Below are 226,437 nucleotides of genomic sequence, written 5' to 3' on the forward strand. Positions count from 1 at the left end.
GAGCGGGGCGGCTTTGGTTACTTTGGCCAAGACCAAAGTAACCCGCCGTAAGGGCGGAAAGGTGAATAAGCGTCGACATCACAAATGAATGCGCATACAACTTCCAAAACCACCCAACAACAACAACAACAACAACAACAACAACAACAACAACAACAACAACAAGGGGCGAACCAGAAGTCAGAACAACCAACCCCAACCCGCCCCCAGTCAAACCCCTGAAATCAATTCAAAGCATCAAGCAAAGCCTGGTTCATCTCCGGCGTCCCAATGGTAATCCGCAGGAACTGCGCAATCCGCTCCTGCTTGAAGTGCCGAACAATCACCCCCTGCTCACGCAACCGCGCCGCGATCCCCGCAGCATCCTCCCCGGGATGCCGGGCAAAGATGAAGTTCGCCGCCGAAGGCAACACCTCGAACCCACGCGCCACCAATTCGGCAACCAGGACCTCTCGGCTGTCGATAACCTTGCGACAGGTCTCATCAAAATACGCACGGTCCTCGAACGCCGCCGCCGCCCCGACAATCGCCATGCGATCCAACGGATACGAGTTGAAGCTGTTCTTGATCCGCTCCAACGCCTCGATCAGATCAGGATGACCAACCGCCAACCCAACCCGAAGCCCCGCCAGCGAACGCGACTTGGACAAGGTCTGGGTCACCAGCAGGTTGTCATAGCGATCGACCAGGCTGATGGCCGTCTCGCCACCGAAATCGATGTAGGCCTCATCGACCACCACCACCGAATCCCGGTTGGCCTGCAGCAGCTGCTCGACTGCCTTGAGCGGCAACAGGCAGCCAGTCGGCGCGTTGGGGTTGGGGAAGATGACCCCGGCATTGGGCTTACTGTAGTCCGAAACCCGGATCTGGAACTGCTCATCCAGCGCCACCTGCTCGAACGCGATACCGTAAAGGCCGCAATACACCGGGTAGAAGCTGTAGCTCACGTCCGGGAACAGCAGCGGCCCACGGTCATGCTGGAACAGGCCGTGGAAGATGTGCGCCAGCACCTCGTCCGAGCCGTTGCCGACGAACACCTGCGCCGGCGTCACGCCGTAATACTCGGCCACCGCCTGCTTGAGCCGGTCACCGTTCGGGTCCGGATACAGCCGCAGGTTATCGTTGAGCTCGCCACGCATGGCTTCCAGCGCCTTGGGCGACGGGCCATAGGGGTTCTCGTTGGTATTCAGCTTGACCAGCCGCGCAAGCTTGGGCTGCTCGCCCGGCACGTAAGGCACCAGGTCCTTGACGAAGGGACTCCAGAATCGACTCATGCTCAGTTCCCCTTCTCGTTGAGGATGCGGTATTCGGCGCTGCGCGCGTGGGCGGTCAGCGATTCGCCCCGGGCCAGCACGGAAGCGGTGTGACCCAGCTCGGACGCGCCCTGCTCGGAGCAGAAGATGATCGACGAACGCTTCTGGAAGTCATACACGCCCAAGGGCGAAGAGAAGCGCGCGGTGCCGGAAGTCGGCAGCACGTGGTTAGGACCGGCGCAGTAGTCGCCCAGCGCCTCGCTGGTGTGGCGGCCCATGAAGATCGCGCCGGCGTGGCGAATCTGCGGCAACCAGGCCTGCGGGTCGGCCACCGACAGTTCCAGGTGCTCGGGAGCGATGCGGTTGGCCACCTCGATGGCCTGCTGCATGTCACGCACCTGGATCAGCGCGCCACGGCCGTTGATCGACTTCTCGATGATCTCGGCACGCTCCATGGTCGGCAGCAGCTTGTCGATGCTGGCGGCCACGCGATCGAGGAACTCGGCGTCCGGACTGACCAGGATGGCCTGGGCGTCTTCGTCGTGCTCGGCCTGGGAGAACAGGTCCATGGCGATCCAGTCCGGATCGGTCTGGCCGTCGCACACCACCAGGATCTCCGAAGGGCCGGCGATCATGTCGATGCCGACCTGGCCGAACACATGGCGCTTGGCAGTGGCCACGTAGATGTTGCCCGGGCCGACGATCTTGTCCACCTGCGGCACGCTTTCGGTGCCGTAGGCCAGGGCCGCGACTGCCTGGGCGCCACCGATGGTGAACACCCGGTCGACACCGGCGATGCAGGCCGCGGCCAGCACCAGCTCGTTGACCTCGCCACGCGGGGTCGGCACGACCATCACCACTTCGGTCACACCGGCTACCTTGGCGGGAATCGCGTTCATCAGCACCGACGACGGGTACGACGCCTTGCCGCCCGGCACGTACAGGCCGGCGCGGTCCAGCGGGGTGACCTTCTGGCCGAGCACGGTGCCGTCAGCCTCGGTGTACTGCCAGGAGTCCTGCTTCTGCCGCTCGTGATAGATACGCACACGGTTGGCGGCTTTCTCCAGGGCTTCGCGCTGCACCGGGGTGATGCGGGTCAGGGCCAGCTCCAGGCGCGCGCGATCGAGGATCAGGTCGTTGATGCCCTTGGCATCGACACCGTCGAAACGCTGGGTGAACTCCACCAACGCCGCATCGCCACGCTCGCGCACGGCCTTGATGATGTCGAGCACGCGCTGGTTGACCGCGTCATCGGACACGCTTTCCCAGCTCAGCAGATGATCCAGATGTCGGGCGAAATCCTGGTCAGCGGCGTTGAGACGGGCAATTGCAGTGGACACGGTCATGGCGAGGGCCTCGTTATTAGCGGATGTTCAGGCGCCCTAAAGCTACCACTCCATCCGCGCGGGCACCTGAGAAAGAAGGCTATGACGCGGATAGACGGGCGCGACAGCAGAGGTCGCGCGCAGAAGTCAGCCGCGGTGTCGCGATTCGACGGCGTTGCGCAGGGTGTCGATCAGACTCTGGATACGGGCGTGCTGCATCTTCATGGAGGCCTTGTTGACCACCAGGCGCGAGCTGATCGTGGCGATCAGTTCCTGGGGCTCGAGGCCATTGGCGCGCAGGGTGTTGCCGGTGTCGACCACGTCGATGATCTTGTCGGCGAGGTTGATCAAAGGCGCCAGCTCCATGGAGCCGTACAGCTTGATGATGTCGACCTGGCGGCCCTGCTCGGCGTAATAGCGCTTGGCTACGTTGACGAACTTGGTGGCCACGCGCAGGCGGCCCTTGGGCTCGGGCGCACCGGTTACGCCGGCGGTCATCAGCTTGCACTGGGCGATCTGCAGGTCCAGGGGCTCGTACAGGCCCTGGCCGCCGTATTCCATCAGCACGTCCTTGCCGGCCACACCGAGGTCGGCGGCACCATGCTCGACATAGGTCGGCACGTCGGTGGCACGCACGATGAGCAGGCGGACATCATCCTGGGTGGTCGGGATGATCAGCTTGCGGCTCTTGTCCGGATTCTCGGTCGGCACGATGCCGGCTTCGGCCAGCAGTGGCAGGGTATCGTCGAGAATACGGCCTTTGGATAGCGCGATGGTCAACATTGGAACGTCGGTCCTTAAGCGTCTACTGCCGGCCGGGCCGTAAAGCCCGACCGCATACGATTCGGCTGGCGCGTCCCTGCGCCGTGATGACTGCTAGCCCGGTACGCGACGGATCTTCGCGCCCAGCATCTGCAGTTTTTCCTCGATGCACTCGTAGCCACGGTCGATGTGGTAGATGCGGTCGATCAGGGTGTCGCCTTCGGCGACCAGCGCCGACAGCACCAGGCTGGCGGAAGCGCGCAGGTCGGTGGCCATTACCGGAGCACCTTTGAGCGCCTTGACCCCGGTGACGATGGCAGTGTTGCCCTCGACCTGGATCTGCGCGCCCATGCGGTGCATCTCGTAGACGTGCATGAAGCGGTTTTCGAAGATGGTCTCGATCACCGCGCCAGTACCTTCGGCGATGGCGTTGAGCGAGATGAACTGCGCCTGCATGTCGGTCGGGAACGCCGGGTACGGGGCGGTACGCAGGTTCACGGCCTTCGGACGCTTGCCGTGCATGTCCAGCTCGATCCAGTCGTCACCGGTGGTGATGTCGGCGCCGGCTTCCTTGAGCTTCTCGAGGACGGCTTCGAGGATGGTCGGATCGGTGTCCTTGACCTTGACGCGGCCACCGGTCACGGCAGCGGCGACCAGATAGGTGCCGGTCTCGATACGGTCGGGCATGACGCGATAGGTGGTCGGCTGCAGACGCTCGACGCCATCGATGGTGATGGTGTCGGTGCCGGCACCCTGGATCTTCGCACCCATGGCGATCAGGAAGTTGGCCAGGTCGACCACCTCCGGCTCGCGGGCAGCGTTTTGCAGCACGCTGCGGCCCTTGGCCAGGGCGGCGGCCATCATGATGTTCTCGGTACCGGTCACGCTGACGGTATCGAAGAAGAAGTGCGCGCCGCGCAGGCCGCCTTCGGGCGCCTTGGCCTTGATGTAACCGCCTTCGACGTCGATCTTCGCACCCATGGCCTCGAGGCCGCGGATGTGCAGGTCGACCGGACGCGAACCGATGGCGCAACCGCCAGGCAGGGCCACTTCGGCCTCACCGAAACGGGCGACCATCGGGCCGAGCACCAGGATCGAGGCGCGCATGGTCTTGACCAGCTCGTAGGGGGCGACCAGGGTCTTGATGGTGCGCGGATCGATTTCCACCGAGAGCTTCTCGTCGATCACCGGCTCAATGCCCATGCGGCCGAACAGCTCGATCATGGTGGTGATGTCGTGCAGGTGCGGCAGGTTGCCGACCGTGACCGGACCATCGCACAGCAGGGTGGCCGAGAGAATCGGCAGCGCCGAGTTCTTCGCGCCGGAAATGCGGATCTCGCCGTCGAGGCGCGGGCCGCCAGTAATAATCAGTTTGTCCATACGTATCTCGCCGCCAAGTTGGCTCAGGTGCGCTCAGCCCAGGCTGCGCTGCTGAAGAATTTCATGGTTACCGCGTGAATGCTGCCGTTGGCGATCCACGGATTGAGGTGAGCATAGATCGCCTGCTGACGCTTGACCGGGCTCTGGCCGGCCAGCTCGTCGCTGATCACGTTCAACTGGAAGTTGCAGCCTTCGCCTTCAACTTCGACCCGGGTTCCCGGCAATTTCTCTTCCAGAAAGCTTTTGACTTCTACGGCCTGCATGCTCAACCTCGATCGGCGCCCAACGCGCGCGGGTCGGCCATCATACAAAAAAGCCCCTCGCCTGCGAAGCCCATGAGAGGGCGCGCTGACCGAGGGGCCTTTCCCGAACGGCAGGGCATCAGCCTGCCAGCACTTCATCAAGGTCATAGACCCCGGCAATTTCCCGCATATCCTCAGGGATACCGCGCAGTTCCCAGGTCTTGCCGGCCGCCTGGGCATCGCGCATGAAGCCCAGCAACAACGACAGGCCGACACTGCTCGACTTCACCACCGCGGTGCAGTCGAGCACCAGGCGCGGCTCGCGGCACGCCGCGACCAGCGCCTTGCCCTGCTTGCGCAGGGCCGGGCCGCTGCGGTAGTCCAGCACGCCGGCCAGGGCGAGAACGCCCGGCTCGGCCATGCTCACGGCGGCGTCGCTCATTTGACTTCCTTATCCGGCGAAGTATCGGCGGTTGCCTTGGCCTTGGCGACTTCGCCGGCCCAGCCGTCGATGGTCTTGTCCAGGTTGTTGCCGTTGCGCTGCATGGCGTCCTGGAACTGGTCGCGGAACAGCTTGCCGATGTTGATGCCATTGACAATGACGTTACGCACCTTCCACTCGCCATCGAGCTTCTGCATGGTGTACTGCACCGGATAGACCGCGCCGTTGGTGCCGGTGATCTTCATGCCGACACTGGTGCGATCGCCGTCCTCGGCCTTGGCCGCGTCGACGGTGATGCCCTGGTTGTTGTACTCCAGCAGGGCGTTGCCATAGAACTGCATCAGGCTGCGCTTGAAGTTCTCCTGGAAGCGCTGCATCTGCTCGGGCGTTGCCTTGCGCGAATACTTGACGGTCATGATGCTCTTGGAGATGCCGTCGGCATCGACCACCGGGCCAAGGTTGCTGTTAAGCGCGTTGTAGAACGCCTCGGGGTTGGCCTTGTACTGCTCCTTGTTGGCCTTCAGGTCGCTGAGCAGTTGCGTGGTGGTGCCCTGGATCACGTCACGGGCGGATTGCCCCGGCGCCGCCAGGGCCAGCAGAGGGAAGGCCGCCAGCAGAACCAGCAGGCCACGTCGCAGGATCGAAATCATGGAAACTCCTTAATTAGCCGGTTGCGCTTCTTTCGGTTCCTTGCCCACCGAGTTGAGCAGGAACTTGCCGATCAGGTCTTCCAGCACCAGCGCCGACTGGGTGTCGTGGATGGTGCTGCCGTCCTTGAGTACCGCGTCCTCGCCGCCCACGCTGATGCCGATGTACTTCTCGCCCAAGAGGCCTGCGGTCAGGATCGAGGCAGTGGAGTCGGTCGGCAGGTTGTCGACATGCTTGTCCAGCTGCAACGTGACCCGACCGGTGTAGGAATCGCGGTCCAGATCGATGGCCGTGACCTTGCCGATGGTCACACCGGCCATAGTCACTTTAGCTCTGACCGTCAAACCGGCGATATTGTCGAAGTACGCATAAACTTTGTACGTGTCGCTGCTCGGGCTGGCCGACAGCCCGCTGACACGCAGGGCCAGCAGCAGCAGCGCCAGGATCCCGGCCAGGAGGAACAGGCCGACACCGATTTCCAGGGTGCGGTTTTGCATCAGAAATCTCCAAACATCAAGGCGGTCAGAATAAAGTCCAGACCCAGGACTGCCAACGAGGCATAGACCACGGTCTTGGTGGTGGCACGGCTGATCCCTTCTGAAGTGGGCTCACAGTCATACCCCTGGAATACGGCGATCCAGGTGACGACGAAGGCGAACACCAGGCTCTTGATCAGCCCGTTGATCACGTCGTCGCTGAACGAAACGCTGTTCTGCATGTTGGCCCAGAACGAACCCTCATAGACGCCCAGCCAATCCACGGCGACCCAAGAGCCACCCCAGATGCCGACCACGCTGAAGATCAGCGCCAGCAGCGGCAGCGAGATGAAGCCGGCCCACAGGCGCGGAGCGACGATGTACTTGAGCGGGTCGACGCCGATCATCTCCAGGCTCGACAGCTGCTCGGTGGACTTCATGTTGCCGATCTCGGCGGTCAGCGCGGAGCCCGCGCGGCCGGCGAACAGCAAGCCGGTGACCACCGGCCCCAGCTCGCGCAGCAGGGTCAGGGCGACCATCTGCCCCACGGCCTGCTCCGAGCCGTACCTGGCGAGGATGCTGTAGCCCTGCAGGGCCAGCACCATGCCGATGAACACACCGGACACGACGATGATCGCCAGCGACAGCACGCCCACCGAATACAGTTGCTTGACCAGCAACTGGAAGCCACCAATGCCGCTGCGCCCGCCGAGCGAATGGCCGAGGAACAGGCACGAGCGTCCCAGTACGGCCAGCACATCGATGGCCGAACGGCCGAACAGACGGATACGTTCGAGTAAGGATTTTCTGCGCATCAACGCGTCCCCAGCAGATCGGCGCGGTAGTCAGGCGCAGGGAAGTGGAAGGGTACCGGGCCGTCAGGGTCGCCTTTCATGAACTGGCGGATGCGCGGATTGTCCGAGCCCATCAGTTCATCCGGCGTGCCCTGCCCCAGCACCTGGCCGTCGCCGACCACATAGATGTAGTCGGCGATGCTCGCGGTTTCAGCAAGGTCGTGGGAGACCACGATGCTGGTGATGCCCAGGGCATCATTGAGCAGGCGGATCAAGCGGACCAGCACGCCCATGGCGATCGGGTCCTGGCCGACGAACGGTTCGTCGTACATGAGGATCTGCGGGTCGAGGGCGATCGCCCGGGCCAGTGCCACGCGGCGCTTCATGCCGCCGGACAGCTCGTCGGGCATCAGGTCGATGGCACCGCGCAGGCCCACGGCCTGCAGTTTCATCAGCACGATGTCACGGATCATCTCGTCCGACAGCTGCGTATGCACCCGCAGCGGGAAGGCCACGTTCTCGAACACATCCAGGTCGGTGAACAGCGCGCCGCTCTGGAACAGCACGCCCATCTGCTTGCGCGCGTCGAACAGGTCGCTGCGCGACAACGCGGGCAGGTTCTGCCCGTTGACCCAGACCTCGCCACCGGACGGGCGCAACTGCGCGCCCATCAGGCGCAGCAAGGTGGTCTTGCCGCACCCCGAAGGCCCCATGATGCCGGTGACCTTGCCGCGGGGAATGCGTATGTCCACATTGCTGAAAATGCTGCGCGAACCGCGCTTGAAGGTGACGCCCTTCAACTCGACCGCGTAGGCGCTATCCACACTCATCTAGACTCCTTGCTAGTGCAGCCTCGTCATGTGGACGCCTGCCTTCATCTTGAAGGCACACAGGTCCCCTGCGGGCCGAATAGCGGCGAACTATAGCACCGCTGATAGGCCCGCCCCAAGGGCGTCCCCGCACTCGTTCAGGGCACAGACAGGCAGGCTCGGCATCCATATGACATTCGAAGGATGAGCCTTTCACACATTACGGCTATAATCGCCGCCTTTTCATCAGGCATTGCGTTTCGACATGACCCAATCCAGCGAGCTGATCCAATCCGCCCAGCGCACCCTGCGCCTCGAACTCGAGGCCGTGGAAGCCCTGCTGGCCCGCATCGACGGTGACTTCGTCAAGGCCTGCGAGCTGATCCTGGCCAGCAAGGGACGGGTCGTGGTGGTGGGCATGGGCAAGTCGGGGCACATCGGCAACAAGATCGCCGCCACCCTGGCCAGCACCGGCACCCCGGCGTTCTTCGTGCACCCGGCCGAGGCCAGTCACGGCGACATGGGCATGATCACCCGGGACGATGTCATTCTTGCCCTGTCCAACTCCGGCAGCACTGCCGAGATCGTCACCCTGCTGCCGCTGATCAAGCGCCTGGGCATCCAGCTGATCAGCCTCACCGGCAAGCCCGACTCGCCCCTGGCCCAGGCCGCCGAGGTCAACCTCGACGCCAGCGTCGCCCAGGAAGCCTGTCCGCTCAACCTGGCGCCGACCTCCTCCACCACTGCCGCCCTGGCGTTGGGCGACGCCCTGGCTATCGCCCTGCTGGAGGCCCGCGGCTTCACCGCCGAGGATTTCGCCTTCTCCCACCCCGGTGGCGCACTGGGCCGCCGCCTGTTGCTCAAGGTCGAGAACGTCATGCATGCCGGCGAAGAACTTCCGGTGGTCAAGAGCGGCACCCTGCTCAAGGACGCGCTGCTTGAAATGTCTCGCAAAGGTCTGGGCATGACCGTGGTCCTGGGTGACGACGGCAAGCTTGCCGGCGTATTCACCGACGGCGACCTGCGCCGCAGCCTGGACCGCAACATCGACGTGCACAAGACCCTCATCGACGAGGTCATGACCGTGCACGGCAAGACCGCCCGCGCCGAGATGCTCGCCGCCGAGGCACTGAAGATCATGGAAGACCACAAGATCAGCGCACTGGTGGTCGTCGATCAGGAAGACCGCCCGACCGGCGCCCTGAACATGCACGACCTGCTGCGCGCCGGAGTGATGTAAATGAACCAGGACCTGATGCAACGCGCCAAGGCCATCAAGCTGGCGGTATTCGACGTCGATGGCGTGCTCACCGACGGCCGCCTGTATTTCCTCGAGGATGGCAGCGAGTTCAAGACCTTCAACACCCTCGACGGCCACGGCATCAAGATGCTCATGGCCTCGGGCGTGACCACCGCGATCATCAGCGGGCGCAAGACGCCGGTGGTCGAGCGCCGGGCGAAGAACCTCGGTATCCCGCACCTGTTCCAGGGCCGCGAGGACAAACTGGTGGTGCTGGACGGCCTGCTCGCCGAACTCAATCTAAGCTATGAACAGGTCGCCTACCTCGGCGACGACCTGCCCGACCTGCCAGTGATCCGCCGCGTCGGCCTGGGCATGGCGGTGCACAGCGCCGCGGCATTCGTTCGCCAGCACGCCCACGGCGTCACCCAGGCACGCGGCGGCGAAGGCGCCGCCCGCGAGTTCTGCGAACTGATCATGCAGGCCCAGGGCACCCTGGACGCTGCCAACGCCCATTACCTGTAAGGCTGCCCATGCTCAGCAAGAAGATCAGAAATGTCGCGCTGCTAGGCGGGATCGCCGCCGTACTGGTTGCGGTAGGCTACTGGAACATCAGCCCGGAGAGTTTCCTCGACCAGCCGCAGGCCCAGGTCGACCAGAGCGCCATCGACTACTACGCGATCAACGCCCACAGCGTGCAGTTCCTGCCCGACGGCAAGCTGCAGTATGAAATGACCGCCGCCAAGGTCGAGCACCTCAAGACCAGCGAAGTCACCCTGGTGACCACGCCCGACCTGCACATGTACCGCGGCACCGCCTACCCTTGGCACGTGCAGAGCAAGCGCGCCGAGGTCAATCCGGACGGCACAGAGGTCGAACTGATCGACGATGTGCGCGTGGCGCGCACCGACGAGAAGCAACGTGAAACCATCATCACCAGCACACGCATGACCGTGTTCCCGCAGAAGCAATATGCGCAGACCGAGCAAGCCGTTAGAATCGACGGCGCCGGTGGCACGACTACGGGCAAAGGAATGAAAGCGTATTTGAAAGAAGGCAGGATGGACCTGCTCTCTAACGTAAGAGGACAGTATGAGGCTCGTTAAAACCATCCCCCTTCTGCTCAGCCTGGGCGTAGCACTGGGAAGCGCGAGCGCCTTCGCCCTGCCGAACGACCGTGACCAGCCGATCCGCATCCAGGCGGACAACGCCCACCTGGACGACAAGCAGGGCGTTGCCACCTACACCGGCGATGTGATCATCACCCAGGGCTCGATGATGATCAAAGGCAACACCGTGACCATGACCCGCGCCGCCTCCGGCGACATCGACGTGGTCACCTCGGTGGGCAACCTGGCCTACTTCGAGCAGCAGCAGAGCGCCGCCAAGCCCGACAAGATGAAAGGCTGGGCCGTGACCATCCAGTACCAGGCGCAGAAAGACATGGTGATCCTCACCGACCGCGCCAAGGTCGAGAACGAAGGCAACACCACCGAAGGCGAGAAGATCGTCTACAACACCAAGACCCAGGTGGCTACCGCCGGTCGCGGTGGCAACGTGACTGCACCACGTCAGCGCATCGACATGGTCATTCAACCGAAGAAAAAGGCCGAGTAAATGGCAACCCTCAAAGCCCAGCACCTGGCCAAGAGCTACAAGGGCAGGCAGGTCGTTCGCGACGTCAGCCTGTCCATCGACAGCGGCCAGATCGTCGGCCTGCTCGGCCCCAACGGCGCCGGCAAGACCACCTGTTTCTACATGATCGTCGGCCTGGTCCAGGCCGACCAGGGTCGCGTGCTGATCGACAGCCTCGACGTCAGCCACCAGCCCATGCATGGGCGCGCCCAGGCCGGTATTGGCTACCTGCCGCAGGAAGCCTCGATCTTCCGCAAGCTGTCGGTGGCCGACAACATCATGGCCATCCTCGAGACCCGCAAGGACCTCGACCGCGATGGCCGGCGCAAGGAACTGGAAAGCCTGCTTCAGGAGTTCCACATCAGCCACATCCGCGACAACCTCGGCATGAGCCTCTCCGGTGGCGAACGCCGCCGCGTCGAGATCGCCCGCGCCCTGGCCACCGCGCCCAAGTTCATCCTGCTGGACGAACCCTTTGCCGGTGTCGACCCGATCTCCGTCGGCGACATCAAGCAGATCATCCACCACCTCAAGAACAAGGGCATCGGCGTACTGATCACCGATCACAACGTTCGCGAGACCCTGGACATCTGCGAGACCGCCTACATCGTCAACGATGGCCAACTGATCGCCGAAGGCGACGCAGAGACCATCCTGGCAAACCAGCTGGTCAAGGAAGTGTACCTGGGGCACGAGTTCCGACTCTGACCCCGGCCTGCCCGGAGCACTGGCGCAGGCGCCTGTTCGAGGCTTTAGTTGTTACAGTGCTCTAGGCAAACGCTGCAATTTCAGGCATACAACTTGCTTAAAATCGGCGCCCAGGCGCCCTCCGTGTAGTGGATGGCGCATGCGCGCCGGCAACAAGGTATCAAGCCCCAGCCATGAAACCATCGCTCGTCCTAAAAATGGGCCAGCAACTGACGATGACCCCGCAGTTGCAACAGGCCATCCGTCTGCTTCAGCTCTCCACCCTGGACCTCCAGCAGGAAATCCAGGAAGCGCTGGAGTCCAATCCGATGCTCGAACGTCAGGAAGACGGCGAGGACTTCGACAACAGCGACCCGATGGCGGACAACGCCGAGAACAAGCCGGCCGCCGAAGCCCAGGACAACAGCTTCCAGGAAACCAGCACCAGCAGCACCGCGGAAAACCTCGAAGACGGCGAATGGGCCGAGCGCATCCCCAACGAGTTGCCGGTCGACACCGCCTGGGAAGACATCTACCAGACCAGCGCCAGCAGCCTGCCGAGCAACGATGACGACGAGTGGGACTTCACCACGCGCACGTCGGTTGGCGAGAGCCTGCAAAGCCACCTGCTGTGGCAGCTCAACCTGGCGCCGATGTCAGACACCGACCGCCTGATCGCCGTCACCCTGATCGACAGCATCAACGGCCAGGGCTACCTGGAAGACACCCTCGAGGAGATCTGCGCGGGCTTCGACCCGGAGCTCGACATCGAACTGGACGAAGTCGAGGCCGTGCTGCACCGCATCCAGCAGTTCGAGCCCGCCGGCATCGGCGCCCGTTCCCTGGGCGAATGCCTGCTGCTGCAACTACGCCAGCTGCCGGCCTCGACACCATGGATGAGCGAGGCCCAGCGCCTGGTCACCGATTTCATCGACCTGCTCGGCAGCCGCGACTACAGCCAGCTGATGCGCCGCATGAAACTCAAGGAAGACGAACTGCGCCAGGTCATCGAACTGGTGCAGACGCTAAACCCACGTCCCGGCTCGCAGATCGAGTCCAGCGAGCCCGAGTACGTCGTGCCCGACGTCATCGTGCGCAAGGACAGCGAGCGCTGGCTGGTCGAGCTCAACCAGGAAGCGGTTCCGCGCCTGCGGGTCAACCCGCAGTACGCAGGCTTCGTCCGCCGCGCCGACACCAGCGCCGACAACACCTTCATGCGCAACCAGCTGCAGGAAGCGCGCTGGTTCATCAAGAGCCTGCAGAGCCGCAACGAGACGCTGATGAAGGTGGCGACGCAGATCGTCGAGCACCAGCGCGGCTTCCTCGACCACGGCGACGAGGCCATGAAGCCACTGGTACTGCACGACATTGCCGAAGCGGTGGGCATGCACGAGTCGACCATTTCCCGGGTGACCACGCAGAAATACATGCACACCCCGCGCGGCATCTACGAACTGAAATACTTTTTCTCCAGCCACGTGAGCACCGCCGAAGGCGGCGAATGCTCGTCCACGGCGATCCGCGCGATCATCAAGAAACTGGTGGCGGCGGAAAATCAGAAAAAGCCATTGAGTGACAGCAAGATCGCTGGTTTACTGGAGGCACAAGGCATCCAGGTAGCCCGTCGCACCGTCGCCAAGTACCGCGAATCGTTGGGCATCGCCCCGTCGAGTGAGCGCAAGCGACTGATGTAGCCCCCGGATGTGCCACAGCGTTTCAGTGGCAGGTGCAATACCTGCCTCTTTATGCACGGGCAACAAAGGAGAAGCTGTATGCAAGTCAACATCAGTGGACAGCATGTAGAAGTCACCCAACCACTGCGCGATTACGTGCTCGAGAAGCTCGCCCGCGTGGAGGGTCATTTCGACAAGATCACCAATGCGACGGTGATCATGAAGGTCGAGAAGCTGCAGCAGAAGGTGGAAGCCACACTCCAGATTCCCGGTGGTGAAGTCGTCGCCAACGCCGAACATCAAGACATGTACGCGGCGATCGACGCCCTGGCAGACAAACTTGATCGCCAACTGAAAAAACACAAGGAAAAACAGCAAAGCCTGCTGCAAGGCGCAGCCGCCCGCTGATCCCCATCATCCATGATCCGACTTGAAACCATCCTGACCCCCGGCCGTTCCCTCGTGAACGTGCCGGGCGGCAGCAAGAAGCGCGCCCTGGAAAAGGTCGCCAACCTGATCGCCGAGCAAGTACCCGAGCTGGAGATGCAAGACGTCTTCGACAAGCTCATAGCTCGCGAAAAACTGGGCTCCACCGGATTTGGCAATGGCATCGCCATTCCCCACTGCCGGCTTGTGGGCTGCACCGCGCCAGTGAGCGCCCTGCTGCACCTGGATGCCCCCATCGATTACGATGCCATCGATGGCGCCCCGGTCGACCTGCTGTTCGTCCTGCTGGTCCCGGAAGCCGCCACCGATGCCCACCTTGAACTGCTGCGCCAGATCGCCAGCATGCTCGATCGCAAGGAGGTCCGCGATCGCCTGCGTGCCGCCGACAGCAGCGATGCCCTTTACCAGGTCGTCCTGGACGTACAGAACGAGCACTGAACATGCGCCTGATCATCGTCAGCGGCCGCTCCGGCTCCGGTAAGAGCACCGCCCTCGACGTGCTGGAAGACAACGGCTACTACTGCATCGACAACCTGCCCGCCGGGTTGTTGCCGCAGTTGGCGGAAAACGCGCTGATCAACACAGAGCTGCTGCAACCGAAGGTGGCGGTCTCCATCGATGCGCGCAACCTGCCCAGCCACCTGTCGCGCTTCCCCGAGCTACTGGAGGAAGCCCGTTCACGGCATATCCAGTGCGACGTGCTGTATCTGGACGCCGACGAAGACACCCTGCTCAAGCGCTTTTCGGAAACCCGCCGGCGCCACCCGCTGACCAACGACAGCCGCTCGCTGGCCGAGGCAATCCGCGTGGAAAGCGAGCTGCTCGGACCGATCGCCGACCTCGCCGACCTGAAGATCGACACCACCAACCTTAACCTCTACCAACTGCGCGATTCGATCAAGCTGCGCCTGCTAAACCAGCCCGAGCCAGGCACCGCCTTCCTGGTCGAGTCGTTCGGTTTCAAGCGTGGCATGCCGGTTGACGCTGACGTGGTGTTCGATGTGCGCTGCCTGCCCAACCCGTACTGGAAGCCGGAACTTCGCGAGCATTCTGGCCTCGAACAGCCGGTGATCGACTACCTGGCCGCCCAGCCGGACGTCGAGGAAATGTTCCAGGACATCTCCGGCTATCTGCTCAAGTGGCTGCCGCGCTTCGCCGCCAGCAACCGCGCCTATGTCACCATCGCCATCGGCTGTACCGGCGGCCACCACCGCTCGGTGTACATCACCGAACGGCTTGGCCAACTGCTCCAGCAATCCCTGAAAAACGTCCAGGTCCGCCACCGCGACCTCTAGCCCACAGGATCCGCCCCACGATGCCCGCCCGCGAAATCACCATCATCAACAAGCTGGGCCTGCATGCGCGGGCGGCCGCCAAGTTCGTCGGCGTGGCCGGTCGCTTTCCCTGCCAGGTACGGGTCGGCCGCGCGCCGGACAAGCTGGTGGACGGCAAGAGCATCATGGCGGTGATGATGCTCGCCGCCGGCAAGGGCACGCCGGTGCACCTGCACACCGAGGGCGAGCAGGACGATGAAGCAATGAAGGCGCTGGTCGCGTTGATCGAGAACTTCTTCGACGAAGGCGAGTAGCGCTTCCCCCTTCCGCAACATCCTCTTCCAATTGACCGGATGCAGCTTCGCCAGATTGCATTTATACCTATATAGGTATAAATTCAGCAGGTGATTTCATGGAATCGGACAGGCAACCCAAGCCGCTTTACTGGGTCGCAAGCAGCAAAAAGGATCTGCTGTGCCTCCCCGAAGACGTCCAGCAAACCGTCGGCTTTGCTCTGCATCTGGCTCAGACGGGAGGCAGGCACCTACAGACGAAAGTCCTCAGAGGATTTTCAGGCACTGGCGTGCTCGAGGTCGTGGAGGACCATGACGGCAACACCTATCGCGCGGTCTATACCGTACGTCTTGGCGCTGCGGTGTATGTCTTGCATTGCTTCCAGAAGAAGTCCAAGGCGGGCATCAGGACGCCCGAAACGGACATTGCCCTGGTGCGCAAGCGATTGAGGCTTGCACAGGCCCACTCAGAAGGAATCCAGACATGAGCGAAATCGAACAAGGCAGCGGCAATGTCTACGCAGACCTCAACTACCCGGATGCGGACGAGATGCTGGTCAAGGCACGCCTGGCGGGCAAGATCTGCAGCATCATCAAGGCCCGTCACCTGACCCAGATGCAAGCCGCGCAGATCCTTGGCCTGCCTCAACCAAAAGTCTCGGAAATGATTCGCGGCAAATTCCGTGGCATCAGTGAAAGCAAGATGATCGACTGCCTGGCACGCCTTGGCCGAGACGTGCAGATCGTGGTCAAGGCCGCGCCGCGCTCACGGCCTCAAGGGCGGGTAGAAGTCATCTTCGCCTGAGCAACGCTCAAAGCAAGCTTAACGAGAAGGTCGACCCACCCTCCTGCCCTTTTCACGACATCGCCGTGTCCATCACCATCATCAGGCAGAACCCGACACACAGCCCCAGGCTCGCCAGGCGGTGATGCCCGTTGCTGCGCGATTCGGGAATGATCTCCTGGGTCACCACCAGCAGCATCGCACCCGCCGCACAGGCCAAGCCCAGCGGTAGCAACAGTTCGGCGATGTTCACCAGCCAGGCGCAGATCACCGCGGCCAGCGGTTCGACCAGCCCGGACGCCGCGCCGATCAGGAACGCCTTGAACCGCGGCATGCCCGCCCCAGCCAGCACCAGGGCGATCACCAGGCCCTCCGGCACATCCTGCAGCGCGATGCCCATGGCCAGGCTGTCTGCATCGGGCATACCACCGCCGGCGGACACGCCGATGGCCATCCCTTCGGGTATGTTGTGGGCTATGATGGCGATGACAAACAACCAGATCCTCGCCGCAATCACCGGTTGCTGATCGCTGCCGACCAGAGCCTCCGGCGAAGCGCCGGAGACCTTGAGGTCGACCAGGAACAGGCACAGCGCGCCGAACAGCAGTCCGATGCTGATCAAACCACCGGCGCCCCATGGACTGAAACCGATGGATTGGGCCGCGTCCAGCCCGGGAATGATCAGTGAGAACGCAGTGGCCGCCAGCATCACACCGGCGCCGAAGCCGAGCAAGGTGTCGGCCACGGCAACTGGCATGTTGCGGATGACCAGCACCGGTACCGCGCCCAACGCTGTCCCCAGCGCGCACAATGCACCGCCCTCCAGGGCACGCAACATGCGCGGTTCCAGATCCAGCCAGGCGATGCCCCGCGCCACCAGCAACGCGGTGCCGACCAGCAACAGCAAGGTCCCAAGCGCCAGGCGGAACAGGCGCACACTGCTGACAGACATCACCTCGGAGCGCATACCGGTCAGACTCGTTTCAGGGCTTCAAGGTAGCGACGCTCCACTTCGGCCCAGTCGACCACGTTGTAGAAGGCGCCAATGTATTCCGGACGACGGTTCTGGTACTTCAGGTAGTAGGCGTGCTCCCACACGTCCAGACCAAGGATCGGCGTGTTGCCGTGCATCAGCGGGCTGTCCTGGTTGCCGCTGCTCTCCACCACCAGGGTGTTCTGCGGGGTCACGCTCAACCAGGCCCAGCCGCTGCCGAAGCGGGTCAGCGCGGCCTTGGTGAAGGCCTCCTTGAACGCCTCGAAGCCACCGAGCTGCGCATCGATGGCCTTGGCCACCTGCCCCGCCGGCTGGCCACCGCCCTGGGGCGACATGACGGTCCAGAACAGGGTGTGGTTGGCATGCCCGCCACCCTGGTTGATTACTGCGCCCTGCAGCTTCTCGGGCAGTTGCTTGACCGCGCCCACCAGTTGTTCCACCGGCCATTCGGCCCACTCGGTGCCCTCGATGGCAGCGTTGAGGTTGTTGATGTAGGTCTGGTGATGCTTGCTGTGGTGGATCTCCATGGTCTGGGTGTCGATGTGCGGCTCCAGCGCATCGTAGGCATAGGGCAACGCAGGCAAGGTATGCGGCATGTCAGTGGATTCCGTAGGCAGGTATGCGATCAGTGATATCCGTATGCGCGACCAGCTCGCTGGCCACCGGGGCCTGGCGGCTGAGCAGGCGCTCGGTACGCGGGTATTGGCCGTATTCGGCGATGAAACTCAGCAACTCGGTGTAGGTGCGCCCGCTGTGGCGCAACGCGGCGTCGCGCAAGGCCTGAGGCAGGCGCGGATCCTGGCTGGCCTGGAGCAGCCGCTGGTGCGCCGCGCACAGGTAGTCGGCGCTTTCGTGCGGCTGGTTCAGGCGCAGGTGCAGGTCGGCCAGGTTGTGATGGGCGATGACCAGTGCAGCCACCGCCTCGTCGACGTCATGCCAGCGCTCGAACAGCACCTGGGCCAGGGCCAGGGCTTGCAGGTAGCGTTCCCGGGCATCGACCAGCTCACCCTGCTCGAACAGGCGGTTGGCGTCTTGCGTGGTGCGTTTCCAGTGCTGCATGAGGTGTCTCCTGGACGGCCCGGGCTCAGATGCCGCCGGCAGTGAGTTTTTCCGGATCCAGCAGCGCCTCGAGCTGGTCACGCGACAGGTCGGTGTGCTCCAGCGCCACGTCAATGATCGGGCGGCCCTGCTTGTAGGCGGTCTTGGCGATCTCGGCGGCCTTGAGGTAGCCGATGATCGGGTTCAACGCGGTGACCAGGATCGGGTTGCGCGACAGCGCTTCCTTGAGCTTGGTTTCGTTGACCTTGAAGCTGGCGATGGCCTTGTCGGCCAGCAGGCGGCTGACGTTGGCCATCAGCTCGATGCTTTCCAGCAAGTTGCGGGCAATCACCGGCAACATCACGTTGAGCTCGAAGTTGCCCGACTGCCCGGCCACGGCGATGGTGGCGTCGTTGCCGATCACCTGGGCGGCCACCATGGCGGTAGCTTCCGGGATCACCGGGTTGACCTTGCCCGGCATGATCGACGAGCCCGGCTGCAGGCCCTGCAGCTCGATTTCACCGAGGCCGGCGAGCGGGCCGGAGTTCATCCAGCGCAGGTCGTTGGCTATTTTCATCAGCGCCACGGCGGCAGTCTTGAGTTGCCCGGACAGGGCCACGGCGGTGTCCTGGGAGCCGATCAGGGCGAACAGGTTCTCGCCGGGGGTGAACTTGACCTGGGTCAGGCCGCTCAACTGGCGGGCAAAACCTGCGGCGAACTGAGGGTGGGCGTTGATGCCGGTGCCCACGGCGGTGCCGCCCTGGGCCAGCGCCTGCAGGCTCGGCAGCGTGGCTTCGATATGCGCCTGGGCGCCCTTGACCTGCGCGGCCCAGCCGCCGAGCACCTGGCTCATGCGCACCGGCATGGCATCCATCAGGTGGGTGCGGCCGGTCTTCACGTGCTTGTGCACTTCGACCGCCTTGGCCTCGATCACCTGGGTAAGGTGGCGCAGGGCCGGCAACAGTTGCTCGTGCAGGGCCAAGGCGGCGCTGACATGGATGGTGGTGGGGATGATGTCGTTGCTGCTCTGGCCACAGTTGACGTGGTCGTTGGCATTGACCGGCTCGCCCAGCACGCGGCTGGCCAGGGTGGCGATAACCTCGTTGGCGTTCATGTTCGAGCTGGTGCCGGAACCGGTCTGGAACACATCCACCGGAAAGTGCTGGATGAAGTCCCCGGCCAGCAGTTGCTCCACCGCCTCGACGATGGCCCCGCCCTGCCCCGCGTTCAGCTGGGACAGCTCGACGTTGGCCTTGGCCGCCGCCGCCTTGGCCAGCAACAGGGCGCGGATGAACTGGACCGGCATCGGCTTGCCGCTGACCGGGAAGTTGTCGACCGCGCGCTGGGTCTGGGCACCGTACAGGGCCTGGGCCGGCACCTGCAGTTCGCCCATGCTGTCACGCTCGATACGGGTATCACTCATCTTCAAGTCCTTGCATCAGTTCTTCGGGAGAAATCGACGGCAGCAGCACGCTGTTGGCGAGCTGCATCGCGTAGGGCTGCCAGCGCAGGTTTTGTTCGCGGCGATCGAGGTTGCGCAGGTCCAGCAGGGGCCGCCAGGCCTGGTCCAGGCACAGGCAGCGCCAATGCCACGGCAGCATGCGATCGTTGGCGGTATCCAGCAGCAGGCGCAAGGCGGTCAGCGCCACGGTCCAGGGCGAGGTTTCGGTGCAGCACACCAGGTAGCGGCCTTCGGCCAGGTAATGCTCGATAAGGCGCGGTTCGTCGGGCTCGAGCGCGCAGCGGATGCGCCGACTGAGCCAGCGCCAGTTTTCCAGGTAGGGCAGTTCGTGGAGGACGGGTTTCATGAACATCATCGCCAAGTTACTGGATAATGATATTCATTATTAATTGATAAATAGAATCAGTTCAAGTCGGGCAATGGGCAAAAGAAACCCGGCGCGATGGCCGGGTCCTTTACGAGGCATGAGCGGGGCAGCCCGCTACCACGCCCTCTCTCCCCACAGAGCGTCGATCAGCTGCCAGCCAGCGTCATCCGCTCGATCAGCACCGAGCCACTGTGGATGTTGCTGCGAGTCTCGATATCGCTGCCGATCGCCACGATCTGCTGGAACATGTCTTTCATATTGCCGGCGATGGTCACTTCCTGGACCGGGAACTGGATCTCGCCGTTTTCGACCCAGAAGCCTGCCGCGCCACGGGAATAGTCACCGGTCACCATGTTCAGGCCATGGCCCATCAGCTCGGTCACCAGCAGGCCGCGGCCCATGCGGCGAATCAGGGCCGCCTGGTCCTCCACGCCATGGGTGACGTACAGGTTGTGCACGCCCCCGGCGTTGGCGGTGCTCGGCAGGCTCAGCTTGCGCCCGGAATAGGTGCCCAGGATGTAGGACACCAGCTCGCCCTTGTCGACGAACGGCTTGGCGTAGGTGGCCAGGCCATCGCCGTCGAACGCCGCGCTGCCCAGCGCGCGCGGGATGTGCGGCCGCTCGTCGAGGGTCAGCCAGGTGGGGAACAGGCGCTGGCCGATGGTGCCTTCGAGGAACGACGACTTGCGGTACAGGTTGCCGCCGGAAATCGCCGACAGGAAGCTGCCGAACAGGCCGCCGGCGAGCTCCGCCGAGAACAGCACCGGCACCTCGCAGGTCGGTACCGGGCGCGCCCCGAGGCGGCTGGCGGCGCGTTGCGCGGCGCGCTGGCCGATGCTCCGCGGGTCGGCCAGCAACTGGCCCTGGCGATTGACGTCGTACCAGTAGTCGCGCTGCATCTGCCCTTCGGCCTCGGCGATCATCACGCAGCTCAGGCTGTGTCGAGTGGACGCGTAACCGCCGATGAAGCCGTGGCTGTTGCCATAGACCCGCACGCCCTGGTGAGTGTTGAGGGTGGTGCCGTCGGCATTGAGGATGCGCTTGTCGGCGTCGAACGCGGCGGCCTCGCAGGCCAGCGCCATCTCGATGGCCTTCTCCGGCTCGATATCCCAGTCGTGATACAGGTCCAGGTCGGGGATCTCACGGGCCATCAGGGCGGCATCAGCCAGCCCCGAGCATTCGTCCTCGGAGGTGTGCTTTGCGATTGCCAGGGCTGCGGCGACGGTTTCGCGGATCGCCTCAGGGCCACTGGCCGAGGTGCTGGCCGAACCCTTGCGCTGGCCAACGTAGAGGGTGATGCCGAAGCCCTGGTCGCGGTTGAACTCGACCGTCTCGACTTCGCGCTGACGCACCGTGGTGGAAAGGCCCTGCTCCAGCGACACCGCCACTTCGCAGGCGCTGGCGCCCTGGCGGCGCGCCTCGGCGACGATCGCCTCGACCTGTTCCTGCAACGCCGGCAGGTCCTTGGGGCCTACGCTCTGGACTGCACTCATGGTTCTCTCCACTGAAAATTCTGCGTACGGCTTGGGTCATTCTACGACCGGGCCGGACAAGCGGCCCCCGACTGGTTATCATGGCGGCGATTTCCTGCGGACTGCCCCCATGGTTGATTCTTACGACGACGCCTTCGACGGCGAAAAAAGCAAAACCCAGATCAAGCGCGAGCTGCATGCGCTGGTCGAACTCGGTGAGCGCCTCACCACCCTCAAGGCCGATACCCTGGCCCGCCTGCCGCTGACTGACGAACTGCGCAAGGCGCTGGCCGAGGCCTGCAAGCACGTTGCACACGGTGCCCGCAAACGCCACATGTCGTTCGTCGGCAAGCTGATGCGCGACCAGGACCTGGACGCCATTCATGCCGTGCTCGATCAGATCGACAGCTCCAGCCGCCAGTACAACGAGCGTTTCCACGGCCTTGAACGCTGGCGCGACCGCCTGATCGACGGCAACGACGAGGACCTCGAACGCTTCGTCAACGAGTTCCCCGACACCGATCGCCAGCACCTGCGCTCGCTGATCCGTCATGCCCAGCACGAGAAGGCGCGGAACAAGCCACCTGCGGCTGCGCGTAAAGTGTTCAAGTACATCCGCGACCTCGACGAGGTACAGCGCGGCCTGCGTTAAACACGACATCCTGGGGCTGCTACGCAGCCCATCGGGACACAAGGCCGCTCCTACAGGGAACGCGCACACCTGTAGGAGCGGCCTTGCGCCGCGAAAGGACCGCAAAGCGGTCCCTGCCGGCATCACGCCCCTGTACCACCCACGGTGATCGCATCCAGCTTCAGGGTCGGCTGGCCGACGCCTACCGGCACCGACTGCCCATCCTTCCCGCACGTGCCCACACCGCTGTCCAGTGCCAGGTCATTGCCGACCATCGACACACCCCGCATCGCCTCCGGACCATTGCCGATCAGGGTCGCGCCCTTCACTGGCGCGGTGATCCTGCCGTCCTCGATCAGGTAGGCCTCGCTGGTGGAGAACACGAACTTGCCGCTGGTGATGTCCACCTGGCCACCGCCCAGGTTGGCGCAGTAGATACCCTTCTTCACCGACTTGATGATTTCCTCGGGGTCGCTGTCGCCGGCACGCATGTAGGTGTTGGTCATGCGCGGCATCGGCAGGTGGGCGTAGGATTCACGCCGGCCGTTGCCGGTCACCGCCATGCCCATCAGGCGGGCGTTGAGCTTGTCCTGCATGTAGCCCTTGAGGATGCCGTTCTCGATCAGCGTGGTGCACTCGGTCGGCGTGCCTTCGTCGTCGATGCTGAGCGAGCCGCGACGACCCTCCAGGGTACCGTCGTCGACGATGGTGCACAGCTTCGAGGCCACTTGCTCGCCGATTCGCCCACTGAACGCCGAACTGCCCTTGCGGTTGAAATCGCCTTCCAGGCCATGGCCGACTGCCTCGTGCAGCAGCACGCCGGACCAGCCCGGGCCCAGCACCACCGGCAATGTGCCAGCCGGCGCCGGAATGGCCTCGAGGTTGACCAGCGCCTGGCGCAGCGCCTCGCGTGCATAGCCCATCACCCGCTCCTCGGTGAAGAAGCGGTAGTCGGTACGCCCACCACCGCCCTGCCCGCCACGCTCGCGGCGGCCATTGTGCTCAACGATCACGCTGACATTGAAACGCACCAGCGGACGCACATCGGCGGCCAGGCTGCCATCGGCGGCGGCGACCAGGATCCGCTCCCAGACCCCGGCCATGCTCACGCTGACCTGCTGGATGCGCGGATCGAGGGCGCGGGTGGCGGTATCGACGCGCTTGAGCAGGTCGACCTTTTCGGCACGGCTCAGCACATCCAGGGGGTTATCAGACGCGTACAGGGCGGTCACATCCTGGCTACGGAACGCCTGCACCTTGCCGTCCTGCCCGGCGCGGGAAATCGAACGGGCAGCGCGAGCCGCCGAGGTCAGGGCTTCAAGGTTGATCGCATTGCTGTAGGCGAAGCCGGTCTTCTCGCCGGACTGGGCGCGCACGCCCACGCCCTGGTCGAGGTTGAAGCTGCCCTCTTTGACGATGCCGTCCTCCAGCGCCCAGGTTTCCGAGATCTGGCCCTGGAAATACAGGTCGGCGGCATCGATGCCAGGGCCGGCCAGCTCGCCCAGCACCGTCTGCAGGCTGTCGAGGGTCAGACCGCCCGGGGCCAGGAGCTGCTCGCTGACGGTGGATAAAATCTCGCTCATAGTCACTCCGAGGTGTGCGCAGGCCGCAAGGCGTCCTGCGAGAAAAAGCGCCGGTGCGTGACCACCGGCATGCGCGCCCGGATGGACGCCTGTTCTTCAATGTCGCGCGTGGCAAGCAATACCGCTTCGCCCCGCGCCTGTTGCGCGACGATCCGCCCCCAGGGGTCGACGATCGCCGCCTGGCCGTGGGTTTCCCGTGGCCCCGGATGCAGGCCGCCCTGGGCGGCCGCCAGCACATAGCACTGGGTCTCGATGGCCCGTGCGCGAATCAGCACTTCCCAATGCGCCGCGCCGGTCACCGCGGTGAACGCCGCCGGCGCGCTGATCAGCTCGGCCCCGGCGGCGCGCAAGGCGCTGTACAGCTCGGGGAAGCGCAGGTCGTAGCACACCGACAACCCCAAACGCCCCACGGGCGTGTCGGCCACCACCACCCTGCTGCCGTGGGCGTAGTCGTCCGACTCGCGGTAGCGACCACGGTTGTCGGCCACGTCCACATCGAACAGGTGCAACTTGTCGTAGCGGGCGGCAATCTCGCCGTGTTCATCCACCAGCAACGAGCAGGCGTGGGCCTTGGCCTGGGGCTGGCCGACCGGCGGCAGCGGCAAGGTGCCGGCGACTATCCATAACCTGAGGTCACGGGCGGTACGTTTCAACCATGGCAGGATCGGCCCTTCGCCCAGCGCCTCCGCCCGACCAATGGCCGCCGCATCGCGTCGGCCCATGGCGGCGAAGTTCTCCGGCAACACCGCCAGGCGCGCGCCACCAGCAGCGGCCTGTTCTAGCAGTGCCGTGGCACGTTGCAGGTTGGCCGGCACATCGTCCTGGCTGACCATCTGGATCACAGCTGACGTCATGACCACCCCGGGCTATTTGTCGAAAGGTTTCACAAAGGTGATTTTAGGCTCTTTGACCGGACCTTCGACGCGATAGTGCACGCTGGCGAAGCGTGCCACCCGATCACCGATCAAGCGATCGACCAGGAACAACGCGCCGCCGATCGCCGGCGCGCCAACGATCAGCGCGGCCAGCGGCAGGTTGTTGGTCACCGGCAGCGTTACCAACAGCTTGGCATCGATCCGGTCACGGACGAAGTCCATGGTGCCGTCGAGCTCGAAGTTACTCGACGGACCGGTGACAGTGATCGGCTCACGGGTCACGTAGACCCCTTCGCTGGCCACCAGCAGGCCCTTGACCCGGTCGTAGGCCAGGCCCTTGCTGAACAGGTCGGAGAAGTCCAGGCGCAGGCGCCGGCCGATGGAGTTGAAGTTGAGCAGCCCGAACACCCGCAAGGCCTGGGCGCTGCCCTCGACCTCGACGAACTGGCCGCTACGCAGGGCCGCGTCGAGGCTGCCGGAATAACGGTTGAGGCTGACCCAGGCCGGCGAGCCCCGCCAGCGGCCGTCCACGTCCATGCGGAAGTCGCGGCTGGTAACGGTGGGCGCGAAGCCCCAGGCCTTGAGGACATCCCCCAGGTTCTTGCCGTCCAGCCGGCCCTTGTACCAGCTCGCACTGCTGCCCGGCTCGCCTTCCCAGCCACCGCTGCCATCGATGTGCAGCCCCTTGAGGTCCAGGTCGACATCGCTCATGGCCATGCCTTTGGCGGTCTGGCGCAGCTTCAGGTTGGCGCTGCCGAACAGGTCGTCGCCGCGGTACAGCTTGTCGATGGTCAGGTCCAGCGGCGGCACCTTGCGCGGGTCGACCCCGGCCAATGGATCCGGCGCGTTCTCGTCCTGGGCTTCATTCGGGTCGGCCGGCGGCAGGCGCAGGCTCTGCAGACGGATGGTCATGGGCGTGGCCTTGGCATCGGGAATACGGGCGTTGCCGATGACTTCCCTGCTGTCCAGGCGCAGGTCCCAGGCCGGGCCGCCGCGCACCAGGCGGATCACCGCCTGGTTGAGGTCCATGCCGAAGGCCTTGAGCTGGCCGATGCTCAAGTCCACGCTCTGCAGGTTCTGTCGGGCGCTGCCGCCCGGATCTTTGCCGGCCAGGCGCTCCATCTGTTGCTGCCAGGGTGCCAGGTCCAGGGTCTCGAGGCGGCCACGCACGCGCAGGCCCTGGCCGCTTGGGAGGCTGGCATCGCCCGTGCCCAGCAACAGCTCGCCACGCCCCTGGGCCAGCTTGTCGGCGGGCGCGGCGTAGGCGAAGCGGGCAAAGTCGGCGTAGCTGGCATCGATGCGCCGCTCGGGGCCTTGCAGGGTCAGGCCGAAGCGGCTGTCGCGGACTTCCCCGGCGGCCTTGCCAAACGGCGCTGGCAAGTCGATGGCCAGCCCCTTGAGCGAGGAGCTGACGCTCAAGCGGTTGTCGCGGCTGCCAAGCGTCACCTGTAGTTGATAGGGCAGCTCGCCCGAGACGGGCAGCGGCTGCTGGTACTGCAACCAGTCGGTCAGGGCCTTGAGGCCGACCTGGCCGTTGGCGTTGATGCGGGTCTGGATCTGCCCGCCCTGCCCTTCGGCGACGATCTGCGCGGTCACCGGCTTGCCGAAGGCGTGCAGGCTGATGTCCTTGCCGCTCAGGCCCTTGTCGAAATCGAAGGTGAAATTGCCTTTGAGTTGGGTCAGTTCCAGGCTTGGCGGCGCCACTTTCAGGGTCGCGTCGCGGGTCGCGAAGTCCACCAGCACCTTGGGCCGCTGCCCATGGGCCAGGGGTATATCGAGCTTGACCTTGCCTTTAAGCGGGCCCTCGCCTTCCCAACCGGCGAAGATCTCGCCCGTGCCGATGGGCGCTTCCTTGAGGATCTTCAGGCCATCGCCGAGGCTGCCGTCGAAGTCGCCATCGAGGAACAGGTGGCTGTGCTGGTCGCCCTCGACATGGGGAATGTTGACGCTGACATCGCTGACCTGGGTGTCCAATAGCAGCCCTTTGCGGGCCAGGATGCGCACGCCGGTGTCCTCGATGTAGACATTGCCGTCGACCTGCTGCACCTGCGGCCAGCCCGGCTGGAAATCCAGCGCGGCGTCGTGGACCTTGAAGAACAGGCTGATATCGCGGGCATGGGGCGGCGCGTTGTGATGCAGCGAGCCTTGGTACTGGAAGTAGCCCTCGTCGACATTGCCCTTGACGATGGCGCTGCGCAGCCATTCGTCCAGGGCCGGGCTGAGCACCTCGGGCAGATACTTGGCGGTGTAGCGACCGTCGCCCTCGGTAAGGCCGACGCGCAGGTCCATGTAGTCTTCATGGCCCGGTTGCAGGTGGATGCGAATGAGGAAGTCCGCGGCGATCTTGCCCTCGTCGCCCAGCACCTTGATGTAGGGAGCAACCAGGGTGAAGGCTTCCTTGTCCAGGGTCCAGGTCAGCCGTGCGTTGGCTTTCGGGTAATGCCAGGGTTTGCCGAAGATCGGGTACAGATGCAGCATGAAGGCCTGGGTATCCAGGCGCAGCTCGCCGTGTCCGAGGTCACCGCTGATGGCGCCGCTGACGTTGCCAGCGGCCGGCGCGCCGTGATAGGCGTCGAAGCCGACTTTCTCCAGGTTGGCGGCGAACTGCAGACGCTGGTCACCCTCGGCCTTGGGGCGGATGTCCAGGCGTACGTTGCGCAGGGCGCCGGTCACCTTGAGCGCGTCGACCACCGTCATCAGTTTGTCCGGCAACGGCGCCAGGGCGTCGATCACCGGGGTCAGCGGGGTCAGGTCGAGGCGGTCGGCCTGCACCTGCCAGCTTTCCTCGGCCGGACTCTGGCCAGGGCGCTGCGCCAGTTGCAGATGGGACTCCCAACGGGTCTTGCCAAGGCTCATGCCCAGGGAGTCGACAACGACGTCGAAACCTTGGTCCTGGCGCTGGAACCAAGCCGAAAGGGCCAGGTTGTCCAGGACGATGGCCTTGCGCCCGGTGTAGGCGCCCTTGAGCTGCGGGGCGTTGAGGCGAACCATCGCCTGCTGCAACTGCCCCTTGTTCCAGTCGATCCAGAACTCGCCACCCGCACGCAGGGTGTCGGCCTGCCACTGACCCAGCACCTTTGGCGGTAACCAGCGCGCCCAGTCGCTTTGCGGCAGGCTCAGGTAGGCCTGCACACGGCCGTCGCGCCAGGCCTTGGCGGTGGCGCGGCTGTTCAGGCTAAGGGCCAGGGGTTGGCCATCGGGCAGCGTGGCGCGCAGGTCGACGCTCTGGCGCGACGCTCCGGCCTGCAATCCCAGGCTGACATAGGTGAGGGTCAGGGGATCGCGCTGCCAGGGATGCAGGGTGACCTGGCTGTCGAACACATCGATCCGCCCCAGTTGGCGCAGGCGCTTGAGCGCATCGGCCGGGTCGAGCGGCGTATCATCCTTCTGCGGCAGGCCTTCGAGCGTCCAGGCGCCCTGCTCGCTTTCGCGCAGGATCAGCTGCAGCCCACTGAGCTGGATGCGCGCCAGCCGTACTTCACGGGCCTTGAGGCTGGCCCACAGGTCGGGCACCAGCTTGACGTCGTCCAGGCGCAAGGCCGCCTTGCCTTCGCCCAGCTGCAGGTCGCGAACGCGCAACACCGGCGCCAAACCACTCCAGCGCCCTTCCAAGGCACCGACGTGCACGGGCATGCCCAAGGCCTGTTCAGCCTTGAGTTCGGCATCGGCACGGTATTCGGCGACCAGGGGTACCAGTTGCCGACCGAGGCTGACATACAGCGCCACCAGCACCGCCAGCAGGGCGCAGATCCCCAGCCCCCAGCGGGTCAAGGCGCCCAGAACGCGGGTCAGACGTTCCATGGCCATGGCCCTCCAAGTCGTCCCTTAACTATGGCCGGTGAATAGCGTTTTGCCAGCCCGTCCATGGGGCGACCGCCATTAGCGAAGGTCAGAGCAGCACCACATCGTATTGTTCCTGGGAATACATGGACTCCACCTGGAAGCGAATGGTTCGCCCGATGAACGCCTCCAGTTCGGCGACGTTGCCCGACTCTTCATCGAGCAGGCGGTCAACTACCTTCTGGTTGGCCAAAACCCGATAGCCCTCGGCCTGGTAGGCGCGAGCCTCGCGCAGGATCTCGCGGAAAATTTCGTAACAGATCGTCTCGGGGGTCTTCAGCTTGCCACGCCCCTGGCACGCCGCGCAGGGTTCGCACAGCACCTGCTCGAGGCTTTCGCGGGTGCGCTTGCGGGTCATCTGCACCAGGCCCAGCTCGGTGATGCCTATGATGTTGGTCTTGGCATGGTCGCGTTCGAGCTGCTTCTCCAGAGTCCGCAGGACCTGACGCTGGTGCTCTTCATCTTCCATGTCGATGAAATCGATGATGATGATCCCGCCGATGTTGCGCAGGCGCAGTTGCCGGGCAATGGCGGTAGCGGCCTCGAGGTTCGTCTTGAAGATAGTCTCCTCGAGATTGCGGTGGCCGACGAACGCCCCGGTGTTGACGTCGATGGTGGTCATCGCCTCGGCCGGATCGACCACCAGGTAGCCGCCGGACTTGAGCGGCACCTTGCGCTCGAGGGCGCGCTGGATCTCGTCTTCCACGCCATACAGGTCGAAGATCGGTCGCTCGCCAGGGTAATGCTCCAGGCGATCGGCGATCTCCGGCATCAGCTCGGCGACGAACTGCGTGGTTTTCTGGAAGGTTTCCCGCGAGTCGATGCGGATCTTCTCGATCTTGGGGTTGACCAGGTCGCGCAGGGTGCGCAAGGCCAGGCCAAGGTCCTCGTAGATGACCACGGGCGCCCCGCAGGTCTTGATCTGCGAGCCAATCTGCTCCCACAGGCGGCGCAGGTAGCGGATGTCCTGGAGGATGTCCTCGGCACGGGCACCCTCGGCGGCGGTACGCAGGATGAACCCGCCGGCATCCTTCATGTCTTCCTGGGCCATGCAGTCGGTGACCACCTGCTTGAGGCGTTCGCGCTCGGCTTCTTCCTCGATCTTCAGGGAAATGCCGACATGGCTGCTGCGCGGCATGTACACCAGGTAGCGCGACGGAATCGACAGCTGGGTGGTCAGACGCGCGCCCTTGCTGCCAATGGGGTCCTTGGTGACCTGCACCACCAGCGCCTGGCCTTCGTGCACCAGCGCGGTGATGTTCTCCACCGCCGACCCTTCGCGCTGGGAGATCTCCGAGGCGTGGATGAACGCCGCCCGCTCCAGGCCGATGTCGACGAACGCCGCCTGCATGCCCGGCAGGACCCGCACCACCTTGCCCTTGTAGATGTTGCCGACGATGCCACGGCGTTGGGTGCGCTCCACGTGCACCTCCTGCAGGACGCCGTTCTCCACCACCGCCACGCGTGACTCCATCGGGGTGATGTTGATCAGGATCTCTTCACTCATGGCAGGCTCTCGTCAAAGGTCTCGGGTAATCATGGATCGCTGCGGGATGGCTGGCTAGGGTCTGTACGATATGTATCTGCACTCGCCCATACTGCGTTGAAACGGGGCTCGGAATGCTCATGTACTCCAGTACACTCCGCTTCCTCCCCCCGTTTCGCCTTGTCTGGCCTTCGCGCAGACACATTTCGTACAGACCCTAGCGCGGTGTCGTGCCCTCTTGCTGCTGCCAACAGGGGATGGCGAACTGTTCGAGCAGCTCGGCGGTCTCGCTCAGGGGCAGGCCGACCACGGCCGAGTAGCTGCCCTCGATAGCGCTCACGAACACCGCTCCCAAGCCCTGGATGGCATAGCCGCCGGCCTTGTCGGCAGGTTCGCCGCTGTCCCAGTAGCGCAGCGCTTCCTCGAAGGAGATGGTGCGAAAACGCACGGTGGTGCTGACGCAGCGGCTGATGCTGCGCTGGCCGTCGGTCAGCGCGACGGCGGTGAGCACCTGGTGCTCGCGCTTGGACAGGTCGCCGAGCATGGCCAGCGCCTGCTCGCGGTTCTCAGGCTTGCCGAGGATCTGACCATCGAGCACCACGGTGGTGTCGGCGCCCAGTACCACCCCGGCGCCGTCAGTGTGGGCGAAGCCCGCCACGGCCTTGGCCTGGGCCAGGCGTTCGACATAGGCCGCCGGGGCCTCGCCCGGCAGTGGGGTCTCATCGACGGGCGCGCTGACGACGGTAAACGGCACGCCGATCTGGGTCAGCAGCTCACGCCGGCGCGGCGAGCCGGAGGCCAGGTACAACTGAGTCATATGGACATCTCCCTGTCAGTGGCGGCGTGTCGTCAGTGAATGTGCAGGCGAACGCGCAGGCCGCGCAGGGCGAAACTCACCCAGGGCCAGAGCAAGGCGCTGATCACCGCCGACCAGACCAGGGCCAGGGTCGGCAGGCGATTGCCGGTGAGCGCGCTGAGCCACAGCTGGATCAGTTGGGCGATACCGAAGATCACCAGGATCACCAAGCTCTGCTGCCACATGGGGAACATGCGCAGGCGCTGCTGCAACGACAGTACCAGGAAGGTGATCAGGGTGAGGATCAGGGCATTCTGGCCAAGCAGGGTGCCGTACAGCACGTCCTCGGCCAGGCCGAGCAGGAATGCCGTGGTCATGCCGACCTTGCCAGGTACGGCGAGGGTCCAGAAGGCCAGCAGCAGGGCCAGCCACATGGGCCGGAACACTTCCATGAACTGCGGCATGGGCGAGACGCTGAGCAACAGGCCGATGGCGAAGGTCAGCCAGATGGCCCAGCCGTTTCTGCTACGGGTGCTGGCCATTATTGTCTCCGGGATTGAGCGGGCGCGGCGGCCGGTTGGGCCGGCGCCGGGCTGGCCGTCGTTGGCGCAGCCGCAGGGGCAGTACCCGGCGTGGGCTGCGCGGCATGGGCCGGCGCGGGTGTCGCGGGCGTGGCCGCTGGCGAAGTGTGGCTGGCGCCCTGGCGGTCGGCCTCTTCCTGGGCGATCGCCGCCTCGGTGGCGCGCTCTTCCGGGGTGCGCCGGTCGCTGAATACCAGCAGCATGTAGCGGCTGCGGTTGAGCGCGGCGGTCGGAATGGCGCGAACGATGGCGAACGGCTGGCCGGAGTCGTGGATCACTTCGTTGACCGTGGCCACCGGGTAACCGGCCGGGAAGCGCTGGCCCATGCCGGAACTGACCAGCAGGTCACCTTCCTTGATGTCGGCAGTGTCGGCCACATGGCGCAGTTCGAGGCGCTCCGGGTTGCCAGTGCCGCTGGCGATGGCGCGCAGGCCGTTGCGGTTGACCTGCACCGGAATGCTGTGGGTGGTGTCGGTGAGCAGCAACACCCGCGAGGTGTACGGCATCAGCTCGACTACCTGGCCCATCAGGCCACGGGCATCAAGCACCGGCTGGCCGAGGAACACGCCGTCGCGCTCGCCCTTGTTGATCAGGATGCGGTGGGTGAAGGGATTGGGGTCGACACCGATCAGCTCGGCGACCTCGACCTTCTCGTTGACCAGCGCCGAGGAGTTGAGCAACTCGCGCAGGCGCACGTTCTGCTCGGTCAGGGCCGCCAGTTTCTGCAGGCGCCCCTGCAGCAGCAGGGCCTCGGTCTTGAGTTTCTCGTTCTCGGCGATCAGCTCGGTGCGGCTGCCGAACTGGCCGGCCACGCCCTGCCACATGCGCTGCGGCAGGTCTGTGATCCAGTAGGATTCCATCAGCACCAGGCCCATCTGGCTGCGCACCGGCTTGAGCAGATCGAAACGCGAGTCGACCACCATCAGCGCGACCGACATCACTACCAGCACGAGCAGGCGAACGCCCAGCGAGGGGCCCTTGGAGAAAAGCGGTTTAATGGGCCGTTCCTCGTGGACGACTCAGAAAGTCATGGGACATGGGGCAATGCACCGGCCTGCTGCGGGTTGACGGAAACGGCGCCCGGGCGGGCGCCAGCACAGCGCATACAGGTAGCACTGTGCGTGCCACCTGTAAACCTGAGGATGCTACTGCGCAGCGATCACTCGCTGGAGAGCAGGTCCATGGCGTGCTTGTCCATCATTTCCAGGGCACGGCCACCGCCGCGGGCGACGCAGGTCAGCGGGTCTTCGGCGACGATCACCGGCAAGCCGGTTTCCTGGGCCAGCAGCTTGTCGAGGTCGCGCAGCAGCGCGCCACCGCCGGTCAGCACCAGGCCGCGCTCGGCGATGTCCGAGGCCAGCTCGGGCGGCGACTGCTCCAGGGCGCTCTTGACCGCCTGGACGATGGTTGCCAGCGACTCTTGCAGAGCCTCGAGCACTTCGTTGGAGTTCAGGGTGAAGGCACGCGGCACGCCTTCGGCCAGGTTGCGGCCACGGACGTCGACTTCGCGCACTTCGCCGCCCGGGTAGGCGGTACCGATTTCCTGCTTGATGCGCTCGGCGGTGGATTCGCCGATCAGGCTGCCGTAGTTACGGCGCACGTAGGTGACGATGGCTTCGTCGAAGCGGTCGCCGCCGACGCGCACGGATTCGGCGTAGACCACGCCGTTAAGCGAGATCAGGGCGATTTCGGTGGTACCGCCACCGATGTCTACGACCATCGAGCCGCGGGCCTCTTCAACCGGCAGGCCGGCACCGATGGCGGCTGCCATCGGTTCTTCGATCAGGAACACTTCGCGGGCACCGGCACCAAGGGCCGACTCACGGATGGCACGGCGCTCGACCTGGGTCGACTTGCACGGCACGCAGATCAGCACACGAGGGCTGGGCTGCAGGAAGCTGTTTTCGTGCACCTTGTTGATGAAGTACTGCAACATTTTTTCACAAACGCTGAAGTCGGCGATCACGCCATCTTTCATCGGGCGAATGGCCGCGATGTTGCCAGGCGTACGGCCCAGCATGCGCTTGGCTTCGGTCCCGACTGCGACGACGCTTTTCTGGTTGCCGTGGGTACGGATGGCAACCACCGAGGGCTCATTCAGGACGATACCGCGCTCACGCACGTAAATAAGGGTGTTGGCAGTACCCAGGTCGATGGACAGATCGCTGGAAAACATGCCACGCAGTTTCTTGAACATGGGAAAGTGACCCTGGGGAAAGCGTGGGTAAAAAAGTGCGGCAAACTCTAACAATGGCAGGGATTTTGGGCAAGGAGCCAATATGTTAAATTGGCTGTTTTTCCGAGCATGCCTGCCGATGATCGCGGCCCTTTGACCGCCAGAATCCCAGCATGTTCCTCATTTGCGGACTCATTCCGTCTGTCGTTTTCCTGGAGATCCCCATGGCGCTTCAACGCTCCGACGTGGAAAAGATCGCCCATCTGGCCCGCCTGGGCCTGAATGAAGGCGAATTGCCACGCACCACCGATGCCTTGAACAGTATTCTCGGGCTGGTCGACCAGATGCAAGCCGTCGACACCACCGGCGTGGAACCCCTCGCCCACCCGCTGGAGACCACCCAGCGCCTGCGTCCCGACCAGGTCACCGAAAGCAACCAGCGCGACCGCTACCAGGCCGTCGCTCCGTCGACCGAGAACGGTCTGTACCTGGTTCCGAAAGTCATCGATTAAGGGATAGCGCCTGCCATGCATCAACTCACTCTGGCCGAGATCGCCCGTGGCCTCGCCGACAAGTCGTTCTCATCGGAAGAACTGACCGGCGCCCTGCTGTCGCGCATCAAGCAGCTCGACCCGCAGCTCAACAGCTTCATCACCGTCACCGAAACCCAGGCCCTGGAGCAGGCGCGCGCCGCCGACGCCCGTCGCGCCGCCGGTGAGACCGGCGCGCTGCTCGGCGCGCCGATTGCCCATAAAGACCTGTTCTGCACCAACGGCGTACGCACCAGCTGCGGCTCGAAGATGCTCGACAACTTCACCGCCCCGTACGACGCCACCGTGGTCGCCAAGCTGGCCGAGGCCGGCATGGTCAGCCTGGGCAAGACCAACATGGACGAGTTCGCCATGGGCTCGGCCAACGAGTCCAGCCACTACGGCGCGGTGAAGAACCCGTGGAACCTCGAGCACGTGCCGGGCGGCTCGTCCGGCGGCTCGGCCGCCGCCGTGGCCGCGCGCCTGCTGCCGGCCACCACCGGCACCGACACCGGCGGCTCGATCCGCCAGCCGGCGGCGCTGACCAACCTCACCGGCCTGAAGCCAACCTACGGCCGCGTGTCGCGCTGGGGCATGATCGCCTACGCCTCGAGCCTCGACCAGGGCGGCCCGCTGGCCCGCACCGCCGAGGACTGCGCCCTGCTGCTGCAAGGCATGGCCGGCTTCGACGCCAAGGACTCGACCTCGGTCGACGAGCCGGTGCCGGATTTCAGCGCCAACCTGAACGCCTCGCTGCAAGGTCTGCGCATCGGCCTGCCGAAGGAATACTTCGGCGCCGGTCTCGACCCGCGCATCGCCGGCCTGGTCCAGGCCAGCGTCAAGGAGCTGGAGAAGCTCGGCGCGGTGGTCAAGGAAATCAGCCTGCCGAACATGCAGCACGCCATTCCGGCGTACTACGTGATCGCCCCGGCTGAAGCCTCCTCCAACCTGTCGCGTTTCGACGGCGTGCGCTTCGGCTACCGCTGCGAGGATCCCAAAGACCTCACCGACCTGTACAAGCGTTCCCGTGGCGAAGGCTTCGGCGCCGAAGTGCAGCGCCGCATCATGGTCGGCACCTATGCCCTGTCGGCCGGCTACTACGACGCCTACTACGTCAAGGCGCAGCAGATCCGCCGCCTGATCAAGAACGACTTCGTGGCTGCGTTCAACGACGTCGACGTGATTCTCGGCCCGACCACGCCGAACCCGGCCTGGAAGCTCGGCGCCAAGAGCGCCGACCCGGTCGCCGCCTACCTTGAGGACGTCTACACCATTACCGCCAACCTGGCGGGCCTGCCCGGCCTGTCGATGCCGGCCGGCTTCGTCGACGGCCTGCCGGTGGGCGTGCAACTGCTGGCCCCGTACTTCCAGGAAGGCCGCCTGCTCAACATCGCGCACCGTTACCAGCAAGTCACCGACTGGCACACCCGCGCCCCCAACGGCTTCTGAGGAGTTCACACATGCAATGGGAAGTTGTGATCGGGCTGGAGATTCATACCCAGCTCGCCACCCAGTCGAAGATCTTCTCCGGCAGCGCCACCACCTTCGGCTCCGAGCCGAACACCCAGGCCAGCCTGGTCGATCTGGGCATGCCCGGCGTGCTGCCGGTGCTCAACCAGGAAGCCGTGCGCATGGCGTGCATGTTCGGCCTGGCGATCGATGCCGAGATCGGCCCGCGCAACGTGTTCGCGCGCAAGAACTACTTCTACCCCGACCTGCCCAAGGGCTACCAGATCAGCCAGATGGACCTGCCGATCGTCGGCAAGGGCCACCTGGACATCGCCCTGGAAGACGGCACCATCAAGCGCATCGGCGTGACCCGCGCGCACCTTGAAGAGGATGCCGGCAAGAGCCTGCACGAAGACTTCAACGGCGCCACCGGCATCGACCTGAACCGCGCCGGCACGCCCCTGCTGGAGATCGTCTCCGAGCCGGACATGCGCAGCGCCAAAGAGGCGGTGGCCTACGTCAAGGCCATCCACGCCCTGGTGCGCTACCTGGGCATCTGCGACGGCAACATGGCCGAAGGCTCGCTGCGCTGCGACTGCAACGTCTCGATCCGCCCGAAAGGCCAGACCGAGTTCGGCACCCGCTGCGAGATCAAGAACGTCAACTCGTTCCGCTTCATCGAGCGGGCGATCAACAGCGAGATCCAGCGCCAGATCGACCTGATCGAGGACGGCGGCAAGGTGGTGCAGGAAACCCGCCTGTACGACCCGAACAAGGACGAGACCCGCTCCATGCGCAGCAAGGAGGAAGCCAACGACTACCGTTACTTCCCCGACCCGGACCTGCTGCCGGTGGTCATCGAGCCGAGCTTCCTCGACAGCGTGCGCGCCGCCCTGCCGGAGCTGCCGCCGCAGAAGGTCGAGCGCTTCCAGAGCCAGTACGGTCTGTCGGCCTACGACGCCAACGTGCTGGCCTCCAGCCGCGAACAGGCCGACTACTTCGAGCAGGTGGTGAAGATCGGCGGCGACGCCAAGCTGGCCGCCAACTGGGTCATGGTCGAGCTGGGCAGCCTGCTGAACAAGCTGGGCGTCGAGATCGACCAGTCGCCGGTCAGCGCCGAGCACCTCGGCGGCATGCTGCTGCGCATCCGCGACAACACCATCAGCGGCAAGATCGCCAAGACCGTGTTCGAGGCCATGGCCGCCGGTGAAGGCGATGCCGACGGCATCATCTCCAGCCGCGGCCTCAAGCAGGTCACCGACACCGGCGCGATCGACAAGATGCTCGACGAGATGCTCGCCGCCAACGCCGAACAGGTCGAACAGTACCGCGCCGCCGATGAGGCCAAGCGCGGCAAGATGTTCGGCTTCTTCGTCGGCCAGGCGATGAAGGCGTCCAAAGGCAAGGCCAACCCGGGGCAAGTGAACCAATTGCTCAAGGCCAAGCTCGAAGGGTGATCCCGATCGCGGGGCAAGCCCGCTCCCACGCCTGTGGGAGCGGGCTTGCCCCGCGATGATCAGCGGCAACAGCGGAGCATCCGACTTGCTAAGACGCGCCATCACCTCCCTCACCCTCTTCTCGCTCCTGGCCGGCTGCGCCAGCCATGACATCGACCCGCGCGGCTACGACCAGACCGGCACCGCCTCCTACTACGGCGCCCGCCACCACGGCAAACGCACCGCCAGCGGCGAACCGTTCAACCAGCACGGCCTCACCGCCGCCCATCGCAGCCTGCCCTTCGGCAGCCGGGTGCTGGTCACCAACCTCGCCAACCAGCGCAGCGTTGTGGTACGCATCAACGACCGTGGCCCGCATACCCGTGGCCGACTGATCGACCTGTCACGCGCCGCCGCAGAAAAAATCGGCATGCTCCGTAGCGGAACCGCGCGAGTCCGGGTACAAGGTCTGAGCGATTGACCTGACTGGAGCCCTCGCCATTTTCGACCTGGCCACCCTCCCCGCCTTCAGCCTGCTGCAACTGGGCCTGGGCCTCGTGCTGCTGATCATCGGCGCCGAACTGCTGGTGCGCGCCGCCCTGCGCCTGGCCGGCCGCCTGCATGTGCGCCCGCTGATCATCGGCCTGAGCCTGGTGGCCTTCGGCAGCACCGCGCCACAGCTGACCGTGAGTCTGCAGGCCGCCTACCAGGGCGCGCCGGATGTGGCGGTGGGCAGTGTCGTAGGCAGCAATATCTTCAACGTACTGGTGATCCTCGGGCTGGCGGCACTGATCATTCCGCTGCGCGTGTCGCGCCAGCTGGTGCGCCTGGATATCCCACTGATGATCCTGGCCAGCGCGCTGGTGTACCTGCTCGCACTCAACGGCCAACTCGGGCGCCTGGAAGGCGGCCTGCTGCTACTTGGCCTGCTGGGCTACCTGGCCATGCTCTGGCATCAGTCGCGCCACTACGCCCGCACCTACCCCGCGCCGAGCACCACGCATACCAGCCCGCTGCGGTTCTGGAGCAGGACAGTGCTGCAGGTTGTCGTGGGCCTGGGCCTCTTGAGCCTGGCCGGCCACCTGCTGCTCGAGGCTGTGGTCGAGGTGGCCACCGACCTGGGCCTGTCCGAGCGCATCATCGGCCTGACCGTTGTTGCCGTGTGCACCTCACTGCCGGAACTGGCCGCCGCGCTGATCGCGGCCCTGCGCGGCGAACGGGAGATCGCCGTGGGCACGGTGATCGGCAGCAACCTGTTCAACCTGCTGGCGGTGCTGGGGCTCACCGCGGTGATCACCCCCGAACCCTTGTCGATCTCACCCAACGCCCTGGACTTCGACCTGCCGGTGATGCTCGGCGTCGCCGCCCTGTGCCTGCCGGTGTTCTATTCCGGCTACCGGGTCACCCGTGCCGAAGGCCTGGTGTTCCTGTGCCTGTACCTGGCCTACGGCCTGCACGTGGTGGCCTTCACCACCGGGATGCCGCTGGCCGGACGCCTTGAACGACTGATGCTGTTCTATGTGATGCCCGTGCTCGGGGTCGTGCTGCTGTACACCACGGCCCGCGCCTGGCGCCGCCAACACTAAGGAAAACAACATGGCTGACACGAAACAGACCGGCGAGAGCATTCGTCGGCAGGTGATGGGCGATGCCTTCGTCGATCGCGCCCTGGGCAACGCGACCGCGTTCACCCAACCGCTGCAGGACTTCGTCAACGAACATGCGTGGGGGAGTGTCTGGGCCCGTGACGGGCTGCCACTGAAGACCCGCAGCCTGATCACCCTGGCCACCCTGACCGCGCTCAAATGCCCGCAGGAACTCAAGGGGCACGTACGCGGGGCGCTTAACAACGGTTGCACCGTTGAGGAGATCCGCGAGGCGCTGCTGCATTGCGCGGTGTATGCCGGGGTGCCGGCGGCGATCGATGCGTTTCGGGCGGCGCAGGAAGTGATTGATAGTTATCAGGCAAACGCTACGGATTAAGTCAGGGTTGTCACCTATGTGAGTGAACTCCTGTGTAACCCATGTAGGTGATTCATACAGCTTGGTGGCCGGAAGATTAGCCAGACCGTCAGATAGCGACAGCTGCGCCAGCCCAGGCGCCGCCCGTACCTTCGCGACTTCAGGAGGCCGAACGCAGGCCTTGCGGAGGGAGGTGACGGGCATGGATGCCCGTCAAGCGCTGCGCCCCAGGATGGGGCGTTCAGCGCGGCCCTCCCGGGAGCAAGGCCGGAGTGAGGGGACCCGGAGCGAAGCGGAGGGCCGGATGAATGGAGCGCAGCGTTTTTTGGTTACTTTTTGTCGCGTGTAGAGACCGGACACGTGTCCACCATGTGTCCGGTCTCTACAGTCGCGTTTGACAAAAAGTGACTCGCCGTAAGGGCGAAAAGGTGACTATGTGTCGATATCGTAAATGAATGCGCTTACAACTGTAGAAACCCACGCCGATCGCATTTGACTTTGACTTTGACTTTTAAATAGTCTGTTTTGAAAGTTATAGGCGCATTCATTTGCGATGGTGACGCATAGTCACCTTTTCGCCCTTACGGCGAGTTCCTTTTTGAAGGATCAAAAAGGAACCAAAAAATCCTCGCTCCATTCATCCGGCCCCTACGCTTCGCTCCGGGGTTCCCTCGCTCCGTTCTTGCTCCCGGGAGGACCGCGCTGAACGCCCCATCCTGGGGCGCAGCGCTTGACGGGCATCCATGCCCGTCACCTCCCTCCGCAAGAACTCCGCTCGGCCTCCTGAAGTCGCAATTGGCGTCGCCTGAACTATTGCGCACTTAGAAGCAAGATCAAGATCAAGATCAAGAGATGCGAAGTTGGAGGTTAGATAACTGGGAATATGTTGACTGCCTGCGATGGCAACCGAGAGATTGGAAACAGACTTGAATGACCATAATATGCCATCCAAGCCTGCTCGGTTTCAGGACACCATGAACATCCCGAAACCGAACTAGATCAAATCAAGCCTGCCGCGCCTTCTTCATCCGGAACGCCACCCACAACACAGCAATCCACGCCGGAATCAACATCACCGAAATGCGAATCGGCGGGGTCAGGTACATCACCACCAGGATCAACACGATGAACGCCAGGCACAGGTAGTTGGTCAGCGGATGCCCCAGGCTACGGTAGAACGGCTGAATCCCCGCCGCCAGCTTGGCCTTGCGGAACTTCAGGTGGGTAATGCTGATGCTCGCCCAGTTGATCACCAGCGCCGACACCGCCAAAGCCATGAGCAGACCGAAGGCCTCGCCCGGCATCAGGTAGTTGATCAGCACGCACAGGCCGGTGGCGAAGGCCGACACGCCCAGTGCGGTGAGCGGCACGCCACGACGGCTGACCTTGAGCAGCTGGCGCGGAGCGTCACCCTGCGTGGCCAGGCCGAACAGCATGCGGCTGTTGGCGTACACACAGCTGTTGTAGACCGACAACGCGGCGGTCAGCACCACGATGTTGAGGATGGTGGCCACCAGGTCGCTGTCCAGCTCGTGGAAGATCATCACGAACGGGCTGCCACCCTGCACCACCTTCTGCCACGGGTACAGCGACAGCAGCACGGCCAGCGCGCCGATGTAGAAGATCAGGATGCGATAGACCACCTGGTTGGTGGCCTTCGGGATGCTCTCACGGGGGTTGGCCGCTTCGGCGGCGGTGATGCCCACCAGCTCCAGGCCGCCGAAGGAGAACATGATCACCGCCAGCGCCATGATCAGCCCGGTGACGCCATTGGGGAAGAAGCCACCGTACTGCCACAGGTTGGCGACGCTGGCATCGGGTCCGCCATGGCCACTGGTGAGCAGCCAGGCGCCGAAACCGATCATGCTGACGATCGCCACCACCTTGACCAGGGCGAACCAGAACTCCATTTCGCCGTACACCTTCACCTGGGTCAGGTTGATGGCGTTGATCGCCACGAAGAAGATCGCCGCCGTGGCCCAGGTGGGGAAGTCCGGCCACCAGTACTGCACATAGATGCCCACCGCGGTGAGCTCGGCCATGCCGACCAGCACGTACACCACCCAGTAGTTCCAGCCCGAGACGAAACCGGCGAACTCGCTCCAGTACTGGTGCGCGAAGTGGCTGAAGCTGCCGGCGACCGGCTCTTCGACCACCATCTCGCCCAGCTGGCGCATGATCAGGAAGGCCATCAGGCCGGCGACGGCGTAGCCCAGCAGCACCGACGGGCCGGCCAGTTGGATGGTCTGGGCGATGCCCAGGAACAGCCCGGTGCCGATGGCCCCGCCCAGCGCGATCAGCTGGATATGGCGATTCTTCAGCCCGCGCTGCAAGCGCTCGGGCGTGCTCTGGTCTTGCATGAAGTGTCCTTTAGGTGAGGCAGTGTTATTGGTTTTGCTTGCAACTGGACTAGATCCATCCACCCCATTGCAAGAAGAAAATCCCGATGTTCGTGGTGACGGCCGCCATCAGTGTGGTGATCACGATGATCGACGCCGCCAACTCATGGTTGCCGTTGGCCTCCCGCGCCATCACATAACTGGCCGCCGCGGTGGGGCTGCCGATGTAGAGGAACAGGATGCCAAGCTCGGCACCGCGAAAACCGCACAACCAGGCGCCAAGCGTTCCCAGCACCGGCAGCCAGACCATCTTCACCAGACTGACGTCGATGGCCAACCGGCCACTGTCGCGCAGCGCCGCCAGTGACAGAGTGCCGCCGATGCAGATCAGCGCCAGCGGCAGGGTCATCTGCGCCAGGTAGTCCCCCGATGTCAGCAGCCAGTTGGGCAACGGCACCTGGCCATAGGCCATGGGCGTGGCCACCAGCACGCTGATGATCAACGGGTTGCTGAGGATGCTCTTGCAGATGCTCCACGGGTCGGACTTCAGGTCCGGGCTGTACACCGCCAGGACCACCGCCGACAGCGAGTTGTACATGAGGATCACCAACCCGGCCAGCACTGCGCCGAGGGATATACCGTAGTCGCCATACAGGCTGGCCGCCAGTGCCAGGCCGATCACGCCGTTATTGCCGCGAAACGCGCCCTGCGTGTAGACGCCCCGGTCCGCCCGCGGGCAGCGCCAGATCGCCAAGCCCCAGGCCAGGGCGAAACACGCCAGCGTCGCGACCACGAAGTAGAGGATCACCCCGGGCTTCACCGCAGACGCCAGGTCGGCGTGGTAGATGCCGAGGAACAGCAGCGCCGGCATGCACACGTTGAACACCAGCTTCGAGGCAACCCGGTTGAAGTTGTCGTCGATCAAGCGGATGCGCTTGAGCAGCACGCCCATGAACAGCATGGCGAACACAGGAGCCGTGATGTTCAGTGTCTGGATGAGAAGGGCAAGCATGCAACGTGTTCCCGGAAAATACCGTCAGGGGCGCAATCATACGTGAGTGCCGGGTGACTTGCGCCCGTCACAGCAGACAGAGACCCGCACAAAGAGGTCTTGACGTAGGAAATTTCCTGAATATAGTACGAATTACTGTATATACATACAGTATAAAAATGGATGATCCAGACATTGCAAGGAGCAAATCATGTCAGGAATGCACACAATGCCTGTGGCCGCGAAGGCCCAGGCAACACTGGTGGTCGCCGACCTCGAGCAACTGTTCGAGGAGCAAGGCGTCGCACTGCCCGGCACCGACAGCCATCTGGTGCTGGTCATGCACGGCCATCACACCGTCAAGTACCATCGCCTTGCGCCACCGCCGTCTCGTGGCCCATCCGCACGACGCGGGCCGGAACTGTTCTTCGAAGGCGGCGAGCACACCGCCATCGGCGATAACACCCTGCTGCGTTTTGAAGCGGGTCAACCGGGTATCCCCGCCCACCAGTCGCCGCTGCCCTTGCCCAACGGCCTGAGCCTGACCTATGGCCAGGTGATCGCCCTAGGCGGCGACTTCTACGGCTTGCCCGATCGCCCGATCGCCGATGGCAACAATGACGCCGAGCGGATTGCGCGCTTCACCCAGGCCTTCGATTCCCTGGCGCGCCTGCCGGCGGCCAAGGCCGAAGCCGAACAGATCCTCGCGGTCATGCAGGAAGAAATCGGCGCCGCCAACCAGGCCATCAAGGATGGCCGCCAGCCCCACGAGGCCTACGACGCGCTGGGTGACAGCCTGTCGGCGCGCTGGAACCGCATTACCGGAGGCGGCAGCTTCGCCTCTGACCTGTTCCCCCTGGGCCGCTACCTGAAACTGGCCGCCAGCAACTGGGACCACTTTGGCCCCTGGGCGTTGGCGGCCTACCAGGCCGGCCACGCCGCCGCCCTGCAGCAGGCGCTCAAAGCCCGCGCCAGCGGCGAGGAGCGCGACCTGCAACTGGCCTACGCGATGAACGCCTTCGCCGACCACTTCCTCACCGACCTGTTCTCCGCCGGCCACCTGCGGGTGCCGCGCAAGGCCCTGGCCGACACCGTCACGCCGAGTGACGTCGGCTCGCTGATCTCGCGCTTCATGCATGACGAGGACAGCAAGTACGGCCTGGCCGTGCGCAATGCCGAAGGCGAACAATGGCGCGCCTACGGCGACAAGCGCTACTTCGACAGCGTCGATGTGGCCAACCGTCGCCAGGTGGGCCGCGCCGTGCAACGTTCGGCCGACGAGGTGTTCCAGGCTTTTGCCGAAGGTCAGGCGCCTGCGGCGAAGGACTACGCGGCGCTGCGCCTTGCGCCCGACCTGCGGGCCGCCGAGCAGGATCTGGTGCCCGGAAACTTCGCCCCGCTGTACTTCCAGGACGGCAAGACCGTGCTGCGGCGCAAGGACGTCAACGACCTCAACGACCGCAACCGAATCGGCGACTGGTGGGGCTGGAGCACCTACCTGCTGCTCAAGGACTACAAGCCGAACAAGCCCACCGGTTTCATCGAGACCCCGGCCGCCTCGCCGGCGATCAGCGGCTGGGAGCGCCGTGAGCCCGATGGCCTGAACTGGCAGCGGGGCAACGCGGTGCGCTACGCCTTCAGCGTCACCGACCAGCTCAACGAGTCGTACATCGGCCCATGGAGCGCCTATGTCGAGTTGACCGACCAGTTCCACCCGAGCGTGCAGGTGCCAGCGGACGGCAAGCAGCGCGGGCGCAACCTGTTCCGCCAGTTCCGCGGCGGTTCACCGGAACTGATTGCCAGCCTGGACGGCAAGACCATGCTCTATATCGATCGCAACGCGTGACAAGGAGGTCACCGATGAATATCAAGGTCAAACTGGAACTGGCTTCGGGCCAGTCGATGGAAGGCATGCCGCTGGAGTTGCTGCGTGCCGGCAAAGTGATTGACCAGGCGAAAGTGCCGGCAGGGGGACAGGTGGCGTTCGAGGCGCCATCGGGGGCAGGACAGCTGGCGGTGCGGGTTGATCGCTCGGGGGTGAAAGCCTCATAGAAGACAAGGGCCGCTTCGCGGCCCTTTTGCAGCACATGCCATGCCTCTCATCAGGCCATGCGCCCCCCTGTAGGAGCGGCCTTGTGCCGCGAAAGGGCCGCAAGGCGGCCCCGGCGGTTTCAGCGTTCCACCGAGATAGGGGCTGCTGCGCAGCCCTTTCGCGGCACAAGGCCGCTCCTACAGGAATGTGCGTCAGCGCCGCACCGGGCGCTTCTGCAACTTGCGCTGCAGCGTGCGCCGGTGCATGCCCAGCGCCCGCGCCGTGGCGGAGATGTTGCCTTCATGCTCGCTCAGCACTCGCTGGATATGCTCCCACTGCAGGCGATCCACCGACATCGGGTTTTCCGGCACCAGGGTGTCCAGGTCGGTGTGCTCCGAGAGCAGCGCCGCCAGCACATCGTCGGCGTCCGCCGGCTTGCACAGGTAATTGCAGGCCCCGCGCTTGACCGCCTCGACCGCCGTGGCGATGCTCGAGTAACCGGTCAGGATCACCACGCGCATCTCTGGATCCAGCTCGAGCAGCTTTGGCAGCAGCACCAGGCCCGAGTCGCCTTCCATCTTCAGATCCAGCGTGGCGTAGTCGGGCAGGTCCTGCTCGGCCAGCTTCAAGCCTTCCTCGGCGGAACCCGCGGTGCTCACACGGAACCCACGACGCGACATAGCCCGAGCCATCACCCGGGTGAAGGTGGCGTCGTCATCCACCAGCAGCAGGTGCGGCAGCTCTTCGCCTTCGACCTGGTTTTCTTCGCTCATCATGCATCTCCTCGCTTGCCATGGGGCAGGCGCAATTCGGTCAGGGTGCCACCCTGCTCATGACTATAGAGTTTCACCGAACCGCCCGCACGCGTCACGCTGGCCTTGCTCAAGAACAGGCCCAGGCCGAAGCCTTTGCCCTTGGTGGTAATGAAGGGTTTGCCAATCGCCTCGGCGATGGCCGGCGGCACGCCGGGGCCGTGGTCGCGGATGCTGATGACGATGTCGTGGGCATCCCAGTCCAGGCGCACCTCCAGGTCATCCGGGCAGGCATCGGCGGCATTGTTCAACAGGTTCAGCAGGGCCTGGGTCAGGTCCGGCGGCGGTGTCAGCCGCGGCACCACGCCGTCACGCAGGCGCTGGAAGCGGTAGCTGGCCTCGGGGCGCATCAGGTGCCAGCGGTTGAGCGCCTCGTCGAGCCAGGCGGTGACGTCCTGCTCGACGATCGCCAGCCGTCGGTTGGCCTCGGCGGCGCGCACCAGTTGCTGCAAGGTTTCCTTGCACAGTTTGACCTGGTCCTGGAGGATCTGCAGGTCCTCCTGCAACAGGGGGTCGGCGTGGTCCTGGCGCATCTCGTTGAGCAGCACGCTCATGGTCGCCAGCGGTGTGCCCAGTTCGTGGGCGGCGCCGGCTGCCTGGGTGGCCACGGCCAGCAACTGCTCGTCGCGCAGGCTCTCTTCGCGACGCTCGGCGCGCAGGTTTTCCTGCCGACGCAGTTCCTCGGCCATGCGCGCGGCGAAGAAGGTGATCACCCCGGCGGCCAGGGCGATACTCAGCCACATGCCGTAGACCTGCATGGTGTCACGCGCCAGCGGCAGCGTTTCCAGCGGATAGTACTGCACCAGCAGCAGGCTGTAGGCCACCAGCGCAATGCCCGAGAGCACCAGCGAGTAGAGCCACGGCAGCGTGACCGCGGCGATCGCCAGCGGCACCAGGTAATAGGAAACGAAGGGATTGGTCGAACCGCCCGAGTAATAAAGCAGGGCACTGTGGATCAGCAGGTCGCAGGCCAGCTGCAGGGCGTACTCGAGCTCGGTGACCGGCAGCGACAGGCGCAGGCGCAGGGCGGTGAACGCACACAGCAGCGACGAGAGGGCCAACGTCACCGCCAGCGAGAACCAAGGCAATGGCAGCAGCTCGGTCCAGTAGGCAACGCCCACGGAGCCGGCCTGGGCCGCCAGCACGAGAATGCGGATAAAGGTCAGGCGCCAGAGGTTCTGGCGTGTAGCGGACAACGGTTGTGCGACGGCGAGCATGAGCTCTCCCAATGAGTGCTCCAGGAAAATCGGCTGGAGTATACCGAAGCCGGGCGCTTCGCTGCAGCGATGCGGCAAAGCGCCACACTTTGTCACAGAATCATGATGGCATTTTTGAACCCACTACACTGTTGCCGGTCTGATCGGCCATGCGTGGAACGGATGTCCTCATCCACGCCTTACCTTGCCAAGGAGCTCCACATGCACATTTCCCGTCGCGGCGCCGCCGCCGTTGCCCTGTCCTGCGGCATGCTCGCCAGCCTGCCGGCCCTGGCGGCCGACGAGCCCCGCTACAACCAGGTGTCGCTGCGCGCCGAAGTCAGCAAGGAAGTGGCGCGCGACCTGATGGTCGTGACGCTGTACAGCGAAGCCCAGAACAGCGACCCGGGCAAGCTCGCCAAGGAGATCACCGAGACCATGAACAAGGCCGTGCAGCAGGCCCGCCAGGTCAAGGACGTGAAGATCAGCCAAGGCAGCCGCAACAGCTACCCGATCTACGACACCAAGGGGCAGAAGATCACCGGCTGGCGCGAGCGCGCCGAGCTGCGCCTGGAAAGCGCCGACTTCCCGGCCTTGTCCAAGCTCACCGGCGAGCTGTTGCAGGACCTGAAAATGGGCGGCATGGACTTCTCCATCGCCCCGGCCACACGCAAAAACAACGAGGACGAACTGCTCAAGGACGCCGTCGCCGCCTTCAAGGCCCGCGCCCAGCTGGCCACCGAGGCCCTCGGCGGTAAAGGCTATAAGGTGGTCAGCCTGAACCTCAACAGCAGCGGCTACCCGCGTCCATACCTGCGCAGCGCTCCGATGGCGATGATGGCCAAAGGTGCCGCCGACGAAGCCGCGCCGGCACCGGATATCGAAGCCGGCACCAGCGAAGTCAGCATGAGCGCCGATGGCCTGATCGAAGTGCAGGTCCCCTGATCCACCCAACCGGATGTCCGAGGCGCGCAAAACGTCTCGGACAACTGTTTCAGACCTTTCCTACGCACCAAACGGGTGCATCCGCTTGCCACATAAAGTGCGAAACATCCTGAAATTTTCGCCCTTTTCTCCCCCGCAAACGATCAACATTCGCCAAAGTTATATGGATGCGACATCCATGTACGTCCGTACCACAATTTTGGCGCCAACCATCCCGCTGAGTGTTGCATTGGGAACACCCCCTGCATAAGTATCCGCAGGTCGGCTCACGAGGCCGCCTCAATTCGAAAAATGACAACAATGAGGCCACCATGCTCAAACACGCAGTCATTCCGTTCCTGGTTGGCGCAGGCTTGCTAGCCGGCGCACCTTTCGCCCACGCCGCGACCAATCTGGTGTTCTGCTCCGAAGGCAGCCCGGCCGGTTTCGACCCTGGCCAGTACACCACCGGGACCGACTTTGACGCCTCCGCCGAAACCATCTTCAACCGCCTGACGCAATTCGAACGTGGCGACACCAAGGTCATCCCGGGCCTGGCGACCAGCTGGGACGTCTCCGAAGACGGCAAGACCTACACCTTCCACCTTCGTGAAGGCGTCAAGTTCCACACCACCGACTATTTCAAGCCCACCCGCGAATTCAACGCCGACGACGTGCTGTTCACCTTCAACCGCATGCTCGACAAGGACCAGCCCTTCCGCAAGGCATACCCCACCGAGTTCCCGTACTTCACCGACATGGGCATGGACAAGAACATCGCCAAGGTGGAGAAGCTCGACGATCACACCGTGAAGTTCACCCTCAACGAGGTTGACGCCGCGTTCATCCAGAACATGGCCATGCACTTCGCCTCGATCCAGTCGGCCGAATACGCCGACCAGTTGCTCAAACAGGGCAAGCCCGCCGACATCAACCAAAAGCCGATCGGCACCGGGCCGTTCGTGTTCAAGAGTTACCAGAAAGACTCGAACATCCGCTTCACCGGCAACAAGAGCTACTGGAACCCTGCTGACGTGAAGATCGACAACCTGATCTTCGCCATCAGCACCGACGCCTCGGTGCGCATGCAAAAGCTCAAGAAGAACGAGTGCCAAGTAACGCTGTTCCCGCGTCCGGCCGACATCGAGCCGCTGAAGGCGGACAAGAAGCTGCAGATGCCCGACCAGGCCGGCTTCAACCTCGGCTACATCGCCTACAACGTGATGGACAAGGTCAAGGGCAGCAACGAACCCAACCCGCTCGCGCAACTGAAAGTGCGCGAAGCGCTGGACATGGCGGTGAACAAGCAGCAGATCATCGACTCGGTGTACCAGGGCGCCGGCCAGCTGGCAACCAACGCCATGCCGCCAACGCAGTGGTCCTATGACACCACCATCAAGGATGCCAAGTACGATCCCGAGAAGGCCAGGCAATTGCTCAAGGAAGCCGGCATCAAGGAAGGCACCGAGATCACCCTGTGGGCCATGCCGGTGCAACGCCCCTACAACCCCAATGCCAAGCTGATGGCCGAGATGCTCCAGTCCGACTGGAAGAAGATCGGTATCAACGCCAAGATCGTCAGCTACGAGTGGGGCGAATACATCAAACGCTCCAAGGCTGGCGAGCAGGGCGCCATGCTGATCGGCTGGAGCGGCGACAATGGTGACCCGGACAACTGGCTGGGCACCCTGTTCGGCTGCGACGCCATGGACGGCAACAACTTCTCCAAGTGGTGCTACAAACCCTACGACGACCTGATCAAGCAAGCCAAGGCGACCTCCGACCAGGCCAAGCGCACCGAGCTGTACAAGCAGGCGCAACACATCCTCAAGGAGCAGGTGCCGATGACCCCCATCGCCCACTCCACCGTGTATCAGCCCATGAGCGCGAAAGTGAAGGACTTCAAGATCAGCCCCTTCGGCCTGAACTCCTTCTACGGGGTCAGCGTGGACAAGTAGCGGTCGTGACCGCCCCGCCAGCATTTTGCGGCGGGGCGGTGACATGATCGGGCGATACGTAGGGCAATTCCCTAGCGCTCGCCGGAACGCTCCCGCACCCAAATCAGTAGCGAACCCTGGTTCCCGCATTCTGACGCCCCTATCGTCAGGACCGGGATGTTGCAGCCGCGTTTTGCCTGTCGCGGCCTGAAGAAAACGGACAAAGGATCTGCCATGCGCCTGACCGCACTGTGTTCCACCCTGCTTGCCCTTGGCCTGCTGAGCCAGGCCCCGGCGAGTTTCGCCAACAACCTGGTGTTCTGCTCCGAGGGCAGCCCGGCGGGTTTCGACACCGCCCAGTACACCGCAGCCACCGACAACGACGCCGCCGAGCCGATCTACAACCGCCTGGTCGAGTTCGAGCGCGGCGGCACCGCCGTGCAGCCGGGCCTGGCCACCGACTGGCAGGTGTCCGAGGACGGCCTGAAATACACCTTCCACCTGCGTCCCGGGGTGAAGTTCCACGCCAACAAGGACTTCAAGCCCACCCGCGACTTCAACGCCGACGACGTGCTGTTCACCTTCAACCGCATGCTCGACAAGAACCACCCCTTCCGCCAGGCCTACCCCACCGAGTTCCCGTACTTCATCAGCATGGGCCTGGACAAGAACATCGCCAGCGTCGAGAAGACCGCCCCGCTCACCGTGGTCTTCACCCTCAACAAGGTCGACGCCGCGTTCCTGCAGAACATCGCCATGGCCTTCGCCTCGATCCTCTCCGCCGAGTACGCCGAGCACCTGCTGGCCGACGGCAAGGCCAGCGACATCAACCAGAAGCCGATCGGCACCGGCCCATTCGTGTTCCAGCGCTACCAGAAGGATTCGCAGATCCGCTTCAAGGGCAACAAGGACTACTGGGCGCCTGACCGGGTGAAGATCGACAACCTGATCTTCTCCATCAACGTCGATCCCTCGGTACGTATCCAGAAGCTGCGCAAGAACGAATGCCAGGTAACCCTGCACCCACGCCCCGCCGATCTGCCCGCGCTCTCGACCGACAAGCAGCTGCAGGTGATGACCCAGCCCGGCTTCAACCTCGGCTACATCGCCTACAACACCCAGCACCCGCCCTTCGACCGGCTGGAGGTGCGCCAGGCCATGGACATGGCGGTGAACAAGAAAGCGATCATCGGCGCGGTCTACCAGAGCGCCGGCCAGGCCGCGTCGAACGCCATGCCGCCAACCCAATGGTCCTACGACAAGTCGATCAAGGACGCGCCCTACGATCCGGAAAAAGCCAAGCAACTGCTCAAGCAGGCCGGGGTCAAGGAGGGTACCGAGATCACCCTGTGGGCCATGCCGGTACAGCGCCCCTACAACCCCAACGCCAAGCTGATGGCCGAAATGCTCCAGGCCGACTGGAGCAAGCTCGGCTTCAAGGTGCGTATCGTCAGCTACGAATGGGGTGAATACCTCAAGCGCATGAAGAACGGCGAGCACGACATCGCCCTGATCGGCTGGACTGGCGACAACGGTGACCCGGACAACTGGCTGGGCACGCTGTTCAGCTGCGACGCCATCGGCAGCAACAACTATTCACTGTGGTGCGACGCGCAGTACGACGCCCTGGTGAAAAAAGCCAAGCAGGTCACCGACCGCGACCAGCGCACCAGCCTCTACGAACAAGCTCAGCAACGTCTCAAGCAACAGGTGCCGATCACCCCGGTCGCGCACTCCACGGTCAACCAGCCGCTGAGCATCAGCGTGAAAGACTTCAAGGTCAGCCCCTTCGGACGCAACGTTTTCTCCGGCGTCAGCATCGATTGACCCTGCATCGCCCGGCCGGGAGTGCGACCCACTCCCGCGCCCGCGTGCAGCCCGGATTTGCCTGGCAACCCCAAGGCAGACAGTGCAGTACCGCGTCACCGTGACAAGCCCGGCCCACAAGGTCGGGTGATAACTAAAAAAAGAATATCAGGGAGCTTTCATGTTGATTCGTACCACCACCACCGCACTGGCCTTGTCCGTCGGCGCCTTCTGCGCCCTCGCCCAGGCCGAACCGATGAGCCAGGACTTCGTGCCGATCGCGCTCAAGTCCAGCAGCGAGCAGGCCGAGGCCAAGGGCTTCATCGATGGCCAGAGCCTGTCCGGCAGCACCCGCAACTGGTACGCCCGCGAACGCGCCACCCGCGCGCCGCTGTGGAAGTACACCAAGAGCGACGGTACCCGCCGCGACACCCACAGCCGTGACAACTGGGTGCAGGGCACCATCCTCAACTACAGCTCGGGCTTCACCGAGGGCACCGTGGGCTTCGCCGTCGAGGCCGCGGCCTACAACGCCATCGCCCTTGAGCAGGGCCGCGCCGCCGTGGCCGGCCCGAACAACCGCACGCTGACCCACAGCGACGGTGATCCGATCGGCCAGTGGAGCAAGATGGGCCTGGGCAACGTCAAGGCCCGCATCTCCAACACCACGCTGACCGTGGGCCGCCAATCGGTGGACACACCGATGATCGCCTATATCGGCAACCGTGCACTGCCTTCGAGCTTCCAGGGCGCGTTCCTGCACAGCGCCGAGTTCGAGAACCTGTCGTTCGACGTGGGTACCTTCGACCGCGTCTCGCCGCGTACCGAGCAGAGCCTGAGCAAGTTCCGCAGCGAATACGGCAACGGCCGGGAAACCGACCGCGCCAGCACCGTCGGCATCAACTACCAGCCGCTCAAGAGCCTGACCACCAGCCTCTACGCCACCAAGGTCGAGGACTTCTGGAACCAGTACTACTTCGGCGCCAACCACGTGCTGGGCGACAGCGCGGTGCTGAGCCTGACCACCGGTCTGAACTACTACAAGACCGTAGACGAAGGCAGCAAGAAGATGGGCGAGATCGACAACGACACCTATAGCCTGTCGCTCGGCCTGACCCACCAGGCCCACACCCTCACCGCCTCCTGGCAGCAGGTCAACGGCAACGAGTACTTCGACTACCTGCACGAAACCAACGGCATCTACCTGGCCAACTCCCTGCTGTCGGACTTCAACGGCCCGAACGAGAAATCCCTGCAGATCAGCTATGTGCTGAACATGGCGCCGTATGGCGTGCCGGGCCTGAAATTCAACGTCTACAACGCCCGCGGCTGGGACATCGACGGTACCCACTACAAGGGCACCGCCTATGACGTCCGTGGCCAGAACGGCGAAAACCACTACGAGTGGGGCATCGGCACCAGCTACGCGGTACAGAGCGGCATGCTGAAGGACACCACCATCCGCGCCACCTATACCGCCCACCGTGCCAGCAAGGCACAGAGCGACGGCAGCCTCGACGAGTTCCGCGTCGTGACCACCATTCCGTTCAACATCCTCTGACCGTTGGCGCCACGGCCCGACTCCCCACGGGCCGTGGCGGCTACGCTGGAACTAGCACTGCAGGGAGGTTCCATGAAAATGCTACCGCTACGCGCTGCCTTGGCAGCCGTCATCCTGGGCGCCGCATCGAATCTGGCGGCCAAGCCGCTGGTGGTGTGCACCGAAGCCAGCCCGGAAGGCTTCGACATCGTCCAGTACACCACCGCCGTCACCGCCGACGCCACGGCCGAGGCCATCTTCAACCGCCTGGTCGACTTCAAGCCCGGCACCACCGAGATCCAGCCGGCCCTGGCCAAGAGCTGGGACGTCAGCTCCGACGGGCTGGTCTACACCTTCCACCTGCGCGAAGGTGTCAAGTTCCACACCACCGACTACTTCAAGCCCACCCGCGACTTCAACGCCGATGACGTGCTGTGGAGCCTGAACCGCCAGTTGAAGAAAGACCACCCGTGGCACGACAAGACCAGCGTCGGCTACCCCTATTTCGAGAGCATGGCCTTCAAGGACCTGCTCAAGTCGGTCGAAAAGACCGACGACCACACCGTGGTGATCACCCTGACCCGCCCGGAAGCGCCCTTCCTGCGCGACCTGGCCATGGCCTTCACCTCGATCTACTCCGCCGAGTACGGCGACCAGTTGCTCAAGGCCGGCAAGACCGGCGACCTCAACAGCAAGCCGGTCGGTACCGGCCCGTTCGTGTTCCAGCGCTACAACAAGGACGCAAACGTCCGCTACAAGGCCAACCCGGACTACTTCCGCGGCAAGCCGCCGGCCGACGCGCTGATCTTCGCCATCGCCACCGACAGCAACGTGCGCCTGCAAAAGCTGCGCGCCAACGAGTGCCAGATCGCCCTGTATCCCAAGCCTGATGACGTGCCAGGCATCAAGACCGATCCGAAACTCAAGGTTGCCGAGATCGAGGCGCTGGTCACCGGCTACATCTCGATGAACACCCAGCACAAGTACCTGAGCGACGTGCGCGTGCGCAAGGCGATCGACATGGCCTTCGACCGCCAGACCCACGTCGACCAGCTGTTCGGCAAGGGCAACGCGCTGGTCGGGGTCAACCCGTACCCGCCGACCATGATCGGCTACAACACCGACAACAAGAACCCGCCCCACGACCTCGACAAGGCCCGTGCCCTGCTCAAGGAAGCCGGCGTGCCGGAAGGCACGGTGATCACCCTGTTCACCCGCAACGGCGGCGGCCCGACCAACCCCAACCCACGCCTGTCGGCCGAAATGCTCCAATCCGACCTGGCCAAGATCGGTATCAAGCTCGACATCCGCGTGATGGAATGGGCCGAGATGCTGCGCCGCGCCAAGAAGGGCGAAGCCGACCTGGTGTCGGCGGGCTGGGCCGGCGACAACGGCGACCCGGACAACTTCCTCACGCCGATGCTCAGCTGCGACGCGGTCAAGAGCGGCGAGAACTATGCGCGCTGGTGCAACCAGAAATTCCAGGACCTGATCACCCGCGCCCGCGAAGTGATCGACAACGACGAACGCGCCAGGCTCTATAACGAGGCTTTGGCGGTGTACGATGAAGACCAGCCGTGGATCAGCATGGCCCACCCGAAGATGTTCACCGCCATGCGCGAGAACGTCGAAGGCTATGTGATCAACCCACTGACCAACAACAACTTCGCCACCACCCAGGTGAAGTAGAACAACAACAGCCGCCGGACCTTGTGCAAGAGGCCCCGGCGGCACGCCGTTACCGGCTGATGAGGTACCCCTGACAATGTTGAGTTTTATTGCCCGACGCCTGGGTCTGCTGATCCCGACCTTCTTCGGTATCACCCTGCTGACCTTCGCGCTCATACGCCTGATCCCCGGCGACCCGGTCGAAGTGATGATGGGTGAGCGCCGTGTCGACCCCGAAATGCACGCCCAGGCCATGGAGCGCCTGGGCCTGAACAAACCGCTGCCGGCCCAGTACCTGGACTATGTCGGCAAGCTCGCCCAGGGCGACCTGGGCGAATCCCTGCGCACCCGTGAAAGCGTATGGAACGAGTTCCTCACCCTGTTCCCGGCAACACTGGAGCTGGCCATGGCCGCCCTGCTGTTCGCCGGGGTCATCGGCCTGCTGGCCGGGGTGATCGCCGCGCTCAAGCGCGGCTCGCTGTTCGACCACGGGGTGATGGGCATCTCGCTGGCCGGCTACTCGATGCCGATCTTCTGGTGGGGCCTGATCCTGATCATGTTCTTCTCGGTGAGCCTGGGCTGGACCCCGGTCTCCGGACGCATCGACCTGCTCTACGACATCGAGCCGAAAACCGGCTTCATGCTCATCGACACCCTGCTCAGCGATGAGGAAGGCGCGTTCAAGGACGCGGTGATGCACCTGATCCTGCCGGCCATCGTGCTGGGCACCATCCCGCTGGCGGTGATCGCCCGCATGACCCGTTCGTCGATGCTCGAGGTGCTGCGCGAGGATTACATCCGTACCGCCCGCGCCAAGGGCCTGTCGCCGTCCCGCGTGGTGTTCATCCACGGCCTGCGCAACGCGCTGATCCCGGTGCTGACCGTGTTCGGCCTGCAGGTCGGCACGCTGCTGGCCGGCGCCGTGCTCACCGAAACCATCTTCTCCTGGCCGGGCATCGGCAAATGGCTGATCGAAGCCATCGGTGCCCGTGACTACCCCGTGGTCCAGAACGGCATCCTGTTGATCGCCTGCCTGGTGATCCTGGTCAACTTCGTCGTGGACATCCTCTACGGCCTGGCCAACCCACGCATCCGTCATCAGCGCTGAGGACTACGCCATGACCAGCCCGATTCCGAAATCCGTCACCCCGCCCAGCGCGGTTGACCAAAGCTTGCTCTACCCCTCGCCGTACAAAGAGTTCTGGCAGGCCTTCTCGCGCAACAAGGGCGCGGTGGCCGGCCTGGCCTTCATGACCCTGGTGGTGTTCTGCGCCCTGTTCGCCCCCTGGGTAGCGCCGCACAACCCCAGCGAGCAGTACCGCGACTTCCTGCTCACCCCGCCGGTGTGGCTCGAAGGTGGCACCTGGCAGTTCATCCTCGGCACCGACGAACTGGGCCGCGACCTGCTCTCGCGACTGATCCAGGGCGCCCGCCTGTCGCTGCTGATCGGCCTGTCGTCGGTGGTGATGTCGCTAATCCCGGGTATCCTGCTGGGCCTGCTGGCCGGATTCTTCCCGCAGATCCTCGGCCCCTCGATCATGCGCCTGATGGACGTGATGCTGGCCTTGCCGTCGCTGCTGCTGGCCGTGGCCATCGTCGCCATCCTCGGCCCTGGCCTGATCAACACGGTGATCGCCATCGCCATCGTCTCGCTGCCCTCTTACGTGCGCCTGACCCGCGCCGCGGTGATGGGCGAGCTGAACCGCGACTATGTCACCGCCGCGCGCCTGGCCGGCGCCGGCCTGCCACGCCTGATGTTCGTCACCGTGCTGCCCAACTGCATGGCGCCGCTGATCGTCCAGGCCACCCTGAGCTTCTCCTCGGCGATCCTCGACGCCGCCGCCCTGGGCTTCCTCGGCCTCGGCGTCCAGCCGCCGACCCCCGAGTGGGGCACCATGCTGGCCTCGGCCCGCGACTACATCGAGCGCGCCTGGTGGGTGGTGAGCCTGCCCGGCCTGACCATCCTGCTCAGTGTGCTGGCAATCAACCTGATGGGCGACGGCCTGCGCGATGCGCTGGACCCGAAACTCAAGAACGCCGCCTGAGGAGAACGCCATGTCACTGTTGCAGATCAACAACCTGAACGTGCGCTTCGGCGACGCCAATGCCATCCCTGTCGTGGACGGGCTCGACCTGGCTGTGGACGCCGGCGAGATCCTCGCCATCGTCGGCGAGTCCGGCTCGGGCAAGTCCGTCACCATGATGGCCCTGATGGGCCTGATCGACGCCCCTGGGCGCATCACCGCCGATACCCTGACGTTCGACGGCATCGACATGCTCAAGCTCAGCGCACGCCAGCGCCGCAAGGTGGTGGGCAAGGACATCGCCATGGTCTTCCAGGACCCGATGACCGCGCTCAACCCCAGCTATACCGTGGGCTACCAGATCGAGGAAGTGCTGCGCCAGCACCTCGGCCTGAAGGGCAAGGCCGCGCGCCAGCGTGCCCTGGAGCTGCTGAAGAAGGTCGAAATCCCGGCCGCCGAAAGCCGCCTGGACGCCTACCCGCACCAGCTGTCCGGCGGCATGAGCCAGCGCGTGGCAATCGCCATGGCCATCGCCGGCGAGCCGAAGCTGCTGATCGCCGACGAACCGACCACTGCCCTGGACGTGACCATCCAGGCGCAGATCATGGAACTGCTGGTCAACCTGCAGAAAGAACGCAACATGGCGCTCATTCTCATCACCCACGACCTGGCCGTGGTTGCCGAGACCGCCAAGCGCGTATGCGTGATGTACGCAGGCCAGGCCGTCGAGGTTGGCCAGGTACCGGAACTGTTCGACATCCCCGCCCACCCGTACAGCGAAGCGCTGCTGGCGGCCATCCCCGAGCACAGCATCGGCGCCGAGCGCCTGGCGACCCTGCCCGGCATCGTCCCCGGTCGCTACGACCGCCCACAAGGCTGCCTGCTGTCGCCGCGCTGTCCTTATGTGCAGGAAAGCTGCCGCCGGCAGCGCCCGGCCCTCGACCCCCAGGCCCATAGCCTGGTGCGTTGCTTCTATCCGCTGAACCAGGAGGTGGCGTGATGGCCGTCGTTCTTTCCGCTCGTGAGCTGACCCGTCACTACGAAGTCTCTCGCGGTATGTTCAAGGGCCATGCGCTGGTCCGCGCGCTCAATGGCGTGTCGTTCGAACTGGAGGCCGGCAAGACCCTGGCCGTGGTCGGCGAGTCCGGCTGCGGCAAGTCGACCCTGGCCCGCGCCCTGACCCTGATCGAGGAGCCCTCCTCCGGCTCACTGCAGATCGCCGGCCACGAGGTCAAGGGCGCCAGCAAGGATCAGCGCAAGCAACTGCGGCGCGACGTGCAGATGGTGTTCCAGAGCCCCTACGCCTCGCTCAACCCACGGCAGAAGATCGGCGACCAGCTCGCCGAACCGCTGCTGATCAACACCTCGCTGAGCAAGACCGAGCGCCGCGAAAAAGTGCAGAAGATGATGGAGCAGGTGGGCCTGCGCCCTGAGCACTACCAGCGCTATCCGCACATGTTCTCTGGCGGCCAGCGCCAGCGTATCGCCCTGGCCCGGGCAATGATGCTGCAACCCAAGGTGCTGGTGGCCGACGAGCCGACCTCGGCGCTGGACGTGTCGATCCAGGCGCAGGTGCTGAACCTGTTCATGGACCTGCAGAAGGAATTCAACACCGCCTACGTGTTCATCTCCCACAACCTGGCGGTGGTGCGCCATGTGGCGGACCAGGTGCTGGTGATGTACCTCGGGCGGCCGGCGGAGATGGGGCCGAAGGAGGACATCTACGAGAAGCCGCTGCACCCGTACACCCAGGCGCTGTTGTCGGCGACCCCGGCGATCCATCCGGATCCGCTGAAGCCGAAGATCCGCATTGCCGGTGAGTTGCCCAACCCGTTGAATCCGCCAGATGGTTGCGCGTTCCACAAGCGTTGCCCATATGCCACCGAGCGTTGTGCCAAGGAAGTGCCGGCGTTGCGGCAGGTGAGTACGCGGCAGGTGGCTTGCCACTATGCCGAGCAGTTTCTTTAGCCTTTAGAATGCTGGGGCCGCCTTGCGGCCCTTTCGCGACACAAGGCCGCTCCTACAGAGGATCGCGTAACCCTGTAGGAGCGGCCTTGTGTCGCGAAAGGGCTGCGAAGCAGCCCCGGGGATCTCAATGCATAAAGAACCAGATCAGGATGATCACCGGAATCGGCACCCCAATCATCCACAGCAGTATCGAGCGCATGGCCGTTCTCCTCGTTCGGTGTTGAACAAAAGAGGTGCACCCTGCATGCCAGCTGTATCAAAAAATTACATACATACAAATCAAAACCTTAGCCGGTAACCGCTCGGGAAAACCGTGCAAAATGCCGGATCCGCAGCCTTGCGCCTGGGTTTTCTGCAATGCACTATCAAGCCCATGACCGCCACTCCCCTCCCCGACGGCCCCGGGCAGACCCCGCTCACCGCCGACACCGTCATGCGCTACCACCTGTGCTGGAAGCATCGCGACCTGGACGGGGTAATGGCCCTTTACCACCCGCATGTCCAGTACCACGATTTCTTCCAGAACCGCGTGCTCGGCTTCGACGAATTGCGCGATTACGTGAGCGCCTGCCTGCCCCATGAGGCCGGCGAGGACATCGTGCACAGTGACCGTATCCGCGTCGACGGCTGCACCGCGTTCATCCAGTATCAGGTCACGGTCCAGGGTGGCGAGGGATTGGTGGCGTTCCAGTCCAGCGAGGCGATCACGGTCAGGGAAGGGCTGATCTGGCGGGTCAACGAATACGCCACCCTGGTACGCCAGGGCGGCACCGCCAGCCTGCCGGGCGGCCCGCGCCCGGCCACCAGCCGCCTGGGCCTGTCACCGCGCCAGTTGTCGACCATGGCTCAGGACCTGGAGCACTACTTCCAGGGTCAGCGTCCCTACCTCGACCCGGAACTCGACCTGCAGCAGGTCGCCGACGCAAGCGGCTACAGCCGCAACCAGATCTCCTACCTGCTCAACCAGGTGCTCGGCCAGAGTTTCTACCGGTACGTGAACCAGGCCCGCCTGCAACACCTGATGGCCAGCCTCGCCGACGCCAGTGCGCGCACGCCCATCGACGAACTGGCGTTCAATGCCGGCTTCAACTCGCTGTCGGCCTTCTACAAGTGCTTCCGCGCGCATACCGGGCTGTCGCCCAAGGCGTATCTGAAGCAAATTTCCCTGCGTGCACGCACGTAAGACAGCCCCGCCCGCGCTTCACTAGGATCGCCCACAGACCCCAGCGAATGTGGAGCCCGACCCGATGCAACCCCTGCGCACGATCAGCCTGTGGATGGACCAGCTCGACGAGCCGCTGTGCGCGCGTCCGGCACTGCGCCAGGACCTTGACCTCGATGTATGCATCATCGGCGCCGGCTACACCGGCCTGTGGACCGCCTACTACCTCAAGCGCCAGGCGCCGCAGCTGAACATCGCCGTGATCGAGGCCAATATCGCCGGCTTCGGCGCCTCCGGGCGCAACGGCGGCTGGCTGATGGGCAACCTGCTGGGCGAGGACCGCCTGCTTGCCACGCTCTCGCCGCAACAGCGGCGTGAAAGCATCGACCTGCTGCACGGCATCCCCGACGAAGTCCACGACGTGCTGCTGCGCGAAGGTATCGCCTGCGACTACCGCAAGGGCGGCGTGCTCTACTGCGCCGCACGTTACCCGGAACAGGAGCGCAGCCTGCGCGCCTGGCTCGACGACCTCTACCGCCAGGGCATGAACGAAGACGACTACCGCTGGTTGCGACCCGAGCAACTGGATGCCCAGTTGAAGGTGAGCAACCCCTACGGCGCCCTCTACAGCCCGCATGTCGCCACGATCCAACCGGCCAAGTTGGTGCGAGGCCTGGCGCGGACGGTCGAGGCCATGGGCGTGCCGATCTACGAGAACACCCCGGCCATCGACTGGCAGACCGGCGAGGTGCGCACGCCGCTGGCGCGTATCCGCAGCCACTGGGTGGTGCCGGCCGTCGAAGGCTACGCCGCCAGCCTGCCACCGCTCGGGCGGCACCAGTTGCCGGTGCAGAGCCTGCTGGTGGCCACCGAGCCACTGCCGGAATCGACCTGGGAACAGATCGGCCTGAGCCAGGGCCAGGCCTTCAGCGAAAGCAGCCGCCAGGTCACCTACGGCCAGCGCAGCGCCGACAACCGACTGGTGTTCGGCGCCCGCGGCGGCTACCGCTTCGGCGGTCGCCTGCGCGAAGACTTCACCCTCACCGGCAACGAGGTCGAGCTGCGCCGCTACCTGTTCGGCGAACTGTTCCCGCAGCTCAAGCATGTACGCATCACCCACTCCTGGGGCGGCAACCTGGGCATGGCCCGGCGCTTCCGCCCGCACATGCTCTGCGACCGCCAGCGCGGCATCGCCTTGTCCGGTGGCTACGGCGGCGAAGGCGTCGGCGCCACCAACCTGGGCGGACGCACCCTGGCCGCGCTGATCCTCGGCCAGCACAACGCACTCACCGCCCAACCCTGGGTGCACGACAACCGCCCCTTGTCGAGCCTGGCCAGCTGGCCACCGGAGCCCTGCCGCTGGCTGGGCTACAACGCGATCATCCAGAGTTTCGTCCACGAGGACCGGACCCTCGCCAACCCGGCCAGCGCCCCCTGGCGGCGGCGCCTGGCCAGCGGTTTGGCCGACTTCATGGAAGGCTTCATGCACTGACTTCCCTTCATCACCACACAGGATCCACCGGTCATGAGCATCACCCAGTTCAAGCACACCGACAACGCCATCCTGGACAGTTCCAACCCGGTCGCCGTGCCCCTCGGCGAGCCGGTCGCGGTCACCTCGGTCACTTGCGTCGAACGCAGTGACGGCGTCGAGACCGGGATCTGGGAGTGCACGCCGGGACGCTGGCGGCGACAGATCGTGCAGCAGGAGTTTTGCCATTTCATCAAGGGCCGCTGCACCTTCACGCCAGACGGCGGCGAGCCACTACTCATAGAAGCCGGAGACGCCCTGATGCTACCGGCCAACAGCCTCGGCACCTGGGATATCCAGGAGACCGTGCGCAAGACCTACGTACTGATCTTCTGATCCGCTGATCGCCTGCCTTCGATAACAACAGACAAAGCAAGGTAACCCCGACATGCGCACCTTCCTTCTCGCTCCCCTGATGCTGGCCGCAAGCGTTGCCAGCGCCGCCGACTCGGTGAAGATCTACAACTGGTCGAGCTACATCGCCCCCGACACCCTGAAGCAGTTCCAGCAAGCCAGCGGCATCGTGCCCACCTACGACGTGTTCGACAGCAACGAGACCCTCGACGGCAAGCTGATGACCGGCAACTCCGGCTACGACGTGGTGTTCCCCTCAAACCACTTCATGGCCCGGCAGATCCAGGGCAAGGCCCTGAAGAAGCTGGACAAGTCGCAGCTACCGAACTGGAAGAATCTCAACCCGGTGCTGCTCAAGGCCCTGGAGGTGAACGACCCGGGCAACCAGTACGGCTTCCCGTACCTGTGGGGCAGCACCGGGATCGGCTACAACATCGACAAGGTCAAGGCGGTGCTCGGCGACAACGCGCCCCTCGATTCGTGGGACCTGTTCTTCAAGCCCGAATATCTTTCCAAGCTCAAGAGCTGCGGCGTGGCGGTGCTGGACAACGGCCCCGAGCTGCTGCCAATCGCCCTGCACTACCTGGGCCTGCCGCACCACAGCCAGAACCCGGCCGACTACGACAAGGCCAAGGAACTGTTGATGAAGGTGCGCCCGTACATCAGTTACTTCCACTCCTCGAAGTACACCGGCGACCTGGCCAATGGCGACGTGTGCCTGGTGGTGGGCTTCTCGGGTGACGTGCTGCAGGCGAAGAACCGTGCCGAGGAGGCGAAGAATGGGGTGAAGGTGGGCTACTCGATCCCGAAGGAAGGCGCGCCGATGTGGTTCGACATGGTCGCCATGCCGGCCGATGCGCCCAACGAGAAGGCTGGCTACGCCTACATGAACTATCTGTTGCAGCCGCAGGTGATGGCGAACATCAGCAACTTCGTGCAGTACGCCAATGGCAACCAGCAGGCTGACGGGCTGGTGGACCCGGCGATGAAGGGCAACACGATGATCTATCCGAGCGCGGATGTGATGGGCAAGCTGTATGCCCTGGAGGCAATGCCGGCGAAGATCGACCGCATTCGCACACGCATCTGGACCAGTATCAAGGCCGGCAATTAATTTCGGATGCTGTGCAGCCACTGTGGGAGCGGGTTTACCCGCGAATGCGATGTTGAATGTACCGACGCATTCGCGGGTGAACCCGCTCCCACAGGTTAGGTGCAAGCCAGAAAAATCAGCTCACGGCCTGTACGATCAGTGATGCTCGCGAGTCGCGCGGAACTTGATATCCGGCCAGCGCTCTTCCATCAGCGAAAGGTTGACCCGGGTCGGGGCCAGGTAGGTCAGGTGACCGCCACCGTCGACGGCCAGGTTCTCCACGGCCTTGTTCTGGAATTCCTCGAGCTTCTTCTTGTCATCGCAGCTGATCCAGCGCGCCGACCAGACGGTGATTGGCTCGTAGGCGCACTCGACCTTGTATTCTTCCTTCAGGCGGCTGGCGACCACGTCGAACTGCAGCACACCGACCGCGCCGAGGATGATGTCGTTGCTGCGCTCGGGGAAGAACACCTGGGTCGCGCCCTCCTCGGCCAGCTGCTGCAGACCCTGGCGCAGTTGCTTGGATTTCAGCGGGTCCTTCAGGCGCACGCGGCGGAACAGCTCCGGGGCGAAGTGCGGGATACCGGTGAAGCCCAGTGCCTCGCCTTCGGTGAAGGTGTCGCCGATCTGGATGGTGCCGTGGTTGTGCAGGCCGATGATGTCGCCGGCGAAGGCCTCTTCCAGCTGCTCGCGCTCGGAGGAGAAGAACGTCAGCGCATCGCCGATACGCAGGTCCTTGCCGGTACGCACATGACGCATCTTCATGCCCTTCTCGTACTTGCCCGAGCAGATGCGCATGAAGGCGATACGGTCGCGGTGTTTCGGGTCCATGTTCGCCTGGATCTTGAACACGAAGCCTGAGAACTTCTCCTCCACCGGCTCCACGGTACGCTCGTGGGCGACACGGGCCAGCGGGCGCGGCGCCCAGTCGACAACAGCGTCGAGCACATGGTCGACACCGAAGTTGCCCAGTGCGGTACCAAAGAACACCGGCGTCAGCTGGCCATTGATGAACTCGTCCTGATCGAACTCATGGCAGGCACCCTGTACCAGCTCGAGCTGCTCGAGGAAACGATCGTACTCGTCACCGAGGTGCGCACGGGCTTCATCGGAGTCGAGCTTCTCGATGATCTTCACCTCGGTACGCTCATGGCCGTGGCCCGGGGTGTAGACGATGATGTAGTCGCCGGCCAGGTGGTACACGCCCTTGAAGTCGCGGTAGCAACCGATCGGCCAGGTGATCGGCGCGGCCTTGATCTTCAGCACCGCCTCGATTTCGTCGAGCAGTTCGATCGGGTCGCGGATGTCACGGTCGAGTTTGTTGATAAAGCTGACGATCGGCGTGTCGCGCAGGCGGCAGACGTCCATCAGGGCGATGGTACGCGGCTCTACACCTTTACCGCCGTCGAGCACCATCAGCGCCGAGTCCACCGCGGTCAGGGTGCGGTAGGTGTCTTCCGAGAAGTCCTCGTGGCCGGGGGTGTCGAGCAGGTTGATCATGTGCTCGCGGTAGGGGAACTGCATCACCGAGGTGGTGATGGAGATGCCGCGCTGCTTCTCCATTTCCATCCAGTCGGAGGTGGCGTGGCGGTCGGACTTGCGCGACTTCACGGTGCCCGCGACAGCGATCGCCTTGCCCATCAGCAGGAGCTTCTCGGTAATGGTGGTCTTACCGGCGTCGGGGTGGGAAATGATTGCGAAAGTGCGGCGCTTCGCGACTTCGGCGGCCTGGTTGGTCATGGGAAATCGCCTGACTGGGGATTCAAAAAGGGGCGATATCATACCTGAAGTCGGGGCATGGACCAAAATCTGCTGAACCCAATGCACCTGTTCCGGCCTCTTCGCGGGTAAACCCGCTCCCACAGGTGCTGCACAAGACTCAAAGACTGTGGGAATCCTGTGGGAGCGGGTTTACCCGCGAAAGGGCCAGTCATCGCTCAAGCGTCAGCCTGGTCACGACAAATGGCTACAAAGCAGTGTTTTCAACGCCTAGAGCGCATTAATCCGAAGTTTTCTCTCGACGCATTTCCATCTTTCCAGTGATTAGCACTGGCCAAATGCCGCCCCAGATGGGAACCTTTCCCTCCACGGAGACGTCCACTCCCCTGCAACCCGCTTCGGTTCAGGGCTGGTTTCACCTGCTTCACGAGCCCGACGGGGTTCGGCTCATGGCCTGATGCCGCGCATCGGGCTGCTGCTCGCGACCACGCTGCCCGCCGCCAGGAATGGCCGGCCGCACGGGGGTGTGATCGCCGACTATAAAAAAGGAGTCCGCCTGTGGCTGCACGCTACGGAAAAGGGCTGTTGGGATGGGCCGCCGCGCTCGTCATCCTGGCCCTGCTGGTCCACTGGATCGGCATCGATACGATCACGCGCTACCGCGACGATCTTGGGTTCTACCTGCAAGCGCACCTGGTACTGGTGCTGGCTTCGATGGCGGCGGCGTTGGCCGTGGGCATCCCTGCCGGCATTGCCTTGAGTCGACCGCACAGGGTCGACAAAGCCGAACGCTTCATGCAGTTTTTCAACGTAGGCAACACCATCCCTCCCCTGGCCGTCCTGGCCATCGCCCTGAGTATCCTGGGCATCGGCGCAGGTCCTGCGATCTTCGCGCTGTTCCTCGCCTCATTGCTGCCCATCGTGCGCAACACCTACGAGGGCCTGAAGAACGTCCCCACTTCGCTCAAGGAAGCCGCCACCGGCATCGGCATGACCCCGCGCCAGCAACTGTGGCAGGTGGAGTTGCCCAATGCCGTGCCGATCATCGTCGGCGGGGTGCGCGTGGCCCTGGCGCTGAACGTGGGTACTGCACCGCTGGCGTTCCTGATCGGCGCCAACAGCCTGGGCAGCCTGATCTTCCCCGGCATCGCCCTGAACAACCAGCCGCAGCTGTTGCTGGGTGCCGCGTGTACCGCGCTGCTGGCCCTGGCGCTCGACGCGCTGGTGAGTTTCTCCAGCAAACGCTGGCTGGAACGCGGCCTGGCCCGATAACAAGAGGGAAACCATGAAGAAGACAATCGCCCTGTTGCTGGGCGCGGCCCTGCTATGCGCAGGCTTTGCCCAGGCGGCGGAAAAACCGCTGATCCGCATCGGCGCCCGGGTGTTCACCGAACAGTCCGTGCTTGCCGAAATCACCGCCCAGTACCTGCGCGCCAACGGCTTCGACGTGCGGGTGACCGCAGGCCTTGGCAGCAACATCGCCCGCCAGGCCCAGGAAACCGGTCAGCTCGACCTGATGTGGGAATACACCGGGGTCTCGCTGGTGTCCTACAACCATATCGACGAACGCATGCCCAGCGCCGCAGCCACCTATGCCCGGGTCAAGGCACTCGATGCGAAGAAAGGACTGGTCTGGCTGGCCCCGTCGAAATTCAGCAACACCTACGCCCTGGGGCTGCCCAGGCAGGTCGCTGCGGCCTACCCGCAAGTCAACACCATCAGCGATCTCAACCAGGTGCTGCGTGACGAGCCCGACCGCAACCACCTGGTTGCCCTGGACACCGAGTTCGCCAACCGCCCCGATGGCCTGGTCGGCCTGCGCGAGATGTACGGGCTGCCCCTGGACCGGCGCAACATCCGCCAGATGGATGGCGGCCTGGTCTACACCGCGATGCGCAACAACCAGGTGTTCGCCGGCCTGGTCTACACCACCGACGGGCGCCTGGACGCCTTCGACCTCAAGCTGCTGGAAGACGACAAGCACTATTTCCCCGACTACACCGCAGCGCCCGTGCTGCGCAAGGCGGTGCTCGACGCCCACCCGCAACTGGCCACCCTGCTCGAACCGCTGGCCAATCAGCTCGACGACCAGACCATGCGCAAGCTCAACGCCCAGGTCGATGTCGAGCACCAGAGCCCGACCGTGGTCGCCGCAGCGTTCCTGCGTGAGCATTCACTCGGCGAGGTACAACCATGAACCTGATCGACACCTTCGCCCACCTCGACTGGGCCCAGGTCCTCGAACTGACCTGGCAGCACATCATGCTGGTCGGCATTGCGGTGAGCCTGGCGATCCTCGTCGGCGTGCCGCTGGGTATCCTGATGACGCGGTTTCCGGTGTTCGCCGGCCCGCTCCAGGCCAGCGCCACGGTGTTGCTGACCATCCCCTCGATCGCCCTGTTCGGCCTGCTGCTGCCGTTCTACTCGAAGTTCGGCCAGGGCCTGGGGCCGCTGCCGGCGATCACCGCCGTGTTCCTTTATTCACTGCTGCCGATCCTGCGCAACACCTACCTGGCCCTGACCAACGTCGAGCCGGGCATCCGCGAAGCCGCCCGCGGCATCGGCATGACCTTCGGCCAGCGCCTGCGCATGGTCGAGCTGCCAATCGCCGTGCCGGTAATCCTGGCCGGCGTGCGCACCGCCGTGGTGATGAACATCGGCGTGATGACCATCGCCGCGACCATCGGCGCCGGCGGCCTGGGCGTGCTCATCCTCACCGCCATCAGCCGCAGCGACATGTCGATGCTGCTGGTCGGCGCCGTGCTGGTCAGCCTGCTGGCAATCATCGCCGACCTGTTCCTGCAAACCCTGCAACGTGCCCTGACTCCGGAAGGACTGCGCCCATGATCGAACTGAAGAACCTCAGCAAGACCTTCAACGTCAACGGCAAGGACGTCAAAGCCGTCGACTCGGTAAGCCTCACTGTCAACGAAGGCGAGATCTGCGTATTCCTCGGCCCCTCGGGCTGCGGCAAGAGCACCACGCTGAAGATGATCAACCGCCTGATCACCCCGACCTCCGGCCAGGTGTTCATCAATGGCGAGGACACCAGTGCGCTGGACGAAGTGACCCTGCGCCGGCATATCGGCTACGTGATCCAGCAGATCGGCCTGTTCCCGAACATGACCATCGAGGAGAACATCACCGTGGTGCCACGCCTGCTCGGCTGGGACAAGCAGCGCTGCCACGACCGCGCCCGCGAGCTAATGCACATGATCAAGCTCGAGCCCAAGCAGTACCTGCAGCGCTACCCACGCGAGCTCTCCGGCGGCCAGCAGCAGCGCATCGGCGTGATCCGCGCCCTGGCCGCCGAGGCGCCGGTGCTGCTGATGGACGAGCCGTTCGGCGCGGTCGACCCGATCAACCGCGAGATGATCCAGAACGAGTTCTTCGAGATGCAGCGGGCACTGAACAAGACCGTGATCATGGTCAGCCACGACATCGACGAGGCCATCAAGCTGGGCGACAAGATCGCCATCTTCCGTGCCGGCAAGCTGCTGCAGCTGGATCACCCGGACACCTTGCTGGCCCATCCGGTGGACGATTTCGTCAGCAACTTCGTCGGCCAGGACAGCACGTTGAAACGCCTGCTGCTGGTGCGTGCCGAGGATGCCGCGGACAACGCGCCGTCGGTGAGCCCGGGAACAGCGGTGAACGATGCGCTGGAGCTGCTGGATGAGCATGACCGGCGCTACGTGGTGGTCACCGATGGGCAGAACAAGGCGCTGGGCTATGTACGCAGGCGCGACATGCACCGCCAGCAAGGGACGTGCGGGGATTTCCTGCGGACGTTCAATGCCACCGCGGCCCATGACGAGCACTTGCGCATCCTGCTGTCGCGGATGTACGAGTTCAACCGGGCATGGTTGCCGGTGCTGGATGCCGAAGGGATGTTCTTGGGGGAGGTGACGCAGGAGTCGATTGCGGCGTACCTGAGTTCCGGGCGCTCGCGGGGGGCGAAGACCAGTATCGTGTCGCCTGCCGAGGCAGTGGCCTCCTGATAGAACGCCGGGGCCGCTGTGCGGCCCATCGCGACACAAGGCCGCTCCCACAGGTACTGCGCCGGCCTGGAGGCTGATGCTGTACCTGTGGGAGCGGCCTTGCCGAGGCGTCGGACCGGTCGGAAAGGGGCGCAAAGCGCCCCGGCAATCTCGAATCAGAACCCGACACTGGCCTGCACATAGAACGTGCGCGGCTCACCCACATAGATCCCGGCATTGTTATCGCTGGAGCGGGTGAAGTACTGCTTGTCGAAGAGGTTCTTCACCCCCGCCGCCAGCTTCAGGTTCGACAGCTGCGGCCCGAAGTCATACCCGCCACGGGCATGCCAGGTCACGTACCCCGGAATATCGCCATACTGTCCGTCGGCGCTCGGCTCGGTAATGTAGTTGCCGTTGAAGCTGCCGTTGGCGTTCATCCCGGTGCCCGGTGCGCGTTGCTTGGATTGGGCGTAGGCGTCCAGGTTCCAGGTCCAGCGGTTGACCGCGTAACGCAGCCCGGCAGTGGCCACCTGGCGCGAGTAGAACGGCAGGTCACGGCCCTTGAAGCCGGGAATCTCGCCTTCATAGGTAGCGCGGGTATAGGTGTAGCCACCATTGACCGACAGGCCTTCCAGGCGCGGGTCAAGCCCGGCCAGGTCGTAGCGCACCGAGGCCTCGATGCCTTGGTGCTTGGTCGCCCCCAGGTTGGTCCAGCCGATGTCGTTGCTGATGTATTGCAGCTCGTCGTCGAAGTCGATGTAGAACGCGGTCAGCTCACCGGCAAAACCACCGTCGTCATAGCGCGTACCCACCTCATAGGTCTTGGCTTTCTCCGGCTCCAGGCCATTGGCCGTGTTGTTGCCGGTGCCGCCCTGGCCCAGCTGGAAGTACTGCAGGCTGCCGAACGAGGTCTCGTAGTTGGCGAACAGCTTCCAGGCGTCGGACATGTGGTACATCACGCTCAGCGCCGGCAGCGGTTCGTTGCTGGTGATGCTGCGGTTCTTCTCCGGCACCGGACGGTAGTTGGCGTCCATCACCGGGCGGTCGCGCCAGTCGGTGTTGATGTGCTCGAAGCGGATGCCCGGGGTGATGGTCCAGTTGCCGACGTCGATCTTGTCGTCAATGTAGTAAGCGCTGGCCTCGGTGCCGCCGCTGCGGTCCTGGAACACATGGCCGTCGGAGGTCGGGGTCACGGTGGGCACATTGTCGACCAGGGCCAGGCGTGTGGACTGCTCGCGCATGGCTTCCTTCAGGTAGCGATAGCCGACGCTGACTTCCTGGGTGGTCGGGCCGACGAAGAAGATCCGCGACAGGCGTGGCTCGATGGCGAAAGTGTGGTAGTTGCGCGGGTACGAGGACAGGGTCTTCATGTCGCGCGCGGCAATGGCGCTGCCGCGGAAGCTGTCGGTGTAGTAGGTCAGCACCTCGAACTGGGTGGCGTCGTCGATCTGGCGCAGCCACTTGAACGACACATCCTTGCGTCGACCACTGAAGTAGTCGTAGTCGCGCACCGACTGGTAGGGGTCGTGGTCGTACTGGGCCTGGGTCAGGCCACCAGGCATGTCGGCACGGCCGTCGTAGTAGTGGAAGTTGAGCCAGAACTCGTCGACATCGGTCGGCGCCCAGTGGGTCTTGAGCATCACGTCGTCGATATCGTTGTCGTTGTTGCTGCTGCGGTAACCGTCACCGTTCACGCCGGTGTACAGCAGCGCCACGCCCATGCCGTTGTCGGCGGTGCCACCAACGAAGGCCGACTCGGTGTGCTTCCAGCCGCCATGGCGGGAAGTCTCCAGGGTGGTGGACAACTCGCCGGTGGCCTTCTCGGGAATGGCCCGGGTCACGAAGTTGATCACCCCGCCGACGTTCTGCGGGCCGTAGCGCACGGAACCGGCGCCGCGCACCACATCGATGCTGTCGAGGTTGCCCGAGGAGATCGGCGCCATCGACAGCTGCGGCTGGCCGTAAGGGGCGAAGGCCGCCGGGATGCCGTCGATCAGCACGGTCGAGCGCGGCGACAGGCGCGAGGTAAGACCGCGCACGCCGACGTTCAGCGACAGGTCGCTGCCACCGGTGCCGTTGGAGTCCTGCACCTGCACGCCGGGGATGCCGCGCAGGGCGTCGCGCACGTTCATCGTGCCCTTCTCCACCATCGCTTCGCGGCGCACCACGGTACGGGCGCCGGGATGGTTCTGCACCACGCTCTGCTGGGCGTCGCCCAGCCAGTCACCGACCACTTTCACATCGGTGGGCGCCAGCTCCAGGCTGCCGGTGGTCAGGCTGCCGGCGGCCTGGACCGGCTTGACCACCACGGTGTCCGCGGACTGCTCGAAAGTCAGCCCGCTGCCTTGCAGCAGTTGCTGCAGGGCCTGCTCCGGCGCCAGGTCGCCGGACACCGCCGGTGCCTGCTTGCCGTCCACCAGTTCGGGGCTGAAGAACAGTTGCAGGTTGGTCTGCTGGCCCAGCTGCTTGAGTGCGCCCGCCAATGGCTGGGCCTGGATCTGGATGCTGTCGGCGTAGCTGTTGCCGGCGGCGGCGCTGACCGCCAGGGCCAGCGCCAGGCGGCGCAGCTGGAGAAGGGGCTTATTGTTGTTCACGTCTTCGAGAGGTCCTGAGAGTCGGGATAAACGCCAACCGCATGCAAATGGAAATGCTTGGCAGTTGCAGCTGGCGGGGAAGACGAACGAACGGAAAAAAACCTGAATTTATTTCAGAACAATTTCGCTGGAGCCGTCCGGGCGGGTCTTCACCTGCACCGGCAGGATGCTCGGCAGCGCCCGCAGCAGCGCGTCCGGGTCGTCGGTGCTGAAGGTGCTCGACAGGCGCAGCGCGGCAGCCTTGCCGGGTGTCACATGCAGCGGCTGGGCGCGGTAGCGCGAAACCTGCGCCACCACCTCGCTCAGCGGCGCGTTGTCGAACACCAGCTTGCCCTGGCGCCAGGCGGTCACGGCGTTGACATCGATGGCATAGGGCGCGGCGACCTTGCCCTGGGCGTCGATGTGCGAACCCTGCCCGGCACCGAGCAGCGCCAGCGACTCGGCTGCGCCCTGCACCTTCACCGACCCCTGCTCCACCGCCACGCGGGTACTGGTCGGCTCCTGGCGTACATCGAAGCGGGTGCCGGTGACGGTGACTTCACCCTGGGCTGTGCTCACCACGAATGGTCGACCGCTGTCGTGGGCGACGATGAACATCGCCTCGCCCGCGCCCAGACGCACATGGCGCTGCCCCGCAGAGAACATCACCTGCACCTGGGTGGCACTGTTGAGTTCCAGCCGTGAGCCGTCCGGCAGTTCGACCTGACGCCGCTCGCCCTGGGCCGTGCTCAACGTGTCCTGGTGATTGAGCTGCTGATACTGCCAACCCGTCCAGCCCAGCCCCAGCGCGACCACCGCCACGCCGGCCGCCAATGCCTGGCGCAGCAGGCGGCGGCGCGCAAGCGGGCGCACCGGCTCGGGCTGGCACAGCGCTTCGAGGCGTTGTCGGGGGATGAAATCGGTGGCGCGCCACAGCCGTACCAGATGCTGGTATTCCTCACGATGGCGTGGGTGCTGCGCGAGCCATGCCTGCAAGGCCTGCTGCACGGCACTGTCATGCGGCGCCTCCTGGGCCTGGGCGAACCAGCTGGCCGCCTGCTCGCCCACGGGATCGGGCGCATGCTGTCTGATCAATGGGGTCTCCTGACTCATCTGGCCGACACATCCAGGTGCTCACGCAGATGTCGGAGCGTGCGGATCATATACTTTTCGACCATGTTCTTGGTCAAACCCATGCGCTCGGCGATCTCGGCCTGGGTCAGGCCCTCGAGCTTCTGCCAGATGAACACCCGACGGCAGTTGAGCGGCAGCTCGGCCAGCGCTCGCTCGACGCTGTCGGCCAGTTCCAGGGCATGCACATAGGCCTCCGGGTCGCTGCCATTGGCGTCGCCGTCGGTGAACGCCTCAAGTTCCAGCGCCTGGCGACGGTCCTCGCGGCGAAAGCCATCGACGGCAATGTTGCGGGCGGTCTGGTGCAGGTAGGCACGCGGCTGCTCGACCTGCTCGTTGGGGTTTTCCAGAACCCGGACAAAGGCGTCGTGAGTGAGGTCCTCGGCCTGCTGACGACTGCGCAACTTGCGCGTCCAGGTGCCGATCAGCTCATGGTAGTGGTCGAGGAAGCCTTTGTGTCCGGACACGGTCAGGGTCGTCAGGGAGGCAGATGAGGTCGCGAATAGTAATGTTTCTCATCAATGACGGCAATCGGCCCAGCCCTAAGCCGACCAAGGGTGTTTTCCGGCGCCGGTAACAAAAAATTTATGGCGGATTCGAAAAAAATGACGGGCGTACTGGCGTGGCCATAAATATGAACACCTGCCGGTTTTTTACCGATCCTCAGCCGACGCCGACAAACGGCCGCCTGCGAGTAATTCGGCTCTTTCGCGGCGAAAGCCAGCCAACATGCAAAGAACCCAGCTATCAGCCGTTCGCGTCCAGATCGCCACCTATTCCACAATTTTTAACGCTTGTGGCCTTTTGCGGAACATCCACGCCACGCATCGGTCGGTTATTGCAGCGATGGGGCGTCGATACACGACCAACACCCCGGACCTGCCTGTTGATCTTGCGGTTTTCACGCCCTAAAGTGCGCGCCGAACGTCCATGCTGGAAACGATCCATCCGGCTCAAGTACTGACGACGAGACAGCAAGGTCACCCGCCGCCCTTCCCTGGCACGGTTGACCTTTTTGCTTTCGGCGACATGCCTTGGGAAGTAGGCGAACCAAAGTGGGGATACGGAGGACGTTCAGTTTGCTGCCACTTATCTTTTCAGTTTGCCCATGGAGCCCTTGAGCATGTCGATCCAGGTCGAAGACTACTTTGCGCGTGACACCTTCCAGAAAATGAAGGCGTTCGCCGACAAGCAGGAAACCCCGTTCGTACTCATCGATACCCAGATGATCAGCCAGGCCTATGACGACCTGCGCGCCGGTTTCGAGTTCGCCAAGGTCTACTACGCGGTCAAGGCCAACCCGGCGGTCGAGATCATCGACCTGCTCAAGGAAAAAGGCTCGAGCTTCGACATCGCCTCGATCTACGAGCTGGACAAGGTGCTGGGCCGTGGCGTCAGCGCCGATCGCATCAGCTACGGCAACACCATCAAGAAGTCCAAGGACATCCGCTACTTCTTCGAGAAGGGCGTGCGCCTGTACGCCACCGACTCCGAAGCGGACCTGCGCAACATTGCCAAGGCCGCGCCAGGCTCAAAGGTCTATGTGCGCATCCTCACCGAAGGCTCCACCACCGCCGACTGGCCGCTGTCGCGCAAATTCGGCTGCCAGACCGACATGGCCATGGACTTGCTGATTCTCGCCCGCGACCTGGGCCTGGTGCCCTACGGCATCTCCTTCCACGTAGGCTCCCAGCAGCGCGACATCAGCGTGTGGGACGCGGCCATCGCCAAGGTCAAGGTGATCTTCGAACGCCTGAAGGAAGAAGACGGCATCGAACTGAAGCTGATCAACATGGGTGGCGGCTTCCCGGCCAACTACATCACCCGCACCAACAGCCTCGAAACCTACGCCGAAGAGATCATCCGCTTCCTCAAGGAAGACTTCGGCGACGACCTGCCGGAAATCATCCTCGAGCCTGGCCGTTCGCTGATCGCCAACGCCGGCATCCTTGTCAGCGAAGTGGTGCTGGTGGCACGCAAGTCGCGCACCGCGGTCGAGCGCTGGATCTACACCGACGTGGGCAAGTTCTCCGGCCTGATCGAAACCATGGACGAGGCGATCAAGTTCCCGATCTGGACCGAGAAGAAAGGCGAGACCGAGGAAGTGGTGATCGCCGGCCCCACCTGCGACAGCGCCGACATCATGTACGAGAACTACAAGTACGGCCTGCCGCTGAACCTGGCCATCGGCGATCGCCTGTACTGGTTGTCCACCGGTGCCTACACCACGAGCTACAGCGCAGTGGAGTTCAACGGCTTCCCGCCGCTGAAGGCTTACTACCTGTAAGCACAACGGGGCCGCAAGGCCCCGTTTTCATTTGCCGGTCCAAACTGCCTCGCGTGCCCCTGTAGGAGCGCCCTTTCGCGACACAAGGCCGCTCCTACAGGTGTGGCGCTAGCCTTAGAATCCGCGCTGCTCAATCTCCTCGGCATAGCGCGCCGCATGGACCATCAGCGCCGGCCCCGCCCCCTGCAACGTCACCAGCGCACTGCGCAGGAAATTCAGGTTGCCCTCGACCCTGGCCCGCTCCAGCCAAGGCCCGGCCTCGCCGATCTCCCCGCGCTCGACCAGCACCAGCGCCAGGCTGAACATTCCGCGAAAATCCCCCGCCTCGGCCGAACGCCGATACCAGCGCACCGCCCGGGCAGGGCTCGGTGCAGTGGCAATGCCCTGCTCCAGGTAGCGCCCATACAGGTTCATCGACTTGGCATGCCCCAGCTGCGCCGCTTTCTCGTAGCACATCAACGCCTGGGCCTGATCGGCCGGCACCCCACGCCCGGTGGCCAGCAGGTTGGCCAGGTTGTACATCCCCCAATCCAGGCCGGCGTCGGCCGCACGGGCATAGTGAATGGCCGCTTGCGCAAGATCCACCTCGCCACCCCAGCCGTGCTCCAGGCACCGTCCGAGCATGTTGTGGGCCATGGCGCTGCCGCCCTGGGCGGCAATGCCGAACCAACGACGGGCCACGCCGGCATCCTCTTCGATACCGCGCCCATCGAGCAGGATCTGCCCAAGCAGCAACTGCGCCTCGACCACCCCCTGCCCCGCCGCCGCCAGGATCGCCTGGGCGGCCTGGCCCGGACTGTGCTCGAGCATCGCCTGCAACCCGGCCACATCCACCACATCCTCACGTCGTAACTGATAGGACACGGCTCAGACCTCGGCCCAGCGGCGCAGCAGGTTGTGATAGGTGCCGGTCAGCTGCAGCAGCGACGGATGCTCGGGCACATCGGCGGTGAGCTGGCGGACCGCATTGTCCATCTCGAACAGCAAGGTGCGCTGGCTGTCCTCGCGCACCAGGCTCTGGGTCCAGAAGAACGCCGCATAGCGCGCCCCGCGGGTGACCGGGTTGACCTTGTGCAGGCTGGTGCCGGGGTACAGCACCATGTCGCCGGCGGCCAGCTTGACCTCGCGCACGCCATAGGTGTCCTGGATCACCAGCTCGCCACCGTCGTAGCTGTCCGGGTCGCTGAGGAACAGCGTCGAGGACAGGTCGGTGCGCACCCGCTCCGGGCTGCCCTTGGGCTGGCGTAGGGCGTTGTCGATGTGGAAGTCGAAATTGCCCCCTTCGCGGTAGCAGTTGATCAGCGGCGGGAACACCTTGTGCGGCAGCGCCGCCGACATGAACAACGGGTTGCGCCACAGCCGCTCGATCAGCGCGCCGCCGATTTCCTTGGCCAGCGCATGGCCCTCGGGCAACTGCAGGTTGTGCTTGGCCTTGGCCGACTGGTACCCCGCGGTGATCTTGCCGTCGGCCCAGTCGGCCTGTTCCAGGGCCTCGCGAATGCGCGAGATCTCGTCGGCGTCGAACAGCCCGGGAATATGAAGCAGCATGGCGGCGGCACCAGGTATGACTGAAGGGACGCCAATGATATTGATTCCCTTTTACCTACCACAAGCCCCTTTCTGCATGGCACGACGGATGAGACCGTAAAAACCGTAAGGCGAAATTGTAAAGAATGTAAATTTATGGCGAATGTAAACGCTTCTCAATTGTTCGTTACAATCACTTACATTATGCTCCGCGGCCTTCATACCTTGGGGAAGGTCTACAACAATGCGTCACGTGCCATCTGCTGTGAGTTCACCACGTCTGCTCGCCTCCGCTATCGGCATGGCGATCACCGCCACCTCGGCCTATGCCGCTGACCCGGCCGCCAGCAACGCCATCACCCTCGACGCCACCCGCGTCAATGGCAAGGCCGAACAGGCAAGCACCGAGTACAAGGTCGACAAGGCCTCGTCGCAGAAGTACACCGCGCCGTTGGTGGACACCCCACGGTCGGTCACGGTGATTCCACAGCAGGTGATCAAGGACACCAACGCCATGTCCCTGCAGGATGCCCTGCGCACCGTGCCGGGTATCACCTTCGGCGCTGGCGAAGGTGGCAACCCGCAAGGCGACCGCCCCTTCATCCGTGGCTTCGATGCCCAGGGCGACACCTACCTGGACGGCGTGCGCGATACCGGCGCGCAGACCCGGGAAATCTTCGCCATCGAGTCTGTCGAAGTGGCCAAGGGGCCGAACTCGGCGGTCGGTGGCCGTGGCGCCGCTGGCGGCACCATCAACCTGGTGAGCAAGCGCGCACACCTGGGCAACTCGCTGGACGGCGCCTGGACCTGGGGCAGCGACCAAACCCAACGCTACACCTTCGATGGCAACTACCAGTTCAGCGACAGCGTCGCCGGGCGCCTGAACCTGATGACCCACGAGAGCAACGTCGCCGGTCGCGACAAGGTCAACTACGACCGCTGGGGCATCGCCCCCTCGCTGGCCTTCGGCCTGGGCACGCCGACCCGCGTCAACCTCGACTACTACCACCTGGAAAGCGATGACCTGCCGGACTCCGGCATCCCCTACAGTGTGCCCCGTGCAGGCAGCACCGCACGGACATCGGCGCATCCGGACAAGCCGGTCGACGGTGGCGACAGCGACAACTTCTACGGCTTGACCGGACGCGACTTCCGCAAGACCCGTGTCGATATCGCGACCTTCGCCATCGAGCACGACCTGACCGACACGCTGACCATCAAGAACACCCTGCGCCACGGCAACAGCATGCAGGACTACGTGCTGACCCAGCCCGACGACAGCGCCGGCAACGTCAACAACAACGGCGTCTGGCGTCGCGCCAACACCCGTGTGGGCAACACCGCCACCACCACCAACCAGACCGACCTGTTCGGCGAGTTCTACCTGGGCGGCCTGAAGAACAGCTTCTCCACCGGCGTCGAGTTCACCAAGGAAGAGTCCGACCGCCAGAGCTACACCGTCACCCCCAACAGCAAGCTCACCTGTACCGGCCCGGGCAGCGGCGGCAGCTGCACCTCGCTGGACAACCCGAACCCGGACGACAACTGGGTCGGCACCGTCGCGCGCAACTACGCCGGCACCAGGACCAACAGCAAGACTCGCGCGCTCTATGTGTTCGACACCTTGGAACTGACCCCGCAATGGCTGCTGAACATGGGTCTGCGCTATGACCACTTCGACACCGATTACCGTGGCTACAACGCCGACGGCAGCACCGCAGTGAGCAGCAAGGGCGTACCCGCCAAAGGCTCGGACACCAGCGAGTTCATCACCGGCCAGCTGGGCCTGGTGTGGAAACCGGCGGACAACGGCAGCATCTACGTGTCCTACGCCACCTCCGCCACGCCGCCTGGCGCCATGCTCGGCGAGGGCACCGAAGGCAATCCGCTGGGCAACACCACCGACCGTTCCGGCAACCTGCTGGGCAGTGACATGGAGCCGGAAGAAACCACCAACTACGAGATCGGCACCAAGTGGGACCTGCTCGACCAGCGCCTGTCCCTGGCTGCGGCGCTGTTCCGCACCGAGAAGGAAAACGCCCGGGTCCAGGTCAACACCAACACCTACGAGAACGTCGGTGAAACCCGCGTGCAAGGCATCGAACTGTCGGCCAGCGGCAAACTGACCGACAAGTGGCAGGTGTTCGCCGGCTACACCTACATGCAGGCCCGCCAGATCGACGGTGGCCCGCTGGGCAAGGCGAACGACGGCAACCAGTTGCCCAACACGCCGAACAACAGCGCCAGCCTTTGGACCACCTACCAGTTGACGCCGAAGCTGACCATCGGTGGCGGCGCCTTCTATGTGGATGACGTCTACGGCAGCGTGGCCAACACCACCATGGTCGACAGCTACGTACGCTACGACGCCATGGCCGCCTACAAGCTGACCAAGAACATCGACCTGCAGCTGAACGTGCAGAACCTCACCAACGAGGTCTACTACGACAAGGCGTACTCCACCCACTTCGCCAACCAGGCGGCAGGGCGCACGGCGTTGCTGACCACCAGCGTGCACTTCTAAACAGCCGCACCCCAGGCCCCGTTCATTCGCTTGAACGGGGCTTTTGCGTATCAAGGCATAATGCACGCCGCGCAGTTCCTGGCGGCAATACAAGGTGATCGATGTGGTGAAGAAGACGCTGTTCCAATTGCACTGGTTCTTTGGCATCACCGCCGGCCTGGTGCTGGCGCTGATGGGCGTGACCGGCGCGATCTGGTCGTTCCAGGAAGAACTGCTGCGCGCGTTCAACGCCGAGGTGCTCAAGGTCGAGGTACGCCAGGAAGGCGTGCTGCCGCCGGCCGAGCTGGTGCGCCGGGTCGAGGCCGCGCAAGGCGACAAGGTCTCCATGCTCTGGGTCGATACCCTTGAAGGCAACGCCGCACGGATCTTCTTCACCCCCGCCCCTGGGGAGCGACGCGGTGCGCTGCGCTACGCCGATCCGTACACCGGCGAGCTCAAGGGTGACGTCGCCGGCCTGGGCTTCTTCAACCTCATGCTCAACCTGCACCGGTTCCTGGCCATGGGCGACACAGGCCGGCAGATCACCGGCGCCTGCACCCTGATGCTGATCTTCTTCTGCCTGTCCGGGCTGTACCTGCGCTGGCCGCGCAAGGCACTGAACTGGCGGACCTGGCTGACGCTGGACTGGGCGAAGAAAGGCCGCGCCTTCAACTGGGACCTGCACGCGGTGTTCGGCACCTGGTGCCTGCTGTTCTACCTGCTGTTCGCCCTGACCGGGCTGTTCTGGTCCTACGAGTGGTACCGCGAAGGCCTCAATCGCCTGCTGGCCGACCAGCCAGCGGCCGGCGAGCAGAAGCGTGGCGAAGGCAGCGGCGGTCGCCATGGCCCGCCCAAGGTAGACAAGAACGCCCCGCCTCTTGTTGTCGATTACGATGCCATCTGGACCAACCTCAAGGCCGCCGCAGGCCCCGGCCTTTCCACCTACAACCTGCGTCTGCCGCCGACCGGCGGGCAACCGGCGACCCTGTTCTACCTGCTGCAGGGCGCCGACCACGAGCGCGCCCTGAACACCCTCACCCTCGACCCGGCCACCGGCCAGGTCAAACGTCACGAGCGCTATACCGACAAGTCGTTCAAGGCCCAGTTGCTGCAGAGCGTCTACGCCCTGCACGTGGGCAGCTACTTCGGCCTGCCGGGGCGAATCATCGTCACCCTCGCCAGCCTGACCATGCCGCTGTTCTTCGTCACCGGCTGGCTGCTGTACCTCGACCGCCGGCGCAAGAAGCGCCAGGTGCGCGCCGCCCGTGGCGCGGTGGCCCCTCAGGCGAATGACGGCGACCGCTGGCTGATCGGGTTTGCCAGCCAGAGCGGCTTTGCCGAGCAGTTGGCCTGGCAAAGCGCCGGCCAGCTGCAAGCCGCCGGCTTGCCGGTGCAGGTACGCCCGCTGGCCGAACTGGGCGAGACCGAATTGCGCCAGGCCAACCGCGCGCTGTTCGTGGTCAGCACCTTCGGCGACGGCGAGGCCCCGGACAGCGCCCGAGGCTTCGAGCGCAAGGTACTCGGCCAAGCCTGGCCGCTGGACCACCTGGACTACGCCCTGCTGGCCCTGGGCGACCGCCAGTACCCGCACTTCTGCGGCTTCGCCCGCCGGCTCCAGGCCTGGCTCGGCGAACGCGGCGCCAGCTGCGCCTTCAGCCCGGTGGAGGTGGACAACGCCGACCCCGCCGCCCTGCAGCTGTGGCAACAGGAACTGACGCAACTGACCGGCGCCCGCCCGGTCGCCGCCTGGCAGCCGCCAAGCTTTGGCAACTGGCGCCTTTCCCGCCGCGAAAGGATCAACCCCGGCAGCCAGGGGGCGCCGGTGTACCTGCTGGGCCTGCAGGCGGAAGCACCCGCGACCTGGGAAGCCGGCGACCTGATCGAGATCCTGCCGCGCAACGGTCAGTCTCGTGTCGATGCCTTCCTTGCTGGCCTGGGCCTCGACCCAGGCGGCCCGGTGCAGCTCGACGGCCTGCAGGAAACCCTGGCGCAGGCCTTGGCCAACCGCCAGTTGCCGGTCAGCCGCGAACACCTGATCGGCCTGCATGCCCAGGCACTGGTCGATGCCCTGATCCCGCTCACCGCCCGCGAATACTCGATTGCCTCCATCGCCAGCGATGGCGTACTGGAGCTGATCGTGCGCCAGGAACGCCACGCCGATGGCAACCTGGGCCTGGGCTCCGGCTGGCTGACCGAGTACCTGCCGCTGGAAGGCAGCGTCAGCGCGCGCCTGCGTCGCAACAGCGGTTTGCACCTGCCTGTCGAATCGGCGCCCATGGTGCTGATCGGCAATGGCACCGGCCTGGCCGGTCTGCGCAGCTTGCTCAAGGCCCGTATTGCCGGGGGCGAACAACGCAACTGGCTACTGTTCGGTGAACGCAACCGGGCACACGACCTGCTGTGCGGCGAAGAGCTGCAGGGCTGGGTGGAAAGCGGCGATCTGCAACGGCTGGACCTGGCGTTCTCGCGGGACCAGGCTGAGAAGATCTATGTGCAGGACGTGCTGTTGCAGCAGGCCGCCGAGTTCAAACGCTGGGTCGATGACGGCGCTTGCGTGTACGTCTGCGGCAGCCTGCAAGGGATGGCGGCCGGGGTGGATGCGGCGTTGCAGGGGATGCTGGGCGAGGCCGCAGTACAGCAGTTGATCGAGGATGGGCGGTATCGGCGGGATGTGTACTGAATCACACCCGAGCTGAGGACTTAGCCCCTGTGGGAGCGGCCTTGCGTCGCGATGGGCTGCCAAGCAGCCCCAGGATATTGAAATCACTCAAAGTTGCTGGGGCCGCTATTCGGCCCATCGCGACGCAAGGCCGCTCCCACAGAGAGCCGGTGGCGTCTTAGTGCAATTCAAAGGTATCGGCATCCAGGTTCGCCGGGAACCGCGCCCGGTACGCCGCCAGCTCCGCAGCCCGCAGCACCACGGTAAACACCCCGTCGGCCTCACCGGCGCTCAGCAGGCTCTCGCCCTGGAAGTCCAGCACCTGGCTGTCGCCGGAATAGGCGAAGCCCTTGCCATCGGTGCCCACCCGGTTCACCGCCGCAACGAAGCACAGGTTCTCGATGCCCCGCGCCGGCAGCAGGCGGTTCCAGTGCAGGCGTCGCGCCGCCGGCCAGTTGGCGGTGTACAGCAGCAGGTCGGTGTCCTGGGCATCGCGGCTCCACACCGGGAAGCGCAGGTCGTAGCAGATCAGCGGACGAATCCGCCAGCCCTTGAGTTCGAACTGCACCTGGCGCTCGCCGGGGGTGTAGTGCTTGTGCTCGCCGGCCATGCGGAACAGGTGGCGCTTGTCGTAGTGCAGGATCTCGCCGTCGGGCCGCGCCCACAGCAGACGGTTGCGGTGGCTGCCGTCGGCGGCCTGGATGATCACGCTGCCGGTGATCACCGCGTTGGCTTTCTTCGCCTGTGCCTTGAGCCACTTGTAGGTCGGGCCGTTCTCAGGCTCCGCCAGGCTTTCGGACTCCATCGAAAAGCCGGTGGTGAACATTTCCGGCAGGACCACCAGGTCCACCTCGCCGGCCTGGCCGATCAACTCCTCGAAGTGCACGTAGTTGGCCTCGCGGTCGTGCCAGGCCAGGGTGGTCTGCACCAGGGCGATTTTCAGGTTCGGCAGTTGGCTCAGATCGCGCATAGTTTCTCCGCTGCCTGGCGCAGCGTCTCCTCGCGTTTGGCAAAGCACAGGCGCACCAGGCGTTGCTCGGGGATGGGTTGCTGGTAGAACACCGACACCGGGATGCTGGCCACGCCATGCTCACGGGTCAGCCACAGGGCCATGTCGACATCGTTCAGGTCGGGCCGGATCTGCGAGTAGTCCACCAGTTGGAAATAGGTGCCCGGCGTGCGGGTAAAGGTGAAACGCGAGGCCTGCAGCAGGTCGCAGAACAGGTCGCGCTTGGCCTGGTAGAAGGCCGGCAGTTCGTCGATATGCTCGGGGTGCTCGGCCATGAAGTCGGCCAGGGCACACTGCAAGGGGGTCACGCCACAGAAGTTGACGTACTGGTGCACCTTGCGCAGTTCCGCGCTCAGTGCCGGTGGGGCGACCACATAGCCAGTCTTCCAGCCGGTGACGTGGTAGGTCTTGCCGAACGAGCTGACCACGAACGCCCGCGAATAGAGCTGCGGGTGGGCCAGCACGCTGGCATGGCGCACACCGTCGTAGATCAGGTGTTCGTAGACCTCGTCGCTGACCAGGTAGATATCGCGATCACCGATCAGCCTGGCCAGCTGGTCCAGGTCGTCACGGCTGATCAGCGCGCCGCTGGGGTTGTGCGGCGAGTTGAGGATGACCATGCGCGTGCGCGGGCTGAGCGCGTCGCTGAACTTCTGCCAGTCGATGCTGAAGCTGCCGTCGGTCAACGGCACATGCACACAGCGCCCGCCGGCCAGTTCCACGGACGGCTCGTAGCTGTCGTAGCAGGGGTCGAAGACGATCACCTCGTCGCCGGCATGGATGACCGCCTGGATGGCGCAGAAGATCGCCTCGGTGGCACCGGGGGTGATGGTCACCTCCTGGTCGGCATCGACATTCGCGCCGTACAACCGGGCGATTTTCGCCGCCACCTGCTGGCGCAGCGCCGGCAGGCCGGTCATGGGCGAGTACTGGTTGTGCCCGGCGGCCACATGGCGACCAACGGCATCGAGCAAGGCCTGGGGGCCGTTGAAGTCAGGGAAGCCCTGGGAGAGGTTGAGCGCACCGGTCTGCATGGCCAGTTGCGACATGGTGGTGAAGATGGTCGTGCCGACGTTCGGCAGTTTGCTGCGGATCATGGAGCCCTCTTTCCTGGGGTTTGTCCGGCACGGGGTTGGGTCCGAGCATAGCGGATCGAGCAGTCAGGAAAAAGGTTGAAACAATAGGGGGATTGCGGTGGGTCAACGTGTAGGGGGAGATCAGGGTTTACGCGTGTCCGTGTAGGAGCGGCCTTGTGTCGCGAAAGGGCTGCGCAGCAGCCCCAAGGGTTCAGCAGGACTGCAAGATAGCCGGGGCTGCTACGCAGCCCTTTCGCGACACAAGGCCGCTCCTACAGGGGTTTCGCATGGCCTGACAAGCGGTTGTTAACGCTTGTCGCGACGCTTCTTCTCGGCCTTCTTGTGGTGCGACATCAGGCGGCGCTTCTTGTTGACCTGGCGATCGGTGAGGGTGTTCTTCTTGCCCTCGAACGGGTTGTCACCGCCCTTGTACTCGATGCGGATCGGCGTGCCGACCAGCTTGAGCACCCGGCGGTAGGTGTTCTCCAGGTAACGCGAGTAGGAGTTGGGGATCTTGTCGGTCTGGTTGCCATGGATCACGATCAGCGGCGGGTTGGCGCCACCGAGGTGGGCATAGCGCAGCTTGATGCGGCGACCGTTGACCAGCGGCGGCTGGTGCACGCTGATGGCGTCTTCAAGGATCTGCGTCAGGCGGCTGGTCGGCCAGCGGGTGACTGCCGACTTGAACGCAGCCTGCACCGACTTGTACAGGTGGCCCACGCCGGTGCCGTGCAGCGCCGAAATGAAGTGGATGTCGGCGAAGTCGACGAAGAACAGCCGGCGCTCCAGCTCGGTCTTCACGTAGTCGCGCTCGCCCGACTCCATGCCGTCCCACTTGTTCAGGGCGATGACCACGGCGCGGCCGGCGTCCAGGGCGAAGCCCAGCAGGTTGAGGTCATGGTCGACCACGCCTTCGCGGGCGTCCATGACGAAGATCACCACGTTGGCGTCCTTGATCGCCTGCAGGGTCTTCACCACCGAGAACTTCTCGACTTCCTCGTGGATCTTGCCGCGCTTGCGCACGCCGGCGGTGTCGATGAAGGTGTACTTCTCGCCATCACGCTCGAACGGGATGTAGATACTGTCGCGGGTGGTGCCCGGCTGGTCGTACACCACCACGCGCTCTTCGCCGAGCATGCGGTTGACCAGGGTCGACTTGCCCACGTTGGGGCGGCCGATGATGGCGATCTTGATACCATCTTTCTCGCTCGGGCCGGGGATGCGCGTGGCTTCCTCGCCTTCGGCGACATCCTCGTCGAGGGCTTCTTCCTCTGGGTCACGGGGAATATGGCCGAGCAGCGACTCCATCAGGGCGTTGATACCACGGCCCTGGGAGCCCGCCACCGGAATGGCGTTGCCCATGCCCAGCGGCGAGAACTCGGCGCGGGCGATATCGGGGTCGATGTTGTCGATCTTGTTGGCGACCAACACCGCTTCCTTGTTCCGCTTGCGCAGGTGATCGGCGATCATCTGGTCGGCGGCGGTCATGCCGGCACGGGCATCGACCAGGAACAGCACGTAGTCGGCTTCCTCGATGGCCATCAGCGACTGCTCGGCCATCTTCTCGTCCATGCCCACTTCGTCACCGGTAATGCCACCGGTGTCGATCAGGATGTAGGAACGACCCTGCCAACTGGCATCGCCGTACTGGCGGTCACGGGTCAGGCCCGACAGGTCGCCAACGATGGCGTCGCGGGTCTTGGTCAGGCGGTTGAACATGGTGGATTTACCGACGTTCGGCCGGCCCACCAGGGCGATTACGGGAACCATGCGGCTCTCCACTCTTGAATTCTTGAAAATGCAAAGGCCGCTGCAAGGCAGCGGCCGGAGTTCGGGCGGCGCGTCATGCGCCGCGGCCTGAGCCCGCGAGCGAGCTCAAGCATAGCTTCAGCGGATGGTCAGTGCCTCGAGCTTGCCGCTGTTGCCAAAGACGTAGATGGTGTCGCCGACCACCAGGGGTCGGGCGCGCAGGCCATCGCTGTCGATACGCTCACGGCCGACGAAGCGACCATCGACCTGGCTGAGCAGGTGCAGGTAACCCTCGAAGTCGCCCACCGCCACATAGCTGGAGAACACTTCCGGCGCCGACAACTGACGGCGGGCCATCGAGTCGTTGCTCCACAGCGAGCTGGAAGAACGCTCGTCGACGCTCTGCACGGTACCCGACGCTTCGCTCACGTAGACGTTGCCGAAGCCTTGGGCGACACCCACGTAGCTGGAGGCATCGCGCTGCCACAGCACGCGGCCGCTGTCCAGGTCCAGGCCAGCGACGCGGCCCTGGTAGGTGCCGACATACAGGGTGCCACCGGACAGCAGCAGGCCGCCGTCGATGTCCACCACGCGATCCAGCTCGGAACGGCCCTGCGGAATCGCCACGCGGCTCTCCCACACCGGCACGCCGTTGCTGATGTCGACCGCCACCACCTTGCCGGTGGACAGGCCGGCCACGGCCAGGCGGTTGGTCACCACCGGCGCGCCGGTACCGCGCAGGGTCAGCACAGCCGGGCTGTTCTCGTAGATCCAGCGACGGTCGCCGGTGGCGGCATCGAAGCCGACCAGACGGTCGTCCTGGGTCTGCACCACCACCACGTCGCCATTGTTGGCGGGCGGCGCCAGCACTTCGCTGCTGACGCGCGAACGCCAGCGCTCTTCACCGGTACTGGAGTCCAGGGCAATGACCTCGCCCTTGAGGGTACCCAGCATGACCAGGCCGTAGCCCACGCCCACGGCGCCGGATACCGGCAGCTCGAGGTCCTTCTTCCACACCACGTCGCCGGTGATGCGGTTCAGCGCGAAGACCTCGCCGTTGACGTCGGAGGCATAGATGCGGTCGTTCTCGATGGCCGGCACCAGGGTGTTGTAGGTCTCACCCTGACCGTCACCGATCGAACGGCTCCACTGCTTCTTCAGCACCACTTCCTCGGTGAACTTGGTCAGCTCGGCCGGGGGCAGTTCCTTCTTGCTGTTGCTGCTGCAACCCGCCGCCAGCACGGCGAGGGTGAGCACTGCTGCTTGTTTCCAACCCTTCACTTCAGGCGTCCCCTTTGGCCAGGTCATCCAGCTTCAGTTGCAGGCCACCGATCGCGGCGTCGTCGGACAGCGCGGCCTTGGCTTTTTCGTAGGCGCTGTGCGCGTCGTCGGCGCGGCCCAGCTGTACCAGCAGGTCGCCCTTGAGTTCTTCGCGGCTGGCCAGGAAGGCCTTGTCGGTGTCGCCGTCGAGCAGCTTGAGCGCGTCCTCGGCCTTGTCCTGGGCCGCGAGCACGCGGGCCAGGCGCTGGCGCGAGATCTCGCCGAGGGTGGCGTCGGCTGGCTTGTCCAGCACGCTCTTCAGCTCGCTGGCCGCATCGTCCAGCTTGCCGCTCTCGACCGCGACCTTGGCCACGAACAGGCTGCCGTACTGGGCGTAGGCGGTGCCGCCGAACTCGCTCTTGAGCTTGCCGGAAAGCTCGGCGACTTTGCTCGCGTCGGGCTTGCCATCAGGCGTCAACGAGGTTTCCAGCAGCGCCTGGTACAGCACCGAGGCGCCTTGGGACTGGTTGGCCTGGTACTTGTGCCAGGTCTGCCAGCCCAACACCACCACACCAGCCAGCAGGGCGCCGGTCAGCAGCGGCTTGCCGTTGCGGTTCCACCAGTCCTTGGCTGCTGCCAGGCTCTCATCATCGGTACTCGACACCCCAATACTCCTATTCGCCTATTCGTTGTCAGACCGCGTCACGCCTGGGCGATCGCGGTTTCCAGGTGCGCGGCAAGCGCATCCCAGGCAATGTTCTGTTGTTCGCCCTGGCCACGCAGGGGCTTGAAGCCGATCTCTTGCTTGGCCAGCTCGTCGTCACCGAGGATCAGGGCGAACAGCGCGCCGCTCTTGTCGGCCTTCTTGAACTGGCTCTTGAAGCTGCCGCCACCGGCATTGACCGCCAGGCGCAGGCCCGGCAGGCGATCGCGCAGGCTTTCGCTCAGGCGCAGGCCAGCCAGCTCCGCCTGCTCGCCAAAGGCGCACAGGTAGACGTCGATGGTGCGGCTGATCGACTCGGGCACCTTGCCCAGGGTCTCCAGCAGCAGGATCAGGCGCTCGATGCCCATGGCGAAACCGACGCCCGGGGTCGGCTTGCCGCCCATCTGCTCGACCAGGCCGTCATAGCGGCCACCGGCGCAGACGGTGCCCTGGGCACCGAGCTTGTCGGTGACCCACTCGAACACGGTCTTGCTGTAGTAGTCCAGGCCGCGCACCAGCTTGGTGTTGATCACGAACGGAATGCCGGCGGCGTCGAGGCGGGCCTTCAGGCCCTCGAAGTGCACGCGGGATTCTTCGTCCAGGTAGTCTTCCAGCTTCGGCGCACCGACCAGCACCGCCTGGGTGTTCGGGTCCTTGCTGTCGAGGATGCGCAGCGGGTTGCTCTTCAGGCGGCGCCGGCTGTCCTCGTCCAATTGCTCGAGGCGGGCCGAGAGGAACTCGACCAGCGCGTCGCGATAGCGGGCGCGGGCTTCGCTGGTGCCCAGGCTGTTGAGCTGCAGCTCGACCGCGTCCTGGATGCCCAGCAGGCCCCACAGGCGCCAGGTCAGCATGATCAGTTCGGCGTCGACGTCCGGGCCGTCGAGGTTGAACACCTCCACGCCGATCTGGTGGAACTGGCGGTAGCGGCCCTTCTGCGGACGCTCGTGACGGAACATCTGGCCGATGTACCAGAGCTTCTGCACCTGACCGTTGCCGGTGATGCCGTGCTCGAGCACGGCACGCACGCAGGCCGCGGTGCCTTCGGGGCGCAGGGTGAGCGAATCGCCGTTGCGGTCCTCGAAGGTGTACATCTCCTTCTCGACGATATCGGTGACTTCACCGATCGAGCGCTTGAACAGCTCGGTGAACTCGACGATCGGCGTGCGGATCTGGCTGTAGCCGTAGCTGTCCAGCAAGCCGGCCACGGTGCCCTCGAAATAGCGCCACAGCGGCGACTGGTCGGGCAGGATGTCGTTCATGCCACGAATGGCTTGCAGCGATTTGCTCACGAGTAGTCCTTACGAATCTGTGTCTCAGCCGCGGGCGATCAGCGCCGCGTCGGCCTCGGCCTTCTCGGCCGCTTTCTGGCGGATGAGCTTTTCCAGCTCGTCGACCAGGTTGTCGTTGTTCAGCTTCTGCGATGGCTTGCCATCGATGTAGACCAGGTTCGGCGTGCCGCCGGTCAGGCCCACGTGCGATTCCTTGGCTTCGCCCGGACCGTTGACCACGCAACCGATCACCGCCACGTCCAGCGGTACCAGCAGGTCTTCCAGGCGCCCTTCCAGTTCGTTCATGGTCTTGACCACATCGAAGTTCTGCCGCGAGCAGCTCGGGCAGGCGATGAAGTTGATGCCACGGGAACGCAGGTGCAGCGACTTGAGGATGTCGTAGCCGACCTTCACTTCCTCGACCGGATCGGCGGCCAGGGAGATGCGGATGGTGTCACCGATGCCTTCGGCCAGCAGCATACCTAGGCCGACGGCGGATTTCACCGTCCCCGAGCGCAGGCCGCCGGCTTCGGTGATCCCCAGGTGCAGCGGCTGGATGATCTGCTTGGCCAGCAGGCGGTAGGCCTCGACGGCCATGAACACGTCGGAGGCCTTGACGCTGACCTTGAAGTCCTGGAAATCCAGGCGGTCGAGGTGCTCGACATGGCGCAGCGCCGACTCGACCAGCGCCGCCGGGGTGGGCTCGCCGTACTTCTTCTGCAGGTCCTTTTCCAGGGAACCGGCGTTGACGCCGATGCGGATCGGGATGCCACGGTCGCGGGCCGCGTCGACCACGGCGCGCACACGGTCTTCACGGCCGATGTTGCCCGGATTGATGCGCAGGCAGTCGACGCCCAGTTCGGCCACGCGCAGGGCGATCTTGTAGTCGAAGTGGATGTCGGCGACCAGCGGCACGCTGACCAGCTTCTTGATCTTGCCGAACGCCTCGGCGGCGTCCATGTCCGGCACCGAGACCCGCACGATGTCCACGCCGGCATCGACCAGGCGCTGGATCTGCGCCACGGTGGCGGCGACATCGTTGGTGTCGGTGTTGGTCATGCTCTGCACCGCGATGGGCGCATCGCCACCCACCGGCACATTGCCGACCCAGATTTTGCGGGATTCGCGACGTTTGATCGGAGATTCGCCGTGCATGACTTACTGTCCCAACTTCAGGCGAGCGGTTTCGCCACTGGTGAACGGGGCGACATCGACCGCCTGGCCGTTGTAGCTCACCTGGGCGCCGCGGGCAAAGCCCAGGCGCACCGCGAACGGTGGCTTGCCGGTCAGTTCCAGGTTGTCGCCCTTGCGCTTGATGGCGCTGAACAGCACCTTGCCGTTGCCGTCGGTGACCTGGGTCCAGCAATCGGCGGTGAATTGGATATGGACCTTGGCGCTGCCGGCCGGGGCGCCTTCAGCGGGCGCAGCCGGTGCAGTCGAAGCGACGGGGGCGGCTGGCGCGGCGGCGACAGGCGCGGCCACTGCAGGAGCGGTTGGCGCGACAACCGGTGCCACAGGTGCGGCGACCGTCGGTGCCGGTGCGGCGCTGGTGGCTGGCACAACTGGCGCCTGGGTCTCGGTGACCGGCGCCTGCTCGGTAGCGTTCGGCTCCAGTGGCAGGGCCTGGCCCTCGGGCTGCTGGCCTTCGCTCACGGCCTGGTCTTCCGGCTCGTCCAGCGGATGGATCTGCGTGGTACCGTCGGCGCTCTCGACTTCGACGTGCTCCAGGGCGATCTTGGCCAGGTCCTTGCCGCGCAGGCTGCTCTGGTCCTGCCACCAGAAGAAACCACCGCCGACCACCGCGACCAGCAGCAACAGGCTGACTACCCGCAGGATGTTGTGCGACAGGCGCACCGGCTCTTCGATGCGGCCGAGGGCGTGCACTTCGCTGCCCTGGGCGTGGGTGCCGGTGATCTGGTCGAAGGCCTCGACCAGAGGGGCCTGGTCCATGTCCATCAGCTTGGCGTAGGCACGGATGTAGCCACGGGCGAAGGTGTGCCCGGGCAGCTTGTCGAAGGCGCCGTTTTCCAGGTTGTTCAGCGAAGATACCGTGAGGTTGAGCTTGCGAGCGACCTCGGCCTGGCTCCATTCGCGTTTCTCGCGGGCCTGGCGCAAGACATCACCGGGGTTCTGGCGAGTCGCTGCTGCTACTTCAGTGTGCGCGGCTTTCATCGTTGCTCCGACAGGTATTGCTGATATTCCGGCGTACCGGGATAAAGTCGTTGTAATTGCTGGCCCAAACGGGTCGCGGTGCCCTGTTCGTCGAGGGCGATTGCCAGACGATGGCCGAGCAGCAGGCTGCGGGCATCCTGGTCGCTCAGCTGGCTGAATCGATCGTAGTAATCCCGGGCCGGCACATAATGCCTGTTTTCGTAGGACAACTCAGCCATTTCGAGCAATGCCTTCGGTTGCCGCGGATTGAGCCGAAGGGCTTTTTCCAGGTAGGCGCGCGCCTGTTCACCCTGCCCCAGCTTCAGGGCGGTGAGCCCCAGATTCTCGTACACGCGGGAACGCTCAGGATACAGGGTATCGGCCCCAGCCTGGAGGAACATCGCCCGGGCTTCGTCGAAACGGCCCTGAGCATATAGGAAACTGCCGTAGTTGTTGCGGATTCGTGTGTCGTCCGGGCGAATGGCCAACGCCTTGGCGAAGTGCTCGCCGGCAAGTAGCGGCTCATCCTCGGCCTGGAACACCAGGGCCAGTGCCGCATGGGCCTCGGCGTCACGGGCGTTCAGGGCCAGGGCCTTGCCCAGGGGCGCCTTGGCGCGCTCGGTCAAACCTTGTTGCAAATACCCTAGCCCCAACTGCACGTAGGCCTGCCCCGCCGCCTCACGCCCCTGGCGGCTGGCCAGGGGATCGCCCGCGCCGCCGGACACGCAGCCGGCCAGCAGCGAAAGCGTCAGGATCGACAACGCGGCGCGCAGGCTCATGGGCAGGTGCTCGTCAGGGGCGCGCGGCGCTGTCTTGCGGCTCGTCGGCAGCCAGCTGGCGTACGGCGATGTAGCGCTCGCTGCGGCGGGTACGGTCGTTGACCTGCCCCACCAGCTGGCCGCAGGCGGCGTCGATGTCGTCACCGCGGGTGGTGCGCGTGGTCACGTTGAAGCCGCCATGGTGCAGCAGGTCTTGGAAGCGACGGATGGCATTGTTGCTCGGTCGCTCGTAGCCAGAATGCGGGAACGGGTTGAACGGGATCAGGTTGATCTTGCACGGCACGTCGCGCAGCAGCTCGATCATCTGTGCCGCGTGCTCAGGCTGGTCGTTGACGTCCTTGAGCAGGGTGTACTCGATGGTCAGCACGCGCTTGCCGCCGAGCGTGGACATGTAGCCCATGCACGATTCCAGCAGCATCTTCAGCGGGTACTTCTTGTTGATCGGTACCAGCTGGTTGCGCAGCTCGTCGTTGGGAGCGTGCAGCGACAGTGCCAGGGACACGTCGATGTGCTTGGCCAGCTCGTCGATCATCGGCACCACGCCCGAGGTGGACAGGGTGACGCGACGCTTGGAAATGCCATAGCCCAGATCTTCCATCATGATCTTCATGGCGGCGATGACATTGTCGAAATTCAGCAGGGGCTCGCCCATGCCCATCATGACCACGTTGGTGATGGCGCGGTCGATCTTGGCCGGAACGGTCCCGAAGGATTTGTTGGCAAGCCACACCTGGCCGATCACTTCGGCGGCGGTGAGGTTGCTGTTGAAGCCTTGCTTGCCGGTGGAGCAGAAGCTGCAGTCCAGGGCACAGCCGGCTTGCGACGAGACGCAGAGCGTACCGCGGTCGTCGGTAGGGATGTAGACGGTCTCGACGCAGCTGCCGGAGGCAACGCGAACCACCCACTTGCGGGTACCGTCGGCGGAAATGTCTTCACTGACCACTTCCGGACCCCGAATCTCGGCAACGGCCTCGAGCTTTTCGCGCAGGACCTTGCCGACATTGGTCATGGCGGCGAAATCGTCGACGCCAAAATGGTGAATCCACTTCATCACCTGGCCAGCGCGAAAGCGCTTCTCCCCGATCGAGTCGAAGAACTGTTCCATTTCCTGCAGGGTCAGCCCCAACAGGTTGATTTTGCCGGTAGATGTCGTCATGGATTCACCTTCACCCTTAAGCTTTCGCTTAGCGAGTGGTTACCTCGGTAGCAGCGAAGAAGTAAGCGATTTCGCGAGCAGCAGCAGCTTCGGAGTCCGAACCGTGAACGGCGTTGGCGTCGATCGACTCGGCGAAGTCAGCACGGATGGTGCCTGGAGCAGCTTCTTTAGGGTTGGTAGCGCCCATCAGCTCACGGTTGCGAGCGATGGCGTTCTCGCCTTCCAGAACCTGGACAACGACTGGGCCGGAAGTCATGAAGGCAACCAGGTCACCGAAGAAGCCACGAGCGCTGTGCTCGGCGTAGAAGCCTTCGGCTTCGGCTTTGGACAGTTGCTTGATTTTCGAGGCAACGATTTTCAGGCCGGCTTCTTCGAAGCGAGTGGTGATCTTGCCGATGACGTTTTTGGCGACGGCGTCAGGCTTGATGATCGAGAAAGTACGTTGAACAGCCATGGAGAACTCCAGAAATATGAGTGTTGCGAAAAATTAAACCCGCGAATTATACGCGGGTTCCAGGGGATTGCCTAACCTGCAGCGTGCGCTTAGTCGGCTTCGTCGATCCAGGCCGCCTGGATGGCCTCGAGCACCTTCTCACCGCCGCGTGACGGATCGTCGCTGAACTCTGGCAGTGCCAGCACCCAGCGGTGCAGATCGACGAAATTCACGTAACGAGGATCGACGTCGGGCTTGCTTTCTGCAAGCTGGATGGCGATCTCAAGTACATCAATCCATTTCAGGCTCATGGGGCAAACCTCAGTGCGGCGCTTCAGCGGCGTGGTTGAGCGAGTATTTGGGGATTTCGATGGTGAGGTCTTCATCGGCCACCACCACCTGGCAACCCAGGCGCGATTGCGCTTCCAGGCCCCACGCCTTGTCCAGCATGTCTTCTTCGAGCTCGTCGGCTTCTTCAAGCGAGTCGAAACCCTTGCGCACGATGCAGTGGCAAGTGGTGCAGGCCTTGACGCCGCCGCAGGCGCTTTCCATCTCGATGTGATGATCGTGGGCCAGCTCCAGGATGTTGGTCCCGGCGGGTACTTCCACGGTCAGCCCCTCGGGGCAGAATTTTTCATGCGGCAGGAATGTCACCAGCGGCATCGATTACTCCTCGATCTCATTCAGGTTGCGCCCGGCCAGTGCGGCTTTGACCGTCGAATCAAGGCGACGGGCGGCAAATGCATCGGTCACCTGCGACAGGCGCTTGGTCTGTTGCTCGATGGCGGCGCCATCGGTGCCGGTGAGCAAATCACGTAGTTCCTGCATCTGGAATTCAATGGCATCGCGCTCGTCGCTGCTGAGCAGGCGCTCGCCATCGGCGTCCAGGGCGCCCTGCACGGCCTCGAGCAGGCGCTCGGCGTCGACCTGGTGCTCGCGCAACTGGCGCGCATGCTTGTCGGAGCCGGCGTGCTCGAACGAGTCCTTGAGCATGCGGGCGATCTCGCCGTCGGTCAGGCCGTAGGACGGCTTGACCTGGATGCTCGACTCCACGCCCGAACCCAGCTCGCGCGCGGCGACACTGAGCAGGCCATCGGCGTCGACCTGGAAGGTGACGCGGATCTTCGCAGCACCGGCAACCATGGCGGGGATGCCGCGCAGCTCGAAGCGCGCCAGCGAGCGGCAGTCGCTGATCAACTCGCGCTCGCCCTGTAGCACGTGGATCATCATGGCCGACTGGCCATCTTTGTACGTGGTGAATTCCTGGGCGCGAGCCACCGGAATGGTGGTGTTGCGCGGGATCACCTTCTCCATCAGCCCGCCCATGGTCTCAAGCCCCAGGGACAGCGGGATGACGTCGAGCAGCAGCAGCTCGCCGCCTTCGCGGCGGTTGCCGGCGAGGGTATCGGCCTGGATGGCGGCACCAATGGCTACCACCTGGTCCGGATCGATCGAGGTCAGCGGGGTACGGCCGAACAACGCGCCGACCGCCTCGCGCACACGCGGCACACGGGTCGAACCACCGACCATGACCACCGCGCCGACTTCCTCCAGCTCGATGCCGCTGTCGCGCACGGCGCGGCGGCAGGCCTTGAGGCTGCGGGCGATCATCGGTTCGATCATGGCTTCGAACGCGGCACGGGTCAGTTCACCCTGCCAGGCGCCATGCTGAACGCTGACGGCGTCACTGTCGGTCAAGGCCTCCTTGGCCGCGCAAGCGGTCTGCAGCAGCAGGCGCTGGGTGGCCGGGTCGAGGTCGGCGGACAAACCGGCCTGCTCGATGATCCAGCCAGCGATTGCATGGTCGAAGTCATCGCCACCCAGGGCGGTGTCGCCACCGGTGGCCAGCACTTCGAAGACACCGGCAGTCAGGCGCAGGATGGAGATGTCGAAGGTGCCGCCGCCCAGGTCGAAAATCGCCACGACGCCTTCGGCATCCTGGTCCAGGCCATAGGCCACGGCAGCCGCAGTCGGCTCGTTGAGCAAGCGCAGGACATTGAGGCCGGCCAGCTTGGCCGCATCCTTGGTGGCCTGGCGCTGGGCGTCGTCGAAATAGGCCGGCACGGTGATCACCGCGCCGACCAGCTCGCCACCGAGGGTTTGCTCGGCGCGCTGACGCAGCACCTTGAGAATATCGGCCGACACCTCCACCGGGCTTTTCGGGCCCTGGACGGTGTCGATGAACGGCATGTGCGATTCACCGCCGACAAAGCGGTACGGCAGTTGCTCGCCCAACTGCTTGACGTCCGCCAGGCCACGCCCCATCAGGCGCTTGACCGACAGGATGCTGTTGAGCGGGTCGCTGGGGGCAGCCTCGCGCGCGGCCAGGCCGACTTCGACACCGTTGTCGAGATAACGCACGGCGGATGGCAGGATGACACTGCCCCGGGCATCGGGCAGCGGCTCGCTGCGTCCGCTGCGCACGGCGGCGACGAGAGAATTGGTGGTGCCCAGGTCGATGCCCACCGCCAGGCGGCGCTGGTGCGGCTGGGGGCTCTGACCGGGTTCGGCGATCTGCAGTAGGGCCATGCTTATCTGAGTACCTTAGGCGTCATCACGGGCAACGCCGGGGTTAATCGTCGAGGCGCTCTTCGAGTTGGCGCACTTCTTGGGCGAGCTTGTCGAGGAACTGCATGCGGCGCATCAGGCGCTCGGCCTGCTCACGCTCTGCAGCAACATCCCAGCAGGCGGCGAAATCCTCGTTCAGCGTGTCCTGGGCGACCTTGAGGCGCTTCTTGAACACGGCCACGCCGTCGAGGTCGGCTTCGTCCTGCAGCTCTTCGAGCTCTTCGCGCCACTGCATCTGCTGCAGCAGGAAGTCCGGGTCGTGCACGGTGACTTCCTGGGGCACCTCGTGGCCGCCGATGGCCAGCAGGTAGCGGGCCCGGCGCGGCGCGCTGCGCAAGGTCTGGTAGGCGTCGTTGAGGGCCGCCGACTTTTCCAGGGCTACGCGCTGCTCGCGCTCGGAAGCGTCGGCGAAACGGTCCGGATGGACCTCACGGGCCAGCTCGCGGTAGCGAACGGCCAGTTTGTCGAGGTCCAGGCGAAAGCCGGGTTGCAGCTCAAACAGGGCGAAATGACAGGGAGTACCCACGGCCAGCCTCAAACGTTGAAGCTTTCGCCGCAGCCACACTCACCGCGCACGTTGGGGTTGTTGAACTTGAAGCCTTCGTTCAACCCTTCCTTGACGAAGTCCAGTTCGGTGCCGTCGAGGTAGACCAGGCTTTTCGGGTCGATGATGACCTTCACGCCGTGGTTCTCGAACACCTGGTCTTCGGCGGCGAGCTCGTCGACGAACTCCAGCACGTAGGCCAGGCCCGAGCAGCCGGTGGTGCGCACGCCCAGGCGAATGCCCTCACCCTTGCCGCGCCCGTCGAGGGAGCGGCGAATATGGTTGGCGGCGGCTTCTGTCATGCTGATAGCCATCGGAACTCCTTACCTCGCAACAGTCGACTTAGATCAAGCCTTTCTTCTGCTTGTAATCGCGAACAGCGGCCTTGATGGCATCTTCGGCGAGCACGGAGCAGTGGATCTTGACCGGCGGCAGTGCCAGCTCTTCAGCCAGCTGGGTGTTCTTGATGGTCTCGGCCTCGTCCAGGGTCTTGCCCTTCATCCACTCGGTGGCGAGGGAGCTGGAGGCGATGGCCGAACCGCAGCCGTAGGTCTTGAACTTGGCGTCTTCGATGACGCCCTGCTCGTTGACCTTGATCTGCAGGCGCATCACGTCGCCGCAGGCCGGGGCGCCGACCATGCCGGTGCCGACATCCGGATCGTCGGCGTTCATCTTGCCGACGTTGCGCGGGTTTTCGTAGTGGTCGATGACCTTTTCACTGTATGCCATGGTGCAATTCCTTCCTCATCAGGGAGCCGCTCTTGCCGGCGACTGCTTAGTGGGCGGCCCACTCGATCTTGGAGATGTCGACGCCGTCTTTGTACATGTCCCACAGCGGCGACAATTCACGCAGCTTGTTCACGGCTTCGCAGACTTTCTGCGCGGCGTAGTCGACTTCTTCTTCGGTGGTGAAGCGGCCGAAGGAGAAGCGGATCGAGCTGTGCGCCAGTTCGTCGTTGCGGCCCAGGGCGCGCAGGACGTAGGACGGCTCGAGCGAAGCGGAGGTGCAGGCCGAACCGGACGAAACGGCGATGTCCTTCAGCGACATCAGCAGCGACTCGCCCTCGACGTAGTTGAAGCTCAGGTTCAGGTTGTGCGGCACGCGCTGGGTCTGGCTGCCGTTGACGTACAGCTCTTCGAGGCCCGAGACCTGCTTGAAGAAGCGGTCGCTCAGGGCCTTGATGCGCACGTTCTCGGCGGCCATTTCCTGCTTGGCGATGGCAAAAGCCTCACCCATGCCGACGATCTGGTGGGTCGGCAGGGTGCCCGAACGCATGCCGCGCTCATGGCCACCGCCGTGAATGATGGCTTCCAGGCGCACGCGCGGTTTGCGGCTGACGTACAGCGCGCCGATACCTTTCGGGCCGTAGACCTTGTGCGCGGAGAACGACATCAGGTCGACTTTCAGCTTCTGCAGATCGATCTCGACGCGGCCGGCCGACTGCGCGGCATCGACGTGGAACAGCACGCCGCGCGAGCGGGTCAGTTCACCGATGGCGGCGATGTCGTTGATCGAGCCGACTTCGTTGTTCACGTGCATCAGCGAGACCAGGATGGTGTCGTCGCGCAGGACAGCCTCGACCATGGCCGGAGTGACGATGCCGTCTTCGCCAGGCTCGAGGTAAGTGACTTCGAAACCTTCACGCTCGAGCTGGCGAGCGGTGTCCAGGACCGCCTTGTGCTCGATCTTGGAGGTGATGATGTGCTTGCCCTTGGTCTGATAGAAGTGCGCCACGCCCTTCAGGGCGAGGTTGTCGGACTCGGTGGCACCGCTGGTCCAGACGATCTCGCGCGGGTCGGCGTTGATCAGCTCGGCGACCTGGCGGCGGCCGTTCTCGACTGCTTCCTCGGCCTTCCAGCCGAACACGTGGGAGCGCGAGGCCGGGTTGCCGAAGTTCCCGTCGACCAGCAGGCACTCGGCCATCTTCTGGGCGACACGGGGATCGACCGGCGTGGTCGCGGAGTAATCGAGGTAGATCGGCAACTTCATTGAGTATCTCCTATCAGGCGGTGGCGTCGCTCGTCGCTGCGGTTTCAGTCGACGGCGGACGTCTCAATCTTGTCCAGCTGGGCAACTCGGCCTGCGACACGGCGCAGGTCCTGGCGCTGGGCGACTTCCTGCACCTCGCGGCGCATGACGAGGTCGGCCAGGCTGATGCCACTGAGGAATTCATGGATCTGCTGGCTCAGGTCGCACCATAGGTGGTGAGTCAGGCAGGTATCACCGGCGTGGCAGTCCCCCAGGCCCTGGCAACGGGTGGCATCGACCGATTCGTTGACCGCGTCGATGACCTGGGCCACCTGGATGGTTTCCATGCCCCGCGACAGCTGGTAGCCGCCGCCCGGACCGCGAACACTGGAGACCAGGCTACTGCGGCGCAGCTTGGCGAACAGCTGTTCCAGATAAGAGAGGGAGATGCCCTGGCGCTCGGAAATATCGGCCAAAGACACCGGCCCATGCTGCGCGTGCAACGCCAGGTCAAGCATGGCGGTCACGGCGTATCGGCCTTTGGTAGTCAGTCGCATGGCGTATGGGTACCACGGGAGTTACAGGATGTGTGCGAGTATGCGATTCCCGAGCATTTAAGTCAACTATTAGACCTAGTGCTTTAGTCGGGTATGCATGCGGGAGGCGGGCGCGAGTGTAGCAGACAAGGGGCGCAAGCACACGCCCCTTGTGTCGGCCCGGCGCAATCAATGCGACTGAGTGTCGCCCTGCTTCAGTTCGGCGCAGGCCGCGGCGAAGTCGTCGTCGGGCAGCGCCGGCAGCTCCTTGGCACAGTAGTCACTGCCCATCCGGGTCAGCGCGCCGCACATCCCCTCCAGGCGCTCGTCGACGGCCTGCAGGTGGTCGAGCATCTGGCCGATGGCGCGAGCCACCGGGTCGGGCATGTCGCCGCTGACGCCATAGGCGTCGAAACCGATCTTCTCGGCCATGGCCTTGCGCTTGGCCTCGACGGCGTCATCCTCGGTCTTGACGATGATCCGCCCCGGGATGCCCACCGCCGTGGCGCCGGCCGGCACCGCCTTGGTGACCACGGCGTTGGAGCCGATCTTGGCCCCGGCGCCGACGGTGAACGGGCCCAGCACCTTGGCTCCAGCACCGACCACCACGCCGTTTTCCAGGGTCGGGTGGCGCTTGCCCTTGTTCCAGCTGGTGCCACCGAGGGTAACGCCCTGGTACAGGGTCACGTCGTCACCGATCTCGGCGGTCTCGCCGATGACAATGCCCATGCCGTGGTCGATGAAGAAACGCCGACCGATGGTCGCGCCCGGGTGGATTTCGATACCGGTCATCCAGCGACCGAAGTTCGACACCAGCCGCGCCAGCCATTTGAAATCGCGCCGCCACAGGGCATTGCCCAGGCGGTGCAGCCAGATGGCATGCATCCCCGGGTAGCAGGTCAGGACCTCGAAGGCGTTGCGCGCCGCCGGGTCACGATGGAAAACGCTCTGGATATCTTCACGCAGACGCTCGAACATCTGTCAGTCCTTCCTTTTATGCGGCTCGCCCCGTGCGACCTTCTGGGTCTCGGTGAGGATACCGCGCAAAATGCTCATTTCCGGACGCTCGACCGAGCTTCGCCCATACAGCCGGCGCAGGCGCGCCATCAGGTGCTTGGGTTTCTCGGGATCGAGGAAGCCGATGTCCACCAGGGTCTTTTCCAGGTGGTCGTAGAACAGCTCCATTTCGTCCATGGTCGCCAGCTCGCTGGCGTCGACCTTCTCGACCTTCGCCGCCGCGCCCTGCCCTGCCAGCCAGGCCATGCGCACCTCATAGGAGAGCACCTGGACGGCGGCGGCCAGATTCAGCGAGCTGAAGTCGGGGTTCGAGGGAATGTGCACGTGGAAGTGACATCGCTGCAGTTCTTCGTTGGTCAGGCCGGCGTGCTCGCGCCCGAACACCAGGGCGATCTCTTCGCCGCCGGTGGCGTGCGCCACGGCCTTGGCCCCACATTCGCGGGGGTCGATCAGCGGCCAGGGGATGCTGCGCTCACGGGCGCTGGTGCCCATGACCAGGCTGCAGCCGACCAGCGCCTGCTCGAGGCTGTCGACCACCTGGGCGTTGCCCAGCACGTCGTCGGCACCCGAGGCGCGGGCGCTGGCGTCCGCGGCCGGGAACTCTTTTGGCTGCACCAGCACCAGGCGCGACAAGCCCATGTTTTTCATGGCACGCGCAGCGCCGCCGATGTTGCCGGGGTGGCTGGTATTGACCAGAACAACACGAATATTTTGCAGCAAGGTGTCGTGCTCTCGGATACGGAAACAGGAGGGTTCGATCTTACAGAACCGACCAGCGTAACGCCATGAAAGCAAATGTGACACTTCTGTCGTCAAAGATTTCTGCTAGAATGATCGGCTTTCCTCTTTAACATCTCCAGGTGACCTTCCCATGCAGCCTATGCTGAATATCGCCCTGCGCGCCGCTCGCAGCGCCAGTGAACTGATTTTCCGCTCCATCGAACGCCTGGATAGCATCAAAGTCGACGAAAAGCAGTCCAAGGACTATGTGTCCGAGGTTGATCGCGCCGCCGAGAAGGTCATCGTCGAGGCCCTGCGCAAGGCCTACCCGAACCACTCGATCCAGGGCGAAGAGACCGGCCTGCATGCCGGCAGCGGTGAAGAAGGCAAGGATTACCTGTGGATCATCGATCCGCTGGACGGCACCACCAACTTCCTGCGTGGCATCCCTCACTTCGCCGTCAGCATCGCCTGCAAATACCGCGGCCGCCTCGAGCACGCCGTGATCGTCGACCCGGTTCGCCAGGAAGAATTCACCGCCAGCCGTGGCCGTGGTGCCCAGATCAACGGCCGCCGCCTGCGCGTCAGCTCGCGCACCAGCCTGGAAGGCGCCCTGCTGGGCACCGGCTTCCCGTTCCGTGACAACCAGATGGCCGATCTGGACAACTACCTGGGCATGTTCCGCGCCCTGACCGGCCAGACCGCCGGCATCCGCCGCGCCGGCTCCGCCAGCCTGGACCTGGCCTATGTCGCCGCCGGCCGCTTCGACGCCTTCTGGGAGTCGGGCCTGTCCGAGTGGGACATGGCCGCGGGCGTGCTGCTGATCCAGGAAGCCGGTGGCCTGGTAAGCGACTTCAACGGTGGCCACGACTTCCTCGAGAAGGGCCATATCGTCGCGGGCAACATCAAGTGCTTCAAGGCCGTTCTGACCGCCATCCAGCCGCACCTGCCAGAGCACATGAAGCGCTAAGCGCCGATTGCCGAGCACAAAAAAAGCACCTCTCGAGGTGCTTTTTTTGTGCCCGCAATCCAGCCAGGAGTGCGATCCCCTGTAGGAGCAGCCGCGCCGAGATCACTGCCCCGGCTGGTTCTGCCCCAGGATCAACTTGCCATTCTTGTCCAGCGGGATGGTCGAGCCCGGCTCGTGATCCATCTTCACCTTGCCCACCTGGTCACCGATGGAATAGGTCACGTTATAGCCCACCACCTTGTCGCTGATGTCATTGACCGTGTTGCAACGGGTTTGCGTGGTCGTGTAGGTATCACGCTCCTGCATGCCTTCCTGCACCTTGTTACCGGCGTAACCGCCACCGACCGCACCGGCCACGGTGGCAATCTTCTTGCCGGTGCCACCACCAATCTGGTTGCCCAGCAGGCCACCGGCGATGGCACCAACCACCGTACCGGCAATCTGGTGCTGATCCTTGACCGGCGCCTGGCGCGTCACGGTGACATCCTTGCAGACCTCACGCGGCGTTTTCACTTGCTGCTTGATCGGCTGCACGTCGGTGACCTGGGCGTACTCAGGCCCTTTGCTCACCAAGCTGTAGGTCGCCACAGCACCTCCGGCAGTCACACCGACAGCACCCAGAACCGCACCCACCAGCATTGATTTGTTCACGTGAACCTCCTGATCGTACCTGCGGGCTCCGGCCCGCCTTCTCCCTGCCTTGGAGCAAAAAAAAAGGCGCGAGTTCAACACTCGCGCCTCTCTTTACGCCAAATGGCGCGGAACAAGCCTTACGGACGCTCGTCCACACCCTCGGTCTTGACCGGCGGGATCAGGTCTTCGCTGCTCAGGTTCAGCCAGATCAGCACCACGTTGGCGATGTAGATCGACGAGTAGGTACCCGCCATGACACCGATGAACAGCGCCAGGGAGAAGCCGAACAGGTTGTCGCCGCCGAAGAACAGCAGCGCGGCGATGGCCAGCAAGGTCGACACCGAGGTGGCGACGGTCCGCAGCAGGGTCTGGGTGGTCGAGATGTTGATGTTCTCGATCAGCGAGGCCTTGCGCAGCACGCGGAAGTTCTCGCGCACCCGGTCGAACACGACGATGGTGTCGTTGAGCGAGTAGCCGATGATCGCCAGCACCGCCGCCAGCACCGTCAGGTCGAAGGTGATCTGGAAGAACGACAGGATGCCCAGGGTGACCACCACGTCGTGGATCAGCGAGATGATCGCGCCCACGGCGAACTTCCACTGGAAGCGGAAGGCCAGGTAGATGAGGATGCCGCCCAGGGCCAGGAGCATGCCGAGGCCGCCCTGATCACGCAGCTCCTCGCCCACCTGCGGGCCGACGAACTCGACGCGCTTGACCGTGGCCGGGTTGTCGCCACCGATCTTCTGCAGCGCCTCGGCCACACGGTTGCCCAGTTGCGGGTCATCGCCCGGCATGCGCACCAGCAGGTCGGTGGTGGCGCCGAAGCTCTGCACCACGGCATCGTGGAAGCCGGAACCGACCAGTTCGGTACGGACCTTTTCCAGGTCCGCCGGACGCTCGTAGGTGAGCTCGATCAGCGTGCCGCCGGTGAAGTCCAGGCCGAAGTTCAGACCCTTGTGCCACCAGCTGAACAGCGCCAGCACGGTGAGGAGCACGGTGATGGCGAACGCGACATTGCGCACGCCCATGAAGTTGATGGTTTTCATCGCAGCTCCCTCAAACCCACAGCTTCTTGATGTCACGCCCGCCGCAGGTCAGGTTGACCAGTGCGCGGGTCACCATGACGGCGGTGAACATCGAGGTGAAAATCCCGAGGGACATGGTGACCGCGAAGCCCTTGACCGGGCCGGTACCCATGGCGAACAGGATGCCGCCGACCAACAGGGTGGTCAGGTTGGCGTCGACGATCGCCGAGTAGGCGCGGTTGAAACCTTCGTGGATGGCGCGCTGCACCGACATGCCGGCGGCGATCTCTTCGCGGATACGCGAGAAGATCAGCACGTTGGCGTCCACCGCCATGCCCATGGTCAGCACGATACCAGCGATACCTGGCAGGGTCAGGGTAGCGCCCAGCAGCGACATCAACGCCAGCAGCAAGACCATGTTGCCCGCCAGGGCGATGGTCGCCAGCACGCCGAAGGCGCGGTAGATGGCGATGATGAACAGCGAGACGAACAGCATGCCCCACAGGGACGCGTCGATACCCTTGGTGATGTTGTCGGCACCCAGGCTTGGGCCAATGGTACGTTCTTCAGCGAAGTACATCGGCGCGGCCAGACCACCGGCACGCAGCAGCAGGGCCAGTTCGGACGATTCGCCCTGGCCGTTCAGGCCGGTGATGCGGAACTGGCTGCCCAGCGGCGACTGGATGGTCGCCAGGCTGATGATCTTCTTCTCTTCCTGGAAGGTCTGCACCGCGACTTCTTTCTCGACGCCATCGACCATCTGCTTCTGGTAGCGGGTGACCGGCTTCTGCTCGATGAAGATCACCGCCATGCTGCGCCCGACGTTGGTGCGAGTGGCGCGGCTCATCAGCTCGCCACCGTGGCCGTCGAGGCGGATGTTCACCTGCGGGCGACCGTGCTCGTCGAAGCTGGCCTGGGCGTCGGTGACCTGGTCACCGGTGATGATCAGGCCGCGCTCGACCGGGGCGGAGCGGCCGCCTTCGCGGAACTCGAACACCTCGGTGGTAGCCTTGGACGCACCCGGCTCGGCGCCGAAGCGGAACTCCAGGTTGGCGGTCTTGCCGAGGATACGCTTGGCTTCGGCGGTGTCCTGCACGCCCGGCAGCTCGACCACGATGCGGTTGGCGCCCTGGCGCTGGACCAGCGGCTCGGCCACGCCCAGCTCGTTGACCCGGTTGCGCACGGTGGTCAGGTTCTGCTTGATCGAGTATTCGCGGATCTCGGCGACTTTCGCCTGGGTCAGCGCCAGACGCAGCACGGCGAGCTCGTTGCGCTCGGTGGTGGTCAGGTCGAAGTCATTGAAATTCTTGCGGATCAGGCTGCGGGCCTGTTCGCGGGTAGCATCGTCGGCGAAGCCCAGCATGATGCCGCCGTCCTGCTGGGGCAGGCTGCGGTAGCGGACACGCTCTTTGCGCAGCAAGGTCTTGACCTCGCCTTCGTAGACTTTCATGCGAGCGGTCATGGCCTTGTCCATGTCCACTTCCAGCAGGAAGTGCACACCACCGGACAGGTCCAGGCCCAGCTTCATCGGGCTGGCACCCAGGTTGCGCAGCCACTGCGGGGTGGTCTGGGCCAGGTTCAGGGCCACGACATAGTCGTCGCCGAGGGCCTTGCGCGCCACATCCTTGGCCGGCAGCTGGTCTTCCTGGTTGGTCAGGCGTACCAGGGCACTGCCCTTCTCGCCCAGGCTGCCGCCTTTGACGGTGATGCCGGCATCGGTCAGCGCCTTGGTCACGCGATCGAGGTCGGCCTGGCTGACATGCAGGGCGGAACTGGCGCCGCTGATCTGCACCGCCGGATCATCCGGGTAGAGGTTGGGTGCGGAATAAATGAAGCCGACCGCCAGTACCACCACGATCAGCAGGTATTTCCACAGAGGGTATTTGTTCAGCATCACGCCGCCCGTTCAAGACGCGGGGCGCTTTGCGCGCCCCGACTGGAAAAATGAAACCGGTAACTCAGATAGCCTTGAGCGTACCTTTTGGCAGGGTCGCGGCAATAGCGCCCTTCTGGAACTTCAGTTCGACGTTGTCGGACACTTCCAGGACCACGAAGTCGTCGGCGACCTTGACGATCTTGCCGGCGATGCCGCCGTTGGTGACCACTTCGTCACCTTTTTGCAGGTTGCTCAGCAGGTTTTTCTGCTCTTTGGCACGCTTGGCCTGCGGGCGCCAGATCATCAGGTAGAAGATGACCAGGAAACCGACCAGGAAGATCCACTCGAAACCGGTACCGGCGGGGCCGGCGGCTGGGGCTGCTGCGTCCGCGTAGGCGGCGGGAATCAAGAAGCTCATTGGGCACTCCTAATGAATGTTTTCTAATAATGGATGCGAACAGTCAGTCCAAGGGCGGCACAGGAAGCCCGCGCTTGGCGTAGAAGGCGTCGACAAAGGCGGCCAATTTACCCTGTTGAATAGCCTCGCGTAAACCGGCCATCAAGCGCTGGTAATGGCGCAAGTTGTGGATGGTATTCAGCATGCTGCTCAACATTTCGCCACACTTGTCCAGGTGATGCAGATAAGCGCGGGAGAAGTTGGTGCAGGTATAGCAATCGCAGGTCGGGTCCAGCGGCGATTCATCATGACGATGGAACGCGTTGCGGATCTTGATCACCCCGGTATCGACGAACAGATGGCCGTTGCGCGCATTGCGCGTGGGCATCACGCAGTCGAACATGTCGACGCCGCGGCGCACACCCTCTACAAGATCTTCCGGCTTGCCTACCCCCATAAGGTAACGAGGTTTGTCAGCCGGCATCTGCGCGGGCAGGTAGTCCAGCACCTTGATCATCTCGTGCTTGGGCTCGCCTACCGACAGGCCGCCGATGGCCAGGCCATCGAAGTCGATGTTGACCAGCGCTTCCAGCGAGCGCATGCGCAGATCCTGGTACATGCCGCCCTGGACGATACCGAACAGCGCCGCGGTGTTGTCGCCGTGGGCGTTCTTCGAGCGCTGGGCCCAGCGCAGCGACAGCTCCATGGAGGTGCGCGCCACATCATGCTCGGCCGGGTACGGCGTGCACTCGTCGAAGATCATCACGATGTCCGAGCCCAGGTCGCGCTGGACCTGCATGGACTCTTCCGGGCCCATGAACACTTTCGAACCATCCACTGGCGATGCGAAGGTCACGCCTTCCTCCTTGATCTTGCGCATGGCGCCCAGGCTGAACACCTGGAAACCACCGGAATCAGTGAGGATAGGGCCTTTCCATTGCATGAAGTCGTGCAGGCCGTTGTGTTTCTTGATGACCTCGGTACCAGGGCGCAGCCACAGGTGGAAGGTGTTGCCGAGGATGATCTCGGCGCCGATGGCCTCGATGTCACGCGGCAGCATGCCCTTGACCGTGCCATAGGTGCCCACCGGCATGAAGGCCGGGGTCTCGACGGTGCCACGGGGGAAGGTCAGCCGGCCACGACGGGCCTTGCCGTCGGTGGCCAGCAGTTCGAACGACATTCGACAGGTGCGACTCATGCTTGATCCTCTGGGCCGCGTGGCGCCGGATTGCGGGTGATGAACATGGCATCACCGTAACTGAAGAAGCGGTACCCGTTCTCGACCGCCGCCGCGTAGGCGGCCATGGTCTCGGGGTAACCGGCGAAGGCCGAGACCAGCATCAGCAGCGTGGACTCCGGCAGGTGGAAGTTGGTGACCAGGCAATCGACCACATGGAACGGCCGGCCCGGGAAGATGAAGATGTCGGTGTCGCCGCTGAAGGCCTTGAGCTCGCCATCGCGCGCCGCGCTTTCCAGCGAGCGCACGCTGGTGGTGCCCACGGCGATCACCCGGCCGCCACGGGCGCGGCACGCGGCAACGGCGTCGACCACGTCCTGGCTCACTTCGAGCCACTCTTTATGCATGGTGTGGTCTTCGATCTTGTCGACCCGCACCGGCTGGAAGGTGCCGGCACCCACATGCAGGGTGACGAAGGCGCGCTCGACGCCCTTGGCGGCGATCTTCGCCAGCAGCGCTTCGTCGAAGTGCAGGCCCGCGGTAGGCGCGGCCACGGCGCCGGCGCGCTCGGCGTAGACGGTCTGGTAGCGCTCGCGGTCGGCGCCCTCGTCCGGGCGGTCGATGTACGGTGGCAGCGGCATGTGGCCGACGCGCTCGAGCAGCGGCAGCACCTCTTCGCTGAAGCGCAGCTCGAACAGCGTGTCATGGCGCGCGACCATCTCGGCCTCGCCACCGCCGTCGATGAGGATCTGCGTGCCTTCCTTAGGCGCCTTGCTGGCGCGCACATGGGCCAGCACGCGGTGGCTGTCGAGCACGCGCTCGACCAGCACTTCCAGCTTGCCGCCGGAGGCTTTCTGGCCGAACAGGCGCGCCGGGATCACCCGGGTGTTGTTGAACACCATCAGGTCGCCCGGGCGCAGGTACTCGAGCAGATCGGTGAACTGCTTGTGGGCCAGCGTGCCGCTGGGGCCATCGAGCACCAGCAGGCGGCTGCCATGGCGCTCGGCCAGCGGATGGCGGGCGATCAGGGAATCGGGGAGTTCGAAAGAAAAATCGGCGACGCGCATGATGATGTTCGGTTCGACAGGGCCGCAAAGTTTAGCCCAATGCGTGAAAATTGACCATGAAAGCCGATTGACCGACCCAAGGCACCTCTCTATACTGCGGCGCCACAAGCCCTGATGGCGGAATTGGTAGACGCGGCGGATTCAAAATCCGTTTTCGAAAGGAGTGGGAGTTCGAGTCTCCCTCGGGGCACCAAGATCCAGAAGAAACCGACCTTATGGTCGGTTTTTTTGTGCCTGTCGATTAGCCTATGCCTCTACCTGCGCGATCCCTATAAGAGCGGCCTTGCGCCGCGAAAGGGCTGCAACGCAGCCCCGACGTTTGCGCCATGCCCGAGATCCTGGGCCTGCTGCGCAGCCCTTTCGCGGCGCCGCTCCTACAAAAAAACGTGCAAGCCTGGCGGACTTCGAGCTCGTTTCAAGCCCAGTACTTTAAGGCTTTTCCCACTCCCTGCAGTCCATTTCCCAAACCTAGCCAAGCCTTTGGCGACACTCCTGACTGCACAGAAAATCACACTTGGTGCAATTTACTGTAGAGCCACAGCATTGACTTCATGTTACCGGCCGCACAGGGTAAGTAGCTTCTAGCCCCATCGGAACATTCCCCGTGCCACTAAGCCATCGCCCTGTCCAACCTGCCGACATCGCCACGCTCTGTAACTTCCCTCAAAGCGCGGACGAACTCTTCTATATGTTCCCCAAAGCCACCTACCCACTCACATCCGCGCAACTGAGCGAAGCCATCGCCCAGCGCAGCGGTTCGACGGTGATCGAGGCTGACGGGGCGATCGTTGGCTTCGCCAATTTCTATAAGGCTGAATATGACGGCGTCTGCGCGCTGGGTAATGTGGTGGTGGCCCCGACCGCGCGAGGCCAGGGTGTGGCGCGCTACCTTGTGCAATGCATGATCGCTCTGGCTCGCGAAGATTTCGCGGCACGGGAGGTCTGGGTGTCGTGTTTCAATCACAACACCGCAGGGTTGCTGCTTTATACTCAGCTGGGTTTTGTACCGTTCGGGATCGAGGAGCGGCGGGCGCCGGATGGATCCCGGGTGGCGCTGGTGCAGATGAAGCAGGTGTTGAGCTGAGGTTGAGGTGATTTACGGGTGTGCGGTGTGGCCTGGATTAGGGCTGCGTTGCAGCCCATCGCGGGGCAAGCCCTCTCCCACGCTGGCGATGCTTGCAACTCTGCTCACCGTGCGACAGCCCAGCACAAAGCGCTGGGTGACAGGGTTCTGGCTGGACTAGCCTTCTGTATTACGCAAGCGCGCTGCCTGGACATGGGACTGTGCTCGAATGATTTCATCAGCGTCACCTTCGGCCGCTACCTGTAACAGGTACTCCTGAATCGCTGCCTCGGAATCCAGTAGATCCGCAATCTTGAATGGCGTCAGTTCACTGGCCATGCACGACTACCTCGCAATGTGAATGTGTGACGAGCCTAAACCATAGCCCTGAGGGAAGCTTTACCGCTTGCTGTAGGCCTCTTCTTTAACTCTAACCAGAAAAACCACGTTACACCCTGCGACGAATCCCACCGAACCTTGCCCCTCCCGCGACGTCGGAACCTGCATCCCCCGCATCGAGGTTCCCCCACGTGAAAGCCCTCCTCGCCCGCAAGTACCGCCTGGTGGTCAAGACCTTCGGCTACATCGGCTGGTCGCTGTTCTGGCTGCTGATCTGGGATGTGCTGGTCACCATCGACTTCATGCTGTTCTTCAACAGCAAGTTCAGCCTGCCGCTGATCCCGCTCACCCTGCTGGGCTCGGCGCTGGTGGTGCTGGTGAGCTTTCGCAACAGCAGCGCCTACAACCGCTGGTGGGAGGCGCGCACGCTGTGGGGCGCGCTGGTGAACAGTTCGCGCAGCTTCGCCCGGCAGGTGCTGACGCTGGTCGACGATCCGGCCGACGGGCCGAACCCGGTGAAGGCGACCTTGCTGCGCCGGCATATCGCCTACGTGAACTGCCTGGCGGCGCACCTCAAGGGTGAGCAGTGCCCGGATGAGCTGATGGCCTTCATACCGCCCGGGGAGTTCGAGCGGCGCAATCGTTCGAACAACTTCGCCAACGACATCCTTGGCGGCTCGGCGGCCTTGTTGGCCCAGGAGTACCAGGCCGGGCGACTGGACAGCATTCGCCTGGCGCGCCTGGAATCGACCCTGGTGGACATATCCAACGCCCAGGGCGGGATGGAGCGGATCGCCAATACGCCGCTGCCCTATCCTTATGTGTACTTCCCGCGGCTGTTCATCACGCTGTTCTGCCTGATCGTGCCGGTGGGGCTGGTGGAGTCGCTGGGCTGGTTCACGCCGCTGGCCTCGACGGTGGTGGGCTTCATGCTGCTGGCCATCGAGCGGATCGGCACGGACCTGCAGAGCCCGTTCCGCTTCAGCGAACACCAGATTCCGATGGACACGATCTGCGAGACGATCGAACGCAACCTGGAGTCGATGCAACGGGAGGCGCAATGCGGCGCCCTGGCGCACTAACCCGCCCGATCTCCTTTATTCCCGCCGAGCGTACTCCCGGCAATCCTCCCAGCCGATCCCGCTCTGGGCAGTATGCTGCAGCAACCACTCCAGCGCCGGCTGCGCCTTGGGCTGATTGTCGCGGAACTGGATCACGCCCTTGCGCCACAGCAGCATCAGCGTCAGCACCCGCTGTGCCGAGGCTTCGGCGGTCAGCGGCCCGTCATCCTGGGCGTCGATGTCCCACAGCGAAACCTGCATCTGCTGGCTGTCCATGAATGCCTCGCCATCGCCCCGGCGCTGGCCGTAGGGCGGGCGGAACAAGGGCACATACTGCTCCGCCAGGTCGGCCTGGACCCGTGCCTGGCTGCGACGCAGCGAGTCCTGCCAGTCCTGCCACTGGGCATGTGAGCGGTACTCCCAGCCCTGGATACCCACGCACTGGCCGGCATACAGCTCATCCACCGGGCCGGCGTCGCGACGTTGCTGCAGGCGATTGCCGAGCACGAAGAAAATCCCGTCGAGCTTCTGCCGCCGCAGGTAGGCGGCCACCGCATCGGTGCCGCCGCCCTGGGGCCCTGGGCCGCCGACGAAGGTCAGGAGAAACATCCGGTCGTTGAGTGCATCGCCATTGCGCTCGCGGTTGGACAGCTTGGCCACCTCGCTGGTGGTCTGCGGGAACAGCGCGGCCTTGCGCAACTGCTCGTCCAGATAGCGAGTGTGGAACTGATGGCTGGGTTCGACCCATCCCGTATAGAACGTGCCGACATCCTCGGCGAAAACGGCGGACTGCGTGCGCAGGTCGGCCATGGACTCGACCGGGTAGCAGAATGAGGCATCCTGCTCGCAACTCTTCTGCGCCTGTTGATAACTTGTCCACAGGCGCTGCCACAGACGTGCCCGTACAGCCCGCACGACAGTCAGGTTGACCTGGCGCAGGCCGAGCCGGGTCTTGAGCGCCTGCTCGTCGAGCATCTCGCTTTCGTGCAGCACCCGGGCAAACGACAGGATCTCCGCCCGCGACGCCACGTCGAACAGCGTCGGGCTGTCCAGCTGCTCGGGCCACAGCTCACGGTCGAAACTGACGAAATCCGCCGGGGCCGCCTGCGCGCCCAGGCTGAGCAGCCCGGCGAACAGGGCAAACGCGATACGCACGATGAGCAATCTCCTTGAAGGCATGGCGCGCACTATAGCGCGACCGCCCGCGGTTTAATGTGGCGATGTTCGGTGACTATCGTCGCCATAGTTTGGCGTTGTGCCAGCGGCCCCGTAGAATTCGCCCGACGATTCCAGGAGCCGACCCGATGCTGACGGTGATTTCCCCCGCCAAGACCCTCGACTACGACACCCCGCCGGTTACCCAGCGCCACACCCTGCCCCAGTACCTGGACGACTCCCAGGAACTGATCGTGCAACTGCGCGAACTGGCACCGGCACAGATCGCCGAGCTGATGCACCTCTCCGACAAGCTCGCCGGCCTCAACGCCGCACGCTTCGGCAGCTGGACCCCGGATTTCACCCCGGCCAACGCCAAGCAGGCGCTGCTGGCGTTCAAGGGTGACGTGTACACCGGGCTCGACGCCGAAAGCCTGGGCGAGGACGACTTCAGCTACGCCCAGGACCACCTGCGCATGCTCTCGGGCCTGTACGGCCTGCTGCGCCCGCTGGACCTGATGCAGCCCTACCGCCTGGAAATGGGCACCAAGCTGGTCAATGCCCGCGGCAAGGACCTGTACGCCTTCTGGGGCACGCGCATCAGCGAATGGCTGAACCAGGCCCTGGCCGACCAGGGTGACGACGTGCTGCTGAACCTGGCCAGCAACGAATACTTCAGCGCGGTGAAGAAGAGCGCGTTGAAGGCGCAGGTGATCAATGTCGACTTCAAGGACCTGAAGAACGGCCAGTACAAGATCATCAGCTTCTACGCCAAGAAGGCCCGCGGGATGATGAGCCGCTTCGTGATCCAGGAGCGGATCAACGATCCGGAGCAGCTCAAGCGCTTTGATGTGCAGGGTTACTACTACAGTGCCGAGCAGTCGAAGCCAGATCATCTGGTGTTCCTGCGCGATCACGCTGAGGGCTGATGGTCCCGGGGGCGCTTTGCGCCCCTTTCGCGGCACAAGGCCGCTCCTACAGGGACCGCGCTGTTCTCTGCAGGAGCGGCCTTGTGCCGCGAAAGAGCTGCGAAGTAGCCCCCCTCGCCCTGCAACAGGGCACGCTTGCGCTTGAAGATCGCCAAATAACAGACGCCAAAAAACCATCCACCCTATCCTTATTGCAAAACGCCATAAGACCGTTCGTAGTTTTTTGACGAAAATTGAAAAAAATTTTCGCATGCTGGCCTATAACCATCCCCCTGCGATTTCGCCCTTTATATACGGGGACGAAACTGCTGCGTGCTATCAGATTGAAAGTATTTCCCTCTGAAAAAATATTTAGAAATCTTTCATCGTGACGAAACCGCCCCCGGAACTTCTGCCAATGGAGATGGCTCATAGCACCCGTAACGAGTTTCAAGCGCCCGGCGTGAGAAATGACTTACAGATGACAAAGGGCCGCCATTCTCAAACGGCCCGAAAACTTCAACGGCGGTACAGGAAGTGCCAAAAAGCCATGATCCATGCAGGAGACAAGCGCCCCTAAAATTCGTCCTAGTGGTTGATTTCAAAGGATTTATCCACTTGAAAAAACAAGCACAGCACTTCGCCAACGGTGAATTGCAATAAAGACGGCTGCATTTCAGGGCACGCCATTTTAAATACTGGCCTTTGACTGCCAACTTTGAGTGCATAACTTTTTGCGCTCCGGATTTATTCATGCCTGCGTTCGGTGAAGTGTCAATTCGCCATGGATCCGTGCGCCCGAATACTGCTGGTCAATCAACCCGGTCGGCTCTTCGCTGAAGGGCTGGCGTGATAAACACACGAGGTGAATGCGATGCGTATCAGCATCTTTGGTTTGGGTTATGTGGGTGCAGTCTGTGCAGGTTGCCTGTCGGCACGAGGCCATGAAGTGATTGGTGTGGACGTTTCCAGCACCAAGATCGACCTGATCAACAAGGGCAAGTCGCCCATCGTCGAACCGGGCCTCGAAGAGCTGCTGCAGCAAGGCATCGCCAACGGCCGCCTGCGCGGCACCACCGACTTCGCCGAAGCCATCCGCGCCAGCGACGTGTCGATGATCTGCGTCGGCACGCCGAGCAAGAAGAACGGCGACCTGGGCCTGGAGTACATCGAGTCGGTGTGCCGCGAGATCGGCTATGTGCTGCGCGACAAGGCTAGCCGTCACACCGTGGTGGTGCGCAGCACCGTGCTGCCGGGCACCGTGAAGAACGTGGTCATTCCAATTCTGGAAGACTGCTCGGGCAAGAAGGCCGGCGTCGACTTCGGCGTCGCGGTCAACCCGGAGTTCCTGCGTGAAAGCACTGCGATCAAGGACTACGACCAGCCACCGATGACCGTCATCGGCGAACTGGACAGCGCCAGCGGCGACGTGCTGCAGGCCCTGTACGAAGAACTCGACGCGCCGATCATCCGCAAGCCGGTCGAAGTGGCCGAGATGATCAAGTACACCTGCAACGTCTGGCACGCGACCAAGGTCACCTTCGCCAACGAGATCGGCAACATCGCCAAGGCCGCAGGCGTCGATGGCCGCGAGGTGATGGACGTGGTCTGCCAGGACAAGGCGCTGAACCTGTCGCAGTACTACATGCGCCCGGGCTTCGCCTTCGGCGGTTCGTGCCTGCCAAAGGACGTGCGCGCCCTCACCTACCGCGCCGCCAGCCTCGACGTGCGCGCCCCGCTGCTCGACTCGCTGATGCGCAGCAACGAATCCCAGGTGCAGAACGCCTTCGACATCATCGAGAGCCACGACAAGCGCAGGGTCGCCCTGCTCGGCCTTTCGTTCAAGGCCGGCACCGACGACCTGCGCGAAAGCCCGCTGGTGGAGCTGGCCGAACGCCTGATCGGCAAGGGCTATCAGCTCGACATCTACGACCAGAACGTCGAGTACGCCCGTGTCCACGGCGCCAACAAGGACTACATCGAGTCGAAGATCCCCCACGTCTCCTCCTTGCTCAACGCCAACTTCGAGCAGGTGGTGGACAACGCCGAGATCATCATCCTCGGCAACCGTGACGAGCAGTTCCGTGCCCTGGCCCAGCAGGCACCGGAAGGCAAGCAGGTGATCGACCTGGTTGGCTTCATGAGCAAGCCGACCTGCGCCACCAGCCGCACCGAAGGTATCTGCTGGTAAACCCGGCCGGGCGGTGCGTACCTCCCCAGCGCGCCGCCCGTCCTTCCCCGAATTCTCGACGGATGCCGAACATGCAAAGGTTCCAGACCATGCTGCTGCAATGCGCCGGCTGGCTGCTCTACATGAGCCTGCTCATGCTGATCGCCCTGGCCCTGCCCAGCGACATCTTCGACTCGCAGTCGAAGCACTTCATCTTCCTGGTCGGCGCCGTCGGCATCTGGCGCTACTCCATGGGTGCCACCCATTTCATCCGCGGCATGATCTTCCTGTACATCGTCTACCCCTACCTGCGCCGCAAGGTGCAGAAACTCGGCCAGGCGGCCGCCCCCTCGCACGTGTACCTGATGGTCACCAGCTTTCGCATCGAGGCCCTGACCACCGCCCAGGTGTACAGCTCGGTGATCCGCGAGGCGATCGACTGCGGCTTCCCCACCACCGTGGTCTGCTCGCTGGTGGAGAAGTCCGACGAGTTGCTGGTGAAAAGCCTGTGGGCCAAGTACAACCCGCCGTCCCACGTGACCCTGGACATCGTGCGCATCGCCGGCACCGGCAAGCGTGACGGCCTGGCCTATGGTTTCCGCGCCATCTCGCGGATGCTGCCGGATGAAAACGCCGTGGTGGCGGTGATCGACGGCGACACCGTGCTGGCCGAGGGCGTGGTGCGCAAGACCGTACCGTGGTTCGGCCTGTACCCCAACGTCGGTGGCCTGACCACCAACGAGTTCTGCGAAGTGCGCGGCGGCTACATCATGAGTGAGTGGCACAAGCTGCGCTTCGCCCAGCGCCACATCAACATGTGCTCCATGGCCCTGTCCAAGCGCGTGCTGACCATGACCGGGCGCATGTCGATGTTCCGCGCAAGCGTGGTGACCAACCCCGAGTTCATCGCCGACGTCGAAAGCGACTCGCTGATGCACTGGCGCCTTGGCCGCTTCAAGTTCCTCACCGGCGATGACAAGTCCAGCTGGTTCAGCCTGATGCGCCTGGGCTACGACACCTTCTATGTGCCCGATGCCGCGATCAACACGGTCGAGCACCCGCCAGAGAAGAGTTTCGTCAAGGCCAGCCGCAAGCTGATGTACCGCTGGTACGGCAACAACCTGCGGCAGAACTCCCGCGCCCTGGGCCTGGGTCTCAAGCGCCTGGGGCTGTTCACCAGCATCGTGCTGCTCGACCAGCGCGTGTCGATGTGGACCAGCCTGCTGGGCCTGACCGTGGCGGTGATCGCCAGCTTCAAGTTCGGCCTGCAGTTCCTGCTGGTGTACCTGCTGTGGATCGGCATCACCCGCCTGATCCTCACCATCATGCTGCTGTGCTCGGGTCACAACGTCGGCCCGGCCTACCCGCTGATCCTCTATTACAACCAGATCGTCGGCGCGGTGATGAAGATCTACGTGTTCTTCCGCCTCGACAGGCAGTCCTGGACCCGCCAGCCCACTGCTCTCAAACGCGACCTCGCAAGTTTTCAACAATGGTTCAACACCTGGTCCTCGCGGACCATGACCTTCTCGGCCGCGAGCATCTTCGTCGCCGTGCTGTTCATGGTCGTGTGAGCCCCCGGATCGGACAACAGGAACGAATATCGCCATGAATACCGCCGTGAACGTCAATGTCGTGCATGAATCCGAAGCGCAGCGCCAGCACGCCCGGGTGCGCATCCCCGCCAAGCTGCGCTACCTGGACGGCAACCGCGAAGCGCACGAGGTGAAGGTTGACGACCTGTCCGCCGGGGGCCTGTCCTTCCACGCCAAGAAGCCTCTGCCTGAAGGCGAAGTGCTGCGCGGCCGCCTGCAGTTCGTGGTCGACAACCTCGGCCTGTCGATGGATGTCGAACTGCTGGTACGCACCAGCAGCCGCGAGACCGCCCGCACCGGCGCCGAGTTCCAGAACCTCGAGCCCCGTGACATCGCCACCCTGCGCCACATCATCACCAGCCACCTGTCCGGCGAGCTGATCAGCGTCGGTGACGTGCTCAGTACCCTGCAGCGCGACAACTTCACCAAGGCGCGCAAGCACAAGGACGGTGGCTCGGGCCTTTCCGCCTTTGGCCGCCTGCGCGCGGTCACCGTGACCGCCGGGGTGTTCGTGGTCGGCCTGGTGGCCTTCGGTTTCGTCGCCAAGTCGCTGTACGGCCTGTACTTCGTCAGCCACGCCGAGGCAGGCGTGGTCGCGGTGCCCACCACCAACGTCACCATGCCCCGCGACGGCAGCGTGCAGAGCCTGGTGGAAAACGGCGCGACCGTGGCCAAGGGCGCGCCGCTGGCGACTTTCAATACCAGCATGCTCGACCTGCTCAAGGGCCACCTGGACGACTCGCAACTGGAGCCGGCCAAGGTCGAGGAACTGTTCGGCAAGCAACTCTCCGGCACCCTCACCAGCCCGTGCGACTGCGTGGTCTCGCGCCAGCTGGTGGATGACGGCCAGTACGCCAGCAAGGGCCAGCCGGTGTTCGCGCTGATCCCGCGTACCAGCGTCCCGACCATCGAGGCGCGCTTCAGCTATCGCCAGTTCGACGAAGTGAAGCCGGGCACCCGGGTCAACTTCCAGATCGCCGGCGAAGATGAAGTGCGTACCGGCCGGATCACCGGCAGCTCGAGCCTGGACACCGACAACCTGGCCTCCGACATCCGCGTGCAGATCAAGCCAGACGGCGGCCTGCCGGCCGAGCTCGCCGGGCGCCCGGCCTCGGTCAACAGCGACCGTGGCCCGTCGCTGAACTGGCTGATCGACAAGGCCGTGGCTCGTGGGTTGTAAGAGGATCTGATAATGAAACCTTTCAACCGTGATTCTGCAGTGGGGTCGGTGTCGCCTGTGTTGCGAGGGCTGCGCCCTCGATCGCGACACAAGGCCGCTCCCACAGCGTCCGCGCCAGTCCTGATCGACTCGATCCCTGTGGGAGCGGCCTTGTGTCGCGATCGGGTGCGCAGCGCCCGCCCATTGGCATGGTGCGCCCTGGCCGCCGCCATCACCCTGGCCGGCTGCGCCGGCCTGCCCGACCAGCGCCTGGCCAACGAAGCACTCAAGCGCGGCGACACCGCCACCGCCGAGCGCAACTACAAGGCCCTGGCCGACCTCGGCTACAGCGATGCCCAGGTAGGCCTGGCCGATATCCAGGTCGCCACCCGCGACCCGGCGAAACTCAAGGAGGCCGAAGACACCTATCGCGCCGCCGCCGCCACCTCGCCCCGTGCCCAGGCGCGTCTCGGCCGCCTGCTGGTGGCCAAGCCCGACAGCACCCAGGCCGAACGCGAGGAGGCCGAAACCCTGCTCAAGCACGCCGCACAACAGGGCGAAAGCAACACCCTGATCCCGCTGGCGATGCTCTACCTGCAGTACCCGCAGAGCTTCCCCAAGGTCAACGCCCAGCAGCAGATCGACCAGTGGCGCGCCGCCGGCAACCCTGAGGCGGGCCTGGCCCAGGTCCTGCTGTACCGCACCCAGGGCACCTACGACCAGCACCTGGGCGATGTGGAGAAGATCTGCAAGGCGGCGCTGGCCACCACCGACATCTGCTATGTCGAGCTGGCCACCGTCTACCAGAAACGCGCCCAGCCCGACCAGCAGGCCGCCCTACTCGAACAACTGAAGGCCGCCCATGCCCGTGGCGCCGTGCCGGCCACCCGGGTCGACAGCGTCGCCCGGGTGCTGGCCGACCGCAGCCTCGGCCAGACCGACGAGAAGACCGCCAAGGACCTGCTCGAGCACATCGCTCCGGCCAACCCGGCCTCGTGGGTGAGCCTGGCGCAACTGCTCTACGACTTCCCCGAGCTGGGCGACACCGACCAGCTGATGGCCTACATCGACAAGGGCCGCGAGGCCGAGCAGCCCCGCGCCGAACTGCTGCTGGGCCGCCTCTACTACGAAGGCAAGACCGTGCCCGCCGACGCGCAGAAGGCCCAGGAGCACCTGCAGGCCGCCGCCGATACCGGCGAGGTCAGCGCCGACTACTACCTCGGCCAGCTCTACCGCCGTGGCTACCTGGGCCAGGTCGAGCCGCAGAAAGCCGTGGACCACCTGCTGGCCGCCGCCCGCGGCGGCCAGAACAGCGCCGACTACGCCCTGGCCCAGCTGTTCAGCGAAGGCCACGGCATTCGTCCGGCGCCGACCAATGCCTGGGTGTTCGCCCAGCTCTCACAGGTCAACCCGACCCCGCAGTCGACCGAACTGCTGCAACAGCTCGACCAGCAGCTCACGCCCGAGCAGCGCAGCCAGGCGCAGAACCTGCTGGCGCAGGAGAAGCAAGCGCGCGGCAGCATGGCCCAGGGTGCCAACAGCACCCTGGCCATCGAAGCGCTGCAGGACGAGAAAGACGACGTAGACGCCGAGGATTCGCTATGACGCTCAACCCCTTCGTGAAAGCCGGCATCGGCCTGGGCTTCGCCCTGCTGTGGTCGATGCCGACCCTGGCGGCCGAAACCGCGCAGAAGAACTTTGGCCTCGACGTGAAGATCACCGGTCAGTCGGAAGACGACCGCGACCTAGGCACCCGTTCCGGCGGCGACGTCAACGGCCTGGGCCTGGACCTGCGGCCCTGGGTGTACGGCGAGCGCGGCCACTGGAGCGCCTTCGCCATGGGCCAGGCGGTGGCCGCCACCGACATCATCGAGACCGACACCCTGCGCCAGAACGACGACGGCACCACCAGCGACAACGGCGACGACAGCCGCAAGCCGGACAAGAGCTACCTGGCCATGCGCGAGTTCTGGATCGGCTACAGCGGCCTGACCCCCTACCCCGGCGAGCAGCTGCGCTTCGGCCGCCAGCGCCTGCGCAGCGACGACGGCATGTGGCGCGACACCAACATCGAGGCGCTGAACTGGACCTTCGACACCACCCTGCTCAAGGCCGACCTGGGCGTGGCCCAGCGCTTCAGCGAATACCGCACCGACCTCACCGAGCTGGCCCCGGAGGACAAGGACCGCACCCACGTCTACGGCAATGTCGCCACGCAGTGGACACCCGGCCACTGGGTCGGCCTGCGCGCCCACCACACTCATGACGGCGGCAGCCTGAAGAACCCCGGCGAAACCGTCGACACCCTCGACAAGACCCGCACGGGCGACCTGACCTGGCTGGGCCTGGAGGCCAACAGCGACGCCTACAACTGGCGCAACGACCATACCGTCAACTACTGGGGCAGCGTCACCTGGCTGACCGGCGATCGCGACACACTCAGCAGCCAGGCGGTGGGCAACGACCAGGTCGCCACCGGCAAGCAGAGCGGCGACGTCAACGCCTGGGCCACCGACCTCGGCATCCGCCTGCGCCTCGACCCGCAGTGGCAGGTCGGCGCGGCCTACGCCCGGGGCAGCGGCGGCGGTGGCAGCGACGGTTCGAACAACTTCGAGCAGACCGGCCTTGAGAGCAACCGCTCCAACTTCACCGGCACCCGCTCGCGCGTGCACCGCTTCGGCGAAGCCTTCCGCGGCGAGCTGGGCAACCTGCAGGCGGCCACCCTGTTCGCCTCCTGGCAGCTGCGCGACGACTACGACGCCAGCTTCATCTACCACAAGTTCTGGCGCGTCGACGGCAAGCAGAACATCGGCTCCAGCGGCATCAACGCGGTGGTCGACGACGGCGGCATCAACCGCCCGCTGGTGCAGGGTGAGAAAGACCTGGGCCAGGAGATGGACGTGGTCGTGACCAAGTACTTCAAGCAAGGCCTGCTGCCGGCCTCGATCAGCCAGTCGATCGACGAACCGTCGGCCCTGGTGCGTTTGCGCGCCGGTGTATTCAAGCCGGGCGATGCCTATGGCAAAGAGGCCGACTCGTACATGCACCGCGCCTTCGTCGACGTGATCTGGCGCTACTGAGGCCGGGAGAGGATAGCCATGAACCTGCACCCGAACCTTCGCCACAGCCTGCTCGCCAGCGCCCTGCTGCTGGCCGGTGGCCTGGCCCAGGCCGCCGAGCCCGAAATGGCCAAAGGGCTGCAACAGGCCAAGACCTATACCGTCTCCAGCGCGCCGATCGAGCCGCTGAAGATGGACCCGCCCAAGCTGCCCGACCTGTCCGGCTACACCGCCGCCGCCGTGCAGAAGAAGATCGACCGCACGCACAAGGGCAAGGTCAGCGTGCGCCGCATGCTCCAGGAGGACACCCTCAAGGAGTTCATCGGCGGCGACAACAAAGGCGCCGAATGGGTCCGCCGCCAGCACGGCATTCCCCAGGCGATCTTCGTCGACGACGGGCATGTCGACTTGGTGGAACTGAGCAGGAAGGTGCCCGACCAGTACCTGCGCGAGACCGCGCCGGGCGTCTACCTCGCGCGCCTGCCGATCGTGGTCGGGCGCCAGGGCGTGCTGGAGATCGACGGCAAGGTCAAGGAACTGCGCCTGTCCGAGGAAGGCGGTTCGTTCATCGTCAACGACGGCAAGCTGTTCGTCAGCGACACTCAGGTCACCGGATGGCGCGAGCAGGCGAACGGCCCGGCGACCTTCCGCAAGCCCGACGAATTCCGCCCATTCCTGCTCAGCTGGGGCGGCACCGAGACCTACATCGTCAACAGCAAGATGGCCAGCTTCGGCTACGCCAAGTCCAAGTCCTACGGCGTGAGCATCTCGCAGTACACACCGAACATGGCCAAACAGATGGGCCGCCCGGAGCCGACCGGCTGGATCATCGGCTCCGAGTTCAGCGACATGTGGTACGGCTTCTACTGCTACGAGACCAGCGACTTCGTGGTCAAGGACAGCACCTACCGCGACAACATCGTCTACGGCATCGACCCCCACGACCGTTCGCACCGCCTGATCATCGCCGGCAACACCGTGTACGGGACCAAGAAGAAGCACGGGATCATCGTTTCGCGCGAGGTCAACGACAGCTGGATCATCAACAACAAGAGCTACGACAACAAGCTCTCCGGCGTGGTGATCGACCGCAACAGCGTCAACAACCTGATCGCCTACAACGAGATCTACCGCAACCACACCGACGGCATCACCCTGTACGAGAGCGGCGACAACCTGATCTGGGGCAACAAGCTGATCAACAACCGTCGCCACGGCATCCGCGTGCGCAACAGCGTGAACATCCGCCTGTACGAGAACGTCGCCATGGCCAACGGCCTGGTGGGCGTATACGGCCACATCAAGGACCTGTCCGACACCGACCGCGACATCGCCCTCGACCCGTTCGATACCAAGGTGTCGCTGATCGTGGTCGGCGGCGAGCTGGCGGCCAACGGCTCCGGCCCGCTGTCGATCGACTCGCCGCTGTCGGTGGAGCTGTACAAGGTGTCGATGCTGATGCCGCGCAAGGCCAATGGCATCAGCTTCAACGGCGTGCTCGGCGAGCGCCAGGACGAAATCCTCGACCTGCTGGTGCGCCAGCAGAAGGCCGTGCTGATCGACCCGGTCGAACGCCAGACCGAAATGATCGACTAAGGAAGCCCAGACCATGACTCCACACCTGATGAAACTGCTGGGCCTGTCCGCCGCCCTCCTGGCCATCAGCCAGGGCGTGCGCGCCGAAGACGTCAAGGCACCGACCTTCAACGCCGAGCCGTGCTGCCAGCTGTGCCCCGAGGCCCACGACGCCAGCCGCTACACCACGCGCTACCAGCAGAACTTCACCACCCTGGTGCAAGCCCAGGGCGACTGGCTGTTCCGCACCCGTGAAGACCTGCGCACCGAGTTCGACACCACCCCGGGCGGCTACAAGCGCCTGCAGCAGGTGCACGACGCATTCAAGAAGCGCGGCGTCGAGCTGGTGGTGGTGTACCAGCCGACCCGTGGCCTGGTGAACCGCAACATGCTCAACCCCGAAGAGAAGGCCGCCTTCGACTATCAGAAGGCGCTGCGCAACTACCAGGCCATGCTCCAGCGCTTCAGCAAAATGGGCTACAACGTGCCCGACCTGTCGCCGCTGACCAACGAGCAACTGGCCGCCGCCGACCAGGGCAAGGACTTCTACTTCCGCGGCGACCAGCACTGGACGCCCTACGGCGCCGAGCGCGCGGCGAAGATCGTCGCCGACACCGTGCACAAGATGCCGGCCTTCGAAGGCATCCCACGCAAGGAGTTCGAGACCAGGAAGTCCGGACGCATGGGCAAGACCGGCACCCTGCACAACGTCGCTGGCCAGCTGTGCGGCACCAGCTACGCGGTGCAGTACATGGACCAGTTCGCCACCGAGCCCAAGGGCGGCGCCAGCGGCGGCGACGACCTGTTCGGCGACTCGGGCAACGCGCAGATCACCTTGGTGGGCACCAGCCACAGCGGCAAGAACTACAACTTCTCGGGCTTCCTCGAGCAGTACATCGGCGCCGATGTGCTCAACGTCGCCTTCCCTGGGGGCGGCCTGGAAGGTTCGATGATCCAGTACCTGGGCAGCGAGGAGTTCCAGAACAACCCGCCGAAGATCCTGGTCTGGGAGTTCTCCCCGCTCTACCGCCTGGACCAGGAAACCATCTGGCGGCAGATCCTCGGCCTGCTCGACGACGGCTGCGACGACCGTCCCGCGCAGATGAGCGCCAGCGCCACCCTCAAGCCCGGCAAGAACGAGCTGATGGTCAACGGCAAGAATGGCGTGATCAAGGACCTGGTCAACCGCAACCACCAGCTCGACATCAAGTTCGAGGACACCTCGGTGAAAGTGCTGCAGGCCACCCTGTGGTACCTCAACGGCCGCCACGAGGACATCAAGATCGAGAAGCCCGAGACCTCCGACACCGACGGACGCTTCGTCTTCCAGATGCGCGAGGACGAAGACTGGGCAGGCCAGAACCTGCTCGCCCTGGAGGTCCAGGGACCGGAAAGCGGCACGCAGAAAGTCGAAGCCAAACTCTGCAAACGCAACAACTTCGCCAGCCCCGCGCAGCACACCGCGCAGGCCGGCCAGTGAGGCGACCATGACATCCATCCATCGCAAGACCGCACCCGCCCTGCTCGCCCTCGCCCTGTTCGGCGGCGCGGCGCAGGCCGCGCTGGTACCGCCCCAGGGTTACTACGAGGGCATCGAGAAACTCAAGACCGGCGACGGTAACTTCAGCTGCGAGGCCGCGCCCAAGCCCTATACCGGCGCGCTGGTATTCCGCAGCAAGTACGAAGGTTCGGACAAGGCCCGGGCGACGCTCAATGCCGCATCGGAGAAAGCCTTTCGCAAATCCACCGAGGACATCACCACCCTCGAGAAGGGCGTGAGCAAGATGGTCGGCCAGTACATGCGCGACGGCCGCCCGGCGCAACTGGACTGCGCACTGACCTGGCTCGACACCTGGGCGCGCGCCGATGCGCTGATGTCCACCGATTACAACCACACCGGCAAGTCCATGCGCAAATGGGCGCTGGGCAGCATGAGCGGATCGTGGCTGCGCCTGAAGTTCTCCAACTCGCAGCCGCTGGCCGCGCACCGGGCCGAGGCCGAACAGATCGAGAAATGGTTCGTGCGCCTGGCCCGGCAGACCGTGCGCGACTGGAGCGACCTGCCGCTGGAGAAGATCAACAACCACAGCTACTGGGCGGCCTGGTCGGTGATGGCCACCGCGGTGGCCACCGACCGCCAGGACCTGTTCGACTGGGCGGTGAAGGAATACAAGGTCGGCGCCAACCAGGTCGATGAGCAGGGTTTTTTGCCCAATGAGCTCAAGCGCCGCCAGCGTGCCCTGGCCTACCACAACTACGCCCTGCCGCCGCTGGCGATGATCGCCAGCTTCGCCCAGGCCAACGGCGTGGACCTGCGCAAGGAAAACAACTTCGCCCTGCAGCGCCTCGGCGAAGGCGTGCTGGCCGGTGCCCGCGATCCGGTCCAGTTCAACACCCGCGCCGGCGTGAAGCAGGACCTCAAGGACCTGAAGATCGACAGCAAGTACGCCTGGCTCGAACCGTGGTGCGCGCTGTACCAGTGCGTCGGCGACACCCTGGAGCGCAAGCACGACATGCAGCCGTTCAACAGTTTCAGGCTGGGTGGGGATGTGACGCGGGTCTATGACCCGAGCGCGGAAAAGAAGTAAGGCCAGGGGCCGCGTTGCGGCCCATCGCGACACAAGGCCGCTCCCACAGGGTGCGCACCTTGGCTGGATGAACGGGGCTCCTGTGGGAGCGGCCTTGTGTCGCGAAACGAGGGCGAAGCCCTCGCCAGCAATGGTTGAGGCAACAAAGGTTTCCCCTGCATTTTCGCGGGGGGTTGGGGGGCGCTGTGCCCCGGATGCTGTGAACAACAAGGAGAACCGGGATGGTCTTCTCGTCCAACGTGTTCCTGTTCCTGTTCCTGCCGGTTTTCCTCGGCTTGTACTACGTGAGCGGGAACCGCTATCGCAACCTGCTGCTGCTGGTTGCCAGCTACATCTTCTACGCCTGGTGGCGGGTGGACTTCCTCGCCCTGTTCGCCGGGGTCACCCTGTGGAACTACTGGATCGGCCTGAAGGTCGGCGCCGCCGGAGTGCGCACCAAGCCCGCGCAGCGCTGGCTGCTGCTCGGCGTGGGCGTCGACCTGTGCATCCTCGGCTACTTCAAGTACGCCAACTTCGGCGTCGACAGCCTCAACGCGATCATGACCTCGATGGGGCTGGAGCCGTTCATCCTCACCCACGTGCTGCTGCCGATCGGCATCTCGTTCTACATCTTCGAGTCGATCAGCTACATCATCGACGTGTACCGCGGCGACACCCCGGCCACCCGCAACCTGATCGACTTCGCAGCCTTCGTGGCGATCTTCCCGCACCTGATCGCCGGCCCCGTGCTGCGCTTCAAGGACCTGGTCGACCAGTTCAACAACCGCACCCACACCCTGGACAAGTTCTCCGAAGGCTGCACCCGCTTCATGCAGGGCTTCATCAAGAAAGTGTTCATCGCCGACACCCTGGCGGTGGTCGCCGACCACTGCTTCGCCCTGGAAAACCCTACCACTGGCGACGCCTGGCTTGGCGCGCTGGCCTACACCGCGCAGCTGTACTTCGACTTCTCCGGCTACAGCGACATGGCCATCGGCCTGGGCCTGATGATGGGCTTTCGCTTCATGGAGAACTTCAAGCAGCCCTACATCAGCCAGTCGATCACCGAGTTCTGGCGGCGTTGGCACATCAGCCTGTCGACCTGGCTGCGCGACTACCTGTACATCACCCTGGGTGGCAACCGCAAAGGCACCTTCAACACCTACCGCAACCTGTTCCTGACCATGCTGCTGGGCGGGCTGTGGCACGGCGCCAACTTCACCTACATCATCTGGGGCGCCTGGCACGGCATGTGGCTGGCGATCGAGCGCGCGCTGGGCCTGGACACCAACCCGCAGCGTTTCAACCCGGTGAAATGGGCCTTCACCTTCCTGCTGGTGGTGGTCGGCTGGGTGATCTTCCGCGCCGAAAACCTGCACGTGGCCGCACGTATGTATGGCGCCATGTTCAGCTTCGGCGACTGGCAACTGTCGGAACTCAACCGCGCCAACCTCACCGGCCTGCAGGTGGCCACGCTGATCGTCGCCTACCTGACCCTGGCGTTCTTCGGCCTGCGCGACTTCTACCGCAACGCAACGCCAGCACCCAAGGCCACCCCGGTGCAGGTCAACGCCGACGGCTCGGTAGGCCTGGACTGGACGCGGATCATGACCCGCGCCCTGGTCCTGCTGCTGTTCGCCGCCTCGGTGCTCAAGCTCTCGGCGCAGAGCTACTCGCCTTTCCTCTACTTCCAGTTCTGAGGCCCCGATCATGAACCGGACACTTCGCATCACCTATTCGCTGTCGTTCATGGGCCTGCTGGTCGGCCTGGGCGTGACTTCCCTCGGCGGGCTGGAGAGCTTCAACCGCACCGGGCACATGACCTTGCTCGACGGCAAGCTGGCCAAGGCCGCCGAGACCCACTACGACGAGCAGTTCCCGATCAAGCGCCTGGGCACCAACCTGTGGGCCGCCCTGGACTTCAAGCTGTTCAACGAAGGCCGCCCAGGCGTGGTGCTGGGCCGCGACCAGTGGCTGTTCAGCGACGAAGAGTTCAAGCCCACCGCCGGCGCCGAGCAGCTGATGCAGGACAACCTGGCGCTGGTGCGCGGCATCCGCGACACCCTGCAACGTCACGGCAGCCAGCTGGTGCTGGCGATCGTGCCGGCCAAGGCACGCCTGTACGCCGAGTACATCGGCAAGGAGGCGCCGGCCAGCCTGCACGACGACCTGTTCAACCGTTTCCACGCCCAGGCGCGCCAGGCCAATGTGTTCGCTCCCGACCTGCTGGCGCCGCTGGAACAGGCCAAGGCCCGCGGCCAGGTGTTCCTGCGCACCGACACCCACTGGACGCCGATGGGCGCCGAGGTGGTCGCGCAGTCCATCGCCGAGGCGGTCAGTCGCCAGCACCTGCTCAGCGGCGAACCCCAGGCCTTCATCACCGAGGCCGGCGCCACCGCGCCGTACAAGGGCGACCTGACCAACTTCCTGCCGCTGGATCCGCTGTTCAGCAACCTGTTGCCGACTCCGGACAACCTGCAGCAGCGCAAGACCCACCCGGTGCAGGCCGAAGGCGAAGGTGGCGACGCGCTGTTCGCCGACAACCGGATCCCGGTGGCGCTGGTGGGCACCAGCTACAGCGCCAACCCGCACTGGAACTTCCTCGGCGCCCTGCAGCAGGCGCTGCGCAGCGACGTCGCCAACTATGCCGAGGACGGCCATGGCCCGCTGCTGCCGATGCTCAAGTACCTGCAAAGCGACGCTTTCAAGAACGCCCCGCCACAGGTCGTGGTGTGGGAATTCCCCGAACGGTATCTGCCAATGAAGAACGACCTCAGCGCCTTCGATCCGCAGTGGATCGCGCAGCTGAAGAAATCCCGCCAATCCGAAGAAAACCTGGCCCTGTCGTCCAATCGGACGGACCACTGAAGATAGAGAGGAATACGCACATGACCACCAAGACTTCCATTGCCAAAGCCCTCACCCTCGCCGCCGGCCTGTCCCTGGCCTCGCTGCAGGCCTTCGCCGGCGCCGATGCCGCACTGTACGGCCCGAGCGCGCCGAAGGGCTCGACCTTCGTGCGCCTGTACAACGCCGCCGCAAGCCCGGCCGCCGCGTCGGTCGGCAACACCCAGATCAAGCAGGTCGGCGCCCAGGCCAGCAGCGACTTCAGCTTCCTGCCCGGCGGTGACTACACCGCCCAGGTCGGCGGCAAGAGCGTCCCGGTGAAACTCGCCGCCGACAAGTACTACACCCTGGTAAACAGCGCCAGCGCCAACCCTCAGCTGATCGAGGAACCGCCGTTCAAGAACAAGCAGAAGGCCCTGGTGCGGGTGCAGAACCTCAGCGACCAGTCGCTGACCCTGAAGACCGCCGACGGCAAGACCGAAGTGGTCAGCCCCGTGGCTGCCAAGGGCCGTGGCGAGCGTGAGATCAACCCGGTCAAGGTCAACCTGGCCCTGTATCAAGGCGACAGGAAAGTCGGCGACGTCAAACCCGTCGCCCTGGCGCGCGGCGAAGCCGCCGTGCTGTACGTCACCGGCAGCGGCAGCAGCCTGTCGCCAGTGTGGGTCACCCGTCCTGTAGCCACCAACTGATTCCTGCCTCTTACGACCTTATTGGAGAAACATCATGATCCCGGTAATTCTTTCTGGCGGTAGCGGTTCGCGTCTGTGGCCTCTGTCGCGCAAGCAGTTCCCCAAGCAGTTCCTGGCCCTGACCGGCGAACACACCCTGTTCCAGCAGACCATCGAACGCCTGGTGTTCGATGGCATGGACACGCCCATCGTGGTCTGCAACAAGGACCACAAGTTCATCGTCCAGGAGCAGCTGAACGCGCTGAAGCTGGAAACCCAGGCCATCCTCATGGAGCCGTTCGGCCGCAACACCGCGCCGGCGGTGGCCATGACCGCGATGAAGCTGGTCAACGAAGGCCGTGACGAGCTGATGCTGGTACTGCCGGCCGACCACGTGATCGAGGACCAGAAGGCCCTGCAGCGCGCCCTGGCCCTGGCCACCGTGGCCGCCGAGCGCGGCGAGATGGTGCTGTTCGGCGTGCCGGCGACCAAACCCGAGACCGGCTACGGCTACATTCGCTCGAGCCAGGACGCGCTGCTGCCCGAGGGCGTGGCGCGGGTCGCGCAGTTCGTCGAGAAACCCGACGAGAAACGCGCCAACGAGTTCGTCCGCGCCGGCGGCTACTTCTGGAACAGCGGCATGTTCCTGTTCCGCGCCAGCCGCTTCCTCGAAGAGCTGAAAAAGCACGACCCGGACATCTACGACACCTGCCTGCTGGCCCTGGAACGCAGCCAGGAGGACGCCGATGTGCTGAGCATCGACGAGGCCACCTTCTCCTGCTGCCCGGACAACTCCATCGACTACGCGGTAATGGAGAAAACCCAGCGCGCCTGCGTGGTGCCGCTGTCGGCCGGTTGGAGCGACGTCGGCTGCTGGTCGTCGCTGTGGGACGTGCACGAGAAGGACGCCGACGGCAACGTCACCAAGGGCGACGTGGTGGTGCAGGACAGCCGCAACTGCATGATCCACGGCAACGGCAAGCTGGTGTCGGTGATTGGCCTTGATAACATCGTGGTGGTCGAGACCAAGGACGCCATGATGATCGCCCACAAGGACAAGGTTCAGGGGGTCAAGCAACTGGTCAATACCCTCGACGCCCAGGGCCGCACGGAAACCCAGAACCACCTGGAGGTGTACCGCCCGTGGGGCTCGTACGATTCGGTGGACATGGGCGGGCGCTTCCAGGTCAAGCACATCACCGTCAAGCCGGGCGCCAGCCTGTCGCTGCAGATGCACCATCACCGTGCCGAGCACTGGATCGTGGTGTCCGGCACCGCCGAGGTGACCTGCGACGAGAACGTGTTCCTGCTTACCGAGAACCAATCCACCTACATCCCCATCGCCTCGGTGCACCGACTGCGCAACCCGGGCAAGATCCCGCTGGAGATCATCGAGGTGCAGTCTGGTAGTTACCTGGGCGAGGATGATATCGAGCGCTTCGAGGATGTGTATGGACGGACTTCGACGCCAGTGGAGCGTGGGGTTTCGGTGAAGACCATCGCGCAGTAAGCTCTGGGGCCGCGTTGCGGCCCTTTCGCGGCACAAGGCCGCTCCTACAGGGGTTTGCGTTCCCTCTGTAGGAGCGGCCTTGTGCCGCGAAAGGAGGGCGAAGCCCTCCCGCTTTTGAGCCAATACCCATTTCCCGCTACGATGATCAGACCCCCGCCATCAAGGCCTGCTCCACCATGATCATCGGCGCCCTGCTCATCCTCACCTGGCTGGTCCTGCTGCTGCGCTATCCGGCCAAGGCCCTGCCGATTTCCATGGCCGCCATCTGTGGCCTGGGGCTGGTGGCGCTGTACGTGGTCTGGCAGGATACCCGCGAAGCCTCGCAACTGGCCCGCCTCGATATCCGCCTGGCCTACGCCCCCGATCAATGCCCCGCCGACCGCGCCCTGCAGGTACGCATGAAGAACGGCAACAAGGCCCCGCTCAGCGAACTGCGCTGGCGCGTCGGCGCCTACGCGCCGGGCGATACCGTGAACCTGGCCGAGAACACCTACGCCGCCCCGCGCTATCGTGGCCCCGGCGAGTTGCAGCCGGGCGCCGAATGGAGCGACTGCCTGCCATTGCCACCGCTGCGCTCTGGCTATCGGCCACAAACTCTGGAGTTTCGTGCCGAGCACCTGCAAGGTACATTCGCCAATTGATTCGTTGCCCGATCTGGCCTCTTCACGGGTAAACCCGCTTCCACAGGGTTGTGGTGATCCCTGTGGGAGCGGGTTTACCCGCGAAGAGGTCGGCACAGACGACCCATTCCATCTATCGATCACAGGCCCTTTACATGCCCACCGTCCTGATCACCGGTTGTTCCAGCGGCATCGGCCGCGCCCTGGCCGACGCCTTCCGCGATGCCGGCCATGAAGTCTGGGCCACCGCCCGCAAGCAGCAGGATGTCGAACAACTGGCCGCTGCCGGTTTCAACGCCCGGCAACTGGATGTGAACGACGGCGATGCCCTCGCCCGCCTGGCCGAAGAGCTGCAAAGCCTCGACATCCTGATCAACAACGCCGGCTACGGCGCCATGGGCCCGCTGCTCGACGGCGGCGTCGAGGCCATGCGCCAGCAGTTCGAGACCAATGTCTTCGCCCTGGTCGGCGTGACCCAGGCACTGTTCCCGCTGCTGCGCCGTTCCCGGGGGCTGGTGGTGAACATCGGCAGCGTGTCGGGTGTGCTGGTGACGCCCTTCGCCGGTGCCTATTGTGCCTCCAAGGCCGCCGTGCACGGGCTGAGCGATGCCCTGCGCCTGGAGCTGGCGCCTTTCGGGGTCAGGGTCATGGAAGTGCAGCCGGGGGCGATTGCCTCGCAGTTCGCCAGCAATGCGCAACAGCAGGCCGAGCAGGTGCTGGTGAGCAATTCGCCATGGTGGCCGTTGCGCGAGCAAGTACAGGCCCGGGCGCGAGCCTCGCAGGATCGACCGACACCGGCAGCGGTGTTTGCCCAGGGATTGCTGGCGGCGACGCGCAAATCGCCTGTGCCTGCACTGGTGCGTATCGGCAATGGCAGCACGGCCTTGCCGTTGATGGCCCGGCTGTTGCCGCAGCGCCTGCTGGATTGGGTGTTGCGCAAGCGCTTCGGATTGTTGCGACCGCTCTGAAGTCATCGCGGGGCAAGCCCGCTCCCACGCATACCTGGGAGCCCCGCGATACTGCTCAGACCTGATCGAACGCCTGCCAGCCTCCACCCAGCGCCTTGTACAGCCCCACCAGCGCCTGCGACACCGCCGCCGAGCTGTCGATCCACTGCTCCTCGCTGGCCAGCAACGCCGACTGCACCGTCAGCACGTTGAGAAAGTCCACCGCGCCTTCCACATACTGGCGCTGCGCAGTCTCCAGGGCGATGCGGTTCTGTCGCACCGCCTCGGCCAGGTGATCGCGGCGCAACTGGCTGGCGTTGTACAGGCGCAGCACATCGTCGATCTCATGCCAGGCACCGAGCACCACCTTGCGGTAGTTCAGCGCCGCTTCCTGCTGCTGGGCCTCGCGCAGCTCCAACTGGCCCTTGAGCCGCCCGCCCTCGAAGATCGGCAACGACAGCTGCGGCCCGAAGGCGAACCTGCGCGAATCCCAGGCACCAAAATCGGACAGTTGCATGGCCTGGAAGCCGACACTCCCGGACAGACGGATGCTCGGATAGAAATCGGCCTTGGCCACGCCGATGCTGGCGGTGGCCGCATGCAACCGGGCCTCGGCCTGGCGGATATCCGGACGGCGCTCGGCCAGCTCCGACGGCACGCCGATGGCGAAGCGCTGCTGCGGAGCGGGCAATTCGCCCCCCTGCAACAGTTGGGCCTGCAAGCTGCGCGGCGGTTCGGCGGCAAGCAGGCTCAGGGCATTGATCAGGTCGTCGCGGCGGGCCTCCAGGGTCGGCAGGCGTGCCTCGATCGACGCCACCTGGGCGCTGGCCTGGGCGACATCGAGCCGGGTGGCGATACCTTCGGCCTGGCGGCCTTCGGACAGCTTCAGGCTGTGCCGGGCAACCTTGAGGTTGTCCTGGGTGATCTCCAGGGTGTGCTGCACGGCCCGCAGCTGGATGTAGTTGCCGGCGGTCTCCGACAACAGCGCCAGCAGCACGCCACGGCGGTCGTTCTCGGCGACCGCCACGGTTGCGTCGGCGGCCTCGACCTGGCGGCGCATACGCCCCCACAGGTCCAGCTCCCAACCGGCGACAAGGTCACCCTGCCACAGGTTGTACGCCGACTTGCCGGCCTTGCCGGAGGGGTCGTTCAACCCTTCGGCGCTGTTGCGCGCCCGGCTGTAGCCTGCGTTTACATCCACCGAGGGCATCTCGTCAGCCGCCACGGTGCTGCGCAAGGCGCGGCCCTGCAGCAGGCGGGCGCTGGCCATCTGCAGGTCGAGGTTGCGCTCGGCGACTTTCTGGATCAGCGCGCTCAGCTGGGCGTCGTGAAAGCTGTCCCACCAGCGCAGCTCCAACGGCTCGGCTACCGGCTGACTGGCCGCTGCTTCGCCTTGCAGCGAGGCCCAATCCTGAGGCGCTTCGCTGGCCGGGCTATGGAAGTCCGGTCCGAGGGTGCAGCCGGCAAGCAACATGGCCAGCAGCAAAGGACTCAAGCGTGACGCCACTTTCATCGCGCAGTCACCTCTTTGCCCGCGAGCCTGTCGCCCTGGGTGTCGATTACTGCTTCCACGGACATACCCACCCGCAGGCGCTCCAACAACGGCTGGCCGTCATCGAAGACGATCTTCACCGGGATGCGCTGCACCACCTTGGTGAAGTTGCCGGTGGCATTGTCAGGCTTAACCGCAGCGAAGGTCACGCCCGTGGCCGGGGCAATGCTCTCGACGCGGCCGTGGAGTTTCTCGCCGGAGAAGGTATCGACGCTGATGCTAACCGGCTGGCCCGGCTGCACATGGGTCAACTGGGTCTCCTGGAAATTGCCGACGATGTAGGCGCGCTCCAGTGGCACCACCGACAACAGCCGTGCGCCCGGATTGACGTAGGCGCCGACGCGCAGGGCACGCTCGCCGACCATGCCGTCAACCGGCGCGGTGATGCGGGTGTAGGACAGGTCCAGGCGGGCTTTCTCCAGGCCGGCCTCGGCCCGCTTCAACTGACCATCGGCACTGGCCACCTGGGCGCCGAGGATATCCACCTGCTTGCGCGTCGCCACCAGCGCCGCCTGGGTGTTGGCCAGCCGGGCCCGGGCCTGGTCGACGCCACTGCGCGCCTGCTGGGCGTTCTGCACGGTGCCGGCGCCCTGCTCGGCCAGGCGGCTGTAGCGGGTCACTTCGTGATCGGCGAACGCGGCCTCGGCCTGGGCCGCCTTCACCGCGGCCTCGGCCTGGGCGATCAGCGAGGCCTGGCGCTCGAGGGTGGCGCGGGCATCCAGGCTCTGCGCCCTGGCCACCAGCAACTGGGCCTGGGCCGCGTCGAGGGCGGCCTGGTAGTCCCGTGGGTCGATGGTCGCCAGTAACTGCCCGGCCTTCACCTGCTGGTTGTCCTCCACCAGCACTTCCTTGATGAAGCCCGCCACCTTCGGCGCGACCACGGTGTAGTCGGCGGTCACGTAGGCGTCGTTGGTGCTCTGGCGGTGGTCGCTGCCGAACATCCAGGGGCCGACGATGGCGGCCAGCACGGCCACGACGAGCACCGAGCCGATAAGGATTGTCTTGCGGTTGTTGGTCATTTCAAGGTCTCGGATTCATCCACGGATTCAGGCCACCGCACGCGGCGGGAAGATCCGGGTAGGCACGAAGGGGATCAGGCAGATCAGGGCAACGGCGATGCCCGCCATCACCAGGTACAGGTCGGCCGAGGTCAGCACCAGGGCCTGTTCATGGATGCGCTTGGCCAGGCCAGCGGCGTTGTCGTCGATCAATGGGGCGTTGCCCAGGCTGTCGACCAGGTGGTTGGAATGAAAATGCCGGCGCAGGGTACCCAAGGCGTCGAGCAGACCGCCGGCGATCACCGCCGACAGGCCCTTGACCGTGTTGAACCAGGCGGAGGCGAACGGGCCTTCCTGCGGGGTCATGCCATTGGTGGAAAGCATCAGCAGCGGCAGCACCGCCATGGGCTGACCGAACACCTGCAGCAGGTAGAACGGATAGAAATCGCCGCGGATCCACTGCGAGGTCAGCAGGCTGCTGCCCACGCACGAGACCGCCAGCATGGCCAGGCCCGTCGCCAGCACCCAGCGGCAGTCCACCGCGCGGATGTTGCACAGCGCCGCGGTCAACGGCAGGGCGATCAGCTGCGGCATGGCCACCAGCATCATCAACGGGCTGGTCTGCGCCGGGCGATAGCCCTGGATCTGCGCCAGGTAGGCGGACGGAATGCTGCCCACCCCCGAAAGCACGATCAGCACCCCGGCCAGGGTCACCAGGGCGAAGCTCAGGTTGCGTCGCGTGAGCATGCGCAACTGGAAGAACGGCAGCGGCTCGGACCATTCGTTGAACATGAACAGCACCAGCAGCAATACGCCGCCGCCGAGCAGCCAGCAGATCAGCGGCGAGTCGAACCAGCCCCAGCGATCGCCCAGCGACAGGCCCAGGACGATGCAGCTGATCGCAGGCAGGCCGAGCAACACGCCACGCCAGTCCAGCTGCTTGAAGCGCTCGAGGCGCAGCGGGTCCTGGGGCAGGCCCCAGCCGACGCAGGCGATCGCCAGCAGCGACGGCAGGATGATCTGCCAGAACGCCCATTGCCAGCCGACGTATTCGGTCCACAGGCCCGCCAACGGCGTGCCGAGGTTCGGTCCGAAGGTGGCGGTCAGGGCATAGCAGGCCAGGCCGTAGACCTTGATGCCCGGAGGCAGGAAACGCAGCGCCACGCTCATCAGCATCGGCGGCAAGGCGCCCGAGGCGAAGCCCTGCAGCACGCGCAGCAGCATCAGGCTGTGCAGGTTGGGCGCGAAGGGCTGGATCAGGCCGAGCACGGCGAACACGCCGACGGCGCTCATGGTGAAACGACGCAACGAGAAGGTGGTGGCCAGCCAGGGCGCGAAGGCCATGGCCGAGACCGAGGCGGCGGCATACACCGCCAGCAACCAGGCACCTTCGTCGGCGCCGATGCCCATGGCGCCACGGATGTCGCTCAGGGAAATCTTGGTCACCGCCTCGTTGAGCCCGGCGCACAGCACCGCCAGCAACACGCCGAACAGCCCGACCACCACCCGCAGGCCGAACGCCGTCTGCGCAGGGGCGGCCGGCGCAGGGGCGGCGGCCAGCGCGGCGCAAGGCGCGGTCAGGGAACTCATGGATAGACATCTCCAGCAACATTTTAAGGGCTGGGTGAAGTCTAAGAAGGTCGAATGCTGACGAAAACTGACTTGTTGGCAGCTTTATGTTGCGTCAGACGCAATCCAAGTTGATCTGCCGGCCATGGAACGCAAAACGTTGCCCATCAAGGATCGATGCTGCCGCAGGCCTTCAACGTCTGCCGCAACCAACGGTGCGCCGGGTCATTGTCGAAACGCGGATGCCAGGCCTGCATCACGTTGACCTTCTCCAGCGGCACCGGGATTTCGAACGAACGCAACGGCAGCTTCAAGCGCTGCACACTGTTGAGGATGTTGGCCGGTATCGGCAGGATCAGGTCCGAATCCGGCAGCGAGAACATCGCCGAATGGAAGCTGGTGGTGATCAGCGCCACTCGCCGCTCCACCTTGCAGTTGGCCAACGACACGTCGATCGGTCCGTTGGCGCGGCCTCGTCGGGACACGCTGATCTGCGGGTAGGCGGCAAAACGCTCGGGGGTGATCGCGGCATCGAAGATCGGGTGATCCTCACGGGCCAGGCCGACGAAGTAGGTGTTGAACAGGCTCTGCACCTTGATCTCCGGCCCCAGCTCGATGGCCGAGCTGATAATCAGGTCGATCTGCCCGTTGCGCAGCACCGCATCGTCATCACCACTGCCCTCGGGCACGAAACGCAGCACCGTGCGCGGCGCCTGGTCCAGCATCATGCGCAGCAACTGCGCGCCATAAAGGGCAATGAACAGGTCGTTGGTGCGGATGTTGAAGGCGCGGTCGAGGTTGGCCAGGTCGACGGCATCGCGGCTGCGGAACACCAGGCCGGCCTGCTCCACCAAGCCATGCACCTGTTCGCGCAAGGCCAACGCGCGCGGTGTCGGCACCAGGCCACGGCCGGCACGCACCAGAATCGGATCGCCCATGGCCTCGCGGATTCGCCCGAGGGTCCGGCTCATCGCCGCCGGGCTCAGGTTCATGCGCTGGGCGGCACCGACCACGCTGCCTTCGTCGAGCAGCACATCGAGGGCGACGAGCAGGTTCATGTCCGGGAGTTGCATGGCCGTTTTCCGTGACAGCTGTGGGAAACGCGATGGTAACAGGTTGGCCGATTGCGTCTGACGCAATGGCGCCGTGCGTGGGGGACCATTTATCCGTAGAGGTTAATGAATCGACAATGGTGTGGCCTCACCGCCGGTAAGCCGCGGCGGCGAACCGCAGCCCCTACAGGCAGCGCATCTCCCTGTGGGCGCCGCGGTTCGCCGTTGCCACTTGCCGGCGATGAGGCCAGCACTGCCATCCATTCTCCAAAGGATCGCCCATGCCCCACCCGGTTCTGATCGCCATCGACGCCTCCCCGGCAGCCACCAGCCTGCTCACCCTCGCCCAGCGCTACTGCCGCCCCGGCGAGCACACCCTGCATGTGCTGCTGGCCATCGACTCGACCTTCGCCGTGCACGACCACCGCACGGCCTACACCGAAGATGAGTTGGAGGAATACCCCGCCGCCTGCGACGAACAGCAACAGGCCGAGCACGCCGTGAACAGCGCCGTGGTAACGCTGCGCGAAGCCGGGTTCGACAGCCTGGGCTGCATGGTCGCCGGCCAGCCGGTGGAGGCGATCATCGCCAAAGCCCGGGAGCTGGAGTGCGAACTGGTCATCATTGGCCACCGCCACCTGTCACGGCTAGGCAGGCTGCTCGATCCATCGATCAGCGCCAAGGTGATCGACCGGGTGAAGGTGCCCGTGCTGGTCGGGGCGGCTTGAGCCAGAAAAACCGTTGATCAGCCAGTACACACGAGGTAATGCAACTGCATTGACCAGGTAATGCACTCGCATTACCGTGGCCGATATTACCCCTCGCGGACTGACGACCATGGCTACTACCTTCGAAGCGGAATCGACCCTGACCGAGCGCTACCAGACAACGGTCCCCGAAACCGTTCGCCGCGCATTGGGCCTGAAAAAGCGTGACAAGATTCACTACTCGATCCGCCCTGACGGAGCAGTGATACTGACCCGCGCAGAGACAGCCGAGGAAGACCCTGCGGTGGGGCAGTTCCTCGAATTCCTGGAGCGGGATATCGCCACGAACCCGCAACGTTTGAAGGTTGTCGATGCAGAGTTTGTCGCTCGCCTGGATGCACTGGTTGGCGACGTTGAAATCGATCTCGATCAACCTCTATCGGCGGACGATGAATGACTGAAACGAGGCGCAAACCTCTATGCGTGCATGGCTGGAGTGTGTTCGCCCACCCCCTCTTTCTCGACAAGCTCGAGGCGCTCATCGATGAAGTCGAAGTGCTTCAGAGGAAGGACCCGGTCGGATACGTGAAGAAAAATGCGGCAAAACGATTGAAGGCCATCAGACGCTTGGCCTTCGACGTCATTGCCCAGGCGCCCGGCAACCCGGACCATCGCATGGGCGGCACACTGGGCGCGGAACACAAGCACTGGTTCCGTGCCAAATTCTTCCAACAATATCGCTTGTTTTTCCGTTATCACGCATCCAGCAAGATCATCGTGCTGGCGTGGGTGAATGATGACGACAGCAAACGCGCTTACGAAAGCAGCGACGACGCCTACAGGGTGTTCCGCCGCATGCTGGGTAACGGACACCCGCCTGACGACTGGAATCAGCTGTTGCAGGAAGCTGCTGCGGCATCAGCCCGATTCAACGCCACCCTCAAGCGCTGACACCTGCCTGCCAATGCATCGATGGCGTCAGCGCGAGAACTGGATCAGCCCTCGCTCGGCTTGACCACCACCGTACAGGTCGTCCCCGCCGCCAGCAGGAACCCTTCCGGCACTTCATCGATATGGATCCGCACCGGCACCCGCTGCGCCAGGCGCACCCAGTTGAAGGTCGGGTTCACATCGGCGATCAGCTCGCGGCTCTGCGGATTGTCGCGGTCATAGATCCCCCGGGCGATGCTCTGCACATGCCCTTTGATACGCTCACCGCTCATCATCTGCAGTTCGGCCACATCCCCTACCTTGACGTGGGGAAGCTTGGTTTCCTCGAAAAAGCCGTACACCCAGAACGACTGCTCATCCACCACCGCCATCACCGCCTCGCCGGTGCGCGCGTAATCGCCCTTGTGGATGTTCAGGTTGGTCACATAGCCATCGACAGTGGCAACGATCTGTGTGCGCTTGAGGTTCAGCTCGGCGGCCGCCAGCTGGGCCTGGGCATGCTGGTAGTCGGCCAGGGCGGAGTTGGCGATATTGCTGGCGTCATCGCGGTTCTCTTTCGAGATCACCAGGTTGTCCATGTCGGCGCGGCGCCTGGCGTTGACCTTGCGCATTTCCCAGGTGGCCTTGCGCGAAGCCACCAACGCCTTGGCCTGCTCCACCGCCAACTGGTAATGCTCAGGGTCGATACGGATCAGCACATCGCCCTTCTTTACCCGCTGGTTATCCAGCACCGGCACATCCACCACATAGCCCGGCACATCGGCGGCAACGTTGATGATGTCGGCACGCACCCGGCCGTCGCGGGTCCACGGCGTGGTCATGTAGTGCAGCCACAATTGGCGGCCGATCGCCACGGCAGCGGCCAGCACCAGCAGGGTGGCGATCAGGCTGAAGAACTTTTTCATTGCAGGATTCTCACCAGTAGAGCGACAGCGCCAGGGCGCCGAACAGGCAGACGAACAGCGACAGGCGCAACAGCGCCGGGTGCCAGAAGAAGCGATAGCCATCAACGCTTGCAATGAACCGGTCCAGCCCCCAGGCCAGGCCCAGGGCGAACAGGAACATCAAGGTCATGGTGGGCATGTACACGCCATGGAAGGCGATCTCACGGGGCATGGTGCATTCCTTTCGCCGGTGCCAGCGGCGACTGTGGGTCGAGCAGGGAGGAACGGATGAAGTGCAGGTAGCTCTGCGCCCGGCGCAGCACCGAGGTGTCGAAGTGCCGGGCGAAGGGTTCGTCGGTGGCCTGCACGCGGCTGATGGCATGGTCCACCGCCACCAGCGCGCGCTCGTGGTTGCTGGCGCTGGGCTGCAGGAACAGCCGCGCCAGGGCCCGGCCCATCACACGGATGGCCTGGCGCCAGGGCTGCGACTCGGCGTAGGCCGGGTGGATCGGCGCGCGATCCTGCTCCTTGCGCAACTCGATGATGGCGTGGCCGACCTCCAGAACCGTGAACATCCAGCCCATCAGCTCGCTCTGCACCTGCGGCTTGCCCGCTGCCAGGCCATAGGCCTGGTGCAGCAGGTCGCGGGTGCGGCTCTCGAACGCCGAGCCCAACCCGCGCAGGCGCCCGCCGATGGCGAACAGCACCTGCTCGCGCAGCTCCTGCTCCAGGCGGCTCCACAGCCAGCGGCTGTTGGGCGGCAGGATGATTGCCCCGGCCGCGGCGCAGACGAACATGCCGATGACCATGCCGATGTAGTCATTGATGAAGGTGTAGGGGTCGTAGACCGTCAGGTTGTTCGGCACCGATCCGATGGCGAAGAACACCAGCAGGCCCAGGCCGTAACCGGCATAGGCCGGGCGCGAGGCGAGGAACGCGCCGAGCACGAACACCGGCGCCAGCACCATGCACAGCAGCGGGAAGCCGTCGATCCAGGGGAACACGAAGAACGTCTCGAAGAACCCGATGAACGCGCCAATCGCCGTCCCGCAGGCCATCTGGAACGACATGCGCTTGGGGTTCGGCGAGGCCGCCGACAGGCCCACGGTGACCGTGGCGATCAGGGTCATCATGGCGCCGCTGGGCCAGTCGCTGAGCAGCCAGTAGCTGCCCAGCAGAAGCAGCACTGCCGAGGCGCGCACGCCGGCCGCCAGCGATACCAGCCAGCTGGTCTGGGCCACGTAGGGCTCGTCCCACTGCTCGCGCTCGTGCTTGTGCACGGCCAGCGAGGCGTGGGTCTCGGCGTAGCTGTACATCTCGTCGACGAAGCGATAGAGCAGCTCGAAGGCGGTGTGGAAGTCGAGCAGGTCGGATTCGCTGGGGTTGGTCTGCAGGTACTCGGCGCGCAGGCCGCGCACCTGGGCCTGCAGGCCTTCCTTGTAGGTGCCAAGCTCCAGGGCCAGGCGCAGCGCGTCGGCGTCGGTCAGTGCCCGGCCGACATAGGGCTGCATCAGCGCGGCCAGGGTATTCAACCCGGGCTCGATGGCACCGACGATCTGCAACGGACCACGGGCGCGCAGGCGCTCGAGCAACCGGTGCAGGGCGTTGAAGCGTGTGGTGATGGCCATGAACTCACTGTTCATGCGCACCAGGCGGCCGGAGCGCCGGCGCATGTGCGGGTCTTCGAAGGCGGTGACGTTGCGCAGGCTCTCCAGGCCCACCGCCTCGGCGACAAAGCGCACGTTGCTGGTCTCGAAGCGGTCGCGCTGGCTGTCGCCGCGCAGGGCCTCGACCACCACCCCGGCGAACACGCCGAAGCGCTGGTACAGGGCGTTGCGCATGGCGGCACTGGCCGACTGCGGCAGGATCGCGGCACTGACGAAGGTCGAGACCAGAATCCCCAGGGCAATCTCCAGCACCCGCCACACCGCCGCCATGAATGCCTGGTCGGGGTGCTGCAGCACCGGCAGGCCGATCATCGCCGCCGTATAGCCGGCCAGCACGAAACCATAGGCACGGAAGGTGCGGTAGCGCATGGCGCCCGCCGAGCACAGGCCGACCCACAGCGCCAGACTGGGCAGGAACAGCTCGGTGTTCTGCGGAAAGATCGCCATCAGCGCGACCATCATCGCCGAGCCGGCCAGGGTGCCGAGCACCCGGTAGAAACTCTTGGCGAACACATGGCCGCTCTGCGGCTGCATGACGATGAACACAGTGATCATCGCCGTGCGCGGCTGCGGCAGTTCCAGGCGCATGGCCAGCCACAGGGTGATGAACGCGGCGGCCAGTACCTTGAAGATGTAGACCCAGGTGACCCCGTCGGTACGCGCCCAGGCAAAGAAGCCCCGGCGCCATTCCAGGCTCCGCAGCCAGCGCAGGGGCAAGCTCAGTGTGCTCATTGGGCGTGGTCCGGCTGGTCGAAGATGGCCAGGGTGGCCGGCGTTTTCGGTGCGGCCTGGCGCTCTTGGTCAGGGACATCCTTGCCCGCCTCCAGGCCGCCGCCCAGGGCGGTGACCAGCTCGGCGTGGGCGGTCAGGCGTGCGGCCTGTACCTGCTGCTGCACCTGCTGCTGGCGGAACAGCAGGGTCTGGGCGTTGAGCACGTTGAGGTAATCGGTCAGGCCACGCTGGAAGGCGACGGTGGCGATGTCGTAGGTCTTCTGCGCGGCGGCCACGCTTTCGGCGGCGAAGTGCGCCTGCTCCTTCATCGACTCGCGGCGGATCAGCTGGTCGGAGATGTTCTTCAACGCACCGATCACCGTCTGGTTGTAGCGCGCCACGGCCACGTCATAGCCGGCCGAGGCCACGCCCAGCTGCGAGCGCAGGCGGCCACCGTCGAAGATCGGTAGGCTGATGGCCGGCCCCACGTTGTAGTTGAACTTGCGCCCGGTGAGGAACTCCAGAGGGCCGCCGCCGGTGGCCATGAAGCCCAAGCCACCGACCAGGTCGACATTGGGGAAGAAGCCTGCATGGGCCACATCGATACCACGCGCCTGGGCGGCTACCTGCCAACGGCTGGCGACCACGTCGGGGCGCTGACCGACCAGTTCGGCGGGCAGGTTCGACGGCAGTTTCAGCGGCGCGCCGAGGGTCAGGGTCGGGCGTTGCAGCTGCGCGCCTTCCCCCGGACCCTTGCCGGCCAGGGCCGCCAGCTGGTTGCGGGTCAGGGCGATCTCCTCGTTGAGGCTGTCGATCTGGCGGTGGGTCTCGGGCAGCGGTGCCTCGGCCTGGCTGACCTCGAAATGGGTGCCTATGCCACCGTCGAGGCGGCGCTTGGCCAGGGCGACGATCTGCTCCTGCTGCGCAAGCTCGGCCTTGACGATATCGCGCCGGGCGTAATGCAGGCTGAGCTGGATATAGGCGTGCACCACGTTGTTCTCCAGCTCCAGCTGGGCCTGGCGCGCCTCGGCGACGCTCATGTGCGCCTGGTCCACGGCCTGCTCGCTGGCATTGCGCTCGCGGCCCCACAGGTCCAGGGCGTAGCTGAAGCCGATGGCGGCGTTGTTGTCCCAGGTGTTGGCGCCGGACAACGCGCCCGGGCCGTAGAACTGATCCTCGGGCCAGTTGTGACGCTTGAGCGTGGCGTTGCCGTTGGCCTGCAGTTTTTCCGCCGACTCGACCACGCCAGCCATGGCCTTGGCTTCCCGCACCCGGGCGGCGGCCATGGCCATGCTCGGGCTGCCGGCCAGGGCCTGGGCGATCCAGGCGTCGAGCTGCGGGTCGCCATAGGCGCGCCACCACTGCTGGGCCGGCCAGTGAGCGTCGCGCGCGGCCTCGCGGATCGCGGCGTCGGTGGTCAATTGGTTGGCTTGGAGGGTCTTGCTTTGCGGGGCAATGCCCCAGGTTCCGATACAGCCGCTCAAGGTGAGACAAAGGGCACAGGCACTGAGCGCATGGAGCGCTCTGATGTGGCGACGCGGCACAGCTGCGATTTCCCGAGGAAGAGGTGGAGGGGCCGGGCAATTCTAGGGGCGGGTTTCATTGGCGATAAGCGTATATTCCTGCGAATCTTTGTTACCAAAACAGCGATAATCCGGCTTTAGTCGGAGGCGAAACTCCGTTACTTCATGTCACAATTTTGTCCTCTAAACCGAGAGTGACCCATGGACACCTTGCAAAACATGCGTGCTTTCAGTTGCGTGGCCCAGCTCGGCAGCTTCACCGCTGCCGCGGCGCAACTGGATACGACCACCGCGAACGTGTCGCGGGCGGTCTCCAACCTGGAAGCCCATCTGCAAACCCGCCTGCTCAACCGCACCACCCGGCGCATCGCGCTGACCGAGGCCGGCAAGCGCTACCTGATGCGCTGCGAACAGATTCTTACCTATGTGGAAGAAGCCGAGGCCGAGGCCAGCGACGCCCACGCCCGCCCCGCCGGGCAGTTGAAGGTGCATTCGATGACCGGTGTCGGGCAGCACTTCGTGGTCGACGCCATCGCCCGCTACCGCGAATCGCACCCGGACGTGACCTTCGACCTGACCATGGCCAACCGCGTGCCCGACCTGCTGGACGAGGGTTACGATGTATCCATCGTGCTGGCCAGCGAGCTGCCGGACTCGGGTTTCGTCTCGCAGCGCCTGGGCATCACCTACAGCATCGTCTGCGCCTCGCCCGAGTACGTGGCCAGACACGGCAGCGCGCACAAGCCGGCCGACCTGCTCAAGCATGCCTGCCTGCGCATGGTCAGCCCGGTGATCCCGCTGGAGAAGTGGCTGTTCGACGGCCCGGAAGGCCAGGAGATGGTCAACATCACCACCTCGCCGTTCCAGGTCAACTCGGCGGACGCGATGAAGACCGCGATCCGCAGCGGCATGGGCGTGGGCGTGCTGCCGATCTACTCGGCCATCGACGGCCTGCGCGACGGCAGCCTGGTGCGGATCATGCCGGAGTATCGCCTGCAGGAGCTGAACCTGTACGCGATCTACCCGTCGCGCCAGTACCTGGATGCCAAGATCAAGACCTGGGTCGAGTACCTGCGCAACTCGCTGCCGGAGATTCTTGCCGCCCATGAGGCCGACCTGAAGACTCATGAGCTGCTGATCGCCAACTGAAAAAGCTGCTGCATTGGGGGTGAGGACAATGGTAGGTTGCTAAGCAACGACGCCGTCATCGCGGGGCAAGCCCGCTCCCACGCGGGCTCCCCGGTATGCGTGGGAGCGGGCTTGCCCCGCGATGAGGCGGCCCCCACCCGCCTTGCAGAGAAGCAGCCCGATGAAAAAGACCGTCCTGGCCTTCAGCCGCATCACCCCGGCCATGGCCGAACGCCTGCAGCAAGACTTCAACGTGATCGTGCCGAACCCGAAACTCGGCGACATCAGCGCCCAGTTCAACGAAGCCCTGCCCGAGGCCCACGGCCTGATCGGCGTCGGCCGCAAGCTCGGCCGGGCGCAGCTCGAAGGCGCGGGCAAGCTGGAGGTGGTCTCGAGTGTTTCAGTCGGCTACGACAACTATGACCTGGACTACTTCAACGAACGCGGCATCGCCCTGACCAACACCCCCGACGTACTCACCGAAAGCACCGCCGACCTGGGCTTCGCCCTGATCATGGGCTGTGCCCGGCGCACCGCCGAGCTGGATGCCTGGACCAAGGCCGGCCACTGGCAGGCCACCGTCGGCCCGGCGCAGTTCGGCTGCGATGTGCACGGCAAGAAGCTGGGCATCGTCGGCATGGGCAACATCGGCGCGGCCATCGCCCGTCGTGGCCGCTTCGGTTTCAACATGCAGGTGCTGTACACCGGCAACAGCCGCAAGACCGCGCTGGAACAGGAACTGGGCGCGCAGTTCCGCAGCCTGGACGCCCTGCTGGGCGAAGCCGATTTCGTCTGCCTGGTGGTGCCGCTGTCCGACGCCACCCGCAAGCTGATTGGCGCCCGCGAACTGCAGTTGATGAAGCCCAGCGCATTTCTGGTCAATATCGCCCGGGGGCCGGTGGTGGACGAAGCGGCGCTGGTCGAGGCGCTGCAGAACGGCACGATCCGCGGCGCCGGGCTGGATGTTTACGAGAAAGAGCCGCTCGCCGACTCGCCGCTGTTCAAACTGCCCAACGCCCTGACCCTGCCACACATCGGCTCGGCCACCGCCGAGACCCGCGAGGCCATGGCCAACCGTGCGCTGGACAACCTGCGGGCGGCGTTGCTGGGTGAGCGGCCGCGAGATCTGGTGAATCCGCAGGTGTGGAAACACTGAAAGGTTGCTGCCAACCGTTCTGCCTCTTCGCGGGTAAACCCGCTCCCACAGGGACTGTGCAAGCCGTGTGGGAGCGGGTTTACCCGCGAAGAAAACAGTGAAGATTAGCGCCCTACTTGGCCATGGCCGTCATTATGACCGGCCTGGATTTCGGCTTGCGAAACACCAGCACATTCCCCGCCATCACCGCCACCAGGCCCAGCAATGCCGGCGCCGTCCATTGGTAGCCCTCGGCGAATGCCGACACATTCAACGCCACCAGCGGGAACAGTACCGTGCAATAGGCTGCCCGCTCCGGCCCCATGCGTCCGACCAGGGTCAGGTAGGCGGTAAAGGCGATCACCGAACCCGGGATCACCAGGTACAGCAGCGAGCCGATGTAGCGGGCGTTCCATTCCATGTCGAAGGGGATGCCCCTGACCAGGCAGTACGCCGCCAGCATCGAGGCGCCGTAGAGCATGCCCCAGGCATTGGTGGTCATCGGCTTGAGCCCGGCCTTCTGCTGCACGCTGGACAGCATGTTGCCGGCCGAGAAGCACAGCGTGCCGAGCAGGCCCAATCCCAGGCCGTACAAGGTCTCGCGGCTGGCGGCGTGGTGCGAGAGTTCCGGCCAGAACAGCAAGCCCAGGCCGAGCAGACCCAGGGCGCCGCCGCCCAGCACATTGGCGGCGATCTTCTGGCCGAAGAAGATCCGTGCGTTGATGGCGTTCCACAAGGTGGCGGTGGAGAACACCACGGCGATCAGGCCGCTGGCGACCCACTGGCTGGCGGTGAGGAAGCACATGAAGTTGACGCAGAACAGGCACAAGCCCTGGGCCAGGCACACCAGATGGCCACGCCGGTTCATCGGTTGCAGGCGGCGGGTGAGCAGCAGGAAGGCGAACAGGATCAACCCGGCCAGGGCGAAGCGGTAGACGATCGACACCGCAATGGCGACCTCGCCCAACTGCAGTTTCAGGGCGATCCAGGTGGTGCCCCAGATCAGGACGGTGAGCAGGTAGAGCGACAGGTTCATGATGGACTCCCTCGACAGGTATCAGGCCTATCGCGGGGCAAGCTCGCTCCCACCGAGACATCATGCCTCTCGTGGGAGCGGGCTTGCCCCGCGATGAAAACCCCATGAGCCCAGTTTCTTGCGCCATTGCTGTTCGGCGCTTGCATAAACTTGCGCTTTTCCTCCCAAGCTAGCTGCCATCCCAGCGCCGGCGCAGTACGATGGCCAGCAGAGGAACCGCCCATGCCCCCACTCGATCACCTGCAGGTCTTCAACGTCCTGAACGCCTCGCCCCACGCCCGGCTGGAGCTGAGCGCGCACCTGGGCGACGGGCTGGCGGCGGCCTTGTGGAGCAATCGCAACGATGCCCGCGACTACCAGGCGCCCAGCCATCACACGCTGTCGTGCTACATCGCCGACGGCACGGGTACCTTCCGTCGCCAGCGCCCGAACGACCGCGGCGCACCAGACAAACTGTGCGTGATGCCCGCCGGCCATGAGTCGAACTGGGTGATCAACGGCACGATCCGCCTGGCCCACCTGTACATCAGCGAGGAACAGTTCGCCCTCGGCTGCACCCGCCTGCTGGACCGCGAACCCCGGGAGTTGCAGTTGCGCGAGGCGACTTTCCTCGACGACCCGCAACAAGCCCGGCGCTTCCGCCAACTGATCGGCCTGGACTGGGCCGAGCCCGGAGAGCGCCTGCTGGCCAGCAGCCTGGCCCACGACATCATCGACCATGCCGTGCTCAACCAGGTCGGCCTGCGCCAGGGGCTGAAGCTCAAGGGCGGGCTGGCACCGCACCAGCGTCGACAACTGGTGGACTTCATCGAGGCCAACCTCGACCAGCCGCTGACGCTGGGGGAGCTGGCACTGCGCTGCAACCTGTCGGAATACCACTTCGCGCGGATGTTCCGGGCAAGCTTTGGTCTGCCGCCGCATCAGTACCTGCTGGCCCGGCGGCTGCAGCGGGCGTGCCAGTTACTGCGCATGGGCACGCTGCCTTTGGGCGAGGTGGCGTTGTTGTGCGGGTTTGCCAGTGCCAGCCATTTCAGCAACCGGTTCAGGCAGGCGTTGGGGGCGACACCGGGGGCGTATCGGGCGGCGTTCGCCAGTTGAATCCTGGGGCCGCGCTGCGGCCCTTTCGCGACACAAGGCCGCTCCAGGAGACCGCGTTCCCCTGTAGGAGCGGCCTTGTGTCGCGAAAGGACCGCAACGCGGTCCCGGCGATTTAAAACTCGAAGGTACTCGACAAGCTCACCTGCCGCGCATCCCCCACCGCGACGAAGTAACGGTTCACCGCCGAGCTGTAGTACACCTTGTCGAACAGGTTCTTCACGTTCAGCTGCAAGCGCACCTTGTGCTCGTCCAACTTCGTTTCATAGCTGGCAAAGGCATCGGCCACGGTGTAAGCCGGCAGATCGAAGTCGTTGGTGGCGTTCCCCGCACGCTCCCCCACATAACGCGCACCAGCCCCCAGTCTCAGGCGATCACCGCCGAACAGGCTGCCATAGTCATACACCGCCGACAGCGAACCACTGTGCCGGGCGACGTTCTGCAGGCGATTGCCCTTGAGCTGCGGGTCCTTGGTCACCTCGGCGTCGGTGAAAGCGTACGCGCCGATCAGGCTCCAGCGCTCGCTGAGCTGGCCGGTCAGGTCCAGCTCGACGCCCCGTGAGCGCACTTCGCCCGCGTTGCTGTAGAGAATGGTGCCCGGCTGGGTGTCGCCATCGGCCACCAGCACGTTGCGCTTGGTGATGTCGAACAACGCCAGGGTACCGGTCAGCGCCCCCGGCACATCGAGCTTGGCCCCCAGCTCCCACGACTTGCCCTCCTCCGGCGCTATACCTGAGTCCAGGGTCAGGGTGCGGCCACCGCCGATGCTCAGCGGGGCGATGGTCGAGTTGGGCTTGAACGACTCGCTGTAGCTGGCATACAACGACAGCTGGTCATCGACCTTGTACACCACGCCCGCATGGGGCACCCAGGTCTGGTCGCTGGTGTCGGTGTTGACGTTGAACGGCCGGCCACGGCCGGCGTACTGGTCGTACTGCTGGAAGCGCCCGCCGGCCACCAGAATCCAGTGCTCGTCCAGGTGCCAGGCGTCCTGCAGGAACAGCGAATCGGTGCGCAGCTTGTCGGTCTGGTCGCTGTCGCTGGCGCGCACGCTTGTGCCTTGCACTTCGCGGCCATAGACCGGGTTCAGGTAGCTGAAGGTCGAGCGGCTGTTCTGGCGGATCAGGTCGGCGCGGTAGACCTTGCGGTCCTCGTGATCGACACCGACCACCAGGTCGTGGCGCATGCCCGCCAGCTCGACGCTGCCGTTGAGGCTCAGGGTGGCGAACTGATCGTGGCTCAGGGCGCCCTGGGTGCCGTCGATGCTGCGTGACAGCGTGCCCTTGCTTTCATCGACGCCGGTCACGCGGACCTGGCTGGCATCGTAGGTCTCGCGGTTGAAGCTGTAGCCGAAATGCAGTTTCCATTCATCGGCCAGGCGATGATCGACCTCCAGGCGGTACAGGTCGGAACGGCCCTCCATGTCGTTGAACGGCTCGTCCAGGCGACGGCTGGCGGGAATGTTCAACGGGTGGCCGTCGCTACCGAAGGCGGTGCCGCGGTCGAACGGATAGAGAAACTCGCGGTGCTCATAGGCCAGCACCACCTGGGTGTCCTCGCCGTACCAGGCCAGCGACGGCGCCACCAGCGACTCGCGGTGCACGCCGTAGTTGCGCCAGTAGTCCTCGTCCTCGTGATCGACGATCAGACGGTAGGCCAGGTTGCTGTCACCCAGCGCCCCGGTGCTGTCCAGGCCGCCACCACTGCCGTTCTTGCCGCTGCCATAAGTCGAGCCGCGCACGGTCAGGGCGTTGTACTGCTGCAATTGCGGGCGCTTGCTGACCACGTTGATCACCCCGCCCGGGTCCTGGATGCCATACAGCAGCGAGGCCGGCCCCTTGAGCACCTCGACCCGCTCGGTACTGGCGTTGAGCGCGCGACCCTGCACGATCGGCATGCCGTCGCGCATGATCGAGCCGTCGCGGTTGTCACCGAAGCCGCGCTTCATCACGGTGTCGGCGGTGCCGCCGAAATTGTTGCCCTGGGTGATGCCGCTGACGTTGTACAGGGCATCGTCCAGGTTGCGCGGCGCCTGGTCGCGGAGCACTGGGGCCGGAACCACGTTGACGGCCTGGGGGATGTCCAGCGTCGCGCCCTGGCCGCGCATGATCGAGGCGCTGGCCGGCGGCTGGTAACTGTAGTCGTCAAGTTGCGAGTTGATGGTGGTGGCCTGCAGGTTCAGCGCGCCGGAGCTGTCGACCGGCTCCAGGGTCAGGGTGCGGGCGTCGAGGCGGCGCCAGGCCAGGCCCGAGTTGCCGAGCAGTTGCTGCAGCGCTTGGTCGGCGTCGAAGGTGCCGTCCAACGCCGGAGCCTGCATGTCCGGCAGGGCCAGGGTGTAGACCACGCTCTGCCCGGTGGCGCGGCTGAAGGCGTTGAGTGCCTGGGCCAGTGGCTGGCTTGGCTGGGCGAAGCTGTAGACCTGGGTCTGCTGCGCGGCCAGGGCCTGAGGAACGATGGCCATCGCGGGCAGGCAGCAGAGACCGAACCAGAGCGGGACGCAACGCGGGGTGAACTTCATGGACACGGACCTGTGAGAGGGATGATCGTTTGCGAATGAATCGCACTTCCACTCACTACACGGATGCCGTGGGGGGATACCTCATCACCTGATCGAAAAATTTTGGCTTTACCGACGCCATCGCGGGGCAAGCCCGCTCCCACGCGCTCCCAAAGCAATTACGTGGAAGCGGGTTCGTGGGAGCGGGTTTGCCCCGCGATGGCGTCGGAACAGGTCAACGCAAGACGGTCAGCCGCCCCAGCACCGTCTGCCGCGAGAAGCCCATCACCTTGCCCAGCGAATCCAGCGCCGCCAACGGTTCCGCCACCGGGAAACTGCCACTGACCCTGCGCGACCCAAGCTCACCGTCGAGCAACAGGATCCGCCCGGGGTAGTAACGCCCAAGATCCTCGATCACCTGCGCCAACGGCACCTGGTAATAGTTCAGCCAGCCCTGACGCCAGGCCAGGCGGCTGTCGCTGTCCACCGCCTCGATCCCACCGGCCACGCCGTCGGCATAGGCCAGTTGCTGGTTGGCCGTCAGCTCGCGGGCCGCCTGCCCTTTGGCCGCCGTCACCGCCACCCGCCCGCTGCGCACGGTGACCTGGGCGCCTTCGCCCTGCCCGCGCACCTCGAACTGGGTCCCCAGCACCCGCACTTCACCGCCCTGGGCATCCACCAGGAACGGCTCGCCGGTATGGGTCACCTCGAAGAACGCGGCGCCGCGCAGCAACCGCACGCGCCGTTCGCCCTGGGCAAAATCCACCGCCACGGCAGTGCCGGCATCCAGGGTCAGGCGCGAATGATCGGCCAGGGTCACCTGCCGCACCTGCGCGCCGCTGGTGTAATCGGCACGCAGGTCCTGCAGCCAGAACTGCGGCTGCCAGCCCGCCGCGCATCCCAGCGCCAGCACAAGACACGCTGCCACCGCCAGGCCGCGCCACGGCTGCTTGCGCGCGGGTCGGCGCATGGCGTCCAGGTATTGTTGCAGGCCCTCTCGCTCCTCGGCCGCCAGCCGCGCCGCTGGCGCCTCGCTCAGGCGCCACAATGCCTGGGCCTCGGCATAGGCCTGGCGATGGGCCGGGCTCTCCAGCAACCAACGCTTGAACGCCGCGCCCTCGGCTCGCGCCGGCTGCTGCTGGATGCGCCCCAGCCAGCGCAGGGCGGCCCGGGACTGGTCGGCAGTGATCGGCTGTTCAAGACTCATCGACGGGCGCTCCCTGGCCGGCGCAGTGGGGACGCGGGTTCGGCGACGCTCGCCTTGCACGCTTCGAGGGCGCGCATCATATGCTTTTCCACCGCGCTCTGGGACAACTGCATGGCCTTGGCGATCTCGCCGTAGGTGCAGCCATGGATGCGGTTGAGCAGGAAGATCTGCCGCGTGCGCTCGGGCAACGCCCGCAGGGCCGCCTCGATACACTGCAGGTCGTGGTCGACCTCCAGTGCCTGCTCGGGGGCCTGGCTGCCCTGCGGCTCGTCGGGGTCGTGCAGGCCTTCGGCAGCCCGGTCGCGGCTGCCTTCGCTGCGCAGGTAGTCGATGGCCAGGTTGCTGGCGCTGCGCAGCAAGTAGGTGTCGAGCGCCTCGACCTTCACCTCGGGTCGCCGCCAGAAGCGCAGGAACAGGTCCTGGACCAGGTCAGACGCCGTGGCGCGGCAGCCGACGCGCCGGCTGACCAGCGCCTCCATGCGCGCACGCTGGGCCAGGAACACCTGGAGAAAGCGCGCCCGATCGCCGCCGGCTTCGGAGTCGCTCAAGGACCTAGACCGCCAGCACGGCCAACAGCGGCCCGAGCAACAGGCTGGCGAGCGCCGCCCCGAGCAGCAGGCGCGGCTGGTACGGCAGGCCGAACACCCACAGGGTCACCCCCGCCATCAGCACGGCGATCCACTCCACCAGGCCGAGGGCCCAGCCGCGCCCGTGCACGGCGAGGATCAACGACAGCAGCAGCAACGCCCAGCCTCCGACCTTCAGGGCTCGCAGTTGCCGGCTTGTGGGCTTGCGCCCGAGCAGGTCGTTGAAGTGCTTTTCCATGGCCAGGCACAGGCCGGCGAAACCGGCGAAGCCCATAAGCGCAACCCCCAGCATCAGCTCGCCTCCATGGTCTTGGCGGCGCGTGGCGCACGCTTGGCGACCGGTTTGGGCGCACGCATCATCTTGCCGGCGGCCCAGGCCAGGAACAGGCCGGTGGCCAGTGCCGTGAGGTCGAAACCTGCCATCGCCCAGTCACCCGCGGCGATGGAGTGATCAAGCCCCTTGTCGGTGGTCAGCGCGTTAAGCACCGGCAGCACGGCGAACGCCAGCGCCCCCAGGGTCAGTTGCTCGCCCCAGGCACGGCGCCCGCTGCGCAGCATGGCGTGGAGCAATGACGCACCCCAGGCCAGGAAGAAGGCGTTTATCTCCCAGTCGGCCCGCCCGTCCATGGCCGTCGGCAGCAGGCGATTGGCCCAGAAGAACGCCGCCACCCCCAGCAACAGGCCGCTCATGCTGGCGATGTTCAGCACTTCGACCAGGCGCAGCTCGCCAGGCATGCGCTCGCTCTTGGCATGCTTGAGCTGTCGCTTGCCCAGCCACATCACCAGCCCCGTGCCGATCACCGCCGTGCCGGCCACGCCGAAGACGAAGTACAGCCAGCGCAGCCAGGGCCCGGCGAAATTGCCCATGTGCAGGCCGACGAAGGTGAAGGAGGTGGTCATCGCCGCGCTTTCCGGCGCGCCACGTCGCAGCAGTTCGCCACTGACGCCATCGAAGGTCCAGATGGCGCTGCGCTGGTAGGCGACGCTGTCGGCCGAGGCGCGGGTGAAGGTGACCCGGGCGCTGCGGTCGCCGGGATTGTGCACCTGGATGTAGCCCATGCGCGCACCCGGCGCCTGTTCCTGGACCTTGGCGTACAGTTCGGTCAGTGGCGCCAGCGGCGCGGCCTGGGCCGCCGCCTTGGGGACTTCGTCGCGGCCGAACACATCGTTGAAATAGCCGCTGCTGTCGCCGTAGCTGGCCAGGATGCTGGCCGGCATGACCATGTACATGAAGATCACCAGGCTGCTGTAGCTGATCATCAGGTGGAAAGGCAGCACCAGCACGCCGATGGCGTTGTGGCCATCGAGCCAGGAACGCTGGCCCTTGCCCGGGCGGAAGGTGAAGAACTCCTTGAAGATCTTCTTGTGGGTGATGATCCCGGTGACCAGCCCCAGCAGCATGATGAAGGCGCAGAAGGTCGACAGCCAGCGGCCCCAGGGGTGGGGCATCTGCAACTGGAAGTGGAAGCGGTAGAAGAACTCGCCGCCACGACTATCACGGGCCTCGACCGCCTCGCCGGAGCGGGCGTCCAGGTCCTTGTCGGTGAAACCGCGGCGCCCGCCGCCGTTCGGGTCGCGCCAGCTGACACTCAGCGCCGCCTCGCGCTCGCTGGGCAGGCGGATGAACCAGGTGCTGGCGTGACCGGCATGGGTTTCGAGGTAACGCTGGGCCAGGCCGAGGCTACTCACCGGGTCGAGCGGATGGCTCTGCACCTCGGGCTGGGTCCAGTGGCTGATCTCTTCCTTGAAGTACGACAGCGTCCCGGTAAGGAAGATGGCGAACAGCAGCCAGCCGAAGATCAATCCGGTCCAGGTATGCAGCCAGGCCATGGCCTGGCGGAAGCCTTCTTTCATGGCAGGTTCATCCAGTAGGCCAGCACGTTGATCAGCCCCAGGGCCAGGCTTGGCAACAGCACGCCCAGCCAGGCGCGCCAGGCGCTGCGGCAGGCGAAGCACCAGATGAAGGCGATCAGGTAGAAGACGAACGACAGCATCATCCCGATCATCGTCGCGTCGGCCTGGGTCATCGGCGCAAGCAGGGTAATGCAGACACTGGCCATCGACGCCAGCAGGTAACCGCCCAGCAACGCGGCCAGGCTGCGTGAGGTCACGGCCAGGCGGTAGCTCAGGGGAAGGCCGGCGGCTTTGCTCTTCATGGCGAGGGTCCGGGAATTGGGGCTGCAATACTAATGATTTCAATTCTCATAAGCAAAGCATGCCGGCACCAGCGGTACGCATGCCTTGCGTCGGCAGCGATTGCCGAACACCGACCGCATGAATACAATGCGAACAATTATTACTTCCAGTTGCGCTTTGCGGCGCCGGAGTCGTATCGGTGTCCAGTGCCCTCTCTTCCACCGTCGAAGGCCTCTACCATGCCCATCACAGTTGGCTGACCGGCTGGCTGCGACGGCGCCTGGGCTGCCCGCAGAGTGCCGCCGACCTGGCCCAGGACACCTACCTGCGCCTGCTGCAGGCTCGCGAGGCGCCGCAGTTGATCGAACCCCGCGCGTTCCTCACCACCGTGGCCAAGCGCGTGCTGTGCAACCACTTCCGCCGCCAGGAACTGGAGCGCGCCTACCTCGAGGCCCTGGCCCAGTTACCCGAGCAGGTGGCCCCCAGCGAGGAAGACAAAGCCATCATCCTCGACACCCTGCTCGAACTCGACCGCCTGCTCGATAGCCTGCCACCGCTGGTCAAGCGTGCCTTCCTGCTGGCCCAGGTCGATGGCCTGGGTCAGGGCGAGATCGCCCGCGAACTGGGCATTTCCCTGGCGACGGTCAAGCGCTACCTGCACAAGGCGGCCTTGCGCTGCTACTTCGCCCTGTGAACGCAGCCTTTTCCTCGCAAATCGCCGAACAGGCGGTGCACTGGCTGATCGAGTCGCAAAGCGACGACTTCGACCAGCACCAGGCCCTGGAGCGCTGGCTGCAGGCCGACAGCGAACACCAGCGGGCCTGGGCCCATATCCAGCAGGTCAACCAGCGCCTGCGCGGCGTCACCGCCCCGGTGGTCCATGCCACCCTGCAGGCGCCGCCCTCACCGGCCCGGCGCCGTGCCCTCAAGGCGTTGCTGCTGGCTGGGGTGGCCAGTGCCGCCGGGCTCGGCCTGCAACAACACAATCCGCTACCTGGACTGATGGCCGACTACCGCAGTCCGGTCGGCCAGCGCCGCCGCCTGACCCTCGACGATGGCAGCCAGTTGCACCTGAACACCCGCAGCGCCGCCGATGTGCGCTTCGACGGCCGGCAGCGCCTGGTGCGCTTGCAGGAAGGCGAACTGCTGCTCGAGGTGATCAACGATCCACGGCCACTGCGCCTGGCCACGGCCCAGGGCGAGCTGCATCTGGACAGCGGACGCTTCGACGTCCGTCAGTTCGACGGTTTCAGCCTGGTATCGGTGTTCAGCGGAAGCGCCAGCGTGGCCGGCACACCGCTGCTGGCCGGGCACCAGGCGCGCTTCGCCCGTGGCGGCTGGCAGGCGGTGGCACCGTTGGACCCCAACCGGGCGACGTGGGTGGAAGGTATGTTGGTGGTGTCACAGATGCGCCTGGGTGACTTTCTCGCCGAGCTGTCGCGGTACCGGCTCGGGCAGTTGGGATGCAGCGAGCGGGTGGCGGATTTACGGATTTCCGGATCGTATCCGCTGGCAGACAGTGAGCGGATCCTGGAGATGCTGGAAGTGACGCTGCCGGTGAAGGTGCGGCGGTTCACCCGGTACTGGGTGTCGCTCGAAGCCGCATCAACGAGCTGAGAGGCAAGCCCGCTCCCACGAGTCCCGACTCCAACCCGAAGTTATTTCATTTCTGTTGAGCCATTTCCCGAACCTCGCGTGACAGAGAAGACAGAACCCCTTGTCACAGGACCTCCGTCACATGCCCCTGCGCCTCAGCCCCCTCGCCTACGCCCTGATCCTCGCCGCCCCGCTCGCCCTGGCCGGCGAGCCCCGCGACTATCACATCGCACCTGGCACACTGGAACAGGCCCTGAACCAGTTCGGTCGCGAAAGTGGCGCGCTGATTTCGTTCAGCCCGGGCCTGACCCAGGGCCTGAGCAGCCCCGGCCTGGAGGGCCAGTACGAGGTCGGCCAGGGGCTCGATGCCCTGTTGCGCGGCAGCGGCCTGCAGGCGCGCCAGGAGACCGACAACGCCTACAGCCTGCAACCGCTGCCGGCCGTGGGTGGCAACGCCCCGGTCGAGCTGGGCGCCTCGACCGTGGTCGGCGACTGGCTGGCCGAGGCCCGCCAGGACAATGTCTTCGAGCACCCAGGCGCCCGCGACGTGGTGCGCCGCGAGGAATTCGAACGCAGCGGCGCCAGCAGCGCCCGCGAAGTACTCAACCGCATTCCCGGCGTCAACGCCCCGGAAAACAACGGCACCGGCAGCCACGACCTGGCACTGAACTTCGGCATCCGTGGCCTGAACCCACGCCTGGCCTCACGCTCCACCGTGCTGATGGACGGCATCCCGGTGCCCTTCGCTCCCTACGGCCAGCCGCAGCTGTCGCTGGCGCCGATCAGCCTGGGCAACATGGATGCCGTGGACGTGGTGCGCGGCGGCGGCGCGGTGCGCTACGGGCCGCAGAACGTCGGCGGCATCGTCAACTTCGTTACCCGCGCCATCCCTGAAGAAGCCACCTTCAAGGCAGCGATGCAGAACCAGATCAGCCCGTCGTCCAGCCAGGATGGCCTGAAGAACAGCGCCAACCTGCTGGTCGGCGGCACCAATGCCAACGGCTTGGGCGGCGCCCTGCTCTACTCCGGCACCCGGGGCAGCGACTGGCGCGAACACAGCGACACGCAGATCGACGACCTGATGCTCAAGGGCAAGCTGCAACTGGACGAAGCCAACAGCCTGCACGCCATGGCCCAGTACTACGAGGGCGAAGCCGAGATGCCCGGCGGTCTGAGCACTGCCGACTTCGACGCCGACCCGTACCAGTCGACCCGCCTGAAGGACAAGTTCTGGGGCCGCCGCACCCTGTTCAACCTGGGCTACGACTACAAGCAGGACGACCGCCAGTTCAGCGTCAACAGCTTCTTCACCAAGACCCTGCGCAGCGGCTACCTGGACCAGGGCAGCTTCGTCTCGCTGTCGCCGCGCGAGTACTGGGTGCGTGGCATCGAAACCCGCTTCTCGCAGGGCCTGGCCCTGGGCGACAGTTGGCACGAACTGGGCATCGGCTACCGCTACGTCAACGAGGCCGGCCACGAGCTGCGCTACCGCGAGCCGGTCAACGGCGCCCTGCCGACCACCGCCAGCCGCAACGACCGTGACACCCGCGGCAGCACCGAAGCCCACGCCATCTACCTGGACGACCGCATCGACATCGGCCGCTGGACCATCACCCCGGGCATCCGCTACGAGATGATCGACTCCGAGCAGAGCAACAAGCTCAACGGCCAGCAGTACCAGGGCAGCTACAACACCGCCCTGCCGGCGCTGAACGTGATGTACCACCTCACCGACAACTGGAACCTCTACGCCAACACCGAAGGCTCGTTCGGCAGCGTGCAGTACAGCCAGATGCCCAACCGGGTCAGCAGCGGCGAAGTGAAGCCGGAGAAGGCGCGCACCTGGGAAGTCGGCACCCGCTACGACAATGGCGACCTGCAGGCCGAGATCGGCGCCTTCCTGATCAACTTCGACAACCAGTACGAAAGCAACCAGACCAACGACTCGGTAATCGCCCGCGGCGAGACCCGCCACCAGGGCATCGAGACCAGCGTGCGCTACGCCCTCGACGGCCTGAGCCCGGCCCTGGCCGGTTTCGACGTGCACGCCGGCTACGCCTTCGTCGATGCCACCATCCGCGAGGACGGCCCGAACAAGGGCAACCAGGTACCGTTCTCGTCCCGCCATAAGGGCACGCTGGGGATCGGCTACACCGAAGGCCCGTGGCAGTTGAACCTGGACAGCAGCTTCCAGAGCAGCCAGTACGCCGACAACGCCAACACCGCCAGCGAGAGCGCCGACGGCAGCACCGGGCGCATCCCCGGCTACATGCTGGTCAGCACCCGCGCCGGCTATGACTTCGGCCCTGCGCTTTCGAACCTGAAGGTGGCGGTGGGGGTGAAGAACCTGTTCAACCGCGAGTACTACACCCGCTCGTTCGACGACAACAACAAGGGCAAGTACGTGGGTGAGCCGCGGACGCTGTATATGCAGACGTCGGTAGCGTTCTGACAGACTGGACGCCTTTCCCTGTAGGAGATCGCCCAGCCCTTCGGGCTAGGCTGTCGCGCAGGGAACAGAGTTCCAGCGTGGGAGCGGCCTTGTGTCGCGAAAGGGCCGCAAAGCGGCCCCGGCGATTATTGCATCAACACGGAAATCGGGAGCTGCTACGCAGCCCTTTCGCGACGCAAGGCCGCTCCCACGGGGCTGGGCGATCGCCTACAGCGGATGTGGTGTGGCCTGAAGAGCGTGTATCCGGCAAATAGCGCAAATCAGCCCAGCGCCTTCTCGATCGCCTGCACCACGGTCGGATCATCCGGCGCCGTACGCGGGGCGAAACGCGCCAATACACGACCATCCTTGCCAACCAGGAACTTCTCGAAGTTCCAGGTGATATCGCCGGGGAACTCGGCACCCTCGCCCGCCAGCAGGCGGTACAGCGAATGGCGCTGCGGCCCGTTGACCTCGAGCTTGGCGCCCAACGGGAAGCTCACCCCATAGTTGAGGCTGCAGAACGCCTGGATCTCCTCCTCGCTGCCAGGCTCCTGGCCGGCGAACTGGTTGCACGGCAAGCCCAGCACATTGAAGCCCTTGTCCCTGTAGTCCTGATAAAGGTTCTCCAGGGCCTTGTACTGCGGCGTCAGCCCGCATTTGGAGGCGACATTGACCACCAGCACCACCTGGCCCTTGAACGGGGCCAGCGGCAGGTCCTCGCCGTTCAACGCCTTCAACGTCAGGTCGTGAAATGCACTCATGATGAAATCCCCTCTCAGGTTCCCGATTGCCGCTGGGGCGAATCCCGCCCACTAAAAAGGCGCGCGGCCAAACCGTCCACCCTCCTGAGGAGGGCGAGTCCGGCTTGCCCGAGCGCCTGGCGACTCTCTGAGCTTAGCGCAGAAAATCAGTGGTGATGGCCACCTTCACCGTGGATGTGACGGTGAGCGATTTCTTCCTCGCTGGCGTCACGCACCTCGACAACCTTGACCTTGAAGTTCAGGCGCTGGCCAGCCAGCGGGTGGTTGCCGTCGACGGTCACGTCGTCGCCGTCGAGGTCGCGGATGGTGACGATCTGCATCTGGCCGTCCGGCGCCGAGGCGTGGAACTGCATGCCGACTTCCAGTTGGTCGACACCTTCGAACATGCTGCGGTTCAGGGTGCTGACCAGTTCGGCCGAGTACTCGCCGTAGGCTTCTTCCGGCTCGATGGCAACGGTCAGTTCATCACCGGCCTGCTTGCCTTCCAGGGCTTTTTCCAGGCCCGGGATGATGTTGGCGGCACCGTGCAGGTAGACCAGCGGCGCACCACCGGCGGAGCTGTCGATGACCTCACCAGCGTCGTTGGTGAGGGTATAGTCGATGGAGACAGCCTTGTTGGCGGCGATCAGCATGGGGCAAGACCTTTTGCAAAAGAATGTAGAACGGACAAGTGTAACCAAGGCATCGACCGATTGCGAACGCGACTCGGACCAAGGGCCGCCCATCAGTCGGATCACCGGCTTCCACCTCGACGAGGAGGGTCACTGGGTGGTCGAGCTGTCCTGCGGCCACACCCAGCATCTGCGCCACCAGCCGCCGTGGCAGGCGCGGCCCTGGGTGCTCGATGCCGACGAGCGCGGCCGGCGCATCGGCCAGGTATTCGCCTGCGGCTGGTGCGCGCAGGGGGCGGTTAGCGATACCCTTGGCCGCTGAATTCCTTGCACCGCTTATTTCGAGAAGCACGCATGCAGACATTTTTCATCGCGCCGACCGACTTCGGTGTCGGCCTGACCTCCATCAGCCTGGGCCTGGTGCGCACCCTGGAGCGCGCGGGGCTCAAGGTCGGCTTCTTCAAGCCGATCGCCCAGCCGCACCCCGGCGACACCGGCCCGGAGCGTTCCAGCGAACTGGTCGCCCGCACCCACGGCATCAAGCCGCCCACCCCGCTGAGCCTGGGGCATGTCGAGCGCATGCTCGGTGACGGCCAGCTCGACGAGCTGCTCGAGGAGATCATCCGCCTCTACCAGCAGGCCTGCGTCGGCAAGGACGTGGTAGTGGTCGAGGGCATGGTGCCGACCCGCCATGCCAGCTATGCCGCCCGGGTCAACCTGCACCTGGCCAAGAGCCTGGACGCCGAGGTGATCCTGGTGTCGGCGCCGGAGAACGAGGTGCTGAGCGAGCTGTCCGGCCGCGTCGAGCTGCAGGCCCAGCTGTTCGGCGGCCCGCGTGACCCGAAGGTGCTGGGGGTGATCCTCAACAAGGTGCGCACCGACGAAAGCATGGCGGACTTCGCCACGCGCCTGCGCGAGCATTCGCCGCTGCTGCGCGGCAACGACTTCCGCCTGCTCGGCTGCATCCCCTACCAGGCCGAGCTCAATGCCCCGCGAACCCGCGATGTGGCCGAGCTGCTCGGGGCCCAGGTACTCAACGCCGGCGACTACGACCAGCGGCGCATGAGCAAGATCATCATCTGCGCCCGCACCGTGGCCAACACCGTGCCGCTGCTGACCTCCGGCACCCTGGTGGTGACCCCGGGCGACCGCGACGACATCATCCTCGCCGTGTGCATGGCCGCGATCAACGGCGTGCCTCTGGCTGGCCTGCTGCTGACCAGCGACAGCAAGCCCGACCCGCGCATCCTCGAACTGTGCCGCGGCGCCCTGCAGGCCGGCCTGCCGATCCTGTCGGTGAGCACCGGCTCCTACGACACCGCCAACCAGCTCAACTCGCTGAACCGCGAGATTCCGGTGGATGACCGCGAGCGCGCCGAGTTCATCACCGACTTCGTCGCCAGCCAGCTGGACGCCGCCTGGCTGCACCAGCGCTGCGGCACGCCACGGGAACTGCGCCTGTCGCCGGCAGTGTTCCGCTACCAGTTGATCCAGCGCGCCCAGCAGGCCAACAAGCGCATCGTCCTGCCCGAGGGCGCCGAGCCGTTGCTGGTGCAGGCCGCCGCCCTGTGCCAGGCCCGTGGCATCGCCCGTTGCGTGCTGCTGGCCAAGCCCGAGGATGTGCAGGCCGTGGCCCGCGCCCAGGGCATCAGCCTGCCGCCGGACCTGGAAGTGCTCGACCCCGAGTTGATCCGTGGCCGCTATGTCGAACCGATGGTCGAACTGCGCAAGAGCAAGAACCTCAACGCGCCGATGGCCGAACAACAGCTGGAAGACCCGGTGGTGATCGGCACCATGATGCTCGCCCTCGGCGAAGTGGACGGCCTGGTCTCCGGTCTGGTGCACTCCACCGCCAACACCATCCGGCCGGCCTTGCAACTGATCAAGACCGCGCCAGGCAGCAGCCTGGTGTCATCGGTGTTCTTCATGCTGTTCCCCGACCAGGTACTGGTCTACGGCGACTGCGTGATGAACCCGCACCCCAGTGCCGCGGAGCTCGCCGAGATCGCCCGGCAGAGCGCCGAGTCGGCCGAATCGTTCGGCATCGCGCCGCGGGTGGCGATGCTCAGCTACTCCAGCGATTCGGCGGCCAGTGACGAGGAAGTGGAAAAGGTGCGCGAGGCCACGCGCCTGGCGCAACAGGCCGAGCACGACCTGGTGATCGACGGGCCGTTGCAGTACGACGCCGCCGCCAACCCCGAGATCGCCCGGCAACTGGCGCCGTCGAGCCCGGTGGCCGGACGCGCCACGGTATTCGTGTTCCCCGACCTGAACACCGGCAACACCACGCACAAGGCAGTACAGCGCAGCGCCGACTGCGTCAGCCTCGGACCGATGCTGCAAGGGCTGCGCAAGCCGGTCAACGACCTGCCCCGTGGGGCGCAGGTGGACGATATCGTGCATACCATCGCGTTGACGGCGATCCAGGCCAGTACCGAACGCTGAAAACAGATGGGCCGCTACGCGCCCCTTCGCGGGTAAACCCGCTCCCACAGGTATCGCGCAAGGCCAAAGTCATGCACAAACCCTGTGGGAGCGGGTTTACCCGCGAAGGGCCGCGAAGCAGCCCCATCAGTTCAGAACTACAACTTACGGATACTGCTGCACAGTCCCCTGCTGGTCATACTGCTGACCCGGAATCGGCTTCAGGTTGACCTCGACCCGGCGGTTCTGCGCACGGCCATTGGCGTCGGCGTTGCTGGCGATCGGCTGGTCCGGCCCCATGCCACGCACACTCACCCGCGACGAATCCACACCCTGGGAGGTCAGGTAGGTGCTGACCGCCTGGGCACGGCGCTGCGACAGGTCCATGTTGTGCTGGCGACTGCCGGTGCTGTCGGTGAAGCCCACCACCTCGATGGTGTTCTGGTTGAACTGCTTGAACGAGTTGGCCAGGTTGTTCAGCGGCGAGTAGAAGCTTGGGGAGATGTTCGCCGAATCGGTAGCGAAGGTGATGTTGCCCGGCATGATCAGCTTGATCTGGTCGCCCTGGCGCTGCACCTCGACGCCGGTGTTGGCCATCTTGGCTCGCAGCTCGGCTTCCTGCTTGTCGGCGTAGTAGCCGTAGCCGGCGGCGGCGGCACCCACCGCGGCGGCGCCGATCAATGCGCCCTTGCCGCGGTTGTTGTGATCGATGGCGGCACCGGCGATGGCGCCGGCCAGCGCGCCCAGGCCACCGTACTTGGCGGTCTTGCTCATCCCTGTGGAGCCCTGCGCCTGGCCCTGGCTGTCATACGGGTTGGGGCTGGCACAACCGGACATCAGGGCAGCGGCGGTAGCGACGATAATCAGACGACGCATGGTGAACATGGACAAGCTCCTACTGAAATTCAAAAGTGCAGCGGATCGCCTACGGATCTATGCCAGCCTTGGATTGCAGCGCAGCGGAAAAATTCCATGAAACCTCAGGCACGCACGAACGGATTCTCGCGCATTTCGTCGCCGAGGCGGGTGTCCGGGCCATGGCCGGTCACCACGATGGCTTCCTCATCCAGGCGATACAGCCGTTCCTTGATGGAACGAACGATAGCCCGCTGATCGCCACCCCACAAATCGGTGCGCCCGACACCGCGGCGGAACAGCGTGTCGCCGGCGATCAGCAGCTTGTGTTCGGCGAACCAGAAACTCATCGAACCCGGCGTATGCCCCGGGGTGTGCAACGCCACGCCGCAGCCACAGGCCAACTCTTCGTCGTCACTCAGCCAGCGGTCCGGCGACGGCACCGGCGTGTAGGGCATGCCGAACATCTGGCACTGCATTTCCAGGTTTTCCCACAGCGGCTGGTCGGCCTTGTGCAGGTGCAGGGTGGCACCAGTCAGCTCCTTGAGCTTGCCCGAGGCGAGGAAATGGTCGAAGTGGGCATGGGTATGGATGATGCTCACCAGGGTCAGGCCGTGGTGCTGCAGGCGGGCGAGAATCTTCTGCTCGTCCCCGCCCGGATCGACGACGATCGCCTTCTTGCTGAGCGGGTCGCCAATCAGGGTGCAGTTGCACTGCAGCGGACCGACGGGGAAGGTTTCGCGGATGAGGGCTGTCGCAGGATTTACCATGAAGAGATAACCAGTTACTCGAATAGTGTTTGAACGCGGGCCAGCGCATCCTGGACGACAGCTTCGGGAACAGACTCGATACGCTTGGCGTTTCTCGCCTCCAGATCAACGATGCGTATCTGATTGCATAGCATGACGCCTTGCGTCTGCGTACCGGCACCGCTGAGCGTAACAGCGAAACCCGCGTGCCGCGCAAAGTCCCCGCCCTGGGGATCGGAGCGATCACCGCAAGTCCGGAAATATTGAACGTGTTCGGAGTGAGAACCAGCGCTGGTCGCGCTGCGCGCTGTTGCTCCCGACCGACGGTGGGGTCCAGGTTGACCCTGACGATGTCCCCTCTGGCGAACTTGACACGGCTCACATTTCACGTCCAACCGGACGCATGGTATTCCAGGCGGCCATGTCCTCCGGTTCTGGTGCGTTCAGATCACATTGCGCCATCAGTTCTTCAAGCGTGTATTTGGGCTTCGCCCTGACAGGCTTGAGCACCATGCTTTCGCCAGCCGTGTCCAGACTCAGGGTTGACCCCACTTCAAGACGCATCTGCTTGAGGACTGTGGAGGGAATTCGAATGGCGGCGCTATTTCCCCACTGCTGAATCTTGATCTGCATAAGTATCTCCCACGGTAGATACATAGTAGAAACCCTCCCAGCGATAGCAAGTGAAATGTAGAGACCAGATATCTACACTGCCACTCCTCCAGTGCTGGGGAAAGGCCACTTGATGCCAGTGGGAAATGCCTCACTTGACCTTGGGAAGCGATCCCAGTTTGGCGGAAAAGTACAACACCGGCATCAAGGCAGATACAACCGAAACAACCCGCCCCCCAGCGTCCCGCCATTGGCGATCTCGATCCGCCCGCGTACCCCGTTGCGCTCGTGCAGCGCGGCAATTCGCGCAGCGAAGTACAACCCCAGCCCGGTACTACCGCTCTGCGAGTCGATACCCTGCACGTAGTCGTGCTGGCGTTCGAGCATGCGCTGTGGATAACCGGCGCCATCGTCATTGACGCTGATCACCAGTTGCTCGCCCTCTTCCTCGATGCTGATCAACAGGGCGTGGCCGGCGTAGCGGATTGCGTTGGTAAGTACATTGGCCACCACAGAGGCGACCAGCTCGCGGTCGAAGAAGCCCAACGGGCTTTCGGTCTCGATGCGCCAGGTGGCGAGGATGTCGCGGTGCTTGATTACATCTTCCTGGGCCGCCAGCTGGGCCTCGATGAAGTCGTCCAGCTCGTGGTAGTCCGGGCAGATGGGCAGCTGGTTGACCCCCAGCTTGTACAACCCCAGCAACTGCACGAGCATGCCGTTCAGGTGGCTGAGCTCGTGCTCCACCACACCCTGCTCGGTGCCACCGCGCAGCTCTTCGGGCAGGCGCGCCAGCCATTGGCTGTGGGCATGGGTAAGCGCCGAGAGGGAGTTTTTCAGGTCGTGCACGGTAGAGGCGATCACCGTGGAGAAGTCCAGCCCCTGGTTGTCCTGGTTCATGCGCCGAAGACCCGGATGTGCAGTTTGCGGTAGCGGTCATAGCGACTGTCGCTGGCAGGAATGCCGGCCACGCTGGTGAGGCAGTCGCGGCACTCTTGCATCAGGGCCGGCGGTGGCGTTTCGCCGCCGATGCGCAGCAGCGCCTGGGCGGTGTTCAGGGCGATGCTGATGTTCTTCGGCTGCAGCGACAGCGCCTTGCGGAACATGCCCAGCGCCTCGTTGAGCTGGCCGCCCTGGTAGCTGCGCACGCCCTGGCGGTTGAGGTCCACGGCTTCGGTCACCGCCCCCAGCACCAGCGGGTCGTCGGTGAGCTTGGCAACGCTCTGCATGACCTTGGGGTCGTCGCCGTAGGTTTCCACACAACCCTTGAGGATCGAGGTACCCGCCGCGTCCTGGCCAAGTTGCTGCAGTTGCTTGGCCACCGTCAGCGCCGCCTCCACGGAGAAGAACTGATCCATCTTCTCCAGGCGCAGCATGGCCTGCTCGGTGAGCTTGGCGGCGGTTTCCGGATCGCCGGCCTGCTGCAGGCTGGCGGCCTTCATCAACCGCGCCCGCACCTGCAGGCCCTGGTCCTCGACGTTTTCCTTGGCCACCTCGCTGAGCACGGTGTTGATCTCGACCCGGGTACGGGCATCGAGACCGTTGCCACTGTTCTTGTTCATCAACGCCTGGACCAGCCCCAGGTTGCTCTCGGCGTCCTTGTAGCGCGAGCTCTGCCCCTGGTTCACCGCATGGCGATAGGCCTTGGAGGCGCTTTCGAAGTCGGCGTTGTCCAGCGCCAGCTTGCCCAGCGCGGCCTGGCGGCGCACGGCAAGCGGCGACAGGCGCACCGCCTCCTCGAGCATGTGCTGGGCGCGCCGGGTCTCACCTTGGGCCACCAGCACTTCGGCCATGCCATCGTACAGGTTGGGCATGATCGGGAAGGCCTTGAGGGCCTGTTCGTAGACACCCTGGGCCTGGGCATTCTGCCCGCGCTTGTGCAGCAGGCTGCCGAGCGCCGCATAGACCCAGGGCTGCGGGCGGCTGGCGAGGATGTTCTTGAGGAACTTCTCCAGTTCCTCGAAACGGTTGAGGTCGCGCAGGGCATCGGCGCGATAGCGCAGGCAAAGCGGGGCGAAGCGCGGGTCCTTCTTGCACAGCTCGGCACAGGCGGCGAGCACTTCGGCCGGGCGACTGCGGTCGAGGGCCTGGAGGATGGGCTTGAGCAGCGTCTTGCGCTGGGTCAGCTTTTCCAGGCGCTGGGCCAGGCCGACACGGTTGAAGGGTTTGGTCAGGTAGGCGTCGGGCTCGTGCTCGATGGCGCTGAGCACGATGGCCTGGCTGCTTTCGGCAGTGACCATGATGAACACGCATTCATGGCTGATCAGCTTGTCGAGAATCAGGTCCTCGAGCACCTGCTGGCCATTCTTCTTGCCATCACCCAGGTGGAAATCCTGGAGGATGAAGTCATAGCGTTTCTGCCCGCACATGCGCAGCGCCTGTTCGCCACTGTCGGCGGTGTCGACGTCGCGCACGCCCAGCTCGCGCAGCATCGAGCGGGTCGAGGTGCGGAAGTCGGTGAAGTCGTCGACGATCAGAAAGCTTTTTTGCCCGTACTGCAGCATCAACACGACCTGTATTGAAAGAAGTGGAAAGTGGCGCGTGGCGATGCATACCGCCGAGGTCTGTATCGGCAGCGGGTCGGGAAAGATGAGCCCGGAAAGGTGATGCCACAGGATGGCCTTATGCCGCTATCTTAACGGCCAAGCCCGTCCCAGGCCACTAGACCAGCAAGCCAAGGGACTTGGCCCTGGCCACTGCCTGGGTGCGACGCTCCACCCCTAGCTTGCTGTTGATATGACTGGCGTGAGTCTTGACCGTGTGCAGGGAGATGAACAGGCGCTCGCTGATCTGCTGGTTGGAGCAGCCCTGGGCAATCAGCTCCAGCACGGCGAATTCGCGGCCACTCAGGGCCTCCGTGACGCCGGCCCCGGTTGCCAGTGCCTGCGGCAGATGGCTCAACAGATCACCCTGGACCGGGCAGGCCGCCCGCCCCGCCAACTGCTCGCGCAGCCACTGCGGCTGCTCTTCAATCAAGCGTTGGAAGGCCTGCAGTGCACCGCCCTGCGCCGCCTCCAAGGCTTGCGTCAGCAACCTGGCCGCTTCGGCCTCGCGTCCCTCGGCCAACAGCAGGGCGATCAACTGGCACTGCGCGCTGACCACCAGCGTCATGCCACCGCTGGCCTGCCCACGCTCGACCAGCGTGCGCAGTCGCGACTCCGCGTCGCCAGCGCGGGCCAGCACCCGCTCCAGCAAGGCCTGCTGCAACTCGATGTGCAGCGGCAACAATGGATGGAACTCCGGCGCAGCCGCAGGCTGCTCGCCACCGTAGGTCTGCCCCAGGCGCAACAGCCAGGACTCGGCCAGGTCCGTACGGCCCTGGGCCAGCCAGAGCTCGCACTTCACCAGGGTGATCATGGCCAGGTAGAAGATTGGCGGCACATCCCAGATATGCATCAGCCGCTCCGCCTCGGCCAGCTCCGAGAACGCCTCGGCAAAACGCCCTTCGCGACCGTCCAGCGAGGCGATCACGCAATGTCCGATCAACACGCTGATGTCGCGGCAGCTGCGCGCCTCGCTGAGGCCTGCGCGCAAGCGCGCACGGCCTTGGGCACAGTGCAGGCGAGCCGCCAGCAAGTAACCCTCATAGAGTGTGAGGCGCGCGCGCACGGCATACAGGCGCTGACCCGAAAGGCCCTGCAACCTCTGCAATCCCTGGCGCACTTCATCGAGGGCGCGCAACACCTCGCCGCGGGCATGGAGTACCCGCGCCCGATCGTAATGGGCCAAAGCCTCGAACAGCGGGTTGCCGACCCGTTGCGCCAACTCCAGAGCTTCGCGGTTCCAGCCACGCGCCCGCCAGAAATCACCATCGGCGATGGCCAGGTTCGACAGGGTCGACAGGCACACCAGCCGCTGGCCGTAGCGCTTGTTCGGCAGGCTCTGCAGCGCCTCACCACAGTAGGCGAGAGTCCGCTCGCGATCGCCTCGACCACGGGCGATGACCCCGCTCAGGGCCAGCCACTGGGCCAGCATCGACTTCTGCGCCGTGGCCGATGGCGCGGGCAGGAAGCGGCTGAGGTAGGCCGCCAGCTCCTCGGCGGCGTCCAGCTGGCAGGCAAGGCCCAGGGCCCAGCTGTACAGGACGATCAGCCTGGGCGTGCTGATCAACAGGCTGTCGGGCAGGTCCATCTTCCAGCGCAGCAGCATGCCGACATTCTGCTCCGCCAGCAGTTGCTCCTCGGACAGGCTCTGCACCAGGTCCGCTGCCACATCCAGATGCCCGGCGCGCAGGGCCTGCTCCACCGCCTCGTCCAGCAGGCCCTGCCCTTCGAACCAGCGGCAGGCGCGCAGGTGCAGCCCCGCCAGCGGCTCGCTGGCCTGTCGGCTGCGCAGCAGGTCGGAAAACAGATGGTGATAGCGGAACCACAGACCATGCTCGTCGAGCGGCACCAAAAACACCTGGTGGGCCTGCAGGTAGCGCAGGATCTCGGCGCTGTCCTGGCGCTCGCGCAGGGCGTCGCACAGTTCGGCGCAGAAACGCTCCTGGCAGGCGGTGTCGTAGAGGAAGGCCTGCACGGGGGCCGGCAGGATGTCGATCACCTCCTCCAGCAGGTAGTCGCGGATCAGCCCTTCGCCACCATGCAGCGCCTGGGGCAAGGCGTGGTCCTCGCCGGACTCGCTGGCCGCCAGTTGCCAGAAACGCAGTCCCGCCACCCAACCGTCGCTGCGCTGGATCAGGTTGTCCAGGGCCTGGCCGCGCAAACCGGTAGGCTGGCGGCCGATCACGGCCAGCGCTTCATCGGGGGTCAGGCGCAGGTCCTGCTCGTTGAGCTCGACCAATTGGCGCGACAGGCGCAGGCGTGCCAGGTGCCAGTCGGGCCGCTGGCGACTGGTGACCAGCAGGACCAACCCGGCCGGCAGGTGGTTGAGGAAAAATTGCAGGCAACGATCGAGCACCGGCCCCTGGGCCAGGTGATAGTCGTCCAGCACCAGCAGCAAGGGCGTGTCCGGCTGCAGGTAGAGCGCGAGTTCATCGAGCAGGCCGTCGAGCCACTCTTCGAAGGCGAAGGGTTGATGCCGCTGGCGCATCTTCAGAAGCCCCAGGGCCTGGCCGCCAAGTGCCGGGCAGAACTGCTGCAAGCCTTCGAGCAAGCGTTCGAGGAAGCGCCCAGGATCGGCATCGCGCTGGCTCAAGCCGAGCCAGAGGCTGCGCCAGTGGCTGGGCAGCGCCTGGCAGAACTCGATGGCCAACGAACTCTTGCCAAACCCCGCCGGTGCGTTCACCAGCAACAGACGCCCCCCCAGGCCACTTTGCAGTCGCTGGCACAGGCGTGCTCTGGGAACGTGCGCTTCCGGCAACGGCGGCCGGAAGAAACGCCCATCCAGCAGGCCCAAGGCCTGGCTGGCGACTCCGTGGGTACGGGACAGGTCTGTCATGGCCGGCTCGTTCTGATTGGAATAGGGCGGCGTTAGGGTTTGTTGCGAGACTAGCGGCAAACGCTGCGCATTTGAAGATGATGCAGGCGCTTTTCCCTAAAAAGACTACGACAAAAAGAAACAGCAGCGACAGGCAGCCCGACTTCACACCCGTACAAACAGAAACGCCCCGGCATGCCGGGGCGTTCTGGGAGATCAAACGGAGTGGCGACGACTGTCAGCTCAACGCACACCTGCCTGACGCAGGGCTGCCGGCTGGAAGTCGGCCTTGCTGGCGCTGAAGCCGAAGTTGTAGGCGCTCTTCTCTTCGTTCTTCATGCCCAGGGCCAGGTAGCGGCCCGACTGCAGGTCGTAGATGGCCTCCAGGGTGTACCACGGCACCTGCACGTTGTAGTACGGCTGGGCGTGGGCCTCGGAGACGCGCCACAGCTGGTTGCGACCGTCGTACTGGTCGATCACCGCGGCCTGCCAGGTGTCCTCGTCGATGTAGAAGTCACGCTTGGCATAGATGTGGCGCTGACCCGGCTTGAGGGTCGCGACCACGTGCCAGACGCGGCGCAGCTCGTAGCGCGACAGGTCCTGGTTGATGTGCCCGGCCTTGATGATGTCGCTGTACTTGAGCTTTGGATCGTCCAGCTTGTAGGCGTTGGAGGCGATATACATCTCCTTCTTGCCTTCGAGCTTCCAGTCGTAACGGTCCGGCGCGCCGTTGTACATGTCCAGGTTGTCGGAGGTGCGCAGGCCGTCGGCAGCAGTACCCGGACCGTCGTACGACACCTGCGGTGCCTGCCGCACGCGGCGCTGGCCAGCGTTGTAGATCCATGCCTTGCGCGGCTCCTTGACCTGGTCGAGGGTCTCATGGACCAACAGCACGGTCCCGGCCAGGCGCGCCGGAGCGGTCACCTCCTGTTTGAAGTAGAACAGGATGTTGCCCGGGTTGGCCGGATCGTAGTCCTTCATCTTGTCGCGGAACACGAACTGGTCCTGGAAGTACACCAGGCTGTACGAGCCGTTCTGCTGTGGGGTGGCCTGGGTGACCAGGCGGGTCACGCTGCCGCCACGGTAGCGGGTGATATGGTTCCAGATCACCTCCAGGCCATCCTTGGGAATCGGGAACGGGATGGCAGTGCGGAAGTTCTCCAGACCGTTGCCGCCGGCGACCAGGGTGGTCTTGGTGGCGTTTTCCTTGATCGCGGCGAACACATCGTCCGGAACGGTGGAGCCACGGTGGGTCTTGTACACCGGGATCTTGTAGCTGTCCGGATAGCGCTTGAGCATCGCCAGCTGGCCAGGCGAGAGCTTGTCCTTGTACTGGTCGGCGTTCTGCGCGGTGATGGTGAACAGTGGTTTCTCGCTGCCGTAGGGGTCGGACAGGAAGCCCTTGGCGTCGGCGCTACCGGCGCTCTTGGACAGTGGCTCCCAAGGGCCGATCGAGCCATCGGCGTTACCGGCCTTCTCCGCGCCCATCGGGGTCAGTGTGGTGCCCAGCTTGGCCGCTTCGGTGGCGGAAACCGCAGCCATGACGCTGGTTGCCAGCAGGGACATGCCCAGTACACCGGCTTGCAGCAGACGTGTGGTCATTTTCATTCTGTGTCGTCCTGGATCAGGTTTCTTAGAAGTTCACGCCGAAGCTGAGGGCGACGAAGTCGCGGTCATCCACGGTGGTGTACTTGCCATCGAAGAAGTTGGTGTACGACAGGCTCGCCGTGTAGGTGTTCTGGTACTCGGCGTCCAGGCCCAGGCTGATTGCCTTGCGGCCTTCCTCGAAGTTGCCGCCGGGACCCGGGGAGTAACCGTCGACGTCATGGGACCAGGCCACACTCGGGCGCAGGTTCACACCGGCGAAGACGTTGTTGTAGTCCCAGATGGCGCGGACGCGATAACCCCAGGAATCGGAGGTGGTGAAGCCTTCGTTTTCGCAGTAGCGCGACAGGTTGTTCTGCTCGACGCCTGCCAGCGTGGTGGCGTTGAGGCTCTGGCAGCGGCCATTGGGCAGCGGGCCGGGGCCATAGACCGGGTCGCGGCCATAGCGCGCCTTGGAAGTGCTTTCCAGGCCACCGACATGCGTCCAGCCAACTTCACCCACCATGGTCAGACGCTCGGCGCCCATGACCTGGTCGAAGAAGTGGGTGAAGGTGGTCTGCAGCTGGGTGATTTCCTTGCGACGATAGCCTGGCTGGTCGGTGTTCGGCGTGCCTTTCAAGACCGATGCGTTCGGATCGAGTGGCGTCAGGCCGGAATACAGGATGTCGGTGGTGTTCAGTTGCACCGGCGCGTTCGGGCGATAGCTGATCTCGCCGCTCCAGGCCGTGCCGGTTGGCAAGGTGGTGGAGAAGCTCAGGCCGTAGAGGCGGATGTCCTCGGGATACTCCACGTGGTAGCTGGAGTTGCCCGCCACATACAGCGGCATGAGCTGCTGGAGCAACGCAGGGCTGATTGCGCCACCCGGCACGCCAGCCCGCGCCAGCGCGGTGGCCAGGTTGGTCGGGTTGTAGAATCGGGCATCGGCACCGCGACCGCTGAAGATCGGCGCACGGCTGTGGTAGTTCATGAAGTAACCACCGAACTCGGTGTTCAACGGCTCGTACATGTAACGCAAAGCGAGGCCGAACTGACCGCTGTCACGGGCGTCACGGTCAGCCCCGCGGCGCACGATCACACCTTCGTCAGGCGAACCCCAGGAGACACCCTGCGCGGCAAGGGCACGCATGGTCGGCGCGGCAATTGGCCCCAGCCGTCCCGCCACGTTGGCCTGCTTGGCCAGCACCGCCAGGTTGTTGTTGCAGCCGTCGGCGATCACGTCGGGCTGGGAGAAGAAGGTGCCGCAGTTGTCGACGACGGTCTGATCCCACTCGATCTGGTAGAAGCCTTCGGCGGTCAGGTTGTCGGTCAGGCTCTGCGACAGGTAGAACATGTTGACCGGGATCAGGCCTTCCTTGATCTCCGCGCCCGGACGGCGGAACGCCGAGACATCGATGGGGTTGATGGAGTTGATGCCGCCACCGATGAAGGTACTTTCACCCCAGCTCACCACCTGCTTGCCCAGGCGCACGGTGCCCGGCAGGTCGGCGATGCTGTAGTTGTGGTAGACGAAGGCGTCGAGCAGTTCCGCGCCCGAGGACTTGGCGCCTTCCTTGCGGTTGGAGTCGCTGATGTCCTTGAACTCGCGGTTTTCATCCTTGAGTTCGAAGTCGTACCAGTACTTGCCGCGGACGAACACGCCGGTATCGCCGTACTTGAGCTCCAGGTCGTGGATGCCCTTGAAGATCTTCGAGAAGGTCTCGCCTTTCTTGAAGTTCAGGTGGCCATCGTCGGAGGTCTGCGACAGCCCCCTGCCGCCGTTGTTGGCCCCGATGAGGTTCTTGTTGGGGTTGGCAGTCGACCAGCTGGCGCCAACGGAGAGCGAGGAGTCGAACTGGCCTTCGATTTCACCGATGTTGAAGCTGACAGCGAAAGCAGGACTTGCGAGCGTGGAAGCGAGGCTGACGGCCAGGGGCAGTTTCGCCCGGCGCCAGAACGGGTTTGCAGATGTCATCGACGCTACTCCATGTACTTTATTGTTATGGCAGTGAGTCCTTTCAGAAACGGCTCGAGCGCCCGGTGAAGCAGGCTCCTGCCCGTGGCGCCGCGCGTTGCCGCGTGGTGCCCTCCCCCATTCCTGAAAATCCCCTGACCCGACTATAGCCAGCGGTCACAGGTGCTTGATCCCTCTAAAGTGTGATTTGCGCGTCCTGCTTGCGGCCCACCCCGATCGGCCGGCCTGCGCGCTGGCAGTGCTCAAGCATGGCTCAATTCTGCCATTTGACAAGGCGCCATCCTGTCTAGCTTGCGGGGTCGCGCGGAAAAAAGCGCGACCCGCGCCCAGGTTACAGGGTGGAAAGGAAGGCGCTGTTACTGGCCTGCCACTGGCTGATGTCCACGCGGATGCGCTTCTTGTCGAGCTTGCCGACGCTGGTCTTGGGAATTTCAGTAACAAGGGCGATCTGGCTGGGAATCGCCCACTTGTTGATGTGCCCCTGCTCGACGAAAGGCTTGAGGTGCTCCTTGAGCGCGCGCGCATCGATGCTCTGCCCCTCGCGCACCACCAGCAGCGCGAACGGGCGCTCGCCCCATTGCGGATCGGGCACCCCGACCACCGCGACCTCGCGCACCGCCGGGTGACGGCTGACCAGGTCTTCCAGGTCGAGCGAGGAGATCCATTCGCCACCGGTCTTGATCACATCCTTGATGCGGTCGCGGATGTCGATGAATCCCATGCCGTCGAGGGTGGCGACATCGCCGGTGTGCAGCCAGCCACCCTGCCAGAGTTCCTCGCCCTTCTCCGGTTCGCGGAAGTAGCCCATGGTCAGCCAGGGCGCGCGCAGCACCAGTTCGCCCTGGGTTTCGCCATCGGCGGGCAGGAAGTTGCCATTGCCATCGACGATGGCGGCCTCGACCAATGGCACCGGTACGCCGGCCTTGATCCGGTAGCTGGTACGCTCATCCTCGCTGCCGGCCTGCAGCTCGTCGTTCAGGTGCGCGGCACTGATCAGCGGGCAGGTCTCGGACATGCCGTAGGCGGCGGTGAGCTGGATGCCCCGAGTCAACGCCGCCTGGTACAGGGCGCGGTTGAGCGCGCTGCCGCCGATGATGATCTTCCAGCCGCCGAAATCCTGACCGGCCGCCGAGGGGCAGTTGAGCAGCATCTGCAGGATGGTCGGTACGCAGTGGGAGAAGGTGACCTTTTCCTCGCGCCACAGCCTGATCAGCATGTCTGGCTCGTAGCGCCCCGGGTAGACCTGCTTGATGCCCATCATGGTCGCCGCGTAGGGGATGCCCCAGGCGTGCACATGGAACATCGGCGTGATCGGCATGTAGACGTCGTTGCTGCTCAGCAGCCTCACGCTGTCCAGGCTGCCGAGCACCGAGGTTTCGGCCAGGGTGTGCAGCACCAGTTGGCGATGGGTGAAATACACCCCCTTGGGATTGCCGGTGGTGCCGGTGGTGTAGAAGGTAGTAGCTACCGAGTTCTCGTCAAAATCAGGGAAATCGTACTGCGGGCTGGCCGCGGCCAACAGTTGCTCGTACTCGCCCACCAGATTGGGCAGGTCGGCGGTCTTGTCCGGGCCGTCGGTCAGCAGCAGGGTCTTGTCGACCGTGGTCAGTTGCCCGGCGATGGCCTGGTAGAGGCCGATGAAATCACTGTTCACCAGCACGAAACGGTCTTCGGCGTGGTTCATGGTGTAGAGGATCTGCTCGGGTGACAGGCGCACGTTGATGGTGTGCACTACCGCGCCGATCATCGGGATGGCGAACATGCACTCCAGGTAACGGTGGCTGTCCCAGTCCATCACCGCCACGGTGTCACCCGCCTTCACACCGGCCGCGGTCAATACGTTGGCCAGGCGGGCGATGCGTTCGCTCAATTGTGGATAGGAGAGGCGGATCTGGTCACGGTAGACGATCTCGCGGGTCTTCTCGTAGCGGCTGCCGGACATCAGCAGGCGCTTGATGAGCAACGGGTATTCGTAGGCGCCCTCGGCGGGCTTGATGATGCGAGTCTGCAACATGGGTATCCCTTTTCTTCAATTCGGGCAGAACGGTTCAGTCACTCACTGTAGTTCGGTGACGCACCGGTCAAATCAGCCGAAGGAATGATTTGCACCCTCAAGGTATGAGTACGGACGGCACCGTTGACGAATGGCGCCGACGGGCCAGACACTGCGCCGATGCCCTGTCGCCCAACCACCGGAGCCCCTGATGCCCAGCCCACGTCGTGCCGTGTTTCTCGATCACCAGTCACTGGACCTGGGTGACCTCGACCTTTCACCGCTGCAGGCGCAGTTCGATGAACTGCAGCTGTACGCCGCCACTGCTGCCGATCAGGTCGCCGAACGCCTGCAAGGCGCCACGGCGGTAATCAGCAACAAAGTGATGCTCGACGCCGCCACGCTGGCAGCCGCCCCTGACCTCAAGCTGATCCTGGTGGCCGCCACCGGCACCAACAATGTCGACCTGGCCGCCGCCCGTGCCCAGGGCATCACCGTGTGCAACTGCCAGGGCTACGGCACGCCGTCGGTGGCCCAGCACACCCTGGCCCTGCTACTGGCCCTGGCCACGCGCCTGTGCGACTACAACCAGGCGGTGAAGGCCGGACAATGGGCCAAGGCCAGCCAGTTCTGCCTGCTGGACTTCCCCATCGTCGAGCTGGAAGGCAAGACCCTCGGCCTGCTCGGCCATGGCGAGTTGGGTGGCGCGGTGGCGCACCTGGCCGAGGCCTTCGGCATGCGCGTGCTGAGCGGGCAGATTCCCGGGCGGCCGCCCCGGGCCGATCGCCTGCCGCTGGACGACCTGCTGCCACAGGTCGATGCCCTGACCCTGCACTGCCCGCTCAACGAGCAGACCCGGCACATGATCGGCGCCAACGAACTGGCCCTGCTCAAGCCGGGCGCGCTGGTGGTCAACACCGCCCGCGGCGGGCTGATCGACGAACAGGCCCTGGCCGACGCCCTGCGCTGCGGCCACCTGGGTGGCGCCGCCACCGATGTGCTGAGTGTCGAGCCACCGGCCAATGGCAATCCGCTGCTGGCGGCGGACATCCCGCGCCTGATCATCACCCCGCACAGCGCCTGGGGCGCGGTGCAGGCGCGCCAGCGCATCGTCGGCCAGCTGGCCGAGAACGCCCAGGCCTACTTCGCCGGCCAGCCGCGGCGAGTGGTCGGCTGATCCGCCGACGCCTCTGCTACACTGCGCCACTTTTTTCAGGAGGCGTCGTCCATGGACCCGCGCAGTGAAGTGTTGCTCCGCCAGGCAGAGCTGTTCCAAGGCCCGCTGCTGATCGCCGGCGCCCAGGCCAACGGCCTGCTCGGCCAGCTGCCCGGCGCCCATGGCTGGACCTGGCATGCCGGCGACCAGGCGCTGCTCGAGAGCCGTTTCGCCGGACGCAGCCACTATGGTGTCGACGTACCCGAGGTGGACTTCGACGCCGCCGTGCTGTTCCTGCCCAAGTCCCGCGAACTGGCCGCCTACCTGCTTAACGCCCTGGCCTCGCGCCTGGGCGGTCGCCAGCTGTACCTGGTGGGGGAAAAGCGCGGCGGTATCGAAGGCGCGGCCAAGCAACTGCAGGCGTTCGGCAAACCGCGCAAGCTCGACAGCGCCAGGCACTGCCAGCTGTGGCAGGTGACCGTGGACAACGCCCCCGAGGCCAAGCCGCTGGAAAGCCTGGCTGAACGCTTCGAACTGCCGCTGGCCGATGGGCCGCTGCAGGTCATCAGCCTGCCTGGGGTATTCAGCCACGGGCGCCTGGACAAGGGCACCGCGCTACTGCTGGAACACCTCGACGGCCTGCCCGACGGCCATGTCCTGGACTTCGGCTGCGGCGCCGGCGTGCTCGGCGCCACGATCAAGCGCCGTTATCCGCAGAGCCGGGTCACCTTGCTCGATGTCGATGCCTTCGCGGTCGCGGCCAGCCGCCTGACTCTGGCAGCCAACGGCCTGGAAGGCGAAGTCATCAGCGGTGACGGCATCGATGCCGCACCGGCCGATCTTGACCTGATCCTGAGCAATCCGCCGTTCCACACCGGCGTGCACACCGACTACCAAGCCTCAGAAAACCTGTTGAAAAAATCAGGCGAACATCTGCGAAAAGGTGGCGAAATACGGCTGGTCGCCAACAGTTTCCTGCGCTACCAGCCGCTGATCGAAGGCGCCTTGGGCAACTGTGAAATCCGTGCCGAGGCACAAGGCTTTCGCATCTACCGCGCAACACGTGGATAAAAACAGGGCTTGCCGAAAGCGTTTCGCCTAGGCAGAATCCGCTCCGTCCTAGGGGAGTAGTCTCCCGCGAGCGCCCTGCTCGCCCGGCACGCGTCAACACACTTGGCCCACAGGCCATGGCGCGTGCGACCCACGATCTGCGCAGACAGGTCCAGGGTTTGACAAGACCTATGACACGCACACCTTACCCGGGGCGGGAAGGCTGTACGTGTCATAGCCGTGTCGACCCGCCCCCGTAGGAATCCTGATGCTGGAATCGTTGCTCGTCCCCACCGCCATCGTTGCCCTCGCCGAAATCGGCGACAAGACGCAATTGCTTGCGCTCATCCTCGCCGCACGCTTTCGCAAGCCTTGGCCGATCATTGCCGGGATCATCGCCGCGACCCTGGCCAACCATGCTGCCGCCGGTGCCGTGGGTGCCTGGGTCAGCGGTTTCTTCAGCGAGTCGGTGCTGCACTGGATTCTTGCCGCAAGCTTCACCGCCACCGCGCTGTGGACCCTGGTACCGGACAAGATGGACGATGACGAAACCAGCAACGCGCGCCGCTTCGGGCCGTTCGTCACCACGCTGATCGCGTTCTTCCTCGCCGAGATCGGCGACAAGACCCAGGTGGCCACGGTGATGCTGGCCGCCCAGTATCCGCACCTGATCATGGTCATCATCGGCACCACCCTGGGCATGCTGATCGCCAACGTGCCGGTGGTCCTGGCGGGCAACTTCGCGGCGGAGAAACTGCCGCTGACGCTGATCCGTCGCCTGGCGGCGAGCGCGTTCATCGTGCTGGCCATCGTCGCGGTGTATTCGGCGATGAAGACCAGCGGCTGGATTGGCTGATCGCGCAGGGAACATTACCCCTGTGGGGGCGGCGGCGCGCCGCTCCCACGTTTTGCATGAAACCCCGGCGGCTTACTTCTTGGCCGCCTGATACAACGGCATCACCTTCGGAATCGCCGCCTGCAACGAGGCGATCCGGCTGCTCGACGCCGGGTGGGTGCTCATGAACTCAGGCGGCGCGCCTTCGGACGCCTTGCTCATCTTGTTCCACAAGGTGATCGCGGCGTTCGGGTCGTAGCCGGCGCGGGCCGACAGCTCGAGGCCGATCAGGTCGGCTTCGTTCTCGTTGGCCCGGCTGTTGGGCAGGGTCATCGCGTAGTTCACCACCGTGTCGGCCATGGCCATGCTGTCCTGGCCCAGGCCGAAGATTGCGCCGGCACCCTGGCGGGCCATTTCCACGCCATAGGCCTTGGACATCGCTTCACGGCTGTGCTCGCGCAGGGCATGGGCGATCTCGTGGCCCACCACCGCGGCGATCTCGGCGTCGGTCAGCTTGAGCTGATCGATCAGGCCGGTGTAGACGATGATCTTGCCGCCCGGACCGCAGTTGGCGTTGAGCTCGTCGCTCTTGATCACGTTGACTTCCCAATTCCACTGCGCGGCATCCGGCCGGAACTGTGGTGCCTGGGCAATCAGGCGCTTGGCGATGGCCTGTACGCGCTTGGCATCATTGCTGCTCTTGTCCAGCACGCCCTTGCTCGACGCCTCGCCGAGAGTCTGCTGGTAGGACTGGGCGTACATCTGGTTGACCTCATCGGTCGAGAGCATGCTGAACATGTACTGCTGGCGCTGGACGCCCACGGCACCGCCACTGGTGGTATTGACCGCCTGGCAGCCGCCGAGCAGGACGCTGGCCGTCAGCATGCTGACAACGAATGACTTACGCATGAAAACACTCCCTATTTACGTGCCGCGTATCCTAGGCCCTGACGCCCGTGCCTGCCAGAGCCACAGGTAAGATTTCTGACAAGCCCCTCATGCTTTGGTATTAGCCCGCCGATAACCCTCGGTAACGACCTCCTTGCGCGCGGAGCTTTGCCATGAAGTTCAAGTCGATCCAGTTTTCCGTGGCCGCCCTGGCCGGTGCCATCGTGCTGAGCATTGTCGCGGCCCTGGTGCTGTACGCCGTCTATTCCGGGCAGCGTACCCAGACGCTGGTGCAACAGCGCACACAACAGCAGTTCGAGACCGTCATCGAACAGCGCCTCTCGGCCCTGGCCCGCACCCAGGTCAGCGAGATCCAGCGCGGCCTGGAAGCACCACTGGCGATCGCTCGCGGCCTGGCTACCGGCAACGCCATGCTCGGCATGCAGGACGCCGATGGCCAACCACTGATGCGCGTCGATCGCGAACACCTGATCAACCAGCTCAAGCGCACTGTGGAGGTCAACCCGAGCGTGCTGGGCGCCTACCTGGGCTGGGAGCCGAACGCCCTCGACCATGCCGATGGCCGCTACGTCGGCAGCAACCTGGTGGGCATCGACAGCGCCAGCGGGCGCTTCCTGCCCTGGTGGTTCCGCAATGGCGACGGCAGTCTCGGCCAGGACAAGCTGGCCGATGTCGACGACCGCACGGTGCTCGCCACAGGCGTGCGTGCCAGCGAGTACTACCTGTGCCCCAAGGAGTCGAAGAAGGCCTGCGTGATCGATCCCGCGCCTTATAAAGTGGGCGACAAGATGGTCATGCTCGCCTCATTCGTCGAGCCGATCATGATCGACGGCCAGTTCCAGGGCATGGCCGGTGCCGACCTGTCGGTGAACTTCATCCAGGACCTGCTCAATGCCGCCGACCGCCAGCTCTACGACGGCGCCGGCGAACTGGCGCTGGTCTCCAGCAATGGCCGCCTGGTGGCCTACACCCGCGATCCGGCCAAGTTCGGCGAAAAGGCCGGTGACGTGCTGGACAGCGACGAAGCCAACACCCTCAAGAACCTGAGTGGCGAGGCCTTGCACTATGAAGTGGATGCCGCCAAGGACCGCATCGAGCTGTACCTGCCGTTCAAGATCGCCGGCACCGATGCACGCTGGACCCTGCTGCTGGAGCTGCCGCTGAGCACGGTCATGGCCGACGTCAACCGTCTGCAGCAGGACCTGGCCGAACAGCGTCGCACCGATATCGCCGGCATGACCGTGGTCGGCCTGGGCATCGCCGCCCTCGGCCTGCTGGTGATCTGGCTGCTGGCCCTTGGCATCGCCCGCCCGCTCAAGCAGATGGTGAGCATGCTCGACGATATCGCCCAGGGCGAAGGCGACCTGACCCGACGCCTGCAGAGCGACCGGGCCGACGAACTGGGCGCCATCGCCAAGGGCTTCAACACCTTCCTGGCCAAGTTGCAGGCGATGATCAGCCAGGTGGTCAGTTCGGTGCAGAAAGTCAGCGACTCGTCCGAACACACCGCCGACATCGCCATCCGCACCAACCAGGGCGTGCACAAGCAGATGGCCGAGATCGACCAGGTGGCCACCGCCGTGCATGAAATGACCGCCACCGCCCAGGACGTGGCGCGCAATGCCACGCAAGCGGCCCAGGCCGCCAGTGAAGCCGACCGCGCCGCCAACCAGGGCCTGGACATCGTCCGCGATACGTCGCACTCGATCAGCGAGCTGGCCACCGAGATCGGTCGCGCCGTGACCGTGGTCCAGGACCTGGCCCGCGACAGCGAGAATATCAACGCCATCCTGGTGACCATCCGCGCCATCGCCGAGCAGACCAACCTGCTGGCGCTCAATGCCGCCATCGAGGCGGCCCGCGCCGGCGAGCAGGGCCGGGGCTTTGCGGTGGTCGCCGACGAGGTGCGCAACCTGGCGCAGAAGACCCAGCAGGCCACCCAGGAAATCCAGCAGATGATCCAGCAGTTGCAGCTGGGCACGCGCGAAGTGGTCAAGGTAATGGAAGACAGCCAGGGCAAGACCGACATCAGCGTGCAGCAGGCCAGCCGCGCGGCCGAGTCGCTGGCCAGCATCACCCAGGCGGTGTCGGTGATCAACGACATGAACACGCAGATCGCCAGCGCCGCCGAGGAGCAGAGCGCCGTGGCCGAGGACATCAACCGCAATGTGATCAACATCGGCCAGGTGGCCGGCGAGGTAGCCGGCGGCGCCGACGAGTCGAGCCAGGCCAGCGCCGAGCTGACCAAGCTGGCCGAGCAGCAGCGGCGGTTGATCAATCAGTTCAGGGTGTAGGCCTGCACGCGTGCCCCTGTAGGAGCGGCCTTGTGCCGCGAAAGGGCCGCAAAGCGGCCCCGGCGATCTTTGCGTCAACGCTGAAACCCTGGGGCCGCTTCGCGGCCCTTTCGCGGCACAAGGCCGCTCCTACAGGGAGTAGCGCACGCCTCCTAGGCGGGTGTCAGGCACTCCGGCCCATCGAGCTTCGGATCGTTGACGAAAAACGCCAGTGCACGCTCACGCAGTGCCGTCGGCGGCTTGGCCAGCAACTCGTGCAGCCTCGCCATCGGTGTTTCAGGATCCAGCCACAGCGCCTGCTCGGCCTCGTCCAGGATCAGCGGCCGACGCTGGTTCATCGCCGCTTGCGTCACCACCGCGCAACTCAGCCATGCCTGCTCCTGCACCGGGTAGACCTCCCATACCGCGGCGAAGAACAGCGACGCACCCTCCCCCGGCGTCACCCAGTATGGGCGCTTGCGCGCCGTGCCGCGCCATTCGTAGAAGCCGTTGGCCGGCATCAGGCAACGCCGCTGGCGCAAGGGCTCGCGGAACATCGGCTGCTCGGCGAGGGTTTCGGCGCGGGCCTGGGCCGGGGTGCGGGACAGGTCGGTGAGCCAGGCCGGGGTCAGACCCCAGCGCGCAGTGGCGAGTTGCAGCTGGCCATCGAGCTGGCGCTGGATCAGCACCGTGGCACCGGGCGAGATATTCCATTGGGCCTGCTGGCCCGGGGGGAAGCCCGGCAGGCCGGCGAAGCTCTGGGACCAGCGAAACAGGGCGTAGCGTCCACACATGGGCGAAATCAAAACCTAGCAGATCAGGGTTCCGGGATAACTCTCCGGTTCGTCGCCGGCAAGCGGCTGGGCGGCATTGTACGCATCGATCAACTGCCGTGCGTACCCGGCCTGTTCATCCGGCACCGCCAGGCCCAGCAGCCCGTGCATCGGCAACTCGCCCACGGCGCCCATCAGATCGCGCCCGACCAGGTGCACATCGATGCCCTCGCTGGCCAGCATGCCCACCAGCATCTGCGCCTCCAGCAGGCTTTCCGGCTCATAGATCCTTTGCATCAGTCGTTCTCGCCATACACATCGAGCATCCACTCCTCACCATGCACCTGCAGCACGAAGCGGATAGGCTTGCAGCACACTTGGCAGTCCTCGATGTACTCCTGGTCGCCGCCGGACAGGTCCACCGTGGTTTCGACTTCCTCGCCACAATAAGGGCAATCGTAGATCGCAGTTTCCAGCATCGCGGCCTCCGAAGTGACTTGTGCGTATAATTGCCGGTCTGTTTACAGGGCCTGTGTGCGTCCGAGCCGTTTTTCGGAGCCCGCCCCTACCTAATTACCCTAGCCGTTTCCAACAAGAGAGCATGATGGGCGAATTCGATGCCATCCGACCGTACGACGACGCTGAGGTCCCTGCCGTTCTGGCACGCCTGCTCAGCGACCCGGCATTTCTCGATATCCTGACCCACTTCCGCTTCCCGCGCGCGGCTGGCGCCTTTGGCTGGCTGCTCAAACCGCTGATCGCCCGGCGCCTGCGCAAGGAATTCGCCGGCGTGAGCTGCGTGTCCACGCTGCAGGACAAGGTCGAGTACTACGTCGACCGCACCATCGACCGCGCCACCGACGGCGTTACCTATACCGGCGTCGAACAGCTCAAGTCGGGGACCGCCTACCTGTTCCTGGCCAACCACCGCGATATCGTGATGGACCCGGCCTTCGTCAACTACGCGGTGTACCACGCCGGCCTGCCGACGCCGCGCATCGCCATCGGCGACAACCTGCTGCAAAAGCCGTTCGTTAGCGACATGATGCGCCTGAACAAGAGCTTCATCGTGCACCGCTCGATCAGCGGCCGCCGCGAGAAGCTGGCCGCCTACCAGCTGCTCTCGGCCTACATCAATCACTCGATCCGCAACGATTGCGTGTCGATCTGGATCGCCCAGGCCGAAGGTCGCGCCAAGGACGGTGACGACCGTACCGATTCGGCGATCCTCAAGATGTTCCACATGAGCCGCAAGGACGAGCCGTTCGGCGCGGTGGTCCAGAGCCTGAACCTGATCCCGGTGTCGATCAGCTACGAATACGACCCCTGCGACCAGGCCAAGGCCCGCGAGCTGTATATCCGCGCCACCACCGGCAGCTACACCAAGGCGCCGGGCGAGGACGACAACAGCATCGCTCAGGGCATCACCGGCTACAAAGGGCGGGTACACATCAACTTCGCCCCGCCGGTAACCGATTACCACGAGGACACCAAGCAACTGGCGCAGGCCATTGATCGGCAGATTCTGGGCGGCTACCGGCTGTTCCCGGTGCACTACCTGGCCTATGCGATGTGGACGGAGAAGGACGCGACGCTCGAGGTACCGAGCGCGGAGAAACTGTTCCCGGCCGACGAGCTGGCCAAGGCGAAGGAAGAGTGGCAGCGCCGCCTGGACGCGTGCCCGGTCGAGCATCAGCCGTACCTGGTGCAGCAGTATGCGACGCCGGTGCGTAACCAGTATCAGGTGAAGCGTCAGCCGGCATCGGCCTGACAACGCACCTGTAGGAGCGGGCTTGTCCCGCGAAGGCGTCAGATCAAGCAATGATGTGATCTGATATGACGCCTTCGCGGGACAAGCCCGCTCCTACACAGAGCAGGTATCGCCTTCAGATCCAGGTACTGAACCAGGACAAAAGCAAGGCCATCGCCAGGCAGCAGAAGCCCAGGATGTAGTAATAGCGCGACACCCGCTGCTCGAGCCCATCCACCACGCCTTCATCCACCGCCAGGCTCTCCCGGCTCAGCGCCTCGCGACGCCGGGCGCTATGCAGCAGCAACCCGCCAGGGCAGGTAATGAGCAGGGCCAGCAGGTTGATCAGCTTCGCCGGATGGGCGGCCAGGAAGCCCCAGAACACTTGCAACGACATTGCGCGACCTCGGTATAACGTGCGGCAAAGCCCGGCATTCTACCCAAGCCCAGGTTCACTGCCGCCACTTTGCGACCAGCTGCCATTTAATTTCATCTGTCACACGCTCGTCATCCAGGCAGGCCACCCTGTCGGCCTTCAACCGAACCGGAGCTTGTCATGCTGCACGCCGAAAACCAGGACCGCCTCTATCTTGTCGCCCAGAGCGACGAACAGCAGGCGCTGATCGACGGTTTCGCCATCAATGTCCAGGACCGCCAGTGGCTGGTGTACTGCGCACTGGGCGGGCATGCCCACCAGGACTTGCCGGAAGTCGACCCGCATACCGGGATCAGTCTGCTGGACTTCAATGTGCAGGCTGCCTGAGCCGCAAGTACGTCCGCCCAGCCAATAAAAAACCCGCCGTCTGGTTGTCCAGGCGGCGGGTTTTCTTCAATGCAAAAGCCTTACTCGCCCAGCACCTGACCGACGGTCGGGTCCTTGAACAGACGGGTCAGGGCATCGCTGAGCACATCGCTCACCAGCTTGGTGTTGGTTTCCTGGTTCGGCGCCATGCCGAAGCGCTGGTCCAGCGAGGCGCCGTAACGGCCGCTGTAGCGGCGGTTGGCGTTGGATACGTCGGCACGGAAGGTGGCGCCGATGGTCGCCTCGGTCACGTACATCTTGTCCTTGGGCGACTGGTACTTGAGCTCGGCCAGGGTCACGGTCAGCTGAGGCGCGTTGTAGGCGTTGGGCGTCGGGGTGAAGCCGAGCAGGCGTACCGCCGCTTCGGCCTGGGCCTGCAACTTGGGCACGACATCGTTGCCATTGACGGTGATGGTGCTGGTCTCGGGGTACATGCCACCGCGGGTGCCGAGCGATTGCGAGGCGCGCCCGTCGACAACCTTGACCACCACCGGCTGACCGTGGCCGACTGGGGCCAGTTGTTGGGTAAGCTTGGGTTGCGGGCTGAGTTGCTGCGGGCTGTGGGCACAACCGGCCAGGCTCAGGCTGGCCACCGCGAACAAACCGACCAACAGACGTTGCAACATGCGCGTTTCTCCAGAAAAAGCGGCAAAGGCTCACAGTATACCTAGTGTCCTGTCTCGGAAGTACGTTCTCTTTTGGCGAGTGGCTTGGGTGTTCGGGCAAGGCGCCGCGAAGAGTCATAGCAGGGCTATGGCGAGGAGTGGCAACGCCGGCCGGGCGCCCAAGACGCCGCCAAAAGTGAACAGCTTATTTCCGAGACAGGGCACTAGCGCGCCACGGGCCAGTCATCGGCCAAAGCCGCTTGTCACAATCGTTTCATGCCCCCCGGTTACTCTGGCGCCAGCCCTCCCACACAGGACTGACCACCATGGCCTCGCTCTGGACCCTGCTCTTGCACCGCCCGCGCCACGCCACCTACGCCCGCCTCGACAGCGACGGCATCTGCCTCGGTTTCATGCACTGCGCCATGCCCCCGGGCAACGGCGCCTGGGTGCAGGTGCGCGAGGCGCAACTGGCCTGGCTCGGCCGCCCGCTGCCGGCCAGCGCGCGGGTTTGCGCCCGTGCAACGCAGCGTTGGCAGCAACGCACCCTGTCGGCCTGACAAACGCTGCAATAAAAACCCAACAAGTACGCCCTTTCCGCCCGCGACATCGCTATAATCTCCCCCCGATTATAAGGACGTCTCCTGATCGGGCCCCGCTTTCGCCGCTTGACCCCGGCACCCTCGACGCTTCGCCCACAGAGAGCCTTCCACTCAGGTCTTGCATTGGCTGTCGTGCCTGCTGTTTCCGGCCTTCTGCTTCGCATGAACCTGCGGGTTGCCATCGCGCAGTCCACTTTTGAGGTTCACGACTCCAAAAGAGCGTGAAAAAACGGTTTTTCACAACTTCACGAGAGTGTGGCGAGCAAATGAACAGTCTGGCATGTGCAAAAGCGGCAGATGTGTCCCGAACAGCCCTGAACAGACGGCAAAAGCGCTCATCCCCGATGAGCCTCTGAGGCCGGTCCATAACGCACGACGGAGCACTTGACCATAAGTCGAATTGCCGCACCCGTGGCAATGGGCGTTCAATAGCCGAACACCCAAGACTGATTGGCGGTATCCGCGGAAGTTGCAAGAACTGCGAAGAGTCGGACATGGCGATCCTGGCCACCCCAGGGATCCTATGCTGTCAATTAGGTGCTGTAGATTGTGGAGACGCGTTAATGGCGCAGAACGAATCGGTTGATGTGGTACTGGTAGGCGCGGGCATCATGAGTGCCACCCTGGCCGTACTGCTCAAGGAGCTCGACCCGACCCTGAAGCTTGAGGTCGTCGAAGCGATGGACTCCGGGGCCGCAGAGAGTTCCAACCCCTGGAACAACGCCGGTACCGGCCATGCCGGCCTGTGCGAGCTGAATTACACCCCGCAGGCTGCCGATGGCAGCATCGACATCAAGAAAGCCGTGCACATCAACACCCAGTTCGAGGTTTCGCGCCAGTTCTGGGCCTACCTGAGCAAGAAGGGCAACTTCGGCTCGCCACGTGCTTTCATCAACCCGGTTCCGCACCTGAGCTACGTCGAGGGTGACAAGGGTATCGACTTCCTCAAGAAGCGTTTCGAGCTGCTCAAGCAGCACCACGCCTTCTCGGAGATGGAATACACCGAAGACAAGACCGTGATGAATGACTGGATGCCGCTGATGATGCCGGGCCGCCCGGCTGACCAACGCATCGCCGCGACCCGCGTGACCAAAGGCACCGACGTCAACTTTGGCGCCCTGACCAACAAGCTGCTCAAGCTGCTGGGCAACAGCCCGGACACCCAGGTCAAGTACAGCAAGAAGGTCGTCGGCCTGCGCCGTAACGGCAGCGGCTGGACCGTGAGCATCAAGGACGTCAACAGCGGCGGCAGCCGTGAAGTCGACGCCCGCTTCGTCTTCCTCGGCGCAGGCGGTGCCGCACTGCCCCTGCTGCAGGCCTCCGGCATCCCGGAAAGCAAAGGCTTCGGCGGCTTCCCGGTCAGCGGCCAGTGGCTGCGTTGCGACAACCCGGAAATCGTCAAGCAGCACCAGGCCAAGGTCTACAGCCAGGCCGCGGTTGGCGCCCCACCCATGTCGGTACCGCACCTGGATACCCGCGTGGTCGATGGCAACACCTCGCTGCTGTTCGGCCCGTACGCCGGCTTCACCACCAAGTTCCTCAAGCACGGCTCGCTCATGGACCTGCCGCTGTCGGTGCGCATGGGCAACATCGGCCCGATGCTGGCGGTGGCCCGTGACAACATGGACCTGACCAAGTACCTGGTCAGCGAAGTGATGCAATCGATGGAACAGCGCCTGGAATCGCTGCGCCGCTTCTACCCCGAAGCGAAAGCCGAGGACTGGCGCCTGGAAGTGGCCGGCCAGCGCGTGCAGATCATCAAGAAGGACCCGAAGAAAGGCGGCATCCTGCAGTTCGGCACCGAGCTGGTCTCGGCCAAGGACGGCAGCCTGGCCGCGCTGCTCGGCGCCTCCCCAGGTGCCTCGGTGACCGTATCGATCATGCTCGAGCTGATCGAGCGCTGCTTCCCTGAGCAGGCCAAGGGCGCCTGGGCCGCCAAGCTCAAGGAAATCTTCCCGGCCCGCGAGAAGGTCCTGGCCACCGATGCCGCCCTGTACCACAAGATCAGCGCCGACAACGACGAGGCACTGGAGCTGGTGGAAAGCAGCCCGGCCAAGCATTACGCCTGATCCGGTCGAAACGAAAAAACGCCCCTCGGGGCGTTTTTTATTTGCGGCCAAAACCCTCGTGGGAGCGGGCTTGCCCCGCGACCTGGCCGGTACAGACCGAATCATCTCCATGGCTGTACCGATGTTATCGCGGGGCAAGCCCGCTCCCACGCAACGCTCCGGATCAAACTCGGGCGTTGTCGATGATCTCGATGTACTCCGGCGCATTGCGCTGGTCGGCGATCGCCTCGACGAAGGTCTTGCCATGCTCGTCCTTGCCATCGAGGTCGTAGCCCGCCGCGACAAAGAAGCCCACATAGCGCTCGAAATCATCGACGCGCAGGCCGCGGTAACCCTTGATCAGCTTGTGATGGGACGGCGAGGTCAGGCCATCGGCCGGCTCGAACTGCAGGAACGTCTTGATGTACTCGTCGCTGATCTCGTCACCAATCACTTGTTTCTTGTCTTTACGCATCGCCGACTCCAACTGGGCCATCACGGGCATTTTCGAATGCCGGCAGTTTACCCCCCCAAACCTGCGGCCCTCAACGCGTACGTACGGTACCGGTGTGCAGGTCGGCCCAGATATGGCCATTGGCGTAGGTGAGGAACTGCACGTACAGGGTTTCGTTGCGCAGCAAGTCCATGATCACCCGGTAGTCGGCCATCGGGTAGTTGAGGGTCAGGGTCCGGCTCTTGTCGTCGTAGACAGGCTTTTTCAGGCTCTTGCCACCCTCGCCATCGAAGTTGAGCAACACCTGGCCGATGGTCGAGCCCTTGCTCAATGGCTTGCCCTTCAGGCGCATCTGCAAGGACGAAGTGATCGGAATCGGTTGCTGGTCGGACTGGCGCTGGGTGCCCACCACCACGGTGTAGTCGGTGACCTGCAGCAACTGCTGGCTGGCCGGTGCTTCCTGGCGCAGGGCGAGGTCGTCGGGCGGGAGAAACTGGCTGTGCAGCGGGGCGGCCGAGAGTGGCAGGCTTACCGCCAGCAGGAGGGGGACGATCGCACGCATGTGAGGCTCCTTGGCAAGAGCAGGCACTCTACGCATGAGCCCTGTCGCGGGGCAAGTCGCAGCGGCGAACCGCCGCCCCCACGATGAAGGAGCAGGCTCAATCGAACTGCGCGCGCATCCAGGCATGATACTCGGCAACGCCCGCCTCACCTTCACGCGGCGCCCAGTGAGCGTGTTCTCCCTCGCCCACCGGCCGGTATGGCCCGGCCTTGCACTCGAACATCACGCTGTCCGCTTCGAGCACCACCAGCCCGTGGTAAGTGCCAGGCGCCAGGTCGACACCCAGGCACTCGCCACCCGCCAGCAATACACGCTTGTCGATCACATCACCCTGATCGTCGAAAACCAACAGCCCCAGGCGCCCCTTGAGCACGATCAGGACCTCGGCCTTGTCATCACTCAGGTGCCGGTGCGGCGGGATATAGGTGTGCGGCTGCAACCCCACCGCCATGCGGTGGCAGGGCTCTTCCATCTGGTGGAAGTTGTGGTGCTGACGCCCACGCGGGCTTTCGCTGGCCTTCTGTGCCAGCCCAACGAACAACGACTGATCGAGGAACGCGGGCTGGCGCATGATCACAACCCCTTGACCGCGAAGATACCGTTGGCGTTGCGCCAGTAGCCCTTGTAGTCCATGCCATAGCCGAAGATGTAACGGTCGATGCACGGCAGGCCGGTGTAGGTGGCCTTCAGGTCCGGGCTGGCCTTGCGGTCGTGGTCCTTGTCGATCAGCACGGCGGTGTGCACCGCGCGGGCGCCGGCGTGCTTGCAGAACTCGATGATGGCGCTGAGGGTGTGGCCCTCGTCGAGGATGTCGTCGACGATCAGCACGTCGCGGTCGATGAACGACACTTCCGGCTTGGCCTTCCAGAACAGCTCGCCGCCGCTGGTGGTGTTGCGGTAGCGGGTGGCATGCAGGTACGAAGCTTCCAGCGGGAACTGCAGGTGGGTGAGCAGCTTGCCGGAGAAGATCAGGCCGCCGTTCATCACGCAGAAGACCACCGGGTTCTTGTCGTGCAGGTCCTTGCAGATCTGTTTGCCGACCTCGGCGATGGCGGCCTCGACCTCGGCTTCGTTGTACAGGCAATCAGCCTCGTGCATCACTTGACGGATATGCTCGAGATCGGCGGACATGGCGCTCTCCAGGGGGTGCGTTTTGGAAAAGCGGGCAAAGGTACGCATCCGCTCGTCCCAGATCAAGCCTTTATGGACTAACGTGCACAATGACTGCACGACATCAAGGACTGAATAGATTAATCTAGCGCGGTTTTTTTGCCCGCCTCCCGGAGCCCTCCCCCTATGCCTACTCGTGAGATCCGCCATCCGCTGATCCGCCACAAGCTCGGCCTGATGCGCCGTGCCGATATCAGCACCAAGAATTTTCGCGAACTCGCCCAGGAAGTCGGTGCACTACTGACCTATGAAGCCACCCAGGACCTGCCGCTCGAAACCTACGAGATCGACGGCTGGTGCGGCAAGGTGCAAGTCGAGAAGATCGCCGGCAAGAAGATCACCGTCGTGCCGATCCTGCGCGCCGGCATCGGCATGCTCGACGGCGTGCTCAGCCTGGTCCCCGGGGCCAAGGTGAGTGCCGTGGGCGTTGCCCGCAACGAGGAAACCCTCGAGGCCCACACCTACCTCGAGAAACTCGCGCCGGACATCAACCAGCGCCTGGCCCTGATCATCGACCCGATGCTGGCCACCGGCGGCTCGATGGTCGCCACCATCGACCTGCTGAAAAAGGCCGGCTGCAAGGAAATCCGCGCCATGGTCCTGGTCGCGGCGCCCGAAGGCATCGCCGTGGTGGAGAAAGCCCACCCGGATGTGCAGATCTACACCGCGTCGATCGACCAGCGCCTGAACGAACACGGCTACATCGTCCCAGGCCTGGGTGATGCCGGCGACAAGATCTTCGGCACCAAGCAGAAGGACGCCTGATCATGCAGGACGGCTTCAACGACCCGCTCTGGCGCCAGGTCGTCTCGGGCGCGCAGATGCTCTTCGTGGCATTTGGCGCGCTGGTGCTGATGCCGCTGATCACCGGCCTCGATCCGAACGTGGCGCTGTTCACCGCCGGCATCGGCACCCTGCTGTTCCAGCTGGTCACGGGCCGTCAGGTCCCGGTTTTCCTGGCCTCGAGCTTCGCCTTCATCACTCCGATCATCCTCGCCAAGGGCCAGTTCGGCCTGGCCGAGACCATGGGCGGCGTAATGGCTGCAGGCTTCGTGTACACCTTCATGGGCCTGATGGTGAAGATCAAGGGCACCGGTTTCATCGACCGCATGCTGCCGCCGGTGGTGATCGGCCCGGTGATCATCTCCATCGGCCTGGCCATGGCGCCGATCGCCGCCAACATGGCGATGGGCAAGGGTGGTGACGGTGCTGCGCTGATGCCGTACAAGACCGCCATGCTGATCTCCATGCCGGCACTGTTGACCACGCTGATCGTGGCTGTATTCGGCAAGGGCATCTTCCGTCTGGTACCGATCATTGCCGGTGTGCTGGTGGGCTTCGGCCTGTCGTTCGCCTTCGGCGTCGTCGACACCGCCAAGATCGCCGCGGCCCCCTGGCTGGAACTGCCCAACTTCACCGCGCCAGCCTTCAACTGGCAGGCCATTCTGTTCATCGTGCCCGTGGCCCTGGCCCCGGCGATCGAACACATCGGCGGGGTGATTGCGGTAGGCAGCGTGACCGGCCGTGACTACCTGAAAAAGCCCGGCCTGCACCGCACGCTGCTGGGTGACGGCCTGGCCACCACCGCCGCCGGCCTGTTCGGCGGCCCGCCCAATACCACCTACGCCGAAGTGACCGGCGCGGTGATGCTGACCAAGAACTACAACCCGAAGATCATGACCTGGGCGGCGGTGTTCGCCATCACCCTGGCCTTCATCGGCAAGTTCGGCGCGCTGCTGCAAAGCATTCCGGTACCGGTGATGGGCGGCATTCTCTGCTTGCTGTTCGGCTCAATCGCGGCGGTGGGCATGAACACCATGATCCGCCACAAGATCGACCTGGCCGAGGCGCGCAACCTGGTGATCGTTTCGGTGACCCTGGTATTCGGTATCGGCGGCGTGCTGATCGGCAGCGGCGACGGCCCGGACGACTGGGGCCTGAAGGGCATCGCCCTGTGCGCCGTGGTGGCGATTGCCCTGAACCTGATCCTGCCGGGCAACGATGGCTGGAAGAACAAGAAGCTGGATGATCAGTTGCCTTGATCCGGCGCTAGACTGACCTGGCCTCTTCGCGGGTAAACCCGCTCCCACAGGACTCTCACCGAACCTGTGGGAGCGGGTTTACCCGCGAAGAGGCCGGCCTGGTCAACCCAGGCCTCAAGCCTTCTCGCACATCCCCGCCAACACCCTCACCCACTCCGGGTGATCATTCAGGCACGGCACCAGCACCAGCTCCTTCCCTCCCGCCTCGATGAACTGCTCCTTGCCCCGATCGCCAATCTCCTCCAGCGTTTCGATGCAATCGGCGACGAACGCCGGGCACATCACCAGCAGCTTCTTCACCCCCGCCTTGCCCAGCTCGTCCAGGCGCGTCTCGGTGTAGGGCTCGATCCACTTGGCCCGGCCCAGGCGCGACTGGAACGATACCGACCACTTGCCGTCGGCAATACCCATCTTCTGCGCGAACGCCCTGGCCGTGGCCAGGCACTGACCGCGATAGCACACCGCACGCATCTCGGCGCTGGCGTCCTTGCAACAGTCGGCGGCCTGGAAGTCGTGGTTGCCGGTGGGGTCGAGCTTTTTCAGGTGCCGCTCGGGCAAACCATGGAAGCTCAGCAGCAGGTGATCGTAATCCTGTTCCAGGTACGGGCGGGCACTGGCGACCAGGGCATCGATGTACTCCGGGTGGTCGTAGAACGGCTGCAGAATGCGGGTCTGCAAGGGCAGCTTGCGCTCGGCAATGGTCTGCTTCGCCAACTCCACGACCGTGGTCACGGTGCTGTCGGCGAATTGTGGATAAAGCGGCGCCAACGTCACCTTGCGAACGCCTTGCGCGGCCAGGCGCTCCAGGACCTCCGGCAGCGCCGGTTGTCCGTAGCGCATGGCGATCTCCACCGGCCCATGGGGCCAATGGGCCGTCATCGCCTGCTGCAGACGGCGGGTCAGCACCACCAGCGGCGAGCCCTCGTCCCACCAGATCGAGGCGTAGGCATGGGCTGACTGCTCGGGACGCTTGATCAGGATCAGCGACACCAGCAACCGGCGCACCGGCCAGGGCAGATCGATCACGTACGGGTCCATGAGGAACTGGTTGAGGTAACGGCGCACGTCAGCCACCGAGGTGGAGGCCGGCGAACCCAGGTTGACCAGCAGCAGGGCGTGATCGTTCATGCAGCGTCCTATGTCAGAGGCGACTGGACAGGTTGTCCAGGGCCGATTGCAGATCGTTGAAACGGAACGTGAAGCCCGCCGCCAGCAGGCGTACCGGGCGCGCGCGCTGGCCACCGAGCAGCAGCGTTGACAACTCGCCGAGCCCGGCCTTGAGCAACAGCGCCGGCATCGGCATGAACGCCGGGCGATGCAACGTGCGGCCCAGGCGCTTGGCGAACTCGCGGTTGCGCACCGGCTCCGGCGCGCAGGCATTATAGGGACCGCTGGCTTCGCTGTGCTGCAAGAGAAAATCAATCAGGCCGATTTGGTCGTCGATATGCACCCAGGGCATCCACTGCCGACCATTGCCCAGCGGCCCGCCCAGGCCCAGCTTGTATGGCAGGCGCAGGCGCGACAAAAAGCCGCCATCGGCGGCCAGCACCAGGCCCGTGCGCACCAGCACCACGCGAATACCCAGGGCCTGGGCGCGCTGGGCGGTTTCCTCCCAGGCAATGCACAGCTGACTGGCGAAGTCTTCCTTCACCGGTTGCGAAGCCTCGGTGAGTTCGCGCTCGCCCCCGTCGCCGTACCAGCCCACCGCCGAGCCGGAGATCAACACCTGCGGGCGTCGCTCGCGGTGCTCCAGCCAGGCCAGCAACTGTTCGGTGAGGGTCACCCGGCTGGCCCAGAGCAGGTTGCGTCGCGCCGCGGTCCAGGGCCGATCGGCGATCGGCGCGCCGGCCAGGTTGACCACCGCGTCTACGTCGTCGTCATCGGCAATGTCTTCCAGCCGGGCCACGCCCCGCACGCCGCTGCCGCAGATTTTCGCCACCTGTTCGGGGCGCCGGCTCCAGACCGTCAGGCGATGCCCTTGCTGGCGCCACAACTGGCAAAGGTGTTGGCCGATCAGGCCGGTACCGCCGGTCAGCAATATATGCATGGCTGTGTCCTCACACTGGGCGGCCGTGGTCTATTTTTAAGATCAAGGCACTTTTTTGACCGAACGCTCTCGGATAAACATAGGCCAACCTGCCTATCGAGCGGAATAACCTTATACAAACATTGTGCATTGTACAGGTTTGCCTGGCAGCGTAGGCTGCGTATAGCTAGGTTCGAAGAGGCCATCATGACAGTACCTATTGCCATCATCGGCGCCGGAATCGCCGGCTTGTCCGCCGCCCAGGCCCTGCAAAAGGCCGGGCAGACTGTTCATCTGTTCGACAAGGGCCACGGCAGCGGCGGACGCATGGCCAGCAAGCGCAGCGACGCTGGCGCCCTGGACCTCGGCGCCCAGTACTTCACCGCCCGCGACCGGCGCTTTGTCGAGCAGGTCCAGCACTGGGTGGAGAACGGCTGGGCCGCCCAGTGGAAACCGCAGCTGTACAACTACCGCGATGGCGCACTGACCCCCTCCCCCGACGAACAGACCCGCTGGGTCGGCGTGCCACGCATGAGCGCCATCACCCGCGGCCTGCTCAAGGACGTCACGGTGAACTTCGGCTGCCGCATCACCGAAGTGTTCCGCGGCAAGCAGTACTGGCACCTGCAGGACACCGAAGGTTGCAGCCATGGGCCGTTCAGCCAGGTGGTGATCGCCGTGCCGGCGCCCCAGGCCACGCCGTTACTGGCCGCCGCGCCCAAGCTTGCGGCAGTGGCCGCCGGGGTACAGATGGAACCGACCTGGGCCATTGCCCTGGGCTTCCAGACACCGCTGGAAACACCCATGCAAGGCTGCTTCGTGCAGGACAACCCGCTCGACTGGCTCGCCCGCAACCGCAGCAAGCCGGGTCGCGACGAGAAACTAGACACCTGGGTGCTGCATGCCACCTCCAACTGGAGCAAACAGCACATCGACCTGCCCAAGGAAGAAGTGATCGAACAGCTCTGGGGAGAATTTGCCGAACTGGTCGGCTGCGTCGTCCCCGCACCGACCTTTGCCCTTGCCCACCGCTGGCTATACGCCCGCCCTGCCATCAATCACGAGTGGGGCACGCTGGCCGATGCCGACCTGGGCCTGTATGCCTGTGGCGACTGGTGCCTGTCCGGTCGGGTCGAAGGGGCCTGGCTCAGTGGCCAGGAAGCTGCCCGGCGCCTGTTGGAGCATCTGGAATAGTCGACGGGAAACTTATACAAAAAATTATACTTGTATAAGTTTTCATCTGTGCTGGAATAGACTTGTACAAAACCTGCAGCCTGTACAAGTCATTCCGGAGTCCGCGATGAACGCTTCCCCGCCCAGCGGCAAGCCACGCCTGGCCATCAGCGCCTGCCTGACCGGCCTCAATGTGCGCTACAACGCCGGCCACAAAGCCTCCAGCCTCTGTCTCGAGCTGCTCGACAAGCATTTCGACTGGGTCCCCCTGTGCCCCGAGGTCGCCATCGGCCTGGGCACGCCCCGTGAACCCATCCGCCTGGTGGGCGACCCGGAGCACCCCGCCGTCACCGGCACGCGCAACAGCGCCACCGATTTTGCCGGCCCACTGCGTGCCTATGGCGCCCAGATGGCCGATGAACTCGACGATATCTGCGGCTACATCTTCATGCAAAAGTCACCGTCCTGCGGCCTCGAACGGGTCAAGGTCTACCAGGAGGACGGCCACCCGGCCCACCAGGGGGGCCGGGGCGCCTACGCTGCGGCATTTTGCGAGCGACGCCCGGACCTGCCGGTCGAGGAGGAAGGCCGCCTGCACGATCCGGTGCTGCGGGAAAACTTCATCGCCCGCGTCTACGCCTATGCCGACTGGTGCCAACTGATGCGCCAGGGCCTGAGCCGCGGTGCGCTGATCCGCTTCCATGCACGCTACAAGTACCTGCTGATGGCGCACAATCCCCAGGCGTATCGCAGCCTCGGCCGCCTTCTCGGCAGCATGAGCCGCGACGATGACCCGGCGCAGCTCGGCCCGCGCTACTTCAGCCAGTTGATGCAGGCCCTGCGCCGCTGCGCCAGCCGCGGCACCCACGGCAACGTGCTGCAGCACCTGAGCGGCTACCTGCGCAACGACCTGGGCCAGGCGGACAAGGCCGAGTTGCAGCAGCTCATCGGCCAATACCAGAAAGGTGTGGTGCCCCTGGTCGTACCCTTGACCCTGCTCAAGCACCACCTGCGCCGTCATCCGGATCCCTACCTGCTGCAACAGGCCTACCTGCAACCCCATCCGGAAGACCTCGGGCTACGCAATGCCATCTGACCCATTGCTGCCCATCGGCGAAGTGGCCCGCCTGACCGGCGTAAACCCGGTCACCCTGCGCGCCTGGGAACGCCGTTACGGCCTGATCAAGCCGCAGCGCACGGCCAAGGGCCATCGCCTTTATCCTCAGGACCAGGTGCAGCGGGTCCAGGCCGTGCTGCGCTGGCTGGAGCGTGGCGCCGCGGTGAGCCAGGTGCGCGAACTGCTGGACAATGCCGCGCACACCACAACGCCGATCCAGGGGGAATGGGGCGAACGCATCGAACAGCTGATCGCGGCCATCGCCCGCCTTGCCCAACGCCCGCTGGACCTGCTGATCAACCAGGTGATGGCCCTCTACCCCGCCGTGACCGTCTGCGAACACCTGCTGCTGCCGCTGCTCGAAGCTCTTGAACAGCGCTGGCAGTCCCATTTCGACGCTCGACTGGAACAAGTGTTCTTTCAGGGTTGGTTGCGCAGCAAGCTGGGAGCACGGGTCTATCACGATAGCCACTCGCTCGCAGGCCCCTGCGTGCTGCTTGCCCGCACCGACGATGCGCCCTTCAACCCGGAGTTCTGGCTCTGCGCCTGGCTGCTGAGCAGCAACGGCTACCCTCTGGAGATCCTAGAATGGTCGGTCGAACCCCGCCAACTGCGCCTGGCCGTGGAACAGTTGCAGCCACAAGCGCTGCTGCTGCACCTCGGTCGCCGCCCCGACCTCGCCGTACTGGGCCGCGCACTGCAGGACGTCAACACAATGAAACTCCTGGGTGGTGGCACAGTCAGTCTCCATGAGACGGAATTGCACGCACTGTCACTGCCTGACCTGCACCTGTTCGACAGCCCGCAAACTGCCTTGCGCTGCCTTCAGCGACCCCGACCTTGAGCCTGCAACCCATGCAACTGATCTGGCTGCGCAGCGACCTGCGCATCGACGACAACACCGCCCTCGCGGCCGCCTGCCAAGGTGGCCCGACCTTGGCTCTCTGGATCGCCAGCCCCGGCCAGTGGCAAGCCCACGACGACGCACCGTGCAAGGTCGATTTCTGGCTGCGCAACCTGCGGCTGCTGCAACAGTCGCTGGAGGCACTGAACATTCCGCTGCTGATTCGCACCAGCGATACCTGGGATGAAATCCCGGCCTGCGTGATGGAGGTCTGTCGCCAGCATGGCATCGAGGCCGTGCACTGGAACGACGAGTACGGTATCAACGAGGCCCGGCGGGACAAGGCAACCCATGAAGCGCTGCTGCAAGCTGGGATCACCGCCACCGGCCACCTCGACCAGCTGCTGTTCAGACCCGGCAGCGTACTGACCCGCACTGGTCAGTACTTCCAGGTATTCAGCCAGTTCAAGCGGGTCTGCCTGGAGCACCTGCACCGCAGCCTTCCACCCCTTGTTCATTCAGTGGAGCGCCAGCAAGCCCTCGGGATCCACAGCGACGCCATCCCCGAGCAGATCGAAGGCTTCGAACCCCCATCCGAAACCCTGCGCCAACACTGGCCGGCAGGCGAGGATGAAGGCAGGCGGCGGCTACAGCACTTCGTCGACGAAACCATCGATGACTATGCACAACTGCGCGACCTGCCCGCCAAGGCCGGCACCAGCCAGCTGTCCCCCTACCTCGCCGCCGGCGTGATCTCGCCGCGCCAGTGCCTGCACGCGGCACTGGCCAGCAACCGGGGCGAGTTCGACAGCGGCAGCGTCGGCGTGCAGACCTGGGTCAACGAGTTGCTGTGGCGCGAGTTCTACAAGCACACCCTGGTGGGCTACCCCCGCGTCTCCCGGCACCGCGCCTTCCGCCCGCAGACAGAAGCATTGCCCTGGCGCGAGGCCCCCACCGACCTGCAGGCCTGGAAGGAAGGCCGCACCGGCTTCCCCCTCATCGATGCCGCCATGCGCCAGCTGCTGCACACCGGCTGGATGCACAACCGCCTGCGTATGATCGTCGCCATGTTCCTCAGCAAGAACCTGTTGATCGACTGGCGACACGGCGAACGACATTTCATGCGTCACCTGATAGACGGTGACCTGGCCGCCAACAACGGTGGTTGGCAGTGGAGCGCCTCGACGGGGACCGATGCGGTGCCCTATTTCCGCATTTTCAACCCCGTTACCCAATCGCAGCGTTTCGACCCCAAGGGAACCTTCATCCGTCATTGGTTGCCTGAACTGGAAGGAAAAGATGATCGATCGATCCATCAGCCGGTGAAATCCATGGATCTATTTGCTACTAATTGTTACTTGAGCCCAATAGTCGATATCGATAGCAGTCGCCAAAGGGCACTGGAAGCCTTCAGAGGTTTGTCCAACTGGCAGGATCATAGGGCATAACACATGACACGTCGTTTCTGGGTCACAGGAGCCAGCCACGGAGTTGGGCTGGCATTGGTTGGACAGTTGCTCGCATCGGGGCATCAGGTTGCCGCCAGTGGCAGGGATAGCCAGGAATTGGACTCACTGGGTCAACAGCACGGCGCACGCCTGTTGCGCCTTCCCGCCCCCTTGTCGCAAGCCAACCAACGGCTTCTGGCGAAGTGGGGCGCACTCGACAGCCTGATCATCAACGCCGGCACCTGCGACTACCTGCCAGACGCTTTAGGGGATGGGGAGGTGTTCGAGCAGATCATCAGCAGCAACCTGCTAGCCACGCAAGAGTGCCTGGCCGGCGCTCTGCCACTGCTGGCCAAGGGCGAGAAACCGCAGGTCATGGCCATCCTCAGCCGCTACTCGGCGTTGCAACTGTTCGAGCCGAACCAGCCGCTCAGTGGCGGCAACAGCCTGCCGAAGTGGTTGAGCGAGCAACGCAACGCCTTGCACGCGCTGGGCATCGACCTGACCGTGGTAGCGCCTCAATCGCTGAAAAACCCGGTGAGCTCGGTGCAGGCCATTCCGCAGCCCTGGACGGCGCAAAGCGCAGCGCATGAGTTGCTGGCACGCCTGGATCAGCGCCAACCCGATCTGGTGCTCGAAGTGCTCGACCCTAGCGAACTTTGGCCGCTGCCAGAGAACAGCTGACCGCGCATTTCAAGGCAGGAAGCGCTGCACGCTGCCGGACTGGCTCCACAACAGCGGCAGCACCTGCTGCAAGCTATCTGGCTCGCCACTGCTCCAGAACGCCGTCGCCTGCGCCGGCCCTTCGCCGAGTAGCCCGCGAGCGTCCAGCAATCGTTGCAGTTGTCGCGCCACCGCAGCACCGGTGTCGATGATCGCCACATCTGCCGGCACCATCTCGGCCAGCATGGGCCGCAGGAACGGATAGTGGGTGCAGCCGAGGATCAGGGTGTCGCAACCGGCCGCCAGCAATGGCTTCACATAGCCCGACAGTAACTGGCGCAATTGCTCGCTGACCAGGTCCCCCGTCTCGATACGCTCGACCAGCCCAGGGCAAGGCTGGGTGATTACCCGCACATCGTTGGCGAAACGGTCGAGCAACGCGGCGAATTTGGCGCTCTGCAGGGTGCCGGTGGTAGCCAGCACGCCGACCACGCCGGAGCGGGTCGCCGCAGCCGCCGGCTTGACCGCTGGTTCCATGCCTACCAATGGCCAGTCCGGGTAGAGTTCGCGCAGGTCGGCCACCGCCGCCACTGTGGCCGTGTTGCAGGCCAGGACCAACGCCTTGGCGCCCTGCTCGTGGAAGAACCCCGCGATCAGCCGCAGGCGCTGGCGGATGTAGTCCGGGGACTTCTCGCCGTAGGGCACATGGCCGCTGTCGGCCAGGTAGAGCAAAGACTCGTTGGGCAGCAGGCGCTGGATTTCAGCCAGCACCGACAAACCGCCGACCCCGGAATCCATCACGCCCACCGGCGCCGAGCGCTCAGCCATGGCGACTGGCACACACGGTGCAGGCCGGGTCGCGCTTGACCCGCAGCTCGCGCATGCGGGTGCTCAGGGCATCAATCAACAGCAGGCGGCCAATCAGCGGCTCGCCGAAACCGGCTAGCAATTTCAGCGCTTCCAGTGCCTGCAGGCTGCCGACCAGCCCCACCAGCGGACCGATCACCCCGGCTTCGCTGCAGGTCAGCTCGGCCTCGCTGCCATGGCCATACAGGCAGTGGTAGCAGGGACTGGTGTCGCGGCGGGTATCGAACACCGACAACTGCCCCTCGAGGCGGATCGCCGCGCCGCTGACCAACGGCTTGCCCGCAGCCACGCAGGCGGCATTGACCGCCTCGCGGGTGCCGAAGTTGTCGGAGCAGTCGAGCACCACATCGACCGCCGCCACCGCGGCGACCAGCGAATCCTCGTCCAGCGCCTGGCGATGGGCGAACAGGCCGATTTCCGGGTTGATCGCCCGCAAACGCTTGATGGCCGAATCGACCTTGCTCATACCGACGCTGTCGCTGTCGTGTATCACCTGGCGCTGCAGGTTGGTCAGGTCGACCGTGTCGAAGTCGGCCAGGTGCAGCTCGCCAACGCCGGCTGCGGCCAGGTACAACGCCACTGGCGAACCCAGGCCGCCCAGGCCGATCACCAGGACCTTGCCGTGCTTCAGGCGCAGCTGGCCGTCGATGTCCACCTGCGACAGCAGGATCTGGCGGCTGTAGCGCAGCAGCTCCTGATCACTCAGCATGGCAGGCGCCCCAGGCTGATGCGTTCATGGCCGCCCAAGTCGACGCGGCTGGCCACGTCGATGAAACCGCCGGCGATCAGCAGCTCACGCACTGCGGGCGCCTGATCGTAACCATGCTCAAGCAGCAGCCAACCGCCAGGCAGCAGGTATTGCGGGGCCTGGGCGACGATAACGCGCAGGTCGTCCAGCCCGTCCTCACCAGCCACCAGGGCGCTACTGGGTTCGAAGCGCACATCGCCGGCCACCAGGTGCGGGTCGGCGGCGCGGATGTAGGGGGGGTTGCTGAGAATCAAGTCGAAGCGCTCGCCATCGAGGGCGTCATACCAGTGGCTGGCACGCACCTGGACGTTACCCAGGCCGTGGCGCTGGCGATTGCGCTCGGCCAGCGCCACGGCCTCTTCGATACGGTCCACCGCGGTCACCTGCCAGGCCGGGCACTCGCTGGCCAGCGCCAGGGCAATGGCCCCTGTACCGGTGCCCAGATCCAGCACACGGGCCGGCTTGGCTGGGACCAACTCAAGCGCCGCTTCCACCAGCAGCTCGGTGTCCGGGCGCGGGATCAGCGTATGCGGCGCCACTTCCAGGTCGAGCTTCCAGAAGCCCTGCTGGCCCAGAATGTAGGCCACCGGCTCACCGGCACGACGGCGCTCAAGATAGCCGGCGAACAGCTCGGCCGCCTCACTGCTGACGATACGCTCCGGCCAGGTGTGCAGGTAGCTGCGCGACTTGCCCAGGGCGGCGGCCAGGAGCAGCTCGGCGTCCAGCCGCTCGGTCGGCGAATCCGGCAGCTGCGCGTTGCGCAGCAGGCTGGCGATGATGGTCATTCAGTCCCCCAGGGCGGCCAGTTGATCGGCCTGGTATTCGGCCAGCAACGGCTCGATCACTGCGTCCACGCCACCGGCGAGGATATCGTCGAGCGAGTAGAGCGTCAGGTTGATGCGGTGGTCGGTGACCCGGCCCTGTGGATAGTTGTAGGTGCGGATGCGCTCGGAGCGGTCGCCCGAGCCGACCAGCAGCTTGCGCTCGCTGGCGATGGCGTTCTGCGCGGCGCTGGTCTGCATGTCGTTGAGCTTGGCCGACAGCCAGGACATGGCCCGGGCGCGGTTCTTGTGCTGCGAACGTTCTTCCTGGCACTCGACCACGATGCCGGTGGGCAAGTGGGTGATGCGGATGGCCGAGTCGGTCTTGTTGACGTGCTGGCCACCGGCGCCGGATGCGCGGTAGGTGTCCACTCGCAGGTCGGCGGGGTTGATCTCGATGGCTACCTGCTCGTCGGGCTCGGGCAGTACCGCGACGGTGCAGGCCGAGGTGTGGATACGGCCCTGGGATTCGGTCTCGGGCACGCGCTGCACGCGGTGGGCGCCGGACTCAAACTTCAGCTTGCCGTAGACGCTGTCGCCTTCAACCCGGGCGATGATCTCCTTGTAGCCGCCGTGCTCGCCTTCGTTTTCAGAAAGGATCTCCAGGCGCCAGCCGCGTTTCTCGGCATAGCGCGAGTACATGCGGAACAGATCGCCGGAGAAGATCGCCGCCTCGTCGCCACCAGTGCCGGCGCGGATTTCCAGGAACACGTTGCGCCCGTCGTTGGGGTCCTTGGGCAGCAGCATGCGCTGCAGTTGCGACTCCAGGCCCACCAACTGCTCTTTCGCTTCACGCACTTCCTCGACCGCCATCTCGCGCAGGTCGGGGTCGGCGTCCTTGAGCAGCGCCTGGGCGCCCTCTAGGTCGTCCTGGACCTTGCGCCAGCCTTGATAGCAGGCGATCACAGGCTCGACTTCGGCGTACTCGCGAGAGTAGGCGCGAAAGCGCGTCTGGTCGGAAATGACTTCGGCGTCACCAAGCAGCGCGGTGAGTTCCTCGAAGCGATCCTGGAGCGTGTCCAGTTTGTTCAGCAGCGACGCTTTCATTGCGGGGTTTTGTCCGTCGAGCCCTCGTGGAGGGCGAAGAGTTCCTGGGCCATGGCCAGCGCATCGAGGCGGCCTTCGGCGGAGAGCTTTTTCAGTTGCACGCTAGGGGCGTGCAGGAGCTTGTTGGTCAGGCCCCGGGCCAGTTGCATGAGCACGTCCTCGGGGTTGCCGCCATTGGCCAGCAGGCGCTGGGCCTTTTGCAGTTCTTCGTCACGCAGGCGCTCGCTCTGCTGGCGGTAGGCCTTGAGCACGTCCACCGCCGCCAGCTCGCGCAGGCGCGCCATGAAGTCGTCGGCGCCGGCCGAGACCAGCTCCTCGGCGGCCTGGGCCGCGCCCTGGCGGCTCTTGAGGTTTTCCGCGACCACGTCATGCAGGTCGTCGACGGTATAGAGGTAGACGTCGTCCAACTCGCCCACCTGCGGCTCGATGTCACGCGGCACGGCGATGTCGACCATGAAGATCGGCTTGTGCCGGCGCTGCTTCAGCGCGCTCTCCACCGCGCCCTTGCCGAGAATCGGCAGCTGGCTGGCGGTGGAACTGATGACGATGTCGCTGTTGGCCAGTTCCTGCGGAATGTCCGAGAGCAGCACGGCGTGGGCGCCAAACTGCTCGGCAAGGATGCTTGCGCGCTCGAGGGTGCGGTTGGCCACGACGATACGGCGCACACCCTGCTCATGCAGGTGACGGGCGACCAGGGTAATGGTCTCGCCGGCACCGATCAGCAGCGCCTGGCTGCGGCCCAGGTCGGAGAAGATCTGCCTGGCCAGACTGACCGCGGCAAACGCCACCGAGACCGGGTTCTCGCCGATGGCGGTATCGGTACGCACCTGCTTGGCGGCGCTGAAGGTGGCCTGGAACAGGCGCCCGAGCAGCGGCCCGACGGTGCCGGCCTCGCGGGCCACGGCGTAGGCCGACTTCATCTGGCCGAGGATCTGCGGCTCGCCGAGCACCAGCGAATCGAGGCCGGAGGCCACGCGCATCATGTGCCGGACCGCGTCGTGTTCCTCGTGGACATAAGCGCTGGCGCGCAGTTCGTCGAGGCTCAGTTGGTGGTAGTCGGCCAGCCATTGCAGCACGGCGTCGGCGGCAAGGTGGTCCTGCTCTATATACAGTTCGCTGCGGTTGCAGGTGGACAGGATCGCCGCCTCGCGGCTGGCGGTCAGTCGGCAGAGCTGCTGCAGGGCATCGACCAGTTGCTCGGGCGTAAACGCCACGCGCTCGCGTACGTCTACCGAGGCAGTCTTATGGTTGATACCAAGTGCAAGAAAGGCCATGCAAGGTCGCTGGTTGGGACGTGAAGCCGATAATTGTCCTACTTCGCAGGTTTTAGAACAACCACCGTTCGCTATTGTGGCGATGCGGCATGCCTATCGCCCCGCACCATCACCCTTCCCTGCCGTTGCCGTTGCCGTTGCCGTTGCCGTTGCCGTTGCCGTTGCCGTTGCCGTTGCCGATCAGGAGTCTAGCGCCATACCCCGCTAGCGACAGCTGCGCCAGTCCAGGCGCCGCCCGTACCTTCGCGACTTCAGAAGACCTGCGCTCGGCCTCCTGAAGTCGCAATTGGCGTTGCCTGAACTACCGCGCGCTTAGAAGCAAAAGCAAAAACAACGGCAAGGGCAAGGGCAAGGGCAAGGGCAAGGGCAAGGGCAAGGGCAAGGGCAAGGGCAGGATGCCATGAGTGGTTGCGAACCACCGCTCCGGCTCATTGTCCCTATACTCCGAAGCACCGCTTCACACCACGACCTTCGCAGGTGGGTTTGCCATCGCGCTTGTGTCATCATGCTCCGACCGCCGGTTTAGCCCCTTTATAAGCCTCTATGAACAAATCCTACGCATTGCTGCTTGCCCTCGCCCTGCTTCAAGGCTGCCAGAGCCTGGCCCCGAAGACGGACGCCCAGTCGCCCGCCGTCGACGCCGGCAAGAGCGCGGAAAAGCCCGTGGTGTACGGATCGTTCAAGCAGGAAACCCTGTACAGCCTGCTGGTGGCGGAGCTGGCCGGCCAGCGTAACCGCTTCGACATCGCCCTGGCCAACTACGTCGACCAGGCCGAGAAGACCCAGGATCCGGCCGTCTCCGAGCGTGCCTATCGCATCGCCGAATACCTCGGAGCCGACGAACCAGCCCTGGACACCGCGCTGATCTGGGCCCGCAACGACCCGCAGAACCTCGACGCCCAGCGTGCCGCGGCCATCCAGCTGGCCCGCTCCGGACGCTACGACGACTCCATGACCTATATGGAAAAGGTGCTGCAGGGCCAGGGCGACACCCACTTCGATTTCCTTGCCCTGGCGGCCGCCGAGACCGACCAGAGCACCCGCGACGGCCTGATGCAGAGCTTCGACCGCCTGCTGGTGAAATACCCCGACAATGGCCAGCTGGTGTTCGGCAAGGCCCTGTTGCTTAACCAGGACGACAAGCCGCAACAGGCCCTCGACCTGCTTGAGGCCCACCCGCCGCAGAACGGCGAGATCGCCCCGGTGCTGCTGCGCGCCCGCCTGTTGCAGGCCCTGGACCGCGGCCCCGAGGCACTGCCGCTGCTGCGTGGGGCGATCCGCGACAATCCCGAGGACAAGCGCCTGCGCCTGACCTACGCCCGTACCCTGGTCGAGCAGGACCGCATCAACGACGCCAAGGCCGAGTTCGAGAGCCTGCTGCAGCAATACCCCGAAGACGACGAGATCCGCTACTCGCTGGCCCTGGTATGCCTGGAAACCAAGCACTGGGACGAAGCCGAAGGCTACCTGCAGGAGCTGGTCGAGCGTGACGCCAACGTCGACGCCGCCCACCTCAACCTGGGTCGCATCCGCGAAGAGCGCAGCCAGCCGGCCGCAGCCCTGCGCGAATACGCCCTGGTTGGCCCCGGCCCGGACTACCTGCCGGCGCAACTGCGCCAGGCCGATATCCTCATTGCCAACGGCCGCAGCGCCGAAGCCTCGCGGATACTCGCCGAAGCCCGTGAGGCCCAGCCGGACTACGCCATCCAGCTGTACCTGATCGAAGCCGAAAGCCTGGGCAACAACGGCAAGGAGGCCCAGGCCGCCCAGGTACTGGAGCAGGCGATCAAGCGCTACCCGGACGACCTCAACCTGCTCTACACCCGCGCCATGCTCGCCGAGAAGCGCAACGACCTGGCGCAGATGGAGAAAGACCTGCGCGCCATCCTCGCCCGCGAGCCGGAAAACGCCATGGCCCTCAACGCCCTGGGCTACACCTTGGCCGACCGCACCACCCGCTACAGCGAAGCCAAGGCACTGATCGACAAGGCCCACCAGCTCACCCCGGACGACCCGGCGGTGCTCGACAGCCTGGGCTGGGTGGCCTATCGCATGGGCAACCTCGAGGAAGCCGAACGCCAGCTGCGCCAGGCCTTCGAGCGCTTCCCCGACCACGAAGTCGCCGCCCACCTGGGCGAAGTCCTCTGGGCCAACGGCAAGCGCCGCGAAGCCCGCCAAGTCTGGGCCAAGGGCTTCGAAGCCCAGGCCGACAGCCCCATCCTGCGCAAGACCCTGCTGCGCCTGACCGGATCCGAGAGCCTTTAAACCATGTTCCTGCGTCATTGCATCACCTTCACCCTCATCGCCCTGCTCGCCGGTTGCGCCGGCTTCGGCAGCAAGGAAGCCGTACAGGGCCAGGGCAACCCGCAGCTGTGGCGCGAGCACAAGCAGCAACTGGGCAGCCTCGACGGCTGGCAGATCAACGGCAAGGTCGGTATCCGCGCCCCGCGCGACTCCGGCAGCGGCACCCTGTTCTGGCTGCAACGTCAGGACTACTACGACATCCGCCTGGCCGGCCCCCTGGGCCGCGGCGCGGCGCGCCTGACCGGGCGCCCCGGTGGCGTGGTACTGGAAGTCGCCAACCAGGGCCGCTACGAGGCCGTCAACCCCGAGGCGCTGCTGGAAGAGCAACTGGGCTGGCGCCTGCCGGTGTCGCACCTGGTCTGGTGGGTGCGCGGCCTGCCCGCCCCGGACAGCAAGAGCCAGCTGACCCTCGACGGCGACAGCCGCCTGGCCAGCCTTCACCAGGATGGCTGGCAGGTCGAGTACCTGAGCTATGTGGAGCAAAACGGCTACTGGCTGCCCGAGCGCCTCAAGCTGCACGGCGAGAACATCGACGTGACCCTGGTGGTCAAGGACTGGCAGCCACGCCAGCTGGGGCACTGAGACAATGCACAAGCTGACCCTGCCCGCCCCGGCCAAGCTCAACCTCTGGCTGCACATCACCGGCCGCCGCGCCGACGGCTACCACGAGCTGGAAACCGTGTTCCAGTTTCTCGAGCACGGCGACGAGCTGAGCTTCACCCTGCGCGAGGACGGCCAAATCCGCCTGCAGACCGAAATTGAAGGCGTGCCCCACGACAGCAACCTGATCGTCCGCGCCGCGCGTCTGCTGCAGGCACAATCCGCCACCCCGCTCGGCGCCGACATCTGGCTGCACAAGGTGCTGCCCATGGGCGGCGGCATCGGCGGCGGCAGCTCGGACGCTGCCACCACCCTGCTGGCGCTCGCGCACCTCTGGCAGCTGGACTGGGACGAAGACCGCCTGGCGACCCTGGGCCTGTCGCTCGGCGCCGATGTGCCGGTGTTCGTCCGCGGCCACGCGGCCTTCGCCCAGGGTGTCGGCGAACAGCTGACCCCGGTCGACCCCGAGGAACCCTGGTATGTCGTGCTGGTGCCGCAAGTGTCTGTCAGCACAGCGGAAATTTTTTCGCATCCGGAGTTGACACGTGATTCCCTCCCCCTTAAGATGCGCCCCGTTCCCGAGGGAAACAGTCGAAATGACTGCCAACCGGTAGTAGAGCAACGGTATCCTGAAGTTCGCAATGCGCTGATTTCACTGGGTAAATTCACCGAAGCCCGAATGACCGGAACTGGAAGTTGTGTGTTTGGGGCCTTCCCAAGCAAAGCCGAAGCTGATAAAGTTCTGGCCCTTCTTTCAGAGACCCAAACAGGGTTTGTGGCGAAAGGAAGCAATGTTTCGATGTTGCATCGCAAGCTGCAAGTTCTGATCAAGAAGTCGAGTTCATAAGAATTCGCAGCAACAGATACAGGGGCGTCGCCAAGCGGTAAGGCAGCAGGTTTTGATCCTGCCATGCGTTGGTTCGAATCCAGCCGCCCCTGCCATTTCTTATACTCATCCAGGTTACCCTCAGCCTTCAGGTACTGCGCGTGTCCAAGATGATGGTCTTCACGGGGAATGCCAACCCCGATCTGGCTCGGCGTGTCGTACGTCAGCTGCATATTCCACTGGGTGATGTTTCTGTCGGTAAATTCTCCGACGGCGAAATCAGTGCTGAAATCAATGAAAATGTCCGCGGTAAGGACGTCTTCATCATTCAGCCCACCTGTGCTCCAACCAACGACAATCTGATGGAACTGGTCGTGATGGCAGATGCCTTCCGCCGCTCCTCAGCGTCGCGAATCACCGCCGTGATTCCCTACTTCGGATACGCCCGCCAGGACCGCCGTCCGCGTTCGGCACGTGTAGCCATCAGCGCCAAAGTCGTCGCTGACATGCTCACTGTCGTGGGTATCGACCGTGTACTCACCGTCGACCTGCACGCTGACCAGATCCAGGGTTTCTTCGATATCCCCGTCGACAACATCTACGGCTCGCCCGTACTGGTCGACGACATCGAAGACCAGCGTTTCGAGAACCTGATGATCGTTTCCCCGGACATCGGTGGTGTGGTGCGTGCTCGCGCCGTCGCCAAGTCCCTGGGCGTCGATCTCGGGATCATCGACAAGCGCCGCGAAAAGGCTAACCACTCCGAGGTTATGCACATCATCGGCGACGTCGAGGGACGCACCTGCATCCTGGTAGACGACATGGTCGACACCGCCGGCACCCTGTGCCACGCGGCCAAGGCCCTGAAAGAACACGGTGCCGCCAAGGTCTACGCCTATTGCACGCACCCTGTCCTGTCGGGCCGCGCGATCGAGAACATCGAGAAGTCGGTACTGGACGAGCTGGTGGTGACCAACACCGTGCCGCTGTCCGCCGCTGCTCAAGCCTGTGACCGTATCCGCCAGCTGGATATCGCACCGGTTGTCGCTGAAGCGGTACGCCGCATCAGCAACGAAGAATCGATCAGCGCGATGTTCCGCTAAGCGGAACACTCGCTGACGAAAAGCGCCCCGCCCCAACACTGGTTGTTGGGGCGGGGCTTTTTTGCCATCCCCGTCTGGCGCTGGTCGCAAACGCCTTTCGGGAGGCTAATTTGGAGAAACAAAATGACTGACTTCATCCTGAACGCCCAAGCGCGTACTGACCTGGGGAAAGGTGCGAGCCGCCGCCTGCGTCACTCCGCCAACATCCCTGCCGTTGTCTACGGTGGCGATAAAGAAGCCCAATCCCTGACCATCGTGGCCAAGGAAATCGCCAAGCTGTTCGAAAACGAAGCTGCCTTCAGCCACGTTATCGAGCTGAACGTCGATGGCGCCAAGCAGAACGTCGTGGTCAAGGCCATGCAGCGTCACCCGGCCAAAGGCTTCATCATGCACGCCGACTTCGTTCGCGTCGTTGCTGGCCAGAAGCTGACCGCCAAGGTTCCAGTTCACTTCGTCGGCGAAGAAGCCCCGATCAAGAAAGGCGGCGAGATCTCGCACGTCGTTTCCGAGATCGAAGTGTCCTGCGAAGCCAAGGACCTGCCTGAGTTCATCGAAGTCGACCTGTCCAAGGCCGAAGTCGGCACCATCATCCACCTGTCGGACCTGAAAGCTCCGAAAGGCGTAGAGTTCGTCGCTCTGGCCCACGGTGATGACAAAGCTGTTGCCAACGTCCACGCCCCGCGCGTTGCCGCTGAAGCTGCTGAAGGCGCTGCCGAGTAATCCACTCGCACGCCGGCGTTGATCGGGTTACAGTGCCGCGCGCACCGTAACCCACCAACTCCAAGGAAGAGCCCCTGACGTGACCGCCATCCAGTTGATCGTCGGCCTGGGTAACCCCGGCCCCGAATACGAACAGACCCGGCATAACGCAGGGGCTCTTTTCGTTGAACGCCTCGCCAGCGCCCAGCGCGTTTCGCTGTCCGCTGACAAAAAGTATTTCGGCCTGACGGCTAAGTTCAGCCATCAGGGCAACGATGTTCGCCTGTTGATCCCCACCACCTACATGAACCGTAGCGGCCAGTCCGTGGCGGCTCTGGCCAATTTCTTCCGCATCAAGCCGGAAGCGATCCTGGTGGCCCACGACGAACTCGACCTGCCTCCCGGCGTCGCCAAGCTCAAGAGAGGCGGCGGCCACGGTGGGCACAACGGCCTGCGCGACATCATCGCGCAGCTCGGCAACCAGAACGACTTCCACCGCCTGCGGCTCGGCATCGGCCACCCGGGCGACGCCAAACTGGTCTCCAACTTTGTCCTGGGCCGGGCGCCACGCGCCGAGCAGGAGAAGCTCGACGCCAGCATCGATTTTGCCCTCGGCGTGATGCCCGACGTGCTGGCCGGCGACTTCGCCAAGGCCATGCGCGAACTGCACAGCCAGAAGGCCTGACACTTTACGAAAGGGGAATTCCCATGGGTTTCAATTGCGGCATCGTCGGCCTGCCCAACGTCGGCAAGTCCACCCTGTTCAACGCCCTGACCAAGTCCGGCATCGCGGCGGAGAACTTCCCCTTCTGCACCATCGAGCCGAACAGCGGCATCGTGCCGATGCCCGATGCGCGCCTCAACGCGCTGGCCGAGATCGTCAAGCCGAACCGCATCCTGCCGACCACCATGGAGTTCGTCGACATCGCCGGCCTGGTCGCCGGTGCCTCCAAGGGTGAAGGCCTGGGCAACAAGTTCCTCGCCAACATCCGCGAGACCGACGCCATCGCCCACGTGGTGCGCTGCTTCGAAGACGAGAACGTGATCCACGTTTCCAACAGCGTCGACCCCAAGCGCGACATCGAGATCATCGACCTCGAACTGATCTTCGCCGATCTCGACAGCTGCGAGAAGCAACTGCAGAAGGTCGCCCGCAACGCCAAGGGCGGCGACAAGGAAGCCCTGGCACAGAAGGCCATCCTCGAGCAGCTCATCCCCCACTTCACCGAAGGCAAGCCTGCGCGCAGCCTGATGAAGAACATGAGCGCCGAAGACAAGGCGGTGATTCGCGGCTTCCACCTGCTGACCAGCAAACCGGTCATGTACATCGCCAACGTTGCCGAGGACGGCTTCGACAACAACCCGCACCTGGACGTGGTCAAGGCCATTGCCGAGGAAGAAGGCGCGGTGGTGGTGCCGGTGTGCAACAAGATCGAAGCCGAGATCGCCGAGCTGGACGACGGTGAGGAAAAGGACATGTTCCTCGAGGCCCTGGGCCTGGAAGAGCCTGGCCTGAACCGCGTGATCCGCGCCGGTTACGAGCTGCTCAACCTGCAGACCTACTTCACCGCCGGCGTGCAGGAAGTGCGTGCCTGGACCGTGCGCGTGGGCGCCACCGCACCGCAAGCGGCCGGCGTGATCCACACCGACTTCGAGAAAGGCTTCATCCGCGCCGAAGTGGTGGCCTACGACGACTTCATCCAGTTCAAGGGTGAGAGCGGTGCCAAGGAAGCCGGCAAATGGCGCCTGGAAGGCAAGGACTACATCGTCAAGGACGGTGACGTGATGCACTTCCGCTTCAACGTCTGATACCCCGCTCCTGAAAAAACCCGCTCCGGCGGGTTTTTTTTCGCCTACAGAAAAGCCCTACAACCCGCGCCCGCAAAGACCGACATGCATATCGGCAAATTTGCATGCCCAAATATTTCCAAAAATGCATTGACTGCATATGCATTGATGCATAGGCTGTCTTTCAAGCCGGACAGCAACCGGTTGTGACACAGGCAGCGATGAACAGGCCTCGACTGTTCAGAGGGTTGGCAACTGGCCCGGGTGTGCAGCGTAAAGCACCACGATCAGTTTTCCGGCGGGCAGACGGCCGCGGTCGGAGTCATCAATTTGAAGCGCAGCCGCATGGCGTCACCAGTCGTGGCCAGCGGTTCGACAACGCATTACTGAAAAGCCTGCACGGCGGGCTTTTTGGAATGCCGAGCACGGCTTCGCCAATTAACAAGAGGCTCGGAGCCCCCACTGATCTGGCGCGACCTCTGTGGGAGCGGGTTTACCCGCGAAGTGCCCAACGCGGAGCCTGGCACCGGCTACGCCGGTGTTCGCGGGTAAACCCGCTCCCACAGAGTGTGCGTACTACCTGCGAACTCGGTGCGCAGCCCTGGGGGTAGCCCCTTAGCGAGCACTCAACGATGAATTTTTCAGCCACCTCGCCCTGTACGGAGGCCTCCCCATGAACCAGTTGAAAGCACTCACCACCTACCTGCTCGAACGCAAGCTGGTGCCTGCCGGGCAACTGCACGCCTGGGCCCAGCAGCTGGACCTGCAACTGGCCTGGACGCCGACCGAGCTGGGCCTGCACATGGGCAACCTGCGCTACCGCGCCCTGTTCAACTTCGACGATTTCAGCGGTCATCCCGGACGCCTGATGGCGCTCGCCGGCAGCTGGCTGGAAAACAACGACCCCGGGCGTCACCTGTTCGCCCTGCCGGCACCGACCCTCACCGTCAAGCAGAAGGCCCCGGGCAGCGACCTGCTCGATGTGTCGCTGGTCCTTGAGTTCGTCGAGCCCCTTTACCTGACCGAGGACGCGGCCGGCGAGATCGAGGTCTTCGGCAAGACCTGGTCATTCCAGCCCCACGACCTGTGGATCGCCGAGCAAGGCGATATCGCCCTGCAGGGGATGCCCCAGGGCAGCCCCCTCCCCTGACCCGATTACCCGGGCAACAACGCCCGACCCGCCCGCGACCTGATTGGCAGGTCCTGGCACACCCCTTCAATCACCCCGCTAACGAGGCAACCTATGGCACTCGGTAAAATCAGCGTGAACAATCTCAACCTCGGCCAGGGTGCCGTGACCGAGATCGAACGCTACTTCCTCTTCATCGGCCCCGCCGCCAAGAACGTCGGCAAGCTGTTGACCCTGAACACGGACAGCGACCTGGACAACGAGCTGGGCGTGGCCGCCAGCGACCTGAAGACCCAACTGATCGCCGCCCGGGCCAACGGCGGCGACCGCTGGGCCTGCCTGGCCGCGCCAATCGGCGCCGAAGGCGACTGGGCGAGCGCCCTGGAGTACGCCCAGCAACACGGCTACTCGGTTGAGGGCATCGTCATCACCAAGCCGGCGACCGCCGGCGCGCAGCTGCTGGCCATGCACACCGCCGCCGAACAACTGAACGCCCGCTACGGCCGGCGCTCGTTCGTCCTGGCCGCGTCCGCCGGCATCCTGCCGACCGTGACCTGGTCGGATTACCTGCTCGAGCAGAAGGCGCTCACCGACGGTATCGCCGCGCCACGCGTCGTGGTAGTGCCGCAGCTGCACGGCAATGACCTGGGCGTGCTCGCCGGGCGCTTGGCCAACGCCGCCTGGAGCATCGCCGATACCCCGATGCGCGTCGCCAGTGGCCCTGTCCTGGGCCTGGGCGCGGTGCCCGCGGACAAGGACGGCGTGCCACTGCCATCGGCGGTGCGCAGCGAGCTGGACAAGGCACGCTACTCCGTTTCGCAGACCTACCCGGACTACGAGGGCGTGTACTGGGGCGATGCCAACATGCTCGACACCGCCGCCAGCGACTTCCAGGTCCTGGAATACCTGCGCCTGGCCGACAAGGCCGCCCGCCAGGTCCGCCCGCTGCTGATCCGCCGCATCGGTGACCGCCGCCTGAACAACAGCCCCGCCAGCATGGCCGCCAACACCAGCGCGCTGATGGCGCCGCTGCGGCGGATGGCCAAGGCGGTGAAATTCGCCGGCGAAGTGTTCCCCGGCGAAATCCAGGCGCCGCGCGACGGCGACCTGGTCATCGTCTGGAAAAGCCACACCCAGGTGGAAGTGTTCATCCGCATCCGCCCGCACAACTGCCCCAAGGACATCACCGCGAACATCGCGCTGGACCTTTCCCAGGACAACCAGGAGTAACCCATGGCCAAGATCAGTGGCTTGAACTTCGACATCAACGTGGGCGACCTGAAGATCCACGTTGAGAGCGCAACCCTCGACATCACCGACAACAGCGCCGTGGCGCACACCAAGGGCGTGCCGGACGGCTGGGTCGCCGGCGACGTGGCCGCCAGCGGCGAGCTGGAGGTGGACACCAGCAACTTCAACCTGATCATCGAAGCCGCCGCCAAGGCCGGTAGCTTCCGTCAGCTGGGGACCTTCGACCAGCTGTTCTATGCCAAGACCCCCACAGACGAGATCCGCGTCGAGGCCTTCGGCTGCCGCTTCAAGATCTCCAGCCTGCTCAACATCGACGCCAAGGGTGGCGAGAAGACCAAGCACAAGCTGCCGTTCGACGTCACCAGCCCGGACTTCATCCATGTCAACGGCGTGCCGTACCTGTCCTTCGCCGAGGTCGAGGGCCTGAGCTGATGGTGTGCCCATTCGACCGCGCCCAGGCCCTGGAACAGCTCAGGCGTGATCTGGCGATCGCCGCCGTCCGTGGCCGACGCGTGGCGACTGGGCCCAGCCTCACCCACTGCGCGGACTGTGGCGGCGATATCGCCGAGGCGCGCCGCGCCCTGGGCGGCATGCGCCGCTGCGTTCCCTGCCAACAGCTTCACGAGCGCGGCCGCTGAACACAGTGCCCGCCACGTTCTTTTCCAATTCCCGTATTTCAATGGAGTAGTACCCCATGACCCAACGCACCGAGATCACCCTGGAAGTCGGCGACCTGTCCCTGGACTTCGCCATCGATCCGGCGCTGATGACCAAGTACATCAACGCCCTGACCCCCTCCAACAAGGTCGCCCCGGCCAACAACCTGCTGGTCACCGCCGTGAAGCCCGAGCACAAGGACCAGCTCAAGCCGCTGCTGGCCAACCCGATGACCGTGATCCAACTGGCCGGTGCCCTGGTCGAGGAGTACGCCCCGACCGTGGAAGTCACCGTAAAAAAGCGCTCGGCCACGCAGAGCGACTGACCGAGGACGGCCTGGGCCAGCTGCTGGCCCTGGCCGAACGCTGGCTGCCCGGTGCCCCGTCCACGCCCGAGAACCTGGGCACGGCCAAGTGGCTGGAGGATGAGCACTGGCGGCGAATGGAAATCGCCATCGCCAACGGCATCGCCCGTGCATTCAATGGAGGCTGACATCCCATGAGCGCGAACAACGCAATCAGCCGGCTGGATTTCATCCTGTCGCTGACCGACAAAGTCACCGCGCCGCTGGCGAAGGTGAGCCAGGGAATCAATGTGCTGGCCAAGAGGAGCCAGGCCAGCATTGAGCAGATAACCGCGGCAACGAATGAGCTGAAAGGTTCGGCGGGGGGAATCGGGGCCTTGCTGCAGCCGGCCCTCGAAATGAATCGCGCCCTGGCCGACGTCCGCTCGCTCGGCGTGGCCGACGACGCCTTGGACGCCCTGAACAGAAAGGCGCTCAAGTTTTCCATGACCTATGGCGAAAGCGCCCGCAGCTTCGTCACCTCGGCCTACAAGATCGAAGGCGCCATCAAGGGGCTGTCCGGCTCGCAACTGGCCACCTTCACCCACACCAGCAGCGTGCTGGCCAAGGCTACCAAGACCGACCAGGGCGTGATGGCCGAGTACGTCGGCACAATGTACAACCTGCAGAAACAGCAGGCCGACGCCATGGGCAAAGGCCTGTGGGTCAAGCAGTTAGGCGGGCAGACTGCCCTGGCGGTACAACTGTTCCGCACCAGCGGCGAGCAGATGAAGGCCGGTTTCAAGGAAGCAGGCGCGAGTGCTTCCGCAGCCGGCATCGGTCTGGCCGAGCAGATGGCCGTGATCGGCAGCTTGTCCAGCACCATGCAGGGCGGCGAAGCCGGCAGCCTCTACAAGGCCTTTTTCGACAACATCGACAAGGCTTCGAAAAAGCTCGGGATTTCGTTTACCGACACCGACGGCAAGGCGCTGCCCATGCTGGACATCCTCGCGAAGCTGGAAGGCCGGTTCGGTGATCTGAAAGGCGCGGCGGCCAATACCAAACTCACGCAAGCGTTTGGCGACAAAGGCGCCCAGTTGATCGGAGCACTAGCACAGGACACCGATCGTTTCAGGAGCAGCCTCGACAAGCTCGGCAAAGTCCGTGGGCTGGAAGAGGCCGAGAAAATGGCCAAGGCCATGGTCGATCCGTGGCAGCAGTTCACCCGCGCAGTGGAAGGGCTACGCATCGCATTCGGCCAGGCACTCATCCCCATCCTGCAACCCCTGATGAATCGCCTGGTCGAGATCGGCGGCACCCTGGTCCGTTGGATCAGTCTGTTCCCCAACATCACCCGTCTGGTCGGTTACGCCACCCTGGTGATCTTCGGTCTTTCTGCCGCGATGGGCGTGCTGACGATCCTGGCCGGCATCCACAGGATGACCCTGCTCAGATTGAATGCGGTCTGGGCCCTGCTCAACATGACCGGTTTGAAGAGCATCTTCATGTTCCTCCGGCACGCCTTGGTGCTGTCGATCTTCCTGACAAGCCTGATCGCCATGTACGCCTGGATGGGGATCGTGAGGCTCGCCACCCTTGCCTGGCAAGGCGCACTCTGGCTGGTGAACGCCGCACTCCTGGCCAATCCGATCATCCTCATCATCGCGGGCATCGTCGCGCTGGTCGCTGCCGTGGTCCTGGTCATCGCCTACTGGGACGAGCTCAAGGCCGCGTTCCTGGACAGTGCCGCCTTCCAGTGGGTCAGCGCACAGCTGGACGCACTGAGCAAATGGTTCACCGACATGGGCGGCTGGACCGGCATGGCCAAGGCTGCCTGGGACGGCATCGTCAAGATCTTCCGCAGTTCACTCGACCTGGTGATCGAGTGGTTGAACAAGATCCCGGGCGTCAACATCGAGACCTCGTTCGCCGATCTGCCGGAAGCACCCAAGGTGCCAGGGCTTGCCAGCCAGGTCGCGCCGATCGGCGTACTGCCCATGAGCAGCACGCAGCCACTGCTCAAGACCCTGATGCAGGTGCCATCAGCGGCCCCGCACTCGGCTTCGATGGCACCCGCCGCCGTCGCCTCCAGCATGGCCAACGCGCCGGTCGAGCAACTCGAGCAGCAGCGCCAGCGCATGACCCAGACCGCACTCAACCTCTCGCCGGCCAGCCCGACGAGCGTTCCCCAGGGAGGCCTGATGAACCAGATCCAGAACACCACCCAGACGCAGGACCGGCGCATGCATGTCGAGAAGGTGGAGATCAACACCAGCAAGGCCATGAACCCGCTGGAGCTGGAACAGATGATGGCAATGGCGGTGGGCTGATGAGTGACTACATCGACCTGCTGATCCACGACAACGACCTGGTCCTGGACCCTTCCCATCAACCGCTGCTGATCGAGGACCGGGCCAGCATCGCCCAGGACATCGCCCACATGATCCGCGACAGCGGCCTGCTGGTGACCCTGGTGGCCGAGCGCAGCCGCCAGCGCCAGGCCGACTGCATCCTGCAACTGGAGCTGCTGGTGGAGGACGACGAGCGCCTGCTGCCGGGTACTGCCCGCGTCCTGGAAGAGCATCCGGGCCGCTACCTGGTCACGGCGAAAACCCTGAAATTCGGTGACATCGAGGTATACCTGTGAGCGACTTGGACTTTCGCAAGGTGCTGGCCGACGCCGGCATTCCCACCACTGAGGCGGCCCTGCACCAGGCCTGGGAGGCCGAAGTGGCCGCCCAGGGCAGCAAACTCAGCAACACCAGCGCCTACTCGCCGTTCTGGCGCGTGGTGACGGCGCTGGTGACCAAGCCGGTGCTGTGGCTGGTCGGTTTCATCAGCGACACCGTGCTGCCCAACTTCTTCGTCAAGACGGCCAGCGGCGCCTGGCTGGACAGCCTGGCCTGGGCGGTGAACGTCGAGCGCAAAGGCGCGACCAAGGCCCAGGGCCAGTTGTTGTTCACCCGTGAAAACAGCGCCGGCGAGCTGCTGATGCGCGCCGGCGTGGTGGTGCAATCCGCCGCGATCAACGGCCACGTCTACCAGCTGGTGACGATCGAGGACGCGGTGTTCCCAGACGGTAGCCTGCAACGCTCGGTCAAGGTCCAGGCGCAGCAGGTCGGCAGCGGCTACAACCTGGCGCCCGGGTACTACGCCATTCTGCCCGAGCCTGTGCCGGGGATCGTCCAGGTGGTCAACGACGACGGCTGGATGACCTCGCCCGGGGCCGACCCCGAACCCGACGAGCAGCTGCGCCTGCGCACCCGCAACCAGTTCAGCGCGGTCAACCAGTGGCACACCGACGCGGTCTACCGCGCCATGATCGCCGCCTTCCCGGGAGTACGCCCCGATGGCGTGTACTTCCTCCACGACGCACCGCGTGGTCCGGGCAGCGCCAACGCCTACGTGCTGTTCGACGCCGACGTGCCGGCGCAGGCGTACCTGGAGCAGATCAACGCCCACGTGCGCGACCAAGGCAACCATGGCCACGGCGACGACCTGCTGGTGATGGTCATGCCCGAGACCCGCCACGATATCGCGCTGACGGTCTGGCCACAGGCGAACCTGACGGCTAAACGGCGCGAGGCGCTGCAGCAAGGCATCACTCAGTTCATCCGCGCCGCGTTCCGCGAAAGCACGGCCAGCGACTATCGCCCGACCCTGACCTACCCACAGTCGCGGTTCTCCTTCAGTCGCCTGGCCGAGGAACTGCACCAGGCCTTCGCCGACATCGAGTCGCTGCATTTCGCCAGCGAGGACATCGTCTCGCAGCTGAGCATCGCGCGTATCGCCAACCTGCGGGTGGACCTGGTATGAGCCCGTTGAAACTGCCGTTCTGGCTCGCCGGCACCGAACTGACCAAGCTCAAGGACGCCGCCCAGACCTGGTGGGCCAGGGTGACCGAGTGGCTGCGCTGGCCGCTGCTGCAGATGGACGCCGAGACCTGCCACCTCACCGTGCTCGACCTGCTCGCCTGGCAGCGGGACATCACCCGCTTCAAGGACGAGCCGGAACGCCTGTACCGACTGCGGGTGAAGTTCGCCTTCATCAACGCGGTCGATGCCGGCAGCACCGCGGGGCTCAAGCGCATCTTGCGCCGGCTCGGCGTGGGCTATGTCGAGATCGACGAACGCCTGGCCGGCCGCGACTGGGATGTGGTCCTGCTGCGCCTTTCCGACTCGCAGCTGTCGGAGAACCCCGAGCTGCTGCGGGTGCTGATCCAGCAGTACGGCCGGACCTGCCGCCGCTACGACTTCATCAGCATCACCCCCGTGACCCTGCGCATTGGCGCAGCCCAATTCAACGACGACCAGCAGACGTTGGTCGCCACGCTTTAGGAGTCCGCCGTGGCCAGAATCACTTTCGCGGGCGAAAGCCTGATTGCCCAGAAGCAGGGGGCCAAAGAAGTCCTGCAGATCACCCGTTTCATCTACGCCAATGTGCCCGGGCTCGATCCGAACACGCCAATCGACCGCGCCACGACCAAACCGCCGGCCAACCAGATCGTGCACAGCTACGACATCCCGGCGGGCAACAGCGGCTACGTGAACCCCAACCAGGTCGTCTACAGCTCGATGCTGGGCAGCGACATCGGCGACTTCGACTGGAACTGGATGGGCCTGGAAAGCGCCGAGGGCGTGCTGTTCGCCGTGGCCTACCTGCCGCTGCAGCAGAAACGGCGCAACATCCCGCCGCTGCAGATCGGCAACAACGTCACCCGCAACATCCTGGTGGAGTACAGCGGCGCCCAGGAACTGACCGGCATTACCATCGATGCCAGCACCTGGCAGCACGACTTCACCGTGCGCCTGAAAGGCATCGACGAGCGCGAGCGCCTGAGCAACCGCGATGTGTATGGGCGGGCGTGCTTCTTCGGCGACGGTTTGCAGTTCCAGAAGGTCGGCGACAAATACCAGCTGGCCGCCGGCATCGCCTACCTGGAAGGCATGCGCCTGGAGCTGCCCAAGGCCGTGCCGCTGAGCCCGCCGCAAGGTGCGACCCAGGTGTGGATGCATATCACCTGGCGCCGCGAGCAGAACGATGTGATCCCCGGCTGGAAGGTGGTGTACCTGCCCGACCAGCAGGATTACGTCACCCCTGATGGCTGGGTCTACTGCATTCAGCTGGCGGACATCGCCAGCGCCGGGGCCATCACCGACAAGCGCAAATCCGCGCCCATTGCCGGCCCGCTGGTAGAGCACTTCGCCAGCCGCAAGTCGGTTGCGGACCTCGAGGAGGGGATGTCCTCCGCCGGCAAGGCGCGCCGGCTGGCCGAAGCGCGACAGATCGCCTTGCAGGGCGATGTCGTCGGACGCGTGGACTTCGACGGCTCCAAGAACGTGGCGATCCAGTCCACGCTTGCGGACATCGGCGTGGTGCCCGGGACTTACTCCAAAGTCACGATCAATGGCAAAGGCCAGGTCATCGGCAGCGAGGCACTGCTGCAGATCGATATCCCCAACCTGGACTGGAGCAAGATCACCAGCGGCAAACCGACCACCTTGCAGGGGTACGGCATCACCGATGCCGTCAAACGCGGCGACTATGGGTTGGCCTCCAACTTCGCCCCCCCCAGCCCGGTCGACACGATCGGACTGGCCGGCGGCTTCCACACGATGGCCGACGGCCCGACCTCGCTGACGAACTACTGCAGCGTGCTCAACATGCCGTACTACTCCGAGAAATTCTCGGCTCAGATCGCAATGAGCCAGGGAGGCCCTGGAGTGCGCATGTTTGCCCGCGCCACGACCAACCAGGGGCAGTGGACCCCAACCGTCGAGGTGTTCCATACCGGAAACCTGACGCCCGGGGCCATCGTTCCGCCAGGAACGCTCGTCCAGACTTTCAGCCATGCGGCACCGACGGGCACGCTTCGCTGCAATGGCGCGGCCGTCAGCCGGACGACCTTCGCAGCGTTGTTCGCGGCAATCGGCACCTCTTTCGGAGCAGGCGACGGGGCGACTACGTTCAACCTGCCAGATACCCGTGGCCTGTTCATCCGTGATGTCGATGACGGCAAAGGCCTGGATCTTGGACGAACACCAGGCACGGTCCAGCAAAACCAGAACCAGTACCACGCCCACTCAGCATCCACGGCCAATGCCGGCTGGCACGCCCATGGCGGAAGCACCACGTCGGTCGCGGGTAGCCATACCCATGCCTTCAACTACGTCAATACACCGACCACCCAGGATATCCCCGGGATCGGCGCGGCCATGCACCAGGCAGGCGTGAATTGGGCCGCCACCAACCGTATCCAAGCCGCCGGCGATCACAGCCATACCCTGAACATCGTTGGCGACGGCGTTCACGCTCACCCGGTCACGGTAGATCCCTCCGGCGGTAGCGAAGCACGCCCCGTGAACATGGCCCTGTACTACTACATCAAATACTGAGGTGCCCGATGGCAAAGACGAAAACGGTCTACCAGACATCCCCACTGGGCTTGTTCACTGGCACCGCTGAAGCGGACGAGTCGCCGCTTGAGCCCGGCGTGTTCCTGATCCCCGGCGGTTGCGTGGAGACGGCGCCGCCGTCGATCCCCAAGCACAAGGCCGCCCACTGGAATGGCCAGGCCTGGTCCCTGGTGGACTACTACGACGGCCTGGTGGTCTACAGCATCACCACCGCCGAGGCCCTGACCATCACCGGCATGGGGCCGGTCCCCTCGGGTTACACGGTGAAAAAGCCCGGACCGGACCAGGTGTGGAAGAACGGCGAATGGGTGGACGACACCGCCGCCGTTCTGGCCAAGCTCCACCTGCAGAAGCTGGGCGAGATCAACACCGGCTGCGCGCAGTACATCGAGGCCGGCTTCGATTCGGCCGCCCTGGGCGAGGCGCACCGCTACAGCAGTTCGCTGGAAGACCAGGTCAACCTGACCGGCCTGGTGTTCAGCGGCCTGGACAGCGCTTACCCCTGCGCCGGCAGCGATGGCGTGCGTCAGTTCCTGGCCCACACCCGCGACCAGCTGCTGCAGGTGAACAAAGACCTGGTCCTGTTCAAACAGGCGGCCCTGCAGCACGCCGACCAGCTCAAGCGTGAAGCGGCGAAGGCACTGCAGGGCAAGAAACTCGACGCGTTGCGTGCAATCAAGTGGACGGTGCCGGCATGAGCTGGGCGCCCGTCACCTTGCGCTGGCCCGCCGAGGCGACCCGCTGGATGGGCCAGTTGGATACCGCCAAGGCCCTGGCCGGCAGCGAGCTGGCCAGTACCGCACAGCGCCTGAGCGGCCTGCAGGAACTGGCCAGCACCAACCCCGGCCCGGTCGGCGCCGCGGCCAAGGGCGCGATCGAGGCCGGACGCCAGGCGCTGGCCGAGCAACTTGGCGAAGTGCCCAGCTGCCTGGTGGTGACGCCGTTCCAGAGCGGTATCGGCCAGGGGCGTGGCTACCAGCGCTTCCTGTCCGCACCGAACCTGCTGCAGCAACTGGCCAACAAACTGACTGACGCCACCGACGACGCCAGCCCACAGGGTGAGCAGCACGCGCTGTGCCTGCTGTTCCTGGGCACCCGCCACGATCAGCTGGCCGCCGGCCTGGGCCGTTTCAACGCCCTGATGCCGATCCCCGAGCTGGTGCGCGCGCAACGCCGCGCGGAGCACCTGGCCCGGCTCGAAACCGAGAAATGGCAGATTCCCCAGGCCACCGCCCTGCCGCGCTGGGAGGCCTTGCCGCTGGAGCGCTGCACGGTGCTGAAGGCGGCCCAGCAATCGATGGCCGGGCAAATCGCGGTGCTGGAAAGTTACGCCGCCGACAGCTCGCCCATGAGCGACCTGGCCGGGCTGGCGGCGCGCAAGGCCAACCAGCAACAGGTCCGCGACCAGCGCCTGGCCGACCTGCGCCAGCTGCTGGAAGGTGGTCAGGCCGACAGCTCGGTACGCACCCGTCTGCTGGGTCCAGGCAACAACACACAACTGCGCCGCATGCTGCTCGAAGGCGATGCCCCGGGGCATGAATGGGTGATGAGCGCCGGTGTGATCCTGGTCGGCTCGGCCAAGGGCCTGAGCTTCGTTCGTGAAATGGTGGGTTTATGACACTGCTACTGTTGGACGGCCAGCCCGTCGAAGGCAAGACCCTGAAAGTCATCGGCAACCTGCGCATCGAAGCCGAGGACCTGTCCGGCCAGACCAGCAACACCGACACCGCGCACAAGGGCTTCAAGCCCAAGACCCTCACGGTCACCCTGACCATCCCCTACGTCAACGGCGCCTGGCTGCGCAACCTGATGCGCCTGGCCGAAGCCACCGAGAGCGGCGGACAGCTCAAGACCTACCGCATCGTCAACGACACGGCCGAGGCCTTCGGTATCCGCCAGGTGCGCTTCGCCGACAGCGTCAGCGCCCGGGAAGACGACTCGCTGGCCTGCTGGCGGGTGCAGTTTGGCCTGGCCGAAAAGACCTCCAACCCGGAAAAGGTCGAGAAGCGCCGCGCCAAAAAACGCGTCAAGGCCCAGGCCGCTCCGGGGACGGCGGTGGGCGCGAAAGAGGAGGAAGAGGAGAAGGACCCGGAGCTGACCAGCTTCGAGCGCCTGCTGAAAAAAGTGGATGACTGGCTGGGAGAGAAGTCATGAAGCTGCATCAGGTACTCAATGTCGGCGGCGAGCGATACGAGCTGGTCAGGGCGGACGTGCGCCTGGAGCTGCGTAACCCGGGACGGGCGACCTTCATCGTCCAGGCCGAGGCGCCCCTCAAGGGCCTGGTCACCCTCGACATCGGCTACAACGACAGCCCGCTGCAACGGCATTTCATCGGCTACGTCGAGCGCTGCACCAGCGCCAACGCCAGGCAGCAATTGCTGTTCTGCCGGGAACTGGCGGCGATCCTGGCCAGGCCGTTGCCGATGAACCTGCGCCACGTCGACCTGCGCGGCGTGCTCGACCAGGTCAGCCAACAGACCGGCCTGCGCTTTCGCGTGCCCGAGCGGCCCTACGCATCGGTGCGCGCGCCGTTCTTCTACAGCCTGGCCGCCGGCTTCCAGGCCATGGAAAGCCTGGCCCAGGTCTTCGACATCCCCGACTTCATCTGGCAGCAGCAGGGCAACGGCGAGGTGTATGTGGGCAGTTGGGCCGACAGCTACTTCGGCGCGCGCCCCGCGCTGCAACTGCCCATGGAGCTGTTCGACAACTACCAGGGCAACCAGAGCGCCACGATTGCGGCCCTGCCGGGGCTGCGTCCGGGCGCACCGATCAACCACGGCGAGCGCGTGACCCATGTCGCGCTGGCCGACAGCCAGATGGCCATACGATGGAAGACGCAATCCGCCGCGCCGTAGCGCGCCAGTTCCCCGAAATCACCGGCGGCTATCACCTGCCGCGCTTCGGCCGCGTGGTCGCGATACCCGATGCGCCGACGGTGCCCGGGCTGTGCGACGATTTCCGCCCGCGCTTCGGCGTCGATGTCCAGGTGCTGCTGCCGGACGGCGAGCCCGACCCGGCGCTGCCGGTGTTCACCAGCCTGCCGCTGCCGGCGCCCATGGGCGGCCAGGAACGCGGCATGTTCGGCTTCCCCGAGGAGGGCACCACCGTGGTGCTGTCGTTCGCCTACGGGCTGCCGCACAAGCCGTTCATCCAGCAGATCCTGCCCCACGGGCTGAGCCTGCCCAAGGTGCCAAAGGGCGACCTGGTGTGGCAGCACAGCGAGGCCTGCCAGCAGCGCGCCGACGCCGACGGCAACTGGCTGCGTCAGACCGATGGGCGGATCCGCGACAAGGCGATCGAGCGTGAAGTCGAGGCGCTGGCCAACACCGAGCAGTTCCAGAGCCATGCCCGGACGGTGGACGACCACTCCACTGAGACCGTCGGCGGGGTGAAGAAAATCGAGGCCCTCGGCGCGCTCAAGCTGCTGTCCGGCGGCTCCGCCAGCCTGGCCGCCCTCGACGACCTGCACCAGGCCACCGGCCGCGACCTGAACCTGGCGGTGGGGCAGAAACTCAACGCAGCGATTGGCGGCGACGTCCAGGAGCGGATCGAGGGCCTGCGCCACAGCGTGGTGAAGATCAGCCAGCGCCTGCAGGCGCCGAAGACCTGGCTGGGCTCCGAGACGGTGAACGTGCTGCAGGTGCTCTGCGACCTGCTCGACCTGGTCCAGGAGATGAACACCGAGCTGGCCGGGCACGTGCACGGGCCCACGCCACCCCCTGGCAATGCGGCGGTCTTCAGCGGCGCGGCGGTGCGGGCCCAGGCCATGGGGCTCAAGTTGAAGCCGATCACGCTGTGATCTTCAAGGCATTTCGTATTCGCGGGGCCAGCCCGCTCCCACAGGTTCAGCCTTGAGCCTGTGGGAGCGGGCTGGCCCCGCGTTGCGTTTGGGGCGGAAAAAGTTGAGTGTTCACACGACTGACTGCCAGAAGACTTGGATTTACCCCATCGGGAACAGCTTTGCAGCATCACCAGCGTGGGAGCGGGCTTGACCCGCGATCACCGGCGAAGCCGGTGCCATGCCTATAATCGCGGGGCAAGCCCGCTCCCACGCTGGTGATGATGCCCTGCGCGACCTCCCAGCCCATAGAGTCCTGTTCAGCCTGAAAGAATCCAAGGCTTCATCGCCTGCGCACAACCGTCTACAATCCCTCCTGCTTGAACCGGGATAACCGAAGCACTGCCTCGAAACCCGATGGACCTGACCACTGCCGGTCAACCGTCGGGACAAATGGGTCCGGACCTTGGCCGGCCCGTTTATCGGAGGCAACACATGAGCCCGCGTATCTGGCTGCTGGCCCTGGCGACATTCGCCACGGGCATGGCGGAAAACATCACGGTCGGCATCCTGCCGGCCCTGGCCGATGGCCTGCAGGTCCCGCTCGGGATCGCCGGGCAACTGACCACGGTCTTCTCCCTGAGCTTCGCCCTCGCCGCCCCCTTCTCCCCCCTGTTGACCACCCGTTTTCCGTTGCGTCGATTGCTCTGCATCACCCTGGCCCTGTTCGCCTTGTGCAACCTCGCCGCAGCCCTGGCGCCGGGCTATACCTCACTGCTGCTCGCCCGCATCGGCATGGCCATGACCAGCGCCCTCACCTGCCTGACCTGCACCCTGATGGCCACGCGCCTGGTACCCAAGGCCCTGCGTGGCCGTGCCATCGGGGTGATCTTCATGGGTATTTGCAGCTCGCTGGTACTCGGCGTACCCGCCGGGATGCTGCTGTGCGATGTGCTGGGCTGGCGCGGGGTGTTCACCGGTCTGAGCCTGCTGGCGATCGCAGTGCTGCTGATGGCCTGGCGCGGATTGCCGCAACTGCAGAGCAGCGAACGCATCGCGCTGGGCAGCTACCTGCGGCATCTGCGTGACAGCCGCCTGGTGGCCGCCCAGGGCGTATCGCTGTTGATGATCGCCGGGCACTTCACGGTGTTCGCTTACCTCGCCCCCTATGCCCGACAGGTCGCCGACATACCGGTGCAGTGGCTGGCGGCCCTGTTCGCCGTCTTCGGTATCGCCGGCGTCTCGGGTGGCTATGTTGGCGGCTGGATGGCAGATCGGCTCGGCGCGGGCCGATCCATCGCGCTGGCGCCACTGCTCTATCTGGCCAGCTTGCTGGTACTGCCGTTGAGCACGGGCACGCCCTGGCTGTTCCTGCCGGCGATGATGCTCTGGGGCGGGCTGAGCTGGACCACTTCGCCGGTGGTGCAGAGCTACCTGGCGACCCGTGGCGCGGACACCTTCCCCGCCGGCATGAGCCTGAACATGTCGGCCATGCACCTGGGCGTCGGGCTCGGTTCGGCCATCGGCGGCGCGGTGATCACCGGGGCTACGCTGGCGGCCACCCCCTGGGCTGGCGCCGCGCTGACCGCGTTGGCGGCGGGCCTGGCGTTCTGGTCGGCGCGTCCACCTGCCGTGCCTGGCTTCAGCGAGCGCGAACCGGCTTAGCGGCCTGCTGCTCCTGCTCGAAGGCATCGGCCAGGTAGTCGATCAGCTTGCGCACTGCGGGCATCAACCCGCGTCGGGAAGGGAACAATGCCACCACCTCCCCTTCCCGGGGCGCCCAGTCGTCGAGGACATGCGCCAGCCGCCCGCTAGCCAGATCGTCGCGCACCGCCTCCTCGGGCAGCAGCACCACGCCCACGCCGGCCAGGGCGGCCTCGCGCAGTACCGCGAGGTCGTCCGATACCACTCGGGGGCGATGGCGCACGGCAACCTCGGCGCCAGCAGGCCCCACCAGCATCCAGCTAGCGTCCTGCACATTGGCGCCCCAATTCAGGCTCGGCAGGACCTGGAGGCCTTCCGGCGACACGGGCCGCCCGTGTTCGGCCAACAGGCCCGGCGCGGCCACCAGGCACTGCCGGCTCGGGGCCAGGCGACGCATGATCAGCTCACTGCTTTCCAATGGCTGGTGCTGCACGCTCAGCACCAGGTCGAAGCCCTCGCCGATCACATCCACCCGGCGGTTGTAGCTCTTGACCAGCAGCTCGACCACCGGGCATTGCGCCATGAAACTCGCCAGCATCGGCGCCAGGCGCGAATCGAGCAACGCGGTGCTGCTGGCCAGGCGCACGATGCCACGAGGTTCGGCGCGGTTACGCTCGACGGCATCCTCGGCGGCGACGGCCTGCTCGAGCATGCCCAGGCAATGGCGATAATACTCCAGGCCCACCTCGGTCACCTGGAACTGCCGCGTGGAGCGCTGGATCAGGCGCACACCCAGGCGCTCCTCGAGCTTGGCCACGCGCCGGCTGAGGCGTGACTTGGGCAGGCCAAGGATACGCCCGGCGGGCGCGAAGCCGCCGTGCTCCACCACCTTGGCGTAGAGATAAAGGTCGTTCAGGTCGAACATCGGCAACACTCGTCCACGGCTCACTGCTGCATCATCCGTCATTCTTCGAGGATCGTCACAGTGGCGGTGGTCCCGGCCCGCAAAGGAGGCGCCTCGGCAGCCTGGGGCTCCAGGCGCAGGCGTACCGGCACGCGCTGGGCCAGCTTGACCCAGGTGTAGTTCGGGTTGACGTTGGCCAGCAGGCGGTTGCCCGGCTGGTTCTCACGGTCGGTGATGGCGTAGGCGATGCTCTCCACCGTGCCCTGCAACGCCTGGCCATTCATCAGCACGATGCGCGCCCGGCTGCCGACGGCGATGCGCGGCAGCTTGGTCTCTTCGAAGTAGCCACTGACATGGAACGAATCGCTGTCCACCAGCGCCAGCAACGCGGCACCCGGTTGCGCGAAGTCGCCCTGACGGGTCAGCAGGTTGGTGACATGACCATTGACCGGCGCCAGCACCTCGGTGCGCTGCAGGTCGAGCTGTGCCTGTTCCAGCGTGGCTTCGGCCAGTTGCACATTGGCTTGCGCCAGGCCGAGGCTGGACTGCTCGCGCAGCAGGTCGGCCTGGGCCACAGCCACATCAGTCTTGGACTTTTCCCACTCCTCGGCGGAAATGGCCGACAGTGACTGCAGCTTGCCGCGGCGCTGTTCCTCGCTGCGCCGCTGCTTGAGCAACGCCTGGTTGGCGA

220 protein-coding genes, 2 tRNA genes, 1 pseudogene and 1 riboswitch (1 of these 224 only partly in view) are annotated in these 226,437 nt (G+C 64.7%); of the genes and pseudogenes, 111 read left to right on the forward strand and 112 right to left on the reverse strand.

Annotated elements, in window-relative coordinates; translation table 11 throughout:
- The 11 genes from DMX06_RS26460 to DMX06_RS06295 form a co-directional block, all read right to left on the reverse strand.
- On the reverse strand, positions 1-193 hold a 193-nt coding region (locus DMX06_RS26460; protein WP_220037405.1), incomplete at its 3' end, for a hypothetical protein.
- 31 nt (positions 194-224) lie between these two features.
- Positions 225-1,274 (reverse strand): histidinol-phosphate transaminase, encoded by a 1,050-nt coding sequence (gene hisC, locus DMX06_RS06250; RefSeq protein ID WP_110735639.1) that lies wholly within the window; start codon positions 1,272-1,274, stop codon positions 225-227.
- A 2-nt stretch (positions 1,275-1,276) separates the two neighbouring features.
- Entirely contained in the window at positions 1,277-2,599 is a 1,323-nt protein-coding gene (gene hisD, locus DMX06_RS06255; RefSeq protein ID WP_110735641.1) for a histidinol dehydrogenase, read from the reverse strand.
- Positions 2,600-2,725: 126 nt separating this feature from the next.
- Complete coding sequence (gene hisG, locus DMX06_RS06260; RefSeq protein ID WP_011532429.1) at positions 2,726-3,361, reverse strand: ATP phosphoribosyltransferase; 636 nt, start codon at positions 3,359-3,361, stop codon at positions 2,726-2,728.
- 93 nt (positions 3,362-3,454) lie between these two features.
- On the reverse strand, positions 3,455-4,720 hold the full coding sequence (gene murA / locus DMX06_RS06265; RefSeq protein ID WP_110735643.1) for a UDP-N-acetylglucosamine 1-carboxyvinyltransferase: 1,266 nt from the start codon (positions 4,718-4,720) through the stop codon (positions 3,455-3,457).
- A gap of 23 nt (positions 4,721-4,743) precedes the next feature.
- Entirely contained in the window at positions 4,744-4,983 is a 240-nt protein-coding gene (locus DMX06_RS06270; protein ID WP_028689666.1) for a BolA family protein, read from the reverse strand.
- A 118-nt stretch (positions 4,984-5,101) separates the two neighbouring features.
- Complete coding sequence (locus DMX06_RS06275; protein ID WP_110735646.1) at positions 5,102-5,404, reverse strand: STAS domain-containing protein; 303 nt, start codon at positions 5,402-5,404, stop codon at positions 5,102-5,104.
- Positions 5,401-6,054 carry an MlaC/ttg2D family ABC transporter substrate-binding protein gene (locus DMX06_RS06280; RefSeq protein WP_110735648.1) on the reverse strand — a complete coding sequence of 218 codons (654 nt, stop codon included), beginning with the start codon at positions 6,052-6,054 and terminating at the stop codon, positions 5,401-5,403. Before DMX06_RS06280 ends, DMX06_RS06275 begins: the two co-directional genes overlap by 4 nt.
- A 9-nt stretch (positions 6,055-6,063) precedes the next feature.
- Entirely contained in the window at positions 6,064-6,549 is a 486-nt protein-coding gene (mlaD, locus tag DMX06_RS06285) for an outer membrane lipid asymmetry maintenance protein MlaD (protein ID WP_028689663.1), read from the reverse strand.
- On the reverse strand, positions 6,549-7,343 hold the full coding sequence (gene mlaE / locus DMX06_RS06290) for a lipid asymmetry maintenance ABC transporter permease subunit MlaE (protein WP_110735650.1): 795 nt from the start codon (positions 7,341-7,343) through the stop codon (positions 6,549-6,551). The genes mlaD and mlaE overlap by 1 nt, the downstream gene beginning before the upstream one ends.
- Positions 7,343-8,152 carry an ATP-binding cassette domain-containing protein gene (locus DMX06_RS06295; RefSeq protein WP_028689661.1) on the reverse strand — a complete coding sequence of 270 codons (810 nt, stop codon included), beginning with the start codon at positions 8,150-8,152 and terminating at the stop codon, positions 7,343-7,345. The genes mlaE and DMX06_RS06295 overlap by 1 nt, the downstream gene beginning before the upstream one ends.
- Before the next feature lie 244 nt (positions 8,153-8,396).
- On the opposite strand from DMX06_RS06295, the gene DMX06_RS06300 reads away from it, so the two are divergent.
- From DMX06_RS06300 to DMX06_RS06355, 12 genes are all read left to right on the forward strand, one after another.
- Entirely contained in the window at positions 8,397-9,371 is a 975-nt protein-coding gene (locus tag DMX06_RS06300) for a KpsF/GutQ family sugar-phosphate isomerase (RefSeq protein WP_110735652.1), read from the forward strand.
- Complete coding sequence (locus DMX06_RS06305; RefSeq protein WP_110735654.1) at positions 9,372-9,896, forward strand: KdsC family phosphatase; 525 nt, start codon at positions 9,372-9,374, stop codon at positions 9,894-9,896.
- 8 nt (positions 9,897-9,904) lie between these two features.
- A complete protein-coding gene (gene lptC, locus DMX06_RS06310) occupies positions 9,905-10,477 on the forward strand; it encodes an LPS export ABC transporter periplasmic protein LptC (protein ID WP_110735656.1) in 573 nt (190 codons plus the stop codon).
- Positions 10,464-10,988, forward strand: a complete 525-nt coding sequence (lptA, locus tag DMX06_RS06315) for a lipopolysaccharide transport periplasmic protein LptA (protein ID WP_011532418.1) — start codon at positions 10,464-10,466, stop codon at positions 10,986-10,988. The genes lptC and lptA overlap by 14 nt, the downstream gene beginning before the upstream one ends.
- The gene (gene lptB, locus DMX06_RS06320; RefSeq protein ID WP_011532417.1) at positions 10,989-11,714 is read left to right on the forward strand and encodes an LPS export ABC transporter ATP-binding protein; all 726 of its coding nucleotides are present in this window, start codon (positions 10,989-10,991) and stop codon (positions 11,712-11,714) included.
- Between the two features lie 173 nt (positions 11,715-11,887).
- Positions 11,888-13,387 carry an RNA polymerase factor sigma-54 gene (locus tag DMX06_RS06325; protein ID WP_110735658.1) on the forward strand — a complete coding sequence of 500 codons (1,500 nt, stop codon included), beginning with the start codon at positions 11,888-11,890 and terminating at the stop codon, positions 13,385-13,387.
- A 78-nt stretch (positions 13,388-13,465) separates the two neighbouring features.
- Positions 13,466-13,774: a ribosome hibernation-promoting factor, HPF/YfiA family gene (gene hpf, locus DMX06_RS06330; RefSeq protein ID WP_011532415.1), complete on the forward strand. Its 309-nt coding sequence runs from the start codon at positions 13,466-13,468 to the stop codon at positions 13,772-13,774.
- Positions 13,775-13,786: 12 nt separating this feature from the next.
- Positions 13,787-14,251 carry a PTS IIA-like nitrogen regulatory protein PtsN gene (ptsN, locus tag DMX06_RS06335; RefSeq protein ID WP_110735660.1) on the forward strand — a complete coding sequence of 155 codons (465 nt, stop codon included), beginning with the start codon at positions 13,787-13,789 and terminating at the stop codon, positions 14,249-14,251.
- Positions 14,252-14,253: 2 nt separating this feature from the next.
- Positions 14,254-15,108: an RNase adapter RapZ gene (gene rapZ / locus DMX06_RS06340; RefSeq protein ID WP_110735662.1), complete on the forward strand. Its 855-nt coding sequence runs from the start codon at positions 14,254-14,256 to the stop codon at positions 15,106-15,108.
- A gap of 20 nt (positions 15,109-15,128) precedes the next feature.
- Positions 15,129-15,401: an HPr family phosphocarrier protein gene (locus DMX06_RS06345; protein ID WP_110735664.1), complete on the forward strand. Its 273-nt coding sequence runs from the start codon at positions 15,129-15,131 to the stop codon at positions 15,399-15,401.
- 98 nt (positions 15,402-15,499) lie between these two features.
- Positions 15,500-15,868: a type II toxin-antitoxin system RelE/ParE family toxin gene (locus DMX06_RS06350; protein ID WP_110735666.1), complete on the forward strand. Its 369-nt coding sequence runs from the start codon at positions 15,500-15,502 to the stop codon at positions 15,866-15,868.
- Positions 15,865-16,185 (forward strand): helix-turn-helix domain-containing protein, encoded by a 321-nt coding sequence (locus tag DMX06_RS06355; RefSeq protein WP_110735669.1) that lies wholly within the window; start codon positions 15,865-15,867, stop codon positions 16,183-16,185. Before DMX06_RS06350 ends, DMX06_RS06355 begins: the two co-directional genes overlap by 4 nt.
- Positions 16,186-16,237: 52 nt before the next feature.
- On the opposite strand, the gene DMX06_RS06360 is transcribed toward DMX06_RS06355, so the two are convergent.
- The 6 genes from DMX06_RS06360 to pmbA all read right to left on the reverse strand — a co-directional run bounded on the left by DMX06_RS06360 (position 16,238) and on the right by pmbA (position 21,518).
- The gene (locus DMX06_RS06360; protein ID WP_110735671.1) at positions 16,238-17,131 is read right to left on the reverse strand and encodes a ZIP family metal transporter; all 894 of its coding nucleotides are present in this window, start codon (positions 17,129-17,131) and stop codon (positions 16,238-16,240) included.
- Between the two features lie 5 nt (positions 17,132-17,136).
- Positions 17,137-17,754: a superoxide dismutase gene (locus DMX06_RS06365; protein WP_110735673.1), complete on the reverse strand. Its 618-nt coding sequence runs from the start codon at positions 17,752-17,754 to the stop codon at positions 17,137-17,139.
- Between the two features lies 1 nt (position 17,755).
- Complete coding sequence (locus tag DMX06_RS06370; RefSeq protein ID WP_110735675.1) at positions 17,756-18,217, reverse strand: hypothetical protein; 462 nt, start codon at positions 18,215-18,217, stop codon at positions 17,756-17,758.
- 25 nt (positions 18,218-18,242) lie between these two features.
- Positions 18,243-19,619 (reverse strand): class II fumarate hydratase, encoded by a 1,377-nt coding sequence (locus tag DMX06_RS06375; RefSeq protein ID WP_110735677.1) that lies wholly within the window; start codon positions 19,617-19,619, stop codon positions 18,243-18,245.
- Positions 19,612-20,013 (reverse strand): FagA protein, encoded by a 402-nt coding sequence (locus DMX06_RS06380; protein ID WP_110735679.1) that lies wholly within the window; start codon positions 20,011-20,013, stop codon positions 19,612-19,614. The genes DMX06_RS06375 and DMX06_RS06380 overlap by 8 nt, the downstream gene beginning before the upstream one ends.
- A 158-nt stretch (positions 20,014-20,171) precedes the next feature.
- Entirely contained in the window at positions 20,172-21,518 is a 1,347-nt protein-coding gene (gene pmbA / locus DMX06_RS06385; RefSeq protein WP_110735681.1) for a metalloprotease PmbA, read from the reverse strand.
- 109 nt (positions 21,519-21,627) lie between these two features.
- Here pmbA and yjgA point away from each other — a divergent pair, with 109 nt between their 5' ends.
- A complete protein-coding gene (gene yjgA, locus DMX06_RS06390) occupies positions 21,628-22,149 on the forward strand; it encodes a ribosome biogenesis factor YjgA (RefSeq protein ID WP_110735683.1) in 522 nt (173 codons plus the stop codon).
- 122 nt (positions 22,150-22,271) lie between these two features.
- Here the strand turns inward: yjgA and tldD are convergent, their stop codons facing one another.
- From tldD to mreB, 8 genes are all read right to left on the reverse strand, one after another.
- Positions 22,272-23,711 carry a metalloprotease TldD gene (tldD, locus tag DMX06_RS06395; protein WP_110735685.1) on the reverse strand — a complete coding sequence of 480 codons (1,440 nt, stop codon included), beginning with the start codon at positions 23,709-23,711 and terminating at the stop codon, positions 22,272-22,274.
- Between the two features lie 2 nt (positions 23,712-23,713).
- The gene (locus DMX06_RS06400; protein WP_110735687.1) at positions 23,714-24,565 is read right to left on the reverse strand and encodes a carbon-nitrogen hydrolase family protein; all 852 of its coding nucleotides are present in this window, start codon (positions 24,563-24,565) and stop codon (positions 23,714-23,716) included.
- Between the two features lie 12 nt (positions 24,566-24,577).
- Positions 24,578-28,393, reverse strand: a complete 3,816-nt coding sequence (locus DMX06_RS06405; protein WP_110735689.1) for a YhdP family protein — start codon at positions 28,391-28,393, stop codon at positions 24,578-24,580.
- An 82-nt stretch (positions 28,394-28,475) separates the two neighbouring features.
- The gene (rng, locus tag DMX06_RS06410) at positions 28,476-29,933 is read right to left on the reverse strand and encodes a ribonuclease G (protein WP_028689643.1); all 1,458 of its coding nucleotides are present in this window, start codon (positions 29,931-29,933) and stop codon (positions 28,476-28,478) included.
- Between the two features lie 196 nt (positions 29,934-30,129).
- Complete coding sequence (locus DMX06_RS06415; RefSeq protein ID WP_110735691.1) at positions 30,130-30,729, reverse strand: Maf family protein; 600 nt, start codon at positions 30,727-30,729, stop codon at positions 30,130-30,132.
- A gap of 32 nt (positions 30,730-30,761) precedes the next feature.
- Complete coding sequence (gene mreD, locus DMX06_RS06420; RefSeq protein ID WP_028689641.1) at positions 30,762-31,250, reverse strand: rod shape-determining protein MreD; 489 nt, start codon at positions 31,248-31,250, stop codon at positions 30,762-30,764.
- Positions 31,250-32,287, reverse strand: coding sequence for a rod shape-determining protein MreC (gene mreC, locus DMX06_RS06425; protein ID WP_110735693.1), 1,038 nt, complete (start codon positions 32,285-32,287; stop codon positions 31,250-31,252). Before mreC ends, mreD begins: the two co-directional genes overlap by 1 nt.
- A gap of 161 nt (positions 32,288-32,448) precedes the next feature.
- Positions 32,449-33,486 carry a rod shape-determining protein MreB gene (gene mreB, locus DMX06_RS06430; RefSeq protein WP_003255163.1) on the reverse strand — a complete coding sequence of 346 codons (1,038 nt, stop codon included), beginning with the start codon at positions 33,484-33,486 and terminating at the stop codon, positions 32,449-32,451.
- A gap of 203 nt (positions 33,487-33,689) precedes the next feature.
- Here mreB and gatC point away from each other — a divergent pair, with 203 nt between their 5' ends.
- The 6 genes from gatC (at position 33,690) to DMX06_RS06460 (ending at position 38,863) form a co-directional block, all read left to right on the forward strand.
- Positions 33,690-33,977 carry an Asp-tRNA(Asn)/Glu-tRNA(Gln) amidotransferase subunit GatC gene (gene gatC, locus DMX06_RS06435; RefSeq protein ID WP_028689639.1) on the forward strand — a complete coding sequence of 96 codons (288 nt, stop codon included), beginning with the start codon at positions 33,690-33,692 and terminating at the stop codon, positions 33,975-33,977.
- Positions 33,978-33,992: 15 nt separating this feature from the next.
- A complete protein-coding gene (gene gatA, locus DMX06_RS06440) occupies positions 33,993-35,444 on the forward strand; it encodes an Asp-tRNA(Asn)/Glu-tRNA(Gln) amidotransferase subunit GatA (protein WP_110735695.1) in 1,452 nt (483 codons plus the stop codon).
- 11 nt (positions 35,445-35,455) lie between these two features.
- Entirely contained in the window at positions 35,456-36,901 is a 1,446-nt protein-coding gene (gene gatB / locus DMX06_RS06445) for an Asp-tRNA(Asn)/Glu-tRNA(Gln) amidotransferase subunit GatB (RefSeq protein ID WP_110735697.1), read from the forward strand.
- 55 nt (positions 36,902-36,956) lie between these two features.
- The gene (locus tag DMX06_RS06450; protein ID WP_110735699.1) at positions 36,957-37,361 is read left to right on the forward strand and encodes a septal ring lytic transglycosylase RlpA family protein; all 405 of its coding nucleotides are present in this window, start codon (positions 36,957-36,959) and stop codon (positions 37,359-37,361) included.
- Positions 37,362-37,422: 61 nt separating this feature from the next.
- On the forward strand, positions 37,423-38,466 hold the full coding sequence (locus DMX06_RS06455; RefSeq protein ID WP_110735701.1) for a calcium/sodium antiporter: 1,044 nt from the start codon (positions 37,423-37,425) through the stop codon (positions 38,464-38,466).
- A gap of 10 nt (positions 38,467-38,476) precedes the next feature.
- Positions 38,477-38,863: a carboxymuconolactone decarboxylase family protein gene (locus DMX06_RS06460; RefSeq protein WP_110735703.1), complete on the forward strand. Its 387-nt coding sequence runs from the start codon at positions 38,477-38,479 to the stop codon at positions 38,861-38,863.
- A 983-nt stretch (positions 38,864-39,846) separates the two neighbouring features.
- On the opposite strand, the gene DMX06_RS06465 is transcribed toward DMX06_RS06460, so the two are convergent.
- Together DMX06_RS06465 and DMX06_RS06470 are read right to left on the reverse strand one after the other, a co-directional pair.
- A complete protein-coding gene (locus DMX06_RS06465; RefSeq protein WP_110735705.1) occupies positions 39,847-41,202 on the reverse strand; it encodes an amino acid permease in 1,356 nt (451 codons plus the stop codon).
- 49 nt (positions 41,203-41,251) lie between these two features.
- Positions 41,252-42,193 (reverse strand): AEC family transporter, encoded by a 942-nt coding sequence (locus DMX06_RS06470; RefSeq protein ID WP_110735707.1) that lies wholly within the window; start codon positions 42,191-42,193, stop codon positions 41,252-41,254.
- A 190-nt stretch (positions 42,194-42,383) separates the two neighbouring features.
- Between DMX06_RS06470 and DMX06_RS06475 the strand changes: the two genes are divergently transcribed.
- A complete protein-coding gene (locus DMX06_RS06475; RefSeq protein ID WP_110735709.1) occupies positions 42,384-44,018 on the forward strand; it encodes a phospholipase in 1,635 nt (544 codons plus the stop codon).
- A 14-nt stretch (positions 44,019-44,032) separates the two neighbouring features.
- On the forward strand, positions 44,033-44,224 hold the full coding sequence (locus DMX06_RS06480) for a hypothetical protein (protein ID WP_110735711.1): 192 nt from the start codon (positions 44,033-44,035) through the stop codon (positions 44,222-44,224).
- A gap of 192 nt (positions 44,225-44,416) precedes the next feature.
- Here the strand turns inward: DMX06_RS06480 and DMX06_RS06485 are convergent, their stop codons facing one another.
- Both DMX06_RS06485 and DMX06_RS06490 read right to left on the reverse strand, forming a co-directional pair.
- Complete coding sequence (locus DMX06_RS06485) at positions 44,417-44,977, reverse strand: response regulator transcription factor (protein WP_110735713.1); 561 nt, start codon at positions 44,975-44,977, stop codon at positions 44,417-44,419.
- Complete coding sequence (locus DMX06_RS06490) at positions 44,977-46,233, reverse strand: ATP-binding protein (protein WP_110735715.1); 1,257 nt, start codon at positions 46,231-46,233, stop codon at positions 44,977-44,979. Before DMX06_RS06490 ends, DMX06_RS06485 begins: the two co-directional genes overlap by 1 nt.
- A 201-nt stretch (positions 46,234-46,434) precedes the next feature.
- On the opposite strand from DMX06_RS06490, the gene DMX06_RS06495 reads away from it, so the two are divergent.
- From DMX06_RS06495 to DMX06_RS06555, 13 genes are all read left to right on the forward strand, one after another.
- Positions 46,435-47,157: an SIMPL domain-containing protein gene (locus DMX06_RS06495; RefSeq protein WP_110735717.1), complete on the forward strand. Its 723-nt coding sequence runs from the start codon at positions 46,435-46,437 to the stop codon at positions 47,155-47,157.
- Positions 47,158-47,468: 311 nt separating this feature from the next.
- Positions 47,469-49,094, forward strand: a complete 1,626-nt coding sequence (locus DMX06_RS06500) for an ABC transporter substrate-binding protein (RefSeq protein WP_110735719.1) — start codon at positions 47,469-47,471, stop codon at positions 49,092-49,094.
- A gap of 213 nt (positions 49,095-49,307) precedes the next feature.
- Positions 49,308-50,900, forward strand: a complete 1,593-nt coding sequence (locus DMX06_RS06505; protein ID WP_110735721.1) for an ABC transporter substrate-binding protein — start codon at positions 49,308-49,310, stop codon at positions 50,898-50,900.
- 160 nt (positions 50,901-51,060) lie between these two features.
- Positions 51,061-52,440 carry an OprD family porin gene (locus DMX06_RS06510; RefSeq protein WP_110735724.1) on the forward strand — a complete coding sequence of 460 codons (1,380 nt, stop codon included), beginning with the start codon at positions 51,061-51,063 and terminating at the stop codon, positions 52,438-52,440.
- Between the two features lie 72 nt (positions 52,441-52,512).
- Complete coding sequence (locus DMX06_RS06515; protein ID WP_110735726.1) at positions 52,513-54,108, forward strand: ABC transporter substrate-binding protein; 1,596 nt, start codon at positions 52,513-52,515, stop codon at positions 54,106-54,108.
- A 76-nt stretch (positions 54,109-54,184) separates the two neighbouring features.
- Positions 54,185-55,195 (forward strand): ABC transporter permease subunit, encoded by a 1,011-nt coding sequence (locus tag DMX06_RS06520; RefSeq protein ID WP_028689623.1) that lies wholly within the window; start codon positions 54,185-54,187, stop codon positions 55,193-55,195.
- A gap of 10 nt (positions 55,196-55,205) precedes the next feature.
- A complete protein-coding gene (locus DMX06_RS06525) occupies positions 55,206-56,132 on the forward strand; it encodes an ABC transporter permease subunit (protein ID WP_096048649.1) in 927 nt (308 codons plus the stop codon).
- A gap of 10 nt (positions 56,133-56,142) precedes the next feature.
- Positions 56,143-57,111 (forward strand): ABC transporter ATP-binding protein, encoded by a 969-nt coding sequence (locus DMX06_RS06530; RefSeq protein ID WP_110735728.1) that lies wholly within the window; start codon positions 56,143-56,145, stop codon positions 57,109-57,111.
- Complete coding sequence (locus DMX06_RS06535) at positions 57,111-58,079, forward strand: peptide ABC transporter ATP-binding protein (protein ID WP_110735730.1); 969 nt, start codon at positions 57,111-57,113, stop codon at positions 58,077-58,079. The genes DMX06_RS06530 and DMX06_RS06535 overlap by 1 nt, the downstream gene beginning before the upstream one ends.
- Positions 58,080-58,452: 373 nt before the next feature.
- Complete coding sequence (locus tag DMX06_RS06540) at positions 58,453-59,262, forward strand: AraC family transcriptional regulator (protein WP_110735941.1); 810 nt, start codon at positions 58,453-58,455, stop codon at positions 59,260-59,262.
- A 64-nt stretch (positions 59,263-59,326) separates the two neighbouring features.
- Positions 59,327-60,733, forward strand: coding sequence for an NAD(P)/FAD-dependent oxidoreductase (locus tag DMX06_RS06545; protein ID WP_110735732.1), 1,407 nt, complete (start codon positions 59,327-59,329; stop codon positions 60,731-60,733).
- Positions 60,734-60,766: 33 nt separating this feature from the next.
- A complete protein-coding gene (locus tag DMX06_RS06550; RefSeq protein ID WP_110735734.1) occupies positions 60,767-61,108 on the forward strand; it encodes a cupin domain-containing protein in 342 nt (113 codons plus the stop codon).
- 52 nt (positions 61,109-61,160) lie between these two features.
- Positions 61,161-62,240, forward strand: a complete 1,080-nt coding sequence (locus tag DMX06_RS06555; protein WP_110735736.1) for a polyamine ABC transporter substrate-binding protein — start codon at positions 61,161-61,163, stop codon at positions 62,238-62,240.
- 135 nt (positions 62,241-62,375) lie between these two features.
- On the opposite strand, the gene DMX06_RS06565 is transcribed toward DMX06_RS06555, so the two are convergent.
- Entirely contained in the window at positions 62,376-63,959 is a 1,584-nt protein-coding gene (locus DMX06_RS06565) for a peptide chain release factor 3 (RefSeq protein ID WP_110735740.1), read from the reverse strand.
- Positions 63,960-64,496: 537 nt separating this feature from the next.
- Between DMX06_RS06565 and DMX06_RS06575 the strand changes: the two genes are divergently transcribed.
- The 4 genes from DMX06_RS06575 to DMX06_RS06590 are packed head-to-tail and all read left to right on the forward strand — an operon-like array spanning position 64,497 to position 67,939.
- Entirely contained in the window at positions 64,497-65,210 is a 714-nt protein-coding gene (locus DMX06_RS06575; protein WP_110735742.1) for an ABC transporter permease, read from the forward strand.
- 13 nt (positions 65,211-65,223) lie between these two features.
- Positions 65,224-66,135 carry a glycine betaine ABC transporter substrate-binding protein gene (locus DMX06_RS06580; protein ID WP_110735744.1) on the forward strand — a complete coding sequence of 304 codons (912 nt, stop codon included), beginning with the start codon at positions 65,224-65,226 and terminating at the stop codon, positions 66,133-66,135.
- Positions 66,132-66,785 carry an ABC transporter permease gene (locus DMX06_RS06585; RefSeq protein ID WP_110735746.1) on the forward strand — a complete coding sequence of 218 codons (654 nt, stop codon included), beginning with the start codon at positions 66,132-66,134 and terminating at the stop codon, positions 66,783-66,785. The genes DMX06_RS06580 and DMX06_RS06585 overlap by 4 nt, the downstream gene beginning before the upstream one ends.
- Positions 66,782-67,939 carry an osmoprotectant ABC transporter ATP-binding protein OsmV gene (locus DMX06_RS06590; RefSeq protein ID WP_110735748.1) on the forward strand — a complete coding sequence of 386 codons (1,158 nt, stop codon included), beginning with the start codon at positions 66,782-66,784 and terminating at the stop codon, positions 67,937-67,939. The genes DMX06_RS06585 and DMX06_RS06590 overlap by 4 nt, the downstream gene beginning before the upstream one ends.
- 155 nt (positions 67,940-68,094) lie before the next feature.
- On the opposite strand, the gene DMX06_RS06595 is transcribed toward DMX06_RS06590, so the two are convergent.
- From DMX06_RS06595 to DMX06_RS06605, 3 genes are all read right to left on the reverse strand, one after another.
- Positions 68,095-70,512 carry a TonB-dependent siderophore receptor gene (locus DMX06_RS06595; RefSeq protein WP_110735750.1) on the reverse strand — a complete coding sequence of 806 codons (2,418 nt, stop codon included), beginning with the start codon at positions 70,510-70,512 and terminating at the stop codon, positions 68,095-68,097.
- A 108-nt stretch (positions 70,513-70,620) separates the two neighbouring features.
- Entirely contained in the window at positions 70,621-71,583 is a 963-nt protein-coding gene (locus tag DMX06_RS06600) for a FecR family protein (protein ID WP_110735942.1), read from the reverse strand.
- Positions 71,584-71,600: 17 nt separating this feature from the next.
- Positions 71,601-72,089 carry a sigma-70 family RNA polymerase sigma factor gene (locus DMX06_RS06605; protein ID WP_110735752.1) on the reverse strand — a complete coding sequence of 163 codons (489 nt, stop codon included), beginning with the start codon at positions 72,087-72,089 and terminating at the stop codon, positions 71,601-71,603.
- A gap of 656 nt (positions 72,090-72,745) precedes the next feature.
- On the opposite strand from DMX06_RS06605, the gene DMX06_RS06610 reads away from it, so the two are divergent.
- A complete protein-coding gene (locus tag DMX06_RS06610) occupies positions 72,746-73,909 on the forward strand; it encodes a type III PLP-dependent enzyme (protein ID WP_110735754.1) in 1,164 nt (387 codons plus the stop codon).
- Positions 73,910-74,023: 114 nt separating this feature from the next.
- On the opposite strand, the gene DMX06_RS06615 is transcribed toward DMX06_RS06610, so the two are convergent.
- Entirely contained in the window at positions 74,024-74,773 is a 750-nt protein-coding gene (locus DMX06_RS06615; protein ID WP_110735756.1) for a tetratricopeptide repeat protein, read from the reverse strand.
- A 3-nt stretch (positions 74,774-74,776) separates the two neighbouring features.
- A complete protein-coding gene (locus DMX06_RS06620; RefSeq protein WP_110735758.1) occupies positions 74,777-75,457 on the reverse strand; it encodes a Fe2+-dependent dioxygenase in 681 nt (226 codons plus the stop codon).
- A 223-nt stretch (positions 75,458-75,680) separates the two neighbouring features.
- Between DMX06_RS06620 and DMX06_RS06625 the strand changes: the two genes are divergently transcribed.
- Complete coding sequence (locus DMX06_RS06625) at positions 75,681-77,960, forward strand: TonB-dependent receptor (protein WP_110735760.1); 2,280 nt, start codon at positions 75,681-75,683, stop codon at positions 77,958-77,960.
- Between the two features lie 103 nt (positions 77,961-78,063).
- Positions 78,064-80,619 (forward strand): sulfite reductase flavoprotein subunit alpha, encoded by a 2,556-nt coding sequence (locus DMX06_RS06630; RefSeq protein ID WP_110735762.1) that lies wholly within the window; start codon positions 78,064-78,066, stop codon positions 80,617-80,619.
- Positions 80,620-80,776: 157 nt separating this feature from the next.
- Here the strand turns inward: DMX06_RS06630 and DMX06_RS06635 are convergent, their stop codons facing one another.
- The 21 genes from DMX06_RS06635 to trmJ form a co-directional block, all read right to left on the reverse strand.
- The gene (locus DMX06_RS06635; RefSeq protein WP_110735764.1) at positions 80,777-81,568 is read right to left on the reverse strand and encodes an amidohydrolase; all 792 of its coding nucleotides are present in this window, start codon (positions 81,566-81,568) and stop codon (positions 80,777-80,779) included.
- The gene (locus tag DMX06_RS06640; RefSeq protein WP_110735765.1) at positions 81,556-82,704 is read right to left on the reverse strand and encodes a pyridoxal phosphate-dependent aminotransferase; all 1,149 of its coding nucleotides are present in this window, start codon (positions 82,702-82,704) and stop codon (positions 81,556-81,558) included. The genes DMX06_RS06635 and DMX06_RS06640 overlap by 13 nt, the downstream gene beginning before the upstream one ends.
- A gap of 285 nt (positions 82,705-82,989) precedes the next feature.
- Positions 82,990-84,453: a ribosome biogenesis GTPase Der gene (gene der / locus DMX06_RS06645; RefSeq protein ID WP_110735767.1), complete on the reverse strand. Its 1,464-nt coding sequence runs from the start codon at positions 84,451-84,453 to the stop codon at positions 82,990-82,992.
- A 117-nt stretch (positions 84,454-84,570) separates the two neighbouring features.
- On the reverse strand, positions 84,571-85,740 hold the full coding sequence (gene bamB / locus DMX06_RS06650; protein WP_110735769.1) for an outer membrane protein assembly factor BamB: 1,170 nt from the start codon (positions 85,738-85,740) through the stop codon (positions 84,571-84,573).
- Complete coding sequence (locus DMX06_RS06655; protein ID WP_110735771.1) at positions 85,715-86,356, reverse strand: tetratricopeptide repeat protein; 642 nt, start codon at positions 86,354-86,356, stop codon at positions 85,715-85,717. Before DMX06_RS06655 ends, bamB begins: the two co-directional genes overlap by 26 nt.
- 38 nt (positions 86,357-86,394) lie before the next feature.
- The gene (gene hisS, locus DMX06_RS06660) at positions 86,395-87,684 is read right to left on the reverse strand and encodes a histidine--tRNA ligase (protein WP_110735773.1); all 1,290 of its coding nucleotides are present in this window, start codon (positions 87,682-87,684) and stop codon (positions 86,395-86,397) included.
- A gap of 24 nt (positions 87,685-87,708) precedes the next feature.
- A complete protein-coding gene (gene ispG, locus DMX06_RS06665) occupies positions 87,709-88,818 on the reverse strand; it encodes a flavodoxin-dependent (E)-4-hydroxy-3-methylbut-2-enyl-diphosphate synthase (protein WP_011532347.1) in 1,110 nt (369 codons plus the stop codon).
- Positions 88,819-88,821: 3 nt separating this feature from the next.
- Positions 88,822-89,835 (reverse strand): RodZ domain-containing protein, encoded by a 1,014-nt coding sequence (locus DMX06_RS06670; RefSeq protein ID WP_110735775.1) that lies wholly within the window; start codon positions 89,833-89,835, stop codon positions 88,822-88,824.
- Positions 89,832-90,593, reverse strand: coding sequence for a type IV pilus biogenesis/stability protein PilW (gene pilW / locus DMX06_RS06675; RefSeq protein WP_110735777.1), 762 nt, complete (start codon positions 90,591-90,593; stop codon positions 89,832-89,834). The genes DMX06_RS06670 and pilW overlap by 4 nt, the downstream gene beginning before the upstream one ends.
- A gap of 13 nt (positions 90,594-90,606) precedes the next feature.
- On the reverse strand, positions 90,607-91,749 hold the full coding sequence (rlmN, locus tag DMX06_RS06680) for a 23S rRNA (adenine(2503)-C(2))-methyltransferase RlmN (protein ID WP_110735779.1): 1,143 nt from the start codon (positions 91,747-91,749) through the stop codon (positions 90,607-90,609).
- Positions 91,750-91,777: 28 nt separating this feature from the next.
- Positions 91,778-92,203 carry a nucleoside-diphosphate kinase gene (gene ndk / locus DMX06_RS06685; RefSeq protein WP_110735781.1) on the reverse strand — a complete coding sequence of 142 codons (426 nt, stop codon included), beginning with the start codon at positions 92,201-92,203 and terminating at the stop codon, positions 91,778-91,780.
- Positions 92,204-92,292: 89 nt separating this feature from the next.
- The gene (gene iscX / locus DMX06_RS06690; RefSeq protein ID WP_110699949.1) at positions 92,293-92,493 is read right to left on the reverse strand and encodes a Fe-S cluster assembly protein IscX; all 201 of its coding nucleotides are present in this window, start codon (positions 92,491-92,493) and stop codon (positions 92,293-92,295) included.
- Positions 92,494-92,503: 10 nt separating this feature from the next.
- A complete protein-coding gene (gene fdx / locus DMX06_RS06695) occupies positions 92,504-92,845 on the reverse strand; it encodes an ISC system 2Fe-2S type ferredoxin (protein WP_110735783.1) in 342 nt (113 codons plus the stop codon).
- A gap of 3 nt (positions 92,846-92,848) precedes the next feature.
- A complete protein-coding gene (gene hscA / locus DMX06_RS06700) occupies positions 92,849-94,711 on the reverse strand; it encodes a Fe-S protein assembly chaperone HscA (RefSeq protein WP_110735785.1) in 1,863 nt (620 codons plus the stop codon).
- A gap of 43 nt (positions 94,712-94,754) precedes the next feature.
- Positions 94,755-95,276 carry a co-chaperone HscB gene (gene hscB / locus DMX06_RS06705; RefSeq protein WP_110735787.1) on the reverse strand — a complete coding sequence of 174 codons (522 nt, stop codon included), beginning with the start codon at positions 95,274-95,276 and terminating at the stop codon, positions 94,755-94,757.
- Positions 95,277-95,284: 8 nt separating this feature from the next.
- Complete coding sequence (gene iscA / locus DMX06_RS06710; RefSeq protein ID WP_023630636.1) at positions 95,285-95,608, reverse strand: iron-sulfur cluster assembly protein IscA; 324 nt, start codon at positions 95,606-95,608, stop codon at positions 95,285-95,287.
- A gap of 28 nt (positions 95,609-95,636) precedes the next feature.
- Positions 95,637-96,023, reverse strand: a complete 387-nt coding sequence (iscU, locus tag DMX06_RS06715) for a Fe-S cluster assembly scaffold IscU (protein ID WP_011532337.1) — start codon at positions 96,021-96,023, stop codon at positions 95,637-95,639.
- A gap of 46 nt (positions 96,024-96,069) precedes the next feature.
- Positions 96,070-97,284 (reverse strand): IscS subfamily cysteine desulfurase, encoded by a 1,215-nt coding sequence (locus tag DMX06_RS06720; protein ID WP_110735789.1) that lies wholly within the window; start codon positions 97,282-97,284, stop codon positions 96,070-96,072.
- A 44-nt stretch (positions 97,285-97,328) separates the two neighbouring features.
- On the reverse strand, positions 97,329-97,820 hold the full coding sequence (gene iscR / locus DMX06_RS06725; RefSeq protein WP_050704358.1) for a Fe-S cluster assembly transcriptional regulator IscR: 492 nt from the start codon (positions 97,818-97,820) through the stop codon (positions 97,329-97,331).
- A gap of 168 nt (positions 97,821-97,988) precedes the next feature.
- Positions 97,989-98,777: a serine O-acetyltransferase gene (gene cysE / locus DMX06_RS06730; RefSeq protein WP_028689587.1), complete on the reverse strand. Its 789-nt coding sequence runs from the start codon at positions 98,775-98,777 to the stop codon at positions 97,989-97,991.
- Positions 98,778-98,780: 3 nt separating this feature from the next.
- Positions 98,781-99,536 (reverse strand): tRNA (cytosine(32)/uridine(32)-2'-O)-methyltransferase TrmJ, encoded by a 756-nt coding sequence (gene trmJ, locus DMX06_RS06735; RefSeq protein WP_110735791.1) that lies wholly within the window; start codon positions 99,534-99,536, stop codon positions 98,781-98,783.
- 151 nt (positions 99,537-99,687) lie between these two features.
- Between trmJ and suhB the strand changes: the two genes are divergently transcribed.
- On the forward strand, positions 99,688-100,506 hold the full coding sequence (gene suhB, locus DMX06_RS06740) for a type III secretion system regulator SuhB (RefSeq protein ID WP_110735793.1): 819 nt from the start codon (positions 99,688-99,690) through the stop codon (positions 100,504-100,506).
- A gap of 102 nt (positions 100,507-100,608) precedes the next feature.
- Here the strand turns inward: suhB and DMX06_RS06745 are convergent, their stop codons facing one another.
- The 6 genes from DMX06_RS06745 to queA all read right to left on the reverse strand — a co-directional run bounded on the left by DMX06_RS06745 (position 100,609) and on the right by queA (position 106,681).
- Positions 100,609-101,157: a glycine zipper 2TM domain-containing protein gene (locus tag DMX06_RS06745; protein WP_110735795.1), complete on the reverse strand. Its 549-nt coding sequence runs from the start codon at positions 101,155-101,157 to the stop codon at positions 100,609-100,611.
- Between the two features lie 119 nt (positions 101,158-101,276).
- A complete protein-coding gene (gene secF / locus DMX06_RS06750) occupies positions 101,277-102,185 on the reverse strand; it encodes a protein translocase subunit SecF (protein WP_110735797.1) in 909 nt (302 codons plus the stop codon).
- Between the two features lie 10 nt (positions 102,186-102,195).
- Entirely contained in the window at positions 102,196-104,058 is a 1,863-nt protein-coding gene (gene secD, locus DMX06_RS06755; protein WP_110735799.1) for a protein translocase subunit SecD, read from the reverse strand.
- A 64-nt stretch (positions 104,059-104,122) separates the two neighbouring features.
- Positions 104,123-104,458 (reverse strand): preprotein translocase subunit YajC, encoded by a 336-nt coding sequence (yajC, locus tag DMX06_RS06760; protein ID WP_110735801.1) that lies wholly within the window; start codon positions 104,456-104,458, stop codon positions 104,123-104,125.
- 43 nt (positions 104,459-104,501) lie between these two features.
- The gene (gene tgt / locus DMX06_RS06765) at positions 104,502-105,617 is read right to left on the reverse strand and encodes a tRNA guanosine(34) transglycosylase Tgt (RefSeq protein ID WP_023629281.1); all 1,116 of its coding nucleotides are present in this window, start codon (positions 105,615-105,617) and stop codon (positions 104,502-104,504) included.
- Positions 105,618-105,631: 14 nt separating this feature from the next.
- A complete protein-coding gene (queA, locus tag DMX06_RS06770; protein ID WP_050704349.1) occupies positions 105,632-106,681 on the reverse strand; it encodes a tRNA preQ1(34) S-adenosylmethionine ribosyltransferase-isomerase QueA in 1,050 nt (349 codons plus the stop codon).
- Positions 106,682-106,789: 108 nt separating this feature from the next.
- Between queA and DMX06_RS06775 the strand changes: the two genes are divergently transcribed.
- Positions 106,790-106,874 (forward strand) — tRNA-Leu (locus DMX06_RS06775).
- A 411-nt stretch (positions 106,875-107,285) separates the two neighbouring features.
- Positions 107,286-107,765, forward strand: a complete 480-nt coding sequence (locus DMX06_RS06780) for a GNAT family N-acetyltransferase (RefSeq protein WP_110735803.1) — start codon at positions 107,286-107,288, stop codon at positions 107,763-107,765.
- Between the two features lie 156 nt (positions 107,766-107,921).
- Here the strand turns inward: DMX06_RS06780 and DMX06_RS26270 are convergent, their stop codons facing one another.
- Positions 107,922-108,083, reverse strand: coding sequence for a hypothetical protein (locus tag DMX06_RS26270; protein ID WP_157763504.1), 162 nt, complete (start codon positions 108,081-108,083; stop codon positions 107,922-107,924).
- A gap of 191 nt (positions 108,084-108,274) precedes the next feature.
- Here DMX06_RS26270 and DMX06_RS06785 point away from each other — a divergent pair, with 191 nt between their 5' ends.
- Entirely contained in the window at positions 108,275-109,165 is an 891-nt protein-coding gene (locus DMX06_RS06785) for a bestrophin family protein (protein ID WP_110735806.1), read from the forward strand.
- Positions 109,166-109,180: 15 nt separating this feature from the next.
- Here the strand turns inward: DMX06_RS06785 and DMX06_RS06790 are convergent, their stop codons facing one another.
- Entirely contained in the window at positions 109,181-110,299 is a 1,119-nt protein-coding gene (locus tag DMX06_RS06790; RefSeq protein ID WP_110735943.1) for a polysaccharide deacetylase family protein, read from the reverse strand.
- A 149-nt stretch (positions 110,300-110,448) separates the two neighbouring features.
- Here DMX06_RS06790 and yaaA point away from each other — a divergent pair, with 149 nt between their 5' ends.
- The 15 genes from yaaA to DMX06_RS06870 all read left to right on the forward strand — a co-directional run bounded on the left by yaaA (position 110,449) and on the right by DMX06_RS06870 (position 129,945).
- Positions 110,449-111,228: a peroxide stress protein YaaA gene (yaaA, locus tag DMX06_RS06795; RefSeq protein ID WP_110735807.1), complete on the forward strand. Its 780-nt coding sequence runs from the start codon at positions 110,449-110,451 to the stop codon at positions 111,226-111,228.
- Between the two features lie 853 nt (positions 111,229-112,081).
- Positions 112,082-113,398, forward strand: a complete 1,317-nt coding sequence (locus tag DMX06_RS06800) for a nucleotide sugar dehydrogenase (RefSeq protein WP_110735809.1) — start codon at positions 112,082-112,084, stop codon at positions 113,396-113,398.
- Between the two features lie 71 nt (positions 113,399-113,469).
- The gene (locus DMX06_RS06805) at positions 113,470-114,951 is read left to right on the forward strand and encodes a glycosyltransferase family 2 protein (RefSeq protein ID WP_375538085.1); all 1,482 of its coding nucleotides are present in this window, start codon (positions 113,470-113,472) and stop codon (positions 114,949-114,951) included.
- 34 nt (positions 114,952-114,985) lie between these two features.
- Positions 114,986-116,152, forward strand: coding sequence for an alginate biosynthesis protein Alg44 (locus DMX06_RS06810; protein ID WP_110735814.1), 1,167 nt, complete (start codon positions 114,986-114,988; stop codon positions 116,150-116,152).
- Between the two features lie 12 nt (positions 116,153-116,164).
- Positions 116,165-117,736 (forward strand): alginate biosynthesis TPR repeat lipoprotein AlgK, encoded by a 1,572-nt coding sequence (gene algK / locus DMX06_RS06815; RefSeq protein ID WP_258378810.1) that lies wholly within the window; start codon positions 116,165-116,167, stop codon positions 117,734-117,736.
- Positions 117,733-119,211: an alginate export family protein gene (locus tag DMX06_RS06820; RefSeq protein ID WP_110735817.1), complete on the forward strand. Its 1,479-nt coding sequence runs from the start codon at positions 117,733-117,735 to the stop codon at positions 119,209-119,211. Before algK ends, DMX06_RS06820 begins: the two co-directional genes overlap by 4 nt.
- An 18-nt stretch (positions 119,212-119,229) precedes the next feature.
- On the forward strand, positions 119,230-120,786 hold the full coding sequence (algG, locus tag DMX06_RS06825) for a mannuronan 5-epimerase AlgG (protein ID WP_110735818.1): 1,557 nt from the start codon (positions 119,230-119,232) through the stop codon (positions 120,784-120,786).
- A 13-nt stretch (positions 120,787-120,799) separates the two neighbouring features.
- Positions 120,800-122,245 carry an alginate O-acetyltransferase gene (locus DMX06_RS06830; RefSeq protein WP_110735819.1) on the forward strand — a complete coding sequence of 482 codons (1,446 nt, stop codon included), beginning with the start codon at positions 120,800-120,802 and terminating at the stop codon, positions 122,243-122,245.
- A 7-nt stretch (positions 122,246-122,252) separates the two neighbouring features.
- A complete protein-coding gene (locus DMX06_RS06835; RefSeq protein ID WP_110735820.1) occupies positions 122,253-123,353 on the forward strand; it encodes a mannuronate-specific alginate lyase in 1,101 nt (366 codons plus the stop codon).
- 221 nt (positions 123,354-123,574) lie between these two features.
- Positions 123,575-125,032, forward strand: a complete 1,458-nt coding sequence (locus tag DMX06_RS06840) for an MBOAT family O-acyltransferase (protein WP_110735821.1) — start codon at positions 123,575-123,577, stop codon at positions 125,030-125,032.
- Between the two features lie 10 nt (positions 125,033-125,042).
- Positions 125,043-126,200, forward strand: coding sequence for an alginate O-acetyltransferase (locus tag DMX06_RS06845; protein ID WP_110735822.1), 1,158 nt, complete (start codon positions 125,043-125,045; stop codon positions 126,198-126,200).
- A gap of 20 nt (positions 126,201-126,220) precedes the next feature.
- A complete protein-coding gene (locus DMX06_RS06850; protein ID WP_110735823.1) occupies positions 126,221-126,868 on the forward strand; it encodes an alginate O-acetyltransferase AlgF in 648 nt (215 codons plus the stop codon).
- A gap of 34 nt (positions 126,869-126,902) precedes the next feature.
- Complete coding sequence (locus tag DMX06_RS06855; protein WP_110735824.1) at positions 126,903-128,357, forward strand: mannose-1-phosphate guanylyltransferase/mannose-6-phosphate isomerase; 1,455 nt, start codon at positions 126,903-126,905, stop codon at positions 128,355-128,357.
- 176 nt (positions 128,358-128,533) lie between these two features.
- Positions 128,534-128,998 carry a multidrug transporter gene (locus DMX06_RS06860; protein WP_110735825.1) on the forward strand — a complete coding sequence of 155 codons (465 nt, stop codon included), beginning with the start codon at positions 128,534-128,536 and terminating at the stop codon, positions 128,996-128,998.
- A 134-nt stretch (positions 128,999-129,132) separates the two neighbouring features.
- Entirely contained in the window at positions 129,133-129,945 is an 813-nt protein-coding gene (locus DMX06_RS06870; protein ID WP_110735826.1) for an SDR family oxidoreductase, read from the forward strand.
- 55 nt (positions 129,946-130,000) lie between these two features.
- Here DMX06_RS06870 and DMX06_RS06875 read toward each other — a convergent pair whose 3' ends face one another.
- The 4 genes from DMX06_RS06875 to DMX06_RS06890 all read right to left on the reverse strand — a co-directional run bounded on the left by DMX06_RS06875 (position 130,001) and on the right by DMX06_RS06890 (position 135,116).
- Positions 130,001-131,437: an efflux transporter outer membrane subunit gene (locus DMX06_RS06875; RefSeq protein WP_110735827.1), complete on the reverse strand. Its 1,437-nt coding sequence runs from the start codon at positions 131,435-131,437 to the stop codon at positions 130,001-130,003.
- Complete coding sequence (locus DMX06_RS06880; protein ID WP_110735828.1) at positions 131,434-132,495, reverse strand: HlyD family secretion protein; 1,062 nt, start codon at positions 132,493-132,495, stop codon at positions 131,434-131,436. Before DMX06_RS06880 ends, DMX06_RS06875 begins: the two co-directional genes overlap by 4 nt.
- 27 nt (positions 132,496-132,522) lie before the next feature.
- Positions 132,523-134,064 carry an MFS transporter gene (locus DMX06_RS06885; RefSeq protein ID WP_110735829.1) on the reverse strand — a complete coding sequence of 514 codons (1,542 nt, stop codon included), beginning with the start codon at positions 134,062-134,064 and terminating at the stop codon, positions 132,523-132,525.
- A 146-nt stretch (positions 134,065-134,210) separates the two neighbouring features.
- Complete coding sequence (locus tag DMX06_RS06890) at positions 134,211-135,116, reverse strand: LysR family transcriptional regulator (protein ID WP_110735830.1); 906 nt, start codon at positions 135,114-135,116, stop codon at positions 134,211-134,213.
- 260 nt (positions 135,117-135,376) lie between these two features.
- Between DMX06_RS06890 and DMX06_RS06895 the strand changes: the two genes are divergently transcribed.
- From DMX06_RS06895 to DMX06_RS06905, 3 genes are all read left to right on the forward strand, one after another.
- Positions 135,377-135,823 carry a universal stress protein gene (locus tag DMX06_RS06895; RefSeq protein ID WP_110735831.1) on the forward strand — a complete coding sequence of 149 codons (447 nt, stop codon included), beginning with the start codon at positions 135,377-135,379 and terminating at the stop codon, positions 135,821-135,823.
- Between the two features lie 109 nt (positions 135,824-135,932).
- On the forward strand, positions 135,933-136,259 hold the full coding sequence (locus DMX06_RS06900) for a type II toxin-antitoxin system PrlF family antitoxin (protein WP_110735832.1): 327 nt from the start codon (positions 135,933-135,935) through the stop codon (positions 136,257-136,259).
- On the forward strand, positions 136,256-136,753 hold the full coding sequence (locus DMX06_RS06905; protein WP_110735833.1) for a type II toxin-antitoxin system YhaV family toxin: 498 nt from the start codon (positions 136,256-136,258) through the stop codon (positions 136,751-136,753). Before DMX06_RS06900 ends, DMX06_RS06905 begins: the two co-directional genes overlap by 4 nt.
- Before the next feature lie 44 nt (positions 136,754-136,797).
- On the opposite strand, the gene DMX06_RS06910 is transcribed toward DMX06_RS06905, so the two are convergent.
- Genes DMX06_RS06910 through DMX06_RS06925 form a run of 4 tightly spaced genes read right to left on the reverse strand, consistent with a single transcriptional unit; the run spans position 136,798 to position 141,559 of the window.
- Entirely contained in the window at positions 136,798-137,658 is an 861-nt protein-coding gene (locus DMX06_RS06910) for an efflux RND transporter periplasmic adaptor subunit (RefSeq protein WP_110735834.1), read from the reverse strand.
- 10 nt (positions 137,659-137,668) lie between these two features.
- Positions 137,669-137,869 carry a DUF1656 domain-containing protein gene (locus DMX06_RS06915; protein ID WP_028689551.1) on the reverse strand — a complete coding sequence of 67 codons (201 nt, stop codon included), beginning with the start codon at positions 137,867-137,869 and terminating at the stop codon, positions 137,669-137,671.
- On the reverse strand, positions 137,859-140,036 hold the full coding sequence (locus tag DMX06_RS06920; protein ID WP_110735835.1) for an FUSC family protein: 2,178 nt from the start codon (positions 140,034-140,036) through the stop codon (positions 137,859-137,861). The genes DMX06_RS06915 and DMX06_RS06920 overlap by 11 nt, the downstream gene beginning before the upstream one ends.
- Positions 140,033-141,559, reverse strand: a complete 1,527-nt coding sequence (locus tag DMX06_RS06925) for an efflux transporter outer membrane subunit (RefSeq protein WP_110735836.1) — start codon at positions 141,557-141,559, stop codon at positions 140,033-140,035. Before DMX06_RS06925 ends, DMX06_RS06920 begins: the two co-directional genes overlap by 4 nt.
- Positions 141,560-141,739: 180 nt before the next feature.
- Between DMX06_RS06925 and DMX06_RS06930 the strand changes: the two genes are divergently transcribed.
- On the forward strand, positions 141,740-142,687 hold the full coding sequence (locus tag DMX06_RS06930) for a LysR family transcriptional regulator (protein WP_028689548.1): 948 nt from the start codon (positions 141,740-141,742) through the stop codon (positions 142,685-142,687).
- Between the two features lie 160 nt (positions 142,688-142,847).
- Positions 142,848-143,822 (forward strand): 2-hydroxyacid dehydrogenase, encoded by a 975-nt coding sequence (locus DMX06_RS06935; RefSeq protein ID WP_110735837.1) that lies wholly within the window; start codon positions 142,848-142,850, stop codon positions 143,820-143,822.
- Positions 143,823-143,934: 112 nt separating this feature from the next.
- Here the strand turns inward: DMX06_RS06935 and DMX06_RS06940 are convergent, their stop codons facing one another.
- The gene (locus DMX06_RS06940) at positions 143,935-144,837 is read right to left on the reverse strand and encodes a DMT family transporter (protein ID WP_110735838.1); all 903 of its coding nucleotides are present in this window, start codon (positions 144,835-144,837) and stop codon (positions 143,935-143,937) included.
- 222 nt (positions 144,838-145,059) lie between these two features.
- Between DMX06_RS06940 and DMX06_RS06945 the strand changes: the two genes are divergently transcribed.
- A complete protein-coding gene (locus DMX06_RS06945) occupies positions 145,060-145,935 on the forward strand; it encodes a helix-turn-helix domain-containing protein (RefSeq protein ID WP_110735839.1) in 876 nt (291 codons plus the stop codon).
- Positions 145,936-146,047: 112 nt separating this feature from the next.
- Here the strand turns inward: DMX06_RS06945 and DMX06_RS06950 are convergent, their stop codons facing one another.
- The 6 genes from DMX06_RS06950 to DMX06_RS06975 form a co-directional block, all read right to left on the reverse strand.
- Positions 146,048-148,450, reverse strand: a complete 2,403-nt coding sequence (locus tag DMX06_RS06950; RefSeq protein ID WP_110735840.1) for a TonB-dependent siderophore receptor — start codon at positions 148,448-148,450, stop codon at positions 146,048-146,050.
- Between the two features lie 214 nt (positions 148,451-148,664).
- On the reverse strand, positions 148,665-149,636 hold the full coding sequence (locus DMX06_RS06955) for a FecR family protein (RefSeq protein WP_110735841.1): 972 nt from the start codon (positions 149,634-149,636) through the stop codon (positions 148,665-148,667).
- Positions 149,633-150,184 carry an RNA polymerase sigma factor gene (locus tag DMX06_RS06960; RefSeq protein WP_258378811.1) on the reverse strand — a complete coding sequence of 184 codons (552 nt, stop codon included), beginning with the start codon at positions 150,182-150,184 and terminating at the stop codon, positions 149,633-149,635. Before DMX06_RS06960 ends, DMX06_RS06955 begins: the two co-directional genes overlap by 4 nt.
- 4 nt (positions 150,185-150,188) lie before the next feature.
- On the reverse strand, positions 150,189-150,515 hold the full coding sequence (locus DMX06_RS06965; protein WP_110735842.1) for a DUF3325 domain-containing protein: 327 nt from the start codon (positions 150,513-150,515) through the stop codon (positions 150,189-150,191).
- A complete protein-coding gene (locus tag DMX06_RS06970; RefSeq protein ID WP_110735843.1) occupies positions 150,515-152,077 on the reverse strand; it encodes a PepSY-associated TM helix domain-containing protein in 1,563 nt (520 codons plus the stop codon). The genes DMX06_RS06965 and DMX06_RS06970 overlap by 1 nt, the downstream gene beginning before the upstream one ends.
- Positions 152,074-152,379 carry a DUF3649 domain-containing protein gene (locus DMX06_RS06975; RefSeq protein ID WP_110735844.1) on the reverse strand — a complete coding sequence of 102 codons (306 nt, stop codon included), beginning with the start codon at positions 152,377-152,379 and terminating at the stop codon, positions 152,074-152,076. Before DMX06_RS06975 ends, DMX06_RS06970 begins: the two co-directional genes overlap by 4 nt.
- Positions 152,380-152,558: 179 nt before the next feature.
- On the opposite strand from DMX06_RS06975, the gene DMX06_RS06980 reads away from it, so the two are divergent.
- The 3 genes from DMX06_RS06980 to fecA all read left to right on the forward strand — a co-directional run bounded on the left by DMX06_RS06980 (position 152,559) and on the right by fecA (position 156,407).
- Positions 152,559-153,053, forward strand: coding sequence for a sigma-70 family RNA polymerase sigma factor (locus DMX06_RS06980; protein ID WP_110735845.1), 495 nt, complete (start codon positions 152,559-152,561; stop codon positions 153,051-153,053).
- The gene (locus DMX06_RS06985) at positions 153,050-153,976 is read left to right on the forward strand and encodes a FecR domain-containing protein (protein WP_110735846.1); all 927 of its coding nucleotides are present in this window, start codon (positions 153,050-153,052) and stop codon (positions 153,974-153,976) included. Before DMX06_RS06980 ends, DMX06_RS06985 begins: the two co-directional genes overlap by 4 nt.
- A gap of 121 nt (positions 153,977-154,097) precedes the next feature.
- Positions 154,098-156,407, forward strand: coding sequence for a TonB-dependent Fe(3+) dicitrate receptor FecA (fecA, locus tag DMX06_RS06990; RefSeq protein WP_110735847.1), 2,310 nt, complete (start codon positions 154,098-154,100; stop codon positions 156,405-156,407).
- Positions 156,408-156,667: 260 nt separating this feature from the next.
- Here fecA and DMX06_RS06995 read toward each other — a convergent pair whose 3' ends face one another.
- Positions 156,668-157,150 carry a glutathione peroxidase gene (locus DMX06_RS06995; protein ID WP_028689534.1) on the reverse strand — a complete coding sequence of 161 codons (483 nt, stop codon included), beginning with the start codon at positions 157,148-157,150 and terminating at the stop codon, positions 156,668-156,670.
- Positions 157,151-157,296: 146 nt separating this feature from the next.
- Positions 157,297-157,782 (reverse strand): FKBP-type peptidyl-prolyl cis-trans isomerase, encoded by a 486-nt coding sequence (locus DMX06_RS07000; RefSeq protein WP_110735848.1) that lies wholly within the window; start codon positions 157,780-157,782, stop codon positions 157,297-157,299.
- Here DMX06_RS07000 and DMX06_RS07005 point away from each other — a divergent pair.
- Positions 157,781-158,083: a DUF3565 domain-containing protein gene (locus tag DMX06_RS07005; protein ID WP_110735945.1), complete on the forward strand. Its 303-nt coding sequence runs from the start codon at positions 157,781-157,783 to the stop codon at positions 158,081-158,083. The genes DMX06_RS07000 and DMX06_RS07005 overlap by 2 nt on opposite strands.
- A 32-nt stretch (positions 158,084-158,115) precedes the next feature.
- Positions 158,116-160,206, forward strand: a complete 2,091-nt coding sequence (gene pta / locus DMX06_RS07010; protein WP_050706854.1) for a phosphate acetyltransferase — start codon at positions 158,116-158,118, stop codon at positions 160,204-160,206.
- A gap of 144 nt (positions 160,207-160,350) precedes the next feature.
- On the opposite strand, the gene DMX06_RS07020 is transcribed toward pta, so the two are convergent.
- The 11 genes and pseudogenes from DMX06_RS07020 to DMX06_RS07065 all read right to left on the reverse strand — a co-directional run bounded on the left by DMX06_RS07020 (position 160,351) and on the right by DMX06_RS07065 (position 173,326).
- The gene (locus DMX06_RS07020) at positions 160,351-161,070 is read right to left on the reverse strand and encodes an OmpA family protein (protein ID WP_110735849.1); all 720 of its coding nucleotides are present in this window, start codon (positions 161,068-161,070) and stop codon (positions 160,351-160,353) included.
- A 95-nt stretch (positions 161,071-161,165) separates the two neighbouring features.
- Complete coding sequence (locus tag DMX06_RS07025) at positions 161,166-161,810, reverse strand: MBL fold metallo-hydrolase (RefSeq protein ID WP_110735850.1); 645 nt, start codon at positions 161,808-161,810, stop codon at positions 161,166-161,168.
- 14 nt (positions 161,811-161,824) lie between these two features.
- Complete coding sequence (locus DMX06_RS26745; protein ID WP_375538086.1) at positions 161,825-161,944, reverse strand: toxin ChpB; 120 nt, start codon at positions 161,942-161,944, stop codon at positions 161,825-161,827.
- A gap of 95 nt (positions 161,945-162,039) precedes the next feature.
- Positions 162,040-162,171: pseudogene (locus tag DMX06_RS26750) on the reverse strand (type II toxin-antitoxin system PemK/MazF family toxin); the annotation flags it as partial.
- Positions 162,168-162,446 carry an AbrB/MazE/SpoVT family DNA-binding domain-containing protein gene (locus DMX06_RS07035; protein WP_110735851.1) on the reverse strand — a complete coding sequence of 93 codons (279 nt, stop codon included), beginning with the start codon at positions 162,444-162,446 and terminating at the stop codon, positions 162,168-162,170. The gene DMX06_RS07035 and the pseudogene DMX06_RS26750, both read right to left, overlap by 4 nt.
- Positions 162,447-162,605: 159 nt before the next feature.
- Positions 162,606-163,298 (reverse strand): sensor histidine kinase, encoded by a 693-nt coding sequence (locus tag DMX06_RS07040; RefSeq protein WP_023631285.1) that lies wholly within the window; start codon positions 163,296-163,298, stop codon positions 162,606-162,608.
- Positions 163,295-164,902, reverse strand: a complete 1,608-nt coding sequence (locus tag DMX06_RS07045; protein WP_110735852.1) for a response regulator — start codon at positions 164,900-164,902, stop codon at positions 163,295-163,297. The genes DMX06_RS07040 and DMX06_RS07045 overlap by 4 nt, the downstream gene beginning before the upstream one ends.
- A 157-nt stretch (positions 164,903-165,059) precedes the next feature.
- Positions 165,060-167,777 carry a LuxR C-terminal-related transcriptional regulator gene (locus DMX06_RS07050; protein ID WP_110735853.1) on the reverse strand — a complete coding sequence of 906 codons (2,718 nt, stop codon included), beginning with the start codon at positions 167,775-167,777 and terminating at the stop codon, positions 165,060-165,062.
- 222 nt (positions 167,778-167,999) lie between these two features.
- Positions 168,000-169,364, reverse strand: coding sequence for a DUF1329 domain-containing protein (locus DMX06_RS07055; RefSeq protein WP_110735854.1), 1,365 nt, complete (start codon positions 169,362-169,364; stop codon positions 168,000-168,002).
- 25 nt (positions 169,365-169,389) lie between these two features.
- Positions 169,390-171,312 carry a DUF1302 domain-containing protein gene (locus DMX06_RS07060; RefSeq protein WP_110735855.1) on the reverse strand — a complete coding sequence of 641 codons (1,923 nt, stop codon included), beginning with the start codon at positions 171,310-171,312 and terminating at the stop codon, positions 169,390-169,392.
- A gap of 331 nt (positions 171,313-171,643) precedes the next feature.
- Positions 171,644-173,326 (reverse strand): fatty acid--CoA ligase, encoded by a 1,683-nt coding sequence (locus tag DMX06_RS07065; RefSeq protein ID WP_110735856.1) that lies wholly within the window; start codon positions 173,324-173,326, stop codon positions 171,644-171,646.
- A gap of 190 nt (positions 173,327-173,516) precedes the next feature.
- Here DMX06_RS07065 and DMX06_RS07070 point away from each other — a divergent pair, with 190 nt between their 5' ends.
- The 3 genes from DMX06_RS07070 (at position 173,517) to DMX06_RS07080 (ending at position 176,367) form a co-directional block, all read left to right on the forward strand.
- Entirely contained in the window at positions 173,517-174,482 is a 966-nt protein-coding gene (locus DMX06_RS07070; protein WP_110735857.1) for a 2-hydroxyacid dehydrogenase, read from the forward strand.
- A 51-nt stretch (positions 174,483-174,533) separates the two neighbouring features.
- A complete protein-coding gene (locus tag DMX06_RS07075; RefSeq protein ID WP_110735858.1) occupies positions 174,534-175,532 on the forward strand; it encodes a class I SAM-dependent methyltransferase in 999 nt (332 codons plus the stop codon).
- Between the two features lie 38 nt (positions 175,533-175,570).
- A riboswitch (yybP-ykoY riboswitch) is annotated at positions 175,571-175,692 on the forward strand.
- A gap of 90 nt (positions 175,693-175,782) precedes the next feature.
- Positions 175,783-176,367: a TMEM165/GDT1 family protein gene (locus tag DMX06_RS07080; RefSeq protein WP_181427796.1), complete on the forward strand. Its 585-nt coding sequence runs from the start codon at positions 175,783-175,785 to the stop codon at positions 176,365-176,367.
- 72 nt (positions 176,368-176,439) lie between these two features.
- On the opposite strand, the gene DMX06_RS07085 is transcribed toward DMX06_RS07080, so the two are convergent.
- Complete coding sequence (locus tag DMX06_RS07085) at positions 176,440-177,255, reverse strand: M48 family metallopeptidase (RefSeq protein ID WP_110735860.1); 816 nt, start codon at positions 177,253-177,255, stop codon at positions 176,440-176,442.
- Positions 177,256-177,407: 152 nt separating this feature from the next.
- Here DMX06_RS07085 and DMX06_RS26960 point away from each other — a divergent pair, with 152 nt between their 5' ends.
- The gene (locus DMX06_RS26960) at positions 177,408-179,549 is read left to right on the forward strand and encodes a methyl-accepting chemotaxis protein (protein WP_110735861.1); all 2,142 of its coding nucleotides are present in this window, start codon (positions 177,408-177,410) and stop codon (positions 179,547-179,549) included.
- A 152-nt stretch (positions 179,550-179,701) separates the two neighbouring features.
- On the opposite strand, the gene DMX06_RS07095 is transcribed toward DMX06_RS26960, so the two are convergent.
- From DMX06_RS07095 to DMX06_RS07105, 3 genes are read right to left on the reverse strand one after another with little or no spacing between them, the layout of a single operon-like run.
- Entirely contained in the window at positions 179,702-180,322 is a 621-nt protein-coding gene (locus DMX06_RS07095) for an SOS response-associated peptidase (protein WP_110735862.1), read from the reverse strand.
- Positions 180,323-180,337: 15 nt separating this feature from the next.
- Positions 180,338-180,598 (reverse strand): putative signal transducing protein, encoded by a 261-nt coding sequence (locus DMX06_RS07100; RefSeq protein WP_050703751.1) that lies wholly within the window; start codon positions 180,596-180,598, stop codon positions 180,338-180,340.
- Positions 180,598-180,780, reverse strand: a complete 183-nt coding sequence (locus DMX06_RS07105) for a CPXCG motif-containing cysteine-rich protein (protein ID WP_010225771.1) — start codon at positions 180,778-180,780, stop codon at positions 180,598-180,600. Before DMX06_RS07105 ends, DMX06_RS07100 begins: the two co-directional genes overlap by 1 nt.
- A 125-nt stretch (positions 180,781-180,905) precedes the next feature.
- On the opposite strand from DMX06_RS07105, the gene DMX06_RS07110 reads away from it, so the two are divergent.
- Positions 180,906-182,072, forward strand: coding sequence for a 1-acyl-sn-glycerol-3-phosphate acyltransferase (locus DMX06_RS07110; RefSeq protein ID WP_181427792.1), 1,167 nt, complete (start codon positions 180,906-180,908; stop codon positions 182,070-182,072).
- Positions 182,073-182,187: 115 nt separating this feature from the next.
- Here DMX06_RS07110 and DMX06_RS07115 read toward each other — a convergent pair whose 3' ends face one another.
- Positions 182,188-182,448, reverse strand: coding sequence for a hypothetical protein (locus tag DMX06_RS07115; RefSeq protein ID WP_110735864.1), 261 nt, complete (start codon positions 182,446-182,448; stop codon positions 182,188-182,190).
- A 159-nt stretch (positions 182,449-182,607) separates the two neighbouring features.
- On the opposite strand from DMX06_RS07115, the gene DMX06_RS07120 reads away from it, so the two are divergent.
- Complete coding sequence (locus DMX06_RS07120) at positions 182,608-182,814, forward strand: hypothetical protein (protein WP_050703748.1); 207 nt, start codon at positions 182,608-182,610, stop codon at positions 182,812-182,814.
- Between the two features lie 80 nt (positions 182,815-182,894).
- Here the strand turns inward: DMX06_RS07120 and DMX06_RS07125 are convergent, their stop codons facing one another.
- Complete coding sequence (locus DMX06_RS07125; protein WP_011532230.1) at positions 182,895-183,479, reverse strand: YajG family lipoprotein; 585 nt, start codon at positions 183,477-183,479, stop codon at positions 182,895-182,897.
- 305 nt (positions 183,480-183,784) lie between these two features.
- On the opposite strand from DMX06_RS07125, the gene DMX06_RS07130 reads away from it, so the two are divergent.
- Positions 183,785-184,018 carry a hypothetical protein gene (locus DMX06_RS07130; protein ID WP_110735865.1) on the forward strand — a complete coding sequence of 78 codons (234 nt, stop codon included), beginning with the start codon at positions 183,785-183,787 and terminating at the stop codon, positions 184,016-184,018.
- Positions 184,019-184,623: 605 nt separating this feature from the next.
- On the forward strand, positions 184,624-186,129 hold the full coding sequence (mqo, locus tag DMX06_RS07135; protein WP_110735866.1) for a malate dehydrogenase (quinone): 1,506 nt from the start codon (positions 184,624-184,626) through the stop codon (positions 186,127-186,129).
- A gap of 163 nt (positions 186,130-186,292) precedes the next feature.
- Here the strand turns inward: mqo and DMX06_RS07140 are convergent, their stop codons facing one another.
- From DMX06_RS07140 to DMX06_RS07155, 4 genes are all read right to left on the reverse strand, one after another.
- Positions 186,293-186,583 carry a PA4642 family protein gene (locus tag DMX06_RS07140; protein ID WP_110703080.1) on the reverse strand — a complete coding sequence of 97 codons (291 nt, stop codon included), beginning with the start codon at positions 186,581-186,583 and terminating at the stop codon, positions 186,293-186,295.
- A 70-nt stretch (positions 186,584-186,653) separates the two neighbouring features.
- Complete coding sequence (locus DMX06_RS07145) at positions 186,654-187,124, reverse strand: hypothetical protein (RefSeq protein WP_110735867.1); 471 nt, start codon at positions 187,122-187,124, stop codon at positions 186,654-186,656.
- A gap of 97 nt (positions 187,125-187,221) precedes the next feature.
- A complete protein-coding gene (locus DMX06_RS07150; RefSeq protein ID WP_110735868.1) occupies positions 187,222-187,695 on the reverse strand; it encodes a WbuC family cupin fold metalloprotein in 474 nt (157 codons plus the stop codon).
- A gap of 2 nt (positions 187,696-187,697) precedes the next feature.
- Entirely contained in the window at positions 187,698-188,255 is a 558-nt protein-coding gene (locus tag DMX06_RS07155) for a hypoxanthine-guanine phosphoribosyltransferase (protein ID WP_110735869.1), read from the reverse strand.
- A 165-nt stretch (positions 188,256-188,420) separates the two neighbouring features.
- Here DMX06_RS07155 and upp point away from each other — a divergent pair, with 165 nt between their 5' ends.
- Together upp and DMX06_RS07165 are read left to right on the forward strand one after the other, a co-directional pair.
- Positions 188,421-189,059 carry a uracil phosphoribosyltransferase gene (upp, locus tag DMX06_RS07160; protein ID WP_028691132.1) on the forward strand — a complete coding sequence of 213 codons (639 nt, stop codon included), beginning with the start codon at positions 188,421-188,423 and terminating at the stop codon, positions 189,057-189,059.
- A 2-nt stretch (positions 189,060-189,061) separates the two neighbouring features.
- The gene (locus tag DMX06_RS07165; RefSeq protein WP_110735870.1) at positions 189,062-190,336 is read left to right on the forward strand and encodes a uracil-xanthine permease family protein; all 1,275 of its coding nucleotides are present in this window, start codon (positions 189,062-189,064) and stop codon (positions 190,334-190,336) included.
- Between the two features lie 114 nt (positions 190,337-190,450).
- Here DMX06_RS07165 and hemH read toward each other — a convergent pair whose 3' ends face one another.
- Both hemH and DMX06_RS07175 read right to left on the reverse strand, forming a co-directional pair.
- A complete protein-coding gene (hemH, locus tag DMX06_RS07170; protein ID WP_110735871.1) occupies positions 190,451-191,464 on the reverse strand; it encodes a ferrochelatase in 1,014 nt (337 codons plus the stop codon).
- A 13-nt stretch (positions 191,465-191,477) separates the two neighbouring features.
- The gene (locus DMX06_RS07175; RefSeq protein ID WP_110735872.1) at positions 191,478-192,383 is read right to left on the reverse strand and encodes a TIGR01777 family oxidoreductase; all 906 of its coding nucleotides are present in this window, start codon (positions 192,381-192,383) and stop codon (positions 191,478-191,480) included.
- A gap of 186 nt (positions 192,384-192,569) precedes the next feature.
- Here DMX06_RS07175 and DMX06_RS07180 point away from each other — a divergent pair, with 186 nt between their 5' ends.
- The 5 genes from DMX06_RS07180 to DMX06_RS07200 all read left to right on the forward strand — a co-directional run bounded on the left by DMX06_RS07180 (position 192,570) and on the right by DMX06_RS07200 (position 197,628).
- On the forward strand, positions 192,570-193,556 hold the full coding sequence (locus DMX06_RS07180; RefSeq protein WP_110735873.1) for an NAD(P)/FAD-dependent oxidoreductase: 987 nt from the start codon (positions 192,570-192,572) through the stop codon (positions 193,554-193,556).
- 106 nt (positions 193,557-193,662) lie between these two features.
- Positions 193,663-194,631 carry a DUF523 and DUF1722 domain-containing protein gene (locus DMX06_RS07185; protein ID WP_110735874.1) on the forward strand — a complete coding sequence of 323 codons (969 nt, stop codon included), beginning with the start codon at positions 193,663-193,665 and terminating at the stop codon, positions 194,629-194,631.
- The gene (locus DMX06_RS07190) at positions 194,621-195,496 is read left to right on the forward strand and encodes a MerR family transcriptional regulator (RefSeq protein WP_110735875.1); all 876 of its coding nucleotides are present in this window, start codon (positions 194,621-194,623) and stop codon (positions 195,494-195,496) included. The genes DMX06_RS07185 and DMX06_RS07190 overlap by 11 nt, the downstream gene beginning before the upstream one ends.
- An 11-nt stretch (positions 195,497-195,507) precedes the next feature.
- Positions 195,508-196,944, forward strand: coding sequence for a deoxyribodipyrimidine photo-lyase (gene phrB, locus DMX06_RS07195; RefSeq protein WP_110735876.1), 1,437 nt, complete (start codon positions 195,508-195,510; stop codon positions 196,942-196,944).
- A gap of 3 nt (positions 196,945-196,947) precedes the next feature.
- A complete protein-coding gene (locus DMX06_RS07200) occupies positions 196,948-197,628 on the forward strand; it encodes an SDR family NAD(P)-dependent oxidoreductase (protein WP_110735877.1) in 681 nt (226 codons plus the stop codon).
- A gap of 9 nt (positions 197,629-197,637) precedes the next feature.
- Here DMX06_RS07200 and murI read toward each other — a convergent pair whose 3' ends face one another.
- From murI to DMX06_RS26275, 6 genes are all read right to left on the reverse strand, one after another.
- Positions 197,638-198,435 carry a glutamate racemase gene (murI, locus tag DMX06_RS07205; protein ID WP_110735878.1) on the reverse strand — a complete coding sequence of 266 codons (798 nt, stop codon included), beginning with the start codon at positions 198,433-198,435 and terminating at the stop codon, positions 197,638-197,640.
- Complete coding sequence (locus DMX06_RS07210; protein ID WP_110735879.1) at positions 198,428-199,183, reverse strand: molybdopterin-synthase adenylyltransferase MoeB; 756 nt, start codon at positions 199,181-199,183, stop codon at positions 198,428-198,430. The genes murI and DMX06_RS07210 overlap by 8 nt, the downstream gene beginning before the upstream one ends.
- Positions 199,177-200,007, reverse strand: coding sequence for a peptide chain release factor N(5)-glutamine methyltransferase (gene prmC / locus DMX06_RS07215; protein WP_110735880.1), 831 nt, complete (start codon positions 200,005-200,007; stop codon positions 199,177-199,179). Before prmC ends, DMX06_RS07210 begins: the two co-directional genes overlap by 7 nt.
- Positions 200,008-201,090, reverse strand: a complete 1,083-nt coding sequence (gene prfA / locus DMX06_RS07220; protein ID WP_110735881.1) for a peptide chain release factor 1 — start codon at positions 201,088-201,090, stop codon at positions 200,008-200,010. It lies immediately after the preceding gene.
- A complete protein-coding gene (gene hemA / locus DMX06_RS07225; RefSeq protein ID WP_110735882.1) occupies positions 201,087-202,364 on the reverse strand; it encodes a glutamyl-tRNA reductase in 1,278 nt (425 codons plus the stop codon). Before hemA ends, prfA begins: the two co-directional genes overlap by 4 nt.
- A 109-nt stretch (positions 202,365-202,473) precedes the next feature.
- Entirely contained in the window at positions 202,474-202,650 is a 177-nt protein-coding gene (locus DMX06_RS26275; RefSeq protein ID WP_181427797.1) for a hypothetical protein, read from the reverse strand.
- Between the two features lie 257 nt (positions 202,651-202,907).
- On the opposite strand from DMX06_RS26275, the gene DMX06_RS07230 reads away from it, so the two are divergent.
- The 25 genes from DMX06_RS07230 (at position 202,908) to DMX06_RS07350 (ending at position 224,863) form a co-directional block, all read left to right on the forward strand.
- Complete coding sequence (locus tag DMX06_RS07230) at positions 202,908-204,629, forward strand: tetratricopeptide repeat protein (protein WP_110735883.1); 1,722 nt, start codon at positions 202,908-202,910, stop codon at positions 204,627-204,629.
- 3 nt (positions 204,630-204,632) lie between these two features.
- Positions 204,633-205,250 (forward strand): lipoprotein insertase outer membrane protein LolB, encoded by a 618-nt coding sequence (lolB, locus tag DMX06_RS07235; protein WP_110735884.1) that lies wholly within the window; start codon positions 204,633-204,635, stop codon positions 205,248-205,250.
- Positions 205,251-205,254: 4 nt separating this feature from the next.
- Entirely contained in the window at positions 205,255-206,115 is an 861-nt protein-coding gene (ispE, locus tag DMX06_RS07240; protein WP_110735885.1) for a 4-(cytidine 5'-diphospho)-2-C-methyl-D-erythritol kinase, read from the forward strand.
- 20 nt (positions 206,116-206,135) lie between these two features.
- Positions 206,136-206,210, forward strand: a tRNA-Gln gene (locus tag DMX06_RS07245).
- Between the two features lie 45 nt (positions 206,211-206,255).
- Entirely contained in the window at positions 206,256-207,197 is a 942-nt protein-coding gene (locus DMX06_RS07250; RefSeq protein WP_016391678.1) for a ribose-phosphate pyrophosphokinase, read from the forward strand.
- Positions 207,198-207,320: 123 nt separating this feature from the next.
- Complete coding sequence (locus DMX06_RS07255) at positions 207,321-207,917, forward strand: 50S ribosomal protein L25/general stress protein Ctc (RefSeq protein ID WP_011532196.1); 597 nt, start codon at positions 207,321-207,323, stop codon at positions 207,915-207,917.
- A 79-nt stretch (positions 207,918-207,996) separates the two neighbouring features.
- Positions 207,997-208,581, forward strand: a complete 585-nt coding sequence (gene pth / locus DMX06_RS07260) for an aminoacyl-tRNA hydrolase (protein WP_023629555.1) — start codon at positions 207,997-207,999, stop codon at positions 208,579-208,581.
- A 23-nt stretch (positions 208,582-208,604) separates the two neighbouring features.
- Entirely contained in the window at positions 208,605-209,705 is a 1,101-nt protein-coding gene (gene ychF, locus DMX06_RS07265; protein ID WP_016713314.1) for a redox-regulated ATPase YchF, read from the forward strand.
- Positions 209,706-210,357: 652 nt separating this feature from the next.
- Positions 210,358-210,834 (forward strand): phage tail protein, encoded by a 477-nt coding sequence (locus tag DMX06_RS07275; RefSeq protein WP_110735887.1) that lies wholly within the window; start codon positions 210,358-210,360, stop codon positions 210,832-210,834.
- Between the two features lie 93 nt (positions 210,835-210,927).
- Entirely contained in the window at positions 210,928-212,043 is a 1,116-nt protein-coding gene (locus DMX06_RS07280) for a DUF2586 domain-containing protein (protein WP_110735888.1), read from the forward strand.
- Positions 212,044-212,046: 3 nt separating this feature from the next.
- Positions 212,047-212,496, forward strand: coding sequence for a phage protein (locus tag DMX06_RS07285; protein ID WP_046857144.1), 450 nt, complete (start codon positions 212,047-212,049; stop codon positions 212,494-212,496).
- Entirely contained in the window at positions 212,496-212,702 is a 207-nt protein-coding gene (locus DMX06_RS07290) for a TraR/DksA C4-type zinc finger protein (RefSeq protein WP_110735889.1), read from the forward strand. The genes DMX06_RS07285 and DMX06_RS07290 overlap by 1 nt, the downstream gene beginning before the upstream one ends.
- 56 nt (positions 212,703-212,758) lie before the next feature.
- Positions 212,759-213,046: a putative phage tail assembly chaperone gene (locus DMX06_RS07295; protein ID WP_050703720.1), complete on the forward strand. Its 288-nt coding sequence runs from the start codon at positions 212,759-212,761 to the stop codon at positions 213,044-213,046.
- A gap of 20 nt (positions 213,047-213,066) precedes the next feature.
- Positions 213,067-213,213 (forward strand): DUF6890 family protein, encoded by a 147-nt coding sequence (locus DMX06_RS26765; RefSeq protein WP_371263118.1) that lies wholly within the window; start codon positions 213,067-213,069, stop codon positions 213,211-213,213.
- A 6-nt stretch (positions 213,214-213,219) separates the two neighbouring features.
- Positions 213,220-215,334: a phage tail tape measure protein gene (locus DMX06_RS07300; RefSeq protein WP_110735890.1), complete on the forward strand. Its 2,115-nt coding sequence runs from the start codon at positions 213,220-213,222 to the stop codon at positions 215,332-215,334.
- Positions 215,334-215,651: a DUF2590 family protein gene (locus DMX06_RS07305; RefSeq protein WP_088852557.1), complete on the forward strand. Its 318-nt coding sequence runs from the start codon at positions 215,334-215,336 to the stop codon at positions 215,649-215,651. Before DMX06_RS07300 ends, DMX06_RS07305 begins: the two co-directional genes overlap by 1 nt.
- The gene (locus DMX06_RS07310) at positions 215,648-216,820 is read left to right on the forward strand and encodes a baseplate J/gp47 family protein (protein WP_110735891.1); all 1,173 of its coding nucleotides are present in this window, start codon (positions 215,648-215,650) and stop codon (positions 216,818-216,820) included. Before DMX06_RS07305 ends, DMX06_RS07310 begins: the two co-directional genes overlap by 4 nt.
- On the forward strand, positions 216,817-217,341 hold the full coding sequence (locus DMX06_RS07315) for a phage tail protein (protein WP_110735892.1): 525 nt from the start codon (positions 216,817-216,819) through the stop codon (positions 217,339-217,341). Before DMX06_RS07310 ends, DMX06_RS07315 begins: the two co-directional genes overlap by 4 nt.
- 9 nt (positions 217,342-217,350) lie before the next feature.
- Complete coding sequence (locus DMX06_RS07320; RefSeq protein ID WP_110735893.1) at positions 217,351-219,399, forward strand: phage tail-collar fiber domain-containing protein; 2,049 nt, start codon at positions 217,351-217,353, stop codon at positions 219,397-219,399.
- 8 nt (positions 219,400-219,407) lie between these two features.
- Positions 219,408-220,118, forward strand: a complete 711-nt coding sequence (locus DMX06_RS07325) for a DUF4376 domain-containing protein (protein ID WP_110735894.1) — start codon at positions 219,408-219,410, stop codon at positions 220,116-220,118.
- The gene (locus tag DMX06_RS07330; protein WP_110735946.1) at positions 220,115-221,038 is read left to right on the forward strand and encodes a hypothetical protein; all 924 of its coding nucleotides are present in this window, start codon (positions 220,115-220,117) and stop codon (positions 221,036-221,038) included. Before DMX06_RS07325 ends, DMX06_RS07330 begins: the two co-directional genes overlap by 4 nt.
- The gene (locus tag DMX06_RS07335; RefSeq protein ID WP_110735895.1) at positions 221,035-221,574 is read left to right on the forward strand and encodes a baseplate complex protein; all 540 of its coding nucleotides are present in this window, start codon (positions 221,035-221,037) and stop codon (positions 221,572-221,574) included. The genes DMX06_RS07330 and DMX06_RS07335 overlap by 4 nt, the downstream gene beginning before the upstream one ends.
- A complete protein-coding gene (locus DMX06_RS07340; RefSeq protein ID WP_110735896.1) occupies positions 221,571-222,275 on the forward strand; it encodes a hypothetical protein in 705 nt (234 codons plus the stop codon). Before DMX06_RS07335 ends, DMX06_RS07340 begins: the two co-directional genes overlap by 4 nt.
- Positions 222,248-223,219 carry a hypothetical protein gene (locus DMX06_RS07345; RefSeq protein WP_110735897.1) on the forward strand — a complete coding sequence of 324 codons (972 nt, stop codon included), beginning with the start codon at positions 222,248-222,250 and terminating at the stop codon, positions 223,217-223,219. Before DMX06_RS07340 ends, DMX06_RS07345 begins: the two co-directional genes overlap by 28 nt.
- Positions 223,220-223,693: 474 nt before the next feature.
- The gene (locus DMX06_RS07350; protein WP_181427793.1) at positions 223,694-224,863 is read left to right on the forward strand and encodes an MFS transporter; all 1,170 of its coding nucleotides are present in this window, start codon (positions 223,694-223,696) and stop codon (positions 224,861-224,863) included.
- Here the strand turns inward: DMX06_RS07350 and DMX06_RS07355 are convergent.
- A complete protein-coding gene (locus DMX06_RS07355; protein WP_110735899.1) occupies positions 224,841-225,767 on the reverse strand; it encodes a LysR substrate-binding domain-containing protein in 927 nt (308 codons plus the stop codon). The genes DMX06_RS07350 and DMX06_RS07355 overlap by 23 nt on opposite strands.
- A 38-nt stretch (positions 225,768-225,805) precedes the next feature.
- A protein-coding gene (locus DMX06_RS07360; RefSeq protein WP_110735947.1) for an HlyD family efflux transporter periplasmic adaptor subunit crosses the window boundary here: on the reverse strand, positions 225,806-226,437 show its 3' portion. The gene runs 313 nt beyond the window's last position; the window shows 632 of its 945 coding nt (coding positions 314-945); the start codon falls outside the window, past its right edge; its stop codon occupies positions 225,806-225,808.

The sequence above is a fragment of the Pseudomonas mosselii genome (assembly GCF_003205295.1).
GTDB classification, from domain to species: domain Bacteria; phylum Pseudomonadota; class Gammaproteobacteria; order Pseudomonadales; family Pseudomonadaceae; genus Aquipseudomonas; species Aquipseudomonas mosselii_B.

Excerpts from the sequence above, each read along its gene's own strand:
- mlaE (WP_110735650.1), bottom strand. The coding sequence starts at position 7,343 with ATGCGCAGAAAATCCTTACTCGAACGTATCCGTCTGTTCGGCCGTTCG.
- der (WP_110735767.1), bottom strand. The coding sequence starts at position 84,453 with ATGGTTCCCGTAATCGCCCTGGTGGGCCGGCCGAACGTCGGTAAATCC.
- DMX06_RS07335 (WP_110735895.1), top strand. The coding sequence starts at position 221,035 with ATGACACTGCTACTGTTGGACGGCCAGCCCGTCGAAGGCAAGACCCTG.
- DMX06_RS07145 (WP_110735867.1), bottom strand. The coding sequence starts at position 187,124 with ATGCGTGCGATCGTCCCCCTCCTGCTGGCGGTAAGCCTGCCACTCTCG.
- yajC (WP_110735801.1), bottom strand. The coding sequence starts at position 104,458 with ATGAGCTTCTTGATTCCCGCCGCCTACGCGGACGCAGCAGCCCCAGCC.
- DMX06_RS07325 (WP_110735894.1), top strand. The coding sequence starts at position 219,408 with ATGGCAAAGACGAAAACGGTCTACCAGACATCCCCACTGGGCTTGTTC.
- DMX06_RS07290 (WP_110735889.1), top strand. The coding sequence starts at position 212,496 with ATGGTGTGCCCATTCGACCGCGCCCAGGCCCTGGAACAGCTCAGGCGT.
- DMX06_RS07275 (WP_110735887.1), top strand. The coding sequence starts at position 210,358 with ATGAACCAGTTGAAAGCACTCACCACCTACCTGCTCGAACGCAAGCTG.
- DMX06_RS06940 (WP_110735838.1), bottom strand. The coding sequence starts at position 144,837 with ATGAACCTGTCGCTCTACCTGCTCACCGTCCTGATCTGGGGCACCACC.
- DMX06_RS06515 (WP_110735726.1), top strand. The coding sequence starts at position 52,513 with ATGAAAATGCTACCGCTACGCGCTGCCTTGGCAGCCGTCATCCTGGGC.
- DMX06_RS06350 (WP_110735666.1), top strand. The coding sequence starts at position 15,500 with ATGGAATCGGACAGGCAACCCAAGCCGCTTTACTGGGTCGCAAGCAGC.
- DMX06_RS07140 (WP_110703080.1), bottom strand. The coding sequence starts at position 186,583 with ATGCGTAAAGACAAGAAACAAGTGATTGGTGACGAGATCAGCGACGAG.
- DMX06_RS07295 (WP_050703720.1), top strand. The coding sequence starts at position 212,759 with ATGACCCAACGCACCGAGATCACCCTGGAAGTCGGCGACCTGTCCCTG.
- DMX06_RS06875 (WP_110735827.1), bottom strand. The coding sequence starts at position 131,437 with ATGAAAGTGGCGTCACGCTTGAGTCCTTTGCTGCTGGCCATGTTGCTT.
- DMX06_RS06585 (WP_110735746.1), top strand. The coding sequence starts at position 66,132 with ATGAACCTGATCGACACCTTCGCCCACCTCGACTGGGCCCAGGTCCTC.
- gatB (WP_110735697.1), top strand. The coding sequence starts at position 35,456 with ATGCAATGGGAAGTTGTGATCGGGCTGGAGATTCATACCCAGCTCGCC.
- lptA (WP_011532418.1), top strand. The coding sequence starts at position 10,464 with ATGAGGCTCGTTAAAACCATCCCCCTTCTGCTCAGCCTGGGCGTAGCA.
- pmbA (WP_110735681.1), bottom strand. The coding sequence starts at position 21,518 with ATGAGTGCAGTCCAGAGCGTAGGCCCCAAGGACCTGCCGGCGTTGCAG.
- DMX06_RS07120 (WP_050703748.1), top strand. The coding sequence starts at position 182,608 with ATGCTGCACGCCGAAAACCAGGACCGCCTCTATCTTGTCGCCCAGAGC.
- DMX06_RS06270 (WP_028689666.1), bottom strand. The coding sequence starts at position 4,983 with ATGCAGGCCGTAGAAGTCAAAAGCTTTCTGGAAGAGAAATTGCCGGGA.
- DMX06_RS06535 (WP_110735730.1), top strand. The coding sequence starts at position 57,111 with ATGGCCGTCGTTCTTTCCGCTCGTGAGCTGACCCGTCACTACGAAGTC.
- DMX06_RS06520 (WP_028689623.1), top strand. The coding sequence starts at position 54,185 with ATGTTGAGTTTTATTGCCCGACGCCTGGGTCTGCTGATCCCGACCTTC.
- DMX06_RS06505 (WP_110735721.1), top strand. The coding sequence starts at position 49,308 with ATGCGCCTGACCGCACTGTGTTCCACCCTGCTTGCCCTTGGCCTGCTG.
- DMX06_RS06640 (WP_110735765.1), bottom strand. The coding sequence starts at position 82,704 with ATGATCCGCAGCAAACTGCCGAACGTCGGCACGACCATCTTCACCACC.
- DMX06_RS06810 (WP_110735814.1), top strand. The coding sequence starts at position 114,986 with ATGAATACCGCCGTGAACGTCAATGTCGTGCATGAATCCGAAGCGCAG.
- DMX06_RS06480 (WP_110735711.1), top strand. The coding sequence starts at position 44,033 with ATGAATATCAAGGTCAAACTGGAACTGGCTTCGGGCCAGTCGATGGAA.
- DMX06_RS07190 (WP_110735875.1), top strand. The coding sequence starts at position 194,621 with ATGCCATCTGACCCATTGCTGCCCATCGGCGAAGTGGCCCGCCTGACC.
- iscR (WP_050704358.1), bottom strand. The coding sequence starts at position 97,820 with ATGCGACTGACTACCAAAGGCCGATACGCCGTGACCGCCATGCTTGAC.
- DMX06_RS06510 (WP_110735724.1), top strand. The coding sequence starts at position 51,061 with ATGTTGATTCGTACCACCACCACCGCACTGGCCTTGTCCGTCGGCGCC.
- DMX06_RS07050 (WP_110735853.1), bottom strand. The coding sequence starts at position 167,777 with ATGACAGACCTGTCCCGTACCCACGGAGTCGCCAGCCAGGCCTTGGGC.
- DMX06_RS06300 (WP_110735652.1), top strand. The coding sequence starts at position 8,397 with ATGACCCAATCCAGCGAGCTGATCCAATCCGCCCAGCGCACCCTGCGC.
- lptC (WP_110735656.1), top strand. The coding sequence starts at position 9,905 with ATGCTCAGCAAGAAGATCAGAAATGTCGCGCTGCTAGGCGGGATCGCC.
- hisD (WP_110735641.1), bottom strand. The coding sequence starts at position 2,599 with ATGACCGTGTCCACTGCAATTGCCCGTCTCAACGCCGCTGACCAGGAT.
- DMX06_RS06945 (WP_110735839.1), top strand. The coding sequence starts at position 145,060 with ATGCCCCCACTCGATCACCTGCAGGTCTTCAACGTCCTGAACGCCTCG.
- hisC (WP_110735639.1), bottom strand. The coding sequence starts at position 1,274 with ATGAGTCGATTCTGGAGTCCCTTCGTCAAGGACCTGGTGCCTTACGTG.
- DMX06_RS06860 (WP_110735825.1), top strand. The coding sequence starts at position 128,534 with ATGATCATCGGCGCCCTGCTCATCCTCACCTGGCTGGTCCTGCTGCTG.
- DMX06_RS06365 (WP_110735673.1), bottom strand. The coding sequence starts at position 17,754 with ATGCCGCATACCTTGCCTGCGTTGCCCTATGCCTACGATGCGCTGGAG.
- DMX06_RS07285 (WP_046857144.1), top strand. The coding sequence starts at position 212,047 with ATGGCCAAGATCAGTGGCTTGAACTTCGACATCAACGTGGGCGACCTG.
- DMX06_RS06415 (WP_110735691.1), bottom strand. The coding sequence starts at position 30,729 with ATGACTCAGTTGTACCTGGCCTCCGGCTCGCCGCGCCGGCGTGAGCTG.
- DMX06_RS06845 (WP_110735822.1), top strand. The coding sequence starts at position 125,043 with ATGAACCGGACACTTCGCATCACCTATTCGCTGTCGTTCATGGGCCTG.
- DMX06_RS07000 (WP_110735848.1), bottom strand. The coding sequence starts at position 157,782 with ATGCTGATCGCCGCCAACAAGGCTGTCTCCATCGACTATACCCTCACC.
- mreB (WP_003255163.1), bottom strand. The coding sequence starts at position 33,486 with ATGTTCAAGAAACTGCGTGGCATGTTTTCCAGCGATCTGTCCATCGAC.
- DMX06_RS06840 (WP_110735821.1), top strand. The coding sequence starts at position 123,575 with ATGGTCTTCTCGTCCAACGTGTTCCTGTTCCTGTTCCTGCCGGTTTTC.
- tgt (WP_023629281.1), bottom strand. The coding sequence starts at position 105,617 with ATGTCGTTCGAACTGCTGGCCACCGACGGCAAGGCCCGTCGTGGCCGG.
- rlmN (WP_110735779.1), bottom strand. The coding sequence starts at position 91,749 with ATGACGACATCTACCGGCAAAATCAACCTGTTGGGGCTGACCCTGCAG.
- DMX06_RS06375 (WP_110735677.1), bottom strand. The coding sequence starts at position 19,619 with ATGAGTGATACCCGTATCGAGCGTGACAGCATGGGCGAACTGCAGGTG.
- fdx (WP_110735783.1), bottom strand. The coding sequence starts at position 92,845 with ATGCCGCTGGTGACATTCCTGCCGCATGAAAAATTCTGCCCCGAGGGG.
- DMX06_RS07345 (WP_110735897.1), top strand. The coding sequence starts at position 222,248 with ATGGAAGACGCAATCCGCCGCGCCGTAGCGCGCCAGTTCCCCGAAATC.
- DMX06_RS06525 (WP_096048649.1), top strand. The coding sequence starts at position 55,206 with ATGACCAGCCCGATTCCGAAATCCGTCACCCCGCCCAGCGCGGTTGAC.
- DMX06_RS07255 (WP_011532196.1), top strand. The coding sequence starts at position 207,321 with ATGACTGACTTCATCCTGAACGCCCAAGCGCGTACTGACCTGGGGAAA.
- DMX06_RS26270 (WP_157763504.1), bottom strand. The coding sequence starts at position 108,083 with ATGGCCAGTGAACTGACGCCATTCAAGATTGCGGATCTACTGGATTCC.
- DMX06_RS07035 (WP_110735851.1), bottom strand. The coding sequence starts at position 162,446 with ATGTATCTACCGTGGGAGATACTTATGCAGATCAAGATTCAGCAGTGG.
- gatC (WP_028689639.1), top strand. The coding sequence starts at position 33,690 with ATGGCGCTTCAACGCTCCGACGTGGAAAAGATCGCCCATCTGGCCCGC.
- iscA (WP_023630636.1), bottom strand. The coding sequence starts at position 95,608 with ATGGCTATCAGCATGACAGAAGCCGCCGCCAACCATATTCGCCGCTCC.
- DMX06_RS06545 (WP_110735732.1), top strand. The coding sequence starts at position 59,327 with ATGCAACCCCTGCGCACGATCAGCCTGTGGATGGACCAGCTCGACGAG.
- DMX06_RS07100 (WP_050703751.1), bottom strand. The coding sequence starts at position 180,598 with ATGCAAAGGATCTATGAGCCGGAAAGCCTGCTGGAGGCGCAGATGCTG.
- DMX06_RS06380 (WP_110735679.1), bottom strand. The coding sequence starts at position 20,013 with ATGATGTTCATGAAACCCGTCCTCCACGAACTGCCCTACCTGGAAAAC.
- DMX06_RS07105 (WP_010225771.1), bottom strand. The coding sequence starts at position 180,780 with ATGCTGGAAACTGCGATCTACGATTGCCCTTATTGTGGCGAGGAAGTC.
- DMX06_RS06965 (WP_110735842.1), bottom strand. The coding sequence starts at position 150,515 with ATGCTGGGGGTTGCGCTTATGGGCTTCGCCGGTTTCGCCGGCCTGTGC.
- DMX06_RS07315 (WP_110735892.1), top strand. The coding sequence starts at position 216,817 with ATGAGCCCGTTGAAACTGCCGTTCTGGCTCGCCGGCACCGAACTGACC.
- DMX06_RS06935 (WP_110735837.1), top strand. The coding sequence starts at position 142,848 with ATGAAAAAGACCGTCCTGGCCTTCAGCCGCATCACCCCGGCCATGGCC.
- DMX06_RS06905 (WP_110735833.1), top strand. The coding sequence starts at position 136,256 with ATGACTGAAACGAGGCGCAAACCTCTATGCGTGCATGGCTGGAGTGTG.
- yaaA (WP_110735807.1), top strand. The coding sequence starts at position 110,449 with ATGCTGACGGTGATTTCCCCCGCCAAGACCCTCGACTACGACACCCCG.
- DMX06_RS06280 (WP_110735648.1), bottom strand. The coding sequence starts at position 6,054 with ATGATTTCGATCCTGCGACGTGGCCTGCTGGTTCTGCTGGCGGCCTTC.
- DMX06_RS07065 (WP_110735856.1), bottom strand. The coding sequence starts at position 173,326 with ATGTTGCAGACTCGCATCATCAAGCCCGCCGAGGGCGCCTACGAATAC.
- DMX06_RS06295 (WP_028689661.1), bottom strand. The coding sequence starts at position 8,152 with ATGAGTGTGGATAGCGCCTACGCGGTCGAGTTGAAGGGCGTCACCTTC.
- DMX06_RS07110 (WP_181427792.1), top strand. The coding sequence starts at position 180,906 with ATGGGCGAATTCGATGCCATCCGACCGTACGACGACGCTGAGGTCCCT.
- DMX06_RS26745 (WP_375538086.1), bottom strand. The coding sequence starts at position 161,944 with ATGCTATGCAATCAGATACGCATCGTTGATCTGGAGGCGAGAAACGCC.
- DMX06_RS07020 (WP_110735849.1), bottom strand. The coding sequence starts at position 161,070 with ATGTTCACCATGCGTCGTCTGATTATCGTCGCTACCGCCGCTGCCCTG.
- DMX06_RS06930 (WP_028689548.1), top strand. The coding sequence starts at position 141,740 with ATGGACACCTTGCAAAACATGCGTGCTTTCAGTTGCGTGGCCCAGCTC.
- DMX06_RS07185 (WP_110735874.1), top strand. The coding sequence starts at position 193,663 with ATGAACGCTTCCCCGCCCAGCGGCAAGCCACGCCTGGCCATCAGCGCC.
- secF (WP_110735797.1), bottom strand. The coding sequence starts at position 102,185 with ATGAAAACCATCAACTTCATGGGCGTGCGCAATGTCGCGTTCGCCATC.
- bamB (WP_110735769.1), bottom strand. The coding sequence starts at position 85,740 with ATGACCTGGCCAAAGGGGACGCCTGAAGTGAAGGGTTGGAAACAAGCA.
- DMX06_RS06565 (WP_110735740.1), bottom strand. The coding sequence starts at position 63,959 with ATGACCAACCAGGCCGCCGAAGTCGCGAAGCGCCGCACTTTCGCAATC.
- DMX06_RS06870 (WP_110735826.1), top strand. The coding sequence starts at position 129,133 with ATGCCCACCGTCCTGATCACCGGTTGTTCCAGCGGCATCGGCCGCGCC.
- iscX (WP_110699949.1), bottom strand. The coding sequence starts at position 92,493 with ATGAGCCTGAAATGGATTGATGTACTTGAGATCGCCATCCAGCTTGCA.
- rng (WP_028689643.1), bottom strand. The coding sequence starts at position 29,933 with ATGAGTGAAGAGATCCTGATCAACATCACCCCGATGGAGTCACGCGTG.
- rapZ (WP_110735662.1), top strand. The coding sequence starts at position 14,254 with ATGCGCCTGATCATCGTCAGCGGCCGCTCCGGCTCCGGTAAGAGCACC.
- DMX06_RS07165 (WP_110735870.1), top strand. The coding sequence starts at position 189,062 with ATGCAGGACGGCTTCAACGACCCGCTCTGGCGCCAGGTCGTCTCGGGC.
- DMX06_RS07300 (WP_110735890.1), top strand. The coding sequence starts at position 213,220 with ATGAGCGCGAACAACGCAATCAGCCGGCTGGATTTCATCCTGTCGCTG.
- murI (WP_110735878.1), bottom strand. The coding sequence starts at position 198,435 with ATGGCTGAGCGCTCGGCGCCGGTGGGCGTGATGGATTCCGGGGTCGGC.
- gatA (WP_110735695.1), top strand. The coding sequence starts at position 33,993 with ATGCATCAACTCACTCTGGCCGAGATCGCCCGTGGCCTCGCCGACAAG.
- algK (WP_258378810.1), top strand. The coding sequence starts at position 116,165 with ATGAAACCTTTCAACCGTGATTCTGCAGTGGGGTCGGTGTCGCCTGTG.
- DMX06_RS06620 (WP_110735758.1), bottom strand. The coding sequence starts at position 75,457 with ATGCTGCTTCATATTCCCGGGCTGTTCGACGCCGACGAGATCTCGCGC.
- DMX06_RS07060 (WP_110735855.1), bottom strand. The coding sequence starts at position 171,312 with ATGACATCTGCAAACCCGTTCTGGCGCCGGGCGAAACTGCCCCTGGCC.
- DMX06_RS07180 (WP_110735873.1), top strand. The coding sequence starts at position 192,570 with ATGACAGTACCTATTGCCATCATCGGCGCCGGAATCGCCGGCTTGTCC.
- DMX06_RS06910 (WP_110735834.1), bottom strand. The coding sequence starts at position 137,658 with ATGAAAAAGTTCTTCAGCCTGATCGCCACCCTGCTGGTGCTGGCCGCT.
- DMX06_RS06555 (WP_110735736.1), top strand. The coding sequence starts at position 61,161 with ATGCGCACCTTCCTTCTCGCTCCCCTGATGCTGGCCGCAAGCGTTGCC.
- DMX06_RS07155 (WP_110735869.1), bottom strand. The coding sequence starts at position 188,255 with ATGTCCGCCGATCTCGAGCATATCCGTCAAGTGATGCACGAGGCTGAT.
- murA (WP_110735643.1), bottom strand. The coding sequence starts at position 4,720 with ATGGACAAACTGATTATTACTGGCGGCCCGCGCCTCGACGGCGAGATC.
- DMX06_RS07130 (WP_110735865.1), top strand. The coding sequence starts at position 183,785 with ATGGCCTCGCTCTGGACCCTGCTCTTGCACCGCCCGCGCCACGCCACC.
- DMX06_RS06805 (WP_375538085.1), top strand. The coding sequence starts at position 113,470 with ATGCAAAGGTTCCAGACCATGCTGCTGCAATGCGCCGGCTGGCTGCTC.
- DMX06_RS06955 (WP_110735841.1), bottom strand. The coding sequence starts at position 149,636 with ATGAGTCTTGAACAGCCGATCACTGCCGACCAGTCCCGGGCCGCCCTG.
- DMX06_RS06460 (WP_110735703.1), top strand. The coding sequence starts at position 38,477 with ATGGCTGACACGAAACAGACCGGCGAGAGCATTCGTCGGCAGGTGATG.
- mlaD (WP_028689663.1), bottom strand. The coding sequence starts at position 6,549 with ATGCAAAACCGCACCCTGGAAATCGGTGTCGGCCTGTTCCTCCTGGCC.
- DMX06_RS06830 (WP_110735819.1), top strand. The coding sequence starts at position 120,800 with ATGACTCCACACCTGATGAAACTGCTGGGCCTGTCCGCCGCCCTCCTG.
- DMX06_RS07085 (WP_110735860.1), bottom strand. The coding sequence starts at position 177,255 with ATGCGTAAGTCATTCGTTGTCAGCATGCTGACGGCCAGCGTCCTGCTC.
- DMX06_RS06880 (WP_110735828.1), bottom strand. The coding sequence starts at position 132,495 with ATGACCAACAACCGCAAGACAATCCTTATCGGCTCGGTGCTCGTCGTG.
- DMX06_RS06970 (WP_110735843.1), bottom strand. The coding sequence starts at position 152,077 with ATGAAAGAAGGCTTCCGCCAGGCCATGGCCTGGCTGCATACCTGGACC.
- DMX06_RS06915 (WP_028689551.1), bottom strand. The coding sequence starts at position 137,869 with ATGCCCCGTGAGATCGCCTTCCATGGCGTGTACATGCCCACCATGACC.
- fecA (WP_110735847.1), top strand. The coding sequence starts at position 154,098 with ATGCCCCTGCGCCTCAGCCCCCTCGCCTACGCCCTGATCCTCGCCGCC.
- DMX06_RS06530 (WP_110735728.1), top strand. The coding sequence starts at position 56,143 with ATGTCACTGTTGCAGATCAACAACCTGAACGTGCGCTTCGGCGACGCC.
- hisG (WP_011532429.1), bottom strand. The coding sequence starts at position 3,361 with ATGTTGACCATCGCGCTATCCAAAGGCCGTATTCTCGACGATACCCTG.
- DMX06_RS06450 (WP_110735699.1), top strand. The coding sequence starts at position 36,957 with ATGATCAGCGGCAACAGCGGAGCATCCGACTTGCTAAGACGCGCCATC.
- ispG (WP_011532347.1), bottom strand. The coding sequence starts at position 88,818 with ATGCACGGCGAATCTCCGATCAAACGTCGCGAATCCCGCAAAATCTGG.
- DMX06_RS06890 (WP_110735830.1), bottom strand. The coding sequence starts at position 135,116 with ATGCAACTCCCGGACATGAACCTGCTCGTCGCCCTCGATGTGCTGCTC.
- DMX06_RS06540 (WP_110735941.1), top strand. The coding sequence starts at position 58,453 with ATGACCGCCACTCCCCTCCCCGACGGCCCCGGGCAGACCCCGCTCACC.
- DMX06_RS07075 (WP_110735858.1), top strand. The coding sequence starts at position 174,534 with ATGGACCCGCGCAGTGAAGTGTTGCTCCGCCAGGCAGAGCTGTTCCAA.
- DMX06_RS06975 (WP_110735844.1), bottom strand. The coding sequence starts at position 152,379 with ATGAAGAGCAAAGCCGCCGGCCTTCCCCTGAGCTACCGCCTGGCCGTG.
- DMX06_RS06670 (WP_110735775.1), bottom strand. The coding sequence starts at position 89,835 with ATGAAAGCCGCGCACACTGAAGTAGCAGCAGCGACTCGCCAGAACCCC.
- DMX06_RS06850 (WP_110735823.1), top strand. The coding sequence starts at position 126,221 with ATGACCACCAAGACTTCCATTGCCAAAGCCCTCACCCTCGCCGCCGGC.
- DMX06_RS07305 (WP_088852557.1), top strand. The coding sequence starts at position 215,334 with ATGAGTGACTACATCGACCTGCTGATCCACGACAACGACCTGGTCCTG.
- algG (WP_110735818.1), top strand. The coding sequence starts at position 119,230 with ATGAACCTGCACCCGAACCTTCGCCACAGCCTGCTCGCCAGCGCCCTG.
- DMX06_RS06800 (WP_110735809.1), top strand. The coding sequence starts at position 112,082 with ATGCGTATCAGCATCTTTGGTTTGGGTTATGTGGGTGCAGTCTGTGCA.
- DMX06_RS06465 (WP_110735705.1), bottom strand. The coding sequence starts at position 41,202 with ATGCAAGACCAGAGCACGCCCGAGCGCTTGCAGCGCGGGCTGAAGAAT.
- mreD (WP_028689641.1), bottom strand. The coding sequence starts at position 31,250 with ATGGCCAGCACCCGTAGCAGAAACGGCTGGGCCATCTGGCTGACCTTC.
- DMX06_RS06885 (WP_110735829.1), bottom strand. The coding sequence starts at position 134,064 with ATGAGTTCCCTGACCGCGCCTTGCGCCGCGCTGGCCGCCGCCCCTGCG.
- DMX06_RS07200 (WP_110735877.1), top strand. The coding sequence starts at position 196,948 with ATGACACGTCGTTTCTGGGTCACAGGAGCCAGCCACGGAGTTGGGCTG.
- queA (WP_050704349.1), bottom strand. The coding sequence starts at position 106,681 with ATGCGCGTCGCCGATTTTTCTTTCGAACTCCCCGATTCCCTGATCGCC.
- DMX06_RS07045 (WP_110735852.1), bottom strand. The coding sequence starts at position 164,902 with ATGCTGCAGTACGGGCAAAAAAGCTTTCTGATCGTCGACGACTTCACC.
- hpf (WP_011532415.1), top strand. The coding sequence starts at position 13,466 with ATGCAAGTCAACATCAGTGGACAGCATGTAGAAGTCACCCAACCACTG.
- lptB (WP_011532417.1), top strand. The coding sequence starts at position 10,989 with ATGGCAACCCTCAAAGCCCAGCACCTGGCCAAGAGCTACAAGGGCAGG.
- DMX06_RS06625 (WP_110735760.1), top strand. The coding sequence starts at position 75,681 with ATGCGTCACGTGCCATCTGCTGTGAGTTCACCACGTCTGCTCGCCTCC.
- DMX06_RS06950 (WP_110735840.1), bottom strand. The coding sequence starts at position 148,450 with ATGAAGTTCACCCCGCGTTGCGTCCCGCTCTGGTTCGGTCTCTGCTGC.
- DMX06_RS06470 (WP_110735707.1), bottom strand. The coding sequence starts at position 42,193 with ATGCTTGCCCTTCTCATCCAGACACTGAACATCACGGCTCCTGTGTTC.
- DMX06_RS07125 (WP_011532230.1), bottom strand. The coding sequence starts at position 183,479 with ATGTTGCAACGTCTGTTGGTCGGTTTGTTCGCGGTGGCCAGCCTGAGC.
- DMX06_RS06550 (WP_110735734.1), top strand. The coding sequence starts at position 60,767 with ATGAGCATCACCCAGTTCAAGCACACCGACAACGCCATCCTGGACAGT.
- hscA (WP_110735785.1), bottom strand. The coding sequence starts at position 94,711 with ATGGCCCTACTGCAGATCGCCGAACCCGGTCAGAGCCCCCAGCCGCAC.
- suhB (WP_110735793.1), top strand. The coding sequence starts at position 99,688 with ATGCAGCCTATGCTGAATATCGCCCTGCGCGCCGCTCGCAGCGCCAGT.
- DMX06_RS06635 (WP_110735764.1), bottom strand. The coding sequence starts at position 81,568 with ATGCGCGATCTGAGCCAACTGCCGAACCTGAAAATCGCCCTGGTGCAG.
- mqo (WP_110735866.1), top strand. The coding sequence starts at position 184,624 with ATGGCGCAGAACGAATCGGTTGATGTGGTACTGGTAGGCGCGGGCATC.
- DMX06_RS06355 (WP_110735669.1), top strand. The coding sequence starts at position 15,865 with ATGAGCGAAATCGAACAAGGCAGCGGCAATGTCTACGCAGACCTCAAC.
- DMX06_RS07115 (WP_110735864.1), bottom strand. The coding sequence starts at position 182,448 with ATGTCGTTGCAAGTGTTCTGGGGCTTCCTGGCCGCCCATCCGGCGAAG.
- ndk (WP_110735781.1), bottom strand. The coding sequence starts at position 92,203 with ATGGCTGTTCAACGTACTTTCTCGATCATCAAGCCTGACGCCGTCGCC.
- DMX06_RS06855 (WP_110735824.1), top strand. The coding sequence starts at position 126,903 with ATGATCCCGGTAATTCTTTCTGGCGGTAGCGGTTCGCGTCTGTGGCCT.
- ychF (WP_016713314.1), top strand. The coding sequence starts at position 208,605 with ATGGGTTTCAATTGCGGCATCGTCGGCCTGCCCAACGTCGGCAAGTCC.
- DMX06_RS06995 (WP_028689534.1), bottom strand. The coding sequence starts at position 157,150 with ATGAGTGCATTTCACGACCTGACGTTGAAGGCGTTGAACGGCGAGGAC.
- DMX06_RS07355 (WP_110735899.1), bottom strand. The coding sequence starts at position 225,767 with ATGTTCGACCTGAACGACCTTTATCTCTACGCCAAGGTGGTGGAGCAC.
- cysE (WP_028689587.1), bottom strand. The coding sequence starts at position 98,777 with ATGTTCGAGCGTCTGCGTGAAGATATCCAGAGCGTTTTCCATCGTGAC.
- DMX06_RS07280 (WP_110735888.1), top strand. The coding sequence starts at position 210,928 with ATGGCACTCGGTAAAATCAGCGTGAACAATCTCAACCTCGGCCAGGGT.
- iscU (WP_011532337.1), bottom strand. The coding sequence starts at position 96,023 with ATGGCATACAGTGAAAAGGTCATCGACCACTACGAAAACCCGCGCAAC.
- tldD (WP_110735685.1), bottom strand. The coding sequence starts at position 23,711 with ATGAGCGAGATTTTATCCACCGTCAGCGAGCAGCTCCTGGCCCCGGGC.
- secD (WP_110735799.1), bottom strand. The coding sequence starts at position 104,058 with ATGCTGAACAAATACCCTCTGTGGAAATACCTGCTGATCGTGGTGGTA.
- pta (WP_050706854.1), top strand. The coding sequence starts at position 158,116 with ATGCAGACATTTTTCATCGCGCCGACCGACTTCGGTGTCGGCCTGACC.
- DMX06_RS07210 (WP_110735879.1), bottom strand. The coding sequence starts at position 199,183 with ATGCTGAGTGATCAGGAGCTGCTGCGCTACAGCCGCCAGATCCTGCTG.
- prfA (WP_110735881.1), bottom strand. The coding sequence starts at position 201,090 with ATGAAAGCGTCGCTGCTGAACAAACTGGACACGCTCCAGGATCGCTTC.
- lolB (WP_110735884.1), top strand. The coding sequence starts at position 204,633 with ATGTTCCTGCGTCATTGCATCACCTTCACCCTCATCGCCCTGCTCGCC.
- ptsN (WP_110735660.1), top strand. The coding sequence starts at position 13,787 with ATGATCCGACTTGAAACCATCCTGACCCCCGGCCGTTCCCTCGTGAAC.
- DMX06_RS07005 (WP_110735945.1), top strand. The coding sequence starts at position 157,781 with ATGGGGCAAGACCTTTTGCAAAAGAATGTAGAACGGACAAGTGTAACC.
- DMX06_RS06720 (WP_110735789.1), bottom strand. The coding sequence starts at position 97,284 with ATGAAGTTGCCGATCTACCTCGATTACTCCGCGACCACGCCGGTCGAT.
- DMX06_RS07175 (WP_110735872.1), bottom strand. The coding sequence starts at position 192,383 with ATGCATATATTGCTGACCGGCGGTACCGGCCTGATCGGCCAACACCTT.
- DMX06_RS07095 (WP_110735862.1), bottom strand. The coding sequence starts at position 180,322 with ATGTGTGGACGCTACGCCCTGTTTCGCTGGTCCCAGAGCTTCGCCGGC.
- DMX06_RS06580 (WP_110735744.1), top strand. The coding sequence starts at position 65,224 with ATGAAGAAGACAATCGCCCTGTTGCTGGGCGCGGCCCTGCTATGCGCA.
- upp (WP_028691132.1), top strand. The coding sequence starts at position 188,421 with ATGCCTACTCGTGAGATCCGCCATCCGCTGATCCGCCACAAGCTCGGC.
- DMX06_RS26960 (WP_110735861.1), top strand. The coding sequence starts at position 177,408 with ATGAAGTTCAAGTCGATCCAGTTTTCCGTGGCCGCCCTGGCCGGTGCC.
- DMX06_RS06610 (WP_110735754.1), top strand. The coding sequence starts at position 72,746 with ATGTCGATCCAGGTCGAAGACTACTTTGCGCGTGACACCTTCCAGAAA.
- DMX06_RS07230 (WP_110735883.1), top strand. The coding sequence starts at position 202,908 with ATGAACAAATCCTACGCATTGCTGCTTGCCCTCGCCCTGCTTCAAGGC.
- yjgA (WP_110735683.1), top strand. The coding sequence starts at position 21,628 with ATGGTTGATTCTTACGACGACGCCTTCGACGGCGAAAAAAGCAAAACC.
- DMX06_RS06920 (WP_110735835.1), bottom strand. The coding sequence starts at position 140,036 with ATGAGCACACTGAGCTTGCCCCTGCGCTGGCTGCGGAGCCTGGAATGG.
- hemA (WP_110735882.1), bottom strand. The coding sequence starts at position 202,364 with ATGGCCTTTCTTGCACTTGGTATCAACCATAAGACTGCCTCGGTAGAC.
- DMX06_RS06275 (WP_110735646.1), bottom strand. The coding sequence starts at position 5,404 with ATGAGCGACGCCGCCGTGAGCATGGCCGAGCCGGGCGTTCTCGCCCTG.
- DMX06_RS06490 (WP_110735715.1), bottom strand. The coding sequence starts at position 46,233 with ATGCTCGCCGTCGCACAACCGTTGTCCGCTACACGCCAGAACCTCTGG.
- DMX06_RS06835 (WP_110735820.1), top strand. The coding sequence starts at position 122,253 with ATGACATCCATCCATCGCAAGACCGCACCCGCCCTGCTCGCCCTCGCC.
- hemH (WP_110735871.1), bottom strand. The coding sequence starts at position 191,464 with ATGAACGATCACGCCCTGCTGCTGGTCAACCTGGGTTCGCCGGCCTCC.
- DMX06_RS06360 (WP_110735671.1), bottom strand. The coding sequence starts at position 17,131 with ATGCGCTCCGAGGTGATGTCTGTCAGCAGTGTGCGCCTGTTCCGCCTG.
- DMX06_RS07025 (WP_110735850.1), bottom strand. The coding sequence starts at position 161,810 with ATGGTAAATCCTGCGACAGCCCTCATCCGCGAAACCTTCCCCGTCGGT.
- DMX06_RS06305 (WP_110735654.1), top strand. The coding sequence starts at position 9,372 with ATGAACCAGGACCTGATGCAACGCGCCAAGGCCATCAAGCTGGCGGTA.
- DMX06_RS06590 (WP_110735748.1), top strand. The coding sequence starts at position 66,782 with ATGATCGAACTGAAGAACCTCAGCAAGACCTTCAACGTCAACGGCAAG.
- prmC (WP_110735880.1), bottom strand. The coding sequence starts at position 200,007 with ATGACCATCATCGCCAGCCTGCTGCGCAACGCGCAGCTGCCGGATTCG.
- DMX06_RS06495 (WP_110735717.1), top strand. The coding sequence starts at position 46,435 with ATGCACATTTCCCGTCGCGGCGCCGCCGCCGTTGCCCTGTCCTGCGGC.
- DMX06_RS06345 (WP_110735664.1), top strand. The coding sequence starts at position 15,129 with ATGCCCGCCCGCGAAATCACCATCATCAACAAGCTGGGCCTGCATGCG.
- DMX06_RS06500 (WP_110735719.1), top strand. The coding sequence starts at position 47,469 with ATGCTCAAACACGCAGTCATTCCGTTCCTGGTTGGCGCAGGCTTGCTA.
- DMX06_RS07350 (WP_181427793.1), top strand. The coding sequence starts at position 223,694 with ATGAGCCCGCGTATCTGGCTGCTGGCCCTGGCGACATTCGCCACGGGC.
- DMX06_RS07340 (WP_110735896.1), top strand. The coding sequence starts at position 221,571 with ATGAAGCTGCATCAGGTACTCAATGTCGGCGGCGAGCGATACGAGCTG.
- pilW (WP_110735777.1), bottom strand. The coding sequence starts at position 90,593 with ATGAGCCTGCGCGCCGCGTTGTCGATCCTGACGCTTTCGCTGCTGGCC.
- DMX06_RS06325 (WP_110735658.1), top strand. The coding sequence starts at position 11,888 with ATGAAACCATCGCTCGTCCTAAAAATGGGCCAGCAACTGACGATGACC.
- phrB (WP_110735876.1), top strand. The coding sequence starts at position 195,508 with ATGCAACTGATCTGGCTGCGCAGCGACCTGCGCATCGACGACAACACC.
- DMX06_RS06475 (WP_110735709.1), top strand. The coding sequence starts at position 42,384 with ATGTCAGGAATGCACACAATGCCTGTGGCCGCGAAGGCCCAGGCAACA.
- DMX06_RS06895 (WP_110735831.1), top strand. The coding sequence starts at position 135,377 with ATGCCCCACCCGGTTCTGATCGCCATCGACGCCTCCCCGGCAGCCACC.
- DMX06_RS07040 (WP_023631285.1), bottom strand. The coding sequence starts at position 163,298 with ATGAACCAGGACAACCAGGGGCTGGACTTCTCCACGGTGATCGCCTCT.
- DMX06_RS07070 (WP_110735857.1), top strand. The coding sequence starts at position 173,517 with ATGCCCAGCCCACGTCGTGCCGTGTTTCTCGATCACCAGTCACTGGAC.
- DMX06_RS06400 (WP_110735687.1), bottom strand. The coding sequence starts at position 24,565 with ATGACGTCAGCTGTGATCCAGATGGTCAGCCAGGACGATGTGCCGGCC.
- DMX06_RS07150 (WP_110735868.1), bottom strand. The coding sequence starts at position 187,695 with ATGCGCCAGCCCGCGTTCCTCGATCAGTCGTTGTTCGTTGGGCTGGCA.
- DMX06_RS06405 (WP_110735689.1), bottom strand. The coding sequence starts at position 28,393 with ATGGCCATGGAACGTCTGACCCGCGTTCTGGGCGCCTTGACCCGCTGG.
- ispE (WP_110735885.1), top strand. The coding sequence starts at position 205,255 with ATGCACAAGCTGACCCTGCCCGCCCCGGCCAAGCTCAACCTCTGGCTG.
- DMX06_RS07055 (WP_110735854.1), bottom strand. The coding sequence starts at position 169,364 with ATGAAAATGACCACACGTCTGCTGCAAGCCGGTGTACTGGGCATGTCC.
- DMX06_RS06485 (WP_110735713.1), bottom strand. The coding sequence starts at position 44,977 with ATGAGCGAAGAAAACCAGGTCGAAGGCGAAGAGCTGCCGCACCTGCTG.
- DMX06_RS06900 (WP_110735832.1), top strand. The coding sequence starts at position 135,933 with ATGGCTACTACCTTCGAAGCGGAATCGACCCTGACCGAGCGCTACCAG.
- DMX06_RS07330 (WP_110735946.1), top strand. The coding sequence starts at position 220,115 with ATGAGCTGGGCGCCCGTCACCTTGCGCTGGCCCGCCGAGGCGACCCGC.
- DMX06_RS06370 (WP_110735675.1), bottom strand. The coding sequence starts at position 18,217 with ATGCAGCACTGGAAACGCACCACGCAAGACGCCAACCGCCTGTTCGAG.
- DMX06_RS06820 (WP_110735817.1), top strand. The coding sequence starts at position 117,733 with ATGACGCTCAACCCCTTCGTGAAAGCCGGCATCGGCCTGGGCTTCGCC.